Here is a 178105-nt window from a genome sequence, read left to right as displayed (position 1 = left end):
CGATGCATGTAGCTAACCTGTACTAATTGCTCGTTTGGCTTGACCATACAACACCCAAGTGGTTTGTATGAAAGCTCTAATTAATCTATCTTGTATAAGCGAAAGCTTATAGAATAAAAGAAAGAATATTTCGATATCACCTTTAACCTTGATTCAGTTAGGTTACAAGTTGGTCGACAACAGGCTAAACACTTGACGTCAAACAATAAAAATAACAGACTCATATCTAACCCCCTTTGCTGACGACAATAGCATGATGGCACCACCTGATCCCTTCCCGAACTCAGAAGTGAAACATCATTGCGCCAATGGTAGTGTGGGTTCGCCCATGTGAGAGTAGGTCATCGTCAGCTCTCTATTCTGAAATATCCCCCGACTAGTTATCTAGGCGGGGGATTTTCTTTGTGTGGGATTAGAATTTAGTCAGTTTAGACTTTTGATTTGCAGTAATATAGCTACTGTTACATACTAACAATATATGTAAATACTTCAGTACTTTGATAACGAATATGGATAAATATAATGAAAATTGAAGTTGCCCTGCATAAATCGTCTACTACAAAGGAAAGAGGAGATCTTCTTGAGTCTCTGACTGAAAAACTACTATCTGCACAATCATATGAAGTTATAAATGAAATAAGATTTACTGCAGTAGAGCTAGATTTACTATGTAGACATAAAATTAGTGGTAAAGAGATATATGTAGAATGTAAAGCTTATAGAGATAAAAATATTGATGCAAATATATTAAAGAATCTTGCCGGAACTCTTGTTTTTAAAGACTATGATGAAGCATGGATTATCAGTACAGGAAATTATGGTAAAGAAGCAAAAGGCTTTGTCAGTGAATGGAAGTGTAAACCGAAAGAACAAGCAACAAAATTAAGTTTTTATGATCCAGAAAAAGTAATTGAATCCCTTATCAGTTCAGGAGTGATAAAAAAACAGCCAGAAGATTTGGCTGCTGAATATATGGGAAGTGATAATCTTATTGGTGAATGGGTATTACTTGTAACTAGTTACGGAGTATTTTGGGCTGTAGCAACTTTAGTAGGAGGTATACCTTCAGGAGTACTTTGTTATTATGCAAAAAATAATGAGTTGGTTGATGATGCTAACTTGTTAAGCAACATAGCAGATACTGATACTTCTTTAAATAACCTCAACTTTCAAGTACCTAAGATCAATAAGAATAAGATAGTAAACATTGACTCTAGTAAAGCAGCCAATGTTGTTCAAGTTCAAACTGGTGAAGATTGGAGTGACTATCGGCCAGCCAGACCAGAGGATTTTGTTGGACGCGTAAAGGATATCAATTTCATATTCAATTTTTTTAAAAATGTTAAAGAAGGAAATACAAATACAAGAATATTTGCTATTACTGGAAACTCTGGAATGGGTAAAAGTTCATTAATTGCAAAGTTGAGAGATAAGGCAGAAAACTATCAGAATAAAAATAAGTATTTTGTTTTCCCAGTTGATATACGTGCTGCTACTGGACCAGAGTATATTTATTCCTCACTATTACAGACATTGAAAAGTGCACAAATTGAAGATTTTGGTGATAAAAATATAGATCTAGTTCTTTCTGACGTTGGAAGTCCGTTGAATTCAGAATCTATTAAACTCTATTTAGAATCTTTAAAAGTAAAAAATCAGTTAATTATTCTAGTTTTTGATCAGTTTGAAGAATTATATTCAAAGCCTGAATTATATGAGGTATTTGAAAAAGCTAAGTCTCTACTATTAAATGCTGCAGCAATAAGAATGAGCTTCTGTTTAGGATTTGCTTGGAAAAGTGATAGTACTACTCATAGTGAGCATCCTGCGTACTTTTTTTGGCATCAGCTCGCTGACTATAGAGTTACAAGGAAGCTAGCTCCGTTTTCTGATAGGGAATCAAATGCTGTAATTAATCTTTTTGAAAAAGAAATAAACGAAAAACTGCACCATGATTTACGACATAACCTTGTTACAAGTAGTCAAGGATACCCATGGTTATTGAAAAAATTATGTATTCATTTATATGAGAAGATTGAAAATGGTATTAATCAAACAGATTTACTTGAGAATAAGCTGGATGTTGCCAGTCTTTTCAAAGAAGATATGGAGTCACTTGATCCAGCTGAATCCAGCTGTCTAAGAGTCATAGCACAACGTGCACCAGTAGATTGGTTTGAAATTATTGAAATTTCTAGTCCAGATACTTTGAAATCATTAATTGATAGAAGGTTGGTAATAAGGAGTGGAGATAGATTAAATATTTATTGGGACATTTTTCGTGAATATATACTAACTGGTTCTGTTCCTGTTATACCGTTGCGATATCTTCCATCTACTGATTTTTCATCTATATATAAAGTTCTCAAGCACCTTGATCACACAACTCAATTCTCCGTACAAGAACTAGTTTCAAAAGTTAATTTGTCTGAAGGCACTATTCAAAATATCGGTTCAGATATGATTATGTTTGGTGTGGCTACTAGAGACAGTGGATTTTACTTACTGAGTGAAGAAATTAAGACTTGTAGTGAAATAGAAATTTTAAAAGCTATACGTGAAAAATTTTCTAAACATGCTTTTACTTATGCAATTAAAGATATAGCATCGCACTCTGTTGCAAGTATTGGATCGCTTATTGACGTCTTAAAACAACTCTATCCTGATAATAAGTATGCAGACAAGACATGGCGTACATATACGGTAAGGCTTTGCCGATGGTTAGAGCTGTGTGGCTTTATTGAGCAATTTGGTAATGGCTGGTTATTTAGGGACAAAGGTGAAGTTATTACCGAAGGAGTCAATTCAGAACGTAAACGAAGAAGAAGTAAAATATTTACTGCTCCTACGTCTCCTGCACTTGCATTAGAAACACTCAATTGGTTAATTGAAAAAGGCAGTGTTGGGCAAAACGAACCTAAACCTAAAGGTTATAAAAATGCACTTTCAATCTTAAGTCGGTTCGAACTTATATTCATGGATAATAAAAGATATTTTGTTGACGAAGTGAAATTACAGAAATTTTCAGAGAGAAGAGAGGCTCTTTGGATAAGCGCTAATACAGAAGAGGTACTTTTAGATATAGTAAAACTACTTGAACTGAATCATCAGTTATCAGGCAAAGAGATTGGAGATTTTATTGCTGAAAAACATGAATTCAGCTGGAGTGATGGATCGAAAATTAGGTATGGTGGGGCAATGCGACAATGGGCATCATGGTTATATGAAGGTAAAAATAGCAATGAAATCCCAGAGTGTCCAGGTCGAATCTAATTAAACTAAAATCTTACTTATCTATAAATTACTAATTTTTTCTTGATTTTTAGATAAGTAAGATGCCATATTAATAAAACATTCAGTAGATTAGACGTATATTTCATATTCAGTCTGATTGAGACCATATTTTTTTAAAACAACTCACCCATCTCAACGTCTTCATCAAAGTCAAATCCTAACTGCTCATCCTTACGCTGCCGCATCTGTTCGATACGTTGCCTACGTCCAGAGACTAGCCGTAGCACCTCACGGCGCTGCTCTGTGGTCATATTATGCCATAACTGACGCTCAGGACGGCTGCGCAGGCAACCAAAGCAATAGCCTTTTTTATTGCTTTGGCAAAGACCAATACATGGATTGGCAATCTCAAACAGCTCAAACTGTTGGTTCATGGCGACTCCATTGCTATTATCGTCATTCCTTTGACTTGCATAAAACTATTATGACAATATTATTATGTCGCAAATACTGACTAATGGTGTGCCGTTTTATTGTTATTATTTTTGTTTAGCGGGTGCTATGCTTAGCGTCACTAGCCTATATAAGATAATCATAACAAAATTAATAAGTGAGATGATACGTGAACTTGATTTATATCCATGGACTGGACAGTGATGCGAACTCTACCAAGGGAATGCTATTAGAAAAATACTGCCAGCATCATCATCCTGATATCAATGTACTGCGTCCCGATTTGAATAAATCGCCACAAGACGTGTTCGATAAACTGATAAGTCTAGTTGAGGAATGGGGCAGCGACTCAAAAGTTGTATTCGTTGGTAGCTCATTGGGTGGCTATTTTTCTACCTTGGTGAGCAACCATACAGGCTGTGCGGCTTTACTATTAAATCCTAGTACTCAGCCACATGTGACATTACAGCGCTTTGCTCATGACTTACTTTTAAATAATGATAGTAATGAAGGTCAAGGCGAAGATGAATTGCCAAAGAATCAAATTCTCTATACGACTACTGGCGGTTGGGATATTACTTCTGCGGATTTGCAATGGTTTGCAGATCATCAGTTATCAGAAATTCATTATCCTAAAAAAATTGCTGTATTTATCAAAGAAGGCGATGAGTTATTAAATCCTGAATTGTCTAAAGCCTTTTATCAACAGCAAGGGAGTACGGTTATTTTACAAGCGGGTGGCGATCATCGGTTTAGTGACTTTGGTGAGCAGTTGCCGATGGTGATAAATATGCTACAAGATTTAGTATGAGTCTAAACAGGCGACATTATATGACGTGAGCGATGGACTATTAACCTTAACGTCGCTATTTTTGGTTATAATGGTTGAATAGAATTAATCAGACATGAATCGTTAAGGATGCATTTGTGAGTCAATATAATGCGCAATCGTTAGAAGTTTTAGAAGGGCTTGAGCCAGTACGTCGTCGTCCAGGTATGTATACCGATACCACCCGCCCAAACCATTTGGCGCAAGAAGTTATCGATAACTCAGTCGATGAGGCATTGGCGGGTTATGCTAAAACCATCAAGGTGCAACTGCATAGTGATGGCTCGTTGTCTGTCGAAGATGACGGGCGTGGTATGCCGACTGATATTCATCCTGAATTCAATCAATCGGGCATTGAGCTGATTTTAACTCGCTTACATGCTGGTGGGAAGTTTTCGACTTCTAATTATGAAGTGTCAGGCGGTCTGCATGGTGTGGGTATCTCTGTCGTCAATGCGTTATCAACACGTGTTGAGGTGACGGTATGGCGTGATAGTACACAGTTTGATATGGCGTTTGAAAATGGCGCACCAGTTACGCCGTTGACTGAAGCAATCAGCTCAAACAAACGCAAACGTGGTACCAGAGTGCATTTTTGGGCAGATGGTCGCTTTTTTGATACGCCTAAATTTAATGTAAAACAGCTCAAGCACAATCTAAAAGCCAAAGCGGTATTGGCAGCTGGGCTGACGATTGAATTTGTTGATGATATTAATAATGAAAAGGTGGTTTGGCAGTTTACTGACGGAGTGGTCGAATATCTAAGCGAACAGTTGGATGGTTTAGAAACCTTACCTGAAGCACCGTTTTATTATAATTACGATGCGAAAGCGGGCGAACGTGCTGCTATTACCTTTGCCTTGTCTTGGTTACCTGATGGTGGCACGCCGATTCAAGAAAGCTATGTGAACCTTATCCCGACGGCTCAGGGCGGTACGCACGTCAATGGTCTGCGAACGGGTATCTTAGAGGCATTGCGTGAGTTTTGCGATATTCATAATTTGCTACCACGGAGTGTCAAGCTAACGGCAGAAGATGTCTGGGATGGGGTGAACTATATTCTGTCGCTTAAATTTTCTGAGCCGCAATTTTCTGGACAGACCAAAGAGCGTCTATCTAGCCGCGAAGCTGCTGGGGCAGTACAGACATTGGCAAAAGATGCCTTTAGTCTTTGGTTAAACCAGCATGCTGATATGGGTACTCAAATCGCAGAGCTGGCGATTAATAAAGCTGGACGTCGTCTCAAGTCTGCCAAGAAAGTCGCCCGTAAAAAAATCACGCAAGGTCCTGCATTGCCGGGTAAGTTGGCAGATTGTCGTGGTGATTTGCGTGATGGTGCTGAGCTGTTTTTAGTAGAAGGGGATTCTGCGGGTGGTAGCGCCAAGCAAGCACGTGACCGTCATTATCAGGCGATATTACCCTTGCGTGGTAAGATTTTAAATACGTGGGAGGTGTCATCAGATACGGTGTTATCGAGCCAAGAGATTCATGATATCGCTATTGCTATCGGTGTCGATCCGGCATCTGACGATTTGTCTGAGCTGCGTTATGACAAGGTATGTATCTTAGCGGATGCGGATTCTGATGGTCTGCATATCGCCACGTTGATCTGCGCTTTGTTTGTTAAGCATTTCCCTGCGCTAGTGGATGCAGGTCATTTATTTGTCGCCATGCCGCCGTTATATCGCGTGGATGTGGGCAAAGAGGTGCATTATGCGTTAGATGAGCCTGAGCTTCAGCACATTTTGGCCAATGTGCCTGGCAATAAAAAAGCGCAGATTACCCGTTTTAAAGGCTTGGGTGAAATGAGTGCAGAGCAGTTACGTGAGACGACCATGAACCGTGATACTCGGCGTTTAGTTCAGCTAGATATGGATGACATGGTGTTGACTAATAGCGTGATGGATATGCTGTTGGCTAAAAAACGGGCTGCTGATCGCAAGGTTTGGCTTGAGAATAAAGGCAATTTGGCTGACATATCCTAATGGGCTTGATGGATATGTCCATCAATAGCTATATATTTATATAAGTTTATAAACTGGTAAGCTGGCAAGCAATAAAAGCCTATAAAATTCAATTTAGTTGTATAAGCTTAATGTTATTATGTAGGTATCTTTTATTATGTGGTGCCGTCATGACATCAAAGTTATTTAATCGCTCAAAAGCTGATGCTTCTCAGTCTGTAAACTCTAATATATTGCCCAAGCTTAGTAAAAAGCAGCTGGGTAGTTTAGTTCCGAAACGCGGTAATAAAATTGCGCCAGTGATTGCCTCAGCTATGCTAAAAGCTGCGGGTTGGCGTACGGTTGGAGAGATTCCAAATATTTCACAAGCTGTAGTTTTAGCGCTGCCGCATACTTCGAATGTCGATGGGGTTTATGCGATACCCAGTTTATTTGCCTTAGATTTAAAAATCAGTATTATGGGTAAGCATACGTTATTTAAAGTGCCAGTATTTGCTCAGCTATTAAGTTGGATAGGGGTGATTCCCGTTGATCGTAGTGATAAAGGCTCAGTGCTGCAAGCAAGTATTGATAAGTTCAAAACAGGTAAGCCACTATTTTTGGGTTTAGCACCAGAAGGTACTCGTCAATATACTGAAACTTGGAAATCAGGCTTCTATTATTTAGCAGTGGGCGCTGGTGTACCTATTTTGCCGGTAGCGATGGATTACAAAACTAAAGAGATACGCTTTATGTCGTTGGTTTATCCTAGTGGTGATATCGAAGCGGATTTACCAAAAATTTATGCTCAGTATAAAGGGGTGATACCAAGACATCCCGAGCGCTTATCTCAACCATTACAAGATATCAATAATTCAGCTGAATAAAGTTTTTAAATGAGTTATGAGTATCTGTATTATATTAAGACCCCCTGACAGATTAATGTCAGGGGGTCTTTTGTTTGCGGTGATGAGTTTTAAGAATGGCTAAAAAACTAAGCATTGAGTTAGCTATTAAACGTACTCACCCCGCCATCGACAGGTAAATTCATACCAGTAATGATGGCAGCGTCATCACTGGCTAAAAACATCACAGCGGCGGTTACATCAAACGGTGTCGCTGTCTTCCCTAGTGGAGAGTGGGTAATAAATGGATTTGGACTGATATCCGTTGCCACCAATCCAGCAGATACGGCATTAATACGTACATTATTTGGTATATTCTCTAATGCCAGCTTCTTTGTAACATCAGTCAAATTCTTTTGTCTAGCTTTATAGGTCTCTATATTCCAGTCTGCTGATATCTCCGTTAGCGTTGACACATTAACGATATTGCCTTGTGTTTTTATCAGTTCTGGAATAACTGACTGATGAATGCCGACCGTAGTATCTATATTGACCATCACATCAATATGTTTATATTTATCGCGTACATGCTCTATTAATCTTGCCGTTTGGGTCAAATCATTAATATCACTGGTTACGGTAAGGTGGTTACCTGTATTGATCCATGTATGATCCTGTGGCAGATCCTCGTAGATGTATTCTAAAATATCGTTATTAATACCAACGATTATACAATTCGCCCCTTCTTGTGCAAATCTAAGCGCCGTTGCACGACCAATATCAGAATCTGCACCTGTTATAATGACAGTTTTCTCTTTAAAGCGTTTCATAACGTTCAATCCTTTTTATTATATGATGGTCATTAAATAGTTTTAATAAATGACTCTAAAAAATGTCTCTAAAAAATGTAATCAAAGGCAGCCCATAAGCGATAAGTTTGACTGCAAATCATGCTACTTTGCTATTATCATAACAACTCATTGCCCTGAAAGCGACTGCATTTAATAAGGCTTATTTTTTAAGTTTTTCGTTGGTAGCCTGTCGTTATAGCAAAAGAATTTGCGAATATTCAACATGCTCTAGTGTTATGCTCATCAATAGCAACTTACCATACAACGCGTCCATTCGATAATAAAAGGTTAACACTGTGTCTAACTCATCTATTACCCTATCTGATAATGATTGTCTTGTTAATGAGTTGACCTGCTATTTGCAGAAAGATGCTGTAGATATTGCTTTGACCAATATGCAGCATCTTGAGCATAAATATGACGCGTGTTACCGTGCTCAGCAATATCATTATCAATTGCCACTGGGTAACCTCTCATTACTTGAGCTCATATTGTATTTGCCTGCTAAAAGTAGTCTGGTCGATATTGAAGCCGCGCGTATGACGGTAGTAAAGGCCGCGCTCATATGGCACAAGACATATCTTACTCAGCATAAAAATAACGACAACATTAGCCATAATGTTTTAGTTTTTGATATTCAGTGCACCGATAAAGGTGAAGAAATCAATAAAATTAAGATAAATAACCAGCAACGACAATCCCTAAAACGGCTCACTCATGGTTTTGGTGTCCGCTATTTTATGGAAGATTTGGTTGTGGATATGAGCGACAGTATGCAGCAGCTACAAGTTTTTAGCTGGCATGACTGGCAGGCGATATTAGCAAGCCTACAAGCACCATGCGAGTTATGGCGATTTTTGCATTATCGTTTAGGGCAATTACAGTATTCAGCCAGTAATCATGTCGCTAGCTTTGAATCAGAAGCAGATCTAGTCACTCAGTTTTTACATCGTCCTACTTTATTTACGGACGCTATCGCAGTAGATAATGCACTCATCAAGTACGAGGTGCAAGATGAGCCCAATCCTGCATTAGTCGCTATGACGCTTGCCTACAAAAACAAAAGCACGACTGCGCAGATGTATCATCAGCATATGGCGCAAGCGGCAGCTCTGTGGTCGCAGCTAAGCACCCAAATGATAGAGATGCTCGATGAAGAAGTACTAGACAATGCTGATAAAGAGACACTAGGAATAAAACGCTGTTATTGGCAACAGCAGCTATTGGACGAGTCTTTATTTTCGCGCCATGAGCTGGTTCGAACTCTATATAGACATCCTAAACAAGGACATGGTCTGCAAAAAGAAGGTTATGTCGTCCATCAGCACTCTTATGAGAGCTTGGGACGGCATTATGTATTAATATTTTATGGACAAGATGTTGAGAGCCAGCACAGTAAACAGGCTATTCAGCCAAACTTAGCAAAGATTGCACAGGATGTTGCGAGCCGCCTGCCAATAGCCGAGCTGCATCATGTGATTGTATTGGGCATTGATTTTATTGACGAGTCTAATGACACCTTTATTGATATCGATTTATGGATTCAACCCGTTGATCCGATGACCCAGCGTGAACGGCAGCTGACCAAGCAATTACAGCGCTTAAACCAACAGCATAAAAAGCAAAATACAAATAACTTATCAGCAAGTAAAAATGAGTCAATGCGAATGCAATTAAATTTGAATATACCTGCACGGAAGACCAAGTCCTGAGTATGATTTTGTAGCGATGTTTTGTAGCGAGTCTTTCATAGACACTAAATTTACGCCATAAAAAAAGACAGCCTAGGCTGTCTTTTTTATTCAAAATATATCGTTAACTATGACTTATTTTAAGTCGTTATTATCAATATCAGTAAAGCCTTTATTACTTGGCGCTAGATTTGAACCAGTGTCGATATCGTCATCACTTGTTTCAACATGAGTGATATCTACATGACCCGTACCAAGATTGTTGGTATCGACAGTGCTAGTAGGGAAGTCACTAGTCATTGTACCTGAAGCAGCAGGAGTGTTCTCTCGAACTGAGTCAGCAACTTTTTCTTGTGTACTTGAGCTAGCATGAAGAGCAGATTTCGCTTTAGCTTCTTCACGTTCTTTGTCCATTTTATCCTGCATTTTACGTAGGAAACGTGCAGCGGCTTCTTGACCACCAAGACCAAATGAAAGGGCAAAGGCTACCGCTACGGCACCTAGCGTTAGACCAAATGCTAGGTTAACGATAGAGTCAGCAATACCCATCGCTTTTAGACCCATGGCAAGTACTAAACCCATTATTAGTACACGGACGATATTTGCTAGGAATTGTGAGCCTTGCTCAGAACGCTCAACGACACCTGCAATGATATTGGCAAGCCAAAAGCCAATAAATAGGATAATTGCGCCCAAGATAATGTTGGCACCAAACGCAATAAACATGGCGATAATGGCTGAGATAGGCTCAAAACCTAGTAAGTCAGCGGCGGCAATTGAGGCAAATAACATCGCAAAGAAGATAATCGCATAACCAACAAGGTCAGAAACTCTCTTATTACCCATCGTTTCTTGTAAACCAACTTTCGCAGGCAATTGGTTAATCTCAGTGTTTTCGATCAAACCTTTGATGATATTGGCAACCATGCGTACCACATAGAAGGTCACGACTAAAATTGCAACTGCCATAAAGATGTTTGGCAATGCTTCCATGATTTTGTTCAGCATGTTTGTCGCAGGACGAGCAATCACTTCAATTTTTAATGCATTTAATGCAGCAATAATAGTTGGAATGATCACTACTAAAAATGCCAATGAACCAGCGATATTAGGTAAGCTATTTTTTTCGCTTAAACCTGCTTTTGTAGCCAATTCTTGAACATTAAAAGTAGACACAAGATTGGTCACAATGCCGCGTACCACTTTGGCAATGATATAACCGACGACAAAGACAACACCTGCAATGAGGATGTTAGGAATAAAGCTAAAGATTTTATCAACCATATTCGTCAATGGAGCAAATAAACCATCAAGCTCTAATTTCCCCAATACCATCGTTAAAACAACCAACAAGATGAACCAATAAACCATATCGGCAATCGTGCTACTCATCGGTTTTACACCTGCTTGAGCACTTAAACGCTCATCCATTGACGTTTTCGCCAATGCCGCGTTGATAGCTGTGCGTGCAACAGTAGCCAAGACCCAACCAATAATACCCACAGCGATAGCGCCGATAAGATTAGGGATAAATGCTAGGACTTGATTGACCATATTTGCAAACGGTGTCGAGATTGAGTTCAAATTCAATTGATTCAGCGCCCCAGAAATCGCGATGATAAAGATGAACCAAAATACAATCTTAGAGATAATACCTTCTAAATCGTAGGTCTTACCCGTTGAAGAGTTCATGCGTTGGTTCAGATTGACTCTAGATAATACATTACGAACCAGTGCCGCGATACCCAGTGCCACTAGCCAACCAATAATAAATATTAAAATAGCACCAATAATAGAGCCGATCGGCCCACCAAGATAACCGTTAAAAGATGTGTACATTGGATTCATCTTATCCTCCTTTAATCATCATACGAAAGCCACTCAACAATATCATCAGTACAGCTATTGTTGAGCGAAACCAATACATAGATGGTTATAATTAATAGTATTTTTAAAGTAAGTTATACGGTGATATTATAATTTTTGAGTAGGTAACCTTATCAAAAAACGTTGGTTTCCCTTGTGTTAATTGCTTTACTGCCAATGTTAATCATCCATGATAAAGACGTACACTCGGTTACTTACCACCTTAACTCATTTAGCTTAGCTGATGTACTAGTAGATTTAAAGATAGAAAGCTTAACGTGTTACTGTATTTGTGTGATAACTTGTTATTATGATGAGAAATATTAACATAGACTGTACATTCGCCCGATAATTTGACGGCAAACATGGTTCCTAAAACTAAGATTTGTTATTATAGGAATATGTGACATCTCGCCACTATCATTACAATTTGAGAGTACTTTATGAAAAAAATCACTACTTTAAGCGTTGGTGCACTTGCTAGTGCTATGTTGTTGGTAACAGGCTGTAGCACAAATAACGGTAACCAAGAGACCGCTGCTAAAAGCGTTTCAATCACCGAGCAAAGCTCAGCAAATGAAAAAGTAGGTTATAGCTTAGGCTTCATGATGGCTGAAGGTAATAAAGAAGCGGTCGGTGACCTAAATCTTGATACCTTTGAAAAAGGCTTCCGTGATGGTTACGAAGGCAATAAATCAGCATTGACTCAAGAACAAATGCAGGAAGTGTTGACGACTTATCAAAAAGAGCAAGAAGAAAAGTTCGTTAAAGATATGGAAACAAAAGCTGGAGAAAACAAAACCAAAGGCGCTGCATTCTTAGCAGAAAATGCTAAAAAAGAAGGCGTCAAAGAAACGGCTTCTGGCTTACAGTACAAAGTCATCACCGCAGGTACGGGTAAATCACCAAAAGCGACTGACGTGGTTGAAGTGAACTACGAAGGTAAGTTAATCGATGGCACAGTATTTGATAGCTCTTATGAGCGCGGTGAGCCAATTGAGTTCCCGTTGAACCAAGTCATCGCTGGCTGGACAGAAGGTCTACAGCTGATGAAAGAGGGCGGCAAATACGAGTTTTATATCCCATCAGATATTGCTTATGGTGAAGCGGGTAACGCAGGTATCGAGCCTAACAGCACGCTTATCTTTACGGTTGAGCTGTTAAAAGTAAAATAATACTTAGTACATACCCTAGTGAACAGTGTTAAAAAATAAAGTCATAAAAAAGCCCTCATAATATTATGAGGGCTTTTTTATGACTAGAAATTGAGCATCTAAAGAGTTTTTTGAAAGACTTTAGAATTACGACCATTATGGTATTTTTCTTGACGCGATGTAGGTAGCGCGCTGGCCTCGACTTCGGCGAAGCCTTGTTCGACGAACCAATGTGCCGTCCGTGTCGTTAACACAAACAACTTGTGCAGACCATGACTGCGCGCTTGTTGCTCTAAAAATGCCAGTAAGTCTGCACCGCGACTACCGCTACGATAATCGGGATGTACGGCGACACAGGCAACTTCTGCTGACTCTGCATCCAATGGATATAGCGCCGCGCAGCCCAAAATCATACCATCACGCTCGATGACACTATAATTATCAATCTCTTGCTCTAAGCGTTCGCGTGAGCGGCTGACTAATATGCCTTGCTCTTCTAGCGGTGATAACAGCTCAATCAGTCCGACCACATCGTCAATATTGGCACGACGAATCTCTTCGTAAGGGTCATGGCTGATAAGAGTACCAGAGCCATCGCGAGTGAATAACTCTTCTAATAAGGCACCGTCTTTGGCGTACGAGATAATATGGGTGCGATGGACGCCTTGGCGGCAAGCCAAACTGGCACAATTTAAGAAATAATTGATCTCGCAATTTAAATCACGATCACGTAAGAAGCGGTCGACTTCATTAGGAATCATCTCTCTTAGTAAGCGATCATCGTCATTGATGCCTGCTTCTTCACCTAAGAAGATAAGCTTATCAGCACCCAGTGCCACGGCTGCACTGAGCGCCACATCTTCAGCTAGCAAATTAAAGACTTCACCAGTTGCTGAATAACCCATTGAGCCTAAAATCACAATATGGTCGTGTAGCAGGTTGTTTTTGATGGCCTCAACATCGATAGAGCGCACTTCGCCAGTCATTTGGTAATCGATACCATCACGGATACCGTAAGGACGTGCGGTCACAAAATTGCCTGAAATGGCATCGATGCGTGAACCATACATAGGTGAATTGGCCAGTCCCATCGACAGCTGTGCTTCGAGTTGCAGGCGAATAGCGCCTACCGCTTGTAAAATAGCAGGCATCGCCACGCGCGGTGTAATTCGAATGTCTTGATGCAGTGGGGAGGTAATGTCAGCATCTTTTAAGTTCTTTTCGATTTGCGGTCGCGCTCCATGTACCAATACCAGCTTGATACCTAAGCTATGCAGTAGCGCAAAATCATGAATAAGGGTGCTGAAATTTGGATGATTGACCGCCTCACCACCAAACATAATCACGAACGTTTTGCCGCGATGGGTATTGATGTAGGGGGCAGAGTTACGGAACCAATGGACATATTCAGGGTTAATTTGGGGCATGGCGCTAGTAGTCATAATAAGGGCAATAGTAGTGAGAATAAGAAAAGGGGCGTAGCAAAAAATGCCTATCGCTAAAGAATTACCATAGCAAAAAACGCCGTTATGAGCTATCTTTTATTTCAGTAGTATCAATCAATTTTTATCACGGATGGAGGATATACACAACCTCAACACGGGGTTAGTGTACGTACAAACACTTTTTGCTATGCTAATCGCTATTGCTTTACAGGCGATGAACGAAGATAATCAATAAAAATAAGAATTTTATACGATAAGCTTACCAGCTATGACAATATAGACGCCAGCAGCGCTTGCCATTAGCTGTCACTACAATCAGCCGCGATACTAGGTCTGCCAATACTATAACAGTCAATCATTTATAATTAGTTATGTTTCTTATAGCATGTTTCTTATAAGTGGGTGTGTTCCGTCTAAATTGTGCTGCCTGTAAACGATTCAATATACACCAAAAGTCATTCAATTTTTACCAGCTGCGTTTTACCGACATATTAACCAGGGATAATGAAAACCATGAAAAAAAGTAACCAATTTGCTAGCCCATTTAGTGCTTGGAGCGGACATCGCTTATTCCACGTTGTGGCTGGTACGCTCATCGGTGCGATGGTAGTGACGCAAGCCTCGGCAATGCTACCGACGCCAGAACAAGCCGTTGATAGTTCGGCAACTGTACAGACCAATGCTACTAAAAGCAGCAACTCGAGTGCACAAGCCGTCAATAGTAAAATTACCGCGTCATTGATTAGCGTTGATGCAAACGGTCAAGAGGTTTTGGCTCCGGTGAATGCTAGTACGCGCCTGCAATCAGGTAATGTCTTGGAGTACCAAGGTTATTTCACCAATACCAATGCAGATCGCGTCCGTAAAATGACTGTGACGATGAGTATCCCTGAGCAGGTAGAGTTATTGCGTACAGTATCACCTGAATTTCCATACGGCAGTGCGGACGGCAATACTTTTGCCCGTATGCCATTACGTGGAAAAGTGGATAACCAACTGCAAGAAATTCCATTAAAGTATTATAAAGCGGTACGCTGGGATTTAGAGGGTGTGGGTCTTAATGACACCGTAGTGGTTAAATACCGTGCACGTGTGAAATAAGCCAGTCATTTAATATTAAGTATTTTATCAGGGTGATTTATTTAATACTGGCTTAATATTCGTTTAATCATAAAAAGCATCACGGCTCGTTGCTGTGGTGCTTTTTTGTGGGTTGTTAATAAGAAATTTTGGTACGCCGTTGCAAGGCGCTTAAAGCGTTGCGTATTTTCGACTAGATTTTTCTTTGATTAATTGCTTGATGGCAGCCATCTGTGCGGTAGTGGCTTGCGAGCCTGCAGCGATGAGAGCACGGCGCTGGCTGGTATCTAGTGAGCTGATATGACTGACCGCAGGCGTAATCAGCACATCAGCACGATCTCGTTCACGCTGCATCGATGAGGCACGATTGGCGCTTGGTGGGGCTACGACATTACTCTCTAAAAATCCCCAAAAATTGCTTAATCCGTTGAGGTTTAATTTTTTATCAAGTGTAGACACACCGCTAATATTGTTAATACCAGTATCTGTCACATCAACGGCAATAACAATATCAGCGCCCAAATCACGGGCGATATCGACAGGTACTAGGCTGACCACGCCACCATCGATATATTTTTTACCGACCTTTTCGGGAATACGTGGCGCAATAAAAATATTTGGTACGCTACAGGATGCCTGAACGGCAAGCCCCGCATCACCAGTGGTAAAAATGGCTTTTTTCAAAGTATGCTTCTCCGCCGCGACTGCTGCAAAGCGGATGGGGAAATCCTCTATTGTTCGTCCATCGACTTTATCGTTGATAAAGTTCTTGAGTTTGATACCCTCGATGACACCTTGATTGGATAACACAAAATCTGTCAATTCGCTATCTGTAGTGGTCAGTGCCAGTTGCTCAAGTTGTACTGGTGTGTAGCCGCTGGCATATAGGCCACCAACCAAGCTGCCGACGCTAGTGCCAACGATGAGCGTTGGTTTGATACCATTTGCTTCTAGTGCTTTAATCACCCCAACATGGGCGAAGCCTTTGGCACCGCCGCCGCCCAATACTAACGCCACATTAAGTGGCGCTATTTCAGGTGCTTCAGGTAACGGCTGCGCTGGCGTTAGAGCGCTACAAGCGCTGATAGATAATCCAAGTACGGCAATTAAGCTGGTGCATAGCACTCTCATACTATGTCGCACTCTTAGACTATGAAGAGGTTGTCGGTACTGGGCAGGAGGGAACATAAAAACACCTTATAAAATGACCATAATACGGAAAATAAGACATCAGTTATTGATATGATACAAATGAGCCGTTTGACTTTCAGGCTTTTTGACACAGTATTACTAAATAGCTGAGCATAAGCAATTGTATTGTCAGCTATAATGAAATGAGTCGGTGTTTTGATGTGTCCTGTTGATGACAGCTGTTTTATAAAAAATATCATCATCTACGGTATATTGAAAATACTTGAATGAGTATATGAAAACTAAAAATAATATCGTTAGGATCTTTGATGTCAGTATCAGTGAACGCTTCTTTAACCAGCCCAACAGACCATATAAGGTCTGAGCTGCCACTCTCAGCGCTAGATATGCCAGTGACGGCACTGGCGGGTGTGGGATTAAAAGTCGCAGAACAGTTGGCACAATTGAATATTAAACGAATATTTGATTTATTGCTGCATTTGCCACGTGATTATGAAGATCGTAGCCGATTGCTGTCCATAGCAGAGGTGGGGCACGGGCAGTCTGCGTTAATTACTGGGCGTGTGGTGCACGTCGATACCAAGCGCAGCGGTATGACGGTCGTGGTAGATGATGATACGGGCACCATATCGCTACGGTTTTTTAAGGTTTATCGTGGCCTTGCACAAACCATGAGCTTAGGGACGCAGCTGCAATTATTTGGCGAAGTCAAAGTGAGCCGTTATGGTAAGCAAATCCACCATCCTGAATATCAAATTATCAGCAGTAATGAGACGGTAGTAAATACCGGTTTGCAGCCCATTTATCCAAGTGTTAAAGGTTTGCATCAAAATAAGCTGCGTACCTTGATTAAGCTGGCATTACAGACGGTTCGCAGTGAAGGCTTACCGATGACGCTGTTTACTCCTACAGACTTTGCAGTCGTGGCTGACTTGCCATTAGCACCTTTTGAACCGGCTAAAATACCGATAACAGAGGCAGAGTATCCAGAAGATATATTCTCGACATTGGCGCGTAGTGTGCCAGATAATACGACTGGTCATAGCGTTAGTAGTGTCAATAAAGCCAATGTCTATGATGCCAATAATAATACAAACAGTGATATCCATACAGTCGCTAATAGAACAGTTAATAACAACGTCTATAACCTGACGATATTTGAAGCCTTAGTATTACTGCATACACCGCCGACTTATACCGACGCAGGACGACAATATCAGCTACTCACCCAGTTAAGTGCCCGTACTCATGCAGCATGCCAACGTTTGATTATTGAAGAATTAACCGCCCATCAGCTCAGCTTGTTATATCGTCGTCAGCAACTGCATCAGCATAAAGCACCCAAATGTGCCACACAAAGTCCGATTACCGATAAGCTATTTGCCGCATTGCCATTTGATCTAACTAGCGCCCAGCAACGAGTCATGAAAGATATTACGGCTGATATGGCAACTTCTATTCCGATGCTTCGACTGGTGCAAGGCGATGTTGGCGCGGGCAAGACTCTGGTCGCAGCGGGTGCAGCGGGTTATGCGCTTGATAGTGGTTGGCAAGTGGCTGTTATGGCACCCACAGAAATTTTAGCAGAGCAGCATTTGGTCAATTTCAAACAATGGTTTGAGCCGTTAGGTATTGGTGTCGGCTGGCTTGCTGGGAAACAAACGGCAAAGCAGCGCCGCGAAGCATTGGAGGAAGTCGCAGAAAACGCGGTGCAAATCGTGGTTGGTACTCATGCACTGTTTCAAGAGCAGGTGCAGTTTGCCAAATTGGGCTTAGTTATTATCGATGAACAGCATCGCTTTGGTGTTGAGCAGCGTATGGCACTAACCAATAAAGGGGTGGCCAATAGCACGCCGCATCAGCTGATTATGACCGCTACCCCGATTCCGCGCACGCTGGCGATGAGCGTTTACGGTGATATGGATACCTCGATTATCGATGAATTGCCACCGGGGCGTACGCCAATTACTACGGTGACCATTGACCGTAATCGACGCGATGAAGTCATTGAGCGGATTGCGATTAATTGTGAAGCGGGTAGGCAAGCATACTGGGTTTGCTCGTTGGTCGAAGCGTCTAGTGTGCTCGATGCGCAGGCAGCAGAAGCGACTTATGAGGATTTAAATGAGCGCTTGAATATTCGCATTGGTCTTGTCCATGGCAAGATGAAATCCGTTGATAAACAAGCCATTATGCAGGCATTCAAAGCAGGTCAGCTCGACTTACTGATTGCCACAACGGTCATTGAAGTTGGGGTCGACGTACCTAATGCGTCGTTAATGGTTATCGAAAATGCCGAACGATTAGGTCTATCGCAATTACATCAGCTGCGCGGGCGAGTCGGGCGTGGCTCAACCAAAAGCTATTGCGTACTGTTATACCAAAAGCCATTATCAGAAACTGGTACAGAGCGCTTAAATGTCCTGCGTGATAGCACTGATGGTTTTGTCATTGCCCAAAAAGATTTGGAACTGCGTGGTCCCGGCGAGTTATTAGGCAAACGTCAAACGGGTAACGTCGGTTATTATTTGGCTGATCTGATACGTGACGAGCAGCTGTTTGCCATTGCTCAGCGTTTAGCAAAACATCTAATTGCAGATCCTACGCGCAAGGCAGATGTCAGCCAACTGATTCACCGCTGGATGCCTGAGGCGAGTCGTTATACTAATGCCTAAGGCGTATAGTCAATTCAATCGGTTATCCTCTAAATGGGCTAAAAATGGCTAAATTAATAGCAAAAAAGAGGACAGCCAACGCTATCCTCTTCTATTTTTTGACGTAGAGCCATCATTTCGAAACAAAGCTATTTGGCTTTTTTCGACTTTTTCAATGACTTCTTAAGATCTTTGAGGTCTTTATTTTTCTGCTTAATTTTTGCTTTGGTGTCTTTAATTTCTTGCTTAAGCTTTTTTACGTCTGATTTATTAGCCATGATGGATTCCTTTATTAGTAGAGTTGTCTTAATAATGACAAATTACCCCGTAAATACAAGTCTAAACTGTAGGGCGTATGTATCATTAGTTTTTACGAGTGATGGTTCCAACTATAATGGGCACATCTTAATGCATTCAATATGACAGCATATTTGGTCATTTTTTCATTGGCTGAATAAGTTTTAAGAAAGGGGTTTTGTGTGAAGAAGACTTATGCAATGAACTGGAAATACGCTGTTTTTTGTCTTTAGTTATCGTTCACTTTATAATCTTTGTTACTAATATCTTTATTAAGTTCAATGTCTTACTGTGTCTTGATTATTATGTCTTGATTACTATCAACAATTGACTATGTAGATACTTAACATAATTGACCCAATGACGAGATAGTCTACAATGATAAAAGACTATTTTGATAAGCTCTGCCTGTATCATTTTGTTTCCCTTATACTTTTTACGGCGTTAGTACCGTGCTTATTTATAGAGACCGACTATGAGTGATTTTGAACACCCTAATAATAAGCAAGCACCGACTAGCGAGCAAGAAACCAACATTGAGCCACCTCAACCATCTGAGCTACCACCGTATCGCCAGTCTGATACTTTGTCTAAAAAAACCGCTTCAAAATTACCATTATGGTTGTTACCCGTATTGGTAGCCGTGCTTATCATTGGTGTGCTACTTGGAAAGTATTGGGGCGGTAGTGATAAAGCCGTGACCGATGAATCGCCAGTTTCTAGTGGTACTTCAAGTGATGGTGCCACTGCAAGCGCTACGAGCACTGAGCAGGCGGTATTATCAGTAGAAACGGTCAGCCCAAGCCAAGATGATATTGGTAACACACTCAGTGCTGATGGCACCATTGATGCCAAAGATACGGCGAATGTCAGTGCTAAAGTCAATGGCGTGGCTATCGAACGTATATTGGTCGAAGAAGGTGATCGCGTCAAAGCGGGTCAAGTATTGGCGATATTTGACACCGATGCTATGGAGCAGCAAGTTTTGCAAGCAGAGGCAGATGTTGCCGAAGCAGAAGCGACGCTTGCCAATGCCAGCGCTGATGCCGCTCGTGTCCTGCCATTGATTGAGATAGATGCCATTAGTAGGCAAGAAGCCGATCGCTATCGCACTGCAAAGCTTCAAGCACAGGCTGCGCTACAAGCCTCCAAAGCGCGTCTGAGCACTCAGCGCTTGAGTGTAGATAATGCAACAGTGGTCGCACCAGTCAGCGGTGTCATCAGCGAGAAAATGGCGGAGGTCGGTATGGTTGCTGGTGGCGAGCCATTATTTACTATCATTAAAGGTGGTATTTTGGAATGGCGTGCAGATATTGATCCCAAGCTTGTCGGTGAAGTCAGTGTCGGGACGCCAGTACGGGTGAGCTTACCAGATGGTGATACGGTAATGGGGAAAGTGAGCCGCATAGCACCAACGGCGGACAACAACCGGCAGATTACCATCTATGCGAGCTTGGCAGCCAATGCAAAAGTACGGGCAGGTATGTATCAAACGGGTGAGTTCCTATTAGGCAGTGCCAGTACGCAAACGGTGCCCAATAGCGCTATCGTCAGCAACGATGGCTATGATTATGTGATGCTAGTAACCAATGTGACCACTCAAGATGGTCAGACCATGGGTCGTATCAAGCAACAACGAGTGACATTGGGCGAGCGACTTGGCGAAAATGTGGCAGTGCTAGAGCCATTGCCTAGTGACAGTCAAATTGTCAAACAAGGCGGTAGCTTTTTAAATGATGGAGATTTGGTGCGTATCGTTGATGGTGTTAGCCAAACGAGTACAGCAGCGCAGGCACAACCATGAGTTTAAATGTTTCTGCTTACTCGATAAAAAATCCTTTAGTTGCCATTTTGCTATTCATACTACTGACGTTAGGCGGTATTTATGGCTTTATGAAAATGAAGGTGCAGCAGTTTCCTGATATTGACTTACCTGCAGTCGTGGTCACGGTGACTTTACCGGGTGCCGCGCCATCACAGCTCGAAAACGACATCGCAAAAAAGATAGAAAACAAGCTCACCAGTATTGAGGGTATCAAGCATATTCGCACCACGTTACAAACGGGTGCTGCCACCATGGTCACAGAGTTTGTGTTAGAAAAGGATATTCAAGAAGCGGTCGATGATGTGCGCTCGGCAGTAGGCGAGGTACGCGGCGATTTGCCTGCCGCTGCCAATGACCCTATTATTACTAAAGTTTCAACCGCAGGATTCCCCGTTGTCACTTATTCTGTGGCTGCTGAAAACATGAATGTGGAAGACTTGTCTTGGTTCGTCGATGATACGGTCACCAAGCGTCTTTCTGATATACCGGGTGTCAGTACGGTAAGCCGTATTGGTGGTTTGCAGCGTGAAATTACCGTCGCAGCTGACCCGATTACCTTGAGTGGTCTTAAGCTCTCTATCACACAACTATCCAATCAAATCACGGGTATTCAGCAGGACAGCTCTGGTGGTGAAGCAGAAGTGGGCAAAACCACCCAGACGATTCGTGTCCTTGGTGCGGTGGAGCGGGCAAGTGAGCTCAATGATTTACAAGTGGCAATCCCAGCAGGCGGCACGCAAGCGCTTGGACGTATGGCACAAATCACAGATGGCGCGGCTGACCCAAGCTCTATTGCTAAGCTTGACGGGCAAACGGTAGTGGCATTTAACATCACCCGCTCGCGTGGTGCCAGTGAAGTCGAGGTCATGGAGCTGGTTGATGCAGAGCTTGCCAAGCTGTCAGCCGATGTAGGTAATATCACGATTGAAAAGGTCTATGATCGGGCAACGCCCATCGCTGAAGATTATCAAGCTTCTTTACGGATGCTGATCGAAGGTGGGCTGTTAGCAGTCGTCGTCGTATTCTTATTTTTGCGCAATATTCGGGCGACGATAGTTGCTGCTGTCGCCTTGCCATTATCAGTGATTCCCACCTTTTTAGGTATGTACTTATTTGGCTTTAGCCTCAATATTATATCTTTGTTGGCATTATCGTTAGTGATCGGTGTATTGGTTGATGATGCGATCGTCGAGGTCGAAAATATCATACGGCATTTACGCATGGGCAAGACACCGTATGAAGCAGCGATGGAAGCGGCTGACGAGATTGGCTTGGCAGTAGTCGCCACCACATTTACTTTGATTGCCGTGTTTTTACCCACCGCCTTTATGGGCGGTATCGTTGGACAGTTTTTCCGTCAGTTTGGCTGGACGGCTGCATTGTCGATTTTTGCGTCTTTGATGGTCGCGCGTCTTATCACACCGATGATGGCAGCGTATATATTGCGACCAGAGAAAAAACACGTTGAGAAGCAAAGCGCGCTGATGGGTTGGTATCTCAAAATAGTGGCATGGACACTGCATCATCGCTGGCTGACGATGGGTGCGACTTTAGTGTTATTCGTGGCGTCACTGATGCTTGTCAAATTACTACCAACATCGTTTATTCCTGATAATGACATTGACCAAACTCGTGTGGCGATTGAGTTGACACCTGACGTTGCGCTGGAAGACACAGAGCGCGTTGCTGCGCTGGCAAGTGAGCGTATTTTAGCAATGCCTGAAGTCACCAATATTTTTACCTCAGTCGGTGAGGCTCAGGCTAGCATGGACTCAAACTCTAGTGGTGGCAAAGCCGAAAATATAGCAGGTCTAGATATCGTGCTAGCACCGCGTGCAGAGCGCGGCTCTAAGCAAGAGATTGAACGTCAAATAAGTAGTTTGTTGGCAGAAGTGCCAGGTGCGCGCTTTACCGTCGGTTTGTCGAGTGGTGGAGAGAGTGGTTACAACTTCTCTATGACCAGTACTAATCCGCAATTGCTTGAACAAACCGCTCAGCAAATTATGTCAGAGATTCGAGGGCTGCCCAGTGCTGGCTCCGTGACCAGTGACCGCAGTTTGCCGCGTCAAGAGTTAACGGTGACGCCAGACAGACTGGCGATGGCGGATAAAGGCGTGACCACGCAAGACATCGCTACGACGTTACGAGTGGCGACGGTGGGTGACTATGAGCAACGTTTATCCAAGCTCAATTTGGATACGCGGCAGATTCCTATCGTCATTCGTCTACCAGATGTTGCCAAACAAAATGTCAGTCAATTAGAAGGTCTATATGTACCGAGCTCGTTACCCGCAGGACAGGGTGTACGTGTGGGTGAAGTCGCGTCATTAGACTTTGGCACTGGGCCGGCGCAGATTAGCAGGCTCGATCGGGAACGCGCCATCAGTATCACGGTGCAACCTGCGAGTGGTGAGCTTGGAGATTTGGTGCAAGCGGTTAAATCAGTACCTGCCATGCAACAACTACCGCCTTCCATTACCATTATTGACCAAGGTCAAGCAGAAAACATGGCTGAGCTATTTAGCGGTTTTGTGATTGCGATGTCGGTCGGTGTGGTTTGTATTTTAGGCGTACTTATTCTATTGTTTGGGCGTATATTGCAGCCTTTTACCATTTTGATGGCATTGCCTTTATCGATAGGTGGCGCTTTTGTAGGCTTGGTTATTACCAATAGCAGTCTTTCTATGCCATCGATGATCGGCTTTATTATGCTAATGGGTATTGCCACCAAAAACTCTATCTTATTGGTCGATTATGCACTGATTGCACAGCGTCGAGGTTTGGCGCGTTTTGAGGCTATTATCGATGCTTGCCGCAAGCGGGCGCGTCCTATTATCATGACCACCATTGCGATGGGCGCGGGGATGTTGCCCTTAGTTTTCGGTTGGGGTGATGCTGATCCAACCTTCCGTCGTCCAATGGCCGCTGCGGTATTGGGTGGTCTGGTGACTTCGACGTTATTAAGCCTTGTGGTGATTCCAGTGGTTTATACTTTGATGGATGATTTGTCAGGATGGTTTGCTAAATGGCTCGTACCTAGTGGCAAAGAGCAGCCAACAACAGATGGTAAAGTATAATTTAACGGATTTATTTGATCATACTTATGACATAGCGTTAGCAGTGAGAATGCTATGTCTAAAATAGACGAGCCTATATTTATTGATTAAGTATGGGCTTGTTGTCATTATATAAGAGAGCAATTATAAGAGCAAAATCACAAGCACAAGCACAATCACAATCACAAAGGATGTGATAGCTCTATCATTTATACAGCAAAGGAATGTTACTATGAATCAAATGTCCCTTTCGACAGTCATACTGTCCTCGCGGAAGCCGCTACTAGCCTTATGTCTAAGCATGTTGGGTATCGCCAGCAGTCAGGCGAGGACTTACGATATCGACCCCACCCATACCAATGTACGCTTTGCTATTGACCATTTTAATACCTCTACCAACACAGGTGGCTTTTATAATATCACTGGACATTTAGATTATGATCCAGCGGCTCAGACCGGTAATATCTCGCTAGTAATTCCTCTGAATAGCCTAAATACAGGCAATACAGCATTTGATATTACGTTAAAAAGCGCAGATTTTTTCGATATTGAGCAGTTTCCACTGGCGCAATTTGAGTCTACCAAATGGTATTTTACGACTGATGGTAGTGGCTCAAATGTCAGCAAAGTCGATGGTATGTTGACACTACATGGCAAGACTAATCCCATTACGCTGACGGCCAGCAAGTTCAATTGCTACTTAAACCCAATATTAAAAAAGTCAGTTTGCGGTGGGGATTTTACAACGACTATTGATCGAACGAAATGGGGCATCAGCAAATATACGTTATTGGGTATTACTAAAAAAGTTCAGCTAAACATTCAGATTGAAGCGGCAAGACAGTAGTTTGATAGCGTTAAAGTTGAAAAAATCTTAAGAATGTTTATCGCTAACACAATCAATAGAAAGCAATTCTCTATTTATATTATAAAAAAAAGGGCTGAGACTTAGAAAATAAGTTTCGGCTTTTTTAATGAGAGAACCCTTAGATTCGTTAGTTAGTTTATCGAAATTTTCTTTATGCTTTCTTTAGCGTAGCTCATTTTTCTACAGGCTTATTTTTTGCTGAATGATGCTATCGAGTAAGTCGTAAAGTCTCCGCTATCCAATCTCATGTCATACCATAATTTCATTAACATGAATTATATTCATCTTATATTTAAATAGTATCGTTTTTATTCATGTAATAGTTTAGGTATGATTCACCTCATACACAAATTTGGTTTTATCTCAAATAATGAGAGTAGATTAGGGTAGCGGATTATCATGAGTAAAGAATTTAGTTGTGCAATTAAGCGCATTCGTTTTGATGAAAACTATCATCCTGCAAATAGCACGCGTCTGACGACGAACTTTGCGAATTTGGCGCGTGGCGAGCATCGTCAGGAGAACTTAAGCAAAACATTAAGAATGATAAATAATCGTTTTAATGCATTGGCACATTGGGATAATCCCACCGCAGATCGTTATTCTGTTGAGGTTGATATTATTTCTGTCGACATGGATGTGGCAGGAAATGGCGATACTTTCCCTATCATCGAGATGCTGCAAACAACGATTGTGGATCATAAAGAAAACACCCGTATTGACGGTATGATTGGTAATAGTTTCTCATCTTATGTGCGCGATTATGACTTTAGCGTGGTCTTATTAGACCATTTCGATAAACATCCATCATCTGCGCCGCCAGTAGATTTCGGTGACTTACATGGCAAACTGTTTCAGTATTTATTAAATTCAGAAGCTTACCAAGCTAATTTCACCAAGAAGCCTGTGATTTGCTTGAGTGTTTCCACCAGTAAAACCTATCAACGTACGACCAATCAGCACCCTGTATTGGGCGTTGAATACAAACAAGATGGCTGTTCTTTGAACAAAGGGTCACTAACCGATGAGTACTTTTCCAAAATGGGCTTAACCGTTCGCTACTTTATGCCTACGGGTAGCGCCGCACCATTAGCGTTTTATTTTGCGGGTGACTTGCTGAGCGATTACGCCGATCTTGAGCTGATCAGTGCGATTAGTACCATGGAGACGTTTCAAAAAATCTACCGACCTGAAATTTATAATGCCAATTCGGCAGCGGGTCAAGTGTATCAACCCAGCTTGAAGTACCAAGATTATTCCCTAACGCAAATCGTCTATGATCGCGCAGAGCGTAGTCAGATGGCAGTGACACAAGGTAAGTTCACCGAAGAGCAGTTCATCAAGCCATACCAAACCATTCTTAATGAGTGGGCAGCAAGCTATGATGTAAATGAGCACGCGGCAGAAGCATGTGCGAATAAAGAATACGCTGCCTAAACATGCTCAATCTGGCTGAAATGAGAATACCAATAAATAAGAAGATGAATCGTATGACAATATTATTACCGACACAAAAATTACTACCGACGTCAACGGCTGGCAGTTTACCGAAACCTTCTTGGCTTGCAGAACCTGAAAAAATCTGGTCACCTTGGGCATTAGAAGGTGAGCAACTGCTTGAAGCCAAACAAGATGCGCTACGTTTGACATTGCAAGAACAAGTGCATGCAGGCATTGATATTGTCAGTGATGGCGAGCAAACTCGTCAGCACTTTGTGACCACCTTTATTGAACATCTGGATGGCGTCGATTTTGAGAAGCGCGAGACCGTGCGCATTCGTAATCGTTATGATGCCAGTGTGCCTTCAGTCGTTGGCGCGGTAAGTCGTCAAAAGCCTGTATTTGTTGATGATGCTAAGTTTTTACGTGCACAAACCGATCAGCCAATCAAATGGGCACTGCCTGGTCCGATGACCATGATTGATACCTTGTATGATGGTCATTATAAAAGCCGTGAAAAATTGGCGTGGGAATTTGCTAAAATCTTAAATCAAGAAGCCAGAGAATTAGAAGCGGCTGGGGTGGATATTATCCAATTCGATGAACCAGCATTTAATGTGTTCTTTGATGACGTCAACGACTGGGGTATTGCTACGTTAGAGCGTGCCATTGAAGGTCTAAAGTGTGAAACGGCGGTGCATATCTGCTACGGCTACGGCATCAAAGCCAATACCGATTGGAAAAAGACATTGGGTTCAGAGTGGCGTCAATACGAGCAAGCATTCCCTAAATTGCAACAGTCGAATATTGATATTGTCTCTTTAGAATGTCAAAACTCACATGTTCCCATGGATTTGATTGAATTGATCCGCGGTAAAAAAGTGATGATTGGTGCCATTGATGTGGCAACCAATACTATTGAAACCCCTGAAGAAGTGGCCAATACGCTACGAAAAGCCTTGCAGTTCGTCGATGCGGATAAGTTGTATCCTTCGACCAACTGCGGCATGGCACCACTATCGCGCCAAGTGGCCCGCGGTAAGCTGCAAGCGTTAAGTGCTGGCGCAGCAATCGTGCGTCAAGAACTGACCGCTTAGGGTTCATTGAATAAACTGATACAAAATTTAGCTTTTATAGGTTGGGTTTTTAACCCCGTCTATACTAGCTTGTTTAAACTCATGAGTGACCTCAGTTATCAATGAACTTAAAGACTTAAAATTTAGGAGTTAAGTCATGATCGAAGCCACCGATTTTAGAGATGGTATGTCTTTGTTAACAACAGCGGTCAATGTCATTACCACAGAAGGCAGCGCTGGTACTCATGGGTTTACCGCATCTGCGGTGTGTAGCGTTACCGATACACCGCCAACCTTGCTGGTTTGTATGAACCAGACGTCTCGCTCACATGCTCATTTTATTGAAAATAAAATATTAAGTGTCAATGTTTTAGGCGCACAGCATGAATCAATATCTAACGCTTTTGCCTCCAAATTGAGTTCACAAGAGCGATTTGAATATGGCTCTTGGTCACCGCTCAAAACAGGCGCTCCCGTTTTAGAAGATGCGTTGGTCAGTTTTGATTGTGAGATTGAGGACATTCAGCAAGTGGGCACGCACAGTGTTTTCATGTGCCGAGTGGTCGCCATTAGACAAAGTGAGCAAGAGGAGAGTTTGGTGTATTTTAATCGTGCCTATTCTCGGGTTGGTCAAGTGGATCAAGCAGAAATCGCCTAAGTTGGCTTTTTAACTGATTGATTGTCACTGAACTAAAATAACCATCGTACTAACTCTACATAAGAAGTAAATATCCCGTGGAATTAATCGTTTTTTTAATCATAGGTGCGCTAGCAGGATTTGCTGCGGGGCTATTTGGTGTGGGCGGTGGCACAATTATCGTGCCATTATTATTCATCGTCTTTACGCAAATGGGTTACAGCCCTGACAATATCATGCATTTGGCATTGGGGACGTCACTGGCGACCATCATTGTCACCTCTATCAGCTCGCTCATGGCACACAATAAAAAAGGCGCAGTCATGTGGCCTGTCTTTAAAAATCTGGCACCAGGCTTAGCGATTGGTTGCTTTTTAGGGGCAGGGATTGCAGGGCAGATATCTGGGCTGTATCTTCAGCTCATTGTTGGCGTATTTTTGCTTTGGGTCGCCTACAAGATGTTTTTCGGTGGCAAAAAACAGGTTGCTAATCATGCTACCAATTCTAGTAGTACTGACGATGCTAATACACAACTGCCTTCGAAACCTAAGCAGCTCGCAGCAGGTGGGGTTATCGGTATCGCTTCTGCTATTTTCGGTATTGGCGGCGGTAGCTTAACCGTGCCTTATCTCACGCGGTATGGTGTTGTTATGCAAAAAGCCGTTGGCACCTCAGCAGCTTGTGGTCTGCCGATTGCCATTGCTGGAGCATTAGGTTTTATGTTTTTTGGGATGCAGCAACGAATTGATGTGCCTAACACCATTGGCTTTGTGCACATTTATGCCTTTTTAGGGATCAGTATCATGAGCTTTTTTACCGCCAAGCTAGGCGCGAAAGTTGCTCATATACTATCACCAGAGCTTTTAAAGAAATGCTTTGCGGTGTTATTAACGGTTGTGGGGTGCTATTTCCTGTATAAGGGATTGGTTTAAGTCTTTATATTGGCGCGTTTAAACTGCAACGTTTAGATCGTTCAAAAGTTTATTTTGAGTGGTTCTCTTATATCAGTCTGCTTTAAGTGGTCTATTAATGGGTCTAAAGGGTGAAGTAGCTGGGTTCTGTTGAGGTATGCTTTTTTGTTTTTCAGAATGATCTTTGGAAAAAGAAAATCATTTGTCCTAGAGTCTGACAACACGTTAGATGTGAGTAGCACAAGTGCTGGTAGGTTGTTCAAAGAAGGTTTGCTAACCTCCCTTTCTAACCCAAAACTTATCTTATTTTTTATGGCTGTATTTCCGCAATTTATCGATACTGAGCAAACCTATCTTTCTCAATTTCTGATTTTAGCTTCAACTTTTTGCCTATTGGTTTTACTGATCCATTTTTGCTACGCAGAAGCATTTGCTTTAGCCAGTCGATATCTATGGAAAGCTCAAGATAACCTATAGTTAATTACAAAAATAGGCGGTGCAGCATTAATGCTCATTGCCGTTCTATTGTGTGTAAGTGTAGTACTCACTCTCTAAAAGCCTCCTATGGTTAATACGAGATTGTCATAAAATTTTTTTAAATATAATAATCAGCCATAACTTCCTAGGCCAACTACATGACTCCTATATACACTGCATTGGCTGTACTGGTTACTTTTATTTGGGGTGTAAACTTTACCTTTATTGCATGGGGACTTGAAAGCTTTCCACCGCTAATGCTCACCGCCCTGCGTTTTTTCTTTACCGCTGTGCCACTGGTTTTTTTTCTAAAACCGCCCAAATTTAACCGTACATTACTTATCTATGCTATCGGTACGTTTGTCATGCAGTATGCTTTTGTATTTACTGCCATGCACTTAGGGGCATCAGCAGGATTGACGGCACTATTGCTACAAGTTCAGATTTTTATCACCGTATTGTTGGCGTATTTTATATTGGGTGAGGCAGTGAGTCGCATGCAAATCATCGGTATGCTAGTTGGTGTGCTAGGGCTTAGCGTCATCGCGTTAAATCTTGGTGGTGATATGCCTTTGGCTGGATTTGTCTGTATCTTGATTGCGGCCATAGGCTGGAGCTTTGGTAACATTGCTTCAAAACAGGCGTCAACACAAGCGACGCAGCAAGGATCAGATGGAGCTATTATTTCGTCTAATACTGGACAGAATAAGGCATCCGCGTTGTCTGCTCTCGCTCTCGTGGTTTGGGGTGGTCTGATCGCTTGCGTGATTTTAACTCTATCTTCTCTCATATTTGAGACCGAGGCATGGCAGCTGGCGACGTTTACCGAGGCATCGCTTAAGTCTTGGTTATCACTTGGGTTTATCGTGTATGTCTCAACGCTGATAGGATTTGGACTGTGGGCGCATCTGCTTAGTCAAAATACGGCTTCCAAGGTTATGCCGTTTGCTCTATTGGTGCCAGTATTCGGTATGACAACCTCAGTGCTACTTACAGGAGAGGTCGTGACATGGTGGAAAATGCTGGCAATGATATTGATATTGTCGGGGTTGGTGCTAGCGAATATAAAAATGAAACTGGGAAGAAAGCGCCAGCCAATATGATGTTAGCTGTTCTTATTCCTATAACAGCGCTTACGGTAAATAAAAATAAAAATCCAAACACTCATAGCCGAAGGTTCAAGTCCTCACTAGGGTACCGAACCTTCATATCTAGTATCAGTATGTCGACTTCTTTGATATGACGATCTAGGATAAACCCTACGCTGTTTAATCTTTAGCGCTGTCTACCCAAGAAAACTCTTCTAAGATACGCATCCATTGGTCATCTAATTTAGCTTTTAGTAATAATGGCTCACCAGTGACAGGGTGGCTGAGCGCTAAAGTCTGAGCATGCAGCAGCATACGCGTACAGTCATAGTGAGTACGAAAAAATCGTGTGTGCCGTATATCACCGTGGCTGGTATCACCCACGATATGATGGAATACATGTCGCATGTGCCGACGCAGCTGATGCTTACGCCCAGTCTCGGGTGTCAAGCGCACAAGACTATAGCGGCTCGTGTCATGCTTTTTTGATACGGCAAATGGTAGCTCGATTTGTGCCAAACTTTGCCAATGGGTCACCGCCTCTTGAGCGGGTTTGTCCAAATCGGCAAACTTATCGGCGATGGCATCGGGCTGAAAGCTCAACGCATAATCAACGGTGCCTTGTTCTGGCATATAGCCGCGCACCACGGCTAAATACTGCTTGGTAACTTTGTGTTCAGTAAAAGCCTCGCCAAGGCTGCGCGCCACGGCTGAGCTCTTGGCAAACAATAATACGCCTGACGTAGGCTTGTCTAACCGGTGCACCGGAAATACATGACAACCTACCGCATCACGGGTGAGTTGCATGGCAAAGCGCGTCTCGCCTTTATCCAGCCAACTGCGATGCACCAATAGACCAGCCTCTTTATTAATTGCCACCAGAAATTCATCTTCATAGATTATTTCTATTTGGTTAGTGATTTGATTGGCGGTGCCGTTTTCGATATCCATGTTCTCATTGTCCATACTGTAGATACAGTAACTATATAAGTGATTGAATTATATAAATTACTGATATTTTTCTATTTCGTTATTCACAAAAAAATCCTTCGCTATCTTATTCGTACCAGATAGCGAAGGACTCGGTGCAAAAAGCAACTGATTGATGATAGTTATTGTCAGCGAGTAATAAAGTATCATCTTAGAAGAATGGTAAGTCCTTAATTTAGTTAGAACGTAAAAATTATTGAAAATAATAAAGTATCATCCTGAGATTCATTTTTTTATTATTACAGTATTTTTACGAGTAATAAAGTATCATCCTAAATTTTTTAAAATAATTTGCTTAACATGAGTAAATTTAATTATCATAAACTACCTGATTCCATGTTCAGCAATAAGTTTTCTTAGTTTTGTTACTAGAACGCCTGTGTCGATTTTACCGTTTCTAACCTTGTATTCTAAAGGTGTTAATCCTTTTAAATCACTTGCAAGATTAGGTTTGTTATCTCTAGGCAAAGCCATTAAAGTACGCTTCCTACCTAGATGACCCATAAATAAACCTAGTTCAAATATTACATTATCTCTTGGAATTCTAGACTCCTTTTCTCTTGATGTAACCGTATCGTCGCTACTCATAATAGCCAATCCAAAATCAGAGGTTTTAACAGCTTTTTCCAAGGATTCTAATGTGTAAGACCCTCCCTCAAATACATCTTGGTCACACCAAATATCAACAGCTATATCATCGTGATCCAACTCTACCTTTATATCTCTGGCTACATCCAATGCTTCAACAGTGCTTATAATGAACAACTTAGGAATCTTATTACTTTCTTCTATTAATATATTCCTTTGTTCCAGCCTGTTAGCTAAGTCAATTGAAATGATTTTATAAACATCAGGATATTTTTCCATTAACTCATTGAAAAAACTAGCATCAACTTTAACAGCGATCATCTCTCCAGAAGCAATTAAAGTTGCAGATCTTGGTTTTGATGGATTTATTGCTGACATTTCACCAATGCTATAACCGGGTCCACGAGAATAAGGTAATTTAGCACTATTGATCATCATACTTACTTCACCTGCTAGTATGAAGTAAATATCTTGATCATAATCACCTTGATTAATGATGGTTTCGCCAGAACCGAAACCTACAACATTCCCATTGTTAGCAATTTCTTCAGCAATCTCACGATTACCACCAACTAATTTTTGATTTAACAACTCATTAATTACAGCTGATGTATTTTCTTGAAATCTTGATATTAAAGACATATTTGTTCCTCGAATAGTTATATTATTTAAGCCTACATTCATCTATCGTCATGCAACATTTCTGGTTTTCAAAGTACTCCCAAAATTTATTGTCTTCAAAAACCCTCTTTTCTTCATTGAAAGGTATTTGGTACAAAGTCTTTAAGCACTGATTTTCACAACCACCAATTGTTTTATGCTTATGTTTTGCGCTACCATCTGTGATACAAATACAGGCAGATCTCTTGTTGAGTACCTTATTATCAATACCCGTAGCGACAAGTTTCGAGTCGTAATATAGATGGTAATGTGATCGATTTGGATAGCATTTAGCAGGACTGACTTCTCTAAGCTCAATCTTTTTAAAGTCGATGTTGACGTTATTGCCTCTCAGCTTAAGTAAATCATCCTCAACAAGCTGTTGATAGTATGCTGCATTTCCATGGCTCCACTCTTTGACCTGCTTCGGCCATTTTCTATGTTTGTTTACATACTCTTGAGCTCTTAAGTAGTCTTTAATATAAGAGACCCAATCATCTATCGGCAGGCCCTCTATTTCGAACCCCAAGCAAAAGTAACCACCCATGTTTATATGTCTGTTAGGACAGAAACTTGGTAAACAACCGTCACTTTCTTTTATTAATAATCCAGAATCAGATTGAATGGCGGTTAGCTCAAAGGCCTTTCTTTTGCCGCTAGTCATCGGCACCTTCAATGTAAAACACAGATTGGATGCACTGTCTTTTTTGGAGGCTATACCAGCAGCATTAAGGTACTGCTCAAGCTCATTTAAACTGGGCATGAGGCTTCAACGCAGGTCGTGATGGTGTAAACTCTTCATCCGATGGAGCTGGCACAGAAGAAGAGATATCGTCATACATTGAACTTTCATTTTTAGCAGTATCTTCTTCAATCGCCTTATTATCCACTTCTTCAATACGCTCAAAGGTTATATCTGTGGCTGATCTATCAGAAAATAAATCTTCATATTTAGAGTCTTCTAAGACTCCGAATGCCGTTTCACCAATACGCGTCTCTGTTTCGTGTTCGCACTGCATTTGTTCTTTTTCAGAGGCTATCGTAGATATCCCTAATGAAAAACGCGTACTATTATCCAAACCCTCTTGGCCAACTCTAAGATTAGACACATCACCCAGTTCATAACCAATCGCCAAACCCAAATCGTCGGTTTGAATATCAAATCTATCGTTAAGCTTTTCTAGTGATAGGTTAAAGCTGCTTCTAATACCGCCTGACGCCTCAGTGCCAACTTCCACTGTCTTTAGTCTGTCTGTATATTTGTTACTACCTTCGCAGATAATGGCATGCATGCAGTCGCCAATAAAACGAACCCGTTTACCTTTGAAATTAGTATTGATGCAATCATCCATCTCTGATCTGATTACGTGCAAACAGCGGACAATGTTCTTTTTACCTTGCTCTGAATCCATATTTACGTTTACATAGTTTGTAAATCCATCAATATCGGCATACAAAGAAACCAGCTCTTGTCTTTTAGCCGTCTTATAGTAGTACTTATTAAAGTCAAAATCTTCTAAAGGTGATGCTGCCCGCGAGAACTGAAAATCTTTTAATAGTTTAGGCTTAGGCGCGTTCTCATTAACACTCTCAAGTGACAAACCATTTGGTAGCGTTGTGCGCTCAACTGATAATTCGATCTCATCAGAAGTTAGTGCTGATGTCTTGGTTTTGTCAGCATCCACCTTGGACAGATCAAGAACATCCCTTGCATTAGCAGTGAGGTAAATTCCTTTTTTGTCACCTGCAGCATGTTTTGCAGCATGATTGGCGGGGTTGCCTAAAAACAAAGGCTCTTTATTTTTGGCTCGGCCATTATTGACAGCTAAAGCGATACCAGAATCGATACCCACTCTGATCGTCGCTGCATCGATGTAATTATCGTTACTATCTTTTTTCTGCTGAGCGACAGCATCAATAATTAAATCACTAATGGCAACCGCTCTGTCTAAGCGATTTTTCTCATTATCATAAGGCTTTGTGACGACTGCATGTAGGCGTTGATTATGAAAGTCTACAAATAAAGACTCGGACTCATCCAATATGTATCTGATAGTTCTAAAATGTGAGTCGAAGAATCTAATGGCTCTTTTGTGTGAAGTCTCATTTTCATTACCATCTTTAACCAATAGATTTTCAAGATTTAAAATATCAACGTAGATATGAACGGCATCCATTTCATAAGCTTTGTTGACAGGGATATTACCCAAATTCATCTCACGAGTATAATTTGCTATTTCAACATCTTTCACTGAGTCACATAGCTTATCTATGTGACTTTCCGCTCTATCCACGTCCCAACTATAGTGCATTTTTTATCCTTATTTTAAATGTTTAGTTTTGATATATATGGTTGCAGCTACGTGAATTTTCAATCTAAAGATTATCTATTTTTCTATATAAATATGAATCGAAGCCGCATTGTATGGAAGTTTCACATTCATCGATTCGAACTAGCAGATTACAAAAATTTTAATAGATTTAATAAGCTGATCAATTACCAGAATAAGCAGAAGTTAGGAAAAATAAACAACAGATAAGCCATTTACTAACTATAGCGGTAGAGCTTAAGCATCAACCACAGTTAAGGGAGTTTCTCTCGCTATTAATGTTTCTTGAGGCACCGCTAAATATTTATCACGAATATGCTCAAAGTAAGGACTTAGACTAGGTAGGCTTACTCGAATAAATGACTGATTTTGACGATTGTCCTTAACAGACATTGCATTAAATTTTTCCGAGTGCTTCCAAGGCTCCTTAGGTAATATATGTCCATGAGCTTTGATGGATTTGGATATAGATTCAGATATGGCCAAACCAGCGAAATCATAATCAGCAAACACGTATCGTTTGCAATTTTTTTGAGAGATAGCTTGGAATATAAGTTTAATGTGTCTGTTGTGATGTCCTCTATAAGCAACTACTGTCACTAGACCAGTTAAGCCTTCAATTAATTTAACATGCTGTTCGTTAAATCTACAAAATGCGTTAAAGTTTTCTATGATAATAATATTATCAATATCCCATTCGATAAGGTCATTGATATCAACTCCTAAATAAGCGTTTTCTTTAGTTCGTTGATGCACGTAATTATTTGATGCTTTAATAACATCTTCATTGTTTCCTAATAGACGGCACTCAATAAATCCCTGTGTAGGAGCTTTACTAAATAGCTTGTCATCAGCAATAACTAAGGTATTATCGACTCTGTCTTTTTGCTTTAATTCTTCTAAATCATGCTCAAGCAAATCTATACCTGTTTGTGACTTAACAAGCTGTCTGATACGAACCCAACCGCCCATTTTAATTTTTATCTTATTGTTTACGATATATCCGACTTTAGGATCAAAGGCTACTATTAAAGCAAGAACATTATCGAGGCTTCTAAATGGGACATATTCAGCCCCTAAGACTATTTTACTTTTTAGGTAAGATAATTTGCTTGGATTCTTCAGGGCTCTTTCTAATATCTTTTCCATATTTCCTCTTTTAGCGGCGGTTTATCATCTTTGTCAAACTTGATATATTTAGCATCAATGACATACCTAGTACTACAAGTACTAGAAAGAGTACGAGATTTTAAATAGAATTTAAACTTTGATTGATCTTTAGTTCTTATGGTTCTATCTTCTATAAAATCGCTTTTTACTATCTTTAAGAATAAGGCGAGAAAGGCTTTGTATCTAATTTCATGCTTTAATTCAGCCAGTTCCCAGTATTCTCTTAACGATACAGCTTTCTCATGATGAAGTTCGCAATTACTAGCCATATATTTCATAACTAAAACCTTCTCATGAGAGGGTGGGGGTTTTATATATTCTTTCTCACCGCCATGATACTCACCTGAATAAAGGTTGTCAGTTTTACGTTTCGGTTTTTTAGGGCTTAATTTTTCGATCACTGTAGCCAAAAAGTAACTATCGTCTGAAATCTCTACATTATGAATATTTTCAGCAATAGATATACCACCATAAGCTAAGTTGGAATCCTCAATGTCTATATACTCTAAATCCGTTTTATCAGGAGTAAACTGACCATTTCTTAAAGCTTTACGAAGTAACCAAAGTGTCTTGCTTTTCCTATCTTGCTCTTGTTTTAGCTTATCGATTAATATTAGTATCTTGTCAAGATGGACGCCCATCTCACTATTAAATCTAGAAATAGAGTTGGCTAGATACTCCTCAAGAATTATTGCAGCGTCAGTATATTCACCATGGAGTTTATGCAACTCTTGAGGACTTAATATTTCAATCTTTTCCAGTTGAAGCTTAATTTTTTTATTCAAACCTTCAAGTATTATTCTTTTAAATTTGATACTAGGCGTATTATTTAGATCAGAATTGATTATGTATTCGATATCGGCCATCTCACGACCCAAATACTCTGCTATAGAGATAGCTATATCTCTTATATTTGCTAAATGTCCTATCTCTTCACTTTCATTTTCAAATGAATCAGAAGCTAATTGAGCCAGTAGGACAGATTGGCCAATTGATTGTTTTGAAAGCTCAATATCAGGAGCAACATTCAAGTTACGAGACTTATGATCTAAGTTTTTCAATAGGGCAGTAAAGTTTGAGCCCAAATTAATGGTATTGGGATTGATATTTATGACGCCACTATCTTGCAAAATTTTATATTGCTTTTGACTCTCATTAATCTCTTCATAATAACCACTTGGTAAGTAGGCTTCATACAATAGGCCTGATTTATCAGTAATGGCTCGACCCAAGGACTTAATTTTCTCTTCTGATAACTTCATACTTAGTTTTTTCATAAACCAAGCCCTTGTTGTTCCTGTACATCCTCTTCATGCTCTAGAATATTGTGAGTAATGTATTCAAATACATCGTATATGTAACTGACCATTCCTGTTGCACGGTAAATTTTCTTATTAGGTTCCACTAAAACTAATACTTCGTATTTACACAACTTATCGAGCAAAGATAGCACCTTCTCATCGTTCGGCTTTTTAGATGCGCCTGTAATCTCAGACACCTCAGTCAGCATGCTTTCAAAATGCATATTATTATTGGCCTCAAGCACCAATTCAGAATGGCTTAGGTTTTCACCATGAACCAGTATATTTCCTTCATCAGCAGTTGATAGACATGCCAACATCTCGACAATGGGTCCGATGTCGTGATATATATCATGGAACTGCTTAACAACTGCTCTTTTATCACCTTCAGTTGGTTCATTGTTCATACCAGCAAAAACATCGCCATCACAAAGTGCTACGAGTTTTACTCCAAACGGTTTAAGTTGCGAGGTTATCCGCTCATAGGCTGCGTTATTATCTTTTAGCAACGAGTAGGCTTCTGGATAAGTGACCTTGCATATAAATTTATTATTCATTAGCAGTCGTAATATTTCATATTCTTTCATTATCCAAATACTCCAAACTTGTCTAGCTCCCAATCTTGAGTAAGCATACGCATGTCATCAGTCTGTGATAGCTCATATCTTTTTTGAATTCTATTATGATGACAGGCGATATTATTAGTAAACATGGGGATTACTTCATCGTCTGGATTTTCAGGAGCAGCACACATTGCTGATATACCAAAGTTTTCAAGGAGGCTTAGCAGCTCTTGAGTATTTTCATGGTCTAAAACACCAATTTCGTCGATAAAGAACTTAAGTACGACATCTTCACTATTCGAAATTACTTTGAGTAATGAGATATAAATTATTAACTGCGCGATGCGCATTGTTCCATTTGACCCCATATCTTTAAAAACTTTTACTCTTTTGGTATGTTTGGCCTCTTTACCTACTTGTTTGACCATCAAGCTAAAATTAAATTGTTCAGATAGTTTAATGTTCATTTGATTCTGACCAATGTAATCTTGAACTCTCTGAAGCTTAGCTAACAGCTCTTCATTAGGCATCCTATCTCTATTATGCAAATCTGACTCAGCCCACTCTATATGAGCTTCTGAGAAATCTTGTAATGTGCTATACCATCTATTTTCTTTGATTCCCGAATTGATCGTTATGACCAACTCTTCAATAGCTAAAGCTTGCAACATATTACATACTGTCTTGCAGCTCGCATTAAGGCGATTAGAAAAGTTACTTAAACTGTTGTGTGCTTTATCTAATTTGGATTTAAACTCATTGACTTGATAGGCAGCTACACGATACTGACTTATAAGCGTATCTTTTTTTATCTGCTGCTCATTATCAAGGTAAGCTGTGAATTTCGCTGCTTGAATAAACCATGTACTTTCGTCAGGCGCTCTTGAAACCAAATCGTCCGACATTAGGCTTTCAAACATTGATTCATTGCTAGTGAATGGCTTTCGTATTATCCGTAGTGCATCTAACCCCTGTTTAGTATTAATCTTAGTATCTTTAATTAATTCCTTAGTTTCATTGAGAAGGCCTAAGCTTGCGTTATGGAGGTCTGAAAGTGAATAAGCTGTGCAATCATAAGCTGGTAATTTATTGGTCACTATCGATTGATTAAGTAGATTTTTAGCATGTTTTAAATGCTCTTCAACCTTATCTAGTTCAAATCCAGCTTTTTTAATTTTATTTGTAATGGTTTCAGTTTCTTCTATAAGAGCGTCTTTTCTCTGTTTTTTAGTTCGTACGATTTCTGAGTTCGCCGTCTCTTTATGGATTAATGTAGTTGATAAATCATCTTTTTTAGTTATAAGGTTTGGCACAGCAGCATACTCTTCTTCCATAAAGCTGTAATAAAGCTGTACACGAAATTTTGCCATTTCTGATAATTCTATCTCTTTTGAGATGTTATCTATCTTTTCACGAGTCTGAACAATTACACTATCATCATAACCATTCTCGCTCTTGGCATTCTCATAACGCTTTTTAGCTAATGCTTCTTCTTCTTTGAGTGAGTTCAGCCTTTTGTCCTTCTGGCTGTTAACTTTGTTTTCTTTAAGCTCTTTTTCATGCTTTAAATATGCGATTTTTTCTTCGTATTTATTTTCGATTTTTTTAACTTCTAAAGCTTCTTCATTATAAGTAGCATTTAAGTACAATGATTTGCTCTCAATTTTCTCATCAGTTTGCTTGATATTATTACTAGCTCTTTCTTTAGCGTCACTAACTTCCTGTATTTCTCGAAGTTTTAACTGTTTTAAAGTAGCCTCCTGCGATTTGATAAATTGCTGAGTATTCTTGACAGTAACTTCAGCCTTATGGACTTTTTCCCTAGCATTATCTTGACTAATTTTCGCCTTCTTAATTTGCTTTTCTAGTAAATTTGCATTTTCATTCAACTTTGATATGGTTTCTTCTATACCCAATCTTTTCTTGGCGATACTGTTATGAGTTATTGATTTCTCTGGGCTATTACTGGTGTCTATCTTGTCAGTATCTAATATTAACCCAAACACAGAATCATCAGTTGGAGCATCTTTATCGGTTATAGTGTCTATTTCATAGCCTGACCAACTAGGTGATAGATCAGAGCGATTGAACAAAGAGGGGTCAATTATCTTTCTTATTTGAGCTACTGTTGGAGCAAGAAATTGATGTTCTTCACTTTTTAACAAGAAGCTTAATAGATTGCCTTCTTGACGAAGATTTTGAAGTTCATTGAGAGCTGATGTTTCACTATCTATTTTACGTTGATTGTCTGCGTAGTCTGATTGAAGACTCTTATATGTATCGGCAGTATCACGCAGCATATTTTCAGATTCATTTTTATTAGTAATATCTGTACTCAGTTGGGTTCTATAACCATCTATTGATAGGGCGGTATTCTCTATCTGTTTTACCAACTCTGGAGTAGCGTAGACATGTTTTAAATACTCTTCAAACTTAGCTCTTTCGATATTAAGCCCGTTAATCTGTTCTTTGATATTTTCGTGCTTTGTTTTATAGTTTCTTTCAACTACCTTAATGTCAGACGCCTGTCGTTTCAATATTTCTATTTGCGAGCTATTAAAAGTGGACTCAATTTTTTGTAAGTCTAAGCTTGTAATGGTCTCTAATTGTGTCCTGCTGCTTTTTATCTCTCTCAATGTGGTTTTATATGTTTCAGTTATTCGATCAATTATCCGAGCAGCGTCATTTTCTTTTTTTTCAAATTCTTTTAATAAACTTAAATGGTGTTCCTTTTGTGCTGTCAGGCGCTCTATTTGACTAATCATTTGCTCTAATGTTGTCAAAGCATGATGTTCATTTTGAACACCTTGCTCAAAATCTCTTTTTATTTTTTCAAGCTTATTTATAGTTTTTTCTATCTGGCGCATCTCGCTGTTGATATCTGCTTTTTCGTTATTCCAACCTATTTCTATATTGCTTATTTGGTTGCTTATTTCCTTTACGTCCTTTGTGTATTGATCTTCAAGCTTCTTACTTTCAGATAACCTATACTCAAATGATAATTTTAAGTTATCTAATGCGTTAACTCCTTTAGATAGGTTATTCTGATTTGATGCATTTTGCTCTACGTAGCGATTAAGAGCATTAAATTTATCTCTTAGGTCTTCAACTTCACGCCATGAATTCCGATCTTTAATCCATTTGCTTGTATCGACACCTTGAGAGTCCATTGACATCTCATTACCTTGAACCTTATTTTCAGACTTCATTGCTTCTACTAAGAACTCACAGATTTGGTCAAATTCTATTCTACTTTTTAAGATGTTACTTGCAATTGAAGAAAAACCATAAAAGCTTCCTTTACCTGTAGCTAGTGAATAGTCAGGCTGTAGGGTTCTAATAGACTTAAAAGCTGCATCTGAACGCACGATGTTTTTCAAGCGATATCTTGGACAATTGGAGATAATAGCTTCATAGGCCATTTGTTTTACATTTGGTGATATGTGATTTCCTTGATTTTCTACAACTTTTTTAACCTCTTCAAACTGTCTAAATTTTATCTTGTTATCAACGTTTTTAACAAACCAAGACTCATCGTATGCAGTATTAACAAAATTGAATACCTGCTGACCTTCATTTGTACGTCTAAGAATAACGCAATTTTTCTTACCAAGCCTTATGTACTCATAAACGATGTAACTATCGGCATAAGGAAGATAAAAATCAACAAAGCTATCGTATGCTTCGTTTTTTTTGGCAATATCACTTAACTTAGTGCCATAGAAGGGAGTTATCGCACCCATCAGAGTCGTTTTACCAGAGTTATTACGTCCCGTGATAACTGTATTGTTGTCAACTTCTAATAAGTGACTTTGACCTACTAAGTAGCTATTTATCAATGCTACTTGTAGAAGTTTGTTCTTTCCTTTTATTAATGGCCTGATAGCGCCATCGTCTGCAATGTTTGATGCTTCATCTACTTTCAGCATGTTCATTTCCCCATATAGTATATAAAACTAAAATTTAACTCTTTAAACTATTTCCAAAAATGAACTCAACTCTATTCTTGTTTTATTTACGATTGTTCATAATCATATCAATATTATCGTATTATTCAGTACTTAAGGCATCAGTTTGTATCGAAAACTAAATGATACACGACAATCAGTGTCGCATAACCTATTAATATACTATTCCTACGCATCAAAAAAGCCAAATACACTTAGTATTTGGCCTTAGTATTGGAAACTTAAATTATATTTGGTTCTTTACGCTTTACACTACTTCAAATCATTGATTGTAATTGAGTAGTTAGTACTTTGCATACTTCCTAGGGTTGAATAATCCACTTGTTCAATAGCCTGTTGCAGTGTATAAGGTTTAAATAGCTCATCGAGAGTGTAGTGAAAACCACAATCCTCTATTCCAAACACATAATCAAAAAAAACTTTAGCCATAGCAGACTGAGGATGACTGACATCGCGAAAAGATTTATTGCGATGCCAACTACCGCTGGATATCTTACCGAAAATCCGTTCGATGTTACCTGAAATAGAGTTCGATGCATGCTTTCTAGTGATATTCGGTTTTTGCACATATGCAGCGGCACTTTCAACCGCTTTATAAATTATATAGTGCATGACAGATACAGAGCATTCAGCTAAACATGCTCTAAGTAGGCTTACAAGCTTCTCACCAATAGGTGGGGCCAAGTTGTTTAGTTTTGACCTGGTAATCAAATAGCTTAGACACTCTCCTAGCTGTATTTGCTGACACCACATTTCGAACTGAGTGTTGACGACTAAGGAATTAATATTTTTTCTAGCTTTAGCATCCACCATTATCTCAGTCAGATCGTTAGTGTTATAAGCAAACTCAAAAGTCGCCTGATAATAATCAATCTCTAATTCTTGTTCTTCATTGACACTAATATATTCATAGCTCTCTTCAGGAGTCAATAAAAGCAGGTTTAGTTTGAAAAGATGGTGAAGTATTTTTTGATCCAATCTAAAGAATGGAGATAAAGGCAATGACAAATTATCACGTAGAGAGATCGTAGTTTCTAAGCTCTCTGCCCCTAAGCTTTCTATGGTTGCTGCAAGTAAAAACCTATCTACTTCATTAAGCGTAGTTATCGACGGGACTTCAGTTGATTGAGAGTTCTTATAGTCCTTAATATAGTTAACAGCTGACTGTCTTTGTTCCTCTTTCAAACGCTTTTGCTGAAGCCGATACTCTAAGTACTCTCGTTCTCTTTTTTCTTGGAGCGTATCCCAACATTCATCGCACCGCCAACTATCTATGCTTAGTTGAATAAGCTGTGAACGAGTATGACAAATCTTAGTTTTACCACAGACTATACATTGGCAGTCAAGTACGACAAGGTGGGCATTTCCCTTAACAGTACTAGGTATATCTTGATGCTTAAAGCCAAATTCCCGACCTATTTCTTTACAGGTATATATAAACCCACTGCGCTTATCGCTTTCCCGTGACCAATATTTTTCACAGATAAGCTTGTTAATATATGTAATATTTTTCTCATACTCTACTTCCGTTTTCATGCTCACCTCTTAATACGGACTATATCCCGTGGATATTATAGCCCACCACTGTGAGTATTGCTATTTTTAGCAGTGGTTAATGAGATGACGACAGATGAGCGTATGATTGCCTTTGGAAAGCGTATCCGTGAGGTACGAAAAAGCAAAGGAATATCTCAGGAAAGACTGGCAGAGATGGCAGGTATTGATCGAAGCTATATGGGGAACATTGAGCGTGGAGAAAAAAATGTCACTCTGAAGAAGGCGTATGAAATATGTGATGCATTAGGTATTGAGATACAAGATTTAGTCTGAGCTTCTGGCTAAATCTCGTGAAATTAGATACTCTCGGGAATTGATTTTATTATATGTAAGGGTTGGGTATATAGCTGTTTAATTGAGGGTTTTAAATATACTTTAATAAGCTGTATTAGCGGCTCTGAGTGTTGCTCTACCTTAATGGTTTGGCTCAAGTCAGGCTGTGCACTGATATGCTTTGACAAGCAGTCAGTAGCACTGCTAACGGTATCAGCGTCATTTTTATGGCCATCATTTCTTGCATCCTTAAGCTATAGCTTGTTCACCTGACCTAAGAACAATATGGCATTGGTTTTATTGTCTTTAATCATAAATACGAAGGGGTGATTGGCATGAAATTCAGCGCTGTATGAAGCTGATACAACTACTGCCACTATACTTGTAGCAGCGGCTGCCACCGTACCTTTTTCATCAACCTCAACCACCGCTTTATGGATAATAGAATCTACGGCTAACGGTAACTTGTCATTAAACAAGCTAAAATCAGCATGATTACTAAAAGCGATGGGCATGCCCATTTCAGCCAGTATCGTCTCCATCTTATAGCTCTGTTCTAACTTGAACTTAGGCATGTTTAAAAAAATCTCTTTGTTCTCTAACCCTTCAGTCCATCGGCTAATCTGAGCGTCACTCAAGTTTGCAACCAGCTTTTGCATAGCGGCTGCTTCTTTTGATTTTGGTAAGACAATCAGCATTGATAGGTCGTCGCCTTTATAAGGCAGTTCTACCACTTGTACTTGCTCATCTTCCATATAATCAAAGCGATTTATGTCATACATCATTATTTCTAAGGACGTTGTCCCATCAGCATTATAAAAAGGCTGAGAGCTACCTTGCAGGCCCAAAGGCTGTGCCCATTCGCTTTTAAAATAAACGGCATTGGTTAGTACAGCAGCGGTAGATGACTTGATACTCCTTTCTGGCAGTAGTTCAGGAATCATCTGCTGAGTATGTCTGGAAATGGTTTTATTGATGGTCTGACGTGATGGCTCGGGACGGCTCGCAAAATCAAGATTGGTGACTTGACCACCATAATAGCGTTTTACGGTATCCAAATAAGTTTGATTGGGGCTCAAGCCTTGACGCATCCATAAGTCATTAACCGTGCTTAAGTTATAATTTGGGTTGGGTGTATTGAATTGATTGTAGAGTGCTGCACTATTTGGATTGAGGATAGCTGGTGCTGGATAGTGAAAGGTCTTTTGGATTTGCTGCTTTGTTTCACCCTCTGCTGCAGCATAAAGCATGGCCATCGCCGTAGACAAGCTGTAGGGCGAGAAAAATATGTTCTTATCTACTTGCTCAGTCTGACCATTTATCTGCTGATACAGATCAATGGCGAATTGATTATTGGCATCGACGACTTGTTTGACACCTTCAGGCGTTGAAGCAGAGTCGTCAGCAGCCGTATAACTCTTATCAGTCTTTGTGGTCGAAGGGGTCTCAGTCTTGCTAACTATAGGTTTTTCAGCTGCCTGTTTTATCGGTTGATTATCAACTAGGCTATTATTACAACCAGCGATTGCTAGTAAACTGCCTAAAGCAAGCGTACCGACGCTGAGCTTCATTATTGGCTTTTTATAAATGTAATGGTTATGATTTTTAATGGCGTTGTACCCTTTTAGAACTCGAATGATGTCCTGATTATATACAAGGGTTTGGCGTGATTTAGTAAACATATGCTAATAAATTCTGAGATAATATATGGATCAACTTAAGCTATTAGGAAGACTTACAAGTATATGGATAGCGGAATAATTGTGATTTAATAGTGAGCTCATTTTAGACAATGGTTAAAGGTTACTAAGCTTTATCGAGCTTCGGACAAGTACATTTGAGGATAAGTATGTACGTATAAAGAATACGAAAATTTTTCATAGCCTAAATAAATATTAGTAAAATAACGCCTTTTTTACTCCGATAATACTGGGGCGTCTCACAAGCAAAGTTTCTACGCCAAGGGTGGATTAAGAATAATTTAAATAAACTGTTCCATAATATGGGTTGTACTAATTTAATTGTGGACTGACTATAAGGATTAGCTTTATGTATGAAAATACACCTATGTTGAAAAGAATAGATTTATTAAATACTATCCCTCATGATTTTCCGTTTATGCACCTATATCCATTATGTTTTACAAAGAGTATCACCGTAATTACTGGCGAAAACGGAGCTGGAAAATCGACTATCTTAGAGGCTTTAGCAGTCAAATTAGGTTGCCCTGCCGAAGGCGGTTCTATAAACTTTCATTATGAAACTGAGAATACACATCTGGATTATACAAAGCATCTGAGAATCTCAAAAAGCGGTAAAAAAATAGAAGATATTTTCTTCTACAGATCTGAAACCTATTATAACCTTCTAACTGAAATGAGAAGTCTGGACTCAGAATTGAGTTTTGACCCTAAGATAAATAGCTACTATGGAGGTAGAGACTTACATACAATCTCACACGGAGAGTCCATGAGAGCTTTATTCTTCAATCGTTTCAGAGGGGGTGGACTTTATATACTTGATGAGCCTGAAGCATCACTATCAATTGCGAGTCAAATTGATTTTGTCGAGAGAATTATACAGTTAGCAAAGGAAGGGGCGCAGTTTATCATTGCCACCCATTCTCCAGTTATCATGCTGATGCCTGATATTGACCTTATTCAAATAACAGAAAATAATTATAGGTACGTGGATTTTATAAATACTAATATCTATTACTTATATAAAGAAATATTAGAAAGTAAGGGCGAATTCCTAAAAAATATAATAAACACATAATTATCTACTTAAACTCGCCATGTAATAACTATAAGGTGCAAACAGAGTACTAACCCTTATTTTTAATCAGTCTAGCGGACTAGATACGAATAATACAAACCAGTACGTTAGTCAGAAACTGTGGGTATATAAGGTTTAATAAATATTCTCATTCGAGCATATTAATAACGAACCACAAAATATTGTGGAGAGAATTTATTACATATAGTGAATAACAGTAAAACTCCAATAATCATTCCAATCCACGCTCCCGTTAAATCACTTGAAGTATCAATTAAGACACCCGCCATGAAAGGGAATGCTGAAGCAATTAAGTATCCACCACCTTGCACAAAAGCTAATAAAGTCACTGCTTGCTTGGCGTTAGAGGCGTAATCAAGCGCTATGATTAAAGATAAAGGAAATAAAGCACCAATCCCTAACCCTAAAATTATAACGGTTAAAAATGCAAGCTTTGAGGGAATATAGATAAGCAGTATTAAACCAACTAATATGAGCGATAGAGTGACAAATAATGGCTTTCGGCGATCGTTGAATTTTTTGATAAATATAGAAATTAAGATGCCAGAAACTACTTCTGCCACCGTTAAAATACTTAATAAAGCGCCAGAAGCATCTCTACTCCACCCAAGCTGAGTGTAATTTAACGGTAACCAAGCTAAAACCAATGTGTATGCGCCTGTACCTATACCAAAGAAAAGCATTAACAACCATGCATTTTTGGACTTTATAGGTAGAGGCAAATAACCGTTTCTACTGCTTTTGATATGTGGCATAGCAAAGGAGAACAGTATAATTGCCAATATGGCAGGGATAGCCATAATTGATAAAGCGGTATTCCATCCAAAGGCTCCTTCTAGAGGAGAGCTTGTAGCAGCTGATATCGCAGCCCCAGCCATAATGCCTGTTGTAAATAACCCCATAAAAACGCTAGCACTGTCTGGCGCAATTCTGTTTAAATAGGCGGGCATTAGAGTTTGGATGATTGCTATACCAATGCCTCCAATGAGAGAAGTCAGCAATAGAAGGAATGTAGAGTCAGCAAAAAATCGGTAGCTACAAGAAAGTGCTATCGCCAACAATCCAACTAATATACCTATATACTCGCTTACTCTAGATTGAATTCTGGGACCTAAAAGCGCAAAGCAGCCCATCATTGCAACTGGCAAAGTAGTCAATAGTCCAGCAGTTTGATTATTTATTCCTATATCGTTTGCTAACACGGGTACGATTGGAGATATCGAGGCCATAATAGGCCTAAGATTAAGACCTACGATTATTGTTATGGTGGCTAGTATCCATTGGTTATAACTAAACTTACTCATTTCCTACCTCGCACTCTTGTTTATGTGTCTTTTTTAGTTATGAGTCGATGCATTATCACGATTTTAATTGGTTATCTTTTGCAGTAGTACCAAGCAATAATCAAATATACGCTAGCATTTTAGATCTAAAAAATCATAAAATTTAAGGGCTCTGTCCACTGTATATATTCGAGAAAATCTGACTTTAGGGTGTCCGGACATACTGACATTAGCATCAAGGCATTGTTACTACAGTCCAAACACTTTGATACGTTCACTGGCTGACTGATAGTTTTTTTCGCCAGCTGGCTCAACGATGTTACCAAATGGCATTTGAGCAACCAGTTCCCACTGCTTAGGAATTGAAAAAGCTGATGCAATATCATTATTGATTAGTGGATTATAATGCTGAAGATTTGCACCAATATTTAAAGCACTCAATTCTAACCACATAGCATATTGATGCATTGCTGAGGTTTGCTGCGCCCAAATAGGAAATTTGTCAGCATATAGCTCAAACTTATCTTGCAACGATTGTATAACCTCCTTATCTTCGTAAAACATAACTGTACCCACAGCCGCACGAAAACCATCCATTTTTTGTTGACTACCTGAAAAATCGTTACTGCCAACCGCCTTACGTAAATGGGTCTCAGTGATATCCCATAGTTGCTTATGCTGCTTACCAAACAACACTACTAGACGTGTCGTCTGTGAGTTGAAGGCTGAAGGCGTATTTAGTATTGTGCGCTCAGCAATATCAATAATTTCTTGTGGTTTTACTGGTAAGTTGCCACCTAAAGCATAAATGGACCGACGTTTAGTGAAGGCTTGTTGTAGGTTGGCTGAATTGGATTGCGGCATATTTTTATCCTTTTAAGTATTGTTAAATAGAATGTTATTTATATCGTGTGATTAAGGTTTGTCAGCCTTATTGAATAAACTTACAAAGGAAATCAAACTTCTTAAGTTCAGGTCTTATCAGGAACTTTAAGTCTTTGTTCCGATCGTGCCATCATTTTCATGCCACCCCATGTAACAAGTGCCACACCGAGTGCAATCAAAGATGCGCCTAGAATGAGTCCGTCCGGTGGAGATTCACCTTGTAAAAAAACAGCGACAGGTACACCTACAATTGCTCCAACAGATCCTAGTAAGCTTAGTAAAACCGGGCCACCCGTTTTTTGAAGTAGAAATAATAATTGAAACTGACCGGCGAATATGAAGGCCTGTAAGGCAATTAAACCAAGTGGCAGGAAACCTCCCATTGGAACGGTAAGTGAGAAGTCCGGTAGGAGGCTTGTTGCGCCAAGTAAGACTACAGCCGCAATAAGCATACCTGGAGCAAGCGCATTGGGAGACGCTCCTTCCGGCCAACGCAATGTACGATAGAGATTGCCAATAGCGAGCAAAACAGGGCCACAGAGTGCTATCAAAATCCAAAACACACTGGCATCTGGTGCAGAAAATTTACGGGTAGCTAGTACACCTGCACCGGCAAGTGCAGCTGCAACCCCAAGAGCTCGAACCGTCTGAAATCGCTCCATCCCTAACGCTAGTGCCCCAAGATAGGTGAGAAGTGGCGGTAAGGAGATAATTAGGGCTACAAAACCGGCACCGACATGGGGAATAGCGGAGAAGAAAAGTAAGTTAGAGCCTGCAACGCTGACCAAAGCAGATATAAAGTAATATTCAAAGCTGCGTTTATTGAGAGGTGGAAGTTCATGGCGTAGTAACGCAATAACTAACAAGATTATGGCAGCACCAGCAATTGACCAAAATAAAAAGGCAAGCGGAGATAAACCTATTTCCCCCGCATATTTTGCCACATTGGTAGAGATACCAAGTAACGCGCCTCCAACCAGAAGACAAATTAAAGGAACTAGCCATACACTTTTACAAGGAGAGCCATTTCGCTCTGTAAATTTAGTCATATAGTATCCTAACGGCCGAAAATGACCTTGATGTCAGAATATCATTATATATCTTGATGTCAAGATAATAATATTGCTATTATTACTGCCTATGAGGAATTTTCAGTAGAAATAGACATTTTAATATCTTCAAAATCATAAATATTCTGATCATAACGAGGAGTAAATCAATGCAAACTAAAGGGTGTACACAAGAAGATGCAGTACAGAAGATTATTAGCCAGTGGCAAAACCAAGGATTTGCTACTGATAGTTTGTTAGCAATGGAGACTATAGGGCGTATAAAGCGGTTAGAGGTGATATTAATGCGAAAGCTATCTGCTAACTATAAGATAAATTATCAAATATCACATTGGGAATTTGATGTGTTAGCGACATTACGACGCACAGGCACCCCATATTTAATGAGCCCAACCGTTTTGTTTGATAGCATGATGGTGAGTTCTGGTACGATGACCAATCGCTTACAGCATTTAGAAAAGAAGGAACTTATTGAGCGCATTGATAACCCAGAGGACAAACGAAGCTTATTAGTCAAACTAACCCCAAAAGGTCTTGAGTTGATTGATAGAGCCGTCGCATCACACGTGCAATTGGAGAATGACTTGATGAGTGATATGAGTGAGGAAGAGCTACTTATTCTCAATTTATTATTAAAGAAAATTGAGAATAACCTACCTATTGTTTAGATCTAAAAAATATCTTTATATAGAGATAAATAATATATGTAGCAATAATAATCGAAAATAACTGAACTTACTCTCGAAAAGCTTACTTAATGTACAAGTACACCGTAATTCTATAACTTAAGAAAGATATCGGTGTCAGTAGCCTACAGTTGAAGATCCAAATCATGGCTTGGGAACCACCCATTGTACCCATAAGAAACGTTGTGGAAAAAACTCTAGACATAAGAAATAATCTTTTCTCTTGCCATAAAGTCTGAAGGACGTTGACCAAAAAAATCTTTAAAAGCTGCGCTGTAGGCACTATGGCTATTATAGCCAAACTGAAAAGCGATATCGATGATAGGAAGCCCTTCACTAAGGGCTTCTAATGAATAAAGCAGTCGCGCTTGTTGTCGCCATTTCCCAAAGGATATACCTGTTAACTTTAAAAATTGACGTTCAAAGGTTTTAGCTGAGATATGGAGCTCACTTGCCCATTGAGGAATAGATCGAGAGTCGGTGGGATAATGTATTAGGTATTCACAGATGTTGTGATAACGGGCATCCTTAGGCCAAGGAAGAAGTAAATTTAAAGCACTATGTCGCTTTAGTTCTTCTAACAACAAATTCACCAATAAATTGGCGTATGTGTCTTTTCGATAATCAACGGGAAATAGAGTTGCTGCTAATATCAGCTCTTTGAGTAGTGGTGATATGTTGATTACATAACTCGTATCGGGTAAGTCCATGTGGATAGCATCAGTTTTAATAAATAAACTACGCACCTTGGTATGACTACGCATCACAACGGTATGCTCTTCTTGAGCCGCCAGCCAAACGGCTCGATTAGGAGGAATAAGCCATCTTCCTGCGTGGGTTTCAACCAGCAAAGTACCAGAGACAGCGTATAAAAGTTGGGCATTATTAGTATGAGTGTGTGGCGCAATAATATGCCCTTTTGAATAATCTACTGCTATACCGTGTAAAGGTAATGGTGACGATTCAAATTGGTTCAGTTTTTTTAAATCTTCTACTGTTTTGCTCATAAATGTCTTTTTCTCTACATATATAGCTCTATTATAGATAGTAGGGCGGTCATGTAAACCTCTAACATATCAGTTTATCTTTGGTTGTTAGGGAGTTTGCTATGTTGATGGATCCTAGTCATAAATATGTTCCATATCCTCGTGTTCAGCTAGTGGATCGTCACTGGCCTGATCAGAGAATTACAAAGGCTCCAATTTGGTTATCCACCGATTTAAGGGATGGTAATCAGGCTTTATTTGAGCCGATGAATCTATCTAAAAAGCACCGGCTTTTTCAAAAATTGGTTGGGGTGGGGCTTAAAGAGATAGAGGTAGGGTTTCCTGCAGGCTCACAAATTGACTTTGATCTTTGCCGTCAGTTAATTGAGCAAGATTTAATTCCTAGTGACGTGACTCCTATGGTGATGACTCAATTACGTCATGATTTGATTGATCGTACAATAGAAAGCATGCGTGGTGCTAAGCGCGTTATTGTGCATTTATATAATGCCATTGCACCTGCTTGGCGTGAGATGGTTTTTGGATTATCTGTAGAACAGATCGAACAGTTGGTGCGTGAGCATGTCAATTATCTAAAAAGACGAGTAGCCGATTTTCCAGAAACAGAATGGATATTACAGTATTCGCCGGAAACGTTCTGTATGGCAGAATTAGACGTGTCTTTGCAGATGTGTCATGCAGCAATGGATGAATGGTTAGAGAATGACACTCAAACCATGATTATTAATTTACCAACTACAGTTGAAGTCAGTACAGCAAATGTGTTTGCGGATCAAATTGAGTGGATGCATCGCAAACTAAAACGTCGTCATCAAGTGGTTTTATCCGTACATCCACACAATGATCGTGGTACAGGGGTTGCTTGTGCGGAGCAGGCTCTATTAGCGGGTGCCGATCGTGTCGAGGGCTGTTTATTTGGCAATGGTGAGCGTAGTGGTAATTTGGATCTAGTGACGATAGCCTTGAATATGTATACCCAAGGTGTGCATCCAAATTTAGATTTTTCTGATATTTCAGGGTTAGCATTAACCGTGGAAGAGTGTACGGCTATTGCGCTACATCCACGTCATCCTTATGCTGGAGATTTAGTATTTACCGCTTTTTCAGGCTCTCATCAAGATGCAATAGCCAAGGGTCTTAAACAGCAAAAAACCGATGCTCTGTGGCGCGTCCCGTATTTGCCTATTGATCCTAAAGATATAGGGCGTACTTATGATGGTATTGTGCGTGTAAATAGTCAATCGGGTAAAGGGGGCATCGCTTACCTATTAGAGCAAGACTACGACATTCAAATGCCTCGCCGAATGCAGGTTGAATTTAGTTCAATAGTACAAAAGCAAGCTGATAGTGCTGAAGCTGAGCTATCAAGCCAACAGCTTTGGGAATTATTTTCTCAAACGTATCTACACCCTGAGTCAGCTTCAGGTATTTATGGCTATCAGCGACACTCATTGTTTGAAACATCATCAGGTCAAGAGATCGTATTAGACTTAAAGTCTGCAAGAGGTAAGTATAGGCAGGTAAAAGGTCGAGGAAATGGTCCCATTGCCGCAACACTTAATGCTCTGTCTATGCAAGCATCGGTGATGTCTTATGAAGAACGTAACTTGAGTCAAGGTAATGATGCTGAAGCCATTGCCATCATAGAGCTATCTGTCTCAGATTTACCTGGTTCTTATTTTGGTGTGGGCATACATACCAATAGCACCACAGCAGCTATACTTGCTGTTTTAAGTGGATTGGCGCGAATTAATAATTAGAATTAAAATAGTAGTAGGCTGCTTGGAAGAATTGAGGGTATTAATCATATTCTTCTGAGCAGTCGTGCTTAAGCTGCTTCTATTTTCTGCAGCTCATTTGACAGCTTTACTTTCAATTCTTACTGTAACTTTGCATCCTCTTGGTCATGGTGAGCTACTTACTGATTCGTTAGTTTATCTCTACGGTTTCTTCAGCATAGCTCACAATCGCTTGTTAAAACAACAATTTATTAATCGCCAAAATAGCTTTATTGCTACACTCTTCATAACCTAATTAGCCACAAATATTTCAGACAGTGAATAGACATCATGAAAGATACTGAGTTAATAAACCATTTATTCATCAGAACATATGGTAGCCAGCTAGAAGGTCACACCCATGATTATCATCAAATTCTCATGCCATTGATGGGCGATATTAGAATGATAATTGGTGATCAGGCTATTAACGTTTCTTATGGAGAGGCTTTAGTTATTAGAAAAGGTATTTATCATCAATTTCAGGCAAGAGAAGACTTTCGTTTTTTAGTTGCAAATATAGAGAATATCGAATTTTTACAACTGCCACTCAACGAAACCCATTTTGCAATGGACGAAAAAACGTTGTTGTATATCTCTTTCATTGAAAAGCAATTGATCTCTGCTCACAACCAAAAGATAGAAGGGATGATGTTTGAGTTATTAAAAGAGCTTCTTGGAACCATTAAAATGAGTAAGCGATTGGATAATCGTTTAACTGCGGTCGTTCATGCTTTAAAAAGTAATATTGCCACCAATCATACGGTGAAATCACTTGCTGAGATCGCCTGTTTCAGTGAAAGTCAGTTTAAAGTCTTGTTTAAGGAACATCTTGGTTGTACGCCTAATGCTTATATTACCGACCTTCGTATGCAAGCTGCTCTTGGTCTCATCCTAAATACCGATACACCTATTACGATTGTGGCTGAGAGATGCGGTTACGATAACGTGTCTGCCTTTATACGTCGTTTCTCTACTGTCTATCATCAGACCCCACATAAACTTCGCTGTAATAATCAAAATATGAAGCAGCCAACAATCAGCTGATCAGCACATATTTCAATCTATTCCGACAAAACTTTGAGCATCAATTTCATTACCATAGTCACATAATATAAATGTACGCTAGGTAAGGAAGTGCCATTGAATATTCACATCCAGTCAAAGCAAGATATTGTGAATTTTGCTGCACCTATAGGATTTTTGGCTATATGGAGTGGCGGTGCCATCTTTGCAAAAGTTGGTTTGCAATATACCGACTCTTGGAGCTTTTTATTTTTGAGATCAGCAATCGCTTTATCACTACTTCTAGCCATATATCTAAAATCTACCCATAAAAAAATAGACATTACTGAGCTTAAGAAGGATCAGCTCAAAGGCATTATATTTTCAGGTCTGTTGCTGCAAGTATTCTATTTAACGTTTTATTTTTCAGCTATTAATACGGGGCTATCCCTTGGCATCATTATACTGGTTCTTGGTATACAGCCAATTATAACGTCACTATTAAGTGCAAATACGATTAGCGTTAAAAACGTCATACTATTAGCGATTTGTTTTTCAGGTTTGATTCTGTCCACATTAGGCTATCATACCGTTGATAAGATAAATGCTTTAAGCATTGTACTTTCAGTACTGGCGTTGCTATCCATCACGTTTGGTACTATCGCTCAAGCCAAGGTTAAAACGCCTCCTATTTTAACGCTATTAATCCAGACTATATTTTCATTTTTGATATTCTCAATTGTGATTATTTATCAAGAATTGTCTTTTGAAGTCAATGCTTACTCTTTGCTGTCATTGGTATGGATGGGCGCAGTGGTTTCCGTAGGGGCTTATTTATTATTGATGCTTATGCTCAAATATAGCTCCGCAGATAAAGTAAGCACTCTATTCTTTTTACTACCTTTGCTGACGATGATTTTGGAGAGTCTGGTTTTTGATACTACTTTGAGCGCATTAACTATTTTTGGGGTCATTTTGGTCTGCGTAAGCTTGTTGATTTATCAGAAACAAAAGCCCACTGAAAGTAGTAAATGATATATTTGAAAAATTGTATACATAAAATGATCTGACATTAAATCTTTGTAATTCGAGTAGGGAAATTTTTGAACTGTGAAGGCTCTTTTTTTAAGGCGGATAACTATTTCAGACTCTCACATACTGGGATACGTCCGATGCAAATATTGTCAAAATATCAAGATATAACTACTACAGGCATTTTAGATTTTCCATAGACTGCATTTTGCTATTCAGCATCTCTTTTTTTAACCAATCTTTAAACACTACCTTTCTCTCATCTTCGTAAAAAGGGTGATAAGACAATAAATGATAGGATGAGCTGTCTGCCACAGGAGGATGAATTAATTCTAAAAAGTGATGCGAAAGTTCCTTTTCCACCATAAATATTGAAACAATAGTAGTTCCTAAACCAGCTAAGCACCCCTCAATACATAAGTAAAAGTGTTCTAACACCATGGGTTCGTACGATAAAATCTCGCTACTGAACAACTTAGACTTATTTATGTGATGCCAAAAATTTGGTCGAGAAGAAGTCAGTAATAGGGTATTCGATTGCTCAGTTCTAGGGTTGCGGACAGCGACTATATATTCTTCAATAATTTTCTCATGGAATATATTCTTGTCCCATTCAAAATCATTTCTACGCAAAGCAATATCGATAGATTTTCCTTGAAAATCTACTGTTCCACCACCCGTCAGCAATACAATTTCAAACCCATAATTTAATGCATTAAATTCAGCCAAACGCGGTATTAACCATTTCATTGAAATAGTTGGCTCACAAGAGAGTACCAGTTGTTTTTTTCGATGATCTTGCCTCGTTAGATCCACAAGACAGTCATCTAATTTCGCAAAAACTTGCTGACAACAAGAAAAAAGTAGATTGCCATTGGCTGTGAGCACCAGTTTCTTATTGACTCGATTAAATAATGGGATACCTAAAGCATCTTCCAAATTCTTAATCTGTTTACTCACTGCACTTTGTGTCACAAACAGTTTCTGAGAAGCAAGCGTCACACTATTGTGCTCTGCAACGTAGTAAAAGAACCTTAATGAATTCAACGATATTTTTTCTATCATGCCAAAAACTCATAGATGATGATGTAATAAACTCAATTTTAGTTTATCTGTAAATGTAGGAGAATGCACTTAAATTAATAACATGAAAAACTGATATATGAAGAATTACTGACTTAGAGCTTTGATAGTGAGTAGAGAAAATATAGATAAAGGCATAACAGCTATATTTCTTAAGATAAAACTTTTTATATATTGGTATTTCCTTTACAGAGTTAATCAAATGACAGAATTTTTTACCGTTATCATGATTACCATTCTTGCTGTGATTAGCCCTGGTGCTGATTTCGCTATTGTCACTAAGAATAGCTACCTATATGGGCGTTCAGTCGGTGTGCTAACGTCTATTGGTATAGCACTAGGTGTCTTAGTACACGTGACTTATACGTTAGTAGCCGTTGCAATTGTCATGAAGCTTGCGCCAAATTTTTTAACCATCATAAAATATCTTGGTGCCCTTTATCTTATTTATATTGGTTATAAGACATTCACACAAAAACCTGTACATGACGTAGGCTCTTCTGCGCGCATCAGTTCCGGACAAGCATTGCGATATGGTTTTTTTACCAATGCTTTAAATCCTAAAACCACATTATTTGTGATTAGCACGTATACGCAGATTGTTAGCGTCAGCACCCCAAAGTCTATTTTAATCGGTTATGGCTTATTCATGTCTGTGGCTCACTTCATATGGTTCGCTTTAGTGGCTTTACTGTTCTCTCAACGGACGCTAAGAGAAAAAATGCTACAGCAGCAAGTCGCAATTAATCGTGTCATTGGTTTTATATTAGGGCTATTAGGTATGTTCTTGCTCTTTGCAAACTTAAACTAGAGGAATTAAACATGAACAAAGTTGCCTTTATCGATATGGAAGGGGTTTTAGTTCCAGAGATATGGAAGTTTTTGGCTAGTCAGCTGAATATATTTGAGCTGAACATAACCACAAGAGAGGTAGAAGATTACAAACAATTAATGCTATATCGAATCGATATTCTAAACAAAAATCAGATTACTCTACTGAGGATACAAGATGTTATTAGTCAACTTAATCCCATAGAGGGCGCAGCAGAGTTTTTACAAATGTTGAGGTTAAAGGGATTTGATATTCAGATTGTATCGGACTGCTTTCATGAATTATTAGAAGGTTTTTTGCAAAAGCTAGAAGTTCCGATAGAGACGGTATATTGTCATCGTTTACAGGTCGATGGTGCGGGCTATGTTAATAAAGTGCTATATAGTCGCCAACATGGTAAACACGAGATTGTAGAAAAACATCCTTTTTCCTTGGAAAACAGTATCGCACTGGGTGATGCATTTAACGACTTTACTATGCTAAAAGCGGTCTCTAAGGGATACTTATTTTCACCCTCCAAAGAGGTATTAGATAAATCTCTGCCTATATTTAACGTTGTTAATAACTATCAAGAAGTTATTAACTCTATTGATACAATAGATATATTTCGCCAATCCCATAGATATAAACTTAGAAATTTTTAATCTAGCCAAATTTATCGATCCTATCGTAGGTTCTGTATAGATAGTACTATAGCTATGGTTTACACCCAGAAAACCTCTAAAAGATAGTAAGAGTCTTATATGTCAGCAGAATCGACTCTAGTAAGCAGCCTTTACTTGCTTGATTATTGTATTTTGATCTTAAAGGATGAACCGCCCGTGATTTTCGGAGACCTAACTTTCTGAGAGAATACGACAATGAAAACACAAAACTACACCCCTGAGATTAAAGAACGCGCCGTTCGCATGCTGATTGAAGCCGCAAATGACTATCCCTCCACATGGTCAGCCATCCAAGCCATCGCGCCTAAGATTGGCTGCACGCCTGAAAGAAGCATATAGACCAAACCATTCCTGCATCGGTACAAGCTCAAAGCCAAGATCAGCGTATCAAAGAGCTTGAACGCGAATGCAGAGAGCTCAGACAAGCCAATGAAATCATCAGCAAGGCTGCTGCTTTTTTCGCCCAGGCGGAGACGGGCCGTCCACTCAAGTGATGATCAGTTTTATTGATGATAACAAAGCTGAGTATGGATCGAGCCAATCTGTCGAGTACTAACGATTACCCCATCAACCTATCACCGTGCTAAATACCTGAAGTGCTGCCCTGAAAAGCGTTCACTACGCAGTCAGCATGACGACTTTTACATCGGTGAAATTAAACGTATTTGGCAGGTTAGCAAATGCCGTTACGGTGCGCGTAAAGTCTGGCAGCAGATGAAAGCTGACGGATTAAAGGTTGCTCGTTGCACCGTAGAGCGTTTAATGAGACAGCATGACCTACAAGGCGTGTGGCGTGGCAAAGGCAAAATTACCACCAACAGCCGTGACGACCAAAAGCGCGCTGATGACCTAGTCAATCGTAACTTTAGCGCTCATTGCCCTAACCAGCTATGGGTTGCGGATTTTACTTATATCAAGACACTGAGTGGCTGGGTATATACCGCTTTTATTATTGATGTGTTTGCTCGCGCTATTGTGGGCTGGAAAGTATCAAATCGCATGAATACCGATATGGTTATGGCGGCATTAAACCAAGCAATAGCAGATAGAAACAATCCCAAAGATGTGATTCATCACAGTGATAGAGGGGTTCAGTATTTATCCATTCGCTACACAGATAAGATGGCTGACTGCGGTGTGATTGCGTCTGTTGGCACTACGGGTGATTCTTATGACAATGCACTGGCTGAAACGGTCAATGGGCTGTACAAGTCTGAGGTGATTCATTATTTAAAGCAGAGCTGGACTGGTGTGAACGATGTTGAACTGGCAACCCTTGAGTGGGTGGCACTTCGAGCACAGCTCTCGTCTTGCAAAGCTAAATCGATAATTAATCGATTTTTAACGCTTCTAAGGTTCAATAAAGCACGACTGCATAGCACGATTGGTTATGTGTCACCCTTTGAGTTTGAAAAGCGGTATTATGATAATTTAAACCTGTCAGGCATCGCTGCCTGACTCAAGTAAATCACTCTCCGATAAAGTCGGGACGGTTCATATTGTATATTAACTAATTTTTTCTACTCTTAACTTCATTCCATTCTTGCAGTAGCCTTGCTTCCTCTTGATCGTAAGTAGTTTCACCAAACTCAATACGCATCAACATATTTATCATATCTTGTTCTTTAGATAGAGTCATATCGTCAGAAAAAGATAAGTTTACAGAGGCTATAGCTTGCTTAGCGCTTTCGCTAATGCATGAATTACTAATATTAGAGCTAATCATCATTTTATCCTTTGTGAAGAATATTTTTTGAGTTAAACCTCAGCTATCCGTTTCAGCAAAAACTCTACTCTATTGGCATCATCCCCTTTGCCTTTGCCTTTGCCTTTGTACCCATAAGCCTTGTCTACTGCCTTATCAAGCGCGATATGAGCTTTGGTCAGCTCAGGGTAGGGATCAATCATGTAAGTGTTGTAAAGCTTAGCTAGTGTCGGTGCATCCTCGCTACCGTCTTGGTAGTGCTTACGCGCATCTAAAACAGCTTGAGCAGCTGACCCAATAGCATCTTTGGCTTTAACTATCTTATTATCTTCATCTTTAGCATCAAAAGGGTATGAGAAGTTGTTATAAACGATGCTATTTGAATAGCGGTAATCACTTTTCATTCTTCCCGCGGTCAAACGCATAAAAGCATTGTGCATACTACTTAAAAGGATACCAAAGTGATAAAGACTTGCATTTGGTAGGCTAAAGACAAGGTTGCTACATACGATATTGCTGTCAAGAAAACCAATAGGAATATGCTTTCTATTTTCTGAAGAAACACTTGGGATGATTAAATAGTTTCCTTCATTTGGCTGCCTTATCTCGTCAAATAAATGAGGTGTAGCAGCTAGCTTTTGAGTTGATATTTTCGTACTTTGCTCACGCATCTCTTTTACATTCTTAAGACGTTGCATCACCGTTGGCATTTTGATTAAATCATTGTTTAGCTCTAAAGCATTACAACCATAAAACCACAAGCACCAGCGTTCGATATTATTTAAGAACTCTTGCGATCCTATGAATGGGCGTAAGTATTTGCCTGTTGTTGGCTCTTTTGCTATTAGCTCTTGATACTCTTCATTGGAAAAAAGTAGGTTGCCACCATCTGTAGGCTGACTACCTTTAGACATTGGCGTTTGATCAGATATTTGCTTGTTGCGTCTGTCAAAAAAAACGAGAGGAGCATCAATTAAATAGCCATTAATTAGCTTTGCGGCATTAGATTGAGGTTCGCCTGATATATCGTCATAACTAAAGATTGTCTTTTCTTTACGTTCATTTATGCCATAGCCAACTATGACGCAATGTACAGCTGCTATTCCTTTACCCTCATTCGACCATTTAAAAGTATGATGGGCAAAATTTATATATCCGCCACAATCTTTAAGCAGGTATTGCCAAAGTACCGCTACATGCTCTCCTTGGACTATAGAGTTAGTAGATACAAAAGCTGTTTCGACTTGGTGTTTTGGCTTAGTTACTGACTGCATATAGTGTATAGCTTTGATGTACCACCCTGCCACATAATCTAATGACTTATGTTTTTTTACAGTGCTAGCAACATGAGCTAAATCTGCTTTTTGTTCTTTATTTTGATAGGTATAACCAATGAAAGGCGGATTACCCATTACAAAATCGCACTCATTGGCTGCTAGAACGTCCTCCCAGTCAATTTGTAGGGCATTACCCTCTGTAATGTGTGGACTGTACACAATGGGCGTTGTAGGGCGTGTTGTACCAAAGCGCTCAGCAGTGGCTTGGTTCAGTTGATGATCGGTAATCCACATGGCTACCCTTGCGATATGAGCCGCGTGTGGTTCAATCTCGATGCCATAGAACTGCTCAACTGTGACTTGGCACATACTGCTAATATCAAGCAGCCCTCTTTGTTCACCGTAAATTTGTGCGATCAGCTGATTTTCTAATAGTCTCAACTCACGGTAAGCAATGATTAGGAAGTTACCACAGCCGCAATATCCGTAACATATTATAGTGGTGACATTGATAAAACCCTTACAAATCCATGATATCAGGATGATTTCAAATGTCACTAATTAAGATGGTTAAGTAGTGACATTTTATCTTTTATGTCATCACTTAGAGAATAGGTTCGTGATCACAGTTCCTTACTCAATTTTCGTTATTTATGAAGTATACTAACCCCTAGTAGCTTAAGGGGTTTATTTTGGATTCAGGACAATTTCTTTATACTGTAATAAGCGATACTTTGGATAGAGAGCTTGATCGCAAGCGTAATCTTGAAGCTAAGGTTATGTCGCTATTCCGATTATGGATTTTTTTACTTACAACCTTTACGACTGTAATAGTTTTTTTAATGAACTATAACTCAGATGTCATTCGCTCTTTAGTTGCAGTTAGTAGTTATTGGCTAAGTTTCTTTATAGTTATTTTTTGCGTAATTGCTTTTATCCTCTCACGTTTACTGTATCTTATGATTAAGATGGCTGGCGATTCATTTGGTATAAGCGACAAAGACGAAATTGGCTTTAAATCAAGTGAGATTGATAGCATGATTACTTCTGAAATTAACTCTTTATACTCTGGGGCATGTAAGCAACTAAACTCCAGCATTAAGGATTATGACAAGCACAATAAGAAAATAGGTGAGTCGATAAAAGAGTCGCTACCTAGAATCAATAAACTACTTATTGCCTTGTTTGTAATGCTTGTACTTTTAACTCTAATTATGATTGTTATTTAAGGCTATATTCTATGAACGATAAAACAGTAAATGACAACTCCACAACAGCAGGTGAGCAGAAAAATCATGAACCAACACAGGGTAGTGATAAGACACAGATAACTCCTCCAACTGGAATGTTTTCCCGCTCTGTAGGCGACTCTCATCCTGAATCTAAATATAAAGACAGAAACTAAAGGTTAAGGGTTTTTTGATAAAACCCTTAATTCACTGTGATTGTAGAATGCTATTATTTATAACGATAGCATTCTATGCTCCCACGATTTTACCACTCGCACTATCCATTCTATAGTCTTTAATATCTCCAGAAATAACTAGATTAATTGCTTTTTCAATCTCAGTAAGCGGAGAATCAAACCATTCGGTTGCCTTGTAAACCTTATCATCCGACCCTTTTAATGATACTTTTACCCTCTGATCATAGAAGAAAGCATGCAAGACACCTTCAACACTTCGGGCATTTGCATCATAAATTTCCCACTCAGCAATAATATCTACTGCTTGTTGTAAAAAAGCCGTGTCCCTAATCGAGTGCTTAGTTCTAGCCTCACCTGTTAGGGTGGAAAAGCCAATTTTATGAAGGTTTTTGTAGTGCGCTAAATTGTCTGGCGTATCAATCAATTTTGCAATATAGATAACGCCAGTAAGTTGACGTTTATCACCGAAATTCTTAGCTAATTCAGTATCTATCCAGTCTGAATCGGTGATCAAGAGTTGATAGCTATTTTCGTACTTATATTGAGCAGTGGCTAGTGAATGAGTAAGCATATTTGACTCTGTGCCATTAGCAAATATTAGGCGCAGCCGCTCTTGGCTACGAGTATTTTTTCTAGCTTCTGCTTTGTAAATATCAGCCACATAGCAAAGCAATCCATTCAAAACAAAAACACTTCCAATAGTAATGCTTTTTGAGGATGCGAAGTTTGTTTTAGTAAAAGCGGCAGACTGTATTGCATGGTATATGCGCTCAAATGTTGCCTCAAACTTATAAAAGTCCTTGCACTCAAAGCGACTCGCTACGTCCTCATCATCATACTGATCATAGTTGGCGCGTGAACTGTTTTGACTATCACTGATTAAGATATCTGACTGAACATCGTCAAAAATACCCAGCTCATCACTGTTAAAGATATCTTGTAAGCTATTAAACGAAACTGGTTGACTAGGAGGTTCTAGTTCAACCTGTTCTTCTTCGCTGCTAATATCTTGATAAACAGTGTTATCTCTATCGCTTACACTTTCATGCAATACCGTAGACTCAGCAGACACGCTAGAGTTGGTGTTTTCATCAACCAATAGTCCATGTTTATCGAAGGTGACCAATTCTTTAGTAAACGAGCTACTGGCTTTTATAGAGGCTAGCTGACGTGAGAGTATCTTTTCATTGATATCGCCAGTCTTCGCATTAGGTGGACGCCCATGAGTCTCAATAAACGAATTTATCTCAGAAAATTGCTGCTCTAAGAGGCTATTACTGGTTGTTTTTTGAGACATGGGTTTAACGTCATCGAATATACCCATAGGGTCATTAGCAAATATATCTTCTAAAGATTTATACTCACGACTTTTATATATCTCATCAAGCTTAATCATGGCTATTTACTTCTTGTTTCGCTCTTTGATTTCTAGCATAGGACATAATTTCTGCCATACGCCGCTCTATATCACTATCTGCATTCTTGTTAGGATCACGACCGTTTTTCCTAATGAAAGCAATTATTTTAGGCCACATTAGTACTGCCTCTGCCTCAGTTACGGTTGATCGGCTAGCATGGACGACATCACTAATAGTCTGTAATACCTTTTTATCAACTGTCCTAGAAAGTATTTCGTAGGAATCATGAAAAGGGTTGACTGACTTCACTAACTCAATTGGAAAATTGCTTACGTTGACAAACTTACTGCCTATCTTCACGAAGCTATTACTAGGATTACGCTCATTTGTGCTGCTAGATTTGCTTTTAGGGTTATAGATTTTCGCATCTGTAGGTAAGTGACGTTCTTTGATAATATCGCTCTCGTTGAGCTTATTTCGGCGCTCTAAGCTCAGTGTAGAGATATCTATATACTCACTACCTTGCTTAATAAAAAACCTTTCATTTTCAATCACAGCATCATCAGGAATGTTCTCACCCTCAATCACACCGCCTTCACGGTTGATAGCCATATACTGCATGAGGCCTTCTTGGGTCTGACGTATTTCATTTTCATCTAAGGCTGGATATTTACTACGAATAAGACTTGGGAGAACGGTGTCTGAAACCGCTTCGGCTTCTATCCCATTAGTTTCTGCTGCTAAATACTTTTTGATAATATCTGGGCTTTGGCATAACTGGGCCAGTAGCTCATCTCTGTCTTTATTAAGTATATTCATAACTCTATCAGACGGTGAGTTTGTGGAGTCATCAACGATTACGGTGCCAAGTGGTAAATCTAGTCTGCCTAATAAATCTATTTCGCTACGTCTTTTAAAGCTAATACTAGGTTTGAGGACCTGCTCCATGAGTAAGGACAGGGTAATGGCTTTTAAGAGGTCGTTTACAGTATCTTTAACTGTAGATTTATCATCATCAGGCTCACCAATTAGGTTAGTAAATTGGGCGTGGCTCTTACCTTCGCTATCTCGCGTAGCACGGCCAATAATTTGCACTACCTCAGTAAGAGAACCACGATAGCCAATGGTTAATACGTGTTCACACCAAGGCCAGTCAAAGCCTTCTTTAGCCATACCAAGAGCCACAATGATGTCCATCTGATCTCTGGATGTTATGTCAGCTAGGTAAGCCTGGGTATTTGCTCTTAAAGCATCATCAGTCACCAAATCAGCAAGTAGTAATCGCCTACCATCATGTGTGCGTACTGTGATTACCCCTGTATCGTCATCACGGTCTTCCATTACACCTATAATGTCAATAATGCGGCCGACCGTTTCATATTTATCAGTTTCAGCGGTAAGGCTATTAACGTTAGGAATATGAATGATGGTTTTTTTAGAGGTATCCAGGCACTTATCTAAAGCATCGAAAAATGACTTCTTATAAAAATAATAACCTAACCCTAATGATTTTAAGTGCTCGTATCCATTAAGCTGCTCATAGTAGGTGTAGGTCACTTTTTCAAATTTTTCTTCATCACTGTCAGATAGAATAGGTACAGAGTCACCACGAAAGTAAGATCCCGTCATTGCTACAATGTGAGCGCTGGTCTGCGTTGTGATACTGTCTAATATAGCGCCAAGACGGTTCGAATCACTTGCTGATACATGATGGAACTCATCAACACCAATAAGCACATCGTTAAATAGCTCAATGCTACCGCCATTTTCTATCACTTTATCAAAACCGTATCTAAAACTGTGATGGGTGCAGACTAAGACCTGTGGTAGAGAGCTTTCATCCGCATCCTGAGTGATAAATTCAGAAAAAATAGCCGTCTTTCTGGTATCGCTTTGGGCAGCATTCACACATAGGTTGTAGCGTTCTGCTACTTCCCAGTCTGCAAAAAAGCCGAAGTTGCTGAGTGGTGTTGATTTAAAAGACTTACCAATACTCATCTCTGGTACAGTAATAATGATTTTTTTAATGCCCTGGTTGATGAGCTTATCTAGGGCTAAGAACATCATTGCTCGTGACTTGCCTGATGCTGGAGGCGATTTGATAAGCAAATACTGGCTATTACGCTTCTCGAATGCCCGTTCTTGCATCTCGCGCATACCTAAAGAATTGTTTTGCTTGCTCTGACCAGTTTGGGCATAACTCTGACTTAATATATTAACAGGTTGGGACATCACGCTATTTACTCCAAAAAATACAAAATAAGAGATATTAGTTTTTCTTTTTGGTTTTTGTCTGTTCTTCTGCTTCAACAAGCTTCTCATAACGTGCTAATAAATGTGCTAGTCGTTCTTCGGTGTTAGTAAATCCTTGTGAGCGGTATAATTTATCTACTGCATCATCAAGATTAGTATGTGCTTCTCTTAGATCCCCTGGCATCTTATCTGGATCATAAAGCTCAGCTAGTGTCATGCCAACATTGCTAGCACGGGCTAGGAGGACTTCTTCTGTAAGATTTTCAATATTTTTCTTTTGACTTTCAGTTGCATTGGGGAACGGGAAGGTATTATAAACAATGGTGCCTGAATACCTGTAACGGCTTTCTAAACGGCCAGCAACCAGTCTCATCCAATCGTTATGTGCCATTGAGGTAAGTAGACCAAAATCAAATAACGTTCCATTTGGGATCATCTGGTTTGCATTCGTACAAATGATGTCATGATTAAAAAAACCTATAGGAACATAAGCTCTGTTTTCTGATGAATGAATAGGTACTAAAATATAACTTCCTGAATTAGGTTGTGCTATTTGCCTAAATAAGTGAGGGTGTTTAGAAAAATCTCTAGTTGATTGTGCATCACTATTTTCCCTTAACTCTCTTACTCCATCTAGTCTCTCTTTGATCAAAGGGTATTTAACTAAGGTCTCTAAATCAGCACCCACAAACCATAAGCACCATCTCCACTGACTATGCAAAAATTCCTTAGCCCCTAAAATTTGTTTGATATACTGCTTTGAGTATGGCTCATTTAGTTCAAATTCATTTTTCTCACTTTCATTCAAGTATAAAAACCCACCATCAGTAGGTTTGTTACCGAATATCATTTTAGTTCTAGGCTGTATTGGCTTGCTTAAAGGTTTTACAGTGACATTGCCGCCTGATACAAGATAAGGGCTGATATTTTCCACCACCTCCCTGTGCCATGACTTTTCAACAAGCTTATATATATATTTATTACTGGTGTCTTGTGCAGAAAGACCAATGATAATGACATGCACACCTGCATTATTTTTAGCGTTGTTGGACCAGGGGAACGTCTGGTAAGCAAAGTTAATATGAATACCTAATTCAAAAATATCAGGAAACAACATTGCTACTTGTTCGCCTTGTGCAATTGAGTTGGTTGAGACTAATGAAAGTTCAGCATTGGAGTTTGCAATGTATTGTGCGCCTTTCCAAAACCAAGCGGATACATAATCTAGGTATTTGAGCGTTTTTTTTCCAAACACTAATTTCATATCTATGGATTGTTCATCAGTTCTATTGGTTGTTCCCCCAAATGGCGGATTACCAATAATATAGATTTCGTCACTGCCATTATTAGGACACACATCATTCCAGTCGAGCCGCAGACTATTACCATGAATGATATGACCACTATCTTTTAAAGGTAGCATTGGTTGTGAGACTCCAAGCTCTTGCTCAAACAGGACATTCATTTGATGCTCAGCTAACCATAATGACAATCGAGCAATTTGACATGCAAAATCGTCATATTCAATACCATAGAAGTTATTCAAACTGACTACGCTATCAAAAGATAATCCTAACAAATTATCTTTAGCACCTTTCATTAAGTCGCGTTGTGCTTTTAAGATATCAATTTCAAGTTTACGCAATTCCTTATATGCAATTATTAAAAAATTTCCTGATCCTGCACTGGCGTCAAAATTTTTGATGTTACTAATGCGTTCAAGCAAAGCGCTTAAACGCTCACCCTTTTTGTTTTTATGACGATTAATATCGCTAAGCTCTATTACAGTATTCAACTCCTCACGTAGTTCATCTAGGAACAGAGGTTGTATTACTTTCATGATATTGCTGACACTGGTGTAATGCTGTCCTAAATTGCCACGCTGCTCAGGATCAATTACTGCTTGAAACATTGACCCGAAAATATCAGGGTTAATCTTAGCCCAATTCAATCGTGCGCACTCTAGTAAAATACGGCGAGTACGTGCATTGAATACAGGGATAGCAAACGGGTACTCAAATAGACTACCGTTTACATAAGGGAAGTCTGTAAGGTGTGTGGGCATAGCCTTACGATCAGCGCTAGACTCATGTAGGTCAAGAACCTCAAACAGGTCAAACAATACGCCATCGACATCACTACCATCTATATTTGTAGTTGAGTCAATAAGGTCGTGAAACTGATTTGGCTTGAATATACCTGTATCTTCGGCATACAAGCAAAATAACAGACGAGTCAAAAATATGTTTAGCGCATGTATATCGTCAGCGGTATCAAACTCATTATATTTTCGGATATGGTCAAATAAGCGGCCCATTTTCTCAGATGCTTGCACATCCGCAGGGTGTTCGGAATATTCACGGGCGCGTTCTAGCCCAGCAAGAGGTAGTAGGAAATGATAGTTCTTATAGAGATCACTAAAATCACAATCGAGAATTTCATCGAATCTTGTGTCATTAACCAGTACGGTATCAAAGTCCGTCACTACGATCATGCGAATTTTGTGCTTACTAATAACTGGGCTATCTTTTAATTCATTTAAAGCTTTATTGAGATCTTGACCTGTATCAACAGGCTTAAAGTAGATACGCTGTTTATTGGCTACCTCGCCAGATTCAGGGCTAGCTGCTACGTTATAACGATTATCACTTTTCTTAAGCGAGGTAATAGTAGCTTTTGAAACGTCAAGAAGTGCTAGGAACTCATAAATAAAGTCATCTTTTTTATCTTTATTTACAGTTTTAGTGGTTAACTTCTCTAAGTTTTCAAAAAACTGAGTTTGATTAAATGCCATTGTGATCTCTAATTATTGATTATCGGTTAATGTGTTGTTATAGATTTTATTCAGCTTATTTAAACAGGATGTGTAATCTTGGGTCAGGCTTACTGCATTGGATAAAGCTCTCTAATATCAACCCTTTCCCTTGCGCTCAGTGAGTGAAAAATATCTGCCTATGACATTCTTGATACGTCAATTGCTGGTAAGCGGGCTTTTAGTCGTTCATTTTCCAACGTTAAATCAACAATTTCACGCTGAGTCTCTACTAACATTGATAAGGCTTTATCTCTTTGTTCTTGTAAAGAAGTGACTTGATCCCTTAACGCTCTATTTTTTGATCTCTGAGCCAGCATCATTTGTCTTGAAGACTTCTGTACAGGATCTTCCTTATGGTCTTCTATCCATTTTTGAATTTGCTGAGATAACTCAGGATATCGAGAACTCCGTAAGGCCGATGGATTCACACCTGCTTCTTTAGCAACGTTGTTCTGGCTTACAAGAGTTCCTTTAGGTAGGATTTCTGGCTTATTAGATTTTAAGCGTTCAAATGCTTCGAGAAATCTTATTTCCGCCTTGCTCAACACTCTTTCTTTGACCTTTGGTTTAGCTTCTATGAATGACATGAATGGCTCGCTCCGCTGATTCTAGTTGGGCTTGTAGAGACTCATACAGTGTTGTTCCAACTTCAACAACATTTATTTGGCTACTTAACACATCTTTTAGTTGATTAATCATGGGTAGCTTTTCTTTGTCTATTAATGCGGATTTACATGGCTTTTCATCACCAAAGCCCATACAAGAGCTAATATTGCTTATTCCGCCTAATGGACATGGTGGTCCTAAGTTTGCACAACCACCAAGAAACGTCTCACGATAGCTTACTTTGCCAGATTTAGCAGCCGCTAAAAGCTGCTTATGATCTTTTTCTGATATCTCAGACAAGAGCTGTTCTTTTCGTTTTTCAGTATGTGGAGAGACGTAATGGTCAGCTTGTAGTCCTTTAAGGTCTCTGACTATAGACTCGTACATTTCACGTAAATAAAAACTACGAGCTTCATCATTTAATGGTTCTTTTAACTTATAATAATTTTGACCGTAATACTGGCTCATAGCTCGACTAGCATGCTTTAGCTGGTACTGTACTGAGAACTCTGAAACAAGCCCACTTGCAAGCATATTGACGGCTCCTGTACGTCTTAATTGATGCCATGCTAAAGGCCAAACCTTACCAACCGAATATTTTTCTGGGTCTAAGCCATTTGTAAGTCTATTAGCCATCTCTAGATCTTTTTCGGTTATCCTTAGTTCTTTTTCATCGAATAGTTTAGGCCACCTCTTAAGAGATTCACTATATGTACGTGGGTTTTTGAATAAGTTTGTACTTTGCGATGCATTTTTTGGTATCCACGGTTCATGTGACGTACACTGCAAAACAGGGTTATCAATAAACTCTTTAGGTAGGTTTGTATGGGGGTCTTCTTGAGCAGCTAGCATTCTTAGAGATGCAATACTAACCATAGCGTCAATAGCTATTTTGACACTAGGAGATACTATCCAACGAGCATTTTTATCTTCGAGAGTCTTAGTGGTGGCACCTCTAACTAGATAAATATCAGTTCCTAGAGGATCTACTTCGACTTCAAAGCAGTCAGCTCTAAGCCTATTACATTCTTCAATGCGCATTAAGGAGAAGTTCAGTGTATAAGCCAACCCTGCAAAGCTAATCAAGCTCATATACCTTGAAAGTGTTCCAATGCCAAACACCTCGTCAGTATTTACCCATTTTTTTAGTAGAGTATCTATTTCAAAAGTCTTAGCTGTATTAGCAAAGTTTCCATAGAAAATCTGACCTGACGGTCTTTTACCAATATATCTAGCAGAATTGAAAGGTGATTTCTCTAATAGCCCCTCGAATGCATCTGAAAGCTTGCCACCAGCATTATTAGCATAAGCTTCCAAGCAAAATTTATAACATTCTTCTATCTTGTCTTTATGGGCTATGAAGTCATCTAAGCACTCTTTTAATCTATTTACCTGATAATGCCATAATCTAGTAGGAATATAGGCTGTTTGGATTGCATCGCGTTTAACTACTGCGCTGATAAAAATCTCCATACCCTTTTTATTAAGAATAGTAAATCCCATTTCTTTCGATATGAACATAAGATCATTAAGGTAAGTAATCAGATGCATCTCTTTAATTGCATGGTGAGACGCTACCTCTCTAATTACGTCTGGAAAGTCAGACAACTGAGAAGCACTGATGTTATTTTTTGAGCAAATTACAAATAGAGGTTTTATTGTTGAAAACTTAAACACTAGAGTTCTTGGTTTAGTTACACCCGCATAGCCCCAAAGCCACCAAGCAACAATTTGTCGTAATAAATTGGCGTTATCTTGACTAACTTTATGACCTTGCCCTTGTCCATCACCAAAGTAAATCTTTAAATTACTACCATGCCAAACTGAAAAATCCCAACGAGTGTCACCGTACCGTGAAATGACACTACCATCTGTGTCAACAACAACAGGAAAGTCAGATGAAGGAGGCCAGCAATTAGGTCGAAAGTTAGGTGAATCTACTTCAATAAATGAAGAAGCAATTTGCAACCCTGGAAGGTTTGATATGTTCATACGATACCCTCCAACAGTCTTATATAGCCATCCCAAGCAGGATGGTACTTACCTGAGCGAATAGAGTTTTGAGCATCTTCTACCCATGTATTTCGGATCTCACTACCATCAGAAATGGCTTTGAGCTTTAATTTTATTCTATCCATTACAAAGTTAGCTGGGTGGATGTGGTTATGCTCAGATGGTTTATAGAGATTGGTTTCAAGTCTTTTGAGTTGTAGGTGTGATGCTAGCTTCCAACAATATTCTGAACTCATTACATCTCTATGTTTCTCACAAAAGAGACAGCCATCAGGACTTATACAGTCAGGCTCAGGTGCATTTTCTGGTAAGTTAACTATTTGCTTAGGTTGATGTGAGTCTACGCACAGTCCTGGACCAGGTGGAGATTGAGCAGGGTCTATCAAGTTATGAAACTCTATAATCTCACTAGAAGCTCTTTGATGATGAGGCCGCATATAGTCTTTAAGCAGAACTTCTGTTGTATGACCCATTTGCTCTGCTGTGAGATTTAAGTCATTTGTTTGCCTCAATAACCAGTTAATACGTGTATTGCGTAATTGAGTAGGATTAATAAATATAAGGTTATTCTTTTTGAGTAAGTTCTTGAGAGTGCTGATGCTTACCTTAGATGTTTTGGTGCGAATCATGCCACGGCTTATCATTGGAAATAGCCTTTCATCGTTTTGACTTAATTCTGTCTCATCCAGCCAGTCTAGGTATGTCTGGAGGTGGTCACGATATGCCTTATAACAGCGAAAAATGGCTTCGCCTTCTCTACGTCCCTTATAGACTCGGAAAGCCTCATAATCCTCTCCATCAGACTGCCATCTGTAAGTGCTTTTGCTTAAAGCTACTGCTTGAGATAGGTTCATTCCAGTTTGCGCTATGAATATCAGTAACTCCGACTCAATTCGGAGATTTAGAATTGACGACCTTTTATGAGTTTCTAACAGGCTAATACTCTCTGCTAATGGTTGTCGCGCAATAATAGCTCTTTTCTTTGAACCACTATTTTCTATTATTGCAACATCTAAGTAAGGATCAATTAAATTGCCAGCGACCGTTAAGAGTTTATTTTCATTGAGTAAGATTTCTATAGGTAAACTGCCACGCACAGTTTTAATATCTAAATGATTACAAATGGTAGTTAATGTATGTCCAAACTCAAAGGTGTCTACTAAATTCTGTTTATCAGCTTTTGTACTCAAAACATTAGTAGGCTTTTTTGGCCTTTTGAGCCTCGTTGTAAGCATAAGACTATTCCCAGGCTTAGCACCTGGTAGATGTAAAGCTTTGCCAATGAAACTTGCTATTGTGGAGGCCAGCTTATAGGCAGTCATTTGAGCTATATCTTTATTAACCTTAATTCTATTAAGTAAATACTCAGTCCAAGCTTTGAATGTAGGGATGATGGATTCTTCTGTAGATAACTTATCAGTAGTATCTAACCAGCTGTAAAAAAACCATATTTTTTGAAGATAGCTTCTGACTGTGTGTTGAGACGATCCCCTGGTAAGATAAGAGTTAAGTATTTCATGAAGTTTGACTACAAAAAAAACTCTGTCTTCAATTAGGTCTCCGAACTCGCTTTCGTTGATAGACTGAATTACCACATCGCGCCTAACACTCGCAGCTCCTCTATATAACAAGACTTGCAAATCCCAAGGCGTTTCATGGGTACCTAAAGCCAAACCTTTAACCTTAAGATCTAATTCAGACATTTTTATGGCTCTCTATCAATCCCATAAAAGCTTGGGTAAATGCATCAGATACTTCTTTCATTGCTTTATTGTTTTCAATGAATTTAATGTATTTCATAGTCGTGATTTCATCTTTATGGAGACAGGCTTCTCTGACGAACTGAATCGACTCGCTAACAGGCATGAATTTTAAAGCTAATTTCATTAGCTCAGTAGCATACGTGGCGCGAGTTCTATGAAAATGAAAACCTCTTAATACTTTTACACCACAATCCTTTCCTATACTGCGAAAGCGAGACATCTCAACATTTACTGCACGACTGTTATCACCGCTATATGTGTTGCCGTATCTAGTTAAGAAAAGAATATCCTGATCTTTATGGGATGCTAGAGCTTGACGCTTTAAACGCCTCGTACTCATAGCGTAATCTAACAAAGTATCAACCAACTCTTGTGGTATTGGAACTGAACCTGTTACATCAAATTTCGTAGCTACTGGTGGTCTAGCGCCAGGTCCTACAGATAGCGTCTTTAACCCAACATTTGGGATAAGAGTGGCATTTTGAAGGGTGGACACCTTTAAATCAGTAATTGATCCTAGTCGCAAACCTGTGAAAAAACCTATTCTTAACATCAAGGCAAACTCCTCAGAAGCACGTTCATCAGCCAACCTCAAAATCTCTTTCATACCTAAAGCTGATACAGGTAATAGTCCATCTTCAAGGTTGATAGATCCTGCTACTTTGCGATTTGGAATAGCTAAATCTGTACTCGATACACGTAAAGTATGTTCCAATCCAAATCCGTTCGTAATCTTGATTCCTACAAATTTATCTTGCCACATAGGCCAATCTGGTGAAATCAAACCCTTTTCTTTTACCCATTTGTAGTATCGGATGACTGACGACATTCTTTGAGATGTCGTACTAGGGGCTAACTCACCTAAGTTTCTAGCCTGTATCAGTGCGCCTCTAAATCGAATTAGGCATCGCTCATTCTCTCTCTCAGGAAAATGCCACCAATCAATTGACTCAGATTCTAACCATTTTGCATAAGCTAGTAGGTGAGACATATTAGATCTGACAGTCTTGATATTACGCTTAGAAGAAGTTGCCTGTTCTAAAGCCCATAAGTTCGCTTCTGCCCAAGTTGAGTTATCTTCCCAAACTATTTGAGGCAGTCTATCGATACTTTTAATCTTGAGTTCATTCCAGGATATAGAATTATTCTTGACTTGAATTGAGCGAGGTTGGTAATTAATAAATTCTAGGCTAGCCACTTTTAGTTCCTTAATACCAGATCGTCATTAGAAACAATGTACTAATAATTAAACAGTGATGTCTATGTATTAAGTATCACTATGTCACTAGATTACCATGTATGATGTGTTATTAAAAGTACCTATGTAACGTTTACCACAAGCAGGATCAAAAAAGGTCAATTTCGGCAGCTTTTCATAGAGTTTTATAGCTCTAGGCTTATCTTTAGCGCACTTTGAAAACTCATCACGCAGCTCTTGCAAGAATAAAGAATTGATGACCTTTAAAATGTTCTTTTCACTGGTGTAATGAGCACCAAACTCACGACGTTTATCGTCGCTGTCGGCTGTGTCGTCTATATCCAGTACGCTTTGGAACATTGAGCCAAAGATAGCAGGGCTGATCTCGCTCCAATCAAGATTGTTACACTGAACAACTAGGTTATAGAGGTTTTCATCAAAGTAAGGGATACGGATTGACTGAGAGAACAGATCACCGTTGATATAAGCAAAGGCAGCATAGCTTTCAGGCAAGCGACTTGAGCGATCTTTAGTGTTTAAAGTATCAAACAGCGTGGTAAATACTTCATTAAGGTTGCTGCCGTCACTTCTTGCCTCTTTTTTGAGCAATCCATCTAATAGGTTTTTTTGTCCAAAGATGCCGGTGTCATCGGCAAAGAAACAAAAGATCAGGCGAGTTAAGAATAGTGCCAATTCATCGGCATTAACCCCATCGGAGATAAAAGCTTGATGTAGCTTAGCAACCATTTCAGTAGCTTGACGGTTGATAGGATTTTCTTCAACGATCTCAGCCATTGCAGCGTTTGGTGCTAAGAAGTCCAGCCATTCCGCATTTTTAGGAAGATCAGCAATGGGACATTTATATTCTTTGATGTTTAGAGGGTTTTCGATATCGAATAACCATAGCTCATCGAAGTTAGACAGCACAATATATCTTGGCTTATCTGCTACGCTTAGGCGTTCATAGTATTTGCTGACTTGGTTATAAGCTTTATTTAGATCAAGACCACGGCTTTTTTGTTCAATCATGACCAGTTTAGGAATAAATGCATCAACATACTTTTGAGATTTATCATCTTTTAGACGATGTTCAAACGCTTTTAGCTGTACTTGACCCGATACGCCATAAGCATTGAATATCTGTGTCCAAAAGTTCTGACTTTGACCTCTCTCATACCCTTCAGCGTCTTTATAGTCATGGATAATACGGTGTAGCTGCTCACGGATATGCTGATAATCTAAACTCACAGTACTTTACTTCCTTATCTTATTATGTAGGATGCCTTACATTATCATTCATAGGTAACTATTATTAATTACTCTATAGTTATTAATGTTTTTCGCGATAACTATACTCTATCAATAAAACATTTTTATAATTATGAGTAACGAATTACTTGGCTACTCTTAAGGCAATTGCGAGTCGATTTAACCATCGTTCAAAGTCTATACTATCTTCTAAAAGCTCCCACATATCTTTAGGATGGTTAATAGATTTTGTCTTACCATATTTCTTTAAATTATTTTCGGTCGGCCAATGTAAAGACTTGCTGACTATAATTGTCATTAACTTGTCTATGTGTGTACGCCAATGAATAAAGTCATCAACTTCAATAACCAAAGTCGATAGAGCTCTATTTTTGTCACTCATATCAAGCTCCAAAATAACAAATTTAGCATTCTCAGTGGTTACTTGAATTTCAAGTAAAGCTCGTTTATTGCCATCAGTAGTTTTATGGCATTTAGACTTATTAACAGCTAGTAAGAAATGTAATTTTTGTTCGCAATGGACTTCGTATTTCTCATCAAATTTTTTAATTAAGAATTTAAACGCTTCAAAACGCTGCATGTACAGTTCTATAACATCGCTTTCATCTTCTAACCCTGCAAAGTCAGCTTGGCAAGCCGTACCTCCAACTATAGCTTCGTCAGCGCTAAACTCTAATTCAACAAACTCATCTGTAGTTTCAACATCTGCTCCAGTCCTGCCTTTTGATTTCCTTTTAACGACTTTTCGAGTTTCAATGGGTTGTACAAAACTAAATAACGTTTTAGGAATGTCTATATTTTTTAATCTAGAGTTGATATCTGCTTCTTGAGTATCATCTATTACTTCATCATTGGAACTACTATATCCCCCAGTACTTTTAGTGCCACCTGATTGAGTCCCAGTTTTAAATTTGTCACTATTGAAAAATACTTTCTTCGGTAAATCACAGTTAACATTTTGGACACTTGTAATCTCGTAAACGTAGTAATGATTGGTCTTTTTATCGAGCCATCCTCTTAAAGATAAATCAAAATCTGTTAAATTCGGTGGTTCAAACTTAAATTTCCACGTTTTTATGCCATTTTTCGTTTCTGCATTTTCAGTGAAGTTTTTGGATATGCTGTCATAAGAAGCACGGGCGTTTTTATCTATCAAAATCCACGCTAGCAACCTTCGAAGTCCTTCGTTATTTAGTTGAGTAACTGATAATGTGCAGATTGGTAATACATTTATGATTGATAAGCCATCAGAATCGTTTGTAATATAGAACTCTCTAGACAATATACCGTTATCTATACAGTTTCTTGCTAGATAGCTATTATGAAAAAACAAAGCTCTAGCAAACTCTATCTGTGGTATATAGATTTTAATATTTGTACGCTCATAATCTATGCTGATATTATAATCAAGCACAAAACTATAATTATCGCCTTCCTTATCCTTTTCCACCTTCCAATTTGAGGTGCTGGTTTTTTTTAGTTCGACAGGATATCCTGCACTACGGACTATACCATCACTAGGATTTATGTACCTTCTCTTCGCTATGGTTGGTAAATTCGATAACCTGGTATGTCTAAAAACATTTTTTTTATCAGCTTTTATACATAATCTAAGGTTCCATGTTTTAAGATGCTCATACTTAAATAACTCACTAATAAATTGGATTTGGGAGTCTTCAGGAAGGTTCTTGATTATCATATATTTGTCCTTTTTATCTTTTTATAAACCAGATCGTATGAAACATCCAAAAATCGTTCAGTCTCTTCAGTCATACGTTCATCACTAAGTTTAGCTTTTCTTAAGACAATCCAGCGTGACAACGTTTCTTTATGGTATACACTTTCTATTAATACATGACTTAGGCGTCGTATTTGATAATCACTGATATCTTCGCTATACCGAGTTAGAAAAGCAGAAACTAATGGTAGTTTATACAAGTTTTTTTCAATCATTGAAACGGAGCTGGTCTGCTGCATCCACCATTTTTTTGATTTACGTGGTGTCTGCATATCCCAAATTATTTTTTTATTTTTTTCAATTAGTGACCGTGCTATTTCAATATCACGTTGATTCCAGTCGATTTTAGTGCCTTCAGGTATATGATATCTATGAATTTTTTTGTTAGTATGCATTAACCATGCTTTATCATTACGATACAACCATGCGTACAATGCTTGATCAACAGTGCGAGCACTTTTTATACCTTTGTATTCCTTTAGGAGATGCAACCAAAGATCCCGATTAGAAAGGATAGTGGCAGGATTAATATTATCGAATGATGTTTTTCGATCTTCAGCTCTAAATCTTACAGGTTCTTGAGCGACAACCAACTTTAGTATTTCCTGAAATGACCAATCTTTACCTATCAACATAGCTTCAATAACAATAATATGTTCTAGATAGCTGAATGATTTCCTATGCTTACGGAAAATACCATGTAGCCAGCTTGTCTCTGTTTCTAAGTGGTGTAGATTATATTGTTCAAGAAAACTATCAGACCATCTATTTTTGATCTTATCAATAACTTTATCATAATGAATATGCTTTAAGCCCCTGAGACAATCATTGTCTGAAGCAATTTTTTTGTAGAAATCGCTCCATTGCGCATAGGTAGGAGATGCTTGGCTTGGCAATTGAAGAAGCTCATTGATTTTCCCTCCAATAAATACACTATTTTCATTAGGCGATATTTGAATGTTAGCTTTACAATTGTATGGATTAGGAGCGATGAAGTCATGGCGAGATTTTGGTCTATACTCCAACGAGGAATCTATAAGACTTCCATGTCTGAGACAGCATGTTAATCCCTGTATTTGCCATAATCTTGACCAATACCATTCCCCATAGTTAGATAGCTGTTCATCAAGGCATAAAGGGCAGTACCTTAAAAATTTAATCGGCGGTAATCGTGAGGCGTTTTTACCAATAGCGAGGTGAATCGCTCCTTGAGATTGCTCAGTCATCCATTCAAGACATTTCTGTCTACGCTCTTCAGGAATAAAAGGGGCGTAAAGAGGGAAAAGAGTGTGTTTATAGGCTAGTGAGTTAACATCGTAATGACCAGAAGGATAGAGCTCAATAAGCCTAGATAAATGACAGGGTAGATCAACAGTTGCAATTACCTTTCTGTTTGCAAAAACATCCTCAAGCAGCTGTTTTGGACTAGTGATCCCAGCCCTTACTTTTGATCGAGCTACTGTGCTGTAAATAAGTTCATCAGGATAGGGAATAGGAAAATTAAGCATATCAGCTTACCCTAGGTAGCCAGTCATTAATATCAAAAATAAGATCAGTTGATTTTTTTAGATGATCATAAAATACGTTTTCTTCATTTTTTTGCGTGAACTGGAAGCGAAGGTCTTCTGTATCTAATGTATGCCAAAGATCTTGGCTAGTATATTTGGCTTTAAGTGGTTTAAGCTTATTATTTTGAACGTTAGGTTGTGTTTCACTTTCAGTATCGTTTAGCCACTTCAATATTGTTGGCATCAAACTTTGAATGGTTGATTCAGGTGAGCTTTGAATAGCGCGTGTTACTATAGGAACAAGCAGATCTGAGCTATAACCCATATCAACTAGCATACGGTGCAATCTGATACTTATTTCATGCCCTTGATACTCTGCAATATCATCAAACTCATTTTTATTTTGCTGTAACTGAGTTTGGAGAGTTAATAGTTTTTTGTCGATATCAGGAATAATAAGATCAGAGAACTGAGCAATCCTATCTGCTCTACCTGATCTAAGGGCTTCAATCATTGGATGAATGGGTCTTAGATCTTCTTCGTAAGTTGTTTGTAGCACTTTTATTGTAATACGCTCCAACCCTGAATCTATAGCTCGTAGTTGAGCAAGGACAAATAACTTGACTACGATATCAAGAATGCCCTGCGATAGATCATACCAACAGTTCTGTATGTCATCTGATAATTTTATATCGGCTTTTCGAAGCCATTGATATTTCCATAAATGATTGGTAAATATGTTCCATTCAGATTTAATAACTCTACCATCTTGTGTAATTCGATTTGCTTCATATGGCATTTGCTCCCAGAAAATAGAACCAAACCCAGCTCCACGACGTGCTGAACGAAAATCGCCTTCAAAAATGTATCGAGCTTTAGGCGTACCTACCATTACAACTGGTAGTCCAACAGTATTTACGAGAGTAACAAAAAAATTGAGCATTTTTTCAGCACCACCAGATTTATTAACACTAAGGTGCTGAATTTCATCGATAACTAATAATCCAATAGCGTGAAGATTAGAGATTTGCCGCATTAAGTTCAGTAAATTATCGATCCCTTGGTTTTTACGAGTGTATTTGTCTTCGTAATTGGAGTCTAAAGCTTGATCAATAGCTCTAAAAAAATGTAAACATAAGCTTTTTAACGAACCATCATGAGGACAGTCAATCTTTAAGTAGACAATTTGGATAAAGTTGAATTGTGTATGATTGATAACTTGAGGATAAGTAGATAGTATTTTGTTTAGAGTAGTTGTTTTGCCGCTACCGGAACATCCAATGAAAGCTAAACTACGAGCCGTAGATATAGTTGATGGAAACCTTATAGCGTCATTATTTCCCGTCATCAACCTCTCATAGCCATTTTGTAAACGAGTATTTAAAGAGCCGTCTTTAGGATTTCGTCCTATATAACCTTCACGAATCATAATTGAAATTTTCTTCTCAAGATCAATATGTCTATTAATCGGTTGAAAGAATTGATTCATCAGCTGAGCTATGAGATGCCCTCGGACAGCAGAACCTGCTTGAGTGTCTGAAGCATGAAAATCAACACTACCTTTTAGCTTTCTAACGACTTCCTCTGGTTCAAATACGTCTGGCAAAGCTTCTACAAATGAATTACCTTTATAGGGCCCAAAACTGTCCTTGTATATAGCTTCTACCATCGTCATTTCAATACTCTCTCTTCAGCTTATTATTCATCATCAGAATCTATATTGTGGTAAATAGGGTACTTAAGAGCTAAGTCTTCATCTGATAATGTAGTGTTAGCACTGTCCTTTGACGAAGTTTTAGGTAGCTGTATAATTTTGCCATTTTTAGCTGTCTTGGCATAGTGAGCTTCTTGCCTGTCTTTACGTTCAGTATTTCTAGCTTGTTCGCGATGGTCATTGATGTTAGATAACTGGGCGGACTTAGTCTGTAGAACATTGGATTTGGCTGCTATAGCTTGTTTTATTATTCTTTCATTCTCTATTTCGAGTTGCTCTAATGCTAGGCTGCTCCCAATCTCTTGTTGAGCAACTGTTTTTTTCTGCTCGTCTTGAATGTGCCAAACTTCCCAAAAGCTGCAATCTTTAAACTCTCTAGAACGATCAGATAAATGAGCTTCCCAGTAATTGAGACTATTCTTTTCATAGAAAATATATATTTTATTTGCATCAATAGGGTCATAGGCAGCAATTAAAGATTTAGGACGATTGATTGTGTTTTTGCGATGTAGCCAGCCTTGCTTCCTCATTTCCGCAGAATTATAATAAATACCGAAAAGCTTTATACCCAAATCTGATAAGGTTGCTTTTTTTCTAGGTAGAAGTGCTACATAAAGGTCTTCTTCTGATACAGAGCGCAACTTTCCTGTCCGATGCTGTAGACCCCAATTCCATAACTCACGTGGGATTGAAGGTAAACTTGAAGGCATATCGATATCTCTATCATAATGTGTTAACTGGTGAGTATTATTATGTATGAGGATAGAGTTGATCATAATTTTGGTGAAATCTGATATTGTCAGAGTCGAATCTAGTCGATAATCTCGACCACCTTTCTTTTTTTCTTTCACACCAGTCACTACACCAGGAGCAAAGGGTTTAAACCGAGATTGCATTGTTTTAAAGTATCGCTCTACAACAGGTTTTAAATCTCCACGATAAGGTGGTGTATTTTCTATTCGAACAGAAAAACTTTTTTCTAAAGTTTCAATTTGATGGCCCAGTAACTCTCCACGGTCTGCAAGAATTGCATCAGGCAGTCCTATACACGGCCAATCATCTGCAGTAATATCGATTCCATATTTTTTGCAATGATTCTGTTTATCAGTAACTGCCATTTTTAAGGCTTGTATGCTAGTGGCATATGAAGGGTTTTCAAAACCAATATAGACGCCTGCTATCATTCGACTAAATACATCTGCAACAAAATAAATGACAGGACGGCCTACGATACTCTGTCTGTCTGAATCAGATAGTAGATAGATATCTGCAATTGTAGCGTCTATTTCATAGCGTGAACCAGGTCCGAGAACTTGAGTATTAACAGTGGAACGTAATTGCCTTACGTCTTTGTTGTAACTAATCTTATTGTGTCTAAACTTAAGTTTTTGAACAGAAGTAAATTCTTTATTATAGAAATACTTAAACTGCCAAATACTAGGAAAGTTTTCGTCGTCAATTTCAGGATTTAGTGAGCGATACATAGCTTTAAATTTGCGATATGCATAAACGATCGTATGTTTGCTATCATTTAAAAGATACTTATTAATGATCATTGAAAAGAGCCTTTCGACATCTGTATTGATTATGGCTGCCGTACCCTCTTTATAAACTCTTGGCCTACCAAGCTTCTTTTCTTTAGCAATACGTTTTTTACCTTTTGCTCCAGAGTTCTTGTAGTTTGGAAGTAGAGCATTAGGTATTTGTCCTCTTTGCCAATATTTTCTGATAAGCCGATATAGAGTCTGATTCGTACTTTTGTCTGAACTGACAATATCATTAATTATTTTTGAACGTACTTCAGGTAGATAATATAATTCATTAGAGATAATCGGTTGTATCAACTGATAGTTCTCATCTCTCTTTATTTGAGCCGTAGTACCATCTTCTGGTGATTGCAACAGCAAGTATTGATAAGGATCATCTATCAAATGGCATTCGCCTTCTTCAATTAGATCGACTAAACTTTGTGTTTTTATTAATTCGGGCAGAGCTATAGTTTCGTTGATATCAATCCAAATAAAAACGTCATTGGGTAACTCTTTGAGAATTCTATACTCTTTACCTTGATTGTTGTAAATATCATTGATTCGAAACATAACGAAGCTCCTCAGATATTAAGCCCCAACACTCAGTTCCATCTACATTCAGATCGCTACATTTGAGCTTTCTGAAATCAATACGCAGATCAAAAGTGAAAAACCTTTGAGCTAATAGCTTTCTAATCTCATTTAAAGAAGCTCCAAGCTCGCTGTGATAAGCATTATCAATTTCTTTACATAAATTGATAATTGAGTTGCTAGGATTTTTTAGTATCTGTTCAGAGTATAAATTTAGTTTAAGCTCAATGTCAGAATAGATGTAACTATCAGACTCTGGATATAACCATTTGATATTATTCTGAACTTCTAAAGGAATATCTTTTTCCGTAACTATTTTCCAAGGAATGCCTTTACTCTGCCAATAACGACGTTCTATTTCTAGTTTTTCTATGACTCTAGGATTATTTAAATCTTTTGAATACTTAGCTTGAAGAGCAAATTGGTTGTGAAGGGTATTAGAAGTAACCACGTAGAAGTCCGAGGTCATAATATGGAGCTTACCCCTAATACTAGGATGCTTGACTTGCATTGAGTTGGCGATCTGCTGGGTATCTTCATATTTTAGAGGAAACTGTTCTCGTATATCAGTTACATCAGCACTCCATTCAAGAACTAAGAAAGCAGCTAATTCTAAGTCCGACATGAGATGATGAGTTCGTCTGGTCTTATGTCCAAAGGTTCGGTGAGAACGTCCTGTTGAAGATATGTCAGAGATTTTGATCCAAGGCTTATAATCAGCTAACTCTCCTTGACCTCGCTCTTCTTTAATCCACTTCTGTTGTTTTTTGGAGAGCATGAAAAACCCCTGCTAATGTTTTATTAAACAATAGCAGGGGTTAATACATGAGTCAATAGGATGATACTTTATTACTCAGGATGAAACTATATTACCTAAGATGATACTTTATTACTCGCTCACAGTTATATTAAAATCAGATATTTATATTATTCAACAGTCACTGATTTAGCAAGGTTACGCGGCTGATCGACGTCTGTGCCGCGCATTACGGCGACATGGTATGACAACAGCTGTACGGGTAAGCTGTAGACGATAGGGGCAAGTGTTTCACAAACATCGGGCACATAGACCACATGTAATCTGTCTTCTGCGACCATTTGACTAGATTCACTGGCAAAAACGAACAGCTCACCATGACGCGCGTGTACTTCTTGCATATTGGCTTTCAGCTTATCAAACATGCTGTCTTTTGGCGCTAGTACGACGATGGGCATGTCTTTATCGACCAATGCCAATGGTCCATGCTTCAGCTCACCTGCCGCATAACCTTCAGCGTGGATATAAGAGATTTCTTTCAGCTTTAACGCGCCTTCTAGCGCTATTGGAAACTGCAAACCACGACCTAAGAACAGGCAGCTCTTTTTATACTCAAAATGCTCACTCATGGCTTTGATAGGCGCATCGAGGTTTAAGCTGGCATGTAGTTGACCACGTAGTTCTTGTAATTGACCAAGCAAGGTACTCAGGTTTTCGCCAGTCATGCGCTCTTGAACGACACCCACTTTTAAGACCAATAGCATTAAAACGGCGAGCTGAGTGGTGAAAGCTTTGGTAGAAGCAACACCAATCTCGGGACCAGCAAGCGTTGGTAAAAAGATATCCGTCTCACGTACCAGAGACGATGTCGGTACATTACATAAGGCTAAGCTAACTAGACCTGCTGGCGTGTGCTTTTGAATATCACGTAGCGCCGATAACGTGTCTGCCGTTTCGCCAGATTGAGAAATACAAATGACGAGTGTGTTGTCGATGACGACAGGATTGCGATAGCGAAATTCACTAGCGACTTCAACGGAACAGGGCACACGAATAAGGCTCTCAAACCAATATTTTGCGACCAAGCCTGAGTGGTAACTGGTACCACAAGCGATGACTTGGACATGCTTAATGCCTTTTAATTGCGCTTCATGACGCTGTAAAAAATCATCACGCAGTTTAGACGGCTCATCGCTATCTACAGCCATCTCAACAGTACGGGCAACCGCGTCTGGCTGCTCATAGATTTCTTTGAGCATATAATGCTTAAATTCACCTTTATCCGCATTGTGCTGTGCCGCATCAATTTCATGTATCTGACGTTTTACTTCGACACCATCGGCATAAACCTGAATGCTACTGCGCGTCAATTTGGCGATATCACCTTCTTCTAAGTACATAAATCGATTGGTGACCGGTAGTAAGGCTAATTGATCAGAAGCAATAAAATTCTCACCGATACCCACACCAATCACCAGTGGAGAGCCTAAACGAACAGTAATCAGCTCTTCTGGGCAGTCGATATGTAGAATACCAAGGGCAAATGCGCCATGTAATAACGGAATAACGGCACGAACCGCCTCTAGTAAATCAGGTGTGGTTTTGTAGATATCATTGATTAGATGAGCGACGACTTCGGTATCAGTCTGCGACGTAAATACGTAACCTTTAGCAATCAATTCTTCTTTTAATTCGGCATAGTTTTCAACGATACCGTTATGTACCACAGCAATCTTGCCTGATACGTGCGGATGGGCATTACGCTGTGCCGGCTCGCCATGGGTTGCCCAACGTGTATGCGCAATACCAATGTGACCATCGAAAAATTCAGGATTAACTGCCACAGCATCGACCAATGCTTGCACTTTACCCACTTGGCGCTCGCGATGGAGTTCGCCATCACGAATGACGGTAAGACCGGCAGAATCATAACCACGGTATTCTAGACGCTTAAGACCCTCAAGTAAGATATTAGCGATATTACGCTCAGCGACTGCTCCAACGATTCCACACATAACTATTCCTTAAATTCGATGTTTCGTGTTTTGATTTTTAAAAGCTTCAATGCTTAACCGCTCAAATACTTTGAGAGGCGATAATGTTCAGTCAATAAATAATAGAAGTTCATACTGGCAGAGCTTTTATACTAACAATTTTGACGTTATAAATATAAGGAAGCAGCATCACAAAAATTGTCATGCTGCTTAGTATTACTTCAATAGATACTGTTCAAAATGCTTGTGATTGACCATTGCTATTTTAACTTTTTGGTCGGACGCTGAAAGTCGTTTTTCTGAGTTTGTCGTGCCCGTCCAAAGGCTAATGCTTTACTGTCGACGTCTTTAGTAATCACTGAACCTGCGGCAACCGTAGCGGTATCACCAATAGTCACAGGTGCCACTAAACTTGAGTTCGAGCCAATGAAGGCATTGTCTTCAATAATGGTTTGTGATTTATTGACACCATCATAATTACAAGTAATGACGCCAGCGCCGACATTAACATCTGTACCAATGGTCGTATCACCGATATAACTCAAGTGATTAACCTTGCTGCCATGACCGACTGTTGATTTTTTAATCTCGACGAAATTACCGACTTTACTGTTATCAGACAATACGGTTTCAGGACGCAAATGGGCGAAAGGACCAACATCAACACCTGCCCCAATCTCAGCGCGATCAATCACGCAATAAGGTTTTATGTGGCAGGCATTACCAATGTGGGCGTTTTTAATCACGCAGCCTGCTTCGATATAAACGTTATCGCCTAAGACACAATCACCCTCGAATACCACACCCACATCGACAAACACGTCTTGACCCGCAGTCAAGGTACCGCGAATATCAACGCGACTTGGATCAGCAAACTGCACGCCCGCTTCTTGCAAGTCGGCAACCAGTTTGCCTTGCCAAGTGCGCTCTAAGCTAGCAAGCTGTTGGCGGTTATTGACGCCTTCAATCTCAAAGGTATGCTCAGGCTCAATCGTGACAATATTAATGACTTCAGCGACCGCCATTTTAACGATATCCGTCAGGTAGTATTCTTGCTGCGCATTGTCATTAGACAGCTTTGGCAGGTATTTATGCAATAACGCATTATCGACGCAGTAAATACCGCTATTAATCTCTTGGATTTTCTGCTCATCGGCGCTGGCATCTTTTTGCTCGACGATGGCTTCGATGTTGCCGTCTTTGTCACGTTTGATACGACCGAGACCAAAAGGATTGTCTACGGTCAACGTCAACATCGACATGCCGTCAGTATTAGCCGCTTGTAGCGTTGCTAATGTCTGGCAGCTGACTAATGGCACATCACCATAAAGAATCAGGCTTTGCCCTTCTTTGGGTAATTCCGACAGGGTCACTTTCACCGCATGTCCAGTACCTAATTGCTCAGTCTGAGCAACCCAAGTAATAGGCAAGTGCGCATATTGAGCATTGATATCTGCTTGGACTTGCTCGCCACCAAAACCATGAACAATAATGGTGTCATCAACCGTTAATTGATGGCACGTATCAAGGACATGACCCAATAACGACTTACCAGCCAATGTCTGTAGCACTTTTGGCTTAGCCGACTGCATACGCGTGCCTTTGCCAGCAGCGAGGATGATTACCGAGAGGGGAGTGGTCATAATAGCCTACAAATGTAACAAAATATAATTTCAAATTATAACGCAAACCGTCATTTAACTAAAACGCTATGTCGTGACATCTTTGTAACTTACGTTGCTTGTCATGGGCTTACCATTTACTGGTGGCTTGCTGATAAATTGGCTATCGTCACAAACGCATTACTAAAAAAATGATGGACTATAAACGACAATCGGTTATGAAAGACCGTCGCTTATATAAAAGCGAGGCTAATTTAACAGTTAAAGGATGGTGGTATAAATAATGACCCAGACGGCTGCTGCCATGATCCCTGCGATGATGTCATCAAGCATGATACCTAGGCCGCCCGCGACTTTTTTATCTGCCCAGCCAATCGGTGGTGGCTTAATAATGTCAAAAAAGCGGAACAATATAAAGGCGATAATAATGGCAACAATAGAAGAGATTTGGGCGATATTTTGCCAAAAATTGCCGTCAGCGATACCCATATAAGATAGCGGCAGTAGGGTAAGCCACATGCCTGCCCATTCATCCCAGACGATATGCGGGTTATCATGACCACCCATTAGCTCTGAGGTACGACCGCATATCCAACTACCAATCACACAAGAGAGAATGGTAATAATCAAAAATGGCACGAATCCTAAGCTTAGCAATGGTATCGCGACGATTAAGCCACCAACCGTACCCCAAGTACCAGGCGCACGGCGCGGTAGGCCACTACCTAAACCTAACCCAAGCCAATAAACTACGCGGTCAAGCATATTGGCATTGGCGGGTAGCGGCGGGCAATCATTGGCTTTACGGATATCAGGCTTAGATAGGTTGTGATCAATCATGGATTAACCTGCAAAATGTTGGTAACCCGTCAGATTGGGCCAAGTAGTAAAGGGGGCGGGATGGGTAGGTGTGATTGGCTGTCCTTGATAAAAAAGCTCTGGTGGTAAATTTTTGATAGAATCTGGCTCATTTACGGCTATGACTTCGCCGATACAGGTAACAGGCGTGTTGCTACTGTCATTAACAGGTGGTTCAATATGAGCAGGCAAAGTAAAAGCCAATTCATAATCATCACCGCCAGTCAGCTGGCACAACAAGCGCTCGGTCAACTCAGCGTTTGCCAATGCGTTGCTAGTAGGTAGCTGATCAAGATGAATGCGCATACTAACGCTGCTTTGTTGGCAGATATGTCCAATGTCTTGATACAGACCATCAGAGATATCTATCATCGCAGTCGCACCAATTTTTGCCAATGCTGCACCCAGTGCAATACGCGGCGTTGGCATATGTAGACGATGCGCAAGCTCAATACCGATAGCATTGTCAGGATTTTGTAGCGCATAAGCGGCATCGCCAAGCGTGCCTGAGACATAAAGTTTGTCGCCAACTTGCGCGCCTGAACGGTAGACGGCTGGCGTTTCTTTGGTGAGTAACCCTTGCGCGCTGATACTCAGAACTAAATTGTCGCTGCGCGTGGTATCACCACCAATCAGCGTCACCCCAAATAGCTGGCAAGCATGGAATAAGCCTTTAGCAAATTCACTTAACCAGTGCTCATTTGCCAAGCACTCAGGCAAAGCTAACGCCAATAGAATACTATGCGGAGTTGCACCCATAGCGGCAATATCTGAGACGTTCACTGCCACGGCTTTATAACCGATGGTAAATGCCAGCTTATTTACTTGCTCCCAGTCAGCGCTAAAGTGTCGACCTTGAACCAGTGTATCAATACAGCTGACCAAGCGCGCACCTGCAGGCAAGCTCATCACCGCCGCATCATCACCAATGCCTTTTTCAACACTGCCTTTGTCGACACTGCTAGACAATGACTGCGTAGCTTGCATTTGGGAGAATATACGCTCAATCAGCTCAAACTCATTCATGATTAGTCTTTGCTGTCTGCATCAGTGCGGTCTGTTTCAATCGCTTTTTTGCTCGCTTTAAAGTCACTAATATTGGCAGTAGCTTTACTAGCGCTATTGCGTTTGACGGTAGCATTATTGGCACTGATACGAGGCTTGTTTGAAGTAGTTGGTTTTTCTTCAATGGTAGCTGTATCAGCACTATCTTCTATATCGGCATTATTTTCTGCATTGGTATCAGCTTTTGTTACAGGTTTAGCAGCCGCTTTTTGTGAGGTGCGTAAATTGGCTTTGCTATCTGCTTCTACTTCAATAGCACGTAGCTCTACCGCCATTTTATCAAGGACGGCATTAATCAATTTATGCGCGTCAGTAGCGCCAAAGTGATTATTGAGCTTCATCGCTTCATCAAGTACCACTTTATAAGGAATCTCTAAGCGGTTTTGTAGCTCGTAAGCACCAATCAAAAGAATAGCGTGTTCGACGGTGTCCAATTTATCAATTTCACGGTCAAGATGCTGAGAGATAAGGACATCTAGCGCCTCGATCTGCTCTGGAATATCACGCATCATTTCATGATAATAGCCAATATGTACGGTATGCATGGCATTGGTCGCGCGTGTACGAGCGGCGATATCGTGTGGGGCATTGTCTTTCCAGCCAAGCTTACCATCGATATCGAAGCGGCGGTCAGTGACGAGCCATTCGTATAGACCTTGCATCGCAAAGCGTCGCGCTTTACGAATAGCGGTGTGACTGGTCTTATAAGAAGACTCACTCATATCGAAGATTTGATCACCCGCACTGCTGCTCGCGATGCGCGTGGCTTCAGCTTGTTTATCATTGGTTTGGGCGGTTTTCGCAGCGCTGATAGCGCGCTTGAGTTGGTCAGTCATAGGGGGTCTATACCTAGTTGCTAAGATAAAAAGTTTTTAAGATAAAAGTTTTTAAGATAAAAGTTTTAAAATAAAATGTTAAATAGTAGTTAGCTGGCAGGCTTTGCCAGTCGAGTTTTGTAGCGTACTTAGTAACAGTCTTTGTAACACTGACGCTGTGGCTCTCGATAAAAACGAAAGCTCATAAGAACCACAGCGCTCATTAAATAACTAACAGCCTATCAAATGATGGCTTGATTAAGCGTCTTCACTGTCATCTTCAATATCTAACTGTGATAGTACCGCAAGCATTTCTAGTACAACCATTGCCGCTTCTGAGCCTTTGTTACCCGCTTTTGTGCCAGCACGCTCAATCGCTTGCTCAATGCTGTCAGTGGTCAAGACGCCATTGGCAACTGGGATATTATAATCCATAGCTACCGCGCTTAAGCCTTTTGCAGATTCGCTTGCAACGAAATCAAAATGCGGGGTGCTACCACGGATAATCGCGCCTAAAGCAACGATGGCATCAAAGCGATCAGACTCAGCGGCACGTTGAGCAACCAATGGTAATTCAAAAGCACCCGGTACACGGATAACGGTAATGTTGCTACCCAATACACCGTGACGTAGTAGCGCATCAATTGCACCATCTACCAATGATTCAACCACAAAACCATTAAAACGACCGACGACGATACCAATACGAACGTCTTTGTTTTGATGTAAGTTACCATCGATGTGAGTCACGTCATTGCGCTGCTGTTGTAGATTTGACATAAAAAATCCTTTGCCGAATGGGCTTTTAATTAAAATGTAGGAATAAATAATGCGCTAAATATATCGCTAGGTTCAAATGGCTTATTATCCGTTAGATAATCAGTTAAATGAACGAAAATAAGTGGTTAGCGCTATGATAACATTTTTTTCTGTTTTATTTGTACTTTACGAGCGTACTATAGACGCATTTGTATGCCTTGCGCTGCCATATACGCTTTGGCTTCTTGAACCGTATACTCACCAAAATGGAAGATGCTGGCAGCAAGTACGGCATCGACGCCGCCTTCCAACACCCCTTCGGCTAAATGTTGCAAATTGCCGACGCCGCCTGAAGCAATAACAGGCACATTGACGCGGTTAGTGATTTGCTTCATCAATGCCAAATCATAGCCTTTTTTGGTGCCATCGCCATCCATCGAGGTGACCAGTAATTCACCAGCGCCAAGCTCAGCCATTTTGCTCGCCCAAGCAACGGCATCGATACCCGTTGGTTTGCGACCACCGTGGGTAAAGATCTCCCAACGCGGCATGATAATGCCATCAACATTAATGTCTGCAACGCGTTTGGCATCGATAGCCACGACGATACATTGGTTACCAAATTTCTGCGCCGCTTCACCGACGAACTCAGGGGTAAATACCGCCGCAGAATTGATAGCTACTTTATCCGCACCTGCATTGAGTAAGTTACGGATATCAGCGATTTTACGCACGCCGCCACCAACTGTCAGTGGAACAAATACCGTCTCCGCCATACGCTCGACCGTATGGTAGGTGGTATCGCGCTCGTCATTGGTCGCAGTAATGTCCAAAAAAGTAATTTCATCAGCGCCTTGTTCGTTATAGCGTTTTGCTACTTCGACAGGGTCGCCTGCGTCTTTGATATCAACAAATTGCACGCCTTTGACCACACGACCATTATCAACGTCCAAACAAGGGATGATACGCTTTGCTAACATAGGGTCTTTCACCTTATAATCAATTCATTCTATAAGCACTAGTCTAGCAAAATCACCGCCGTATCAGGTAAGTTTTTAATTACGATTAGCGAGTAAGTAGGATCTTCATTTCTTCTATTCTTTTGGTTAGGCCTTGCTTAGTAGATTCTGATGAAGAAGCAATACTCATGATTAATTTCAGATAATTTTCAAGGTCATCCGAGCTTAAGTCTGAATAGCTGTTATCTTCATTTAACGTATAAATTAGATTTGTGTTAGTTTTCTCGACCCTATCTAAAGGAGCTGTAATAATCTCTAAGTATTCTGCAAATGTATAGTCTTGTGTCGGCATTAGGTCATTTAAGCTAAATCCTTTAGATTCTAATAGTTTAATGAATTCGTTTTTATAATTATCAAAGTCTTGTCTTACAATAATAAAATCTGTTTTGCACTTATAAGCAATTTTCAAGATTGATAGTTTTAGCCTATATTTCGATAATCGTATGTCATCTTCTCTTTGCCGTTGAGCAATTATTATCTGTTTTTTCGCATATAATGCAGCGATAGATGCTAGTACAATCACAATCAAGTTCAAGACAACTTGGATTTGTCCAGAATTAATTCCTAAACCTTCCCAAAACATAATAAAGCTATTAATTATTATTTGTTCCACTTAAATCCACCTTCCTTATAAGCCAATATAGGTTGAATTTAGTTATAATAAGCTAAAATATACTTTTATTTATTCTTTAATTGCCATAAGTGAGATGTCATGTCCGTCTATACCCAGTTAACCGATGACCAGTTTGCCGCTTTTTGCCAGCGTTTTGGTGTGTCATTCGCGCGTGCCATTCCGATCACCCAAGGTATCAAAAACTCTAACTGGTTTATTCAGACGACTGACGATGTAGATGGCGCACACTCTTATGTATTTACTTTGTTTGAAGAGCGTCCACCAGAAGACATCGAAAAGATGGCGATTATCTTAAATCAATTGGATGGTAACTTACCGGTCGCTGCGCCGTTAGCATTGCTTGATTTAGGCGCTGATAGCGCAGAAAAATGTTATGTCATTCAATACGACAATAAAGCGATTACCTTAGTGCCATGCCTAGCAGGCTCGCATCCACAGCAGACGACGCAAGCGATGTGTCATGAAATTGGCGCCGCTTTAGCGATGCTGCATGAGACATTGCAAGCACTACAACCTGCGGAAGAATATGGCGTGCCTTTATACCCATGGAGCGAGGTGCGCGATCGTGAAAGGCAGTTTATGCCAGCTGACGAAGCCAAATTGATGAGTGATATTTGGCAGTCTTATACGGATTTGCCGCTTGCCACTTTGCCAAAAGGCTTATGTCATTTAGACATGTTTGCTGATAACACGCTATGGAACTTATCGTTAAATAATAGCCAAAAAGGTGAAGCGCGTCTGACTGGGTTGTTAGATTTCACCGAAGTTAGCGTCGAGCATTATGTGATGGATATTGCCATTACCATTAATGATTTTTGTACCACGTGGGGCGATGCTGAGCAGGGTGAGTCGGTGAATTTTGACCGTAGCAAAATGGCGGCTTTCTTACAAGGCTATGAGTCGAAACGCATGCTCGGTGAAGATGAAAAACGTGCCTTACCAGTAATGTTGGCAAAAGCGGCGGTGATTTTTTGGCTATTACGTCTCAACGTTATTCACTATAACCGTACCGAAGGTCGTACGGGCGATAATATCATGGTCAAAAATCCTGACCTGATGAAACGCCTTGCTGCTTATCATTGGTCACATGTAGAAAAAGCGCAAAGTACAGTGTTTGTACTAGAGCATGTGCGTTATAAAGACGATGATAAAAATAACGATGTCGAAGCTTTTAAGATAATCGGTGTGTTTGCGACTGAGCAACAAGCACAAGCTGCTATTGAGCAATTAAAATCACAATCTGGCTTTAAAGAGTATCCAAACGGTTTCCATATTGATGCTTATCCGTTAAATCAAATTAATTGGTCACAAGGTTTCGGTTGCTAATAGAATAATAGCAACGAGTTATATTTATAAATATCTAAAAGGAATTTATCATGACCGATCAAGTTGATAACTGGCACAAACTGGCACGCTACGACACCAATATGCAAGGTGAACTGCATGCCAATCTGCTTCGTAACAATGGTATTACGGTGTCTCTGCAACCGCTGAGCGCGATGCCCGGTATGAACTCTGGGATTGTGCTGTGGGTACAGGATACTGATTTGGCGCATGCACAGCGCATTTTGGCAAATATTGACACCGATGGGGCAACGCCTTATGAGGTGTTTGATGAAACGTCAGCCGCCAAAATTAACCCTACTTTAAATTCTGCACAAGACGACAATAACGGCGGTGAAGTATAAATGTGTCAACTCTTAGGAATGAACTGTAATACCCCAACGGATATTGGTTTTAGCTTTGCAGGGTTTCGTCGTCGCGGTGGCATGACTGATAGTCATGAAGATGGCTTTGGTATTGCATTTTTTGAGCGTAGCGAATGCACTAATAGTGATAAACCAGAGAATGCTTCAACTGGTCTACGCTTATTCCATGACAATCGCCCAAGCCATTTATCGCCCGTGGCTGATTTGGTTAATAACTATCCAATCAAAGCCATGAATGTCATCGCTCATATTCGTAAAGCGACCCAAGGGCAGAATTGTTTGGCAAACACCCATCCTTTTGTCCGCGAAGTCTGGGGTGAGCAGTGGGTATTTGCGCACAATGGGCAAATGAATAGCGAATTTATCAAACGCTGTCAGCGCTTGCAAGACAACGGCAATGCCTCACATTGCCAGCCAGTCGGTTCAACCGATTCTGAGATGGCGTTTTGCTACCTTGTTAATCGTTTAAAAAGTAGCTTTAAATCGCGTCCTGATGACCAAACGCTGTTTAATTTTTTGACCACCCAATGTCGTTATTTATCTGCCAATGGCTTGTTTAATTGCTTGATATCGAATGGTAGCTGGCAATTGGCTTATGCGGGGAGTTTATTGTTTTATCTCACGCGTCAAGCGCCGTTTGGCGAGGCGAAGTTGGCAGATGATGATTTAGCCATTAACTTTGGCGATGTGACGACAGATACGGATAAAGTTACTATCTTAGTCACTGTTCCGCTCACTGAAAATGAGAAATGGCAGCAGTTGGCTGTCAATGAGTGCTTAATATTCCAAGATGGTGATGTTATTTATAAAGACAGCCCAAGTCAGCGTAAGTTTTTGACGATTGAGGAGGGGATTGCGGTGGCACGGTCAGTTGGGGCGAGCGTTTAGAGTTAACATAGGTTAAATATATATCCCACAACACCGCTTAAATTTCTCACCCGACCCGCAAACACACGGTTGCTTTTGGCTGACAGACATTGAAACAGTTGGATCTAAGAAATACCAGCGTGCATCATTATTGATTTTGTCTGTCACCTTCACAAAGGCAGACAATTCATGATGCGCCTGCACTTTCTCTTCTAAAGTACTTGCATTATTAGTTGGCTTGAAATAAGCCTTAAACTCAACTTGCGCATGGCGTTTGCCTAGCTTTGGCGTGTGCGCTACGATTGCTAGTCCTGCCCAATTTGTCTCTTTTGCCCACGATTCAATCGCCTTGATATCCAATAAGTTTTGCTGTGCTGGCAGGGTGGTCTTGATGATATAGTCTGGCTTAATCAAAACAAAGGCACTATAGCGCGTGCGCATGAGACGTTCGGCTGTCTCCGCTTTTATACCCTCTGCTTTGCCAACTTCACCATTATAAAGAGCATCATTATAAACAGCCTCATGATAAGGCTGACAGCAATCTTTATACAGTAGGGGTGAGCTGATAGCGCTTGATGATGGATGAATTTGGCAAGGGCAAACGTGTAGATTAGGTTGCATGTTTTATTCTCATTTTCGCTTGGGTTTTACTGCTTTACCGTATCTTTATCGCAGCATGCTTTTTATCAGTTCTGGCAATATGCCGACTTTTAGCTGTGCCCATGGTGCTGGGTCGCGCAGCTGCTGCCAAAACGCATCAAACGGCGGGGCAAAATAGACCAACATGGCGAGCAGTGTATATAGTAATAAATACCACCACTTATCTTTAGGCTGATAAAACTTCATCGCTGTACCTGATGAGCGCTTCATTTTCATATTCGATAAGTTAACACTATATAGCTCGTCCAATGTTAAATGCACTAGCGCGCCACCGAATAAAAATAAACCGTAAAACCAGCTTGCCGTCAGTGGAAGGTGCAAGACGTAGTAGCTTAAATAAGTCAGCCCCAAACCCAAAATTGCCATATAAGGCACGGAGTGAATCACACCGCGATGCACGGTCATGTTGGTAAAAATAGAGAAAACCACATAACGCATAAAGCCGTAGCCTGCTAGCCATAATGCAATCAGGGCGAGCAAACTCAGTTCACTGCGCCAATGCATGACCAAACCAAAGGCAAAAATAAATGAGGTGATATTAAAGCCAAGTTTAATCGGTGTCGAATTATCAGAATCCAAATCAGGCAGCAGCCCACCGATAGTGCCGAGCGCCACGCAAACTAAAAACCCCGAATCATCAATCAATCCCGCTTTATAAACCGTCAAACTGAGCGTACCACTGACCATGAATGCAACATTCAGGTGGGTGTTAAAATTTGCCATAAAAACTCATCAATAAGTAGCGCGCGAAACGATTGTTTCGAGGCGTTTGCCTAGCGGTAAAAAAGCGCACCATAATAGCATAGCGCAGCCAAACGTCTAAGAGATAAGGCTCGTATGCTGCGACTGGTTTACCCACTACCTTTGATTCTAATATGTCTTTGGAAAATATATTGATACTTAATAATAGAGCGTTAAACCCTTGTTACGTTTACGATTATGCCACGATTTGACAACGTCTAGACGTTAACAAAGCGCCGCCGTTTTGTTATGGTAAAAGAGCGTTATTGTTAAGTCCTAAAGAGTCGCTTAGCTATTTTGTTAACTCAACTTTATATTGTATTGTGTCAAATAATAATGATTTTGAATACAACTCTTACAATCATCTATCTAGCCACCAATCCTCAGCATAAACCTATAACTGTTTAGGCTTAGGATCTATAACAACGATAAGGAAGCTACCATGAGTGATATTTTTAATGTAAAAGACACCATTACGGTCGATGGCAAGGAACATGCCTATTACAGTTTGCCAAAGCTGACCGAAACTTTCGAGCACATCAGCAAATTGCCATTTTGCATGAAAATCGTCTTAGAAAACCTATTACGTAATGAAGATGATGGTCAATCTGTCGGCAAAAACCATATCGAAGCGGTTGCTAACTGGGATGCAGGCGCAGAAGCGTCAAAAGAGATCGCCTTTATGCCAGCCCGTGTGGTCTTACAAGATTTTACGGGTGTACCGTCAGTTGTCGATTTGGCAGCGATGCGTGATGCCGTAGTAGAGCTTGGCGGTCGTGCTGAGCAAATTAACCCATTTATCCCGAGTGAATTGGTTGTCGATCACTCTGTACAAGTCGATGCTTATGGCCGAGAAGATGCACTAGACTTGAACGAAAAAATTGAATTTAAACGTAACAATGAACGTTATGAATTCCTGCATTGGGGTCGTAATGCGTTTAAAAACTTTGTGGTCGTACCACCAGCGACGGGTATTGTGCATCAGGTTAACCTTGAATACTTAGCTCGTGTTGTAATGGCAGCAGATGTCAATGTTGATGGTAAAAGCGAGTTGACGGCTTATCCTGATACGGTATTTGGTACTGACAGCCACACGACGATGATTAATGGTATTGGCGTGCTTGGTTGGGGTGTCGGCGGTATTGAAGCGGAAGCGGCAATGCTTGGTCAACCGTCATCAATGCTGATTCCACAAGTGGTCGGCTTTGAGCTAAAAGGTAAACTCACTGAAGGCGTTACTGCGACGGATTTGGTATTGCGTGTGGTTGAAATGCTACGTGCGCATGGTGTGGTTGGTAAATTCGTTGAGTTTTATGGCGAAGGCTTACACAGTATGCCACTGGCGGATCGTGCGACGATTGCCAATATGTCACCAGAATATGGGGCAACCTGTGGTATTTTCCCGATTGACCAAATGGCGATTGATTATTTGCGTCTATCAGGTCGTGAAGAAAGCCAGATTGAGTTGGTCGAAAAGTATGCCAAGGCGCAAGGCTTATGGCACGATGCCGATACGCCAGCGGCAACGTATTCAAGTAAATTAGAGCTCGATTTATCATCGGTACAGCCTGCACTTGCCGGTCCGAACTTGCCACAGCAGCGTATCAATCTATCTGATATGCACGAAAAATTTGGCGAAACTTTAGAAAAAATGACCAAAGACCGCAAGTCAGAAGTCGAAGGCAAGGTACGCTTTGATGAAGAAGGCGGCGAGCAAGAGCAAGCGGATAGACTCTATGCTAAGCCTAATGTTTTCTCTGACGTCAATATCGATGATAAGAGCCATAAATTGCGTGATGGTTCTGTCGTTATCGCAGCGATTACCTCATGTACCAATACCTCAAACCCTGCAGTGATGATTGGCGCGGGCTTGGTGGCGAAAAAAGCCGCTGCAAAAGGTCTAAAAGCCAAGCCTTGGGTCAAAACTTCATTGGCTCCCGGTTCGAAAGTCGTCACCGATTATCTTGAAAAATCTAAGTTAATGGACGAGCTCGAAAAAACAGGCTTCTATTTAGTGGGTTATGGTTGTACCACTTGTATCGGTAACTCAGGACCACTCTTAGAGTCGATTGAAAAAGGTATCGAAGAAAAAGACTTAGTCGCTGCTGCCGTGTTATCAGGTAACCGTAATTTTGAAGGTCGTATTCACTCACATGTAAAAGCGAGCTACTTAGCGTCACCACCACTCGTAGTTGCTTATGCGCTGGCAGGTACGGTTGATATTGACTTAACGACGCAGCCGTTAGGACAAGATCAAGATGGCAAAGATGTCTTCTTAAAAGATATTTGGCCAACGTCAGATGAGATCAATGAGCTGATTGCCAATAATATCGATGCGGATATGTTCCGCAAAAACTACGGTGAAGTGTTTGACGGTAGTGCCGCATGGAACGCTATTAGTTCAGCCGATAGTCAGTTATATCCGTGGAGCGAAGCGTCTACTTATATTAAAAACCCGCCGTTCTTTGATGGTATGACCATGGAGCCAGAAGGTATTCCTGATATCGAAGGCGCACGCATCTTAGGGTTGTTCGGTGACTCAATCACCACTGACCATATCTCGCCAGCGGGTAATATCGATCCAGATTCGCCAGCAGGTAAGTACTTGCAAGAGCGCGGTGTGATGCAAGCCGACTTCAATAGCTATGGCTCACGCCGTGGTAATGACGCGGTAATGACGCGCGGTACCTTTGCCAATATCCGTATCAAAAATACCATGATGGCTGGCAAAGAGGGCGGCTATACTTATTACTTCAACGGCGATAGCGCCACTCTACAAGACGGCAAAGAAATGGCCATCTATGATGCGGCAATGAAGTATAAAGAAGATAAGCGTCCGCTTGTAGTCCTTGGCGGTGCAGAATATGGTTCTGGTTCTAGCCGTGACTGGGCAGCGAAAGGGACGATTTTGCTTGGCGTAAAAGCGGTATTGACCAGCTCGTTCGAACGTATTCACCGCTCAAACCTCGTCGGTATGGGTGTGTTGCCATTAACCTTTAAAGACGGTGAAAATGCAGAAACTTATAATCTAGACGGCTCTGAAGTGCTTAGCATTACAGGTCTAGATAATGGCGAGAGCAAGACCGCCAAAGTCACGGCCACGCGTGCCGATGGTTCTTCTGAGAGCTTTGATGTCAATGTCATGCTACAGACGCCAAAAGAGCGCGAGTACGTGCGTCATGGTGGCGTGTTGCACTATGTACTACGTCAATTGGCAAGCGAGAGCAAAGAAGCAGGCTAGTAATTAGTTAGGCTAAATCAAAAAAAGCCCGATCCCTTATCACTGGGATTGGGCTTTTTTATTTGTTGTTTAAAATAAGTAGTATGATCTATAGTGGGCTATATGCAAAAAATTGATAAAATATTTTAAGTAGAAACTATGTGTACTATCTCTAGGTAGATTTTATTATATTTCAACTAGATATATTATATGATTTAACCTTTATAACTAAATTATAAGTTATACAAAAGCCCATTATTCTGAGTTATAGTAAGTTCTATAATTCTTCGTGGTGACATAAGTTATGCCTATTAAAACTGTTGTAAGCTACAAAAATGCTTGGAAACTGTTTTTAGATTCATATCCTAAAGAGTATCAAGAAATCTTACAATCCATATCCACTGATGGGTGGAAGGGTATAGAGCAAATAATAGATGACTATCAGCAATCTAGCTTCCTTGTTAAGGCTAGAATGATAAGTAAGGCTAGACTAAGTAATTTAAGTAGTAAAAAGTATAAAGGATTCATTGATAGTTTAAGAAAATTATCTTGGACAGAGAGTGAGGAGCATGAGTTTTTAGTAATATCTAAAAGCAATATCTACATCTGTCTCCCTAATGATATTAATTTGAATCCTAATGTATACAAATGGTTGTTCGATGACGTGGAAAAGATAATAGCAAATAATAATTTAGCTTTTCCTATATTAATTACGGATTCTAAAAATAATTTAGAAAGTTTAACTAGTTTACAGTCAATTAATAAAAATTATCCTTTCTTAGTTTTATATGTTACAGGTAATGATGACGATGAACTATCTGTAATAGAACTAGAACAAACAGAAACATTGAAAGATAAGATTGTCTTAGATAAATTTATAGAGTTTCCACCTCAGTATTATCAAGCAGGACTTGGTATATTGAATTATTTCAGTCAGTATCTACATAAGAACTATCCTGATGAAAATGCTACAGTTAAGATCGAACAAAATGATCAATCCATAAGATTAATAGTTATATCAGAAGATGGTAATACAGATGTGATTGAAAGGGCACTTACTGAGTATGAGATGATTGTAACAGGTAATGGAAATCCAGAAGACTTTACGGAAGACAAAGGATTAATCTTAGAGCTAAAGAGTGAACTAAGAATGTCTCAAGTGAGAATTGAAACACAACAGGATATTATTGGTTATTTAAAAACTGATAAGAACTACCTCTCAGAATTATTAGAAAAAGCCTTAAAGCAAGAAAAGTATACTACCATCGAGATAAATCCTAGTTTTCGGAATAACTTATCAGTTGTTACTAACAATGTAGTTAATGAAGCTCTTCCACTAGTTGAACAGTTAAAGTATATACTTCCTGATAAAAATGACTCTCACGCTGAACTTGAAAGTTTACAAGCTTCCTTAAGAGAAGTTATAGATGAAAAAGATCCTGAAAAACTAAAAAATTCAAAGTCAATGGAGAAATTCAGGAAGTTTATTGAAAAAGTGAATGAAGGTAACGATAATGTTAGTGAAGCAGTTAAAACCTCAGAAAGTGCAATTGAGACTTTTATGAAACTAGCAGGAAAATATAATAAGATTGCTGAATGGTGCGGTATGCCAGTCGTTCCTTCAGTTTTTACTAAATAATTTCACAAATCTAGTTTTCTTTTTATTAGTCAGTCAGTAAAGTGCGCCTTCGACTTGCGCACTTATTCTGTCTAATTTATAAATAAGTCTATACTGTAAAAACTCGAGGTAACAGACTGAATATTCTGAATACCTATTCTGCTCAACCCTTCTCAGTCAACAGCTTAATTCCTAAACCAATAAACACCATACCACTGATTCTATTTAACATTGTTTCGATAGAGGGGTTCTCACGCAAGCGTGTACTAAACCGCGCTGCTAATAGTGCCAAACATAAGCACCATATAAAACCAGTGGTAGCAAAGGTCAGCCCTAGCATTAGAAATGACAACATGCCATAAGCATAACTAGAATCGATGAACTGAGGGAAGAACGCCAAAAAGAATAATGCAACTTTTGGATTAAAGGTATTGGTGAGCACACCTTGCTTATATATTTGCCAGTGATCTAAAGGCTGAACGGGCTTTGGCTTCTGGTCATCCTGCAAACTCGCGGCTATCAAAGGCTGTTGTTGACTTATGAGCATTTTGACGCCTAGATAGCACAAATAGCTGGCACCAATATATTTTACGAGCATAAATGCCGTAGGGGAGTTAGCCAGCAACACGGACAATCCTAGCGAAGCCAGTAGCGTATGCACCAGAATGCCTGAAGTAATACCCAACACAGAATAAAACCCTGCCGTTTGCCCCTGCGAAATACTACGGGTAATGATGTACATGCTATCCGTGCCTGGAGTCAGGTTTAACAAAATAGCTGCCATGATAAACCCTGGATAGTTCTCAATCCCGAACATGGTTAAAACGTCCTTGTGTTAAGCCTAAAAATTTGTACGTTATAAAGTATTTATACATTCTATAAAATTCTTATAGGATTGATGGTAGCGAGGATCGTAAGGGTTGGCAATAGAATAAATCATTCAATAAATAATGATATTAAAAACTATAAAGCAGGTTATGGCTTCAGTCTTTATCAAAATCAATAAAACGTAAATATCTTATAAAATCGCAAATACCGTAATGTGAACTCTGATAATATATCAGAGATTAATGAGACATTTGTTGATAATAAGGATTTGAGATGAAACGTTTGGCTTACACCGTTGCTGTATCTGTTTTGGCTACGACAGTTGGGATAAATGCCGCGCATGCCGAGAGAGTTTGCAAAGTAACGGATCCGACGGGTACTCCATTAAACATCCGCGATGAACCTAATGGCAAGATTATTAATAAGCTGCGTAATGATCGCGAGGTATATGTCACAGATACCACTTATGATAATAAAAACCGCCCGTGGGTATATTTAGAAGGCTACTACAAGGGCGAGTACAGGCATTGGGGCTGGGCGATTAGAGAGTTTGTCTCTTATTATGATCGTTGATATACTAACTTCAGCTTATCCAAACCATAATGAACTGGATATAACAAAACCAACAGACATAAAAAATCCCAGTCACCGTATGATGACTGGGATTTTTTATTGTTCGCTTATTAGTCTAACCTGATGCTTAAAGGTGTTAAGCAAAAGTGCTAATAAGTGACGCCGAATAGTGGCGTCCCCAGGGGGATTCGAACCCCCGTTACCGCCGTGAAAGGGCGGTGTCCTAGGCCTCTAGACGATGGGGACGCATAGAGTGTTATAACCAATGGTTACAACGGTACTTCACAATATCAGATAGCTTAATAAATAAGCATTGCCTAGGTGCTGATATCGTCCTACTAGCGAGTATTTATGGTTACGTTTCAGTAGTACTGAGCGTTGCAATAAATAGTATGGTGGAGCTAAACGGAGTCGAACCGTTGACCCCTTGCATGCCATGCAAGTGCTCTACCAACTGAGCTATAGCCCCTCGCTAAGAGTGTGCGTATTTTATGCAAGACCGGCAGTCCTGTCAACTACTATTTTAAAAATAATGCATAAATATTTGAAAAAAAGCGTTTAAAGCTATTTTAGCTACTTAATAAGCCCAAATTAGCGTGGATTTTGCTTGATGGCAATCTCTTTAATGGCTTTATCGGTAAAGAATTCTTCTTCTGTACACTTAGAACTGCCATCTGAAAAAATAATGGCACAACATTCTGTGGGGATATATTGCCCCCCTTTTTGTTGTACTGTGCTGATTCCTTTAAAGCCAACGATGTCAGATTCTTTCAATCGATCGACATTATGATTGGTATAACTGCAGTAAGTGGTGTATATCCACTTTAAATCTTCAAAGTCCTGACCCTTTGTCAGGGTAAGTTTTGCATTATAAAGCTCTTTTACGATGGCATCATAGTATTTCTGCGCTTCTTTGAGCGTGTTAAAGACATAATCTTTGCTTTCTATCGTGACGGTTTTGGCGTCCATGTTTAGTTCCAATTAAAAGGTTTGATAAAGGATATTTAATAGTTGAAGGGTAGTAGTACCTATTAGTGACAAAAAAAGGGTCAGAGCTGGGCTGACCCTTCTAAATTCATAAATTTCAGCTAATCGATTGTTTAGTAGATGAGTTATTCAGCTTCTAAATTATTCAGCAGACAAAAATCTGGCAACTCTGCCGCTTGTTTCTCAAGTTTTTTTAGTTTCTTTTTACCCAAACCGCCAAGCACGTCAACTGCATGGCGCAAGCGAGTCAAGGTCATATCAGCGCCGATAATTGCCATAGAGTTCATGACTGGCGTTGATGACGTGCTGCCAGCGATAGCGATAAAGAACGGTGCCATAAAGTCACGCATCTTAATATCGAGGTGAGCGGCAAGACCTTTTAAGGTGGCGTAGATATTTTCTTCTGACCACGTTGGTAAGGTTTCTAGCTGCCAAAGCGCCAGTTGCAGCATCTCAGTAATTTGCTCAGGGGTGAGTGATTTATGGGTAAAGCTCTCAGCATTGATATTAGGTAAGTTCTGGAAATAGAAACCACCCCAATTAACTGCATCAGATAACAGCTCAATACGAGGCTGAATCGCCGCTGCGATAGCAGTTAATTTATCGCTATTACTTGCCCAATCGAGTATTTTATTTTTTAGCTCTTCAGGCGTTAATGCACGTAACCATTCTGCGTTGAGCCAGTTCAGTTTTTCGATATCGAAGATAGGGCCGCCAAGGGACACACGCTGAATATCAAAACTAGCAATCATTTCTTCTAGGGTAAACTGTTCAGCTTCGTCAGGCATCGAGTAGCCCATACGACCGAGGTAGTTTAGCAGCGCTTCAGGGAGCACACCAGCATCACGATAGTAAGTGATAGAGGTTGGGTTTTTACGCTTAGACAGTTTTGATTTATCTGGGTTACGCAGCAGTGGCATATGGCAAAGTACAGGCATCTCCCAACCAAAATACTCATAGAGCAGCTGATGCTTGGGCGCAGAGTTAAGCCACTCTTCACCGCGTAGCACATGGCTGATGTCCATCAAATGGTCATCGACGACGTTGGCGAGATGATAAGTTGGCATGCCGTCGGTTTTTAGCAGCACTTGCATGTCGACTTGTGTCCAAGGAATCTCAACCGTACCGCGTAACATGTCATGTACTTGACAGACGCCTTCGGTAGGCACGCGCATACGAATGACGTTTGGTTTGCCCTCAGCAACCAATTGAGCGGTTTTCTCTGGGGCTAAATGGGCACAGCGACCGTCGTAACGCGGCGTTTCGCCATTGGCCATTTGCGCAGCACGCATGGCATCAAGCTCTTCACTGCTACAAAAGCAGCGAAACGCATGGTCGTTTTCTATCAGCTGCTCGGCATGCTTTTTGTAAATATCACTACGCTCGCTCTGACGATAAGGCGCATGCGGTCCACCGATATCTGGACCTTCCGCCCAGTCAAGACCAACCCAACGTAGCGCATCCAAAATCATTTTTTCAGATTGTTCGGTTGAGCGCGTTTGGTCAGTGTCTTCGATACGTAAAATAAATTCGCCGCCGTGGGCTTTAGCAAAAGCTAAATTGAATAGGGCAATATAAGCGGTGCCGACATGCGGAAAGCCAGTAGGCGATGGCGCAATACGGGTGCGGACAGGGCGCGTGCTGTTAGTTGAAGTCGATGATTGCATCATAAAATTCTCAGAATAGGCTAGTTAATGAATATGGCAGTGAAAAATGAAAAAAATAGCAGTGAAAAATGCTAATGATAAATATGAATGACAAGTTTGAATAAAAAATACGGATGAAACAATAGCCGTCAATGTAGAAAAATAGCGTAAAATATAGCGCTAGTATAACAGAGAGATGGAATATTTTTAACGAAATGCCCGTCTAGCGCTTGACTACCCGTGTATCCTTGCGATAATAATGTTAGACAAGTCATAACTTGTTTATTTTCATCTGATTTTTCACTCTTACTGACCAAAATGGTCGTCATCTACTGAGTCGTTTGTGTCCATATTGAATAATAAGCCAAAAAATACGCCGAATACTAAGCAAGATTCTAAAATAGATTCTTCTTTAGCCACTGTTAATGCTGCATCAGCGGCTGAGCTGTCTGCTGTGGAAAACGATTTTGTGGTAGAGAGTGACTCTGCTAATCAGCCGAATCAAGAGTCTGTCACTAATAAAGCTAGCTCTGATGAATTAAGCTTTGTTCATGATGCAGTGCTATTGCAAGAAACCGTCGCGGCAGTGCTGGGTGTCAAAGCGCTACCTAAGCAAACAGACGATGCAGAACAAAGCAGTGACAACCAAAACAGCTTGCAGATGAGTGGCGTCTACGTTGATGCAACCTTTGGGCGTGGTGGTCATAGTCGATTATTATTAAGCCAGTTGGCCGATGACGCAACCTTGATTGTTTTTGATAAGGATCCAACCGCTATTAGCGTTGCTCGCGAATTGGCAAAGACCGATAGTCGCGTAAAAGTGGTGCACGATAGTTTTGCGACGTTGACGAATAGTCTAGCGGCAATGGGTATCATGCAAGTTGATGGCTTAATGGCAGATTTGGGTATCTCATCGCCGCAAATTGATGATGGCAGTCGTGGTTTTAGTTTTATGCGTGACGGTGCGGTCGATATGCGTATGGACACCAGTCGTGGGCAGTCGGTCGCTGAGTGGTTAGAAAAAGTCGATGATGAAACCTTGGCCAATGTGCTTTATGATTTTGGCGAAGAGCGCCATAGTCGCCGTATCGCCCGTGCTATTAAGCAGATGGACAGTTACGATTCTACTTTGGCATTGGCTGAAGTGATTAAAGTGGCGCATCCTAATTGGCAGCGCGGTAAGCATCCAGCGACTCAGAGCTTTCAGGCGATGCGCATTTTTATTAACAATGAGCTTGGCGATGTTGACGACTTTTTAGAACAAAGCATTCCGATTTTGAAAGCAGGCGGGCAGCTAGCAGTGATTAGTTTTCACTCGTTAGAGGATCGCCGTATCAAGCAGTTTTTGCAGCGTCATAGCAAAGGGCAATATCCAGAAGACGAAAATCTACCGATGCCGCCGAATCGTCCACGCTACTTTAGCAAGCCTAAACGCGTGGGTCCAAGCAAAGCTGAAACCAGTCAAAATCCACGCGCGCGTAGTGCGTGGTTGCGCATGGCGACTCGTACTGATACCGACTATTTACCCAGTGTCGAGCAATAACACAGGTAGCGTGATGTTATAGAGCGGTGTTTGGCTGAGTTGCTGGTGATTGGTTGCTGGCAATTAGTTAGGATAGAAAGTCTGAATACTTACGCGGCTGTTAAAAATCTGTAAACATTATCTGCTAGGCTCGACTGTTCCTTTTTCGTTTGGTTTTACTTTATTGATGGTTCTGTACAAAGCGTCTTACCGCTCTAAAACAGTTGCCAATTTTCATACTTGAAGTCCACTTTTTGAGAGCGTCATGGCAATATCTGACAAACCCGCAAACCGTCGCGCTGCAATGCCGCATAACACCGATATCGGCGAGCTATTCGTGCGCCGATTTAATGTGGTTAGTATCTATGTAGTGGTGCTATTGCTGTTAGCAGTGGCGATTGTGTGGAGCGGTATCAAAACAGCCGAAGGCGTTCAGCAATATCATCAGGATTATAAAACCTTGCAAGACATGAAAAAACAAGAGCGTAATCTGCAAGTCGAACATCAGCGTTTGCTCATTGAACAGCAGACTTTTAGTGCGACGCCGCAAATCGCTAGCCGTGCAGTGGCTGAACTGGGCATGTTTTCACCGACGCTAAAAGATAAGCTCATTATCCAGCCGGGTGTTGCCACAGCACAGGCGCCAGTCGTTGATACTGACTTAGATGAGGATAAGTCTGACGTTATCGAACCACGAGCTTCTACGGATATATCGCCTGACGCTCCTATCACCGATGCCACGATAGCGGAGGCAGGACAATGAGTGATAAAAAACCTAATGCCAATAGCGGTAAAACGACCGCGAAAAATGCGAATAAAAAGCCAACTAGCGGTAAGGTGACTAAACCCTTACGTCCTGCCAGTGCAGCCAAATCGGGACAAACAGGCAGTACGGCTGAAAAAAAATCCTCTGGCAACCGTAAGGCTAAATTGTTTGATCGATTGAAAAAGAGTGAAGAGCAAGGCGCTTATACCAGTGTCAAAAACCTGAAAAATAAAAGAGGATTTTTGGGTAGAGCGTCTGGCGCTTCCTCTCGCGGCGGTTTTGAGCAAGACAAAAACCGTTTCCGTACTATTTGGGTCATTGCATTGGTTGTCTTGGGTTTGCTGATAGCCCGTGCTTATTATTTACAAGTTGCCAATGCCCAGTTTTATCAAGACAAAGGTGATGAGCTTATCACTAGCGTGCGCACGCAAAAATCCTATCGCGGTATGATTACCGATCGCAATAATTTGCCACTTGCAGTCAGTGCACCACTGGCGACGGTCTCTTTTAGTCCGCATGATTACGCGCGCGAATATTACGAGCTTAAGCGTATTATTATCACCAACCCTGAGAGTCCACAGCTGGTTGCGCGTATGCAAAAGCGTTTGGATAATATGGATCTGACCACACTTGCAGCTGCTGCCAATATTTCGGTCACTGAGCTAAAAAAAGTTACTGCTATCGACGATAGTATTGATGTAACCGATGAAGCAGCAGTTAAAGCAGCGCTGCCATCGGGTGCAGGCTCGCACTATTTGCCGCTACTGAATAAAGTAACGCCTGAGATTGCCCAAAGTGTCAGCACCCTTGATTTTCCTGGCGTCTATGAAAAAAACTTCTTCCAACGTTATTACCCGCAGCCACAACCAAACTCGCAGCTATTGGGCTTTATGGGACAAAATGTCAGTGACCCTGAAGGTGGTTACGAAGGTCGTGCTGGTATCGAACGCCAATATGAAACTGAGCTGGCAGGTGATGATGGCAAAGTGTTGGTGCTAAAAGACGCCAAACAAAACAGTTTAAAAGAAATTAAACAGATTGAACCAGAAATACCAGGTAAAGATGTGGCGTTGACCATTGATTCGCGCCTGCAGTATTTGCTTTATAAAGAACTAGAAAAAGCAGGGCGTTTGCAAAAAGCACGCTGGTCAACAGGCATGATTGTTGATGTGCAAACGGGTGAAGTGCTTGCTTTATCAACATGGCCATCCTTTAATTCTAATAACCTGAATGAGATGACCGGTGAAAACCAACGTAACCGTGCGCTGCTCGATGTCTTCGAACCTGGTTCGGTGATGAAACCCTTTACGGTTGCAGCGGCACTTGATTCAGGAAAATACACTGCCACTACCTTAATCGATACCAATCCTGGCTCTATTCGTGTCCGTGGTTATACCATTCGTGATCATAACAATCTAGGTATGATTAATATGGGCACGCTACTGCAGAAGTCTAGTAACGTCGCCTCGACTAAGATTGCTTTGTCGCTACCGCCTGATGCCATTACTAATATGCAACGGCAATTTGGTTTTGGTTCAAAGACACCACTACAGTTCCCAGGGGAAGGTAGTGGGCTGGTTGTCACACCAAAAGAAAAAGAAACGTCACGTCGTGCTACGCTCAGTTATGGTTATGGTTTGGAAGCAACTCTAGCGCAGGTTGCGCAGGCTTATTCAGCGCTGGCGGCAGGCGGTGTGATGCACCCATTGACCCTCACTAAAGATGACAAGCTACAGCCAAGCAAGCGTATCATGGCACACGAGCAAGCGATGTCTATCGTACAAATGATGGAAAGTGTCACCGAACCGGGTGGTACGGCTAAAGGTGCTGCGATTGATGGTTATCGCGTCGCTGGTAAAACAGGGACATCGCGCCGTGTTAATCCAAAAGGTGGCTACTATACGGATCAATACCGTAACGTTTTTGCTGGTATTGCGCCCGCATCTAACCCAAGATTAGTAGGTGTGATGCTCATCGAAGACCCACGTGTTCAGATTTATGCTGGTTTAACAGTCGCGCCAGTCTTTCATAATGTCATGAAAGAGGCGCTGCGTTTATACAATGTACCCTTAGATAAACCGTTAAAAACGATCGCTCAGTAGTCGTAGAGGTCTTTTTTTTAATACTTAGTTTTTAACTATTTGATGTGTTTTAACCGTATAGGATTTGCCAATGACCCTGTCACCCTCGTCGCCAAGCATTACCCCAGTCACCTTGCAGCAGCTGACTGAATCTAGTAGTAGCAATAGCAGGCATGGTGTAGGTATAGAGCAGGCATTGCAAAAACTATCGACTCAGACGACATTGATTGGAGCGGATTCAAAACCAATGAATTCGTTTCTTGATATTCCATTCCTGCAGTTTCGTTTAGACAGTCGTCAGCTAGAGCCGAACGATGTGTTTGTGTTATTAAAAAGCCACATACCAAACTGTCAAAAAAGTCGCGACTACCTCTATCAAGCCGCTGAAAATGCGGCTTTTATCCTATCAGAAATAGATCCTACGGCTTTGCTTAACACGACTAGTGTATCAAATCATGCCGATATCACTTTATCGAATGATAGTACTGCTAAAGCACAGCGGCAATTAGCAGCACTGCCTTGCCCTGTTTTATACGTGCCCAATATTCGTGATTTTTTAGGAACGCTCATTCAAGCACGTTTGCAATATCAGCAGCCCGTGACCTTGCCAACGGTGGTCGCGGTGACGGGCACCAATGGCAAAACCACCATCAGTCAATTGGTGGCGCAACTGACGCAGCTGACAGGTATGAGCAGCGCGGTCATGGGCACAGCAGGTAATGGTAGGCTTGGCGCTTTGGTGCAAGCCAGCCATACCACGGGTGATGCCTTAGCAGTTCAGCAGTTTTTATATCAAATGGGTTCAGAGAATGCTGAATTATTGGCATTGGAAGCCAGCTCACATGGTTTAGATCAGCAGCGTTTACAAGGTATGCCAGTGTCGGTGGCGATTTATACCAATTTAAGCCGTGACCACTTAGACTATCATGCCGATATGGCAGAGTATGCAGCAACAAAAGCTAAACTGTTTGATAAAGCGCATTTTCCAGATTTAACCCATGCCATTATCAATATCGATGATGAATATGCCCAGATTATGCTCGACACCGCACATGCCAGTGATTTAACGGTCTGGACGTATAGTTTAGAATCATCAAAATCTGCGACCTTTGTTGCGGCTGAAATCAAACCAAGCTTAAAAGGTGTCGAGATTACGCTACGTACTGATTTAGGCGATGGCGAAGTTAATCATTTAGGTATCGTCAGCCCATTACTCGGGCGCTTTAATGTTGCCAATTTGCTTGCCGCAATGGCATCTGCCGTCGCTTTAGGCATTAGCCTTGAGCGTTTTACTGCAGTGGTGCCGCAGCTACAAGGTGCGGTTGGACGTATGCAGCGTGTGCCGTCTAATGATGGTTGCTTTATCGTTGATTATGCACATACGCCAGATGCTTTAAGCCAAGTGCTTGCCAGCCTAAAGACCCATTGTAAAGGTCAACTATGGGCAGTGTTTGGTTGTGGTGGCGACCGTGATGCGGGCAAACGTCCTTTGATGGCGCAAGCAGGCTTGGCAGGCGCGGATAAAGTCGTATTAACGGCAGACAATCCACGTACCGAAGATCCCAATGTCATTTTGCAAGATATGCAAGCGGGCATGACGAGTGAGCAATATCAGCGTACCCATATCGAACCTGCGCGCCAAGCAGCGATTGAGTATGCGGTCAATCAAGCAGCGCCTGATGATATCGTCGTGATCGCTGGCAAGGGTCATGAAACCTATCAAGAAATTAACCATGTTCGTTATGATTTTGACGACAGTGTTATTTTGCAAAACGCCTTAAAACAAGCAGGGCGTGTATAGCATTTATAAATAAATAATAGCGCTTACAGTCAGTTTTTCATGCTATCTAAAAAGTATTAGGGCGTGTCCTCATTTTAAAATGGTAATAAAAATGAGATAAATTACCGTCAAACAAGGAAAGTAGCGCAAATAATATCGAGATATTAATAAGCTAGTTGACGATGTTTGGCAAAATTTAGCCATTTTTAGTCCATTTATATAATAATCGATTAAATTGAAGACACGCCCTAGTCGTTAACTATAAAAAATAAATAAGTAGTCATCATATATATAAGGTAATCATTATGACAGCCGACAACGATAACAGCATTCAGTCGCAAGGGCTGTATGTTTGGCAAGCAGACAATCTGCTCGCGGCAACCGCAGCACTCAATGGGCATTGGCAGCTGAGTGAGGGGCAATCCGACTCAGAAAACACTTCAGTAAATGATGTCATGAGCACTCGTATCGCCACCGATACCCGTACGATAAAACCTGGTGATATATTTTTAGCGTTAACGGGTGATAATTTTGATGGTCACGATTATATCGATACTGCCATCGCGCAAGGTGCGGTTGCGGCTATCGTCGCTCGCCCTATTGCTACGGCTGATGCAAATAGCATTCCGCAGTTAGTGGTGAGCGATACCCGTTTGGCGCTAGGACAATTGGCTGCGTATCGTCGTCAACAGCATCAAAATTTAACCGTCATTGCTATTACTGGCTCTAGCGGCAAGACCACCTGTAAAGAGATGCTGGGTAGTATCTTTGGCAGACTAGCACCGACATTGATTACCCGTGGTAACCTAAATAATGACTTGGGTGTGCCGATGATGTTGCTCGAATTATCCGACCACCATCGTTATGCCATTCTAGAGCTTGGCGCAAACCATATTGGCGAAATTGCTTATACTACCGAGATTGTAAAGCCAGATGTCGCGTGTATTTTAAACATTGGTACGGCGCATTTGGGTGAGTTTGGTAGCCGTGAAGGGATTTGCCAAACCAAGGCTGAGATTTACCATACCTTGAATGACAGTCAATTTGCGATCGTTCCTGATAAAGATGATTTTACCAATCAATTACGCCGTATCGCTGAAAAATATACGTCACACGTGATTGGCTTTGGTAATACTGATGTCAGTGCCAGCCATTTAGATGTCGAGCCTGAGCGCAGTGAATTTAAGCTGCATATCGGCAATCAAGTCCATGATATCAACTTGCCACTAGCGGGCGAGCACAATGTCAATAATGCTTTAGCCGCTGCTGCTTGTGCCCATGCACTAAATATCGATGTTAGTGATATCGTTGTCGGGCTTGAAAATGCACGTCCTGCTAAGGGGCGCTTGAACAGTCAGCTGTTAGGCATGCATCGACTGATTGATGATACTTATAATGCCAATCCGCATTCGGTGCGAGCGGCAGCAAAAGTATTGGCGGCGCAAACAGGCACGCAAGTCATGGTGCTGGGCGATATCGCAGAACTGGGAGAGGCGGCGGTCAGCGAGCATCAAAGCTTGGGTCGTACGATCGCGACAACGGGCATCAATGTGCTGCTGTGTGTTGGTGAATACGCGCCTTTTACCGTGGCGGGTGCACAAGAAGTTTCTGACATCAATGCCCATGCGTTTACCGATAAAGACAGTTTATTGGCGTATTTGAAGCCGTATTTGCAAGCGCAGCAGGCGCAGCCTTGTACGGTGCTGTTTAAAGGTTCTCGTTCCATGCAAATGGAAACCCTTATCAATGCGCTAATCGAGGAGTAGGCGGTGTTAGTTTGGTTGTTTGGCTGGCTTGGCCAGTATTACACGCCGTTTTCTGCGGTTTCTTCGTTGACGCTGCGAGCGTTACTCGCGGTCATTACCGCCCTCGCATTTAGCATGTTTTTTGGTGGGCCTGTCATTCGACGTCTGCGTGCATTGAAATATGGTCAAGCGATTCGCAATGATGGCCCGCAATCGCATTTGGCGAAAACTGGTACGCCGACCATGGGTGGAGTGCTGATTTTAAGTGCGATTGGTGTGTCCACCTTACTATGGGCGCGTTTGAATAATCCGTATGTCTGGATTTTGCTCATTGTCATGATTATCTTTGGCGCGGTCGGCTGGGCAGATGATTGGCTAAAAATTAAGTATAAAGATCCCAAAGGCTTAATTGCTCGCAAGAAATATTTTTGGCTCTCTATGGGTGCTTTGTTCGTCGGTGTGTCTTTGTATTATATCGCTACCTTGCAGCCAGATATCGCGACCACGCGTGAGATGCAGGATTTGCTGCTACCGATTTTTAAAGATTGGATGATTCCTTTTTCGGCAGTGCCATTTGGTATTGGCTTTATTATCTTTACCTACTTTGTGATTAATGGTGCTTCTAACGCCGTCAACTTAACCGATGGCTTGGATGGTTTAGCTATTTTGCCCGTGGTCTTGGTCGCGGCAGGTTTGGGCGCAATGGCTTATGTATCAGGTGATGTACGCTTTGCTGATTACTTGCATGTGCCTTATATTGCCTATAACTCCGAGGTTCTCATTGTCTGTGGTTCGATGATTGGTGCAGGGCTTGGTTTCTTATGGTTCAATGCCCATCCAGCCCAAGTATTTATGGGCGATGTGGGGGCGCTTGCTCTCGGGGCGATGCTTGGTACGATTGCCGTTATGACTCGTCAAGAGATTGCTTTTGCTATTATGGGTGGTCTATTTGTCGCCGAAGCGTTATCGGTCATGCTACAGGTTGGCTCGTATAAGCTGCGTAAAAAGCGCGTCTTTCGCATGGCACCATTGCATCATCACTTTGAAGAAATTGGCTGGAAAGAGACGCAAGTGGTGGCAAGGTTTTGGATTATTGCCATTATTCTCGTCATCCTTGGGCTCATGACCTTAAAACTGCGTTAACACAGCCATATCGCTCGAACATTAATATGAATATCATGTACGCAAAAGCCATCTCACTTTAGTTGAGGTGGCTTTTTTTGTTGCTAATAGTTTGGTTGCTGATAGTTTGTTTTTTGCATTTTCTTTCCTGCATTGTTTATCGCGCCTTTTATCACGCAGTAAGCCTGAATTTTGTTAAAATGGCAGCCATATTGCGATGACGTTGAGATACTTGTGAGCTTATTTATTTGTCCCCTTTGCCAATCACCATTACAGCCTGCCGCAGATACGTGGCGCTGCGATGGCAGCTTGCACCCAAAACAAACCGCTCATCCATTTGATGTGGCACGTCAGGGTTATATTAATTTACTGCCCGTACAACAAAAAAAATCCAAAGCACCGGGTGATAGCCAGCAATCAATCGAGGCGCGCAAACGGTTTTTAAACGCCGGACATTATCAGCCATTGCAGACGCTTATTTGCCAAAAAATGAGGGAATTGTTGGCGAAAAATGAGTCGGTCGCTGATTCAGCAATTGAGCCGATAACTAAAAAGGATAGCAAGACAATCAATTGGTTGGATATTGGCTGCGGTGAAGGTTATTACACGCAGGCAATGGCACAGACAGGCATGGATACGCTCATCGCCGCAGATATCAGTAAACCGGCTGTGGTAGAGCTTGCGAAAACGAGCAAAGCGGTGAGGCGTCTTTGGTATCAGCAAGTTAAAGACAGTATTACTAATGAGACAGCCAAGTCGGCAGTCATCTATCCGCTTGTTACCAGCGCTGCCCATTTGCCGTTACGCGCTCATAGCATAAAGGGTATTAGCAGTATTTTTAGCCCTATCTTGCCAGACGCGTTCAATGAGGTATTGACTGCAGACGGTTATTTAATCATTGCTAAGCCTGATATCGGGCATCTAGCGACGATGCGCGAAGCGTTATTTGATAACGTCCGCGAGCATGATTCGGATAAGTTTTTGCATGAATTGGCTCCATATTTCACGCTAATGGGTACGGAGCATGTCAGTACAGAGATGACGTTGTCAGCCGCTGATTTGGCTGATTTGATGACCATGACGCCTTATGCTTATCGTGCGCTTAATGAAAAAAGACAGGCGCTACTAGCAGCGGTCGAAACAGAATCCTTTACGACGCAAGCTAAGTTTGTCGTTTATATTTTGCAGAAGACAGCAGCTGAATAGAATGGCTTAAGGTCATTAGCTCGTTTAGATATGATCAATTGAATTGAGGACACGCACTAATAATGGGTTATAAGACAGGTCCCATCGTGGCGACAATGTTATTCCAGATTTTATAAGATAACGGCCAGTTCTCAACTTGCTCACGAGTGACCTCTTCAGAATCAGCGATATACTGGTATTGTCGCTCAACGATGGCCGCTGTGAGTGTTTTATCGCTAAACACAATGTTGTTTTCATAGTTTAAATCAAAGCTACGCAAGTCTAAATTGGTCGAGCCAATCAGACTGATTTCGCCATCGATGGTCAAGGTTTTTGCGTGTAATAAACCGGGTTTATATTCGTAAATATTGACCCCCGCTTCAAGCAGCTGCCAGTAATAACTGTGACTGGTAGCAGCCACGACTATTGAGTCGTTATTTTTTGGGAAAATCATGGTTACTTGTACACCGCGATAAGCGGTCGCACACAAAATGCTGACGAGCGAATAATCAGGCACAAAATAAGGCGTTGAGATAATCAGGGTTCGTTTTGCCTGACCAATTAAGACACCTAAAAATTGTGGCGTGGTACTGCGTCGTTGTGTAGGACCATCAGAAAAAACTTGTGCAGCAAAGCCATTTGGCGGTGATGTGACCGGTAAAGGTGGCGGTGATGTTATTGGTAAAGGCTCATCAGTTTCTGGCTGTGGGGATTTTTGTTGCTTTAGTTGTGGGTCAATAAAATAAGGAAAGCTGTCAAGCGGCGTATCAGGATTTTCAGTCAGCCAATCACTGGCAAACAACATCTGATTCTGTGCCACCACTGGTCCTTCGACCCGCAGCATAATGTCTACCCACGGCGCAAATTTTGGCTTTACACGAAACTCAGGATCGGCGCAGTTGCGACTGCCACAGTAGCCGATTTTGCCGTCAATAACCGTAATCTTGCGGTGATTTCGCAAGTCAATCCGGCTAAACATGAGTACCTTTAAAAGATTACTAATTGGTAGGGCAACACTGACTTGTACGCCAGCTTCTATCATTTCCTGCCATATCTTTGAGCCGACCATTTTTCGTGAGCCCATACCGTCAACCATTGCTCGGCATATGACGCCGCGCCTTGCCGCTCGTATGAGCGCTTGAGCAGTATCGATTCCCATACCATCGATTAGCCAAATATAATACAGCACATGAATATGATCGGTCGCTGCATCAAAGTCAGCAATCATACGTTTGCGCGTCTCAGCAGCGTCTGCCATTAGCTCTGCGTGATTGCCCACCGTTGTATGATAGCCAGTTGCATTGGCAGAGTAGGCAAAGGCCGCTTGGTATTCAGGTTTGATAGCCTCCGACAAAGCGATGTCATCACCAAGTACTTCGGGACTATGTGCGCTTAATTTATCGATGATCTCTTTACGTTTGCGCGTAAAATCGCGTCCTAGATGCACCTCACCAAACATCCAATAAATTACAACCCCCAGATAAGGCAAAATGAACAATATGACGAGCCAAGCAAGCCGAGCGGACGAGGTCAGATCATGGCGCGCAAGCACTCGCAAAGAGATCAGTATCAGTAGCATAAAATGAACAGTTAAAAAGATATCCAATAGCATAATGCGCTCCATTATTATTATTTTTATTTGCAGTATTTATCAGCGGTTCTTACTGATTATAACGCACTGTAAAATTACCACCGTTTTGATTGGTAAAAACAGCACTGCGGCAACGCTGTAGCTATGATACTTAGCAGTAAGCTTGTTTAAGCTGGTGAAATATACATCACCATCAATACTCTCCTAACAACCAACCACTGACAAAGGCAAAATACTCGCGAAACCAAGCGTTGTAACGAATGGATAAAGGTGTCGGACTGGCGACTGTGATCGGTTGTGTATAGCCCTGATGTCGCGCAATGCTGATCGCGCGAATGCTATGGAAATCACTGGTAACGATGGCGATAGGATCAGCGATAGATAGCCCTTTTGCTTCTAACAACGCTCGGCTATTAGCGAGGTTTTCTTCCGTACTGGTACTTTTACCTTCTTGTAAAATGCGTTCGAATGGCACGCCATGTGCCTCATGCAAATACGTGGCCATGATATCGGCTTCGCTACGTGTACGCTGAAAACCAACGCCACCACTGGTTATCACCAAAGCATCTGGTTGTGTCTCGATAAGGGGCACGGCGGTGTCCAAGCGCTTGGCGAGCGTCGGTGTCGGCTTACCTGCAACCGTGCCTGAGCCTAATATAATAATCGCTGCCACTGTCGGTGTAGGCTGCTGGCTAAGCGCAATCTGCTGTTGTAATGACCAAATAAATAGAGCGAAGCTCAACAACCAAAGTATAAATACAGCCCATAACCCATACCAAAGGCGGTTAAAGCCATAATGTTGGCTGCAAAACCTGCGTATTGTATGCCAAAACATCCCATGTATGACAAAAACCATGCCGACTAAAAAAGGTACAACCGAGCCGAAATTGACTTTACCGACGACCATCAATGCAGCGCAATCGATGATAAGTATGATGCCGATAACAGATAAGAGGCCACGAGTAACGGAAATTAAACCTTTAGTCATAGTGAAAGACGCTTTTATTCAAGTGAATGGAGTTTCTGATAGTGGCTTATAAAAGTAGGCGGTAATGAGGTATGTCTTAACCCATTTTCAACCTTTTTTTAACCTGTCTTTATAAAATATAGTGATTCTGGATATACTGAATGCACAATTCATGAAACGCTTGTGCTGGCGGTGAAATCGTTTTATTTGCCAATTTAAAAATACCAATTTGTCTGTCTAAGGCAGGTTCAAGTAAGTCGAGCCATACCAATTCTGGCTCATTCGACGGAAAGGCGAGCTTGGGTAGGGTGGTGATGCCAAGATCATTGCGTAATAATGAAAATAAGGAAGTAATATTCTCGACCGTGTAACGCGCATTACGGTTGAGCACCTCGGCGGGTGTGTTTTCGAGCAGTCGACAAGTGCCATTATAAATAAAAGGCTGGGTCATCAGTTGTTGCCATTTAAGCCCTATTTTTTGTTGGTTTCTTGACGGTTTTACTGGTTGATTTAACGAGTTACTTTTTAAGCAGACCACGCCAATCGGGTCAGATATGAGCAAGGTGAAATCTATATTTGATTGATCGATACTGGTGCAGTTGCCCAATGCCAAATCGATTTCACCTGCCAGTAAACGATTGGCCACACCGACAGAGTTATCATCTATTAGTACAATCTCGACATCAGGATATCTCTTGGAGTACTCAACCAACACACTAGGCAAGAGTTTTGTCACCAGTGATGGCACGCTTGCAATCCTTATTTTGCCTTTATCGCCAGCGGCTGCTCCTTTTAAATCATCCTTTAGCGCTTGATAAATCGTCATAAACTGCTCGATTTTGGGTAAACAAGTCTCTCCAAAAGGCGTGAGTGTTGCTTTATTTCCTCCTTCAAATAAGCGCTGACCCAGTATTTTTTCCAATTCCTTTATCGAGGCAGACAACGCCGCTTGCGAGCGATTGGCGCGATCCGCCGCCGCCCGAAAGCCACCTTCCTCTACCACGCATAAAAAGTGATGTAATTGCTGTAATTTCATACGCTTACTCCTCACCACTATTAATATATAAGATATCGTCTATGATAGATTAAATCTATCATATTCTAAATTTAATTAGTTAGATTTATCATTAGTACTTGGGTAGGATACCTCTATAGCAATCGCTGCCCAATCATTGATCAAAGGATATGACGACATGACGACTCATTCAACCAAACAAGCCATCAGAACCTCACTTTATGCGTCTAAAGCCCCTTTAGAGTGGGCGATCACTAGCAACGGTACGTTGTACACCGCGCAGATTCCTATCGATGAAAATGGTGATGTGGTTGCAGGTGGTATCGAAGCGCAAACCCGTCAAACGCTAGACAATCTCAAGCACACGCTAGAATGTGCCAATGTTGGCATGGATTCTGTGCTACAGGTCATGATCTATGTGACCGATCGCGACTATCTAAAAACGGTCAACCAAGTCTATGCCGAATACTTTGAAGCACCCTATCCAAATCGGGCAGCGCTCGTAATAGCAGGACTGGCTCGTGAAGAAATGCTGGTTGAGCTGGTCGTATATGCCGCTGTGCCTTAAACTCTGAATGTACTCTAGTCAATCAATCAAATACTGAATACTTTATCAAGGAAGCTCTTATGTCAGCTCACACCGCCAAACAGATATTGCAGCAAGACCCAACCAAATCACTTTATATCAATGGTGAATGGCAGGCGGGCGTAAATACCGTTGCCAATATTAACCCATCTGATATCACTGACACTATCGGTGAGTTCGCACAGGCCAGTGGCGATCAAGTCAAAGACGCTATTGCTGCTGCCCGTCACGCTCAACCAAAATGGGAAGCGACTCCTTTAGAAAAAAAACAGTCTATCCTACAAGCAATTGGCGATGAAATGATTGCTCGCTGTGATGAGCTGGGTACGCTGTTGTCTCTTGAAGAAGGCAAGCCGTTTGCGGAAGGTCGCGGCGAGATTTACCGCGCAGGTCAGTTTTTTCATTACTATGCGGCTGAAGTATTGCGCCAAATCGGTGATAACGCAGCCTCAGTACGCCCTGGTGTCAAGGTTGAAGTTACTCGAGAAGCAGTCGGTGTGGTCGCCATTATCTCACCTTGGAACTTTCCAACGGCCACTGCTGTGTGGAAGATCGCGCCAGCGCTAGCGTTTGGTAACACGGTCATTTGGAAGCCTGCGAATTTAACGCCAGCCAGTGCAGTGGCATTGGCCGAAATCATCCATCGTCAAGGCATGCCAGAAGGGACGTTTAACCTGTTACTGGGTGGCGGCTCGTCAGTCGGTGATGCACTCATCAATTCTACAGATATCGATGCCGTTAGTTTTACGGGTTCTGTACCAACAGGTCGCAAAGTCGCTGCTGCAACGGCACCGAACTTTATCCGTTGTCAGCTTGAGATGGGCAGCAAAAACGCCTTGGTTATCGCTGACGATGCCGATTTGCAAGTCGCTATCGATGCGGCAGTGGCTGGTGCGTTTGGTGGTTCGGGACAGAAATGTACCGCTTCTTCACGACTCATCGTGATGGACAGTATTCATGATGCTTTTGTCGAAGGTGTGGTCGCAAAAATGAAAACCTTAAAAGTCGGCCATGCGCTTGATGAAGGTATCTTTATGGGTCCTGTTGTCGATGACAAGCAGCTGGCATCAAACATGGACTGGATCGAAAAGGCCAAGCAATCAGGTGCCAATTTAGCCTTTGGTGGTGAGCGTTTAGAGATGCCGCATGACGGCTACTATATGTTGCCGACGCTATTTACCGAGACGGACAACAGCTGGGATATCAACCAAGAAGAGGTGTTTGCTCCGCTGGCTTGTGTCATGCGTGTCAAGGATTTGGACGAAGCGATTGCCATGACCAATGACACGCGCTTTGGTCTGACGGGCGGCATCATCACCCAAAGCTTGCGTAGCAGTGCGATGTTCAAAGAACAAGTGCAAGCAGGTTGCGTCATGGTCAATCTAGCGACTGCAGGTACGGACTATCATGTACCGTTTGGTGGTCGTAAACAGTCAAGCTTTGGCCCGCGTGAGCAAGGTCAATATGCCAAAGAGTTCTATACCATCGTCAAGACCGCTTATCAAAAAGCGTACTAGAACTATCTTAATAAGACTGCTCGCCGCTATCGAAGCGACACGGTGTGAAAAAGCACTTAATCGCCAACGATAGTGGCTACTGATAAAAGTATTAAAGGGAATTGATATGTACCAAGACCATATCGTCATTGACGGATTACAGTATAGCCATTGGGATCGTGACTACTTTAAGATGCTACAAGCCAGTGGTATCAATGCGGTACATGCCACCTTGGTCTATCACGAAGATGCCCGTCAGACCATGACCCGCTTTAGCGAGTGGCACACACGCTTTGAGCAAAATAGCGATCTTATCTTGCCAGTGTACTCAGTTGCTGATATCAAAATGGCAAAAGAGCAGGGCAAAGTTGGCATATTCTTTGGCGCGCAGAACTGCTCACCAATCGATGATGAAATCGGCTTAATCAGCGTGATGCGCCGCCTAGGTCTATTGATTATGCAGCTGACTTATAACAACCAGAGCTTACTAGCGACAGGGTGTTATGAGCAGAATGACAGCGGCATCACACGTTTTGGTCAGCAGGCGATTAAAGAGATGAACCGTGTCGGTATGATTATTGACATGTCACACAGCGCAGAACGTTCAACGCTTGAGGCGATAGAAGCATCATCGCGCCCGATATGTATCAGTCATGCCAATCCAACCACAGCACACGATGCCCTGCGTAATAAGTCAGATACGGTTATCAGTGCCTTGACCCAAGCAGGCGGGTTGTTAGGGTTTAGCTTATATCCGTTTCATTTACCAAATGGCAGCGACTGTACGCTTGATGACTTCTGTACCATGATTGCCAATTGTGCTGACAAATATGGCGTCGAGCATTTATCCATTGGTAGTGACTTGTGTCTCAATCAGCCGCAAGCAGTGCTTGAGTGGATGCGTAATGGGCGCTGGTCAAAAGCCATGGATTATGGTGAAGGCAATGCCAATAATTCAGGCTGGCCAGATACCTTGCCATGGTTTGCAGGCAAAGACGGTATGGAAAACATCTATAACGGTTTACTCAAACATGGTTTTAATGAGATTGACGCTGGAAAAGTCATCGGTCAAAACTGGTTTGATTTTCTTGAGAGTGGTTTAAAGCCTTTAGCTTAAAGGCTCATTCCTAAAGGATAATTCTAGCAAGTCATCGCTAAAAATCGTTATAAGACGACAGATGTTTTATAGCGCACAGCCATTTGAAATAGACAGTTTTGAAGTAAGTAGCTTTAAAATAAATAGCTTTAAAATAATATGGTGAGGTTATCTGGTTATAGCCTCATTGTTATACGTCTGATCTAAATAACGAAACGTTAGCATATGGAGCCACATCATGGCCGATTTAAAGGGACTTAACCAAGGTGAGCAAGGACGCTCAAACGCTGCCAATAGCACAGCGGATAAGGTCAGCGCTGTACCAGCTGCTGCCGATATTGATGCGTTGGGGCTAAAAAACCCTGCCTTTTGGTATAGTGGCGGGTTTATTACGATTTTTGTGCTCATGGCTATTTTTGCAGAAGCACAGTTAGCAACGATTGTGGATGTTGGTTTTAAATGGTCGGCCAATATCTTTGGCCCTTTTTGGCAAATTCTGCTTCTCGCTACTTTCGTCATCGCTTTAGCGGTTGGTGCAGGTCGCACGGGTCGTGTGATTTTGGGCAACTTACCAAAGCCTGAAATGGACAATTTCAAGTGGATGGCCATCCTGTTTTGTACATTGTTGGCTGGCGGTGGGGTTTTTTGGGCGGCGGCAGAACCTATTGCTCATTTCGTGTCAGCGCCTCCTTTATACGGTGAGTCACCAGACTTGCAACAACGAGCATTTAACGCCTTATCACAATCTTTTATGCATTGGGGATTTTTGGCGTGGTCGATTGTCGGTAGTTTGACCGCGATTGTGGTCATGCATTTGCATTATGACAAAGGTTTGCCGCTGAAACCTCGCACACTTCTTTATCCTATGTTTGGTGAGCGCGTACTTACTGGTCAAACGGGCGCGATTATCGATGCTTGCTGTATCGTCGCCGTGGCTGCGGGTACGATTGGCCCTATTGGTTTTTTGGGTCTACAGACCAGCTATGCACTGAATGAATTGTTTGGTATTCCTGATACTTTTGCCACCCAGCTTATCATTATCATATTCGCGATTGTGCTTTATACCTTATCAGCGATCAGTGGTCTTGCTCGAGGCATGCAATTGCTCAGCCGCTTCAATGTCATATTGGCAGTTGCGCTGATGGTCTTTATTTTGATATTTGGACCGACCAATTTTATCGTCAATGGTTATATTCAAGGTGTCGGCACGATGGTCGATAACTTTATTCCGATGGCCACTTTTCGCGGTGATGAAGGCTGGCTTGGCGGTTGGACGGTGTTCTTTTGGGGTTGGTTCTTGGGTTATGGCCCGATGATGGCGATATTTATTGCTCGTATCTCACGAGGTCGTACGATTCGTCAATTGATTACCACGGTTTGTATCATTGCGCCACTCGTTACTTGCTTTTGGTTCACCGTCGTTGGTGGTTCGGGTCTGGCGTTTGAGATTGCCAATCCGGGCAGTGTCAGTAGCGCGTTTGAAGGCTTTAACTTACCTGGTGCACTATTAGCAGTCACCCAGCAATTACCCTTTCCTTTAATTACCTCGATATTATTTCTAATTTTAACCACTGTTTTTATCGTCACGACAGGTGATTCGATGACCTATACCATCAGTGTGGTCATCAGTGGCGAGCGTGAGCCAAATGCCATGATTCGTACCTTTTGGGGCATCATGATGGGGGTAACAGCGATTGTTTTAATCTCGCTTGGTTCAGGTGGCGTGACAGCGTTGCAGTCTTTTATCGTGATTACCGCTGTGCCTGTCTCCTTTATCCTGCTGCCATCGCTATGGAACGGGCCACAAATTGCCCAGCAAATGGCGCGAGAGCAAGACTTGTATCGACCTAATCAGGTAGAGGTAAGACATAAAATTAGCGAAGAAAAACTCGCTAAGAAAAAGCTTACTCAAAAAACTGATTGACCACCAAACGGTCAAGGTCAAAACAACGATCCTCAAAACGGCTGAATACTTATTTACCAATAGATATCATCATTGAGATTATTAACAAAGCTGCTGGCTCAATATATTAGGTAAGGTAGTGAAATTATGAATATGATTCATGCAAATAATGAAAGTATTAACGTCAAGCCGCCTCAACTTAGTACTGAATTTCGTACTCGTGACGTGATTATGAATGCAGAAAGGTTGGGCGCGATGCACCAAACTCGCATTAGCTTTGTGCGCACGTTACTGCGTAAGATTGATAGAGAGCAATGGACGCTCAGTACCCATTTGTGGGATTTGGATGAGCAAGGCTATGGCACGGTTATTTATCGCCTCAATACCCCAGAGCATCTGTATCATCTGGTGGTATTTTGTAATGAGCTGGCTGATGAAGAGCGTAATGATAGGGTGATTGCCCAAAAATGGGATGTGACCTTTGGTTTGGTCTTTGGTGAGATAAGTGAGGAGCTACTGGGTAACCTACAAGCCAACGTACCGCTGCAAGAAGCAGGTCGAAACTCTAATATGGTGATGGTGCTGGCACGAGCAAATAAGAGCGTACGGGTCTTTGATCATATCGTTAGCTCGCTCGCCGTTGGTCAGCAACCAAATTTGGATATACTCGCGCAGGTGGGTTATATATTGCGTACCACGGCGGTCTATGGCAACGGTAAGTTTGGTATTTATGACTTCAAACCGTTAGATCACAGTGCAGATTTTGATCAATCGTTTCGAGCGCAGATGTGTGCAGTGTATTTGCTACGTGAGTTTAGTTTAGATTGGGTTGATTATTTGGCACAGCAAAAAGGTGGCAGCAACGCAGTCAAGCTGCATCCAGAGATTAAGCGTTATTTGGGAATTGGTAATGCCACCGGTCTGGGTATGGCGCCTTACTTGATCAATCATCCTTGCGTGGTTGATCAATGGCTGACCACCCGTGAGGAAGCATTGCAAGCGACATTGATATGTCAGATTGAGCCCAAAGAAACGGCACATTTTGCCAGCTTAATCAAACGAGCTATTCAGCATTTTGGCGAGATAGTCACCATCAATGAGCAGCAAATTAGACTCAATGAAACGGTCGTCGCGGAATTATCAGTATTACAAAACAATTTGATGACAACCATTAATCACTACACGATATGGGCAGAGTTCTTGCAAGCCTATCACCATCTAAGCCTTGAGAGCCAAGAGGTCATCGTTTCTTGCTTGATGGAGCTATATCCTGAGCGTGTTGATGCGTTTCAAGAGAAAATAAATGCCGATGAAACCTTGTCGCTACCGAAAGGCAAGGTGATTCAAGATTTGATTGATGTATTAGAGCTACATTATCAGTGGGCGATTAATATTGATTTTAGCCAGCCCGATAATAGCTATTGGTTTTGGTATCGTTCGGTGGATAAAGAAGAGCCAAGGATGGGCGTGCGCGGGCAAGAACCGGGTGCTGATCGTGAGCTTGCATTAGACATCGCACGGCAAGCAAATAAGCTTTATCTCGCGTTGAAACCCACCGATCCAAAGCAGCTCATTTCAGAGTTCATCTTAAATCAGCCAAAATATCGCTCGATTGCGCGCCGCGTTTGGACGATGGGAAATAAGCCACTGGGCGATATTCAGATGAATGTCTTGCATAAAACTGCATTACCCATGCACCTGTTACGGTGTAAATTATCGATGTTTGGTGCCACCAAGTTCGATCCCAGATCAGATCGCTGGGTGCGGATAACCTTGTTTCAAGGTGCGCCTTTGTTTGCAGAAGTGCATAGTGATGAATGGCTGTTTCCCTTATTACCCGATTTATCGAAAGAGCAGGGAGGTTTGACTCATGATCGTATCGCATAATGAAATTGTGACGATAGTACACAAAGCCTTTACTGGGATGCACCGTGAAGTAGGCGAAGCGGATGTGATTGCTACTATGGTCGCTGAGCTACAGATGGCGGGCTTGGACGGTATCAGACACTTTAATAATGCCAGTCCGTATATTTTAACCGAGCACGATACGCCAATCGATATCGTCTATCAAGAAGACGGCGCTATTCGTTTAGATTTGCATGGTAGCAGCTTGGCTTGTCACTTGCCGACTATCATTGACTATGCTCTGGAAAAAATGGGTGATTTGGCGCATTTTCATATTTATTTACAGAACTGTCATAACCGCTGGTTGGCTTATAGTGAGCTGGTGGGGCTGGCTGCCAAAGGCTTTGCTTGTTTGGCTAAATGGGACAATGGCTCTGTGCCCAAGCATACATTATTTACGTTAAATCAAGGTTTTGTGTATCCTGATTTATACTTTTTTGACCAAGCACAAGCCAATTATAATACCAATGACATGGTCATTGAAATTGCGACCCAAAATTTTGATATTGAACAGGACATACAGCATTTCAATCATAAAATATCGACAGATGAGCTATTTGAAACCCATCAGCGCGCATGGAAAGAAGGTATCTATGTCGACGATGAACAGTGGGTGATACTCAAAAAAACGGCTGCGGCGATGTTGGTAGAAAATAGCGAAACATCAAGTAAAGGTGCGGGAGGGGCGTAAGCGAGAGGAATGTAATAAATAAAAGGTTACAAAATGACATAGGCAAATAGATTAAGCCAAAAAGAGGTTTGTAATTAAAAATTTCAGAAAGTATTTTGGATTAAAAGGTATTTCGGAGTTGTTTGAACAGATGGGAAAAGCTAGAGGCTTTGATTAAGCAGAATAAGATTGGCGGTGAAGGAGGGATTCGAACCCTCGATACGCTATTAACGCATACACACTTTCCAGGCGTGCGGTTTCAGCCACTCACCCACTTCACCGTTTTTAGACGGCTTAGTATAGCGGATACTGTCTAGAATGTCACGACTTGCACCTTATCTTTCTTTCTTTCTTTCTTTACAAACGCCTGCTACGATAGCGTATACGTAATGACAAGCATAGATGGTTGAAAGTTGAATGATAAGTTTCGGTAGGCTCAATGCCCGTTTGAAAAACAGTATTACAATGACCGTGATGGCGGTGGTCGTAAGTATAACTTCAGCGCATGCTGATGACTTTACCCAGTGTAGCGAGTCCTTTTATGGCAGTGTCTATCCTGAGTTTATTAATACCAAGCTAAGCAACAAAACCCAAGCTTTATGCATGGATGGTTTTGCCGTTATGTATTCTGGCGTGTCACGTACACCGCTTTGGTCGGCAGAATATTTGGATCGCAAGCGTTTACAACAAGCAAAAGAAATCGATCGTGAAGACAGCTTTCATGAAGAAAGTAGGTTACCAAAATCCGCACGCGCCTCATTGTCCGACTATTCAGGCTCTGGCTATGATCGCGGGCATTTAGCGCCCAATGCCGATATGGCGAATCGCAGTCAACAATATGATAGCTTTAGCCTTGCCAATATCGCCCCGCAGTCACCGCGCAACAATCGCTATATCTGGCGTAATATCGAATCAGCCACTCGCTATTTGACCCAGCAATATGGAGAGGTTTATAGCATTACAGGAGTAGCCTTTACTGGCAAAACAACCAAGCAACTGGCAGATCGTGTACTGGTGCCCAGTCATTTTTTTAAAGCCGTCTACATACCAGCGATTAATCAAGCAGGGGTCTATTATGCACCCAATGATGAGTCAGAGCGCATAGAGGTTATTAGTGTTGATGAACTCTCGACCAGGATTGGTATCGATGTGTTGCCCGTCTTGGATGCCAAAACTAAAACACAGGCATTTGATCTGCCATTAAAGGCGGGTGAAAGCTCCGAGTTGCCCGATGAGCCAACAGAAGAGCCGGCTTGGGTGCTGTTTGTTTGGGCGATTCTTGAGTGGGTAATCGCCCAATTGCAAGCATAATGCCTTTATGACACGAGTCTATATATAATAAAAGGTACAAAAAATCCAAAAATTACGCAAGATATTGTTAATAAAAAGGAGAATCAAATGATTGATCCATTTGCCAATGACCACCAAAGCATGCAAATTGGTGAGCTTATCATCGAGAACCAAACAGATAAAATTATTATATATGGCGATATTGATTTGACTCTTGATGCTACTGGATATGAGCAAGCACAACAGTTACATGAACTAACAAGCAAGATTCTTCACGCATTTGAAAATAATTCCATTTACAATAATAGTCAGCATAAGTCAAAAGAAAAAGATGACCGGTTGGATAAAAATATTGACAATCCTTTTTTGTAACTATTTGATATAGTTCAATTTTTATAGAAATAATAAACTATAAAAAAATTACTAGGCAAAAGCTTAAAATTGCTTATAATGAGTCAAGACATCGCTTATGTCGTATAAAATTTTGATGAGCAGTTTTTTTAGATGCGCTAACCACTCCCAAAGAGTAGAAAGTCGCATGGCTGTTAATAGGGATTTTAGCGAAGGATAAGCCTAGGAGATCAGAAACATAACGTTTCGAGTAATCATTGTATGAAGGGAATCAGTCTATGAAATTATTTACCAAAACCACTCTAGCTGTTGCAGGTATCAGTTTAGCAAGCATGGCATTCGCCGCTGATCCTTTGGCCAATACCACGTGGCAGACATTTGATGAAGGTAAGCCAAAAGGTACCGTAAAGATTACTGAGTCAAACGGTGTACTAACAGGTACGCTTATCGCTACCAACTCAGCCAAAGGCAAAAAGCACGTTGGTACGACCATTATTAAAGGTTTAAAGTCTGATGGTGGTGGCAAATATAGTGGTGGTACGATCACTGATCCTGAAAAAGGCAAAGACTATCGTATGACCGCAAACTTGAGTGGCAACACCTTAAATCTAAAAGGTTATATCGGTCCATTCTCACGCAGTCAAACGTGGAAAAAGAAATAAACCTATCTTTTATTTTTAATATTAGACCTAATATTTATAAATAAAAATCCCGCAATACCTTTTGGTAATGCGGGATTTTTAGTACATATATTTTAATATTGGCTTCAGAGCTTATCTCACAAATTCTGGATATGCTTCCATACCACACTCTGCTATATCCGCACCTTCATACTCATCTTCTTCAGAGATACGCAGACCAATCACTAATTTGATAACCGCCCAAGTGATTAAGCTGGCGATGAATACCCAAGTAAAGATAGTGGCTGCACCAGCAATCTGACCTACGAACGATGCTGCCGGATTGGTAATTGGTACGATAAGTAGACCGAACAGACCGACTACACCATGAACTGAGATAGCACCCACTGGATCATCTATTTTTATTTTATCCAATGCTAAGATAGATAGCACAACGATAACGCCAGCGATCAAACCAAACAGTGTTGCTTGTAATGCAGATGGGGTTGAGGGTTCTGCTGTGATAGCGACTAATCCTGCGAGTGCACCATTTAAGAGCATGGTTAAGTCAGCTTTGCCAAAGATGATGCGTGCTATTATTAAAGCACCAATTGCACCGCCTGCCGCTGCTGCATTGGTATTCAAAAACACCATAGCAACCGAGTTAGCACTGGCAATATCACCCAGTTTTAGCACCGAGCCGCCATTGAAACCGAACCAACCCATCCAGAGAATAAGTGTTCCAAGCGCTGCCAGTGGTAAGTTAGCACCTGGAATGGCGCGTATTTCACCATTAGGGCCATACTTGCCTTTACGTGCACCTAATAATAATACCCCTGCTAATGCAGCCGCAGCACCCGCCATATGGACGATACCAGAACCTGCAAAATCAGAAAAACCCATGTCGCCTAAATTGAACATACCAAATACATCATTGCCACCCCACGTCCAGCTACCCTCTAATGGATAAATGACACCAGTCATCACCACAGCAAATAATAAGAACGACCACAGCTTCATGCGCTCAGCTACCGCTCCTGAAACGATCGACATACAGGTTGCAACAAATACCACTTGGAAGAAAAAATCAGACGCAGCGGAGTAAACAGAATCACCGTCAAAGCCGTTTTCAGCGGAGGCTGCTAGGGCATCTGCTACCAGCGTTTCATTACCCGCGATACCGCTCAAGAATAAGTTGCCACCATACATAATGGCATAGCCGCATATCATGTACATGGTACAAGCGGTGGCAAAAAGTGCGATATTTTTGGTTAAAATCTCAACGGTGTTTTTTGAGCGGACGAGTCCAGCTTCTAACATGGTGAAGCCTGCTGCCATCCACATGACGAGCGCCCCGCACATTAAAAAGTAAAACGTATCAAGTGCGTACTGGAGCTCGAAGATTTGATTTTGCATGTTAATTCCCCCTTGAATTGATGCAATACAGCTATCGGTATGATCTATAAATCTGTGTCTATATGGCCTTGCGCGTTAGATAGCGTCAGGGCCTGTCTCGCCCGTACGAATACGAATAACTTGCTCGAGTGCAGTGACAAAGATTTTGCCGTCACCAATCTTGCCCGTGCTAGCGATGCGAGTGATGGCTTCGATAGCAGGTTCGACCATCTCATCAATAACAGCCACTTCGACTTTTACTTTAGGTAAGAAGTCCACCACGTATTCTGCGCCGCGATAGAGTTCTGTGTGACCTTTTTGGCGACCGAAACCTTTGACTTCAGTAACAGTGACACCTTTAACACCGATGTCAGAAAGCGCTTCACGTACATCATCGAGCTTAAACGGTTTTAAGATCGCAGTGATTAGCTTCATAAAATATTCCTTATTTGTGTGATGCCGCAGGTTGATCGAAGCATTGTGGTGCATCGTATCGCTGCCATGCTTACTATTAGTCATTCAAGAACTGTGCCAATTTACTCAAGGGGGATAGGTAAGATTGGATTTGTTTGTTCAAAAACAGCCATAGTTATGGCAAAAAATACTGGTTATGCTGCAATGGTATAAACCATCGTTATGAGCATAGAGAATGCGAATTAACCTTTAGCGTTGAACTGACGAAAACTTTATTATAACCAACTTTTTAGGTGCTTGGGGAGACCATCCAACTATTTCCTGTGATGATTTGCTAACCTAGTTTGGTATATGAAACGAATCACTTGAGGATAAAGTAGAGAAAATTGTGTGATACGGTAAGCGGCAGAGCTTAACATGGATGTATAGGCTCTGCGCTCAAAGAGAGAGGAGTGGCTGTGTAGATCGGCTAAAGCCTATACCTTTGGGAAGAGTAGGTAGGGGGTTTTGGTGCTACCGAGCAGCTTTTTTGTGTCGCTACCTTTTAGAAGTTCACGCAGACGAGATTGGCCAAAGGCACCGGTCATCAGCATACCGATATCATTCTCATTTTGATAATAATTCAAAGCCGAAGTGACATCACGGCAGTCCAGCAAGGCTTTTTTAGACTTGATGCCTGCTTGTTTGAGCCGGGCATAAGCTTCGCGTAGCGCATCGCAATTTTCAGAGTTTTCTTTACCGACCATCACGATATGAACGGTTAATGCGCGCACCAGTGAGGTTTTGCAGAGCCAATTGAGCAATTTATGTGAAGTAGGACTGTTGTCAAAAGCAAATAACGCGGTCGTAGGGGGCAAAAATGGTGCATGAGTCACCAAAATGGGGCAGTGGCTGACTCTAATTAACTGGCTCAATGTCGATTTGCAGGTGACATTGTGACCTATAACGATCAATTGTGCTTTGTCATCGACGTAATCGATACTTTCATTGAGGTGTTCATGGCGATGCAGGGTATAGGTTTTTAGTTTTTGTCGCTGCTGCTCGCAATAGGTGGTGGCTTGATGGAGCAAAAGCTTGCCTTGGGCTTTTAGCTCACAATTACTCAAGTGCTCCTTGGTGGTGAATTGCTCAAGCAGCATGTTTTCATCATCGATATTTAGGCAGCCTGAATAATTCACCGCCGCTTTTTGCTGCAAGCTCGGTACAGAATGCAACAGTCCAACAGGTGCTTGTAGACGAGTCGCGGCCCACATGCTGGCTTCTAACACTGCTTGCACGTGGTCTGGGCAGTCCAAGCAGGCAATCACACTATCTGGTTTCAAATTACTCATAAGACCACCACATTATTCCAATATTAAAAAGACAGAATAAAAAGACAGCTGCTTAGCTCAAGGGTGGGGCGATAATGCTTATGCCCAACCCTTTGCACCAATGCAGCTGTTTATTCAACTGTTTATTTATGAGCGGTTAATCAATATTAGCTCAATAAATAGACGTGGCTTTGTTTAATCCAATAAGCCAATATCTCGGCGATCGTGGATAGAGAAGCGATCAATCAGTGTTCGGCTCGCATTATTGAGTCCCACCACTTTGACATCAATGCCCTCACGTTGCAAGCGCATGACCAGTTTGTCCAAGGTGTCTACGGCACTGACATCCCAAAAATGCGCTTGGCTGACATCAATTTGAATACTGTCCAAAGCTTCTTTGGTATCGAAGCTGTTTAAGAACTGAGTCGTAGAAGCAAAGAATACTTGTCCTTGCACATAATAATAACGGGTATTAGTACTCTCATCATATTCGCTAAATACCGTTAAGAATTGACCAATTTTATTGGCAAACGCCAGCGCTGATAGCAGCACGCCCACGCCCACGCCATAAGCTAGGTTGTGCGTAAATACTGTGGTCAAAACAGTCGCTAGCATGACAATATTAAATGACATCGGATGCGTTTTAAATTCGCGAATAGACTGCCAGTTAAAAGTACCAATGGAGACCATAATCATCACAGCGACCAGTGCCGCCATTGGAATTTGACTGACCCATTCACTTAAAAACACTACCATAATGAGCAGTACGATACCTGCCATCAAAGTGGACAGACGCGTACGTCCGCCAGATTTGACGTTGATCATAGATTGACCAATCATGGCACAGCCTGCCATGCCACCGAAGAAACCTGATACGACGTTGGCAATCCCTTGACCGCGACACTCGCGGTTTTTATCGCTTGGCGTATCTGTCAAATCATCGACGATAGTCGCTGTCATCATCGATTCTAATAAACCAACGATGGCAAGTGCGATAGAGTAAGGCGCGATGATCAGTAAAGTATTTAGGTTTAATGGAATGTCAGGTAATAAGAACATCGGTAATGAATCAGGCAAATCGCCCATACTGCCGACATTACGAATATCAAGATTCATATACATGGCGACAGCGGTCAAACCAACGATACAGATCAGCGGTGACGGAATCACGCGACCGATTTTAGGAATCAGCGGAAACAAGTAGATAATCGCTAAGCCCGCCGCTGTCATGATATAAACCGTCATGCCAACGCGTTCAGTCATTGGGTTAAGCTCAGGTAGCTGGGCGGCAAAGATTAATATCGCGAGCGCATTGACGAAGCCAATGACTACCGAGCGCGACACAAAGCGCATCAAATTACCGAGCTTTAGAATACCCATTATAATCTGAATCCCACCGCACAATAAGGTGGCAGCTAGCAAATACTGCAAACCATGCTCGGCGACTAAGTCAACCATCACCAGTGCCATTGCCCCAGTTGCTGCCGAAATCATGCCTGGACGACCACCGACGAAACTGATCACGACCGCGATACAAAATGAGGCATACAAGCCGACTTTTGGATCAACACCCGCGATAATAGAAAAGGCAATGGCTTCAGGAATCAGCGCTAAGGCAACAACCAAACCGGATAAAACGTCGCCGCGAACATTGGAAAACCACTCGTCACGTAAGTTATCAATAAAAGATGTCATAAGTAAACTGCATAGGGTTAGAGGCAAAAAAGTAATCATTACTCATTCATAAAATGATCGCGTCGCTATAAAAGTAGCTATTCATCTTTCTTTTACGGCAACATGTGCTGTGTCATATTGCGGTATTGAGTTATTAAAGGTCAGTAATAAGTAGGTCTACTGATTTACTTACTGGTATCACTAATACGCTCACCAATAATTGATACGATGATAAATTCAGTGAGATTACCTAAAAAAATAGTTAAAATAAGGTGCTTAAAGCAGGGCGTTTATAAGAGCACCTACAATAACGAATAGCGTCAGCAATGATATGCTGCGGTAGAGGGTAATAAATAATCTATCAAATAAAAATAGCCGCTCGACATGACCCGTCTATAGTAGTAACTTTGCCAAACAGAAGTGACAATAGCGTGCTAACTGTGACAACATGCTAAACTAAAATGCTTGGGTAAATACCCAGTCACTTACAGATTAAGGCAACTATTATAGCATTAGCCACTTAATATAAAAACAGGCGCATAATAGCACATCGTCATAAAAAACCAGTACCGAAATCTGAACGATACCGTTATGATGCGTCTCATCTTGACGGCATCATTTTGCTTCTTTATATACTAGTTTTGTTTGATGCCATTTTGCTCGTCCAATAGAAGGAATAAATATGACCACCAACGCTGCAACAGACGCCTTACTTCATAAAGGCAGTGGTCTACAAGTCGTGGTCGGTTTGGGACAATCTGGATTATCAGTTGCGTGCTATTTGGCCAATCAAGGCTATCAGGTTGCTGTCACTGATGCTCAGGCGACACCTAGCTTAGCAGATCAACTGCCCGCTGAGATTAGTATTCGCCAATTTGGGGCGATTGACGCCGAGCTCTTGCAGCAAGCGGCACGTATTATTATAAGCCCCGGTATCTCACTTGCTACCGAAGCCGTCGCCGCTGCCCGCCAAGCGAATATTCCCGTGGTTAGTGACATTCAGCTATTTTGTGAGGCTTGTACCGTACCGATAGTGGCGATTACTGGCTCTAATGCTAAGAGCACCGTGACCACTTTGGTCGGGCAAATGGCCGCGGATGCTGGTGTCAATGTCGGTGTCGGCGGTAATATTGGCGTGCCAGCGCTGACCTTGCTTGATAATACTGATATGGAACTGGCGGTACTTGAGCTGTCGAGTTTTCAGTTAGAGACGGTGACCAATTTGGGCGCGCAAGTGGCGACGGTTCTAAATATGTCACCTGACCATCTAGATCGCCACGGTGATATGCTGGGCTATCATCAAGCCAAGCATCGTATCTTTCAGGGTGCTAAGTCCGTGGTTATCAATCGCGAAGACGCATTGACGCGCCCGCTCGTGGCTGATAATTTGCCCAGAGTGAGTACCGGTATACATGCTCCTGATAAAGGTCAATATGGTCTTATTACTACTCCTGAAGGCCAGATTTATCTTGCCCACGGTACAGAAAAACTACTGTCGGCAGATAAACTGTTGATTAAAGGTCGTCATAATCTGCTCAATGCACAGGCAGCCTTAGCGTTAGGCGAACTTGCTGGTTTGCCATTAGGCAGTATGTTGAATACCTTACAGCAGTTCACTGGACTTGAGCATCGTTGCCAGTATGTGGCAAATGCTGCAGACATTGACTATTTCAATGATTCAAAAGGCACCAATATCGGCTCAACGATGGCAGCTATCGAAGGGCTGGGCGCAGTCTATGCGCCAAAGGACGGTAAACTACTATTGATTTTGGGTGGACAAGGTAAGGCTCAACAGTTTGGTGAATTGACGCCGTTTATCAATCAGTATGTTAGCCAAGTACTATTCATTGGTGAAGATGCGCCGCTGATCGAACAGCATCTGCGAGCAGCTAAGATAAGCGCCGATGTGGCGTTACATCAATGCCAAACTTTAGAAAATGCCTTTACAACCATTCAACAAGTCACGACAAGCAGCCTATCGCAAGTGCAAGCGGTGCTATTGTCACCTGCTTGTGCCAGCTTTGATCAATATAGTGGCTACGCAGCTCGCGGTGAGCATTTCAGTCAGTTGGTTGGTCAATTAGCAACTGAGTCGTCAGATATGATGACTGCGGAATAAAAGGTTTGGTGATTTAAGCCTTTGCATGATAAGTGCTTAGCGAATCTCAGCATTTAATAAAGAACTCATGTATTTAATAAAGAAGAAGAGCAATGCAATAGGATTGCCCTGAATTGACTTTTACGACGCGCGCGCATTTTCTGTATAAATGATTGTTTTGCTTATAGATTGCTGCTACTGTCAATCATAGCCAGTCAGCAACATGAATGGTCAGCTTATTTGCTTAGTAATCTGTCTGGTACTGTCTATTTTCTATTTTTTAAACGGTGGCGTTTAATAGACGCCGTGTTTTTTCGTTCGTTAGTGTATATAAAATTATGGCGCTCTCTTCTCTTTTTCGTTCCTCGTCCCAACCGAAGCAAGCATCTGGCTCAGATGGTATTCTTTCTATGCCGTCAGCACGCGCCATTCTCCTATCGAGTGTTGGCTGTATGTTGGTGCTCAGTTTATTGATGGTGGCTTCCGCATCTATTCCTTTTGCGCTCAGTCGCGGCATGACAGAGCTGCACTTTTTCAAAAACCAGCTGCTGTATATGATGATCGGTTTGACGGTCGCTACGGTTTCTTATTACAGCGTGTCTCTGCGAACACTATATAAGACTGAAACCCAATTTATCTTATTGGGTATCACTGGCATGCTGCTAGTGGCAACCCTATTTAGTACGCCTATTAACGGCTCCAAGCGTTGGCTGAACCTAGGGGTATTTAATTTTCAGGTGGCAGAGTTGGCCAAGTTGGTGATGATTGTCTTTGTCTCTGATTTTGTGGTGCGTCGCTCTTTTGAAGTTCGTAACGGCTTAGACGGTTTTTTACGGATTATGTTGGTGGTGGCACTCATCACCATGCTGCTATTGTCACAGCCAGATTTTGGTTCTTTTGTCGTTATTTTAGGTACCATCTTTGCAATTTTTTATATTGCTGGTGCGCCTTACAAGCACTTTTTAGCACTGGGCGCGGCTGCCATCGGTGGTGCGGTATTGATGGTGACGACAGCGCAGTACCGATTGGTACGTGTGATGTCATTTATGGATCCGTTTGATGATGTGCAAGACACGGATTATCAGCTGGCACGCAGTTTGATTGCCTTTGGTCGTGGACAATTTACAGGCGTTGGTTATGGTGAGAGCGTACAGAAACTGTCGCATTTGCCTGAGGCACATACTGATTTTCTACTAGCCATTACAGGGGAAGAGTTAGGCTTTGTTGGGGTTACTATGGTACTGGTGCTCGAAGCGCTGATTATCGGTAGCGCGATGCGTATCAGTTATAACGCGCTCAAACGTCGGCAGATGCGTATGAGTTATACCGCCTTTGGTATCGGTGTGGTGTTCATAGCACAAACAATTATCAATGCGGCGATGAATATGGGCGCGATTCCAACCAAAGGATTGACCATGCCATTCTTCAGTTATGGCGGCTCTTCGATGTTGATTAGTTTGGTGATGGTTGCATTATTGCTAAAAATTTATAAAGAAAGCCCTGAAATCGAAAAAAGCCAATGCCGTTATTATTGATAGGTTGAGCATTAGTGATAGGCTCGATGCATCATGACTGGCATTATCCAAAGAAGCGTCGCTAAATAGTGGCGCTTTTTGCTAGCTGATTCTTATTCATTGGGCATATTTAACTGTTGCTTGCCTTGTATCGGCGTACTGTCCCATTGAGCAATGGCTTGCTTTAACATACGAGTAGGTGTGTCTCTATCAACGGCTGGTTGCTGTAATAGTTGTAAAGCATCGGCGATAAGTTTACTTGGATCTCGTGTATCAATGGGTTGTGCTAGGTTTTGCTTGGAGAGTTTTTGTCCATCAGCATGACATATCAGTGGCAAGTGATACCAGTGATCGATGGCAGGTAAGCGTGCGGCATCCATGATGCTGATTTGCGCTGTCGTCATGGGTAGGATATCTAGACCGCGCATAATATGTGTCACTTGTTGCAGTCCATCATCAAGGCTGGCAGCCAAAATATAATTGATCATACCATCTTGGCGACGCACCACCATATCACCCAATGTCTGCTGAGGATTATCCCACTGCAATCCTTGAATACCATCGTTAAAACCAATCTTATAATTCGGTAGCTGTATGCGTAGCTTATGTTGCTCTCTATCAAGGTCAGCGCTGACACAGCAACGTGGATAACGTTTCCTGTTTGGTTGCAATGGGTTAGCATCATAAACTGGGCTCAGCTCTTCTTGCGCCCAGTATTGCTCTAAATCTTTACGCGAGCACTGACAACCATAAGTGAGCGGATGCAGGGCTGAGTGTAGATAATCATTATAAATATCAATACGCTCAGATTGATAAATGATATCACCGTCCCAGTACAATCCAAGCGCTTCCAAATCAATCAAGATTTGCTCAGTAAATTGCTGATCACAGCGTTCGGTATCAGTGTCTTCAATACGCAGTAGCCATTTACCACCAATGGATTTTATATGGCAAAAGCTGGCAAGCGCGGTCGTCAATGAGCCAAGATGCAGTTCACCAGTCGGTGAGGGAGCAAAACGACCAATCGGCTGTACTGGTATGATTGGAGTGGGCATAGGAATAAGGTTAGTTTTCAAAGTAGGAAATTATCGGTAAAAAAGGTAGAAGATAGAATAATAAATATATCCGTAAAAAGATATTTGTGAAATGAGTCTGTTTTGTTAGCAAATCAATATAAGCAAGCTTAAAGCTCTGCATCAGCCATGATTCATTGACTAAAAACCATCCAGCTAAAACGCAATAAGCGACCATGTTATGGTCGCTTATGCTTACATTCTACTATTGAGATGAATCGTAATTCGTTTAAGCGCCTTGATTTTGGCGTTCTTTAATCTCAGACAGGGTTTTACAATCGATACACTGGGTAGCTGTTGGGCGCGCTTCGAGACGACGCAGACCAATCTCTACGCCACAAGTTTCACAAAAACCATAATCATCATTTTCAATTTCTGACATAGATTTATCAATTTTGCGAATGAGCTTACGTTCACGGTCACGCGTACGCAATGCGAGGGCAAACTCTTCTTCTTGGGTGGCGCGATCATTGATATCTGGCATAGCACTGGACTCGTCTTGGATATAAGTCTTGGTGCGATCCGCTTCGCCAATCAGTTGGCTCTTCCAATCCAATAATATAGCCTTAAAGTGCTCTAACTGCGCATCAGACATGTACTCTTCGTCTTTGGCAGGCACATAAGGAGTAAACTTAGCTTCACTTGGATTCGTGGTCAGGGTGCTCATATGGGTATCCTACTTTTTTCAAATTAATTCAATAAAACGACGTATCAAAAGACAAGACGCTATCAATGTCATAAACGCTATAATTTGTCCCTTTATAAAACGTTTTACCACTTGGTAACACAAGTAACACAGCGGATCTAATAGTACAGTTATCTTGATATGCTTAAAGCAATCTATCAATGGTCAGGTATATGGTTATGCATATTTTTATTTAAATAGCGTTGTCTTAATAATGCGACAAATCACTGACTGTGAAGACTTAGCTGTGATCGATTTAGCCATCCTAGCTATTATAATTCTACCTAATACCAGATACTAGGCAGTCCTCATTTCGTTTTATACGTTGTATCATTGTTTCTGACAATAATGAAGTCATTTTTCATCATCATGTCGTTTTTACCGTGCCAGTCATTGTATTCTGAACTCAGAAATGTCAGTCAATAGCTTGAGATATAAGGGCTTACATCAGTATGGGTGCCAATAAATCTGGGCGTTAAGTATCCAGTCTTTCTACCCAGCTTGCAACCTTTCCATTGTTGGCTAATTGCAACCAACGGTAACCAGGCGGGACGCTTTTATCATAGGAAAAATCATTCTCATAAGGCTTGAACTGGTAGCAAGTAGATGGCGTACTATAGACCGTGACACCTTGACGATGGCGAACCTGCTCTTGGTGCGTATGACCACTGATAATGACCTTGAGATGGTCAAATCCTAACAGATGCTGCCAAAAGGCCTCACTATTCTCTGCCATATGCGTGTCAATCCAGTCAGAGTCTACGGGAATGACATGATGATGTAGAGCAATCAGCGCAGGCTTATCACAAGCATCGAGTCTCTCGCATAACCAGTCAATATCGGTAGGCGTTATCTCGCCCGCGACTTTACCCGTGATGGATGAGTCTAATAACAACAGCTGCCAACGATCAGTCTCAATGACATGCCGGCTTAGCAAGCGCGGGTCAGCAGGTTGAGCAATCAGTTCGCGCTCAAAGAATGGCAAGTCACTGCCTATCTCATCCGTCACATCATGATTGCCTGCGATACAAGCAAAAGGAATATTGGTGGCTTGCAATACCTCAAAAATATGATCGTAAATAGCGGGTTTTACTTCATTGACTAAGTCGCCAGTCACGATAATCAAATCGCAGCGAATGTCGCTACTCAATGCTTGCTGTAGTACTGTTTCAAAGCATTGCTGACAGACAGTGGCTTCGCTATTGTTAGTATCGCCATCAACACTAGAAGAAACGGGCGTTGATAAATGCAAATCTGTGATTTGTAGTATGTTTACCTGTTCATCTGGTGTGCTAATTTTATTAACAGGGTAGCTTAGCATTGGGTCAGTCCCTCATCGTATCGAAACAAGTGATGCTGTTAAAACGAATGATAGATAAATAGATGTCATGCATCGAGTAGACTAATGAATTTTGGTCTGACCAATATGTTTTTTGGCTTGACGCCGCTAGTATGTCGATGGTATTAGGGCAAGTTTATAACATAAAGTCAATGAAAGCTCTATCATATTGATGAAATAAAGTTGGATAAGAGGATAAAAAACCAGCGGCTTTATGTGAACCATAATGTGTCTAACGGCGCGCTGACCAAATTTTTGCAGTGCTGAGCTTTGAGAAAATCAGCGCGATAAAAAATAAAATGGCTAATATTAATACGATAGCAAGTCCTGTCTGAATATCTAGCCAGATGCTTCCCCAAACGCCTAGTGTCACGCCAAGCTGTGCGATCAGTAGCGATATAACGACCATTTGTTTTGGCGATGATGACCACAAACGTGCCGTTAATGCTGGTAATACCAATAAACCACTAATTAGTAAGCTACCAACCGCTTGCAGGGCAATCGCACAAAATCCCGCCAATACGCCCATGAAGAACAGCCGCTGGCGTGTCGGATTAACACCTTGAATACGCGCCAGTGCTTCATGAGTGGCAAGCTTAATTTGTGCAGGCCATATATACATAAGTAGACCGAGCCCTACCAGCACGCTACCAGCAAGTAAGGGCAAGTCTGCCCAATCAAGCTCTAGCAAATTACCAAACAAAAACCCCAGTACGTTTGCTTGTTGGTCAGTCAACTGGGTCAAAGCCAATAAGCCTAAGCATAACAATGAAACCGCCACGACCGCCAAAACCGCATCGACAGGCAGGCGCTCATCATCGATTAATACCAGCCCTAGCACTACCATGACGCTGACCAAGGCAATGCCAATGCCCATAGGTAATTGCCACCATACTGCTAAAGCCACGCCAAGCAAGGTACCATGTGCTAAAGCATCAGAAAAAAAGGCCATGCGTCGCCACAAGACTAAGCAACCTAAAGGCGCTGATAGTAGCGCTAAAATACTGCCAGCGATCCAAGCGGGGGCAATGATGGCTAACCAAGCAGTCATAATAAATATCCGTAAAAGTTTTTATAAAGCTCAACGCTCGATATGTGTTTGATGTATTAAGCTTCGATATATTTTATATTTGTGAATGTTCAACGTGCCTTAATGATTATAGTTCGCTTGGGGCGTGATGCTCACAGGCATGTGGTTGATGTACATAAGGCTGCTCATAATGATGCCCAAATAGCTTTTGAAACTCACTACTAATGGCAAGCTCGCTTGGTTGTCCCTCACAGCAAATATGCTTATTAAGACAAATCACGCGTCGACTGCCTTTCATGACCCAATGCAGATCATGCGATACAACCAGCATGGCACAACGCAAAAACTCCGGCAGCTCATCAATAAACTGATAGAGCCAAACCTCAGTATCAGGGTCCAGCCCTTGCATCGGCTCATCTAAAATCAATAAGTTGGGTTTGTCTAACAGTGCTCGCGCGAGCAAGACTCTTTGTGTCTCACCACCCGACAGGTGCAGCATTTGTCGCGATAATAAGTGCGTCAATGACAAGTTATCAAAGATAAATTGACGCTGCTCAGACGTTAAACGCCTTTTATCCGCTTGTGCCAATAAATCGCAGACTCGTAATGGCAATATCGGCGGTACAGCAAAGCGCTGCGGCACATAGCCAAGCTGTAACTTTTGATGAGAGTTAATGTGCCCTTTGGTTGGCTCAATCAATCCCAAAATAAGTTTAACCAACGTTGACTTACCAGCACCATTGGGTCCAATAAGACTGACTGTTTCATTAACCGCAATGTCAATATCAATATGTGAGAGTAAGCGTTGATGCCCAATGTCGTAGCTGACATCGCTTAGGCTCAGCAGTTTACTCGCAGTATTAATGGTGTTGCCATCAACAGCGGAAAAGTTCGGTTGATTAGACGGTGAGGTAGACAGGCTCATAGTATGACAACCAATAAGTGAATGAGTAATACAAATAAAAAACGGATGACAAAGACTTACGCTTCAGTGGTCAGGGTGTGTTACTGGCACGCTTGGCAACGACCACTCAGCTCAATCACACTGCGTTCCACAATAAAGCCAACGTCTTGCTCAGCAAAACTCATCATTTCCTGTACGGGCACACTGCTACATTCTTGTACACGCTGACACTGACCGCAGATTAAAAATGCTGCGGTATGCTGCGCGCGTGGGTGACAGCAGGGCACATAAGCATTGATAGAGGTCAATTGATGTATCAAGCCTTCACTCAATAGAAACTCCAGACTGCGATAGACAGTGGGTGGCGCGACATTTTTTGGCGCTTGTTTTTTAGAGCTAATTTCTTTAGATGCTGCTTTCATTGGGTGCTGTTGCGAGTTAAGCGCTTCGCTGCTGTCATCAGTGTTATTAGGCTCTGATAAGCGCATTTGCTGCAATTGCGTGATCAAATCATATGCACCGATAGGTTTATTGGCTGCCAATACCAATTGATATATTTGCTGGCGCAATGGGGTAAAGCGTGCACCGTTTAGGCGACATTGTTCTTTTGCTGCCATTAGGCGCTCGGTCACGTCATGCGGCGTAAAGTCCTGCACATCATGTAAATGTTCGCAGACTGATAAACTGGTGGACATGGTGCAAGCTCCTACGAAAAAAAATGGCACTGTTATTATAGTAATTTATAATGTTATAGTATAACATACTAAAAATAAGAGCAGATAAATGATCTTGGCTTATTTATTGATACCTTGATGATCACTCAGATACAACGGCAATAATGTCTAAATGTTTCCACTTATATTTTATCTTTCATACATTAAAGAATCTATTATGAACTCAGTTTTCAAATATTTTTTAAGCTCAACCATTATACTACAGCGATGGCTCATTACGGGCATAGTTGCATTAGGCATCTTTACTGTGAGTGCACAAGCGGCAACAGTAAGCGTGAGTAACTACCCACTGTTTTTATTGAGTCAAGCAGTGACTGAAGGTTCACCGCCCGCCAAGCAGTTATTGCAGGCCGGGGAGGTAGGTCATCATGGCAGTATCAGCCCAGGCGATATTAAAGCCATTCAGGACAGTAAATTTGTCGTGTGGTTTGGTGAGCCATTAGAAAATAACTTGGCGGCAAGCCTTAATACCGCCCCCAATGCGATTGCCTTATTTGAATTTGATGCCTTTAATCGTCATCCGCTACGTGACGTCCAAGGCAAGCCTATTGCTGGCACCTTGGATCCACATATATGGTTAGATCCTGAAAATGCCAAAGCCATGACTCGTGCCCTTGCCGTGATTCATAGCCATGCTAATCCGCAATATAAAGCACTTTATCACGCCAATGCACAAAAATTTGCTCAGCGAATGGATAGGGGAGTGGCATCTTTCGTAAAACAAGCTAATGGCAAGCAGCAAACCCAGCCTTATTGGGCCTATCATGATGCTTATCAATACATCGAATCCAGCACAAACCTAAAGCTTGTTGGCAGTTTAAGCACTGATCACCATCTAGCACCACGAGCAAGCCAAATACGGTGGCTAAATGAGAAGCGTCCAGCCAAGCAAATGTGTCTAGTTAGCCCAAGTCAACCAGCCAAAGGTCTACTCGCTAAGTTACAGCCTGTAAAAACCACTGTGCAACCTGAAGATATGAGCAATAGTAAAGACTTTGTGAGTGGTTGGCAGACGATGGCACAGCAAATCTATCAATGTATATCGTAGGATAACTGATTAACCATAGTGGCTTGCAACGCTTTAGCAGCCATTATGTAGTCATACTTTGGGTGTTATCCATTGGTCAGTAACTATGATGTCTATGAGTGATTCAGCTAGGTCACTGATAAAAGGTATATTTTTCTTGCTTAACGGTGGTATGCCCCTTATAATAAGTGGCGTTTTATTTTGGTTAAAAGGTAACACCTGTAGAGTGAGCCGTTCACGGATAAAAGTGTCGCGACGATGTTATATTGCCACCTTATCCCAATGCTGTAAGGCTATAGGATTGCATTATCGATGACCAAGCCTGCCAAACGCACACAAAAAGATAAAATTGGCATCTATATCAAACGCCAAGCGTGGATATTATTTATCCTTATTATTATTGCTTGGGCTTTAGATACCAGTTGGCTACATAGTGAACTTACTGTTGCAAAAAGCGCCGCTATTGGTGCGCTACTCAGTTTTGCTACCCAAGCTGTATTTGCTTTTTTTATCTTTTGGTACACTGGATATCGCGCGCGCCAACATATTGTTAGCCAGCTATATCGAGGTCAAATGGCCAAATGGCTATTGACTGTGTTTGGTTTCGCACTAATTTTTATTACCGTACAACCCCTATCTGCGCCTGCGCTGTTTATCGGTTTTATGGTAATGCAAATTAGTCACAGTTGGATGTTGTGGCATATACGCTAGCATTAATAGACGATGACTATATCAATAGTTGAGTGCTTAATAGTGCTAGGCAAGTCACCCTGCCGTCCAGCTTCTCTATGACTGATTTCATAAGAAAGTCAAAACATACAAAACTGTCTAAAGACAGCGCCAATGATCATAAAGACTGTGATATGAGCGTTTAAATGAGTATAGCGTGTGATAATGGAGTCGATAGCCAATTATTAGCTATCAGTATTGCCCCTAATTAAATTCTTACAATTTAATTAATCACGCAAAGCTATGTTAGTAAACGTTAATAGTAGCTAACTTATTCATACAGTGCATAAAAAAGTCATAATTGACTTTACACGAATACAACGCTGCATTAATATAGGCAGCTAAATATTTTGCTTATGAACGCTGTATTAAGCGTCGATCGTGGAAACGCGGCAGTAAGTAAACACAGATATAATAATTTCGCGTACATATACAAGGGCTATTACTGAATCATCATAAGCCCTTTTTTGATAGCTAAAATTTATCTTAAGTTATCAAATTGCGCACTAGTAATAGAACTATGGGTTGGATGTTATTGATTACATGAGCGCTTTAGCATGGTTCATCGGCTTGCTAGCAGGTCAAATAGGATCGTTAATACCTCATCAGATGACAACCATATTTTTGGTAGTTGATTAAATCGTTGATTAATAAGAAGCTGACATTATGGCAGGCGAGCAAACAACAACAGACTATATCTCTCACCACTTAACGAACTGGACGTACGGCTATCTGCCGGGCGAAGGCTGGAAAGTTGCCTATACTGCTGAAGAAGCTAGTGCAATGGGCTTTAAAGCCATCCACCTTGATTCTATGCTTTGGTCAATTGGTCTAGGCATTGTTTTCTGCGCCATCTTCTGGATGGTCGCTAGAAAAGTCACTTCAGGCGTGCCGGGTAAAACTCAGGCTGCGGTTGAGATGATCGTTGAGTTCGTTGATAACAACGTTCGTGATTCGTATAGTGGTACCTCAAAGCTGATTGCGCCTTTGGCGTTGACTATCTTTGTATGGATATTCTTAATGAACTTGATGGATTTACTACCCGTCGATTTTATTCCTATGATTGCTGGCCAAATCGGCGCAATGATGGGACATGATCCACATCACGTGTTCTTTAAGATCGTTCCAACGACGGATCCTAATATTACGCTTGGCATGTCTTTTTCTGTCTTTATACTGATTCTGTTCTATAGTATCAAAGAAAAAGGTTTGGGTGGCTTTGTTGGCGAGCTAACACTGCATCCGTTTAGTGCCAAAAACCCTATCGTACAAATTATTTTAATACCCATCAACTTTATCTTAGAGTTTGTTACTTTGATAGCGAAACCTATCTCTTTAGGTCTGCGTCTATTCGGTAACATGTATGCTGGTGAGTTGATTTTCATACTGATTGCTCTAATGCCGTTTTGGATTCAATGGGCGTTATCAGTACCGTGGGCTATTTTCCACATCTTAATTATTACACTTCAAGCGTTCGTCTTTATGATGCTGACGATAGTTTATATGTCACTTGCATCATCAACTGAACATTAATTAGACATTCAATAGGTAAATGAGGATACATCCATGGATCCAGTATTAGGTGGTTACACAGTTATCGCAGTAGCACTACTTATCGGTTTAGGTGCACTAGGTACAGGTATTGGTTTTGCTATTCTAGGTGGTAAATTCCTAGAAGGCGTTGCGCGTCAGCCAGAACTTGGTTCACAGCTGCAAACTCGTATGTTCATCGTAGCAGGTCTTCTTGATGCTATTCCGATGATCGGTGTTGGTATTGCTATGCTATTGTTGTTCGCTAACCCTCTAGCAGGTTAATCAGAAAGCTCAGTTGTAAATGTTTGGTAGTCAAAGTTTGTATCTTAACCATAGCCAAAGTTTGGCTATCAAATATGATCAATGAAACTGATTTTTCATTAACAAAGAGGTGATCACGTGAATATCAATTCTACCCTCATCGGTCAAGCCATTGCTTTTGCAATCTTTGTGATGTTCTGCATGAAATTCGTGTGGCCACCACTTATTGGTGCCATCAATGAGCGTCAGCGTAAAATTGCTGAAGGCCTGAATGCCGCAGAAAAAGCAAAAGCAGATCTGGCGACCGCTGAGCAAGACGTCCAGCAGGAGCTTGATCTTGCAAAGACCAAAGCTGCTGCTTTAATCGAGCAAGCGAACAAGAGTGCCAACCAGCTTGTCGAAGATGCAAAAATGCAGGCCCAAGTGGAAGGCGAGCGCATTCGTCAACAAGCGCAAGCGTCTATCGACCAAGAAATCAATCAAGCGCGTGAATCATTACGTGCCCAAGTTGCTGAACTGGCTGTACTTGGTGCAGAAAAGATTTTGCAAGACAAAGTCGATGTGCAAAAACATGCCAGTATGTTAGACCAACTGGCGGCAAAGCTGTAACTGTGAGGATATAATGGCTGACTTATCAACCTTAGCACGACCCTACGCTAAAGCCGCGTTTGACTATGCCAACGAAAACGGGGCCGTAAACGAGTGGGAAAATTTCTTGTTTGTCGCCAGTGCAATTGTCAATGACAAAGCGTTCCGTACATGGCTAGAAAATCCAGCCGTTACGGCTGAGCATAAGTCAGCTGCTTTGGTTGATCTTTATGACTCACAAGTGGCTGGTGATAGCGACTCTGCTTTTAAACAGCTACTAGGCGAGAGCAAAGGCTCTCGTTATGGTAATAGTATTAGCTATCCTAAAGTGTCACCAGCGCTCAATAATTTTATTAAGCAGTTGGCGCAGCAAGAGCGTCTGGCGCTGCTTCCTGAAGTTTATGAGCATTATCGCCGCCACAAGGCAATAAGCTTAAAGCAGCTTGATGCTTACGTGACCTCTGCCTATCCATTGACTGACGCTCAGCGTGAAATGCTTCAAACGCGCCTTGCTGCATCGTTAAATGCTAGTGTGGTGATTCATGAGTCGGTCGATCCAAGTCTATTGGCAGGCGCTACCATCAAAGTCGGTGACAAAATCATTGATGATTCGATGCGCGGCAAGTTACAACAGTTAAAAACACAGCTAACGGCCTAATGCCATTTACCAGCGCAGTCATCTATGATCTGCGTGAAAGTAAGAGCATTTAAGTCAGTGGGCGGGTTATCATAAATTAAAGGAAACAAGGCAATGCAACAATTGAATCCAGCGGAAATCAGTAACCTGATTAAGCAGCGTATTCAAGACCTTGATGCGGGTGCAACTGCAAAGAATGAAGGCACGATTGTCAAAGTATCTGACGGTATCGTGCAGATTCATGGTCTTGAAGATGCCATGTACGGCGAAATGATTGAGTTTGAAGGCGAAATCTATGGAATGGCGCTTAACTTAGAGCGTGATTCTGTCGGCGCGGTAGTACTTGGTGATTACCTAAAGCTGCAAGAAGGTCAAAAAGCCTATTGTACTGGTCGTATTCTTGAAGTACCAGTAGGTCCTGAGCTGCTAGGCCGTGTTGTTGACGCCTTGGGAAATCCTATTGATGGCAAAGGTCCTATCGATGCCAAAATGACTGACAAAGTCGAAAAAATCGCCCCAGGCGTTATTGATCGTCAGTCAGTAGATCAACCAGTAATGACGGGTTATAAAGCCGTTGATACTATGATTCCAATTGGTCGTGGTCAGCGTGAGCTTATCATTGGTGACCGTCAGACGGGTAAAACCGCGATGGCTATCGATGCGATCATCGCGCAGAAATCATCTGGTATCAAGTGTGTATACGTCGCAATCGGTCAGAAACGTTCTACCATTGCAAACGTCGTACGCAAGCTTGAGCAAACTGGTGCCCTTGAATATACGACTGTCGTCGTCGCTTCAGCGTCAGAACCAGCAGCACTACAGTATATCGCACCGTATTCAGGTTGTACGATGGGCGAATACTTCCGTGACCGCGGTGAAGACGCACTGATTGTATTTGATGACTTATCAAAACAAGCCGTTGCTTATCGTCAAATTTCACTATTGCTACGTCGTCCGCCAGGTCGTGAAGCGTATCCTGGTGATGTATTCTATTTACATTCACGTTTACTTGAGCGTGCATCACGCGTAAACGCGGCGTACGTAGAAAAGTTCACTAATGGTGAAGTAGTTGGTAAAACCGGTTCTTTAACCGCACTGCCAATTATTGAAACCCAAGCTGGTGACGTATCTGCATTCGTACCGACTAACGTGATTTCAATCACCGATGGTCAGATTTTCTTAGAATCAAGCCTATTCAACTCAGGTATCCGTCCAGCAGTTAACGCTGGTATCTCGGTATCTCGTGTGGGCGGGGCAGCTCAGACTAAGATCATCAAGAAGCTATCTGGTGGTATCCGTACTGCACTAGCTCAGTATCGTGAACTGGCCGCCTTTGCTCAGTTTGCATCAGATCTTGATGACGCGACTCGCGAACAGCTTGATCATGGTGAGCGTGTGACTGAATTGATGAAGCAGAAGCAGTATCAGCCAATGTCAATCTCTGAGCAAGCTGCAGTTATCTATGCATCGAATGAAGGCTTTTTAGCGGACGTTCCTGTCGAAAAAATCGGTTCTTTTGAAGAAGCTTACTTACGCTATATGCATGATGAGCAAAGTGAATTGATGCGTGAGATTGATGATACTGCGAATTATAATGATGATATCGCAGGTCGTTTGAAGTCATCTTTAGAGACCTTTAAACAAAATCACAGTTATTAATTTAACGGGTTAAGCCGAATTGGTTATGGCTGTCTTTGATGGCTGATAAAGTGGCGCATTGTCTTGTATTTTTTTATTAAGACAGTAGCGCCACTATTCTAACCATTGACGGTATTAGATCGCGTCATGCACAAAATATATAACATTAATCTGTTAGATCGATGTTATATACTAAATAATTGTCGCATGCGCCAATGCTTTTTAACCCTCTTATATTGGAATCATTATGGCAAGCTTAAAAGAGATACGTGCCAAAGTCACCAGTATTAAAAGCACCCAAAAAATTACTCGTGCTATGCAAATGGTTGCGGCAAGTAAAATGCGCCGTGCCCAAGAGCGCATGGAAGTGGGTCGCCCGTATGCTGATAGTATGCGCCGGGTTATTTCACATTTGGTGCATGCCTCATCAGACTATAAACATCCGTATATGGTCTCGCGTCCAGTCAATAAGGTTGGCTATATTGTCATTACCTCTGATCGCGGTCTGGCGGGTGGTTTGAATATTAACTTATTCAAAGCTTTATCTAAGAGTATCCAGCAGTATCAAGATCAATCTGTACAAACTGAGTTTGCAGTCATTGGCGCTAAAGGTGTGAGTTTTTTCAAAAACTTTGGTGGTAAAGTGACCTCGGCAGTAACCGATTATGGTGATAAGCCAACGTTTGAGCAGATAAACGCACCGGTTCAAGCGATGCTTGACGATTATACTAACGGTAAAATAGACCGCATCTATGTGGTTTATAATAAGTTTGTTAATGCGATGACCCAAAAGCCAACTGTCAATCAGTTGGTACCTTTACCAGACAGTGCGTTTGGTGAAGAAGAGAGCGGCATTCAAACAGAACTGAGCTGGGATTATATCTACGAGCCTGATATCAAAACATTGATTGATGAGTTGCTTGGCCGCTATATTGAGTCGATTGTGTATCAAGCGGTAATGGAAAACATTGCCTCTGAGCAGTCCTCACGTATGGTTGCGATGAAAGCGGCGACAGATAATGCTGGTGACCTAATTAACGATTTACAGTTGGTTTATAACAAGCTGCGTCAAGCGGCGATTACCCGAGAAATCTCGGAAATCGTTGGCGGTGCTGCTGCTGTTTCATAATTGAAACCCCTTATGAAACCCACTATATACAGAAGTTCAAGGAGAACGCAATGAGTAGCGGTCGTATTGTACAGATTATTGGCGCGGTTCTTGACGTTGAGTTCAACCGTAGTGAAGTTCCTCAGATTTATGATGCCTTGCAAGTAGATGGTACCGAAACCACCCTAGAAGTACAGCAACAACTAGGTGATGGCATCGTTCGTACTATCGCAATGGGTTCAACTGAAGGCCTAAAGCGTAACTTAACAGTCACTAACACTGGTGCGCCTATTGCTGTGCCTGTTGGTATTGGTACGCTTGGCCGTATCATGGATGTTCTTGGTCGTCCTATCGATGAAGAAGGTCCTGTAGAAGCTGATGAAAAATGGTCTATCCACCGTGAAGCGCCAAGCTACGCGGATCAGTCAAACAGCACTGAGCTGTTAGAAACTGGTATTAAAGTTATCGATCTACTTTGCCCGTTTGCTAAAGGTGGTAAAGTTGGTCTGTTTGGTGGTGCTGGTGTTGGTAAAACCGTTAACATGATGGAGCTGATCAATAACATCGCTCTAAAACATGAAGGTTTGTCAGTATTTGCTGGTGTTGGTGAGCGTACTCGTGAAGGTAACGATTTCTATCACGAAATGCAAGAAGCCGGCGTTGTAAACACTGAAGACTTTAGCAAATCTAAAGTTGCGATGGTATACGGCCAGATGAATGAGCCACCGGGTAACCGCTTGCGTGTTGCGTTGTCTGGTTTGACCATGGCTGAATACTTCCGTGATACCAAAGATCCTGCCACTGGCAAAGGTCGTGACGTATTGCTGTTCGTTGATAACATCTACCGTTATACACTAGCCGGTACTGAAGTATCAGCACTACTTGGTCGTATGCCATCTGCGGTTGGTTATCAGCCAACACTTGCTGAAGAGATGGGTATGCTGCAAGAGCGTATTACCTCAACGCAGTCAGGTTCTATTACTTCTGTGCAAGCAGTATATGTTCCTGCGGATGATTTGACGGATCCATCACCAGCAACGACGTTTGCTCACTTGGATGCAACGGTTGTATTGAGTCGTGATATTGCTTCACAAGGTATCTATCCTGCGGTTGATCCGCTAGATTCAACCTCGCGTCAGCTAGATCCATTAGTCATTGGCGAAGAGCATTATAACGTTGCTCGTGGCGTGCAAGAAATTTTGCAGCGCTATCGTGAGCTAAAAGACATCATCGCTATCTTGGGTATGGATGAGTTATCAGAAGAAGATAAACTAGTCGTTTATCGTTCGCGTAAGATTCAGCGCTTCTTATCACAGCCATTCCACGTTGCTGAAGTCTTTACTGGCGCACCTGGTAAATATGTACCACTACGCGATACCATTGCTAGCTTTAAAGCAATCATCGCGGGTGAATACGATGACCTACCAGAGCAAGCGTTCTATATGGCTGGTGGCATCGACGAAGTTGTTGCTAAAGCAGAAAAAATGAAATCTACTGCAGCGTAAGTTGTGTTAGCATTTGCTAAAAGGCAGATAAACCATAAAAAGTCTATTTGCCAGTTAGTAACGCCTCGCAGTTTTGATTGTGTTTTGATCGTAAGGAGTTAAGTATGGCAACGTTACAATGTCGCGTCGTAAGTGCTCGTGAAGAGTTGTATTCAGGCGAAATTAGCATGTTAATAGCTACTGGTACCGAAGGCGAGATTGGTGTATTGCCAGGTCACACACCGCTTATTACTTTGTTAAAACCGGGTGCGATGCGAGTGCAAACACCAAACGGTGAAGAAGAAGTGATTTATGTATCAGGCGGTGTTTTAGAAGTACAGCCGAAGATGGTTACCGTATTGGCTGATACAGCGATGCGTGCACATAACCTTGATGAAAGCAAAATTGTCGAAGCACGTAAAAAGGCTGAGCAGATGCTGGTTAATCAATCGGATACTGTACAAACTAATGCAGCTTTAGCATCATTAGCAGAGTCTGTGGCACAGCTACAGACTATCCGTAAGTACAAAAACCGCGCTTAATTTTTTGTGGAAAATTTTAGAGTTTCTTTTTGACTCTTACCACAGATATAAAAAAACAGTCCATCATGGGCTGTTTTTTTGTGTCTATTATTTAATATTCTATGCTTTTTGATCGAGGATAAACACACTATTTATAATGCAATTTCGATTTCGACAGCCAGCTTTTTTAAATATGAGTGTTAACTAACTATGCATACATGAACTAGGGCGTGTCATCAATTAGATTGTGAGGCTTAAAATGAGAAAAACTGTAGATAAACAAGGAAGCAATTGCCGTTAATATGAACATATTGACAAAATTGCTGACGATGTTTAGCAAAATTTAGCCATTTTAAGACCACTAAACGTACTAATGTGCTAATTGATGACACGCCCTAGGTATTTACTAAACATGTATCTACTAATTATATATCGAATAATAACAGGCAGTACGGGAATAGTAGATGAAAAAGTCACTGGCAGCAACGGTGATATGTCGCTATATTAGACGTAACAGGAATACAAGTATCAGTATCAATCAAGTATCCTATCACTGTGCGCTGCATTAAGATTGCCTACTTATAGAAATTCAGGTGAGGAAAGGGTCGTAAAAAAACATTTCACTTGCTATTATTTGTATAAAGCTCATAATTTTTGGACGTAAACTAAAGTTTTAATGGGCGTAGTTTATAGGTTTTGTTAACGACTATAAGCTATAGTATAGGAAGCTGTATGTTTAATAGTATACTGTGCTACCAAGTTTGTAACAGCTATACCAACATCAATTGTGCCACTTAATGGTGCTATTAATTTTACCGCTCTTACTTTTACTGCTTTTAAATGAGATGTATTAGAGGATATAACAATGACAACGAATGAAGAAGACAACACCCCCCGAATTTTGATTGTTGAGGATGATGAGCGTCTGGCCATGTTGACTCAAGATTACTTGGTCAAAAATGGTTTAGAAGTCGCTATCGAAACCGATGGTAATCGTGCTATTCGTCGCATCGTCAGTGAACAACCAGATTTGGTCGTACTTGATGTCATGCTTCCTGGTAGCGATGGACTGACGGTATGTCGTGAAGTACGCCCGCATTATCAGAATCCTATTTTGATGCTGACAGCGCGTACTGAAGATATGGATCAGGTACTGGGTCTTGAGATGGGTGCTGATGATTATGTCGCTAAACCTGCTCAGCCACGTGTCTTGCTAGCACGTATTCGTGCGTTATTACGTCGCTCAGAAAATGCCCCATCAGAAGATGTGCCACAGCGCCTAGAATTTGGTGAACTGGTCATCGACAATGGCGGTCGTTCTGTGAATTTAGGTGATGAGTTGGTTGATTTCACCAGTGCTGAATATGACTTATTATGGTTGCTTGCTTCTAATGCGGGTCGAATTCTTTCGCGTGAAGATATCTTTGAGCGTCTACGTGGTATCGAATATGACGGTCAAGATCGTTCAATTGACGTTCGTATCTCACGCATTCGTCCAAAAATCGGTGATGATCCAGAAAATCCAAAACGTATCAAAACCGTTCGTAGTAAAGGGTATTTGTTCGTTAAAGAAGGCAACTAAGTCAATTTTGCCCCGGCAACGGCTTATTACTCATTAGCGTGACCAAAGAAACCAGCAACTAGGCTGGTTTTTTTGTGGCTAAATTTTAATTTTTGAACTTAAATACAGCGTTATGTGGTTTAATTAAGCAATTATTGCGGGTGCTGCCTAAATGTACATGAGGTAAATGGATTTTAGGTGATGCTCAGTTATAAATTGAAATACAGCAGCCAGAATGGTTTTTTATTCAACAGTGTTTGATATCATTTATCACGCAGCGCTTGTTTGCTGAATGATGTCGGCAGTTTTTCTTCATTAAGTTGGTTACGGCACGTATGTCATTAGTCTCTTCTTTAAAACACAGTATCTTTGTTCGTATTTATGCTGGGCTACTCATAGTCTGTTTGTGTGTGGCATTGTTTGCTCAACTGTTGATGGATACCATCAACAAAGAGCGCGTCCAATCCTACCGTGAAAACATGGCAACAGGGGCTTTTCATCTGGTGAGTGAAGGTATCGCTCATCAAGAAAGTGAAGAGCAGCGTGAATATTGGTTGTCTGATGCCAGTAGTTTATTTGGCTCAGAATTCAAAGTTTTGCCTATTGATGAAGTGGACTTTAATGCCAGTGAACTGCGGCGTTTTGAAAATGGCAATACGGTCGTTCGTTATACCGAGCAACCTGTCTATGCCGATGTGTATTATCGTCTACCTGACAATCAAAGTGTTTTGACCGCCAGAATATCGCAAGTGACTGAGCAGCAAGTACGGGCAATCGCTGTGTTTTTATTGGATGATTTGTCTTACTATGTGACGTTATCTGACAAGCGTGCCCGTTTGGCTGAGCTGGAAAAAAAGTTTTCCTTTCCTTTAGAGTTTAAAGCCGTCAATACACTGGATTTGGATACCGATCAGCTTGCACGATTACGCCGAGATGAAGTGGTTATTTCCTTACAAGATACCAATAGCAGCAAAAGTAATTCGGCTATTAGAGTAGTGGTGCCTTCTGAAATCAATGACATGGCGATATTGATTGGTCCGGTGCCATTATTCAATTGGTTTCCACTTAATCTGATTATTAGTATGATTCTTATCAGCATGTTTTTAATCAGCTTAGGTGTGTATGCGTTGATTTTTCCACTTGAGCGTAAATTGCAGTTGATTCAGGTTGGCGTCAATGAGGTGAGTAAAGGTAATCTTGAAAGTCAAGTTCAAGTAATTGGGCAGGATGAAATTGCCCGTTTAGCCGCGACTTTTAATGCCATGACCTCGCATATCAAGCGCCTTATTGAGTCGCAGCGAGAATTAACACGAGCGGTATCACATGAGCTGCGTACACCGGTGGCTCGTATCCGTTTTGCCGTTGATATGTTGGCTGATACGGATGACGAAGACTCGCGTTTTATGCAGCGTGATTTTATTGATGAAGATATCGAAGCGCTTAATGGCTTGATTGATGAGATTTTGACCTACGCCAAGTTAGAGGAAGGCTCACCAAAGCTGGATTTAGAACCAGTCAATCTTAGAGAGTTATTGGAGCAGATTGAGCGTGAAACCAATGCCTTGGGTAAGCCTATCAAAATAGTAACCAAGCTGCCGAATGCTAAAATAACCGCTGTCGCAGATAGGCGTTATTTACACCGTGTGATTCAAAATTTAGCGGGCAATGCCTTACGTTATGCAGAGACCACGATTATCATTAGTGCTGGCGTCAGAAAGGGCAATGCTTTTGTTAGTGTTGAGGATGATGGTCATGGTATTCCAGAAGCAGATCGCGAAAAGGTTTTTATTCCATTTTCACGTTTAGATGACAGTCGCACACGCGCCTCAGGCGGCTATGGTTTAGGCTTGTCTATTGTATCGCGCATTGCCTTTTGGTTTAATGGCAGTATGAAAGTCGATGAGAGCCGAGAGCTTGGCGGTGCACGATTTGTCATGACGTGGCCTATCAAACCACTGACACAAATTTTGGCTGCTGATGAACTGACGCAAGAAAAAAGCGAGCGTGGTTTTGAAGATAAATAATGCCACTGCACAGGATTATTGTTATTTTTAGAATGGATATACACCTTAGATAGAATTGTCGGTTAATTTTTATTATTAACGGTTTAAAGATAGCTTTAAATCAGAGGAGGGCAAAGGATGCCATATTTATTTGGTGGTTTGGTGGTACTAAATGCAATAACGTTGGGCTACTACTTATTCTTGCAGCAGCCATCGACGACGCAAACGTTAACAGCAGCGCAAGAAAATATTACTCAGCCATTAGCGTTTACCAATAGCGCCAAATATATTCCACCTATCATTGGAAACAAAGACTAGGTGTTATACAACTAAATAGTCGCAGCGAATTGTTTTGACCATTTATTAGCTTTAGTGATGAACAGTTCAGCAGCTATCAGTCTTCTTTGTTCCCTGTCTTGTCATTAAAGATAGGCGTTTTTTGTGTATCGGCTGCCATGGTTGTATCTCCAGCAACCTTGGAAAGTAGGGGAATACGCACACACACTTGTAAACCTCCGTCGGGATGGTTAATGGCTTCTACCGTCCCATGATGCAATCTGGCGATACGATCGACAATCGCTAGACCTAAACCACTGCCTTGTGTGGTACGTGCTGTCTCTCCGCGTTCAAAAGGCTGCATAATACGTTCTAGCTGATCTTCCGCAACGCCATCACCACAGTCACGCACACATATCAGCAATTGTTCTTGCGCCTCTCTATTGACGACATTTTCACTGACGACATCGCTATCTTCCTCTTCAATGGTTTCTATAAAAGTTGGCACAACAGTCGCTGATAGGTAAATGGGCGGTTTGCCATAACGCTTGGCATTATTGACCAGATTGATCACAAGGCGTTTGATAGACATGGGGCGCACAGGAACCACTTTGTGACACTCTGATTGATAGATGAACTCCATTGGTGCAAATTGCACCATGATCTCATTAAAGATGGTATCCAAATTGGTTAGGCTGACTGGCTCATCGGAGCCATCTTTCATAAACGAGATAAACTGCTCTAAAATTGCATCCATGTCTTCAATATCATAAATTAATCCCTCTCGGAAAAAGTCATCAGGTAACATCTCAGCAGTCAAACGCATACGAGTTAAAGGTGTTCGCAGATCATGCGAGATACCAGCGAGCATAATTGTACGCTCTTTTTGTGCTTGATTTAATGTCGTGAATAGACGATTGAATGCCATGTTGACCTGACGTATCTCCGTAGGTCCTTTTTGTGTTGGCAACGTAGTGGCATGACCGAGCCGAATATAATTGGTCGCAGCACGCTGTAAATATCTTAGCGGACGATTTAATTGCCGCGCCAGTAAAATAATGGTCAGCAGCGATAAAATAGGCAATCCAATGAGAAACAGCAACAACAATGCTGGGCTATATTGTGAATAATAAACCACGGGCTCACGAATCCAAAAGCTGTCATCACGGCTGTCTTGCACCCAAAGCTGCGGTGTCGGTTTGAATTTAAAATAAACCTCGACAGGTCGACCCAATTGCGCACCGATTTCGCGTTGTAAGACATCAGTGAAGACGCCGACAAAGGCCTTATCAGACACTGCTGGAAAGTCATTAGGGTTATTCACTACCACGACATGTGAGTGTTGATAAATCCATTGGCGTACTTCAGGACGATTTTTCCAGTCTTTGTTGACACTATTCATCAACTGCAGCTCGCTCGTTAAGTAACGCGCATGGTTTTTAAGCTCGGGTAAATATAGACTGCGCCAAAAAAACAGAATCGACAAGCTGACACTGATAAGAACAATGAAAGAGACCATCAAGGTTGTCAGCCAAGTGTTGGAGTAAGAGCGCGTGAACCGCCCTTTGCGACGTGGTTGCGATTTTGGTGTGGTCATATGGATCCAACATATTAAAAGATGCTTTATTGAGTTTAGTGTAAAAATGGTGCTTTTTTATGTCGTTCAAAAACAACGTGCCATACTTATGAGTAGCATAATGATTGCGATTCTTGAGCGATGGCGCAATTCGGTAGGCGATAGCATCATTCACTCGCTGACTATGTCATAGAGTAGCATAATCAATGAATGACACGGATGGCTTTAAAACAGTAGGCAACAATTGAATACTCAAATTTGCACTAATATATTACTGAGTAATATAGCACCAAATAATACAGCGCTGAATAATACAGCAACGAGCCAATTGGACATGATGTAGAGGCAGTATCTTCAGTTAAAAATCAGTGGTGATGATCAATTGTATTTTACATCGACGGGCATTTAAGCTATTGTTAATAAATAATTAAATAAGCGCAGTTTATGTTTTCAATAAATCAAGACTGTGATATAATTATGCCCTTTTTGGTATACCTGCGAAAGAGAGAATTCACATGGTTGTTATTCGTTTAGCACGGGGCGGTGCCAAGAAACGCCCATTTTATCAAGTAGTTGTTGCTGATCAACGCCGCGCGCGTGACGGTCGCTATATTGAAAACATCGGCTTTTTTAACCCACTCGCTAAAGAGTCTGAAGAAGCAGTACGCCTAAATATGGAAGCGTACAATGCGTGGATCGCAAAAGGTGCACAACCTTCAGATCGCGTTGCTTCATTGGTAAAAGCTTTCAACAAGTCTGTCGCGCAAACTGAAGCAACTGCTTAAGTTTTGTGGTCACTGAGACGCTGATAGCTCGTCTATAAGCAGTCTCGATAGACTTTAGTAAAAAACATAGCGTAACTGGTCTAACTAGGTACGCCATTAACTGTTTATCGCTTTTAACTGCGTTTATCGTTTTTAATTGCTTTTTATTTATCTTCGCTGTGTTCATCATTGTTAGGTTAGCCGTTATGTCCTCTGCTCCAAACGCTAGTGCCCTTATGAAAATTGGTCAGCTCAAAAAGCCTTATGGCATCAAAGGTTGGCTTTGGGTATTTAGTGAGACAGATGATCGTACGGCGATATTTGACATTAAACCTTGGTGGATGAAAACCGCTACCGGCATGAAACCTTTAACCGTTAAGGCTTGGCGTGAGCAAGGCACAGGAATTGTGGCTCAGTTTGAGCAGATTCCTGATCGCAATGTTGCTGAGACTATGAACGGGGTAACTCTTTGGGTCGAGCAAGACATCTTGCCAGAACCCGCTGAAGATGAATATTACTGGTCGGATTTGGTCAGCCTGCGCGTTGTAAATGAGCAGGATGAGTATCTAGGCGACATTACTGAGATGTTTGAGACTGGCGCTCACGCTATTATGCGAGTTGCGGCAAACTCAGACAGCTTAGATGCCGATGAGCGCCTGATTCCATGGCACAAGCAAACTGTAGTACAGGTCAGTCTGACTGAAAAAACAGTGCTGGTGGCATGGCCGAGTGATTATTGATAATAGTTTTAACTTTGCGGTTAAGCTTTATCAGTAATAACACCGATTTATTTAGCCAATATTAGCCACTGCGCAAGTAGATACCTAATGTATTTTGCCGTTATTAGTATTTTCCCTGAGATGTTTGCCACGATTCGTGAGTTTGGAATCACGGGTCGAGCAGTCACTCAGAAACAAGTGACGATTGAATGCATTAATCCGCGTGATTTTACCAGTGATAATTATCGCCGTATTGATGAACGTCCGTATGGTGGCGGTCCTGGCATGGTGATGATGGCTGAGCCATTATCCCAAGCGATTGAGGATGCGCGCCTACGAGCGATTCAACACGGCTGCCGTGTCGACAAAGCGCACTGTCCGGTGATTTATATGTCGCCACAAGGACAGACGCTGAGTGAGAGTAGTGTGGTCGATATGACTGAGTATGACGGCATGATTATATTATGTGGTCGTTACGAAGGTATTGATGAGCGCCTACTGTCGCAATATGTTGATATGGAAATATCGCTTGGTGATTACGTACTTACCGGTGGTGAGCTACCAGCAATGGTGCTAATGGATAGTGTGATACGTCGTCTGCCTGATATTATGGGTGATGATAAGTCAGCTGAGCAAGACTCGTTCGTCGATGGCTTGCTTGATTGTCCACATTATACTAAGCCGCATGAGTTTGCGGGTATGGCAGTGCCTGAAGTGTTACTTTCAGGTCACCATGCCAATATCGCGAAGTGGCGCTTTAGTCAGCAAGTCGAACGTACGCAAGCGCGTCGTCCAGACTTATGGCAAGCGTTTACGCCAACGGTAGAGCAAGCAAAGTGGCTAAAAGCATTGGCAAAAGCAGATAAAAAACAGCGTTGATAGCGGCTAAAAAGATAAACAGTTAAGCAACAGAATTTTGAGCAACAACAAAACGAGTCATAGCATAATGGCCGTTTGTCATAACCCACTTACGTTGTGTCTCATTAAAAAGATACGATCCATTATTACAAACAGGTGATATGCGTCAAGCCTCTATTATCTAATGTGAGGAGATAACTCTCATGAGCAACAAGCATCCATTGGTTCAGGTCATCGAAAATGCTCAATTGATTGAGCGCCCAAGCTTTGCACCCGGCGATACCGTTGTGGTTCAAGTAAAAGTACGTGAAGGTGAGCGTGAGCGTTTACAGGCTTTTGAAGGCGTTGTAATTGCTAAACGTAACCGCGGTTTAAACTCAGCGTTTACCGTACGTAAAATCTCAAGCGGTGTTGGCGTTGAGCGTGCATTCCAATTGCATTCACCAATCATCGATAGCATCGAAGTGAAACGCCGTGGCGCTGTTCGCCGTGCGAAACTATACTACTTACGTGAGCGCTCTGGTAAATCAGCACGTATCCGCGAGAAGCTTGCTCCGCGTGCACCTAAAGCTGTTAAGCCAAAAGCTAACGCTTAGATTATATCCAGTATCTGCTTTTAAGCATTGTGCTTAATATCGCTTTATTGCTGAACTGTCTATTATGCGATTCGGCAATAGCGAAAAACCAGATACAAGCCCTTATTCATAGGTTTATCATATAAATAAGCGGGTAGTACCAAAAAAGACAAAACCCCAATCTGTGCGTATGCCAGATTGGGGTTTTTGTTTCTGTCGTTTTAATTAATGCGCTTTAATTAATATGCTTTAAATCACAAATCTAGAGAAACGTTTTAAAAATTGCCTTTAAGCCTCTAACCATCGAGATTTTCGATACGGCTATTTTGGTCTTTAGATTTGCTGTACTTACGCAAGCGTATATAGAGCATTTTAGTGACGGTAGCGATAATTTTTTGTTGATCATCGACGATATCTGCTTGGTATTCCCGAAATACTGGCTCGCCTTCTTTTGCTAATTCCTGAATCGTGGTGATTTCATTGCTAGGAATTTTTAGGCGCGCAGTGACTTTGCTATTACCAGGGGCAATAAACTCAATATGTGAGCTTTTGTCCCAGACCACGTAACTGCTGCCCAGCTGGTGCATCAGCATTATCATATAGAATGGGTCCACCATCGAATACAGACTGCCGCCAAACTGAGTGCCCACGATGTTTTTGTTCAGCGTATTCAGCCCCATACTTACCACACACAAACCTTGATCGAGATTGAGGTGATCGATTCTGATACCAGCGCCTACGTATGGTGCATAAGTGTTGATACGCAGCTTCAGTAGGTGGGGTGTCAATAACGGCATGATACTTTGTTTGGCTCTGCGTTTTAGCGTCTCAAAATTGGTAGGTAGCAAACTCATAAATTCGTCCTATTGCTTCTTTTATATTTTTTAGTGATACCGTTTGAATCAAATTTTTTAGTGTACTTCTATCAAAGAGCAGTCACGAAAGGGAATTTATCATAAGTAAAAAATATCAAAACCGCTAGGCTTAAAGCGTAACTGACATGGATTTTCTATAGTTACTTAAAAGTTATAATAAACTATTTATTATAACTATCTTTGATATTTAGTTATGTGATGACAAATATCTAGATACAGATAATTATTAAAAAAAAGGTCATTTATTCTAATTTAAAGCCTATATTAAGTGTATTTTTTCCTCATGGTTTTCTATTAAGTTCAATTTTTCATCAAATGGAAACTTTAATTTATATATTATAATAGTGTATGGACTTTTTGAGTGATTCTAAGTTCGCATTTCGAGTTCTCATGTCATACAATGGCTTGCAATTTTTAATGGACGCTTTAGTCACATTAAATTTCACTATCAAATTATCAGTTAAATAAAGCCTCAGTCGACATAAGGAAATGTGATGAGTAACACTCAGATCCCTTCTTCAGGGTCTAATCAGCAGTCATCAAATCCATCTAATTACGACAGCGAGCCATCAGGTAGCTACCTTGATTTACACAAACCAAGCGCAAGCTTTGACAGTCGTGACGCTTATCTAAATCATGAACTACAAATCATGCAGCCAAAACGTTGGCGTCCCAATTTGCCGTTTCGTGATTATCGCTTTGAGTATGAAGATACTATTCCTGCAATGGCGGCGACGATTGGTAAAGTGGTTATGGTGGGTGCTATTGCGGCAACATTTGCAGGTCCACTTGGTTTGGGCGATGCGTTTGTTTTAGAAAACGTTCGTTATGAGCTATTAATCGTTTCATTTTTTATTATCTTATTTTCAGGATTTCTACTCCCGACAGCCAACCTTGCAGGTACTCACGGCCCCCTTATTCCGCTTATTCCTATTGTCGTGGCCGCTGGCGGCCATCCCATGGCCTTTGGTCTGCTCATCGGTGCTTTCGGCTTGCTATTGGCAATCAGTAAAGGGGGCAGTCTGCTTGCTAATTTGACCAGTAAAGGGGTGTGCGGTGGCCTCTTGATTTACTTAGGGTTTATCGGTACCACCTCACAGGTCAAAAACCTCTTTGCATGGGCAGAAGGTATTGGCATGTCGCATATTGCCTTCTTCATTATTTTGGCTACTATCCTGTTATATGCATTACTTGAGCATTGGCAAAAACGCTGGCTTGCGGTTCCGCTAAGCTGTGTACTAGGTGGCGGACTTGCATTTGCATTGGGTGCACCCTTTGAGTTCAAAACTGCACCAGGCTTACCAAACATGAATCCAATGTATTGGTGGGGTGAAAATACCGGTTGGATGCTAGGATTACCTACGGTTGAAAGCTTTATTGTCGTACTGCCATTTGCTATTTTGGCAGTTGCGATGTGGTCACCAGATTTTTTAGGTCATCAGGTTTTCCAAAAAATTAGCTATCCTAAACGTACTGAAAAGGTACTCATGGATATCGATGACACAATGACCAGCGCTTCGTTTCGTCAGGTCGTCGGCTCTGTATTGGGCGGTGCTAACTTTGCGTCATCGTGGGGCACCTATATTGTCCCAGCAGCGATTGCCAAACGTCCGATTCCTGCCGGTGCCTTATTGACAGCATTGTTCTGCATTATCGCAGGGGTTTGGGGCTATCCAATGGATTTGGCTATTTGGCAGCCAGTGATGTGTGTGGCATTGATCGTTGGTGTTTTCATTCCACTGCTTGAAGCTGGTATGGAAATGACGCGCGAAGGAAAAACCACTCAGTCTGCTGCGATTGTGGTGTTTGCTTCAGCACTGGTAAATCCTGCCTTTGGTTGGTCACTCACGTTGTTGCTCGATAACTTGGGCTTGATTGGCTCGAAAGAACGTAGCGCCAATTTGACTAAAATGAGCCGCTGGATCATACCGGGTATTATGTTTGTGGTACTGACAGGCGTAATGGCTATCGTTGGTATGCTGCCGGGTATTCCGGCATTGATGGCTAACTTCCGTCATTAGTAGTATGCTGAATAAACGATAATAGAACAAACTAAGTCAGCGAAAGCTGGCTTTTTTATGGGTGATGCTATGATAATAATTGGCTTGTAAAACAATGACTCTCGCCCCATAACTAGCAGTATTATAAGACTTTTAAGAGCAATGAATTCTATGGTTAATGTCTCAGAATCGAGTCCTATCGATGATAAAAAAGCCCGTCTTAAGCATTTAATTCAGCGCCTGCCAAATTTGCCAGGGGTCTATAAGATGCTGGGAAAAAACGGTGATATCTTATACGTTGGCAAAGCTAAATCACTCAAGAGCCGTGTGAATAGCTACTTTGCTAAAACCATTGACCATCCAAAAACACGGGCGCTAGTGGCACGGATACATAATATTGAAACCATTATTACCCGTAGTGAGACCGAAGCGTTATTGCTCGAGCAAAACTTGATTAAAGAATATCGTCCGCCTTATAACGTGCTATTGCGTGATGACAAATCTTATCTTTATGTATTTATTTCAGCGGATAAGCCTTACCCGCGATTGGCTTATGGTCGCGGTAAAGGCAATCACCAAAAAGGTCGCTTTTTCGGTCCTTTCCCCTCTGCTCATGCCGCCAAAGAGACACTGGTGCTGATGCAGAAAATGTTTCAAATGCGCCAATGTACCAATACCTTTTTTAAGCAACGTAAGCGTCCTTGTCTTGAGTATCAGATTAAGCGTTGCCGTGCGCCCTGTGTGGGCTTGGTATCGGCCGAAGAATATGCAGAAGACGTCAATAATACCATTCGTTTCCTAAAAGGCGACTCTAGCGATATTCATAGCGCTTTGATTGAGAAAATGGAAGCTTCTGCTGAAGAATTAGATTTTGAAAAGGCCGTGTTTTATCGCGATCAGCTGTCTATGCTGCGTGAAGTACAAGCTAAGCAAGCTGTTTATACTGTGCAAGGCGAGGCGGATGTGATTGCTATTGCCAGTCAAGCAGGCATGACTTGTGTCAACGTCTTGACCGTACGTGGCGGTCGTGTGTTGGGCGGTAAGAATTACTTCCCTGACGTTGATAGTAGCGAGCCTCTTGCTGATAATTTATCAGCATTTATTACCTCATTTTATTTTCAGGTGACGGATGACTTGCCCGCAGAAATCATGTTGAGTCATGAATTACCGGATCAGGTGGCGGTTAGTGAAGCACTGGCGAGCCATTTTGGCAGTAAAGTCGTTATAAAAACTAGCGTCCGTGAACACCGTGCTGAATGGTTAGATTTAGCCAAACTCAATACCAATAACGCGCTAAAAACCAAGCTGGGCGACTATTTAGAGTTGCATGCGCGCTTTGGTGCCTTAAAAGATGTCTTAGCGGACGTCACTGATAGAACCATTGATCGCATAGAGTGTTTTGATATCTCCCATACCATGGGCGAGGCGACCATTGGTAGCTGCGTAGTCTTTGACCAAGGTGGCTCGCGTCGCCGTGATTATCGCCAATATGCGATTCATGACATTGTCGGTGGTGATGACTATGCGGCGATGAAGCAAGTGCTGACACGGCGCTATAAAAAGCAGCCATTGCCTGATTTGTTGCTGATTGATGGTGGTAAAGGGCAGCTTGGCATCGCTAAAGAAGTGCTGACCGAGTTAGGTATTCTTGGTGATACTTTACTGATTAGCGTGGCAAAAGGTGAAGGACGTAAGGCAGGGCTTGAAGTGCTGCATTTTATCGATCATGAGCCACTTGATTTGCCGATGGATAGCAAGGCGCTGCATTTACTGATGCATATTCGCGATGAGGCACATCGTTTTGCGATTACGGCGCACCGTAAGAAGCGCGATAAGCGCCGTTCATCGTCAGTATTAGAGGTGATTCCGGGGCTGGGTGAAAAGCGCCGTCGTGATTTACTCAATCATTTTGGCGGATTGCAACAATTGCTCGGTGCATCGCAGCAAGAATTGGCAGGCGTGCAAGGGATTGGGCCAGTACTTGCAAAAACGGTTTATAAAGTATTGCACGAGTAGGCATTTACATTCTACCTACCTGTCTATCTGTCTAAATTTTTAGTAGTAGGGTAAACAGTTTCTAATGTATTACATAGGTAATGGGTACAGTAACTTTTGTTGTAATAAACTCATTATCCTTAGTACCGGCTTTGAATATCATTTTTCTAGCATCACGCAGAGCTCTTAGGTCTAATGACACGACGCCTGATGACTCAGTAACAGAAATGGAACTAATTTGACCGGATTTATCAATCAATATGCTCAGGACAACTTCATATTCCTCACCAGCTTTCAAACGTCTAGCTGCTCTGTGTGGAACTGTGAACTGAGGTTGACGCAATATTTCAGCAGGCTTAATAACAGGCTCTCTTGTCGCTAGACTCTGACAGCCCGATAGTAATATGCCAGTAAAGATAAAGGGTAGTAGTTTCATAACCAGCTGACCTAGTCTGCTTTTATTTTATAAGTCACAAATTTAAAGTCTAAGTCACTTTTTTCATCGTGCATTTGCTCAGATTCTTCGGCCACTTCAAACTCATTTGGCAATTCAGGATAAAATGCATCGCCATCAGTGATTTCAGTATCGACGTGAGTCAGCTCAATGCGATCGGTATACATCAACGCATCGCTAAACACGCGCTCGCCACCAATCACCCAAATCGTATCAAGATGCGCACCATGTGCCAGACTTGCTGCTTGCGTTAATGCATCATCTAAATTATGCACCACGTAAGCATTGCTTTTACCGACCAAACCTTTTTGTTCGGCATAATCTAGCTGGGTGCTGATGATGAAGCTCACGCGTTTTGGCAAAGGCTTGCTGCCCATTGATTCAAACGTCTTACGACCCATAATGACGATACCTTGAATCGCACCATCATTTTGTTTGGTCGTCATGCTTTTAAAATGCTGCAAATCTACTGAGATATGCCACGGTAGCTCATTATCTTTGCCGATACAGCGGTTGCTACTGATAGCTGCGATTTGGGCAACTTCGGTGTGGGCATAACTCATAACGTATCCTTTTTATTGTCTTTAACATGCTACTTTCATTTGCTGTATTTGTTTGAAACTTTCAATCAGACAAAGGCTAGACCGCAACCTTTGCCTTAATCGCAGGATGCGACTCGTAACCATCAACGCTAATGTCTTCGTATTTGAAAGCAAAGATATCTTTCACATCAGGATTAAGCGTCAGCGTTGGCAGCGTATATAGCGAACGTGTCAACTGTAATTCAACTTGCTCGCGGTGGTTTTGATAAATATGACAATCGCCACCCGTCCAGATAAATTCGCCCACTTCTAATCCGCATACTTGCGCGACCATATGGGTCAGCAAGGCATAACTGGCAATATTAAATGGCACACCTAAAAATAAATCTGCTGAACGCTGATAGAGCTGGCATGACAGTTTATTATCCGCTACAAAGAACTGAAATAGCGTATGACAAGGCGGCAGCGCAACTTGATCTGCTTCACAGGGATTCCAACCAGACACAATCAAACGTCTTGAATTGGGATTGGTTTTTATTTGCTCAATGACTTGGGTGATTTGATCGACACCATCATTATTGTAGCTCCCATCTTCACGCTGGCTTGCGCCATAATTGCGCCACTGATGACCATAGACAGGGCCTAAATCACCAGCAGGGCGATTAAAGCGTGCCGTCTGTTCAGCCGTTGACCACTCATTCCAAATACGTACGCCATTGGCTTGTAGATAATCAACATGGGTGCTGCCACTTAAAAACCAAAATAGCTCATAGACGATAGATTTAAAGTGGACTTTTTTAGTGGTTAATAATGGGAAACCGTCGGCTAAATTAAAACGGAGCTGCGCGCCAAAGTGGCTCAGCGTACCAGTGCCAGTACGATCGCCTTTTTCAGTGCCTTCAGTCAGGACAAGATGCAGCAAATCTAGATAGGCTTGCTCATTTTTACTCTGCTTGTTGTTACTAATAATGGAGTTGCTCATGGTCATAAAATTGCTCTTCTACGCTATTAAAACGCATAGTTGTATTGTTTTTTAACAGGCTACTTGATGTGAATTAGTGCTTAATAAGCCGACTGCTTACCCCAGTCATAGATACCACGTTTGTAAGCGTATACCAGCATAATGAAACCAATAATAATCATGGGAGCGCTGAGTATCTGCCCTTTGGTCATCCAACCTAGTAATACAAATCCTTGGTCCGCATCGGGTTGGCGGAAAAACTCAATGATGAAGCGGCTGATGCCATAGCCCAATAAAAATACTGCCGATGCTGCCATACGTGGGCGCGGTTTTGATGAATACCACCATAGGAATAGGAATAATAATAACCCTTCGGCAAGTGCCTCATACAGCTGTGAGGGGTGGCGAGGTAGCAAATACTGCCCATTTACTTCAAGCATCAACTCTTGCAGCTCAGGGTTGGTTTGCAATTGCTGCATATCAGTAGCAGCCGCTTGCGGGAAGTAGGTAAGCCAGTTATAGCCACCGTTAGAGACGCGGCCCCATAGCTCGCCATTGATGTAATTGCCAATACGACCAAATAACAAGCCCGTTGGCACGCAAGGAACGATAAAATCCAGTACCTGAAACGGGGTCTTTTTATACTTACGGGCAAAATATAACATGCCCAGTAAGACACCAATCATGCCGCCATGGAAAGACATACCGCCTTCCCAGACTTTGAAAAGGTAAGCGGGGTTTTGTAAAAATTCACCGAATTGATAAAACAATACATAGCCGACACGACCGCCCAAAATGACGCCAAGTGCGCCAAAAAATACCAAGTCGGACACCATGTCAGTGTTCCAATTGTCACGTTTGGTGCTGCGATACCAAGCCAGACCAAAGGCGGCGGCAAATGCCAACAAATACATTAGGCCATACCAGTGCACTTCTACTGGACCCAAAGACAGCGCTACAGGATCGTACTGAGGATGTATCATCATAAAGGCATCATAAATTTGGTAATAGAATGCTGCTCATAATAGCAAAAATAGCCAGTGAGGCATACCAAATTACGGTGAGGCTCATCTCATGGTAACAACTTATCTGCTACGGGTAACATCTAGAAAGAAAGCCAGAAAACCGCTAAGATATAAAAAAGCTGCTGAAGATAAGTGCCATCATAAATATTGCATCATTATATTTAATGAAGCGTTAGATACTGCGCGCTTGCGCTAATGCACCGTATTAATGGATTAACCGTATTTTTAAGGAATGATTATGCAAGCTAAGTTATCAAAAGTAGCAATATTACCTAAATTTTTACCTTCTAAAAAACAGTTGATGCAACTGGGTTTATTTAGCTTAGCGGCTTTAGCTTTGACTCCTGCTCAGGCAGTGAACAGTAGTATTGAGCAAGTGACCATTTATCAGGGCTTAGCCAGCGTAACTCGCGCGTTACCAATCAATGGTAGCGGTGAGCAGACGCTGGTTTTTTCTTGTCTGTCCCCTTATATCGATAAAGACAGCTTGAGCGTGCAAGCAGCAAATGGCGTCAATGTTGGTGAAGTCAGTATTGAGACTTTAAGCGGTGAGCAAGCAGCGCAGTGTCAGTATCAAGGTGAGGCCAGAGTTCAGACGCAGCAGGATAGTTTAGCCGTTATCAATGCTGAATTAGAAGCAGCACACTTAGCAAAAGCTTACTTGCAAAACCTAACCAAGGTCACGCAAATCAGTACAGATGGCACGCTTGCCAATAATGCGCGCGATCTGGAAACACAAGCGGTCAGTATTAACAAACGCATATTAGAAATTCAGCAGCGCCAAGCCCGTGCGCAAGATGCGCTCGACCAACTAATGGCAGGCAGCGCGACTTCCACTCAAAATAGTGTGACTCAAGTGAGTGTACGTACTGCCAGTCGAGTACCAAGCAGTGTAAAACTGCACTATCAAGTACGCGGCGCGGGTTGGGAGCCAACATATCAAGCACGGCTGAATACTGAAACCAAGCAATTAAATATCATTGCCTCTGCGGTTATTGCCCAGCAGACAGGAGAAAACTGGCTCAATGTCCCTTTGATGCTAAGCTCTGTCAACCCCAATCAAAACACGACCAGCCAATTGCCACGAGTTGAGCGTTTTTCTTTATATGAAGAAGATAGAGAAAATTGGACTATATCTGTACCACCTATGGCGGAAAACATGCCTGTTGTGGTATCTGCAAGAGACAGCTATGGCGGTGCCTCGACACCTAACATGGCACCGCTGCCAAGCTTTACCGTTAGCAGTCAGAATAAAAACGGCATTACCGAATACCGCTTGCCGCAGCGTATTAGTATTCCAAGCGATGGCAGGCGCGTACGGACGGTCATTGATGAGCAGTCGGGCAGTAGCAAGCTATGGATTCGTAGTACGCCGAGTGTGGAGGCAGCTGGCTATTGGTATGCATCCGCACCGTTTTTGACACCAGCTTGGGTAGATGGTTCGCTACAGCTATACCGTGATGATAATTATGTCGGGCAGGCGCGCTATAATTATCAAGCGCTCAAAGAGCAAGGTATCGGTTTTGGTATTGACCCTAATACCATCGTAAAGCAGATAGCTGATGAAGATAAGCAGGGTGATAAAGGCGCTTTCAATCGCACGCAAACCTTGACTAAAACACAAGCGTATCAATTTACCAATCAGCACAACCGACCTATGCATTTACAAGTATTAGGCAGTGAGCCGATTAGCCGCGACGATAGTCTTAAAGTAACCATCACTCATACACCGCCAGTGACTGAGCGTGACTGGAATGACAATAAAGGTATGGTTGCGTGGGAGTTCGATTTACCAAGTAAACAATCGAAAGTCATACAGTCGACCTCTCAGATTAGTTATCCTGCTAGCAAAAACTTATCAGTGAACTAATTTGTCAGTGAACTAAGTCCACACTTAAATCAAGCTTGGCTGTTTGCTAAGCATATTTTTAGTAAAATTAGGAGTCTTATGTGTATTGTCGCCATTGCTTGGCAACTGTTTGATGAGCTGCCTTTGGTGTTATTGTCCAATCGCGATGAGTTTTTGCAGCGTCCGACAGAGCTGCTACATCAATGGGAAGATAAGCCTGTTTTTGCAGGACGCGATGTACAAAGTGGCGGTACTTGGCTGGGTATTCATCAACAGCCCCATCAAGCCAATCATCAAGGTAGTCATCAAGGTAGTCATCAATACAGTCATCAAGTGCCTCAAGAATATTATCAGCAAAACGGACGTTGGGCTGCGGTATTAAATTTTCGCGATGGCGTGCAGGCAAGCTCTGATGAGCGCTCACGCGGGGCGCTAGTCACGGATTTCTTAACCAGTGATATCAGCCCGATGGAGTTTGCACGGCAGATTAGTTTGCAAAACTATGCTGGGTTCAATCTCATTATTGGAGATATGACACAAGCCGTTATTGTCAATAATCGTGGTCATGCTCCTATGCCACTATATGCAGGACTGCATGTCATTTCCAATGGTCAGCCTGAGGACAGCTGGTTTAAAACTGAAAAGCTGCGAGGTAGGCTGCGCCAAGAAGTATTGCCACTAATCGCTGAGAATAGCGAACCTGAGTACTGGCAAGAAGCTGCCTTTGCGGTATTGTCTGACAATACGCAAGCCCCAGTGGATAAGCTGCCAGAGACTGGAGTGGCTGTCGAGATTGAGCAGATTCTGTCTTCTATTTATATAGAGCCTGTCGCTTTTAATCATACGCAAAATAATTTGCCCACTTATGCGACACGTACCCAAAGCATTTTAACCCTGAAATGTCATTCTCAGTTGGCAGATTCAGCAGTGGATGAGATTGCTAGATTAGTAAGCCGAGAGTGTCAGCATGATAATTATAAAGAATGTCGGCATGATAGTCATAAGTAGCCTATAGGCTTTTAATCTATTAGCTTTTTAATCTATTAGCTTTTTAATCTACTCTTAATAAGGCTCACGTACAATTTCCATGAGAAGTTTGATACTACAGTTTTAATATCTAACAATAGAGAATCAACAATCCCTTTATTAAAGAATGGATTTCACTTTAAATTACTATTTATATGGCGTAAGATAAATATAGATGTCACTAAAGTTCATACCAGTTGAGTAAATGATTATAAAACAAGGAGTGTGAAATGAGCATGATGAAGTCATTGATATTTATTGAACCAGGTAAAATTGAAATTGTAGATAAAAAAATCCCTGATGTAGGCCCTAATGATGCCTTGATAAAAATTACGACCACGACCATTTGTGGTACTGATATCCATATCTTTAAAGGTGAGTATGCCGTTGCAAAAGGCTTAACCATTGGTCACGAGCCAGTAGGTATCATTGAAAAGCTTGGTAGCGCAGTCATGGGCTATGAAGAAGGGCAGCGAGTCATTGCTGGCGCCATTTGTCCAACGTTTACCTCCTATGCCAGTCAAGATGGTTTCCCTTCACAAGACGGTGGTTATCTTGATGCAGATGGTAGATGTTCTTGTCACGGTTATAAAGCCACAGGCGGCTGGCGTTTTGGTAATCACATTGACGGTACGCAAGCAGAGTATGTGCTAGTGCCAGATGCGCAGGCCAATCTATGTCCAGTGCCAGATGGACTGACGGATGAGCAAGTGTTGATGTGCCCTGACATTATGTCGACAGGCTTCAAAGGCGCAGAAAACGCCAATATTCAGATTGGTGATGTGGTTGCTATATTTGCACAAGGCCCTATCGGTTTATGTGCTACTGCCGGGGCAAGGATTAAAGGCGCCTCGATGATTATCGCTGTCGATGGCAATAATGACCGTTTGGCCATGGCAAAAAAACTGGGAGCAGATATTACTCTAAACTTCACAGAAGTTGACGTGGTTGATGAGATCATGAAAATCACTGGCGGTCGTGGGGTGGATAGCAGTATCGAGGCGTTAGGTTTACAGTCTACGTTTGAGCAATGTCTCAAAATATTAAAACCAGGCGGTACACTCTCAAGCTTGGGTGTGTATTCTGAAGATTTAGTCATTCCAATGGCTCATTTCGCTTCTGGTCTTGGCGATCATACGATAAGAACGGCTCTCTGCCCAGGAGGTAAAGAGCGTATGCGCCGATTGATGAATGTCATCGAGTCTGGTCGAGTGGATTTATCAGAGATGGTGACGCATACCTATGCCTTGGATGATATTGTAGAGGCCTATGACTTGTTCATGCATCAGCGTGACGGCGTACTAAAAATTGCTATCAAGCCATAATTATTCCGCAAGATATAATCGCTATATAATAGAAGAGCCTGCATCTAAAGGATACAGGCTCTTCTATTACGTGTTACTTTTAATCAAAATGTCAGTTCATCCTATCAACAAGTGATTGTCTTGTTCAGGAATAATAAGCTCTTGTCTTAGAGGTAGCTCAGGCACTAGCTCTTGCAAGGCACGGCGATAAACGCCTCGTTTAAAATGAATCACTTGTCCAAGTGGATACCAGTAACTGACCCATTGCCAATGATCAAATTCTGGTTTGCCCTCATCAAAGCGGATATGTTGAGTGTTCGTCTCATCTAAGCGTAGCAAAAACCATTTCTGTTTTTGCCCAATACATAAAGGATGCTGTCCATGCCGCACATAGCGTTTTGGCAGACGATAACGCAACCAATCTTGCGTCACTGCCAATAAGTCTACATGACGCGGGTGTAGGCCGACCTCTTCCCAGAGCTCGCGATACATCGCATCCATCGGCGTCTCCCCACGGTCGATACCGCCTTGTGGGAACTGCCAAGCGTTGTGACCAATACGTTTTGCCCACAGAACCTGCCCTTGTGTATTTGCCAAGATGATGCCGACATTGGCGCGAAAGCCGTCTGCATCTATCATGATTAAACCTTTTTAATTTATTTAAAATAGCTTATTTTGAGCTAGAACCGTGACAGCAATCATAATTATTATAAGGTGATGGTTGTCGATATTAGGTCAAAATAAGATTCATTACAGTTATTAAACCAAGAAACAAGCAAAATGTGTAACAGTATTTTGCTATAAAATGTTTCACGAGCTTAACTGTTTAAAATCAACCAGTTATAATTAAACTTTTGTAATGTTTTTTTGGGAATCTTACTGCAAAGATAGATTCTAACTATAAGAGGATAGGTTTGAATAATAAACAGTAGGCGGTGTATGAATGTTAATTCACTGCTAAGAAAATTTTAGTAAAAAGGTTTAATTAAAAATAAGGCTGCAAAAGACAAATAGGTGAGCTATTTATAATAATAATGATTTTGGATGATAAGGGCTCGATAAAATGTGCCATTGGCTTATGCTACACTAGCCAAGTAAAACATATTGCCAGAAAATAAAAATCGGGCAACGAGCTAATTAAAATAAGGAATGGTCAAGATGTCAGAGTCAAAAGCAAGTGTAACGTGGCAAGAAAACAAAGCATTTATGGGCGTGTCACCATCAGGGCATAATGTACAGATCGATGCCGATAAAGAAAAAGGCGCAAGTCCGATGGAGCTGATTCTATTGGGGCTTGGTGGGTGTGCTAGCTATGATGTGGTAGCAATTTTACAAAAATCGCGCCAAGAGGTGACAGACGTACGTTGTGAGCTGACCGCTCAGCGTGCTGAAACTGTACCAGCTGTCTATACTGACATTCACATGCATTTTGTGGTGACAGGACAAGATGTCAAAGAAAGCCAAGTAGAGAAGGCCATAAAACTGTCAGCAGAAAAATACTGCTCGGCCAGTAGAATGTTGGTACAAGGTGGGGTGAACGTCACCCATGATTTCGAAGTGATTGCAGGGTAGGGGCAAGTATACTAATGAATGCACTTCTGGAATTAGTCTCTGATACCGCAGCGTCCGCCATTTGGGCGATGGTCGTAGCAAGTTTACTACCGCTTGCCATGGCATTGACAGCGAAAGCTATTGGCGGCTTTAATTTGGCTGACAATGCCCATCCACGTGATTTTTTACAAGGTACGACGGGCGCGGCCGCACGTGCTAACGCGGCCCAGCAAAACAGCTATGAGACGTTGCCAATATTTTTGGCAGCAGTACTGACGGCAATGCTGTTCTTTGTCCCACAATCGATTATCAATATACTGGCTTGGTTGTACGTGCTGATTCGTATCGGTTTTTGCGTGGCTTATATTACTAATTTGGCGACGTTTCGCTCCATACTTTGGGTGTTATCGATTGCCTGTTGTTTGATGTCATTCTATTTAGCGATTAGAGTGAGTATTTAATCTTATTCGTTAGACAGATTACCTTTAAGATAAAAGCAGCTATTATTGGCGCACACTGGCTTGCAGTGCACTAATGATAGCTGCTTTATTTTTTTCTCTTTTAATACTGTCCCATAAAACTTTTGCTTCGCTATAGCCTTTGATGAGCATTGCTAACCACTGCTTGTAACGACCAACCAAGATAACTTCAGTTTTAGCCTGGCCTTCCAAAAATCTTATCTGATGGGTGACCATCGCTTCCCACGACAACGTTGCTGCATTTAGCATGGCATCATCTGAACCGCAATCCACGCGAGCAACCAAATCGGGACGGGTAACCGCGCCGCGACCCAACATTAAATGCTCTGTACCAGCTTGAGTCATACAGTTTTTCGCGTGTTCTGCATTCCATATTTCACCGTTGGCAATGACTGGAATATCTAGCGTGTTAAAGCTCTGGATTTTGTCCCAATAGGCTGGTGGCTTATAGCCTTGGGTTTTGGTCCGTGCATGAATGGTCAGCCAATCAGTACCACTGTCGCTAACCGCAGCTTTAATATCATCCATACGACTGGTATCGGTGTAACCTAAACGAATTTTGGCTGATACTGGAATATGAACGGGAACAGCTTGCCGCACCGCGCTGATAATCTGATACATGGTTTCGGGTTCATCCAATAATACCGAACCACCACGGTGGCTATTGACCGTCTTGGCAGGGCAACCAAAGTTGATATCAATTGCTGGTGCACCAAGCGCGGCAGCATAAGCTGCATTTTCTGCCATGAGTTGCGCTTCACTACCGAGCAACTGGACATGAATAGGCGTGCCAGAGGCAGTCTTGGCATCATGACGCAATTCTGGAACGTATTTATAAAATACATGCGCTGGCAATACGTGCTGAGTCACACGGATAAATTCGCTAACCGACCAATCATAAGGGCGACCCAAGTCTGATGCAATTTGCGTGAGGATTTGCCGCATTAATGGGTCGGTCAAGCCTTCCATTGGTGCAAGGAGGCGGACGGGATTGGCGAATAACTGACGGATGGTATTTTGACGTATTTGAAGTTGCTGATTAGTATTCATGCTTGTCGTTCACTGCTACAAGGGTGCTGTTAAAGGATTGCCATAAAGACAGGTAGGCTAGAGGTTTAGAGTGGCAAATACAGAGAGTGACTAACTGAGAAAAATTAAGTGTTACCAAAAATCACTTTTTTGCCTGTCTGCAAACCAGATATCAAGTCTTTAATATTATGGATGTCCAAATTGCTCTGGGCACGTGTGCAAGCGACGTAGAGCAAACGCAACTCTTCAGGGCTTATTTTGACCGCATTGGTCGTCACATCATAATAAAAGTCATCGTCCAACTGTACCTTTCCCCATTCGAGCCCTTTCGCCTTATGGGCAGTGGAGATAACATAGTCAGCATTTTCGATACTGGTGAGACTATTGACTGCTTGGCTCAGGACATTGGTGCCATGATCATCGACGAGTTTCACCAGTGTTTTTAGATCACTGCCTTCATTGGTTTCAGAATACTCTTGCACATCGCCCCAATTATAAAAATATGCCAGTTCGGGTACGCCATATGCCGATTTACCATTCTTCAAATTTTCAGCTGCCTGACAAAATTTAAGCATACGATCGGTATCGGCTTGTAGCGCCACGCGGTGTCCCAACTTTAATCCAGTTAATAATTGCGACATTGCGGCGGCATTAGTACGACAAAGGATGGCATCTTTTTTACTATGTACCATACCCTTATCAGTAGAAGATTGCTTATTAGGATTGCCTTTTAACGGGACATCTTCTTGCAATGCTTTGAGCAAAGTATTGGCAATCTCAGCAATCGGTTCGCCAAAACGAAATGACTGCGTTAACAAGGTTTGTGGTAAGGGTAGTTTTTTCATCGCATTGACTGCGCCGCGCCATTCATAAATCTGCTGATGAGCGTCACCCACATAAATCACTTGCCGTGGCTGCTGTGTCAAAATTCCCATCATCAATGGATCGGCATCTTGGGCTTCATCAAACAAAATAAAATCAGCGGGAATACTGGGCTTTGATAACGCCCATAATTTCAGATAAATATCATGCCCGATACCAGCGGGGTGACGCGCATCAATCGACTGTAGCCAACGCTGCTCGACGGCTGGATAGAGCATTTCGCGCAGCTGCTCGGCATCAGAATCATCGAGCCAGCTGGGAAACAATATATGTCTAGGTGCAGGATAACTGGCATGGGTACTACAAAAATTGCTGACAGCATCACTGACGAATCGCGATAGTCGGGCTGGGGTGAGGGTAATATATTTGTTTATACCATCCATTTGCCGACGTACTTGGACGGGCTGCAAACCCAAATCATCACCCAAACGCTTGGGTGAAAAACGCGGCAACGACAGCTTAGCAGTGACATCACGGGCGACATGCCGATAAGCAAGCGAATGAAAGGTGCGACATTCCACATGCGGTGGAAACTTTGAGCGAGCATCATTGGCAATTGTTTTGTTAAAGGCTAAATATAAGCCGCGTCCACGCAAACGCTCACCAATCAGTTTTAAGGTCGTCGTCTTACCAGCACCCGCATAAGCCACCACTTTAAATGACTTGTGATCCATCGCCATGTTAAGCGCGCTCAGCTGCTCATCAGTGGGATCGCTCATATAAGCTGGCATAGATGCGGACATAAAAAATTACCTAAAAGAGTAAAACGGATCAAAAATGACGGGGGTAAAAAAAGCCACTGCATAGACAATGGCTGACTCGTCATGTGCACTTGCAAAATACTTGCAAGCGCACATGACAATAATACAAAAACTCATAGAA

General features: G+C 41.6%; 146 protein-coding genes, 3 tRNA genes, 1 rRNA gene, 1 pseudogene and 1 other annotated feature. Of the genes and pseudogenes, 77 read left to right on the top strand and 74 right to left on the bottom strand.

Annotation, left to right across the window (positions count from 1 at the left end; genetic code table 11):
* Positions 1 to 238: 238 nt before the first annotated feature.
* Together rrf and ACI2JM_RS10280 are read left to right on the top strand one after the other, a co-directional pair.
* Positions 239 to 353, top strand: a 5S ribosomal RNA gene (gene rrf / locus ACI2JM_RS10285).
* Positions 354 to 522: 169 nt separating this feature from the next.
* Complete coding sequence (locus ACI2JM_RS10280) at positions 523 to 3273, top strand: restriction endonuclease (RefSeq protein WP_404643997.1); 2751 nt, start codon at positions 523 to 525, stop codon at positions 3271 to 3273.
* Positions 3274 to 3407: 134 nt separating this feature from the next.
* Here the strand turns inward: ACI2JM_RS10280 and ACI2JM_RS10275 are convergent, their stop codons facing one another.
* A complete protein-coding gene (locus tag ACI2JM_RS10275; protein ID WP_404643995.1) occupies positions 3408 to 3668 on the bottom strand; it encodes a DUF1289 domain-containing protein in 261 nt (86 codons plus the stop codon).
* Positions 3669 to 3856: 188 nt separating this feature from the next.
* On the opposite strand from ACI2JM_RS10275, the gene ACI2JM_RS10270 reads away from it, so the two are divergent.
* The 3 genes from ACI2JM_RS10270 to ACI2JM_RS10260 all read left to right on the top strand — a co-directional run bounded on the left by ACI2JM_RS10270 (position 3857) and on the right by ACI2JM_RS10260 (position 7346).
* The gene (locus tag ACI2JM_RS10270) at positions 3857 to 4498 is read left to right on the top strand and encodes a YqiA/YcfP family alpha/beta fold hydrolase (RefSeq protein ID WP_404643993.1); all 642 of its coding nucleotides are present in this window, start codon (positions 3857 to 3859) and stop codon (positions 4496 to 4498) included.
* Positions 4499 to 4614: 116 nt separating this feature from the next.
* Complete coding sequence (gene parE, locus ACI2JM_RS10265; protein ID WP_201555228.1) at positions 4615 to 6501, top strand: DNA topoisomerase IV subunit B; 1887 nt, start codon at positions 4615 to 4617, stop codon at positions 6499 to 6501.
* A 149-nt stretch (positions 6502 to 6650) separates the two neighbouring features.
* Positions 6651 to 7346, top strand: a complete 696-nt coding sequence (locus tag ACI2JM_RS10260; protein WP_238049780.1) for a lysophospholipid acyltransferase family protein — start codon at positions 6651 to 6653, stop codon at positions 7344 to 7346.
* A gap of 119 nt (positions 7347 to 7465) precedes the next feature.
* Here the strand turns inward: ACI2JM_RS10260 and ACI2JM_RS10255 are convergent, their stop codons facing one another.
* Positions 7466 to 8134 (bottom strand): SDR family NAD(P)-dependent oxidoreductase, encoded by a 669-nt coding sequence (locus ACI2JM_RS10255; RefSeq protein WP_404643991.1) that lies wholly within the window; start codon positions 8132 to 8134, stop codon positions 7466 to 7468.
* A gap of 317 nt (positions 8135 to 8451) precedes the next feature.
* Here ACI2JM_RS10255 and ACI2JM_RS10250 point away from each other — a divergent pair, with 317 nt between their 5' ends.
* The gene (locus tag ACI2JM_RS10250; protein ID WP_404643989.1) at positions 8452 to 9867 is read left to right on the top strand and encodes a hypothetical protein; all 1416 of its coding nucleotides are present in this window, start codon (positions 8452 to 8454) and stop codon (positions 9865 to 9867) included.
* Positions 9868 to 9981: 114 nt separating this feature from the next.
* On the opposite strand, the gene ACI2JM_RS10245 is transcribed toward ACI2JM_RS10250, so the two are convergent.
* Positions 9982 to 11694: a mechanosensitive ion channel gene (locus ACI2JM_RS10245; protein ID WP_404643987.1), complete on the bottom strand. Its 1713-nt coding sequence runs from the start codon at positions 11692 to 11694 to the stop codon at positions 9982 to 9984.
* Positions 11695 to 12155: 461 nt separating this feature from the next.
* On the opposite strand from ACI2JM_RS10245, the gene ACI2JM_RS10240 reads away from it, so the two are divergent.
* Positions 12156 to 12887 carry an FKBP-type peptidyl-prolyl cis-trans isomerase gene (locus ACI2JM_RS10240; protein ID WP_193216953.1) on the top strand — a complete coding sequence of 244 codons (732 nt, stop codon included), beginning with the start codon at positions 12156 to 12158 and terminating at the stop codon, positions 12885 to 12887.
* Between the two features lie 98 nt (positions 12888 to 12985).
* Here ACI2JM_RS10240 and argA read toward each other — a convergent pair whose 3' ends face one another.
* Positions 12986 to 14308: an amino-acid N-acetyltransferase gene (gene argA, locus ACI2JM_RS10235; protein ID WP_404643985.1), complete on the bottom strand. Its 1323-nt coding sequence runs from the start codon at positions 14306 to 14308 to the stop codon at positions 12986 to 12988.
* 516 nt (positions 14309 to 14824) lie between these two features.
* Here argA and ACI2JM_RS10230 point away from each other — a divergent pair.
* Entirely contained in the window at positions 14825 to 15412 is a 588-nt protein-coding gene (locus ACI2JM_RS10230; RefSeq protein WP_060492054.1) for a hypothetical protein, read from the top strand.
* Positions 15413 to 15562: 150 nt separating this feature from the next.
* Here ACI2JM_RS10230 and ACI2JM_RS10225 read toward each other — a convergent pair whose 3' ends face one another.
* Entirely contained in the window at positions 15563 to 16579 is a 1017-nt protein-coding gene (locus tag ACI2JM_RS10225) for a patatin-like phospholipase family protein (RefSeq protein ID WP_404643983.1), read from the bottom strand.
* A gap of 272 nt (positions 16580 to 16851) precedes the next feature.
* On the opposite strand from ACI2JM_RS10225, the gene recG reads away from it, so the two are divergent.
* Positions 16852 to 19218, top strand: coding sequence for an ATP-dependent DNA helicase RecG (gene recG, locus ACI2JM_RS10220; protein WP_404643981.1), 2367 nt, complete (start codon positions 16852 to 16854; stop codon positions 19216 to 19218).
* A 128-nt stretch (positions 19219 to 19346) separates the two neighbouring features.
* On the opposite strand, the gene ACI2JM_RS10215 is transcribed toward recG, so the two are convergent.
* Complete coding sequence (locus ACI2JM_RS10215; RefSeq protein WP_404643979.1) at positions 19347 to 19475, bottom strand: hypothetical protein; 129 nt, start codon at positions 19473 to 19475, stop codon at positions 19347 to 19349.
* A gap of 494 nt (positions 19476 to 19969) precedes the next feature.
* On the opposite strand from ACI2JM_RS10215, the gene ACI2JM_RS10210 reads away from it, so the two are divergent.
* The 9 genes from ACI2JM_RS10210 to ACI2JM_RS10170 all read left to right on the top strand — a co-directional run bounded on the left by ACI2JM_RS10210 (position 19970) and on the right by ACI2JM_RS10170 (position 30887).
* Positions 19970 to 21298, top strand: a complete 1329-nt coding sequence (locus ACI2JM_RS10210) for an efflux RND transporter periplasmic adaptor subunit (protein WP_404643977.1) — start codon at positions 19970 to 19972, stop codon at positions 21296 to 21298.
* On the top strand, positions 21295 to 24396 hold the full coding sequence (locus tag ACI2JM_RS10205; protein WP_404643975.1) for an efflux RND transporter permease subunit: 3102 nt from the start codon (positions 21295 to 21297) through the stop codon (positions 24394 to 24396). The genes ACI2JM_RS10210 and ACI2JM_RS10205 overlap by 4 nt, the downstream gene beginning before the upstream one ends.
* 211 nt (positions 24397 to 24607) lie before the next feature.
* The gene (locus ACI2JM_RS10200; RefSeq protein ID WP_404643973.1) at positions 24608 to 25222 is read left to right on the top strand and encodes a YceI family protein; all 615 of its coding nucleotides are present in this window, start codon (positions 24608 to 24610) and stop codon (positions 25220 to 25222) included.
* Positions 25223 to 25642: 420 nt separating this feature from the next.
* Complete coding sequence (locus tag ACI2JM_RS10195; protein WP_404643971.1) at positions 25643 to 26680, top strand: DUF1852 domain-containing protein; 1038 nt, start codon at positions 25643 to 25645, stop codon at positions 26678 to 26680.
* A 53-nt stretch (positions 26681 to 26733) separates the two neighbouring features.
* On the top strand, positions 26734 to 27780 hold the full coding sequence (locus tag ACI2JM_RS10190; RefSeq protein ID WP_045445767.1) for a methionine synthase: 1047 nt from the start codon (positions 26734 to 26736) through the stop codon (positions 27778 to 27780).
* 136 nt (positions 27781 to 27916) lie between these two features.
* On the top strand, positions 27917 to 28417 hold the full coding sequence (locus tag ACI2JM_RS10185; RefSeq protein ID WP_201599797.1) for a flavin reductase: 501 nt from the start codon (positions 27917 to 27919) through the stop codon (positions 28415 to 28417).
* Positions 28418 to 28494: 77 nt separating this feature from the next.
* The gene (locus tag ACI2JM_RS10180; protein ID WP_238049790.1) at positions 28495 to 29328 is read left to right on the top strand and encodes a sulfite exporter TauE/SafE family protein; all 834 of its coding nucleotides are present in this window, start codon (positions 28495 to 28497) and stop codon (positions 29326 to 29328) included.
* Between the two features lie 129 nt (positions 29329 to 29457).
* Positions 29458 to 29784 carry a LysE family translocator gene (locus ACI2JM_RS10175; RefSeq protein WP_404643968.1) on the top strand — a complete coding sequence of 109 codons (327 nt, stop codon included), beginning with the start codon at positions 29458 to 29460 and terminating at the stop codon, positions 29782 to 29784.
* A 158-nt stretch (positions 29785 to 29942) separates the two neighbouring features.
* Positions 29943 to 30887 carry an EamA family transporter gene (locus tag ACI2JM_RS10170; protein ID WP_404643966.1) on the top strand — a complete coding sequence of 315 codons (945 nt, stop codon included), beginning with the start codon at positions 29943 to 29945 and terminating at the stop codon, positions 30885 to 30887.
* A gap of 165 nt (positions 30888 to 31052) precedes the next feature.
* Here ACI2JM_RS10170 and truC read toward each other — a convergent pair whose 3' ends face one another.
* The 9 genes from truC to ACI2JM_RS10125 form a co-directional block, all read right to left on the bottom strand.
* Positions 31053 to 31823: a tRNA pseudouridine(65) synthase TruC gene (gene truC / locus ACI2JM_RS10165; RefSeq protein ID WP_404643964.1), complete on the bottom strand. Its 771-nt coding sequence runs from the start codon at positions 31821 to 31823 to the stop codon at positions 31053 to 31055.
* 363 nt (positions 31824 to 32186) lie between these two features.
* Positions 32187 to 33092, bottom strand: coding sequence for a TIR domain-containing protein (locus ACI2JM_RS10160; RefSeq protein WP_404643962.1), 906 nt, complete (start codon positions 33090 to 33092; stop codon positions 32187 to 32189).
* 22 nt (positions 33093 to 33114) lie between these two features.
* On the bottom strand, positions 33115 to 33873 hold the full coding sequence (locus ACI2JM_RS10155) for an E2 domain-containing protein (protein ID WP_404643960.1): 759 nt from the start codon (positions 33871 to 33873) through the stop codon (positions 33115 to 33117).
* Positions 33857 to 35422 (bottom strand): transcriptional regulator, encoded by a 1566-nt coding sequence (locus ACI2JM_RS10150; protein WP_404643958.1) that lies wholly within the window; start codon positions 35420 to 35422, stop codon positions 33857 to 33859. Before ACI2JM_RS10150 ends, ACI2JM_RS10155 begins: the two co-directional genes overlap by 17 nt.
* 255 nt (positions 35423 to 35677) lie before the next feature.
* Entirely contained in the window at positions 35678 to 36589 is a 912-nt protein-coding gene (locus tag ACI2JM_RS10145) for a hypothetical protein (protein ID WP_404643956.1), read from the bottom strand.
* Entirely contained in the window at positions 36574 to 37887 is a 1314-nt protein-coding gene (locus ACI2JM_RS10140; protein ID WP_404643954.1) for a hypothetical protein, read from the bottom strand. The genes ACI2JM_RS10145 and ACI2JM_RS10140 overlap by 16 nt, the downstream gene beginning before the upstream one ends.
* Complete coding sequence (locus tag ACI2JM_RS10135) at positions 37884 to 38498, bottom strand: hypothetical protein (protein ID WP_404643952.1); 615 nt, start codon at positions 38496 to 38498, stop codon at positions 37884 to 37886. Before ACI2JM_RS10135 ends, ACI2JM_RS10140 begins: the two co-directional genes overlap by 4 nt.
* Entirely contained in the window at positions 38498 to 42403 is a 3906-nt protein-coding gene (locus ACI2JM_RS10130) for an ATP-binding protein (RefSeq protein ID WP_404643950.1), read from the bottom strand. Before ACI2JM_RS10130 ends, ACI2JM_RS10135 begins: the two co-directional genes overlap by 1 nt.
* Before the next feature lie 291 nt (positions 42404 to 42694).
* Positions 42695 to 43978: a hypothetical protein gene (locus ACI2JM_RS10125; protein ID WP_404643948.1), complete on the bottom strand. Its 1284-nt coding sequence runs from the start codon at positions 43976 to 43978 to the stop codon at positions 42695 to 42697.
* Positions 43979 to 44062: 84 nt separating this feature from the next.
* Between ACI2JM_RS10125 and ACI2JM_RS10120 the strand changes: the two genes are divergently transcribed.
* Complete coding sequence (locus tag ACI2JM_RS10120) at positions 44063 to 44272, top strand: helix-turn-helix domain-containing protein (protein ID WP_404643946.1); 210 nt, start codon at positions 44063 to 44065, stop codon at positions 44270 to 44272.
* 254 nt (positions 44273 to 44526) lie between these two features.
* Here ACI2JM_RS10120 and ACI2JM_RS10115 read toward each other — a convergent pair whose 3' ends face one another.
* Positions 44527 to 45843 (bottom strand): serpin family protein, encoded by a 1317-nt coding sequence (locus ACI2JM_RS10115; RefSeq protein ID WP_404643944.1) that lies wholly within the window; start codon positions 45841 to 45843, stop codon positions 44527 to 44529.
* 478 nt (positions 45844 to 46321) lie between these two features.
* Between ACI2JM_RS10115 and ACI2JM_RS10110 the strand changes: the two genes are divergently transcribed.
* Positions 46322 to 47050 (top strand): AAA family ATPase, encoded by a 729-nt coding sequence (locus tag ACI2JM_RS10110; protein WP_404643942.1) that lies wholly within the window; start codon positions 46322 to 46324, stop codon positions 47048 to 47050.
* A gap of 161 nt (positions 47051 to 47211) precedes the next feature.
* Here the strand turns inward: ACI2JM_RS10110 and ACI2JM_RS10105 are convergent, their stop codons facing one another.
* From ACI2JM_RS10105 to ACI2JM_RS10095, 3 genes are all read right to left on the bottom strand, one after another.
* Entirely contained in the window at positions 47212 to 48300 is a 1089-nt protein-coding gene (locus ACI2JM_RS10105) for an MFS transporter (RefSeq protein WP_404643940.1), read from the bottom strand.
* Positions 48301 to 48603: 303 nt separating this feature from the next.
* Complete coding sequence (locus ACI2JM_RS10100; protein WP_404643938.1) at positions 48604 to 49218, bottom strand: nitroreductase family protein; 615 nt, start codon at positions 49216 to 49218, stop codon at positions 48604 to 48606.
* Between the two features lie 107 nt (positions 49219 to 49325).
* The gene (locus tag ACI2JM_RS10095) at positions 49326 to 50288 is read right to left on the bottom strand and encodes a DMT family transporter (RefSeq protein ID WP_404643936.1); all 963 of its coding nucleotides are present in this window, start codon (positions 50286 to 50288) and stop codon (positions 49326 to 49328) included.
* Positions 50289 to 50458: 170 nt separating this feature from the next.
* Here ACI2JM_RS10095 and ACI2JM_RS10090 point away from each other — a divergent pair, with 170 nt between their 5' ends.
* Positions 50459 to 50977 carry a MarR family winged helix-turn-helix transcriptional regulator gene (locus ACI2JM_RS10090; protein WP_404643934.1) on the top strand — a complete coding sequence of 173 codons (519 nt, stop codon included), beginning with the start codon at positions 50459 to 50461 and terminating at the stop codon, positions 50975 to 50977.
* A gap of 215 nt (positions 50978 to 51192) precedes the next feature.
* On the opposite strand, the gene ACI2JM_RS10085 is transcribed toward ACI2JM_RS10090, so the two are convergent.
* A complete protein-coding gene (locus tag ACI2JM_RS10085; RefSeq protein WP_404643932.1) occupies positions 51193 to 52002 on the bottom strand; it encodes an AraC family transcriptional regulator in 810 nt (269 codons plus the stop codon).
* A 101-nt stretch (positions 52003 to 52103) separates the two neighbouring features.
* On the opposite strand from ACI2JM_RS10085, the gene ACI2JM_RS10080 reads away from it, so the two are divergent.
* The 3 genes from ACI2JM_RS10080 to ACI2JM_RS10070 all read left to right on the top strand — a co-directional run bounded on the left by ACI2JM_RS10080 (position 52104) and on the right by ACI2JM_RS10070 (position 55820).
* On the top strand, positions 52104 to 53762 hold the full coding sequence (locus tag ACI2JM_RS10080; protein WP_404643930.1) for a 2-isopropylmalate synthase: 1659 nt from the start codon (positions 52104 to 52106) through the stop codon (positions 53760 to 53762).
* Between the two features lie 309 nt (positions 53763 to 54071).
* Complete coding sequence (locus ACI2JM_RS10075; RefSeq protein ID WP_404643928.1) at positions 54072 to 54827, top strand: AraC family transcriptional regulator; 756 nt, start codon at positions 54072 to 54074, stop codon at positions 54825 to 54827.
* Between the two features lie 96 nt (positions 54828 to 54923).
* On the top strand, positions 54924 to 55820 hold the full coding sequence (locus ACI2JM_RS10070; RefSeq protein WP_404643926.1) for a DMT family transporter: 897 nt from the start codon (positions 54924 to 54926) through the stop codon (positions 55818 to 55820).
* 171 nt (positions 55821 to 55991) lie between these two features.
* On the opposite strand, the gene ACI2JM_RS10065 is transcribed toward ACI2JM_RS10070, so the two are convergent.
* The gene (locus tag ACI2JM_RS10065) at positions 55992 to 56882 is read right to left on the bottom strand and encodes a LysR family transcriptional regulator (protein WP_404643924.1); all 891 of its coding nucleotides are present in this window, start codon (positions 56880 to 56882) and stop codon (positions 55992 to 55994) included.
* A gap of 220 nt (positions 56883 to 57102) precedes the next feature.
* On the opposite strand from ACI2JM_RS10065, the gene ACI2JM_RS10060 reads away from it, so the two are divergent.
* From ACI2JM_RS10060 to ACI2JM_RS10050, 3 genes and pseudogenes are all read left to right on the top strand, one after another.
* On the top strand, positions 57103 to 57711 hold the full coding sequence (locus ACI2JM_RS10060; protein ID WP_404643922.1) for a LysE family translocator: 609 nt from the start codon (positions 57103 to 57105) through the stop codon (positions 57709 to 57711).
* Between the two features lie 11 nt (positions 57712 to 57722).
* Positions 57723 to 58376 (top strand): bifunctional phosphoserine phosphatase/homoserine phosphotransferase ThrH, encoded by a 654-nt coding sequence (gene thrH / locus ACI2JM_RS10055; RefSeq protein WP_404643920.1) that lies wholly within the window; start codon positions 57723 to 57725, stop codon positions 58374 to 58376.
* A gap of 216 nt (positions 58377 to 58592) precedes the next feature.
* Positions 58593 to 59855 (top strand): annotated as a pseudogene (locus ACI2JM_RS10050) (IS3 family transposase).
* Positions 58849 to 58964 (top strand) — a sequence feature (AL1L pseudoknot). It overlaps the preceding pseudogene by 116 nt.
* Positions 59856 to 59907: 52 nt before the next feature.
* On the opposite strand, the gene ACI2JM_RS10045 reads toward ACI2JM_RS10050, so the two are convergent.
* On the bottom strand, positions 59908 to 60123 hold the full coding sequence (locus ACI2JM_RS10045; RefSeq protein ID WP_404643918.1) for a hypothetical protein: 216 nt from the start codon (positions 60121 to 60123) through the stop codon (positions 59908 to 59910).
* Positions 60124 to 60155: 32 nt separating this feature from the next.
* On the bottom strand, positions 60156 to 61937 hold the full coding sequence (locus ACI2JM_RS10040; protein WP_404643916.1) for a DNA methyltransferase: 1782 nt from the start codon (positions 61935 to 61937) through the stop codon (positions 60156 to 60158).
* A 134-nt stretch (positions 61938 to 62071) separates the two neighbouring features.
* Here ACI2JM_RS10040 and ACI2JM_RS10035 point away from each other — a divergent pair, with 134 nt between their 5' ends.
* Positions 62072 to 62608, top strand: coding sequence for a hypothetical protein (locus ACI2JM_RS10035; RefSeq protein WP_404643914.1), 537 nt, complete (start codon positions 62072 to 62074; stop codon positions 62606 to 62608).
* Between the two features lie 11 nt (positions 62609 to 62619).
* Complete coding sequence (locus tag ACI2JM_RS10030; protein ID WP_404643912.1) at positions 62620 to 62784, top strand: hypothetical protein; 165 nt, start codon at positions 62620 to 62622, stop codon at positions 62782 to 62784.
* Positions 62785 to 62857: 73 nt separating this feature from the next.
* On the opposite strand, the gene ACI2JM_RS10025 is transcribed toward ACI2JM_RS10030, so the two are convergent.
* The 21 genes from ACI2JM_RS10025 to ACI2JM_RS09925 form a co-directional block, all read right to left on the bottom strand.
* Positions 62858 to 64201: a GIY-YIG nuclease family protein gene (locus ACI2JM_RS10025; RefSeq protein WP_404643910.1), complete on the bottom strand. Its 1344-nt coding sequence runs from the start codon at positions 64199 to 64201 to the stop codon at positions 62858 to 62860.
* A complete protein-coding gene (locus ACI2JM_RS10020; protein ID WP_404643908.1) occupies positions 64194 to 66473 on the bottom strand; it encodes a DEAD/DEAH box helicase in 2280 nt (759 codons plus the stop codon). Before ACI2JM_RS10020 ends, ACI2JM_RS10025 begins: the two co-directional genes overlap by 8 nt.
* Positions 66433 to 69210: a DNA methyltransferase gene (locus tag ACI2JM_RS10015; protein ID WP_404643906.1), complete on the bottom strand. Its 2778-nt coding sequence runs from the start codon at positions 69208 to 69210 to the stop codon at positions 66433 to 66435. The genes ACI2JM_RS10020 and ACI2JM_RS10015 overlap by 41 nt, the downstream gene beginning before the upstream one ends.
* A gap of 158 nt (positions 69211 to 69368) precedes the next feature.
* Positions 69369 to 69818 (bottom strand): hypothetical protein, encoded by a 450-nt coding sequence (locus tag ACI2JM_RS10010; protein ID WP_404643904.1) that lies wholly within the window; start codon positions 69816 to 69818, stop codon positions 69369 to 69371.
* On the bottom strand, positions 69799 to 71829 hold the full coding sequence (locus ACI2JM_RS10005; protein ID WP_404643902.1) for a hypothetical protein: 2031 nt from the start codon (positions 71827 to 71829) through the stop codon (positions 69799 to 69801). The genes ACI2JM_RS10010 and ACI2JM_RS10005 overlap by 20 nt, the downstream gene beginning before the upstream one ends.
* Positions 71826 to 73553 (bottom strand): hypothetical protein, encoded by a 1728-nt coding sequence (locus ACI2JM_RS10000; protein WP_404643900.1) that lies wholly within the window; start codon positions 73551 to 73553, stop codon positions 71826 to 71828. The genes ACI2JM_RS10005 and ACI2JM_RS10000 overlap by 4 nt, the downstream gene beginning before the upstream one ends.
* Complete coding sequence (locus tag ACI2JM_RS09995) at positions 73546 to 74811, bottom strand: site-specific integrase (RefSeq protein ID WP_404643898.1); 1266 nt, start codon at positions 74809 to 74811, stop codon at positions 73546 to 73548. Before ACI2JM_RS09995 ends, ACI2JM_RS10000 begins: the two co-directional genes overlap by 8 nt.
* Positions 74812 to 74898: 87 nt before the next feature.
* Positions 74899 to 76059, bottom strand: coding sequence for a type IIL restriction-modification enzyme MmeI (locus tag ACI2JM_RS09990; protein WP_404643896.1), 1161 nt, complete (start codon positions 76057 to 76059; stop codon positions 74899 to 74901).
* Positions 76060 to 76204: 145 nt separating this feature from the next.
* Positions 76205 to 77779 (bottom strand): Tn7-like element transposition protein TnsE, encoded by a 1575-nt coding sequence (locus tag ACI2JM_RS09985; protein WP_404643894.1) that lies wholly within the window; start codon positions 77777 to 77779, stop codon positions 76205 to 76207.
* Positions 77776 to 79326, bottom strand: a complete 1551-nt coding sequence (locus tag ACI2JM_RS09980) for a TnsD family Tn7-like transposition protein (protein WP_404643892.1) — start codon at positions 79324 to 79326, stop codon at positions 77776 to 77778. The genes ACI2JM_RS09985 and ACI2JM_RS09980 overlap by 4 nt, the downstream gene beginning before the upstream one ends.
* 1 nt (position 79327) lies before the next feature.
* Positions 79328 to 81001 carry an AAA family ATPase gene (locus tag ACI2JM_RS09975; RefSeq protein WP_404643890.1) on the bottom strand — a complete coding sequence of 558 codons (1674 nt, stop codon included), beginning with the start codon at positions 80999 to 81001 and terminating at the stop codon, positions 79328 to 79330.
* Between the two features lie 23 nt (positions 81002 to 81024).
* Complete coding sequence (locus ACI2JM_RS09970; RefSeq protein ID WP_404643888.1) at positions 81025 to 83139, bottom strand: Mu transposase C-terminal domain-containing protein; 2115 nt, start codon at positions 83137 to 83139, stop codon at positions 81025 to 81027.
* Complete coding sequence (locus ACI2JM_RS09965) at positions 83123 to 83938, bottom strand: TnsA endonuclease N-terminal domain-containing protein (protein WP_404643886.1); 816 nt, start codon at positions 83936 to 83938, stop codon at positions 83123 to 83125. Before ACI2JM_RS09965 ends, ACI2JM_RS09970 begins: the two co-directional genes overlap by 17 nt.
* A 149-nt stretch (positions 83939 to 84087) precedes the next feature.
* Complete coding sequence (gene glmS, locus ACI2JM_RS09960; protein WP_404643884.1) at positions 84088 to 85932, bottom strand: glutamine--fructose-6-phosphate transaminase (isomerizing); 1845 nt, start codon at positions 85930 to 85932, stop codon at positions 84088 to 84090.
* Positions 85933 to 86171: 239 nt separating this feature from the next.
* Complete coding sequence (glmU, locus tag ACI2JM_RS09955; RefSeq protein WP_404643882.1) at positions 86172 to 87554, bottom strand: bifunctional UDP-N-acetylglucosamine diphosphorylase/glucosamine-1-phosphate N-acetyltransferase GlmU; 1383 nt, start codon at positions 87552 to 87554, stop codon at positions 86172 to 86174.
* Between the two features lie 240 nt (positions 87555 to 87794).
* Entirely contained in the window at positions 87795 to 88373 is a 579-nt protein-coding gene (locus ACI2JM_RS09950) for a phosphatidylglycerophosphatase A (protein WP_404643880.1), read from the bottom strand.
* Between the two features lie 3 nt (positions 88374 to 88376).
* Complete coding sequence (gene thiL / locus ACI2JM_RS09945) at positions 88377 to 89417, bottom strand: thiamine-phosphate kinase (RefSeq protein WP_404643878.1); 1041 nt, start codon at positions 89415 to 89417, stop codon at positions 88377 to 88379.
* A 2-nt stretch (positions 89418 to 89419) separates the two neighbouring features.
* Entirely contained in the window at positions 89420 to 90292 is an 873-nt protein-coding gene (gene nusB / locus ACI2JM_RS09940) for a transcription antitermination factor NusB (RefSeq protein ID WP_404643876.1), read from the bottom strand.
* A gap of 237 nt (positions 90293 to 90529) precedes the next feature.
* Entirely contained in the window at positions 90530 to 91051 is a 522-nt protein-coding gene (gene ribE / locus ACI2JM_RS09935) for a 6,7-dimethyl-8-ribityllumazine synthase (RefSeq protein WP_045445783.1), read from the bottom strand.
* 176 nt (positions 91052 to 91227) lie between these two features.
* Positions 91228 to 92010, bottom strand: coding sequence for an imidazole glycerol phosphate synthase subunit HisF (hisF, locus tag ACI2JM_RS09930; protein WP_045452349.1), 783 nt, complete (start codon positions 92008 to 92010; stop codon positions 91228 to 91230).
* Between the two features lie 85 nt (positions 92011 to 92095).
* Positions 92096 to 92662, bottom strand: coding sequence for a hypothetical protein (locus ACI2JM_RS09925; RefSeq protein WP_404643873.1), 567 nt, complete (start codon positions 92660 to 92662; stop codon positions 92096 to 92098).
* Between the two features lie 99 nt (positions 92663 to 92761).
* On the opposite strand from ACI2JM_RS09925, the gene ACI2JM_RS09920 reads away from it, so the two are divergent.
* The 3 genes from ACI2JM_RS09920 to ACI2JM_RS09910 are packed head-to-tail and all read left to right on the top strand — an operon-like array spanning position 92762 to position 95280.
* On the top strand, positions 92762 to 94009 hold the full coding sequence (locus ACI2JM_RS09920) for a homoserine kinase (protein ID WP_404643871.1): 1248 nt from the start codon (positions 92762 to 92764) through the stop codon (positions 94007 to 94009).
* A 50-nt stretch (positions 94010 to 94059) separates the two neighbouring features.
* A complete protein-coding gene (locus ACI2JM_RS09915; RefSeq protein WP_227676017.1) occupies positions 94060 to 94371 on the top strand; it encodes a putative signal transducing protein in 312 nt (103 codons plus the stop codon).
* Entirely contained in the window at positions 94372 to 95280 is a 909-nt protein-coding gene (locus ACI2JM_RS09910; protein WP_201560599.1) for a class II glutamine amidotransferase, read from the top strand.
* A 12-nt stretch (positions 95281 to 95292) separates the two neighbouring features.
* Here the strand turns inward: ACI2JM_RS09910 and ACI2JM_RS09905 are convergent, their stop codons facing one another.
* Complete coding sequence (locus ACI2JM_RS09905) at positions 95293 to 95880, bottom strand: YchJ family protein (protein ID WP_201560600.1); 588 nt, start codon at positions 95878 to 95880, stop codon at positions 95293 to 95295.
* 45 nt (positions 95881 to 95925) lie between these two features.
* Positions 95926 to 96642, bottom strand: coding sequence for a metal-dependent hydrolase (locus ACI2JM_RS09900; RefSeq protein WP_193007540.1), 717 nt, complete (start codon positions 96640 to 96642; stop codon positions 95926 to 95928).
* 460 nt (positions 96643 to 97102) lie between these two features.
* On the opposite strand from ACI2JM_RS09900, the gene acnA reads away from it, so the two are divergent.
* Both acnA and ACI2JM_RS09890 read left to right on the top strand, forming a co-directional pair.
* Positions 97103 to 99901, top strand: a complete 2799-nt coding sequence (gene acnA, locus ACI2JM_RS09895) for an aconitate hydratase AcnA (RefSeq protein ID WP_404643869.1) — start codon at positions 97103 to 97105, stop codon at positions 99899 to 99901.
* Between the two features lie 283 nt (positions 99902 to 100184).
* Positions 100185 to 101519 carry a hypothetical protein gene (locus tag ACI2JM_RS09890; RefSeq protein WP_404643867.1) on the top strand — a complete coding sequence of 445 codons (1335 nt, stop codon included), beginning with the start codon at positions 100185 to 100187 and terminating at the stop codon, positions 101517 to 101519.
* Between the two features lie 142 nt (positions 101520 to 101661).
* On the opposite strand, the gene ACI2JM_RS09885 is transcribed toward ACI2JM_RS09890, so the two are convergent.
* Positions 101662 to 102315 carry a LysE family translocator gene (locus ACI2JM_RS09885; RefSeq protein ID WP_404643865.1) on the bottom strand — a complete coding sequence of 218 codons (654 nt, stop codon included), beginning with the start codon at positions 102313 to 102315 and terminating at the stop codon, positions 101662 to 101664.
* A gap of 284 nt (positions 102316 to 102599) precedes the next feature.
* Here ACI2JM_RS09885 and ACI2JM_RS09880 point away from each other — a divergent pair, with 284 nt between their 5' ends.
* A complete protein-coding gene (locus ACI2JM_RS09880) occupies positions 102600 to 102899 on the top strand; it encodes a peptide-binding protein (protein WP_060492010.1) in 300 nt (99 codons plus the stop codon).
* 170 nt (positions 102900 to 103069) lie between these two features.
* Here the strand turns inward: ACI2JM_RS09880 and ACI2JM_RS09875 are convergent.
* The 4 genes from ACI2JM_RS09875 to gltX all read right to left on the bottom strand — a co-directional run bounded on the left by ACI2JM_RS09875 (position 103070) and on the right by gltX (position 105556).
* A tRNA-Glu gene (locus ACI2JM_RS09875) sits at positions 103070 to 103145 on the bottom strand.
* Positions 103146 to 103292: 147 nt separating this feature from the next.
* Positions 103293 to 103368, bottom strand: a tRNA-Ala gene (locus ACI2JM_RS09870).
* Positions 103369 to 103490: 122 nt separating this feature from the next.
* A complete protein-coding gene (locus ACI2JM_RS09865; RefSeq protein ID WP_060492009.1) occupies positions 103491 to 103868 on the bottom strand; it encodes a hypothetical protein in 378 nt (125 codons plus the stop codon).
* Between the two features lie 143 nt (positions 103869 to 104011).
* Positions 104012 to 105556 carry a glutamate--tRNA ligase gene (gene gltX, locus ACI2JM_RS09860; protein ID WP_404643863.1) on the bottom strand — a complete coding sequence of 515 codons (1545 nt, stop codon included), beginning with the start codon at positions 105554 to 105556 and terminating at the stop codon, positions 104012 to 104014.
* 445 nt (positions 105557 to 106001) lie between these two features.
* Between gltX and rsmH the strand changes: the two genes are divergently transcribed.
* From rsmH to ACI2JM_RS09825, 7 genes are all read left to right on the top strand, one after another.
* Complete coding sequence (rsmH, locus tag ACI2JM_RS09855; protein WP_404644003.1) at positions 106002 to 107075, top strand: 16S rRNA (cytosine(1402)-N(4))-methyltransferase RsmH; 1074 nt, start codon at positions 106002 to 106004, stop codon at positions 107073 to 107075.
* A 244-nt stretch (positions 107076 to 107319) separates the two neighbouring features.
* Positions 107320 to 107817 (top strand): cell division protein FtsL, encoded by a 498-nt coding sequence (locus ACI2JM_RS09850; RefSeq protein ID WP_404643861.1) that lies wholly within the window; start codon positions 107320 to 107322, stop codon positions 107815 to 107817.
* Complete coding sequence (locus tag ACI2JM_RS09845; protein ID WP_404643859.1) at positions 107814 to 109922, top strand: peptidoglycan D,D-transpeptidase FtsI family protein; 2109 nt, start codon at positions 107814 to 107816, stop codon at positions 109920 to 109922. Before ACI2JM_RS09850 ends, ACI2JM_RS09845 begins: the two co-directional genes overlap by 4 nt.
* A 70-nt stretch (positions 109923 to 109992) precedes the next feature.
* Positions 109993 to 111702, top strand: a complete 1710-nt coding sequence (locus ACI2JM_RS09840) for a UDP-N-acetylmuramoyl-L-alanyl-D-glutamate--2,6-diaminopimelate ligase (protein WP_404643857.1) — start codon at positions 109993 to 109995, stop codon at positions 111700 to 111702.
* A gap of 284 nt (positions 111703 to 111986) precedes the next feature.
* On the top strand, positions 111987 to 113447 hold the full coding sequence (murF, locus tag ACI2JM_RS09835; RefSeq protein WP_372861947.1) for a UDP-N-acetylmuramoyl-tripeptide--D-alanyl-D-alanine ligase: 1461 nt from the start codon (positions 111987 to 111989) through the stop codon (positions 113445 to 113447).
* A gap of 3 nt (positions 113448 to 113450) precedes the next feature.
* On the top strand, positions 113451 to 114569 hold the full coding sequence (gene mraY, locus ACI2JM_RS09830; protein ID WP_087813657.1) for a phospho-N-acetylmuramoyl-pentapeptide-transferase: 1119 nt from the start codon (positions 113451 to 113453) through the stop codon (positions 114567 to 114569).
* A 213-nt stretch (positions 114570 to 114782) separates the two neighbouring features.
* Positions 114783 to 115754, top strand: coding sequence for a putative RNA methyltransferase (locus tag ACI2JM_RS09825; protein WP_404643855.1), 972 nt, complete (start codon positions 114783 to 114785; stop codon positions 115752 to 115754).
* Between the two features lie 67 nt (positions 115755 to 115821).
* Here ACI2JM_RS09825 and ACI2JM_RS09820 read toward each other — a convergent pair whose 3' ends face one another.
* The 3 genes from ACI2JM_RS09820 to ACI2JM_RS09810 all read right to left on the bottom strand — a co-directional run bounded on the left by ACI2JM_RS09820 (position 115822) and on the right by ACI2JM_RS09810 (position 119327).
* Positions 115822 to 117345: a phospholipase D-like domain-containing protein gene (locus tag ACI2JM_RS09820; RefSeq protein ID WP_404643853.1), complete on the bottom strand. Its 1524-nt coding sequence runs from the start codon at positions 117343 to 117345 to the stop codon at positions 115822 to 115824.
* Positions 117346 to 117517: 172 nt separating this feature from the next.
* Positions 117518 to 118312 (bottom strand): YdcF family protein, encoded by a 795-nt coding sequence (locus tag ACI2JM_RS09815; RefSeq protein WP_404643851.1) that lies wholly within the window; start codon positions 118310 to 118312, stop codon positions 117518 to 117520.
* 109 nt (positions 118313 to 118421) lie between these two features.
* Positions 118422 to 119327, bottom strand: coding sequence for a LysR family transcriptional regulator (locus tag ACI2JM_RS09810; RefSeq protein WP_404643849.1), 906 nt, complete (start codon positions 119325 to 119327; stop codon positions 118422 to 118424).
* Positions 119328 to 119484: 157 nt separating this feature from the next.
* Here ACI2JM_RS09810 and ACI2JM_RS09805 point away from each other — a divergent pair, with 157 nt between their 5' ends.
* The 6 genes from ACI2JM_RS09805 (at position 119485) to ACI2JM_RS09780 (ending at position 126983) form a co-directional block, all read left to right on the top strand.
* On the top strand, positions 119485 to 119874 hold the full coding sequence (locus ACI2JM_RS09805; RefSeq protein WP_045452370.1) for a RidA family protein: 390 nt from the start codon (positions 119485 to 119487) through the stop codon (positions 119872 to 119874).
* A 59-nt stretch (positions 119875 to 119933) separates the two neighbouring features.
* The gene (locus tag ACI2JM_RS09800; RefSeq protein WP_404643847.1) at positions 119934 to 121409 is read left to right on the top strand and encodes an aldehyde dehydrogenase family protein; all 1476 of its coding nucleotides are present in this window, start codon (positions 119934 to 119936) and stop codon (positions 121407 to 121409) included.
* A 106-nt stretch (positions 121410 to 121515) separates the two neighbouring features.
* Complete coding sequence (locus ACI2JM_RS09795) at positions 121516 to 122505, top strand: membrane dipeptidase (protein ID WP_404643845.1); 990 nt, start codon at positions 121516 to 121518, stop codon at positions 122503 to 122505.
* Positions 122506 to 122722: 217 nt separating this feature from the next.
* Positions 122723 to 124408 (top strand): BCCT family transporter, encoded by a 1686-nt coding sequence (locus ACI2JM_RS09790; protein ID WP_404643843.1) that lies wholly within the window; start codon positions 122723 to 122725, stop codon positions 124406 to 124408.
* Positions 124409 to 124534: 126 nt separating this feature from the next.
* Positions 124535 to 126274, top strand: a complete 1740-nt coding sequence (locus tag ACI2JM_RS09785) for a hypothetical protein (RefSeq protein WP_404643841.1) — start codon at positions 124535 to 124537, stop codon at positions 126272 to 126274.
* Positions 126258 to 126983: a DUF3726 domain-containing protein gene (locus tag ACI2JM_RS09780; RefSeq protein ID WP_270895373.1), complete on the top strand. Its 726-nt coding sequence runs from the start codon at positions 126258 to 126260 to the stop codon at positions 126981 to 126983. The genes ACI2JM_RS09785 and ACI2JM_RS09780 overlap by 17 nt, the downstream gene beginning before the upstream one ends.
* Positions 126984 to 127152: 169 nt before the next feature.
* Here the strand turns inward: ACI2JM_RS09780 and ACI2JM_RS09775 are convergent.
* Positions 127153 to 127243, bottom strand: a tRNA-Ser gene (locus ACI2JM_RS09775).
* 136 nt (positions 127244 to 127379) lie between these two features.
* On the opposite strand from ACI2JM_RS09775, the gene ACI2JM_RS09770 reads away from it, so the two are divergent.
* The 3 genes from ACI2JM_RS09770 to ACI2JM_RS09760 all read left to right on the top strand — a co-directional run bounded on the left by ACI2JM_RS09770 (position 127380) and on the right by ACI2JM_RS09760 (position 129265).
* Entirely contained in the window at positions 127380 to 128273 is an 894-nt protein-coding gene (locus ACI2JM_RS09770) for a DNA/RNA non-specific endonuclease (protein WP_404643839.1), read from the top strand.
* Positions 128274 to 128360: 87 nt separating this feature from the next.
* Positions 128361 to 128624, top strand: coding sequence for a hypothetical protein (locus ACI2JM_RS09765; RefSeq protein WP_404643837.1), 264 nt, complete (start codon positions 128361 to 128363; stop codon positions 128622 to 128624).
* Between the two features lie 257 nt (positions 128625 to 128881).
* The gene (locus ACI2JM_RS09760; RefSeq protein ID WP_045445845.1) at positions 128882 to 129265 is read left to right on the top strand and encodes a DUF2147 domain-containing protein; all 384 of its coding nucleotides are present in this window, start codon (positions 128882 to 128884) and stop codon (positions 129263 to 129265) included.
* A 111-nt stretch (positions 129266 to 129376) separates the two neighbouring features.
* On the opposite strand, the gene ACI2JM_RS09755 is transcribed toward ACI2JM_RS09760, so the two are convergent.
* From ACI2JM_RS09755 to ACI2JM_RS09740, 4 genes are all read right to left on the bottom strand, one after another.
* The gene (locus tag ACI2JM_RS09755; protein WP_045452414.1) at positions 129377 to 130639 is read right to left on the bottom strand and encodes an ammonium transporter; all 1263 of its coding nucleotides are present in this window, start codon (positions 130637 to 130639) and stop codon (positions 129377 to 129379) included.
* A 75-nt stretch (positions 130640 to 130714) separates the two neighbouring features.
* Positions 130715 to 131053 carry a P-II family nitrogen regulator gene (locus ACI2JM_RS09750; RefSeq protein WP_010197981.1) on the bottom strand — a complete coding sequence of 113 codons (339 nt, stop codon included), beginning with the start codon at positions 131051 to 131053 and terminating at the stop codon, positions 130715 to 130717.
* Between the two features lie 455 nt (positions 131054 to 131508).
* Positions 131509 to 132363, bottom strand: coding sequence for a universal stress protein (locus tag ACI2JM_RS09745; RefSeq protein WP_045445851.1), 855 nt, complete (start codon positions 132361 to 132363; stop codon positions 131509 to 131511).
* A gap of 174 nt (positions 132364 to 132537) precedes the next feature.
* Entirely contained in the window at positions 132538 to 134037 is a 1500-nt protein-coding gene (locus ACI2JM_RS09740) for a SulP family inorganic anion transporter (RefSeq protein ID WP_045445854.1), read from the bottom strand.
* A 661-nt stretch (positions 134038 to 134698) separates the two neighbouring features.
* Here ACI2JM_RS09740 and murD point away from each other — a divergent pair.
* Together murD and ftsW are read left to right on the top strand one after the other, a co-directional pair.
* Positions 134699 to 136135 carry a UDP-N-acetylmuramoyl-L-alanine--D-glutamate ligase gene (gene murD / locus ACI2JM_RS09735; protein ID WP_404643833.1) on the top strand — a complete coding sequence of 479 codons (1437 nt, stop codon included), beginning with the start codon at positions 134699 to 134701 and terminating at the stop codon, positions 136133 to 136135.
* Between the two features lie 317 nt (positions 136136 to 136452).
* Positions 136453 to 137649 (top strand): putative lipid II flippase FtsW, encoded by a 1197-nt coding sequence (gene ftsW / locus ACI2JM_RS09730; RefSeq protein ID WP_226950337.1) that lies wholly within the window; start codon positions 136453 to 136455, stop codon positions 137647 to 137649.
* Between the two features lie 92 nt (positions 137650 to 137741).
* On the opposite strand, the gene gluQRS is transcribed toward ftsW, so the two are convergent.
* The 6 genes from gluQRS to ACI2JM_RS09700 form a co-directional block, all read right to left on the bottom strand.
* Complete coding sequence (gene gluQRS / locus ACI2JM_RS09725) at positions 137742 to 138683, bottom strand: tRNA glutamyl-Q(34) synthetase GluQRS (protein ID WP_404643831.1); 942 nt, start codon at positions 138681 to 138683, stop codon at positions 137742 to 137744.
* A gap of 247 nt (positions 138684 to 138930) precedes the next feature.
* Positions 138931 to 139368, bottom strand: a complete 438-nt coding sequence (gene dksA, locus ACI2JM_RS09720) for an RNA polymerase-binding protein DksA (RefSeq protein ID WP_045445865.1) — start codon at positions 139366 to 139368, stop codon at positions 138931 to 138933.
* Between the two features lie 493 nt (positions 139369 to 139861).
* The gene (locus tag ACI2JM_RS09715; protein WP_201599676.1) at positions 139862 to 140707 is read right to left on the bottom strand and encodes a metallophosphoesterase; all 846 of its coding nucleotides are present in this window, start codon (positions 140705 to 140707) and stop codon (positions 139862 to 139864) included.
* A gap of 250 nt (positions 140708 to 140957) precedes the next feature.
* Positions 140958 to 141776: a metal ABC transporter permease gene (locus tag ACI2JM_RS09710; protein WP_404643829.1), complete on the bottom strand. Its 819-nt coding sequence runs from the start codon at positions 141774 to 141776 to the stop codon at positions 140958 to 140960.
* Positions 141777 to 141882: 106 nt separating this feature from the next.
* Complete coding sequence (locus ACI2JM_RS09705) at positions 141883 to 142680, bottom strand: metal ABC transporter ATP-binding protein (RefSeq protein WP_201555165.1); 798 nt, start codon at positions 142678 to 142680, stop codon at positions 141883 to 141885.
* A gap of 80 nt (positions 142681 to 142760) precedes the next feature.
* A complete protein-coding gene (locus tag ACI2JM_RS09700; protein WP_296240487.1) occupies positions 142761 to 143354 on the bottom strand; it encodes a Fur family transcriptional regulator in 594 nt (197 codons plus the stop codon).
* A 196-nt stretch (positions 143355 to 143550) separates the two neighbouring features.
* Here ACI2JM_RS09700 and ACI2JM_RS09695 point away from each other — a divergent pair, with 196 nt between their 5' ends.
* The 13 genes from ACI2JM_RS09695 (at position 143551) to ACI2JM_RS09635 (ending at position 156801) form a co-directional block, all read left to right on the top strand.
* Positions 143551 to 144441, top strand: a complete 891-nt coding sequence (locus ACI2JM_RS09695; protein WP_404643826.1) for a metal ABC transporter solute-binding protein, Zn/Mn family — start codon at positions 143551 to 143553, stop codon at positions 144439 to 144441.
* Between the two features lie 291 nt (positions 144442 to 144732).
* Positions 144733 to 145131: an ATP synthase subunit I gene (locus ACI2JM_RS09690; RefSeq protein WP_045452420.1), complete on the top strand. Its 399-nt coding sequence runs from the start codon at positions 144733 to 144735 to the stop codon at positions 145129 to 145131.
* Between the two features lie 684 nt (positions 145132 to 145815).
* Positions 145816 to 146682, top strand: coding sequence for a F0F1 ATP synthase subunit A (gene atpB / locus ACI2JM_RS09685; protein ID WP_055125357.1), 867 nt, complete (start codon positions 145816 to 145818; stop codon positions 146680 to 146682).
* A 33-nt stretch (positions 146683 to 146715) separates the two neighbouring features.
* Positions 146716 to 146964 (top strand): F0F1 ATP synthase subunit C, encoded by a 249-nt coding sequence (atpE, locus tag ACI2JM_RS09680; protein WP_010197960.1) that lies wholly within the window; start codon positions 146716 to 146718, stop codon positions 146962 to 146964.
* A 117-nt stretch (positions 146965 to 147081) separates the two neighbouring features.
* Complete coding sequence (locus tag ACI2JM_RS09675; RefSeq protein ID WP_045452424.1) at positions 147082 to 147552, top strand: F0F1 ATP synthase subunit B; 471 nt, start codon at positions 147082 to 147084, stop codon at positions 147550 to 147552.
* 13 nt (positions 147553 to 147565) lie between these two features.
* A complete protein-coding gene (locus tag ACI2JM_RS09670; RefSeq protein ID WP_045445877.1) occupies positions 147566 to 148189 on the top strand; it encodes a F0F1 ATP synthase subunit delta in 624 nt (207 codons plus the stop codon).
* A 93-nt stretch (positions 148190 to 148282) separates the two neighbouring features.
* Complete coding sequence (atpA, locus tag ACI2JM_RS09665; RefSeq protein ID WP_045445880.1) at positions 148283 to 149827, top strand: F0F1 ATP synthase subunit alpha; 1545 nt, start codon at positions 148283 to 148285, stop codon at positions 149825 to 149827.
* Between the two features lie 226 nt (positions 149828 to 150053).
* Positions 150054 to 150935: a F0F1 ATP synthase subunit gamma gene (gene atpG / locus ACI2JM_RS09660; RefSeq protein ID WP_045445883.1), complete on the top strand. Its 882-nt coding sequence runs from the start codon at positions 150054 to 150056 to the stop codon at positions 150933 to 150935.
* Positions 150936 to 150985: 50 nt separating this feature from the next.
* The gene (gene atpD / locus ACI2JM_RS09655) at positions 150986 to 152419 is read left to right on the top strand and encodes a F0F1 ATP synthase subunit beta (protein WP_045452427.1); all 1434 of its coding nucleotides are present in this window, start codon (positions 150986 to 150988) and stop codon (positions 152417 to 152419) included.
* 104 nt (positions 152420 to 152523) lie between these two features.
* Positions 152524 to 152940, top strand: coding sequence for a F0F1 ATP synthase subunit epsilon (locus ACI2JM_RS09650; RefSeq protein ID WP_021812807.1), 417 nt, complete (start codon positions 152524 to 152526; stop codon positions 152938 to 152940).
* 844 nt (positions 152941 to 153784) lie between these two features.
* On the top strand, positions 153785 to 154501 hold the full coding sequence (locus ACI2JM_RS09645; protein ID WP_045445894.1) for a response regulator: 717 nt from the start codon (positions 153785 to 153787) through the stop codon (positions 154499 to 154501).
* Between the two features lie 314 nt (positions 154502 to 154815).
* Positions 154816 to 156504 carry an ATP-binding protein gene (locus tag ACI2JM_RS09640; RefSeq protein WP_404643820.1) on the top strand — a complete coding sequence of 563 codons (1689 nt, stop codon included), beginning with the start codon at positions 154816 to 154818 and terminating at the stop codon, positions 156502 to 156504.
* Positions 156505 to 156621: 117 nt separating this feature from the next.
* Complete coding sequence (locus ACI2JM_RS09635) at positions 156622 to 156801, top strand: hypothetical protein (protein ID WP_045445897.1); 180 nt, start codon at positions 156622 to 156624, stop codon at positions 156799 to 156801.
* Positions 156802 to 156877: 76 nt separating this feature from the next.
* Here the strand turns inward: ACI2JM_RS09635 and ACI2JM_RS09630 are convergent, their stop codons facing one another.
* Positions 156878 to 158356 carry an ATP-binding protein gene (locus ACI2JM_RS09630; RefSeq protein WP_404643818.1) on the bottom strand — a complete coding sequence of 493 codons (1479 nt, stop codon included), beginning with the start codon at positions 158354 to 158356 and terminating at the stop codon, positions 156878 to 156880.
* A 494-nt stretch (positions 158357 to 158850) separates the two neighbouring features.
* Between ACI2JM_RS09630 and rpsP the strand changes: the two genes are divergently transcribed.
* From rpsP to rplS, 4 genes are all read left to right on the top strand, one after another.
* Entirely contained in the window at positions 158851 to 159120 is a 270-nt protein-coding gene (rpsP, locus tag ACI2JM_RS09625; RefSeq protein WP_045452431.1) for a 30S ribosomal protein S16, read from the top strand.
* 185 nt (positions 159121 to 159305) lie between these two features.
* A complete protein-coding gene (rimM, locus tag ACI2JM_RS09620; protein WP_045445903.1) occupies positions 159306 to 159839 on the top strand; it encodes a ribosome maturation factor RimM in 534 nt (177 codons plus the stop codon).
* 87 nt (positions 159840 to 159926) lie between these two features.
* Entirely contained in the window at positions 159927 to 160697 is a 771-nt protein-coding gene (gene trmD, locus ACI2JM_RS09615; protein WP_193008853.1) for a tRNA (guanosine(37)-N1)-methyltransferase TrmD, read from the top strand.
* Positions 160698 to 160879: 182 nt separating this feature from the next.
* A complete protein-coding gene (rplS, locus tag ACI2JM_RS09610; RefSeq protein WP_045445905.1) occupies positions 160880 to 161272 on the top strand; it encodes a 50S ribosomal protein L19 in 393 nt (130 codons plus the stop codon).
* A gap of 275 nt (positions 161273 to 161547) precedes the next feature.
* Here the strand turns inward: rplS and ACI2JM_RS09605 are convergent, their stop codons facing one another.
* The gene (locus ACI2JM_RS09605) at positions 161548 to 162105 is read right to left on the bottom strand and encodes a DUF4442 domain-containing protein (RefSeq protein ID WP_404643815.1); all 558 of its coding nucleotides are present in this window, start codon (positions 162103 to 162105) and stop codon (positions 161548 to 161550) included.
* 515 nt (positions 162106 to 162620) lie between these two features.
* On the opposite strand from ACI2JM_RS09605, the gene ACI2JM_RS09600 reads away from it, so the two are divergent.
* Positions 162621 to 164147 (top strand): DUF3360 family protein, encoded by a 1527-nt coding sequence (locus ACI2JM_RS09600; RefSeq protein WP_045452432.1) that lies wholly within the window; start codon positions 162621 to 162623, stop codon positions 164145 to 164147.
* 150 nt (positions 164148 to 164297) lie between these two features.
* Positions 164298 to 166142: an excinuclease ABC subunit UvrC gene (gene uvrC / locus ACI2JM_RS09595; protein WP_198330011.1), complete on the top strand. Its 1845-nt coding sequence runs from the start codon at positions 164298 to 164300 to the stop codon at positions 166140 to 166142.
* A 61-nt stretch (positions 166143 to 166203) separates the two neighbouring features.
* On the opposite strand, the gene ACI2JM_RS09590 is transcribed toward uvrC, so the two are convergent.
* The 4 genes from ACI2JM_RS09590 to lgt all read right to left on the bottom strand — a co-directional run bounded on the left by ACI2JM_RS09590 (position 166204) and on the right by lgt (position 169064).
* On the bottom strand, positions 166204 to 166557 hold the full coding sequence (locus ACI2JM_RS09590) for an energy transducer TonB (RefSeq protein WP_045452434.1): 354 nt from the start codon (positions 166555 to 166557) through the stop codon (positions 166204 to 166206).
* A gap of 11 nt (positions 166558 to 166568) precedes the next feature.
* Positions 166569 to 167138 (bottom strand): dihydrofolate reductase, encoded by a 570-nt coding sequence (locus ACI2JM_RS09585; protein WP_404643813.1) that lies wholly within the window; start codon positions 167136 to 167138, stop codon positions 166569 to 166571.
* A 76-nt stretch (positions 167139 to 167214) separates the two neighbouring features.
* The gene (locus ACI2JM_RS09580) at positions 167215 to 168105 is read right to left on the bottom strand and encodes a thymidylate synthase (RefSeq protein ID WP_404643811.1); all 891 of its coding nucleotides are present in this window, start codon (positions 168103 to 168105) and stop codon (positions 167215 to 167217) included.
* A gap of 74 nt (positions 168106 to 168179) precedes the next feature.
* Positions 168180 to 169064 carry a prolipoprotein diacylglyceryl transferase gene (gene lgt, locus ACI2JM_RS09575; RefSeq protein ID WP_087813630.1) on the bottom strand — a complete coding sequence of 295 codons (885 nt, stop codon included), beginning with the start codon at positions 169062 to 169064 and terminating at the stop codon, positions 168180 to 168182.
* Positions 169065 to 169341: 277 nt separating this feature from the next.
* Between lgt and ACI2JM_RS09570 the strand changes: the two genes are divergently transcribed.
* The 3 genes from ACI2JM_RS09570 to ACI2JM_RS09560 all read left to right on the top strand — a co-directional run bounded on the left by ACI2JM_RS09570 (position 169342) and on the right by ACI2JM_RS09560 (position 173303).
* On the top strand, positions 169342 to 170973 hold the full coding sequence (locus ACI2JM_RS09570; RefSeq protein ID WP_404643809.1) for a DUF4139 domain-containing protein: 1632 nt from the start codon (positions 169342 to 169344) through the stop codon (positions 170971 to 170973).
* 78 nt (positions 170974 to 171051) lie between these two features.
* Positions 171052 to 171960 (top strand): NRDE family protein, encoded by a 909-nt coding sequence (locus tag ACI2JM_RS09565; RefSeq protein WP_404643807.1) that lies wholly within the window; start codon positions 171052 to 171054, stop codon positions 171958 to 171960.
* A 248-nt stretch (positions 171961 to 172208) separates the two neighbouring features.
* Positions 172209 to 173303 carry an NAD(P)-dependent alcohol dehydrogenase gene (locus tag ACI2JM_RS09560; RefSeq protein WP_198330006.1) on the top strand — a complete coding sequence of 365 codons (1095 nt, stop codon included), beginning with the start codon at positions 172209 to 172211 and terminating at the stop codon, positions 173301 to 173303.
* Between the two features lie 96 nt (positions 173304 to 173399).
* Here ACI2JM_RS09560 and ACI2JM_RS09555 read toward each other — a convergent pair whose 3' ends face one another.
* Positions 173400 to 173921, bottom strand: a complete 522-nt coding sequence (locus ACI2JM_RS09555) for an RNA pyrophosphohydrolase (protein ID WP_045452438.1) — start codon at positions 173919 to 173921, stop codon at positions 173400 to 173402.
* 519 nt (positions 173922 to 174440) lie between these two features.
* Between ACI2JM_RS09555 and ACI2JM_RS09550 the strand changes: the two genes are divergently transcribed.
* Both ACI2JM_RS09550 and ACI2JM_RS09545 read left to right on the top strand, forming a co-directional pair.
* Positions 174441 to 174854, top strand: coding sequence for an OsmC family protein (locus ACI2JM_RS09550; protein ID WP_055125345.1), 414 nt, complete (start codon positions 174441 to 174443; stop codon positions 174852 to 174854).
* 14 nt (positions 174855 to 174868) lie between these two features.
* Positions 174869 to 175294 carry an MAPEG family protein gene (locus ACI2JM_RS09545; protein WP_404643804.1) on the top strand — a complete coding sequence of 142 codons (426 nt, stop codon included), beginning with the start codon at positions 174869 to 174871 and terminating at the stop codon, positions 175292 to 175294.
* A gap of 42 nt (positions 175295 to 175336) precedes the next feature.
* On the opposite strand, the gene ACI2JM_RS09540 is transcribed toward ACI2JM_RS09545, so the two are convergent.
* Together ACI2JM_RS09540 and ACI2JM_RS09535 are read right to left on the bottom strand one after the other, a co-directional pair.
* The gene (locus ACI2JM_RS09540) at positions 175337 to 176362 is read right to left on the bottom strand and encodes a tRNA dihydrouridine synthase (RefSeq protein WP_404643802.1); all 1026 of its coding nucleotides are present in this window, start codon (positions 176360 to 176362) and stop codon (positions 175337 to 175339) included.
* Positions 176363 to 176466: 104 nt separating this feature from the next.
* Positions 176467 to 177966 (bottom strand): UvrD-helicase domain-containing protein, encoded by a 1500-nt coding sequence (locus ACI2JM_RS09535; protein ID WP_404643800.1) that lies wholly within the window; start codon positions 177964 to 177966, stop codon positions 176467 to 176469.
* Between the last annotated feature and the right edge of the window lie 139 nt (positions 177967 to 178105).

The sequence above is a fragment of the Psychrobacter sp. NPDC064578 genome (genome assembly GCF_044901245.1).
GTDB classification, from domain to species: Bacteria; Pseudomonadota; Gammaproteobacteria; order Pseudomonadales; family Moraxellaceae; genus Psychrobacter; species Psychrobacter cibarius_C.
The sequence above is the reverse complement of the archived record's forward strand: the minus strand, read 5'-3'. Positions and strand labels throughout refer to the sequence as shown.

What these genes read in the sequence shown, in the direction of transcription:
- ACI2JM_RS10280 (WP_404643997.1), top strand. Translation starts at nt 523, where the DNA reads ATGAAAATTGAAGTTGCCCTGCATAAATCGTCTACTACAAAGGAAAGA.
- ACI2JM_RS10275 (WP_404643995.1), bottom strand. Translation starts at nt 3,668, where the DNA reads ATGAACCAACAGTTTGAGCTGTTTGAGATTGCCAATCCATGTATTGGT.
- ACI2JM_RS10260 (WP_238049780.1), top strand. Translation starts at nt 6,651, where the DNA reads ATGACATCAAAGTTATTTAATCGCTCAAAAGCTGATGCTTCTCAGTCT.
- ACI2JM_RS10255 (WP_404643991.1), bottom strand. Translation starts at nt 8,134, where the DNA reads ATGAAACGCTTTAAAGAGAAAACTGTCATTATAACAGGTGCAGATTCT.
- ACI2JM_RS10245 (WP_404643987.1), bottom strand. Translation starts at nt 11,694, where the DNA reads ATGAATCCAATGTACACATCTTTTAACGGTTATCTTGGTGGGCCGATC.
- ACI2JM_RS10240 (WP_193216953.1), top strand. Translation starts at nt 12,156, where the DNA reads ATGAAAAAAATCACTACTTTAAGCGTTGGTGCACTTGCTAGTGCTATG.
- argA (WP_404643985.1), bottom strand. Translation starts at nt 14,308, where the DNA reads ATGACTACTAGCGCCATGCCCCAAATTAACCCTGAATATGTCCATTGG.
- ACI2JM_RS10230 (WP_060492054.1), top strand. Translation starts at nt 14,825, where the DNA reads ATGAAAAAAAGTAACCAATTTGCTAGCCCATTTAGTGCTTGGAGCGGA.
- ACI2JM_RS10225 (WP_404643983.1), bottom strand. Translation starts at nt 16,579, where the DNA reads ATGTTCCCTCCTGCCCAGTACCGACAACCTCTTCATAGTCTAAGAGTG.
- recG (WP_404643981.1), top strand. Translation starts at nt 16,852, where the DNA reads ATGTCAGTATCAGTGAACGCTTCTTTAACCAGCCCAACAGACCATATA.
- ACI2JM_RS10215 (WP_404643979.1), bottom strand. Translation starts at nt 19,475, where the DNA reads ATGGCTAATAAATCAGACGTAAAAAAGCTTAAGCAAGAAATTAAAGAC.
- ACI2JM_RS10210 (WP_404643977.1), top strand. Translation starts at nt 19,970, where the DNA reads ATGAGTGATTTTGAACACCCTAATAATAAGCAAGCACCGACTAGCGAG.
- ACI2JM_RS10205 (WP_404643975.1), top strand. Translation starts at nt 21,295, where the DNA reads ATGAGTTTAAATGTTTCTGCTTACTCGATAAAAAATCCTTTAGTTGCC.
- ACI2JM_RS10200 (WP_404643973.1), top strand. Translation starts at nt 24,608, where the DNA reads ATGAATCAAATGTCCCTTTCGACAGTCATACTGTCCTCGCGGAAGCCG.
- ACI2JM_RS10195 (WP_404643971.1), top strand. Translation starts at nt 25,643, where the DNA reads ATGAGTAAAGAATTTAGTTGTGCAATTAAGCGCATTCGTTTTGATGAA.
- ACI2JM_RS10190 (WP_045445767.1), top strand. Translation starts at nt 26,734, where the DNA reads ATGACAATATTATTACCGACACAAAAATTACTACCGACGTCAACGGCT.
- ACI2JM_RS10185 (WP_201599797.1), top strand. Translation starts at nt 27,917, where the DNA reads ATGATCGAAGCCACCGATTTTAGAGATGGTATGTCTTTGTTAACAACA.
- ACI2JM_RS10170 (WP_404643966.1), top strand. Translation starts at nt 29,943, where the DNA reads ATGACTCCTATATACACTGCATTGGCTGTACTGGTTACTTTTATTTGG.
- truC (WP_404643964.1), bottom strand. Translation starts at nt 31,823, where the DNA reads ATGGATATCGAAAACGGCACCGCCAATCAAATCACTAACCAAATAGAA.
- ACI2JM_RS10160 (WP_404643962.1), bottom strand. Translation starts at nt 33,092, where the DNA reads ATGTCTTTAATATCAAGATTTCAAGAAAATACATCAGCTGTAATTAAT.
- ACI2JM_RS10155 (WP_404643960.1), bottom strand. Translation starts at nt 33,873, where the DNA reads ATGCCCAGTTTAAATGAGCTTGAGCAGTACCTTAATGCTGCTGGTATA.
- ACI2JM_RS10150 (WP_404643958.1), bottom strand. Translation starts at nt 35,422, where the DNA reads ATGCACTATAGTTGGGACGTGGATAGAGCGGAAAGTCACATAGATAAG.
- ACI2JM_RS10145 (WP_404643956.1), bottom strand. Translation starts at nt 36,589, where the DNA reads ATGGAAAAGATATTAGAAAGAGCCCTGAAGAATCCAAGCAAATTATCT.
- ACI2JM_RS10140 (WP_404643954.1), bottom strand. Translation starts at nt 37,887, where the DNA reads ATGAAAAAACTAAGTATGAAGTTATCAGAAGAGAAAATTAAGTCCTTG.
- ACI2JM_RS10135 (WP_404643952.1), bottom strand. Translation starts at nt 38,498, where the DNA reads ATGAAAGAATATGAAATATTACGACTGCTAATGAATAATAAATTTATA.
- ACI2JM_RS10130 (WP_404643950.1), bottom strand. Translation starts at nt 42,403, where the DNA reads ATGCTGAAAGTAGATGAAGCATCAAACATTGCAGACGATGGCGCTATC.
- ACI2JM_RS10125 (WP_404643948.1), bottom strand. Translation starts at nt 43,978, where the DNA reads ATGAAAACGGAAGTAGAGTATGAGAAAAATATTACATATATTAACAAG.
- ACI2JM_RS10120 (WP_404643946.1), top strand. Translation starts at nt 44,063, where the DNA reads ATGACGACAGATGAGCGTATGATTGCCTTTGGAAAGCGTATCCGTGAG.
- ACI2JM_RS10115 (WP_404643944.1), bottom strand. Translation starts at nt 45,843, where the DNA reads ATGAAGCTCAGCGTCGGTACGCTTGCTTTAGGCAGTTTACTAGCAATC.
- ACI2JM_RS10110 (WP_404643942.1), top strand. Translation starts at nt 46,322, where the DNA reads ATGTATGAAAATACACCTATGTTGAAAAGAATAGATTTATTAAATACT.
- ACI2JM_RS10105 (WP_404643940.1), bottom strand. Translation starts at nt 48,300, where the DNA reads ATGGCCTCGATATCTCCAATCGTACCCGTGTTAGCAAACGATATAGGA.
- ACI2JM_RS10100 (WP_404643938.1), bottom strand. Translation starts at nt 49,218, where the DNA reads ATGCCGCAATCCAATTCAGCCAACCTACAACAAGCCTTCACTAAACGT.
- ACI2JM_RS10095 (WP_404643936.1), bottom strand. Translation starts at nt 50,288, where the DNA reads ATGACTAAATTTACAGAGCGAAATGGCTCTCCTTGTAAAAGTGTATGG.
- ACI2JM_RS10090 (WP_404643934.1), top strand. Translation starts at nt 50,459, where the DNA reads ATGCAAACTAAAGGGTGTACACAAGAAGATGCAGTACAGAAGATTATT.
- ACI2JM_RS10085 (WP_404643932.1), bottom strand. Translation starts at nt 52,002, where the DNA reads ATGAGCAAAACAGTAGAAGATTTAAAAAAACTGAACCAATTTGAATCG.
- ACI2JM_RS10080 (WP_404643930.1), top strand. Translation starts at nt 52,104, where the DNA reads ATGTTGATGGATCCTAGTCATAAATATGTTCCATATCCTCGTGTTCAG.
- ACI2JM_RS10075 (WP_404643928.1), top strand. Translation starts at nt 54,072, where the DNA reads ATGAAAGATACTGAGTTAATAAACCATTTATTCATCAGAACATATGGT.
- ACI2JM_RS10065 (WP_404643924.1), bottom strand. Translation starts at nt 56,882, where the DNA reads ATGATAGAAAAAATATCGTTGAATTCATTAAGGTTCTTTTACTACGTT.
- ACI2JM_RS10060 (WP_404643922.1), top strand. Translation starts at nt 57,103, where the DNA reads ATGACAGAATTTTTTACCGTTATCATGATTACCATTCTTGCTGTGATT.
- thrH (WP_404643920.1), top strand. Translation starts at nt 57,723, where the DNA reads ATGAACAAAGTTGCCTTTATCGATATGGAAGGGGTTTTAGTTCCAGAG.
- ACI2JM_RS10045 (WP_404643918.1), bottom strand. Translation starts at nt 60,123, where the DNA reads ATGATTAGCTCTAATATTAGTAATTCATGCATTAGCGAAAGCGCTAAG.
- ACI2JM_RS10030 (WP_404643912.1), top strand. Translation starts at nt 62,620, where the DNA reads ATGAACGATAAAACAGTAAATGACAACTCCACAACAGCAGGTGAGCAG.
- ACI2JM_RS10025 (WP_404643910.1), bottom strand. Translation starts at nt 64,201, where the DNA reads ATGATTAAGCTTGATGAGATATATAAAAGTCGTGAGTATAAATCTTTA.
- ACI2JM_RS10015 (WP_404643906.1), bottom strand. Translation starts at nt 69,210, where the DNA reads ATGGCATTTAATCAAACTCAGTTTTTTGAAAACTTAGAGAAGTTAACC.
- ACI2JM_RS10010 (WP_404643904.1), bottom strand. Translation starts at nt 69,818, where the DNA reads ATGTCATTCATAGAAGCTAAACCAAAGGTCAAAGAAAGAGTGTTGAGC.
- ACI2JM_RS10005 (WP_404643902.1), bottom strand. Translation starts at nt 71,829, where the DNA reads ATGAACATATCAAACCTTCCAGGGTTGCAAATTGCTTCTTCATTTATT.
- ACI2JM_RS10000 (WP_404643900.1), bottom strand. Translation starts at nt 73,553, where the DNA reads ATGTCTGAATTAGATCTTAAGGTTAAAGGTTTGGCTTTAGGTACCCAT.
- ACI2JM_RS09985 (WP_404643894.1), bottom strand. Translation starts at nt 77,779, where the DNA reads ATGATAATCAAGAACCTTCCTGAAGACTCCCAAATCCAATTTATTAGT.
- ACI2JM_RS09980 (WP_404643892.1), bottom strand. Translation starts at nt 79,326, where the DNA reads ATGCTTAATTTTCCTATTCCCTATCCTGATGAACTTATTTACAGCACA.
- ACI2JM_RS09975 (WP_404643890.1), bottom strand. Translation starts at nt 81,001, where the DNA reads ATGACGATGGTAGAAGCTATATACAAGGACAGTTTTGGGCCCTATAAA.
- ACI2JM_RS09970 (WP_404643888.1), bottom strand. Translation starts at nt 83,139, where the DNA reads ATGTTTCGAATCAATGATATTTACAACAATCAAGGTAAAGAGTATAGA.
- ACI2JM_RS09965 (WP_404643886.1), bottom strand. Translation starts at nt 83,938, where the DNA reads ATGCTCTCCAAAAAACAACAGAAGTGGATTAAAGAAGAGCGAGGTCAA.
- glmS (WP_404643884.1), bottom strand. Translation starts at nt 85,932, where the DNA reads ATGTGTGGAATCGTTGGAGCAGTCGCTGAGCGTAATATCGCTAATATC.
- glmU (WP_404643882.1), bottom strand. Translation starts at nt 87,554, where the DNA reads ATGACCACTCCCCTCTCGGTAATCATCCTCGCTGCTGGCAAAGGCACG.
- ACI2JM_RS09950 (WP_404643880.1), bottom strand. Translation starts at nt 88,373, where the DNA reads ATGATTGATCACAACCTATCTAAGCCTGATATCCGTAAAGCCAATGAT.
- thiL (WP_404643878.1), bottom strand. Translation starts at nt 89,417, where the DNA reads ATGAATGAGTTTGAGCTGATTGAGCGTATATTCTCCCAAATGCAAGCT.
- nusB (WP_404643876.1), bottom strand. Translation starts at nt 90,292, where the DNA reads ATGACTGACCAACTCAAGCGCGCTATCAGCGCTGCGAAAACCGCCCAA.
- ribE (WP_045445783.1), bottom strand. Translation starts at nt 91,051, where the DNA reads ATGTCAAATCTACAACAGCAGCGCAATGACGTGACTCACATCGATGGT.
- hisF (WP_045452349.1), bottom strand. Translation starts at nt 92,010, where the DNA reads ATGTTAGCAAAGCGTATCATCCCTTGTTTGGACGTTGATAATGGTCGT.
- ACI2JM_RS09920 (WP_404643871.1), top strand. Translation starts at nt 92,762, where the DNA reads ATGTCCGTCTATACCCAGTTAACCGATGACCAGTTTGCCGCTTTTTGC.
- ACI2JM_RS09915 (WP_227676017.1), top strand. Translation starts at nt 94,060, where the DNA reads ATGACCGATCAAGTTGATAACTGGCACAAACTGGCACGCTACGACACC.
- ACI2JM_RS09910 (WP_201560599.1), top strand. Translation starts at nt 94,372, where the DNA reads ATGTGTCAACTCTTAGGAATGAACTGTAATACCCCAACGGATATTGGT.
- ACI2JM_RS09905 (WP_201560600.1), bottom strand. Translation starts at nt 95,880, where the DNA reads ATGCAACCTAATCTACACGTTTGCCCTTGCCAAATTCATCCATCATCA.
- ACI2JM_RS09900 (WP_193007540.1), bottom strand. Translation starts at nt 96,642, where the DNA reads ATGGCAAATTTTAACACCCACCTGAATGTTGCATTCATGGTCAGTGGT.
- acnA (WP_404643869.1), top strand. Translation starts at nt 97,103, where the DNA reads ATGAGTGATATTTTTAATGTAAAAGACACCATTACGGTCGATGGCAAG.
- ACI2JM_RS09890 (WP_404643867.1), top strand. Translation starts at nt 100,185, where the DNA reads ATGCCTATTAAAACTGTTGTAAGCTACAAAAATGCTTGGAAACTGTTT.
- ACI2JM_RS09885 (WP_404643865.1), bottom strand. Translation starts at nt 102,315, where the DNA reads ATGTTCGGGATTGAGAACTATCCAGGGTTTATCATGGCAGCTATTTTG.
- ACI2JM_RS09880 (WP_060492010.1), top strand. Translation starts at nt 102,600, where the DNA reads ATGAAACGTTTGGCTTACACCGTTGCTGTATCTGTTTTGGCTACGACA.
- ACI2JM_RS09865 (WP_060492009.1), bottom strand. Translation starts at nt 103,868, where the DNA reads ATGGACGCCAAAACCGTCACGATAGAAAGCAAAGATTATGTCTTTAAC.
- gltX (WP_404643863.1), bottom strand. Translation starts at nt 105,556, where the DNA reads ATGATGCAATCATCGACTTCAACTAACAGCACGCGCCCTGTCCGCACC.
- ACI2JM_RS09850 (WP_404643861.1), top strand. Translation starts at nt 107,320, where the DNA reads ATGGCAATATCTGACAAACCCGCAAACCGTCGCGCTGCAATGCCGCAT.
- ACI2JM_RS09845 (WP_404643859.1), top strand. Translation starts at nt 107,814, where the DNA reads ATGAGTGATAAAAAACCTAATGCCAATAGCGGTAAAACGACCGCGAAA.
- ACI2JM_RS09840 (WP_404643857.1), top strand. Translation starts at nt 109,993, where the DNA reads ATGACCCTGTCACCCTCGTCGCCAAGCATTACCCCAGTCACCTTGCAG.
- murF (WP_372861947.1), top strand. Translation starts at nt 111,987, where the DNA reads ATGACAGCCGACAACGATAACAGCATTCAGTCGCAAGGGCTGTATGTT.
- ACI2JM_RS09820 (WP_404643853.1), bottom strand. Translation starts at nt 117,345, where the DNA reads ATGCTATTGGATATCTTTTTAACTGTTCATTTTATGCTACTGATACTG.
- ACI2JM_RS09815 (WP_404643851.1), bottom strand. Translation starts at nt 118,312, where the DNA reads ATGACTAAAGGTTTAATTTCCGTTACTCGTGGCCTCTTATCTGTTATC.
- ACI2JM_RS09810 (WP_404643849.1), bottom strand. Translation starts at nt 119,327, where the DNA reads ATGAAATTACAGCAATTACATCACTTTTTATGCGTGGTAGAGGAAGGT.
- ACI2JM_RS09805 (WP_045452370.1), top strand. Translation starts at nt 119,485, where the DNA reads ATGACGACTCATTCAACCAAACAAGCCATCAGAACCTCACTTTATGCG.
- ACI2JM_RS09800 (WP_404643847.1), top strand. Translation starts at nt 119,934, where the DNA reads ATGTCAGCTCACACCGCCAAACAGATATTGCAGCAAGACCCAACCAAA.
- ACI2JM_RS09795 (WP_404643845.1), top strand. Translation starts at nt 121,516, where the DNA reads ATGTACCAAGACCATATCGTCATTGACGGATTACAGTATAGCCATTGG.
- ACI2JM_RS09790 (WP_404643843.1), top strand. Translation starts at nt 122,723, where the DNA reads ATGGCCGATTTAAAGGGACTTAACCAAGGTGAGCAAGGACGCTCAAAC.
- ACI2JM_RS09785 (WP_404643841.1), top strand. Translation starts at nt 124,535, where the DNA reads ATGAATATGATTCATGCAAATAATGAAAGTATTAACGTCAAGCCGCCT.
- ACI2JM_RS09780 (WP_270895373.1), top strand. Translation starts at nt 126,258, where the DNA reads ATGATCGTATCGCATAATGAAATTGTGACGATAGTACACAAAGCCTTT.
- ACI2JM_RS09770 (WP_404643839.1), top strand. Translation starts at nt 127,380, where the DNA reads ATGATAAGTTTCGGTAGGCTCAATGCCCGTTTGAAAAACAGTATTACA.
- ACI2JM_RS09765 (WP_404643837.1), top strand. Translation starts at nt 128,361, where the DNA reads ATGATTGATCCATTTGCCAATGACCACCAAAGCATGCAAATTGGTGAG.
- ACI2JM_RS09760 (WP_045445845.1), top strand. Translation starts at nt 128,882, where the DNA reads ATGAAATTATTTACCAAAACCACTCTAGCTGTTGCAGGTATCAGTTTA.
- ACI2JM_RS09755 (WP_045452414.1), bottom strand. Translation starts at nt 130,639, where the DNA reads ATGCAAAATCAAATCTTCGAGCTCCAGTACGCACTTGATACGTTTTAC.
- ACI2JM_RS09750 (WP_010197981.1), bottom strand. Translation starts at nt 131,053, where the DNA reads ATGAAGCTAATCACTGCGATCTTAAAACCGTTTAAGCTCGATGATGTA.
- ACI2JM_RS09745 (WP_045445851.1), bottom strand. Translation starts at nt 132,363, where the DNA reads ATGAGTAATTTGAAACCAGATAGTGTGATTGCCTGCTTGGACTGCCCA.
- ACI2JM_RS09740 (WP_045445854.1), bottom strand. Translation starts at nt 134,037, where the DNA reads ATGACATCTTTTATTGATAACTTACGTGACGAGTGGTTTTCCAATGTT.
- murD (WP_404643833.1), top strand. Translation starts at nt 134,699, where the DNA reads ATGACCACCAACGCTGCAACAGACGCCTTACTTCATAAAGGCAGTGGT.
- ftsW (WP_226950337.1), top strand. Translation starts at nt 136,453, where the DNA reads ATGGCGCTCTCTTCTCTTTTTCGTTCCTCGTCCCAACCGAAGCAAGCA.
- gluQRS (WP_404643831.1), bottom strand. Translation starts at nt 138,683, where the DNA reads ATGCCCACTCCAATCATACCAGTACAGCCGATTGGTCGTTTTGCTCCC.
- dksA (WP_045445865.1), bottom strand. Translation starts at nt 139,368, where the DNA reads ATGAGCACCCTGACCACGAATCCAAGTGAAGCTAAGTTTACTCCTTAT.
- ACI2JM_RS09715 (WP_201599676.1), bottom strand. Translation starts at nt 140,707, where the DNA reads ATGCTAAGCTACCCTGTTAATAAAATTAGCACACCAGATGAACAGGTA.
- ACI2JM_RS09710 (WP_404643829.1), bottom strand. Translation starts at nt 141,776, where the DNA reads ATGACTGCTTGGTTAGCCATCATTGCCCCCGCTTGGATCGCTGGCAGT.
- ACI2JM_RS09705 (WP_201555165.1), bottom strand. Translation starts at nt 142,680, where the DNA reads ATGAGCCTGTCTACCTCACCGTCTAATCAACCGAACTTTTCCGCTGTT.
- ACI2JM_RS09700 (WP_296240487.1), bottom strand. Translation starts at nt 143,354, where the DNA reads ATGTCCACCAGTTTATCAGTCTGCGAACATTTACATGATGTGCAGGAC.
- ACI2JM_RS09695 (WP_404643826.1), top strand. Translation starts at nt 143,551, where the DNA reads ATGAACTCAGTTTTCAAATATTTTTTAAGCTCAACCATTATACTACAG.
- ACI2JM_RS09690 (WP_045452420.1), top strand. Translation starts at nt 144,733, where the DNA reads ATGACCAAGCCTGCCAAACGCACACAAAAAGATAAAATTGGCATCTAT.
- atpB (WP_055125357.1), top strand. Translation starts at nt 145,816, where the DNA reads ATGGCAGGCGAGCAAACAACAACAGACTATATCTCTCACCACTTAACG.
- atpE (WP_010197960.1), top strand. Translation starts at nt 146,716, where the DNA reads ATGGATCCAGTATTAGGTGGTTACACAGTTATCGCAGTAGCACTACTT.
- ACI2JM_RS09670 (WP_045445877.1), top strand. Translation starts at nt 147,566, where the DNA reads ATGGCTGACTTATCAACCTTAGCACGACCCTACGCTAAAGCCGCGTTT.
- atpA (WP_045445880.1), top strand. Translation starts at nt 148,283, where the DNA reads ATGCAACAATTGAATCCAGCGGAAATCAGTAACCTGATTAAGCAGCGT.
- atpG (WP_045445883.1), top strand. Translation starts at nt 150,054, where the DNA reads ATGGCAAGCTTAAAAGAGATACGTGCCAAAGTCACCAGTATTAAAAGC.
- atpD (WP_045452427.1), top strand. Translation starts at nt 150,986, where the DNA reads ATGAGTAGCGGTCGTATTGTACAGATTATTGGCGCGGTTCTTGACGTT.
- ACI2JM_RS09650 (WP_021812807.1), top strand. Translation starts at nt 152,524, where the DNA reads ATGGCAACGTTACAATGTCGCGTCGTAAGTGCTCGTGAAGAGTTGTAT.
- ACI2JM_RS09645 (WP_045445894.1), top strand. Translation starts at nt 153,785, where the DNA reads ATGACAACGAATGAAGAAGACAACACCCCCCGAATTTTGATTGTTGAG.
- ACI2JM_RS09640 (WP_404643820.1), top strand. Translation starts at nt 154,816, where the DNA reads ATGTCATTAGTCTCTTCTTTAAAACACAGTATCTTTGTTCGTATTTAT.
- ACI2JM_RS09635 (WP_045445897.1), top strand. Translation starts at nt 156,622, where the DNA reads ATGCCATATTTATTTGGTGGTTTGGTGGTACTAAATGCAATAACGTTG.
- ACI2JM_RS09630 (WP_404643818.1), bottom strand. Translation starts at nt 158,356, where the DNA reads ATGACCACACCAAAATCGCAACCACGTCGCAAAGGGCGGTTCACGCGC.
- rpsP (WP_045452431.1), top strand. Translation starts at nt 158,851, where the DNA reads ATGGTTGTTATTCGTTTAGCACGGGGCGGTGCCAAGAAACGCCCATTT.
- rimM (WP_045445903.1), top strand. Translation starts at nt 159,306, where the DNA reads ATGTCCTCTGCTCCAAACGCTAGTGCCCTTATGAAAATTGGTCAGCTC.
- trmD (WP_193008853.1), top strand. Translation starts at nt 159,927, where the DNA reads ATGTATTTTGCCGTTATTAGTATTTTCCCTGAGATGTTTGCCACGATT.
- rplS (WP_045445905.1), top strand. Translation starts at nt 160,880, where the DNA reads ATGAGCAACAAGCATCCATTGGTTCAGGTCATCGAAAATGCTCAATTG.
- ACI2JM_RS09605 (WP_404643815.1), bottom strand. Translation starts at nt 162,105, where the DNA reads ATGAGTTTGCTACCTACCAATTTTGAGACGCTAAAACGCAGAGCCAAA.
- ACI2JM_RS09600 (WP_045452432.1), top strand. Translation starts at nt 162,621, where the DNA reads ATGAGTAACACTCAGATCCCTTCTTCAGGGTCTAATCAGCAGTCATCA.
- uvrC (WP_198330011.1), top strand. Translation starts at nt 164,298, where the DNA reads ATGGTTAATGTCTCAGAATCGAGTCCTATCGATGATAAAAAAGCCCGT.
- ACI2JM_RS09590 (WP_045452434.1), bottom strand. Translation starts at nt 166,557, where the DNA reads ATGAAACTACTACCCTTTATCTTTACTGGCATATTACTATCGGGCTGT.
- ACI2JM_RS09585 (WP_404643813.1), bottom strand. Translation starts at nt 167,138, where the DNA reads ATGAGTTATGCCCACACCGAAGTTGCCCAAATCGCAGCTATCAGTAGC.
- ACI2JM_RS09580 (WP_404643811.1), bottom strand. Translation starts at nt 168,105, where the DNA reads ATGACCATGAGCAACTCCATTATTAGTAACAACAAGCAGAGTAAAAAT.
- lgt (WP_087813630.1), bottom strand. Translation starts at nt 169,064, where the DNA reads ATGATGATACATCCTCAGTACGATCCTGTAGCGCTGTCTTTGGGTCCA.
- ACI2JM_RS09570 (WP_404643809.1), top strand. Translation starts at nt 169,342, where the DNA reads ATGCAAGCTAAGTTATCAAAAGTAGCAATATTACCTAAATTTTTACCT.
- ACI2JM_RS09565 (WP_404643807.1), top strand. Translation starts at nt 171,052, where the DNA reads ATGTGTATTGTCGCCATTGCTTGGCAACTGTTTGATGAGCTGCCTTTG.
- ACI2JM_RS09560 (WP_198330006.1), top strand. Translation starts at nt 172,209, where the DNA reads ATGAGCATGATGAAGTCATTGATATTTATTGAACCAGGTAAAATTGAA.
- ACI2JM_RS09555 (WP_045452438.1), bottom strand. Translation starts at nt 173,921, where the DNA reads ATGATAGATGCAGACGGCTTTCGCGCCAATGTCGGCATCATCTTGGCA.
- ACI2JM_RS09550 (WP_055125345.1), top strand. Translation starts at nt 174,441, where the DNA reads ATGTCAGAGTCAAAAGCAAGTGTAACGTGGCAAGAAAACAAAGCATTT.
- ACI2JM_RS09545 (WP_404643804.1), top strand. Translation starts at nt 174,869, where the DNA reads ATGAATGCACTTCTGGAATTAGTCTCTGATACCGCAGCGTCCGCCATT.
- ACI2JM_RS09540 (WP_404643802.1), bottom strand. Translation starts at nt 176,362, where the DNA reads ATGAATACTAATCAGCAACTTCAAATACGTCAAAATACCATCCGTCAG.
- ACI2JM_RS09535 (WP_404643800.1), bottom strand. Translation starts at nt 177,966, where the DNA reads ATGTCCGCATCTATGCCAGCTTATATGAGCGATCCCACTGATGAGCAG.